Genomic DNA, 230,686 nt, shown 5'->3' with positions numbered 1-230,686 from the left:
GAGTGGAAGACCATCAAATAGAAGGGTTTTACGCAGACACGCTACAGGATTTGAAAGTTCTAATGAAAGACCTTAAAGCGATCGGCGCGCGTATTGAAGGATTAAAGGAATATGAAAACATTCGCAAATGGGGTGAAGCCCCAGTGAAAAAAGACTATGAAAACCTCATTGAACAGTTTGAAAAGAAACAAGAACTGGTTCGATTAAATGTGAGGTTCATTGAAGAATGTTATGAACCGTACCTCAGTACCATAAGAAATTACGAGGAAGTGAATGTGAAATCTCAAACCTTGGCTGATTTGATTGTTGAGAACAATTCAATTATCAGTACCATTGAAGACAAAGTCAGAAGTATCGAAGAGAATTACAAAGTAAAGATCAACTTAGGCATAAAAGCTTTGAAATACCGGGATTTGGAAAGCTTAAAAGAACTCGTTCCAGCGAGAATCAGTCAGCAAAAAAGCACTGCTCAAGAAATTCCTTCAGAGATATTAGTGGAGATGGCCGATGAAGGCAAAGTATATGCGTATGTGCCGAAGTAAAGTTTTGGAGCTTGAACTAGAAAAATCACGCGCTGTGCAAAACACAATTCAAAATATAGGCCATCACTTGCCTAAGTTCATTGATAAACAGTAAGGGACCGGGCAGCCTTCCGGTTTACAAACTTCGGTCCCATTGGTATATTGAGCGTTAATACACTGGTACACAAATACGGACAAGGAAAAGAGGTTGTGAAAATGGATGTAAAATTTCCTATTGGACAATTACAGGTTCCGGACAACGTGAAAGCTGAACATATCCAGGAATGGCTCGGAAAAATCGGAACATACACAACACGGTTGAGAGAAGCCGTCGACTCATTGGACGAAGAGCAATTGGGCAAGAAGTACAGAGAAGGCAGCTGGACAGTGCGTCAGCTTGTGCATCACATTGCGGATTCGCAACTAAATATGTATCAGCGCCTGAAACTGGCGTTGACGGATGACAATCCAACGGTTCCTGCTTTCGATCAGGAAAAATGGGCGGAACTTCCGGACAACAGCTTGCCGGTGGAAAGTTCGATCCGCATATTGGAAGGGTTGAACGAACGAATCGTCGCACTGGGTCAGCATGTCGCCGACGAGCAACTGGACCGCGTCTTTACCCATGAAACAAACGGCGAAATCAGCGTTGCCACAAAACTGGCGAAACTGTGCTGGCACGAAGAACATCATTTGGAACACATCAAGATTGCATTGGCAAACTAGATTGTCACGAACGCACCTTTGAAGTCAGATTTTTATCGCTGACTTTTGGGGTGCTTTTTCTATGGCGAAATAAAAGGCTACTTTATGTATTTTCTTCACCCTTTAAATCGCTCCTTGGGAAGCAGAATAATAGCCGCTAAAATATTTTCTGAACAATTAAACTATTAGTTGCAAACATACGTTCCCTTTTGTTAAGGTGGAATCAGTTAACAATGGAATGGCGGGTTCCTTTGCCGCTCATTCAACGGATGCCTCTTCAATAAAGACAGCAAAAATTTGGAGGGGGAATAATATGTTTCAATCAGGTAAGGAACTGGAAAATCTTTTTTGTACAGAAGCTGCTTTCTACAAACTGCAGACGCACGGGAAAATTCAGATTTGCCGAAGTCTCGCTGCCATCAGCCGAATAGGCACAGAAAGCGAAGAGGTCGATGCGTTATTTGTGCTCTTGAATCCCGGAAAATGTCTTCCGTTGGATGGAGAAGACTCGATTCCTTTGCTTTCGGGTGAGGTTGCGGAATTGCCGCTTATGCCCGCAACTCCTGATAATACGCTGTACCAGCTGATGCGCCTGATGGAACGGATGAACTGGAATTCAGTCCAAGTCATCAACCTTACTGATCTGAGAACGGGGAAATTTGACGAGCACAAAGAAAGCCAGAAATTCATGAAACAATGTGGTGATAGCCGTCATACGATCTTTTCAATGGATCGGTACGTTGAACTATTGGATTGCATGGAGCGGGCAGAAACGGTTATCGCGGGATGGGGCACCAAAGCGTCGATTATTCCTGCTGCGGAAAATGCTTATACGATTTTGATGGAGCTTGAAGACATCAAGGGTCTGTCCTATAAAACGCATCCGCTGTACTATCATCCATTCCCGTGGCTGCAGAACAAATGCATTAAGTGGCTGGATGATATGGAAGCGCAGCTGAAAAGAACGGCAGAAGTGGTTTAGAAAAGGACTTTTAAAAGGGGTATATAAGTTAGAAACAGCTCGAAAAAAAGCTTTTAAGATGTATGAACATTATTTAAACTTTTTAGGGATGAAAAAATAAGAGTGTGAAGGAAGGTGGAAACCATGGCAAAAGTCGTTGATCATCAACAAGCCATTGTCAAGAAATGGGGGAATAATCTGGGGGTTTGATTCAATGCGTCCATCATCGATAAAACTATAATAGAAGTCGATACAATAGTAGATATTTCCGTATTGGATGATGGGACAATCATGATTAAGCCATTGAAAAAACGTAAGTCACTCAATGAAATCATTGAGAGTCTTACAAGCCATAATTAGGGCGAAGAGCTGATCAAAGATACAGTTGGGGAAGAGTTATAGTAGGTACTTATATGCCGGCACAAGGAGATTTGATTACTTAAGAGTAACCTCCTACTTTCCTAGCAGGGAAGTGGGCGGTTACTTTTTTTTCTTTTATTCCTCCGTCTGAACTGCAGGGGAATTCTCTGGTACACAGTGACGAAATGGAAGATTACCGGAAGTATAACGAGCAATCCCATTTTATATGCGGTTCTCTGATGTCTGAAGTGGTTCTAAAACGTGCCCTTCTTCAGGTGGACACGTCGCGAATTGCCTTAGAAATTCAATTCCAAAAAACACGAGTTTCTTTTATCTTATTCTCTAACCCTCTTGCAAGCCATGCAATGATCAACAGCAGCAATACCAGACTCGCAATCAACACCACAAGGTTCGGCACACTTTTTGAATACAGGTCGTTGATGTTCGACACCATGAGCCATTGCGGAAAAAATGGGTTGATGAAGCTTTGGTAAACGGCGATTAAGTTGTTGGCGATGTGCAGCAAAATCGGCACGAGCAGATTGCCGGTCTTCAGATACAGAAGTGACGCTACTACTGCAAACAAGAAGGCACCGAAAAAGTTGACGTGGAACAGGCCGAAAATCAGACTCGACAAACCGAGTCCGCTCCAAAAGCCGAATACCGCCATCAATCGGTTCAGGATCAGTCCCCGGAATACGAACTCTTCTGCAATCGGCGCGATGATCGACAAGATGAAGCTGGTCGTGATCAAGTACCATAAAGCGTCGGGGAATGGCTGCGGCGTCAGCGCGAAATGGACCGCAGTGGGAGCGATGGAGATGAACGCCCTCAACTGCAGCCAGTAGACGCTCATGGAAAATGCCAGCACCAGCGCGGTGAGCCCGAAAATCGGCAGCAGCCAGCGCATGGTGCCGCGGAAGAAAATGACTTGGTGCAGTTTTACACCGCGCGTCTTAAAATGGTAGCTTAGAAACGACACCGGCAAGACAACATAGAAAACCAGCTGCATCGCGATGCCGATGAGAAGCACGTTTTGTGTGGCCTGCAGCAAGATGAACATCGCTACAATGAATGCGCCCGCCATCCAACCGTATACAAACCGGGACCGTTTTTCCTCAAACATTCTCCTCGCCGCCTTTCGCTTCAGATTGCAGCAGACAGACATCATTAAAAGGATGAGACTAATAAAAGGAAAATGATACTCTCTTATCATTAATGTGCAGTGTGGATAATATTTTGATTTAATAATAGCATGACTTTGGATTTTTAAAAATGTTTACACGTCATTGGATGCGTGAAGAAATGAGGCTTTTATATTGGTAGACCCTAAATTAAATACACTTCTTCTGAAGAACTTTGAACAGGGCCTAAAGATGGGGTGGAAGTTGTCCAGATCAAGATATTCGGGTCTAAAAAAAGTAAAGAAGGACGCGATAATTAAGACCTTCCAAAGAATTTTCGGGCAGATCTTCATTTCTTTTGCGGAGAACAGTTTTGCGGCCGAGCCAATTAGGGAAGAGGTAATGTAGAAGGTTTATATAGGAATTATTTTATGCTGCCTGGAGTCGGCCGTGTTAAGCGGTGTTCACGGAGCAATAGAAAAAATAGCTACTGAAAGGATGAGTTGCGATGAATGAAAGTACGGTGAAAAAAACAACAATCTTTGCCCTAGTAAATCTGTTTTTTTATTTTTTGACGCTCGTTGTCAATTACCTCGGATCTTCTGGATTTTTCAACGGCCAGAGCCAAGGAGACATCTCCGACCAATACCTGACGCTGATTTCCCCAGCGCCTTTTACGTTTTCGATTTGGGGCGTCATCTATAGTCTGGTGCTGATTACGCTGGTCTATTTGTTTATCAAACGGAAAGATGCGAAAGTCAGCAAGCTGGTCTTGTTGATCTCGCCATGGTTTATCGTGCTTTCGCTGTGCAACATGGGCTGGATCGTTGCATTCTCTTATGAACGATTGGGCATTTCCACGATTTTAATAATCGGCATGTTGTTCTCGTTGCTCCTCATCATCGGGAAAATCTATACGCATCGCTTTGAAGTTCCATCGACGCTGGCAGGGCTCAGCTTCACGTTCTACTGTGCATGGGTGACCATCGCGACCGTCGTCAATGTCTCGCTGCTTTTGGTGCAGCTGGAATGGAACGGTTTCGGCATTTCCTATTCGGTGTGGACGCTGATCATATTGGGGGTAGCCATCGCGTTTGTCCTCATTTATTTGACGAAGTATAAAAATGCCGCCTACCCGCTGCCTTTGGCATGGGCGTTCTTCGGGATTTACGGTTCGTATGCAAGCGGACGGGTCAATCCGGAGTTATCGACGGCCATTCAAGGGGTTCTGATTGCCGGCATCGTGATCTTCTTGATTGCGGCGGTGTGGAGATTTATTAAGAACGGGAATTCTCTTTTCTTGAGACATTCAGAATAAGAAAATTCTCCAAATAAAACAGACACAAAAGCTCTTTTAAAGAGTTTTGTGTCTGTTTTTTAATTCTGGCCAATTAATGAATATCCCGTTTTTTGAAACTTCCGCCTCGAACTTCAGCTACGTCGTAAACGGCAACGAATGCGTTCTTATCGATTTCGTAGATGATTTCTTTCATTTTGCTGTCTTCGAGCCGGTTAATGATGCAGGTGATTTCTTTGTATTGCTCGTTCGTGTAAGCGCCGTTGACGATGTTGTAGGTGGCATTGCGGCCAAGTCGGTCATAGATGGTCTGGACAAGCAACTCCGGTTCCTGCGAGATGATTTTATACGTTTTGGAGCCACTGAATCCTTCTTCGACCAGCTGGATCACTTTGGAGGCGATGAAATAAGCGATTCCGGAAAGGAAAGCGCCTTTCAGGCCGAAGACAAAGGAAACAACGATAAAGACGAATACATTCAGGAATAAGATCATATCACTCGTTCCGAATGGCAATTTGCGTGAAAGCAGCACGGCCAGCATGTCGATGCCGTCGAGCGCACCACCGTTCCGCAAGGCTAGACCCATGCCGAAACCAATGATGATCCCGCCGATGACAGTGACCAATAAAGTATCGCCTTCGACTATGGTCGGGATATGGTGCATAACCGTTGTTGCATAGGCGAGGGAAGCGATGCCGATGATGGAGTAGATGGCAAAGCTTTTTCCAATCTGCTTATAGCCTAAATAAACGAATGGGATGTTCAGGACAGCAATCAGCAAGCCAAGCGGCAAGCCGAATAATTGAGAGCCGACGATGCTGAGGCCTGTGATCCCTCCGTCTGACACATTGTTCGGAATCAAGACAGCTTCAAGGCCGTATGCGGTGATGAACGCACCGATGATAATGGGCAGCGCCCGTAACATTAATTTCGCTTTGTTTGCTTTTCGTTTTGTTTCTGGTGCAGTCATGCTATTCCTCTTCTCTGTCAATTTCATAATGGCATTTTTTCACTCTAACTATTAAATATAACCCTTTTTTTGTTATTTTAGTAGGGGGAATTTGAAGATCATCAATACAATCTGAATAGATTCTTAAAAATGGCCGCTTCTATATAGAATGAATAATTCTTAACGATACAGGAAAAAAGCCTCTTTATAATCCATAACCGATGCATAAAACCCTTTTCAGATAGGAGAATATGATGCTGTTGTCGAAGTTAGAGGAAGCGGTGCTGCAAGAAATGCGGCTACTCCGAGTCTTACAACAAGCAAAGTACGAAACGCCACAGATATATTCTTCGGTTGAAGGAAGAATGCCAAAGGTCTGGTCTGGCATATGAAATCACCAATCCACTTCTATCCAACTATGCAAGGAGGGCTAACCATGAACATCGGAATCATCGGAACCGGCAATATTGCTACGTATTTATTGGAACAAGTGAACCATAACGGGCTGGCGAACGGAAGAATAACCGCAGTTTTCGGGCGCAACGAAGAAGCAGGCCATCGGTTGAGTGAACAGTTTCAAGTCGATTTCTATACAGATCTTCAAGCATTCTTGAAATTGCCGCTTGATATCGTAGTGGAAGCAGCTACTGTGGAAGCGGCCAGCCTCTACTTGAAAGACGTGGTGGCTCAAAAGAAAGACCTCGTGGTCAGCAGCATCGGGGTGTTTAAAGAAGCTGCTTTTTTTGAAGAATTGAAAAGTCTGGCGGAGTCTTCGGGTACGTATATCTATCTGCCGTCCGGTGCTATCGGTGGGCTGGACGTCCTGCAATCGGCGAAAGCGGCTGGTGGCTTGGAGCGGGTCCGAATCACAACCAGAAAATCACCCGCCTCGCTTGGCATGGAAGCAGATGTAGAAAAAGTGATATTCGAAGGTTCTGCATACGAAGCCGTCGGGAAATTTCCGAAGAACGTCAATGTGGCACTGGTGCTTGCGATTGCTGGAATTGGTGTCGACAAGACAAAAGTCCGCATCGTCGTCGACCCGTCCATTGAACAAAACACCCACACCATCGAAGCGGAAGGTGAATTCGGGAAGATGCAGCTGCAAGTCGAAAACACTCCGATGCCTAGCAATCCGAAAACGAGTCTTCTCGCGGCATTGAGCATTCTGGCCGTTCTGCAGAATAAAGATTCCGCGTTGAAAATTGGAAACTGAGTTTTTATTTCATGTAGAGCTTAAAGGGGGGAGACAGTGTGAAGGCAACGCGCAAAATGGTCAATAAGCAATTGAGGTTCAAAGGGATGCTGCTGGATAAGTTGGTAACGAAATCGTCGGAAAAGGCGTTTATCCAGTCGATGCACAATTCGAAAAAACAGATGGACAAACGGTTTAAAGGGAGAGACAAGGAAGGCTTGGCGTGCAGCGAAGAGTGGGTGAGCCGTGGAGATGGTTCTTCTATTCGTATACGAATCTATAAACCGCTCCGTCGGGTGAAGAATATACCCGGAGTCTTATGGATTCACGGCGGCGGTTACGCGCAAGGAGTTCCGGAGATGAGCGACGACTTGTACAAGCGTTTGATCGACACAAGCGATTGTGTCATTGTGGCACCGGATTACCGGCTGTCGATCGACGCGCCTTATCCGGCAGCGCTGGATGATTGTTACAAAGTCCTGTTATGGATGAAAGCCCATGCAAAAGAACTGGGAATTCGCGACGATCAGCTGATGGCGGGAGGCGAAAGTGCGGGTGGTGGATTGACGGTTGCACTGGCATTGCTTGCGCGTGATAGAGGAACTGCAAATCTGGCATTCCAGATGCCGCTTTATCCGATGCTCGATGACCGGATGCTGTCGGAATCCGCACGGGACAACAACGCCTATGTGTGGAATTCAGACACGAACCGGTGGGGCTGGAAATTGTATCTTGGTGAATTGTTCAACAAAGATGTGCCCATCTATGCCGCTCCTGGCCGTGCAGCGGATTACCGTAACTTGCCGCCAGCTGTCACGTTTGTCGGAGACATCGAGCCGTTCCGTGATGAGACGATCCAGTATGTCACTGATTTGAAAGCTGCCGGTGTTCCTGTCGACTTCAGGATGTACAAAGGCGCTTACCATGGCTTTGACATCATCAGTCCAAAAGCAGACATCAGCAAGGCGGCAAGGGACTTTTTGATGGAATCTTTCAAGTATGCGGCTGTACATTACTTTGCGCCTCAACGTTAATCAACTAGGGGAGATTGTGGCTATCTTATAATAAAAATAAACCGCCATTCCTTTTCCGGAATGGCGGTTGTTTCTATTGTCCGTATTGGGTTTTTACCAGCTCCAGCAAATCGGTTTTGCTGAGGTATTTTTCGGGAGCCAGGAAGGTTACAGTGACGACGCCCGGATGGCGGCCGATTTCGATGGCGCCGGTGATGGTTGAGCGGTTCATGATTTCAGGAACAGTGACGCCGAAGAAATCCGCAGCTCGCTGGAGTCCGTTTTCCGTAGCATCGTTCAAGTTCGGCCCGGATCCGATAAAAGACACCGGATAGGATTCTTCAATTTTAGTGACGTTCCAGGTGTCTGCAATCTGCTGTGCGGAATGTTTTTCCTCTGCGGTGAAGGGTTTCGCCGTGTAAGGCAAGTCTTCCACGTTCGGCAGCAAGATCGGTCCTTTTATGTTCAAGCCTTTCAGCACATGAACCTGGAGGTGGGCGATGCCCGAAACGTCTGCAGTGTGGCCAGCGATTTCACCGTCACCTTGCATGGCGTGCATATCGCCGAGGTAAACACCGCCGCCGGGAACTTTCACTGGACAAATCAATACAGCGCCGGCACGCACCCGGTTGACGTCCAGATGGCCATCTGTCCGGTGGGTTTCCAACTCTTCCTGTGTGCTCTTGTAATCATGTGCAGCACCTACCAGAAAAGAACCGAAATCGCCGGCGTTGTGGGAATCGGGGGTCGGGCGTGATGGTGTGGTCCCTAATTGGCCAAGAAATGGCCGCATGCGTGCCATCGTGCCGACTAAGTCGTGCGGTGCGAACGTCACCACTGGGTTCTGGACGGAAGCTTCGGGTGTTTTCATGAACGTCCGTCCAGCTTTCGCAATGGTTTCGGCAGCTTCCTGAGGCAAGGTCAAGCCGACATCGCCTTTTTCACCGAAAAAGATGGTATAGCCATTGGTGAAGACAAAAGGAGTCGCATCCGCTCCGCAGTTAGCACAGCGTATGGCTTCCATGCCGATGCCTTTGATGACTGTTTCGGGATTTTTTGTGCCGCATTCCGGACACTTGGCTGCTACGTAGCCATCGCCGTCTGCACGGTCTTCGATCATTTGGTCGTTGCCGGAAGCCGTGGCTTGTGAAGTTACGGTAATGGATTGAATCCGGATGGCAATGGCATCTCCGGGTTCAGCCCCTTCTACGTAGACGGGCTTGGTCACTTCGTGGCCGCCTTTAATGCTTGGCGTAATCATCGGTCCCCAACAGCCCGGCGCCGTATTGGCGATGATCGTTCCGCCGTCTTTTACTGGTCCCAGCATTTCTTTTCCGGGATCCAGAATGCCATCTACAAAATGATTCACGAATAATGTCTCAACCGCTGTTTTATTCACAAAAATCCTCCTCTTTCCTTAAATTGTCTGACTACTTGAATTATAGTATGTGGAAAACATCTTTAATAGTTTTCAGCTTCGGCATGTACCGTTTTCTGAAAAGAGCTATAAAGGAGGTGCTGCCTAATGATGAAAATATTCGTACTGTGTTTAGCTTGTTTCTTTGGAATTTCAGGTCTGTGGTTAGCGTGGATTAATCTACATCTAGTGGGTGGGGGTGAAAGTGAGGCGGAAATCATGTATAATGGTCTGATGGCTCGTTACAAAAACATGGGAAAGATCACGGGAAGAGTGGTTTTGGCTGACAAATGCCGTTCGCTTCCGTGATGAAAAAGCAGGAAGATAGACCGATTTAACAGGCGTTAGGAACATCTAGTTAAGTGGAAAACTGTCCGGTCCGTTAGCTGGCCGAAACGGTTTACAAGGGTTAAATACGATTGCTTCTTCAAAAAAAATAAGAGTTATATTGGTTTTTGCATGTATACATATGTTGTCCAATGGAAGTAAACCCGCCGCTAATAATTTAAGACGGGAGCTATACACTAAGATGAAAAAAGTTTCAGGAGTATTTTTTAGTTCAGTGGCTATCATGTTGGTGCTTGTTTTGTTCGGTATCACCATGCCGGATACACTGGAAAAAGTAACAGGCAATATGCAGGCGTTTATCACGACGCATTTTGGCTGGTATTATTTATTGGTTGTCACGTTTTTTGTAGCAGTTTGTGCTTATTTCTTATTCAGCCCGGTTGGCCGGATCAGACTTGGAAAACAAGATGAAAAGCCTGAGTTTTCACGCCCAACTTGGGTCGCAATGATTTTTAGCGCCGGTGTCGGCATTGGATTGATTTTTTACGGAACAGCTGAACCACTCAGCCATTTTGCCATCAGTTCACCAACCGGAATCACAGGAACTGAAGAAGCCGCAAAAGACGCCATGCGGTACACGTTTTTCCATTGGGGCATCCACGCGTGGGCGATTTATGGGATTGTCGGACTGACTGTCGCTTACTTTACGTTCAGAAAAGGCGAACTCGGTTTAATCAGCAAGACATTGCGCCCGCTATTAGGCGATCGTGTTGACGGATTCGTCGGAAAAGCGATCGATGTCATCGCTGTGGTGTCAACCGTAATTGGGGTAGCGACTACCCTTGGCTTCGGTACCGCGCAAATCAACGGGGGCTTGACCTACTTGTTTGGCATTCCAGCAAGTTTCTTGATGCAGCTTGTCATCGTACTTGTGCTGACGGTTTTGTTTTTGGTTTCAGCATCAACCGGTCTGAGCAAAGGAATCAAGATTCTAAGCAACGCCAATATGGGATTGACGGCTGTCCTGTTTGTTTTTGTATTGATTTTTGGGCCGACTTTATTAATTATGAATTTATTCACAGACACGCTTGGTGCGTATGTCCAGACATTCGTCAATATGAGTTTCCGCTTGGCTCCGTTCAATGAAGAAGGCCGCGAGTGGATCAATGGCTGGACCATCTTCTATTGGTCTTGGTGGATTGCCTGGTCACCGTTTGTCGGTATTTTCATTGCCCGGGTTTCAAGAGGCAGAACCATCCGGGAATTTGTCGTTTACGTCTTGTTGATTCCTTCGCTTATCGGGTTTATTTGGTTCTCGACATTTGGGACAGCAGCAATTTCAGGAGAAAATACGGGTGCTGTGGCTCTTTCCTCATTACCGACTGAAGCTTCGCTCTTCGGTTTGCTGGAGCAGTATCCATTCAGTTTAGCGTTGTCGATTTTGACCATTCTGATCATCATCACTTTCTTCGTCACATCTGCCGATTCAGGCACTTATGTTCTGGGAATGATGACGTCGAATGGATCACTTTTCCCGAGCGTACGAATCAAATTGATTTGGGGCTTTTTCCTTTCTACTACAGCGCTTGTCCTTCTCTATTCGGGAGGGCTGCAGGCATTGCAGAATACGATGATTATCGTGGCTTTCCCATTCTCCATGGTTATTGTTTTGATGACTTTCAGTCTGATCAAAGCAGTCAACCTGGAAGCGAGAGAAATGGGCATTGGCCAGTTGAAAAAGAAAGAATCCAAAAAAGAAGTAAAAGTTCGATAAGAAAGAAGGAGTTTGCAGTGTACGATTTCCCAAAAGACACGTTGACGAGCTGAACATTTGGTCTGTTGTCTCTCTTCCTGCTTATTACTCTTTCATTGGTGAAAATTGAATCATAAAAAAGGGGATACCAACGACTTAACGAGTTGTGGGTATCGCCTTTTTTGTTGAAACGTATTTGGAAGAGGAGACGAAGTTCATCAACTGGAACTGCATCTCCTTTTCTTTATGATTTGTCCTGATAGATGGCTCTTGTACCTGGAGGCAGAGTCAACAATTCCAGCAATTGATCCACCACTTTTTTTCTTGTCTCAAAGTCGAAAGGCTCGCCGCATGGACGGCCCATTTTAAAGGGAACATGGAGCGTGCGCGGAGCTCCGACTTTGTCCGTGATTTCCGGGAACAAGGTGACCATCGCTGTTGGAATATGTGAAACTTCTAAAGCCCGGGCATACAGCCCAAGCACGTTATGGCAAGATCCTCAGCCAGGCACCAGAAGCGCTGCATCAATGCCTTCGTTATTGAACAGTTCGACCACTTTTGGAATGAAATCTTTTTCGGCTATGGCCGTATCCAGAATGCCGCCGTTCAATCCAATGTTCACATTGGAAGCCACGCCAATCTTTCCATCCGCCGCTGCTTTTTTCAGCTGCTGGAGCGGAAACACGATGGACGGATCGGTTTTGGCGAACTTTGTATCGATATAGATATGCGTCACTGTCAGTTCCTGTTCGGTGACGTCTTTGGGGATGAGCCGAAACGAAGGGTCTCCAGCCGGGTTGTCCACATCAAACGGTTCGTCCGATTTCAAGTGGACGCCAGCAGTCGAAACAAGTGCCACTTTACACTGAGACAACGGCTTTTGCAAAAAGGCTTCGGGCAGACTTTTGTTTTCTTTCATATGGTTCATGGTGAACTTCTGGTAGGCCTTCGTGAAATTACTTGAAAATGTCCGTGACAGCTTCGATTTGACTTGTGTCTTCATTTTCATGATCAGCCATTCCTCCAGTTCCATTCGTTTACTGGATAGTATTCGCTGGCTTCTCGGAAATTCCTTTAAGATTTTTGTGATTTTATTGCGTGGAAATAACATAAAAAAGTAACTGGAAATGTGTTAGGAATTATTTCCTGCTATGTTACTATTAGACTGTGTAAACGAGTCAGCTGGTGTTGAGGTGAAGGCTTGGAAGCAGATCTGAAAACTGGAAGGGAGCCGCACAGGTGGAGTTCAACTACAATATATCCGAAGAGGCATATCTGCAATTTAACGACTACTATGCAAAGAATTCAGAGACAGTGAAGAAATCGTTGATGATTCAACGAATAACAGTACCGATCATGTATTTGGTGATGGCCGTTTTTTTGTCTTTTGTATTGGATATGCCGGTTCTCTTTTTAATGATTCCGTTCTTTATTCTTGGGGTTTTATGGACTGTTTTTTATCCTGCTTATTTCTATCGCCTGATCCGGCGCAATGCCCGGAAGATGGTTCGAGAAGGGAAAGGTGAAGGGATATTGGGAGACCATACAATGATTTTTACCGAAGAGGGCCTTCGGGAAATCAGTTCTACAGGTGAAAAAATGCAGTCTTGGTCAGGAATCGAAAAAATAGGCGAAGACCCATCCAACTTTTATTTATTCAATAGTGGAATGTCTGCTTATATTGTATCTAAAAATAAGATGGATGATGTTGATGGCGTCAGAAGATTATTGCATAGCAAGATTACTAAAAAAGTGTAAGTCCTATACTCATCCACTAAATGTCATGTATCGATACAGTAGCAGCTCCTCCAACAAAGCAGCCCGGCAGATGAATTCCATCCGCCGAGCTGCTTTTGCATTTAAAAGAAATCGATAACCCGCTTTAGCTTCTTAGCGCCAATGCCAAATACATAGCGACCGCGTCTTTGAACTCCGACGGGTCCAACCCGGTAATGTCCCGGATCTTTTTCAGGCGATAGCCCAAGGTATGGCGGTGGATTTTTAAGCGGTCAGCGGTTTCACCCTGGCTTTGATTAGCGGCGAAGTAGGTGGTCAGTGTCTGGCATAGGGATTCGTTCAATCCTGCAAGAATTCTGCCGGTGAATTTGGCGACTTCATCTTCGGGATTCCGTTTCAACAGCGCCAACAATTCCACATCTTCGTAATAAATCAATTGCTGGCCGGGGGTTCCGAAATCCAAGGCATTCCGCGCTGCCAGGTAAGAAGTCCGGACATCGAATATGCTGTCGACCATAATGCCGACGCCGATTCTGCCTGGTGCGTTCTTTTGCAGAAAATGAAGCATATTGTATAGTTTGGCTTCCAACTCGGATGGATTGTCATTTGCTACCAACAGGAAAATTTCATTGAGTTGAGAATGGCCAGCGACAACGGCATGTCCTGAAAATTGTTCTTCCAGCTGTTCGATAATCCGATGGGAAAGGGAAGGCATTTTCTTCAGTTCAATCAGCAGTGTGACAAATGAAATCTTGCCTTCCAAGCCCATTTGGAAAATCCGTTCATGCACAGCGGCGGACAAGGGCTTGCCGCTGGTCAGTTCATCGAATATCAACTCGTTGCGTTTTCGGTTCCATTCGACATGGGAAGTGATGAGGGATTGGTGGACCATCATTTCCGTCGTCAATTGGACCAGCGTTGAAATCTCCTGGAGTTCTTCCGGCTTGCCGGTGATGCCGATGACCCCGACTAATTTTCCTTGGAAGTGGATTGGCATATTGATGCCCGGTTTCACGCCGTGCCAATTGTTTAAATCCTCTTCTGCGATGGATAATGTCTCACCGCTTTTGGCTACATGCGCGGCGCCTTCGTGAATCTTTTCGATTCGTTCGGCTTCGCCTGAAGCCAAGATCATGCCATTGGGGTCCATGACGTTCAAATTGCGGTTCAGGCGGATCATGGTTTGTTCGACGATTTCTTCGGCTAACTGTTTTGTGATCATAACTTCTCCTCTATGTATATTTATTCTAACTATTCCGCCAAAAATATATACATCAAGTATAATGTATCTCCTGACCTTTTCATTATAATTTTATGTAAGCGCTTTAACAGAATAGCAAGGAGGTTTTGCAGTGAAAATCATAGTAGCACCCGATTCATTTAAAGGCAGCTTGTCTGCAACAGGCGCGGCTCAGGCAATGGCGGCAGGAATCCATGAACTGGACAGTGGAGTAGACGTGGTTCTGCTGCCTGCAGCCGATGGCGGTGAAGGGACGATGAACACGATGGTGGAAGCGACTGGCGGAAAATTGGTCGCTAAGCAAGTCGAAGATCCGATTGGAAGAACAATTTCTGCAAGCTACGGGATTTTGGGCGACGGCAAAACCTGTGTGATTGAAATTGCGGAAGCGTCCGGATTGCCCTTGCTTAAAAAACATGAACGGAATCCGCTCATCGCTTCTTCTTACGGCACGGGCGAATTGATTCGGCATGCATTGGACGCTGGTTTTAGGAGCTTCATCATCGGACTCGGCGGCAGTGCCACAAACGACGGCGGTGCCGGGATGCTCGAGGCACTCGGCATGAAACTGTTGGACGAGAACGGCAAGGCATTGGCACGCGGCGGAGGGGAACTTGGGCGACTGGTGACACTGGATCGTTCTGGATTTGACTCGCGCATTACGGAAAGCACTTTCCTGATTGCTTCTGATGTGGAAAATCCATTGGTCGGTGAACACGGAGCTTCTGCGGTATTCGGACCGCAAAAAGGAGCGACTTCTGAAAATGTTCGGCAACTCGATGGCAACCTGCGAAATTTTGCAGACATCACCGAAAGGCTCACCGGCGTGAAACTCCATGATAAAAAAGGATCCGGTGCAGCAGGAGGTGCCGGTGGTGCGATGCAGGCGTTTTTCGCAGGGGAGATGAGGCGCGGCGTCGATGTGGTGTTGGAGGCAATTTCGTTTCAGCGCTATGTGGAAACGGCCGACTTGATCATCACAGGAGAAGGCAGAACAGACAGCCAGACCTTATCCGGCAAAACACCTTTTGGCATTGCAGAAGCTGCGAAAACAGGGGGCAAGCCCGTAATCTTAATTTCCGGGATGGTCGACCGCCGAAGCCTTGTCTTGCTGAAACCGTATTTTACTGAAATCCACTCGGTGGTGAGCGGTGACATAACGGCGGAACAATCGAAAAAAGATGCGTTCCGCCAGTTGAAACACAAAACACACAAGGTCGTTGAAACGTACCTGAAAAAATAAAAGGGGTGTTGAGATGTTATTCGTGATTATTGCTATAAGTGTTGTATTGGTTGTGTTGTTGACAGCCGTATTGAAACTCCATCCTTTCCTGTCCTTATTGATCGGCGCATTCTTCATGGGAATCGCCTCCGGCATGCCGCTTGCGGATGTCGTACTCAGCGTCAATGAAGGCTTTGGCGGATTGATGACCAGCATCGGGATCGTTATCGTCGCCGGTACCATCATCGGTGTCATTCTGGAAAAATCCGGTGCTGCTTACCGGATGGCGGAAGTGGTTTTGCGCCTGATCGGAGAAAAGCGGCCGCAGCTGGCTATGTCGATCATCGGCTTTATCGTTTCAATCCCTGTTTTTTGCGATTCTGGATTCATTATTTTATCAAGCTTGAAAAAAGCCCTGGCGAAACGTGCGAAAGTGTCGATTGCTTCCATGTCAGTAGCGCTTGCCACCGGTTTGTATGCGACGCATACATTGGTGCCGCCTACACCTGGGCCGATTGCAGCTGCCGGCAACATCGGTGCTGAAAATTACTTGGGAACAATTATTCTGATCGGTTTGGTTACCGCCATTCCTGCAGCAATTGTCGGTTATTTCTGGGCAGTCAAAGTCGCTTCGAAAATCGAAGTGCCGGAAGACACCGTCAAAAACGGCGATTTAAATTATGAAGAAGTCATCAAATCCTTTGGGGAAATGCCTTCTACATTTAAAGCCTTCCTGCCGATTGTGCTTCCTGTCGTATTGATTGGAGCAGGTTCGATTGCCAGTGTCCTTGGCGGAGAAGATTTGTTGACCAATATTTTGAAGTTTTTAGGATCACCAACTGTAGCTTTATTGATTGGTGTATTTGCGGCTTTCTTCTTGCTTCCGAAATGGAACGAAGAAACCTTGTCTGGTTTGGTCGGACAAGGACTGGTCAGCGCAGCACCGATCTTGTTGATTACAGGAGCTGGTGGAGCATTCGGCCGTGTCATCACGAATTCGGGCGTGGCAGACGTCATTTCAGGAATGGACCTGTCTGCACTGGCAGGCGGTTCGGTGTTCCTGCTGATTCCATTCTTCATTGCTGCAGCATTGAAGACAGCTCAAGGGTCTTCAACGGCAGCACTTGTCATCACGTCGACTTTGGTTGCGCCTCTTTTGCCTTCACTTGGCGTTGAAGGGGCAGTGCCGCTTGCGCTTGTCGTCATGGCTATCGGAGCCGGTGCGATGACGGTGAGCCATGTAAACGACAGCTTCTTCTGGGTCGTTACACAGTTCAGCGGAATGAAAGTGACGGATGCGTATAAAGCCCAAACTGCGGCTACGTTGCTGCAAGGGGTAACAACGATCGTCTTCACGATGATTTTATGGACGATTCTTGTGTAAATAATAGTAAGTGTATGCGAAACCATCTTTCTTTGGAAAGGTGGTTTTTGTGTGGCATTATTTAGTGGGCCGAAGTATTTACCTTGTTCTATGCCTATTGATGCAGAAATATGAAAGTGGATAAAGCTTAAATGATACTAAAGAATTGAATATTCTAAATATATTTACTATTTTTTCTTTTATTGCTATGCTATTTTCCAGTTAAGTAAAACAAAAGAAGGAGTGGGTGTTTTTGAAGAGAAGATGGGCGAGTACGGTTGGGGTATTAGGGTTATGTACGGCATTAGCGATGCCGGTGTATGCGGTTGAAAATGAGGCGAAGCCTGCACAGCATCACCATGATAACAGCATCTCTGGATTTATCGACTATCAGGAGCTGCAAAAAAGCTTGAAGCAGATTGAATCCAATAGTAAAGGGACCGTCCAAGTGAATGTAGCCGGACAATCGCATGAAGGCCTGGACATCTATACCGCGCGCGTTGGAACCGGGGACAAGGTTCTTTTAATGCAAAGTGAAATCCACGGCAATGAAAAAACGGGTACGGTCGCTATTCTTAACTTGCTGAAAACCTTGTCCAACAACTCGAAACAGTCAAAGGCAATCCGCGAAGAAGTGACGATCGTCTTCATGCCAATGATGAATCCCGATGCGTCGGAAGCGGATAAACGCCGCAACAGCATGACGTGGAACGAAACGCTTGAAAACTTCCCGCAGCTTGCAGGGGCATCGCCTTCATGGAATTATTTGGACCGCGGCATCAGCCAAAGTTATGATTACGGTGCGAATCCCGGGTTTGACGTAAACCGTGACTTCAACCCGGACCTTGATTACGTGCCGCAAGCACAGGATTTCCCGGGAGCATCAAACCAACCCGGCTGGTTCATCACACCCGAAGCGCAAACTTCCCGTGACGTCTATAAATCCCTCCAAGATGAATTCGGCAACGTAGATGTCTTTGTCGATTTGCACCATCAAGGGCTTTACTATGTCGATGGCACTGCCGATCCTGTAACGCTTTCCCTGTCGGCTCAATTCGTACCGGATCCATCCACTCCGGAAGGCGCGAAGTATGCCGAGTATGCGGATAGCTACGATTACGACTTTTCAAGACAATTGAACTTGCTGGCATACAACGAACTTCAGTCTTACGGCCAGTCGAAATTCACCAACATCTCGCTTTATTCGCAAGGCTTGGATCTGCCAGGAACAGCGCTTGGCACCTATGCATTGAATGGCAGCGGAACGGTGCTCTTTGAAGTAAGAGGACAGACGCAAAGCCTCGGGCAAAAGGAAAAAGGCCAACTGGTCAAATCAGTTGAACGCGGCTTATCCGGAATTATTGAAGGCGTCGCAGACGGGTCAGTTGATCAACTGGATCCGGAAGCGTACGAAGACATTCCGCTGACAGCTTACCAGCCGGCATTTTAATCATGGCGCCACCCACCTGTTCTTCCTTTGGGGAAAAATAGGTGGGTTTTTGTGTGCGGTGATTTTCTGTATGGGCTATTAAAGGAAATAAATAACCCGATATGCTATCTTGAAAGTAGCGTATAATTATTATACAAAGTCTATACAAAACAGGTTTTTAAAGCATGAAGTCAGGGAAATAGAAGGATTATGACTATATTTTGAAGAACTTTAATCTAAGGGCATCATGAGGAACATAAAGGCTCGTATGCGTAAGTGAATCTGCTGTGATGCAGATCTGTTAAAAAATACAGTGGAACAGAAGGGCGGCACATGTATGATGAATCCTGGTAAATCCGTAATCGTGATCGGCGGCGGCCTCGGCGGCTTGTCCGCAGCGATTTCCCTGGCACAAAAAGGGTACGCGGTTTCTTTATATGAGAAGAATGAACACATCGGCGGAAAAGTAAATCGCTTAGAGCAGGATGGCTTTGGTTTTGACTTAGGACCGTCGATTTTAACCATGCCCCATATTTTTGATAAATTATTCCAAGGCAGCGGCAAGCGGATGGAGGATTATGTGCCGATCCAGCGCCTTGAACGGGAATGGCGTTCTTTCTTCCCAGATGGCACAGTGCTTGATTTGTATCATGACCTGCGCTTGATGGAACGGGAGAATCCGGCCCTGTCGAAAAAGGATATGAAAGAGTATTATGCGCTGTTGAAATACGCGCAACGCATCTATAAAACAACGGAACACAGCTATTTGAAGGAAGGCTTTGAGTCGCCGCGAGAGGCAGTTGCGCAAAACGGAATCCTCGCGACTTTGACCGGCTTCGACTTGACGTCGACCATGTACGGCGCCATTTCCAAACGCATCAGCAATCCGCATCTGCGCGACATGCTGTCCTACTACGTCAAATACGTCGGTTCATCTCCGTACAGTGCGCCGGCAGTGCTTAACATGATGATTTACATGCAGCATGCACAGGGCTGCTGGTACGTCAAAGGCGGAACGCATAAACTGGCAGAAGGCCTTGAGCGTTTGGCAAGAGAAGAAGGCGTCCAAATTCACACAGGGGTGGGCGTGGTCCGGGCCCATACCAATCAAAACAAACAAATCGCAGGCGTTGAATTGGCGGATGGTTCATTTAAGACTGCCGATTATTATGTGTCGAACATGGAAGTCATTCCGTTCTATCAAAAGATGGTGGATGCAGACAAGAAGTTTGTTGCGAAACTGGTGGAAAAATATGAACCTTCAAGTTCAGGACTTGTCCTGCATCTCGGCGTCAAGAAAACCTATCCATTCTTGAATCACCACAATTTCTTCTTTTCGGAGAACCTCCATGAACAGATGGACAAAGTGTTTGAGAAGCACGAACTTCCGGACGACCCGACAATTTACTTGGTCAACGTCAACAAGACCGATCCAACCCAGGCACCACCTGGGCATGAAAACATCAAAATCTTGCCGCATATCCCGTATATCCAGGACAAGCCTTTTACACCGGAACAGTACCGGCAGTTTGAAGAACGCGTCCTCGATAAATTGGAACGCATGGGACTGGAGGGGTTGCGGGAGAATACTGTCACGCGCGATGTCTGGACACCGCATGACATTGAACGCGTTTACGGTTCGGACCGCGGAGCCATCTACGGAACCGTTTCCGATAAAAACAAGAACGGCGGCTTCAAGCACAAAAAACAAAGCGAACTCTATGACAACCTGTATTTTGTCGGGGGCACTGTCAATCCAGGAGGCGGCATGCCAATGGTGACACTCAGTGGCCAGCAAGTAAGCGATAAGATTGTGAAGCGGGATTTGGGGAAGAAGTAAAGATTTCAATGGCCGCGTAATTGACATGCTCATTGATTTGCGAAGAAAAAAATAAAGGCAAAAGCAGCCCTTTGGAGATCATTCCACAGCGCCGCTTTTGTCTTTTTCTGTTTTAATGAAGCCTTCATGCAAAGAAAGGCCGACAGGAATCCATGGTATTTTTGTAGGTGTTTTAAAAGGAAATTACTGAAAATACAAGATTCGATACAGTTCTTTTGATTTGTTTATCAGAAAATTCGGGTACTTTATTCCTTATTTGTTTTTTAAGGAAGGATTTATCCAAGATGGAAAGGAATAACTGTTATGGCTTAATAAGAGCCGACCATCACAAAGGGGGAAGGGAATTTGAAAAATGTGAAGTTGAAAACCACGTTTTTATCCGCTCTACTTGTTACATCGAGCCTTTACATGGCTCCTGCCGGTGTTTTCGAACCGGCAAAAGCGGTAGCAGCACCCGGACAAAGCGCGGCAGCGTTTGATCAGAAAGTCATTAACCGAATCAGTGCAGATCGGATGTATGAAGATGTCTATCATCTGACAGAAACGATAGGGCCGCGTGTGGCAGGTACGCCGGCAGAGAAAGAAACAGCTGATTTTATTAAAGAGCGTCTGTTGTCCTACGGATACGACGTCGAGATTCAGGAGTTTGCCATCAGCGACACGGTACTTGGCCATTTACAGACTGATGCAGGAAATGAAGTGCTTGTGAATGTTCCAGCTGGATCCGCAGCGACAGCCGATACCGGATTGACTGCCTCTTTATATGATGGCGGCCTGGGGTATCCGGAAGATTTCAGCACAGAAGCTGTTGGGAAAATTGCCCTCATTTCGCGTGGCGGAATCCCATTTGCAGAAAAAGTGAATAATGCTTACGCAGCTGGAGCAGTTGGTGTATTGATCTACAATAACATCGATCAGCCTGGGCCAATTAATCCATCACTGGGTTCTGCAGCTGTGCAGATTCCTGTTGGAGGCATTACAAAAGCGAGTGGAGAAGCATTGCTTGCCGATGTTGAAGCTGTTGGAGGCAATGTGACACTGACCGTTTCGGCGATTGAAAATGCCACGTCCCAGAATATCATTGCGACCCGTACTCCGAAGAAGGGTGGAGGGGATGGGATTGTCCATGTGACCGCACATTATGACAGTGTTCCTTTTGCGGCTGGAGCAAGTGACAATGCCTCTGGCACATCCACAGCCCTGGAAATTGCACGGGTCTTGAAAAGCTATCCGATTGATGAGGAAGTCAGATTTGCTTTTGTAGGGGCTGAAGAAATCGGGCTTGTCGGTTCACGCTATTATGTGTCGCAGCTGAGCCAAGATGAAATTTCCAGAAGCATCGGGAATTTCAATATGGATATGGTCGGAACTTCGTGGGAAAATGCAACCGCTATCTACATGAATACTTTGGATGGCCAACCGAACATTGTTTCAGAAACAGCAGCGGCCACTGGTAAACGAATCGGTACCCCTTCTGAACTCATTCTTTATCAGCGAGGGGCATCAGATCATGTTCCATTTTATGAAGCGGGCATCGCGGCTGTAAACTTTATTCGCCGGGAACCTGGAACCGCTAATTTAGAGCCTTATTATCATACACCGCTCGATACGATTGAATTTGTCAGTGCAGAACGGCTGAAAGAAGCAGGAGATTTGGTGGGGGCTTCTGTCTACCAGTTAATCAAAAAATAAAACCAGGAAATGGAGCGATGATTGATGAAAAAAATTTCATGTTCTGCAGAAGCTAAACCGAAAAAAATGAAAAAGGCATTGTTGAGTTATACACTTGCAGGGGCTATGGTGCTCAGCCTATCGCCGTTCGCATCGCCGGTTGCTGATTTCAGTGCCGCTACAACTGCCTATGCGGCAAACGGAAATTCCGGAGCGGCGCAGGACCAGAAAATTGTTAACCGCGTCGATGCGGAACGGGCAATTGACCACATCCGCTATTTATCGGAAGAAATCGGTTCAAGGCCAGGCGGAATGGAAGCTGAGAAACAAGCGGCGGACTATATTGCAAATACATTGAAGGGCCTCGGTTTTGGCGTGGAGTATCAGTATTTCCCGGTGGCGGATCAGTATATCGCGGCTGTGAAATTCGCTGATGGAACGCTTTGGGAAATGGGAGCTTCCAGCAATGGAAAAGTCAGCAATGAAGCCGTAGAAGCGGAAGTGATTTATGTAGAAGGGGGACTCAATCCTGCTGATTTCCCGGCAGATACTGCGGGGAAAATTGTTGCGTTGACGCGTGAAGCCTCCACTGCTGCTTATCGGACACAAGTCGACAATGCAGTGAATGCAGGTGCAGCAGGTGTCATCTTGCAGAGTGTTGTGGGAAGCCGCGGCAATTATGGCTCCACCTTTAATCCGAGCCTCACGAAGAAGTACGATGTTCCTGTATACGGAGCAGCGTTTATCCAAGTGGAGTGGCTGAAAGAGCAGCTTGCAGAAGGACCGGTCACATTAAATCTGACAGCAACTCATTATTCAAATCTTCAATCAGTCAATGTCATCGGAACGAAAAAAGCAAAAACAAAGACTGCTTCCAGTAAAGAGGTACTTCTAACTTCTCATATGGACAGTGTTGTGGGGGCGCCAGGTGCAAGTGATAATGCTTCCGGAGTTGCATTAATGCTTGAGTTGGCTCGTGTATTCAAAAGCTACAACACCGACAAAGATTTGAAGTTTGTGGCATTCGGTTCTGAGGAAAGGGGATTATTGGGATCACGCTATTACGTGAACCAATTGTCTCAGTCTGAACGCGATAACATCGAAGCCGTATTCAATCCGGATATGGTGGCAACAAGCTATGAAAAAGCTGAAAACCTCTATGCGATGACTGTGGATGGCAGCACGAATATCATCACAGATTCCACCGTTGCCGCAGGAGCACGTCTCGGTAATTCAGATATTTTACCAGGTAAATTCGGATCCAGCGACCACGTACCTTTCCATAATGCCGGCATCCCTGCTGCGTTATTCATCTGGATGGGCATCGATAGCTGGGATCCGCTCGTTTACCATATCGAGAAAGTCTACCACACACCTGAAGATACAATTGAAAACAACATCTCATCTGAAAGAATGCAATCGGCTTTGGAAATCATAGGTTCGGGGCTATTTGATGTTGTGCGGAAAGATGTGCCAGCTGCAAAACCTTAATCAGGACAACTACAGCGGTAGTCAATTCTTCTTAAAATGCATATTTTTTAAACATCTCTAACGATCTTTCCAGGTAATAACTAAAAACCAGGCGCCTCCATCTAAGGAATGACAGATGAAGGCGGCTGGTTTTTATCTGTCTTAATGATAGGATCACATTAATTAGTTAAATCAATTTGAACTAAGTCCCTTGATTTACCATAATTAAATATACCTTATATTGTCTGTATACTAGTCTTAAAGTTGTGGGTGTAATAGCCTTATCAGTCTTGGCAAAAGGAGGAAATCACAGTGAATAAATCATTGAAGGCAACTCTAATTGCTAGTTTATGTATCTGTGCAGTATTAGCAGGTTGTTCATCAAATATGCATGGACTGTCAAATGAAGAGTACAGGCTTGTTGATAAATACATTGATGCAGACGAAATGGTAGAGGAACTCCAATTATCTGGATATAGTGAGGAAGAAATTGAAAAAGAGTTACGAGCTGCCTTGGATCAAATCAATTACGAAATGGAAGAATAACATAAAAAAAGTATTTTCCGTATTTAGTTTGATGGAATACTCAGTAAAAATTTATAAATGAGTTTGAGAAACAATAATTTATTCAAGAAAAAAAACTCACCCAGTCTGTACTTCTATAAACTGGGCAAGATTTTCAAGTGTGGAACCGAGTCCTTCGTCATGATCTTCTTTCCGTATTCCTTCAGGGACATTTTCGCAAACGATGGTGACTTTTGTGCCTTCTAAAACGGCTTCCAAATACCAGGTCTGAATCATTTCGCCGGCAAATGCCGGATCTTCAGAATCGAACTTCCCGGCCAGTACGATTTTCGTGTCAGGCACCAATTCCAGAAATCTTCCTTGGGAAACGTCGGTATGGTCCGAGGTCTTTCCAGGGTTTGAATTATCGGCTTCATACACTAGCGTCAACTTGTAGGAGCCGCCTTGGCGAGGCTCGAACATATCAATACGTGCCGACATACCTTTAGGCGGCAGCCAGGAACTTAATGCTTCCTGATCCAGAAATGCCTGGTAAATGGCTTTTGGCGATGCCAAGATCACGCGTGAAGCCGAATCGATTCTGTTGTTGGATGGATGTGGCATGATCAACAACCTCCTGAAGTATAGTTGATATACTATACCCGCCTTGAATCAAAATCTACCTGTCTACACGCTGCAAATAGATCAAATGCAATATTTTATATTAACGAGTTATTCTTTATTCATAATATTTCTGCTTAATCAATGATTTTCACACAAGCTGATAGTACAATCCAAACTGCGTGTCATACCATAATAATTTCCCGTGTTTGCGTTTCGGAATGCGGGATTGCATACTCCATTCGGGAAACTGTTTGATCAGCTGGACTTGGTCGCCTGTTGCAAAAGCGAGGAACGAGATGTAATGGTCTTTTGTCATCGGGTGGTTACTCGAAATGAACCATTCCTGATCGCTTTCAGTCATAATCAGCTTTTCATCTTCTGTTGCTTTTTTCGCTTCCAAAGGCTCTAATTTTCTGCCGCAGCACGACAAGGTAATATCGCCGGTTGCAAGGACGATGTTGGTACATGACGGACAAACAAAATAATTCGATTTTTTCATATTTCCTCCTATGAATTCATTCGACGGCAAATCGCCACCGAGAATATTTTCGATATTTACCCCAAACACCGCAGACAAGCGGGGAAGGAGAAAAACGTCCGGACAGCCATGTCCGCGCTCCCATTTTGAAATTGTGCGGTCCGAGAGATTCAGCTGATCCGCCAATTGTTTTTGTGTGAGTTCTTTTTCTTTTCGCAAACGATAAATTAATTCTCCGACTTTACGAGTATCCATTGTTTTCCCCTCCTGCACTCTTCTCATCTTATGAAATTGAAATGCCAATCGCAACAAACGCTTCGTGGAGTTTCTAAGGAAATGCTTATAGGGTCAGATCATACATTAAAAAAAGCACAATCACAAAATGCGTTAAACGCGGCTGTATTTGCCTTGCAAGAAATAGAGGCGAACGTATATTCCTATAAAATTTACAACTTTCAAGCTCTTATCCACCAATTGATGATATGATTAGATGAAAACAGATCAGGTGGACAGAACCGGTTTGAAATTTCTTCAGCTTTAAAAGAACAGGTGATTAGATGGTTAAAGCACATACAGCAACAATCAGAACGTCAATACGGTTGACCAAGACGGCTATGGAAAAAATGGGAGGGTTCGGCATCAGCGAACGCTCGTTTTTTGTTGCGGACAAAGCGTTTAAAGTCTTTATTGAACGTTACCCATCCAATGCGGAAGGTGAGCTTTCGGTGGCACTGATTTTGGACAGCAAGGAGAACGTCCGGCTGGCCGGCAAAGACCTGCAAGGATCGATCGTCCTTCACGGCGTCTTTACCAATCACAATTTGCTGATTACCAACCTGACTCTCCGAAAATCCTATCAGGCGCTCGGAACCAACTGGCAGCGCGAGGAATACATGGTGTTCGACCGCTCCCGTGATCCGGCTCCGGTATCGTTGATCAATCTCGTCAACCGCATGACGCCGGCCAAAGACAGTTCAGATTATGTCAAAAAGCGAATCGGCAGCTGGGAAGGCTATTTGAAGATCCAGGAACGCGGCATGGATATTCCGGACATTAAGACTGGATACTCCAGTTTGTCGTTCAGCCATGATTTCAGCCGCATCACGCTGAAAGGGTGTCAATTGAAAGACACGGAATGGAAGTCGCTGAAAAATTTGACCGTTCGGCTCACGGGAATTTCGGGGGACATCGGCACAGTCATCAAAGCGGCAAACCGCATAGTCGAAGTGGAACTTCAAAGTTACATCGTCAAACAACTCCGTGAAAAAGGGCTGGCACTCGATAAAAAAGAAGTTGTTTTCAGCAATTTCGCAGCGTTAAGCCAAATCAGACGGCTGCGGCAGGGCTTTGCCAATTTGGAGAAAGGCCTTGCAGTCAATCCGAATCTCGACCGGATCTTGTTCGAGGAAAAACCGCCGGTTAAGCCGCTCCAAACTATAGGAAAACTGACTTTCCATAACCGGCTGAACGAATTTCAGCAAAAAGCGGTATCGGGGGCGATAGCAGCAGAGGATCTGTACGTCATCCAAGGGCCGCCGGGAACCGGGAAAACTACGGTCATCTCGGAAATTTGCCTGCAGAATGCCCGGAAAGGTTTGCGGACGCTGGTTGCGTCACAATCCAATCTGGCAGTCGACAATGCACTCGGACGCCTGCTTGCCAATAAGGACATCCGCATTTTGCGCGTCGGGCGGACCGAAAGCATCGAAGAAGAAGGCAAGAAATTCATTGAAGAAAATGTCGGGCAGTATTGGAAAGACCATACACTGGCAGAAATTACCGATCAATACGAAATGCGCGAGAAGCGGGAACCGGAACTAAAACGGGAACTGACAGCCAATGAGCAGGCGGCGCTGAACCTGCAGCCGGTTTATGAGAGTTTGAAAGTGGCCGTGGAAGAGAAGAAAGCAGCACAAGGCAAACATCAGTCAATTCAAAAACTGCTTGAACAAGAGCAGGTGAAACTGTCGGCATTTGAGTTCGAGAAAGGCAAAGCGGTAAATGTAAGCCGTGAACTGGCTTACCGGCTGCATGAACTCGAGGATCTGATCGATGAGGCTTCCATTGTTATTGCCGGCAAACAAGACAGCGCATGGTTTCAGGAACAGCAACAGCCCATAAGAAGTCAGCTCAGATTACTCGAGCGGGCACTCGGCCTTCCGCGTCTTGAACAGGACCTGGCGGAAAAAAGACAGGAAATCGCTGCCACTGTAGAACGGCGCGATCAAATGGCCGCGATCATCGAACAGAAAGAAGCCCTTATCCAAAACATGGACAGCGTCAAGAAAATTGACGGCTTGCTTCAAGTGATCAAAGATCAGCGTGTTGAAGAAACCCCTTCTTTGACTTATTTGATCAACCGTTTGGAAGCAAACCGTGAAAACATGGCGGAATGGGGCAAACTCAATGAATACAACGAGCTTGTCAGCGCTGCGATTTCGTATCTGGAAAAATTATTGACACCGACTGGCTTGTCGTTTGCCGATTTTAAACAGCAAGCATTGGTGCAGGTGGGAGCCTACACGTCTGCAGAAATCGATGAGTATTTGGAGAAGCTGCGGACCCTGTTGAAAAGTTCGCAGCGTACCGATGCAGCTGTGCTGAAAAAAGCACTTGCCGGATTGTACAGGCGTCAAAATAACCTGTGGAGCAGAGGCGCCAAACTCAAGTCTTTCGATGTCTATGCCGCAGAGTCGAAGCGGGCCTTCCAGGACTTGAAGCGCGTGTTGTGCGAGCAGCTCGTCAAACAGCAAAACCAATACCGCGTTTGGGACGAGAAATGGTTCGACAAACTGGAAAAACAGCAGGAAGAGATTGCGCCGCTTGAACAGCGCTACCGGGAAATGCCGGATCCAGCTAGTTTTCCGGACGACATCGAAAGCGCGATCCGTGAGCAAAAAGCAGAACTCGCAAGACTGGAAAAAGAAAAAGCTTCCTATGAAGAGATGCAAAAACGCATCAACGAACATCAAACTGAACAGGCCGTCAAAACAGCAGAACTGGAAACCAGTGATGCGAAGATCATTGGGGTGAATAATAAAATTACACAAGTTGAACAGACGATAGCCGGTTACGGACAAGAGCTGCTCGCGTTAAATGAAATCCTGTCAGCTGATCCGGAAGGGCAGCTTGAACAGGCGGCGAGAGAACTTGCCAGCCTGTCGTTTACCAAGGAATCGCTCAAGCAGGAAATGAAGAACCTTCCTTTATTGCAGTCGGTACAGAAAAAATGGCTGGATTTATTGGCAGGGGCGAACGAGCACGATTTGGACGAGATCCGAAAACTGTATATCAAGCACGCCAATGTTATCGGAACGACGTGCGTCGCTTCGGCGCGCAAGGATTTCATCGACAACTATCCGGAATTTGATGTGGTCATCATTGATGAAGTATCAAAAGCCACGCCGCCGGAATTGTTATTGCCGATGCTGAAAGGCAAGAAAATCATTTTAGTCGGCGACCATCATCAATTGCCGCCGCTTCTGGGAAACGATACATTGGAAGAAACGCTGCAGGAAATGATCGAGGAAGACAATGGCTTTGAAGAAAAGAAAGAGCTGGAAAAACTTTTGGAAGAGTCGTTATTTGAGCGGCTTTACAAAAACCTGCCGGCTGCCAACAAGACGATGCTGGCGATCCAGTACCGCATGCACGAAGACATTATGGAAACCATTGCGCCGTTCTATAGAATGGAAAAAGACCAGCTGCAATGCGGCATCGGGGATTCGGACCGGGAGCGCGACCATCTGCTTGAATCAACAGCAGTAACCCGCAGCAATCACCTCATGTGGCTGGACCTGCCGAACGAATCGGCTTATTTTGAAGAACGGATGAGCGGTGGGAAGAGCCTGTACAATGCTTCGGAACTGCAGGAAATCCGAACGTTATTGGTTGATTTGAATGAAGCGGCCGGTGAAGCGAAACGTGCGGGAAGAATTCATCCGGAGCAGCAGAAGAGCATCGGCGTCATCAGCTTTTACGGCGAACAGGTCAAACGGCTTCAGCGGATGATCGACCAGGAACTGCGCCTGCCGCATCTGACAGTGCGTACCGGAACGGTTGACCGTTTCCAGGGAAGCGAACGGGACATCATCGTCTTGAGCATGGTGCGCAATAACCAGAACAAGCATGGCGACATTGGCTTTGCGAAAGATTACCGGCGCTTGAACGTGGCGCTGTCACGTGCCAAGGAGTTGCTGGTATTGGTCGGCAGTTCCAAAATGTTCACCGAACGCGCCAAACAGCCGGACACCAGGAAAATGTACCGGCATGTATTGGAAGTCGTCAAACAGAAAAATGGTTTGAAAGTGTTAGAGAAGAGCAGGGGGTGAGGAGTTGGACAAGCTGATTGAAGAGTTGCGGGCAAGTGTAGCGGAAGATCCGAATCGAACGATTATTAATGAAGCGGTGTGGAAGCTGCCCGTCGTCTTGTACGATGTCAGCTTTGACCGGGTCAAGCGGCTGAAGATGGACATCTTGATGAAGATGCTGCTGCTGACTTTTCAGGAAGCCGATATCCGCCGGGCCGCCACCTTATCCGATATGTTGTTTGTCGAGGAGCTGTTCATCAGCGACTTGATCGACAAGATGCAGCGTACGGGCTTGATTGGATTGGAAAAGTCAGGGTATAAACTGACGCCCAAAGGACATGACTATCTGGGCAAAGGGATTTTTGAAGAAGAAATGGAAGGCAGCAAGACGGTCATTGCTTACAGTGCGGTTCACGACGATTACCGCTTGGCAGCAAGTGAAGCGCATCCGGAAGCAGGAGATACAATGCCGTTGTATCGCTATCCCGTCAAAGGCAGTTTGAACAAGGACCGCATGTATCAGCTCTTGTTGAAGGAAGGGGCTGATCTTGGGGAAGAAAGCTTTCAAACGGTCATCACCGGGATCACTGCCTGCATCGAAAACGACACGATCCATATTCCATGCATCGAGTTTCAATTATACGACCAAAAGCAGGATCTTTTTTATGCCCGCATCTGGAATACCTGGACCTCGAGCTGGGACGAAACGTTGGAAAAGCATATTGAAGCACGGGAACTGGTGAAATGGCGCAAGGCGATGGAAGAGCAGGAAGCGGCTTTGGAAATCGGTGTTTAGATGAAGAATAAGTGATTTTCTAAAGGAGCAGGCAGACTATTTAAGGTCTGTCTGTTTTTTTAGGTTGAAATGGATGATTGGAAAATTCCGTTCAAAAGCGTATTGTAAAAAAATGGTTGGTCTGCTACGCTGTTCACTAGAAGAACGATTACGAATTAGAGGAGACCGGATCATGTCGAATTTATCATTGGCAGAAGCTGTGAAATTGAAGTCTGTTTTGGCAAAACGCATTCATGAATTGGAAGAAGAGATGGACCGTGTGGCATTTGTGGAAATGGAAAAAGGCAGCAAGAAACCGAAACAAGCCCGTTCGCTGTCACAGGTCGAAGAAGAAATCGATGATATCCGAAAAGATTTTCGGCTTTTGGATAAACTGATGTACCGTGCCAACTTCGAAAACGAAGTGAGCTTTAATGGAGAAGAACTGGCGATTGTCGAGGCAATCGAACTGGCCACACAACTCCGCGCCAAAGCACGGAAGTTCAAGGAGTTTGGTGCTGCGGCAAAAGAAGAGATCCAATACGGATATGGAGAAGGCACGCCAATCGTCAGACGGGCGATGTTCGATCCGGAAGAATACCGCGTAAAAGCGGTTGAACTGGAGCGGCTCGCCAATCGGCTGTCCAATGCGGTCAACACCAAAAACTATTCCATCGTGTTGGATTTCGACAGCGACAAGTATTTCTGATCCTTGGGGTGGTGAGACTCCACTCCAAGGCATGGAAGGAAACCTCTTTTGTACTTCGGTGCAATTAACTCTAATGGCTGCTGGCAAACCAATGACCCATGCCCCATTACGATTTCACCTGTTACCGATAACCAACCAAGAGCAAACGACGGTCGATGACCACAGTCCTGTTTTCACGTTCCTTCCATGAATCCTCCTGCTTTTTTGCAGGAGGATTTTTATTTGGTTATTATAGAAGAAAACGGCTGATAGCATAAAAAGGGCATTCACATATAAGACCAGAAAGGGGGGATCGGCTTTGGACAAGGTATCTGGTGACATCCGGTTGGAATCGATCAAATCCTTCCAATCAACCATCCGCAAAACTGAAAAGGCTGTCGTTCAAATGAAAGTCAAAGGCGCACAGACAGGTTTGGTGGAAAATCGGCTCCACGCACTTCACATCGGACTTACTGTACTGGAAACGGTTTGGAATGGAGAACCGAATTCTTTTAGCACAGAAGAACTGGTGCAAGCCCGCGCTGTGCTCTCTGGTTTATTGCCATCTATAGAAAATCAGTATAACAAGTCGAAGGCAGGCAGCTCCCAACGGACGCTGTTGGAGAGGCGGATTCAATCACTGGAGTTGGCTATCATGGCAATTGATGATCTTTCCAACTGAATCAAAAATAAATACCGCCACCGGCAAAGATTCTTTGCTGGCGGCGGTATCTTCTATTGTTTTCTTCTGTTAAACCTTCAGAAATTTGCGGATATGAATAAAGGCTTGATTTTCTTTACAAATTTTAATAGCTGGCCTTCGTTGGTTAAACGCTCCTTAAATTATCTGAAAAGAACTTAAACTGTAATTTTCTAGGGTATTAGCGTATAATAGAGATTGTGATTCTTTTTACATGAAATTTACTTGAGCTTAACACGCCGAGTCCTTGAAACTTTATGTCCCTTAAATCCTCGTGAATACCCAATATGAGAAGGTGCAATATGAAAAAAAGTAAACTGACGAATAATGAAAAGATAAATAAATTTGTTCCAATTTTCCTCCTGGCCGTTTTCATGCTATGGATGAAAACCTATGTTTCCCAAAATACACAATTTAAATTAGATGTCGATGGAGCGCTTCAGGAGTTCCTGCTGTTCCTCAATCCGCTTGGTTCCGCTTTGCTGCTGTTGAGCTTGTCGCTGTTCTTTAAAGGATTCCGGAAATACATAACACTTTTGTTCATTTATGTCGGAATGTCTGTCATGTTGTATGCGAATGTCGTGTATTACCGGTTTTTCAGTGATTTCATCACCTTGCCGACTTTGTTCCAGACTCAGAACTTCGGTGATTTGGGAGGCAGTGTCGCAAGTCTGATCCAGCCGACCGACTTCCTTTTCTTTGTGGATGTGTTGGTGCTGGCTGCTTTGATTTTCTCCAAACGAATTAAAAAAGACCGTGGAAGTTTCAAAACCAAAGCAGTTCTTCCCGTCATCACCATTGCGCTCGCCATTTCGTTCTTCAACTTGGCATTGGCCGAAGCGGATCGCCCGGAATTATTGACACGCGGTTTCGACCGCAATTACATCGTCAAATATTTAGGCATGTACAATTACGCGCTTTATGACTCTGTTGAGACTTTGAAATCTTCTTCACAGCGAGTGCTTGCTGACAGCGATGACGGCACGGAAGTACTGAACTACACCAAATCCAATTACGCCAATCCGAATGAAGCTTATTTCGGAGCAGCAGAAGGCATGAATGTCGTTTACCTGCATTTGGAATCGTTCCAGACATTTTTGATGGATTATAAATTGAATGGGGAAGAAGTGACGCCGTTCCTGAATTCCATGATTGATGACGAGGAAACACTGTATTTCGATAATTTCTTCCATCAAACGGCACAAGGTAAAACGTCGGATGCCGAGTTTATGTTGGAGAACTCCTTATTCGGACTTCCGAAAGGTTCTGCATTCATTACCAAAGGCCAGAACACTTATCAGGCTGCGCCTGCTATGTTGAAAGATAAAGGCTATACTTCGGCCGTGTTCCATGGCAATAATGGAACGTTCTGGAACCGTTCAGAAATCTATAAATCTTTCGGCTATGACCATTTCTTTGATATTGAATCCTATACGAACCTTGAAGAAGGCGATATGGCGGAGTACGGCGTTATGGACAAGCCATTCTTTGAGCAATCGGCACCTCTTTTGGAATCATTGCCTGAGCCGTTCTACACGAAGTTCATCACCGTTGCCCACCATTTCCCTTATAAAATGGACCAGAACTTGACTACGATTGGAAAAGGCACAACCGGCGATTCAAGTGTTGATGATTACTTCCAAACGGCCCGTTATGCGGATGAAGCGATTGAGCAGTTCTTCACGCAGCTGGAGGAATCCGGCTTGGCTGACAATACGATGGTTGTCATGTATGGCGACCATTACGGGATTTCCGATAACCATAACCAGGCGATGGAGCAGGTGCTTTCAAAAGAAATCACACCGGTGGAAAATGCCAAGCTTCAGCGTGTGCCGTTGTTCATCCATGTACCAGGTGTTGAAGGCGATATAAATCATACGTATGGCGGCCAGATTGACTTGTTGCCGACTGTGATGCATTTGTTGGGCGTTGAAACCCAAAACTATATCCAACTGGGAACGGACCTGTTGTCTGAAGAGCATGAAGAACTTGTAACGTTCAGAAACGGCGATTTCGCAAGCCCTGAAATCTACTCGATCGGCGATGTCTTCTATGATCCGAAAAGCGGTTTGCCGCTGGAAGAAGACCAGTTGGAACAAGCGAAAGTGCTGCAAGAGCACGGCAATTACGAATTGTATTTGTCGGATCAGGTAGTCAATGGAGATTTACTGAGATTCTATACACCGAACGGCTTTACGCCAGTCGATCCAGCAGATTACAATTACCAGGCAAATCCAGCTGGAGCAGTAGAATAAAAGACAAATGAAAGAGCTATCCTAAAAAGCGGATTTTCCGTCTTATAGGATAGTTCTTTTCTATTTATTTCTCTATTCCAATAAGAAGGTGGTTTTCATTTGATGGAGAATACTACCAGTAGAATAAAGCATAAATCGAATGGAGGATGTTGGATGAGCGAAGACAAAATGATTTCATCGTTTGATGGAACGCAATTATTTACCCGCAAAGATCAGGCAGAAAAGCAAAAAGCAGCAATAGTGATCGCCCATGGGTTGGCTGAGCATTTGGAACGATACGATGTGTTGGCCAAAACTTTAGTGGACCATGGCTTTACCGTTTATCGCTACGAACAACGAGGTCATGCACGTTCAGAAGGGAAGCGAACGTTCTTCAATGATTTTAATGAAATGCCCGACGATTTGAAAACCATTATGGATTGGGCAAAGGAAGAAAATCCGGAGCAGCCGGTCTTTTTGATCGGCCACAGCATGGGGGGATTTACTGCAGCTGCCTACGCCACAAAATATCCGGGAAAAACGGGCGGTGTCATTTTATCCGGTGCGTTGACTCGTTACAACAATGAACTTTTCGGTCCACTGCCGCTGGATTTGCCGGCAGATACTTATTTGGATAATGAATTGGGGGAAGGCGTGTGCAGTGATCCGGAAGTAGTCAAAGCTTACGAAGCAGATCCGTTGGTGGAAAAGAAAATATCGGTGGGGCTTATCAATGAGTTTGCTCCAGGCATTGCCTGGTTGAAAGAAAAAGCAGCAAACTTTACGGACCCTGTACTGGTGCTGCATGGCAATGAAGATGGGTTGGTTGCTGAAAAAGACTCAAGGGATTTTTATGGGGAAATCGGTTCGAAAGATAAAACCTTGAAAATTTATGCTTCCCTGATGCACGAAATTTTCAATGAACCATCCAAGGACAAAATCTATGAAGAGATGATTGTATGGATGGAAGAGCGTCTCTAGAGAGGAGAAAAGGCATTGCCGAAACCAGAATAGGTTTCGGCAATGCCTTTTTAATTGGAAAGATTTACACTCTTACCAATCCGCGGAATCCTCTGGCTGCGTAATACGAGTCGGCTCCGTTATGATAAAGAAAGACATGGCCATAACGGGAATCACAGAACAGGGCGCCGCCCTTATCCCGGATATCGGGAGGCGTTTGCACCCAGCTGGATGTTTTGACATCGAATGTGCCGTGCTGCTGCATGAGGCGGTATTGTTCTTCCGACAGCAATTCGATGCCCATTTCCTCGGCCATCACCATGGCACTGTTCTCGGGTTTGTTTTTCTTCCGGGAATCAAGCGCTTTTTGATCGAAGCAAACACTTCTTCGGCCGCTTGGGCTTTCGGGGGAACAGTCATAAAAGACGTATTCATTATTGGCTTCATCAAACTCCAGGACATCCGGTTCTCCGCCAGTCCGTTCCATTTCATGGAGCGACCACAGCTTTTCGGGATTAGCTTCCAACCGTTCTTGAATCTTATCCCACTGCATCCATTCGTGGCGCTCAATCGTCTTCTCAAAGCGTTCCTTCAATGTAATAAGCAATTCTTGACGTTGTTCGGCAGTTAATTCATGTTTCGGGGTCATGGCGTTTTCCTCCTCTTTGTAATAAATGCTACTCGTCATGGCTTAAGTATAGTAAAAAATCAGGAGGAATACGACTACGGTTTAACGGGCTGTGCTTGATCGAATCGAATGCTACTCAATGAACTTTTAAAAAAACAGCAGAAAATAGATACAACAGACTACAGAAAAAAACCAGTAAACAAGAAAAATTCCAGACGAAGGCTCGTCTGGAATTTCTTATTGATATGAGAAGCTGACATCTTATTTGATGCGCAACTCTGATTCAAGGTCGAAGAAATGAGCTTTGTTCATGTCGAATGCCATGTCGATGGTTTGGCCAGCTTCTACATTGAAGCGGGAATCCACACGGGCGACGAAATCCTGTTCGTTCACTTTTGAATAAAGAACGATTTCCGATCCCATCAATTCAGCGACTTCCACAAATGCTCTGATCTTCGTATGAGGCGAATGCTCAAGGAATAACGGTTCATCGTGAATATCTTCCGGGCGAATTCCCAATGCGATTTCCTTACCTGTATATCCTTGGTCACGCAGCATAGAGAGTTTGCCCTCTGGAACACGGACTTTGATGCCTTCCATCACAAATGAATCGTCAACGATTTGTCCGCGCAGAAAGTTCATGGAAGGAGAGCCGATAAAGCCGCCGACAAACATATTATCCGGTTGGTCATATACTTCTTTTGGTGAACCGACTTGTTGGATAAAGCCATCTTTCATAACAACAAGGCGAGTAGCCATTGTCATCGCTTCGGTTTGGTCATGCGTTACATAAACCGTAGTCGTCTGCAGGCGGCGGTGAAGTTTCTGGATTTCCGTACGCATCTGTACACGCAATTTGGCATCCAAGTTGGATAACGGCTCATCCATCAAAAATACTTCAGCATCGCGGACAATCGCACGTCCTAGAGCAACACGCTGGCGCTGACCGCCTGATAGCGCTTTCGGTTTACGGTTCAAATATTCATCCAAACCAAGGATTTTAGAAGCATTTGCGACACGTGCTTTGATGTCGTCTTTTTTCATCTTGCGCAATTTCAAACTGAACGCCATGTTGTCATAGACACTCATGTGCGGATAAAGTGCGTAGTTTTGGAATACCATTGCGATGTCGCGGTCTTTCGGCGATACATCGTTGACTCTTCTGTCACCGATAAACAAGTCGCCTTCTGTGATGTCTTCCAGACCTGCGATCATGCGAAGCGTCGTAGATTTCCCGCATCCTGAAGGGCCAACAAGTACGAGGAACTCTTTGTCGCGTATTTCAAGGTTGAAATCCTGTACGGATACCACACCTTTTTCATATTCTTTTCTGATATTCACTAAGTTCAAGCCTGCCATTTGATTCCCTCCAATTTGTGTAAGTGCTTTCATTGATTAGTAAAAGCATACCGCCTAGTCGGAATTTTATGAATGGCAAGTATGCACAAAATTAGGAACACTCTTCGTGCATATTTGCCAATCAACATCAAAGCATGGTATTTCCGTTCATTTATTCAGCGTATCGATAAAGCGCTTGAATGCTTCGACATCTTTCAAGACGCCTGCATCTTCAAGGACTCGGACGAATTTTTTTCCCACTTCTTCCCGCAGGAGAACTTCCGCTTCTTCCCGTCGTGAAACTGGACCATACTGAGCTTTTAATTGTTCGGCCCATTCGAGGTGGGAGGAGGCGACATTATGAGCATTGCCCAGCAAAAACTCTTGGATTTCAGCCAGTTCCTCTTTTAAGCGTGGCGGCAAAACGGCAAGCCCCATCACTTCAATTAAACCGATGTTTTCTTTCTTAATGTGATGGACATCTTCATGCGGATGAAAGATTCCCGACGGATATTCCGCAGTTGTCCGGTTGTTCCGCAGCACCAAATCGATTTCGAACAGCCCATTGCGGTTTCTCGCGATCGGGGTGATGGTGTTGTGGGGCGTCTCACCGGTAAAAGCGAGAACGTCCACGGAAGGATCGGAATAATTTCGCCAAGTCTGCAAAATGTCATCAGCCGCATCGACCAAGGCGACGATTTCCTTTCCTTTCAAACGGATAACCGACAGCGGCCATTTTACGACAGATGCCACAATGTCAGGGTAGGCACTCAAACGGAATGAAAACAGATCCTCCGCTTTGGTCATGGCGAATTCATAGCGGCCGGCCTGGTAATGGTCATGGCTCAAAATGGATCCGCCGACAATCGGCAAGTCGGCATTTGAACCGACAAAATAATGAGGGAAAAGTGCCGTAAACGTCAGCAGCCGCTCAAATCCATTGCGGTCAATTTTCATGTCCCGGTGTTCTTCGGAGAGCAGGATGCTGTGCTCGTTATAGTAGACATAAGGTGAATACTGCAGGTACCAGTTTTCTCCGGTAAGTGGGACGTTGATGACGCGGTGGTTTGCCCGCGCCGGATAGCCGACACGTCCTGCATAGCCTTCATTTTCCTTACATAACAGACATTTAGGGTAGCTGAGCGTTTGCTTCATCTCGCGTTCTCTTTTGATTTGTTCCGGATCTTTTTCAGGTTTTGACAGATTGATCGTAATGTCCATCTGTCCGTATGGCGTATCGGTTTTATAAGAAATGTTTTTCTGGATACGGTTCATCTGGATGTAATTGCTGTTTTTGCTTAATTCGTAAAAGTAGTCAGTAGCGGCTACCGGCGATTCAGCGTATTTCTCATTAAAGACAGCATTGATGACAGAAGGCCTGGCGACAAAACAATTCATGATAGTTGCGGACAGCATTTCCTTGTCATCAAAAATGTCCTCAATAACGTCTTGTTCTACAGCATACGCAATCATATTTTCCAGCAGGTTTGGAATGGTGTCATCTGCCGGTTTGATTTCCTCATCAGGAAAGGAGGCCAGACCAAGCAGATTCATCACTTGGTTGCGGACGTAATCGGTATCTGCTCCTTCTATCAAATGGGTGTCGAGTGCTTTTTGGATAAGCCCTGCAAGAGTTTGGTGGATCATCGTTCCACTTCCTTTTCATAGCCTGTCGGGTGTGCAGAATGCCATTTCCATGCATCCCCAATGATTTTAGCCACTGATGTATGGCGGGGATTCCAGCCTAAGATTTGTCTGGCTTTCTCTGAACTGGCAATCAAAATGCTGGGGTCTCCTGCCCGGCGTGGACCTGTTTTTACCGGAATGTCTTTTCCGGTGACAGAACGGGCAGCGGCAATCATTTCATTCACTGAAAAGCCTTGGCTGCTGCCAAGATTAAAGACCTCACTGTCGCCATCATTCCTTAAATAATCCAGTGCCAACAGGTGTGCAGAAATCAAGTCTTCCACATGGACATAGTCGCGGATGCAAGTTCCGTCCGGCGTGTCATAATCATCGCCGAAAACCGTAATTTCCTTTCGCTGCCCAAGTGCTGTCTGCAAGATGAGCGGAACCAGGTGGGATTCAGGGCGATGGTCTTCTCCAATTTCAGCTGTTTCGCGCGCGCCCGCCACATTAAAATAGCGCAAGGAAACGAATTTCAACCCATGGGCTAATTCCGTCCATTTCATCAATTTTTCCATTGTCAGCTTTGTTTCGCCATAGGTGCTGGTCGGATTGGTCGGCATCGTTTCAGTGATTGGTACAGCTTTCGGCTCGCCATAAGTGGCAGCAGTGGAAGAAAAGACGATTTTCTTTACATCATGATCGACCATGGCTTTCAATAGAACCTGTGTGCCATAAACGTTGTTGTCGAAATACTTTAGAGGGTTTTCCATCGATTCGCCGACCAAAGAGTTGGCCGCGAAATGAAGGACTTCGTCAATCTTTTCTTTTTTAAAGACGCTGTCCAGAAATTCGGCATTCCGAATATCGCCTTCGTAAAAAACAGCTTCGGGGTGAACGGCTTGGCGGTGCCCGGTTTCTAGATTATCAACCACAATGACATTTGCCCCTCGATCAATCAATTGATGGACTGCGTGGGAACCGATATATCCGGCTCCGCCTAATACTAAGACGCTCATGTTCAAAACTCCTCTGCAAGTTCTTTGGCACCGTCCGAAATTTTTGCTTCGTAAAAGGAAGGAGGGTATCCGAATTCTTCGCTGTAGGTTTCCGACAACTTCTCCTTAAAATGTTCAATTTGCGTCTGATGAACGATGGCAATGGCGCATCCGCCAAATCCAGCTCCCGTCATTCGTGCTCCAATAACTCCAGGGTGGTTCCATGCTGTTTCTGCAATCTGATCGAGCTCCGCGCCAGTGACTTCGTAATCGTCACGAAGAGACACATGGGACGCATTCATCAATTGCCCAAACGCTTCAAGATGGCCTTTTTCAAGTTCTTGAAGCGCAAGCAAGGTCCGTTCATTTTCATAGACGGCGTGCTTGGCCCGTTTGCGATGGATGTCGTTGGTGATCAAGTGTTTGTACTGCTCAAACTTTTCGGATGTCAACTCGCCTAAACTGCCGATTGGCAATTCGGTACGCAAGTCAGCCAGTGCTTCTTCACATTCAGCGCGGCGCTCGTTGTATTTTGAAGCAGCCAATGTCCGTTGTTTATTGGAGTTGATGATGACAATTTCATGATCTTTTAATTCGACTGGAGCATAGTGAAACTCAAGCGTTTGGCAATCCAATAAAATCGCACAGTCTTTTTTTCCTTTGCCGATCGCAAACTGATCCATGATGCCGCTGTTTACGCCGATATACTGATTTTCAACATGTTGCCCCATTTGAATCATATGCAAGCGATCGATCTCCAAATCGAATAACCCCTCAAGTACCACGCCTGTCGCCATTTCTATTGAAGCGGAGGAGGAGAGGCCGGCACCGTTCGGAATATCTCCGTAAAACAGAATATCCATTCCATGAGAAATTGAATAACCGTTTTTAATAAAATAATAGATCATGCCTTTTGGAAAGTTTGCCCAGTCATGATCCGGATTATAGGATAAGTCAGCCAGATTGCACTCAATTTTTCCGCGTTCCGGGAAATTCATCGAGTAAAAATGCAGTTTTTGGTCCGCACGTTGTCGGGCGACGGCATAAGTGCCAAAAGAAATGGCGGCGGGAAATACGTGGCCGCCATTGTAATCGGTATGTTCCCCGATCAAATTGATGCGGCCAGGTGCAAAAAAGAAACGCGGTTTAGTAGGAGCTGTTCCGAAGATTTCGTGGAACGTCCGAGACAAGTCATGCTGATTCATGAAATTCCTCCAATACTTTATAAATTAATTTAATTAACACGAGTATAAAGTAATTTGTTAAACTATTCAATAATAAGATTGAAAGCAGTTACAAATGATATCAGCATGATAAAAACGGAGGAGTTACAATGCGCCAAGGTACCTTTCAATGGATGAAATCGGTGAACAAATCGATGATCCTCAATAAAATAAGAAAAGATGGGCCGATATCGAGAGCGCAGATTGCACGGGAGACAAATTTGACGCCTCCCACAGTCAGCAGCAACGTTAAAGAATTGATTGAACAGAAAATGGTGGAAGAGAGCGATGTGGGCCAGTCGCTGGGCGGGCGGAAACCGACGATGCTCGTCATCAACAACGAGGCATTCTATATTATTGGTGTGGATGCGGGACCCGAAAGCATCGAATGCATTGTGGCAGATCTTGCAGGCAGGAAGCTGAAACGGTCAGAAACGAAATTGCAGCTGCCGATCAACAACCAGCAATTCATGGATGCCATCAAACAGGGCATTGCCGACTGTTTGCAAGGGATGTCGGAAACGCAAGATAAAGTCATCGGCATCGGTGTGGCCATGCACGGAGTGGTGGATGTTGCAGCAGGTGTTTCCTTATATGCACCGAATCTCGGATTGTCCGATATTCCGATCAAAGAAGAATTGGAAAAGGCATTTGGTTTGGAAGTAAAAGTAGAAAACGATGCCCGCGCCATGGCTTTGGGAGAATACTGGTTCGGAAATCACGGAGAACTGGAGAGCATGCTGGCCGTCAATATCGGCAGAGGGGTTGGAGCCGGCCTTATCATTGAGGGGAAACTGTATCACGGTTCTTCGGATATAGCAGGAGAAATCGGCCACATGACCATCGATCTGCATGGAGAGATATGCGAGTGTGGAAATCAAGGATGCCTTCAAACATTTGTTACTGGGCCGGCGATCACTCGAAAAGTGGCTGGCAAAACATCGACAGATTCTCTTACAGCAGAGGATGTGTATGAACTGGCTATCCAGGGGAACGATGATTTTGCTGCGATCCTCACAGAAGCCGGAAAAGCGATGGGCGTCGGTTTGACCAATTTGGTTCATATCGTTAATCCAGAAAAGATTGTCTTGGGTGGCGGTGTCTCCAAAGCGGAGAAGTTCATTTTGCCGGCAATACGTGAAACCATCAGAGCATCTGCTTTGACGCCTTCAGCAAGCCAGACAACAGTGGAGGTCTCCAAATTGGGAGACGACGCCACATTGATCGGCGCCATCACACTGTTGTTGGTGGATATTTTTGAATGAACGCAAAAAGATAAAATCATAACTACAAAGATGTGAAGGGTGGAACAGAAAATGGAAGTCAGAGAACAAGTAGTGGGGCGTAAAGATAATGAGGACATCACATTATATACAGTAAAAAATGACCAAGGATTTCAGGTATCCTGCATGAATTACGGCTGCATCATCACTGAAATGCTGGTTCCGGATCGTGATGGAAAGTTGGGAAATGTCGTGTTGGGTTTTGACACATTCGATGAATACGAAAACAATCCGCATTATTTTGGCGCGATGGTTGGACGTTTTGCTGGACGGATAAAAGAAGGAACTTTTACAATTGGAGAAACTGTTTATCAAGTAGCCCAAAATTCCAATGGCCAGCATTTGCATGGAGGCCCGAAAGGTTTTCATTCTGTGGTCTGGAATTCAAAAGTCATCAAAAATGAAGAAGAAGCAATCATTGAATTCACGTATTTCAGCCCGGACAGCGAAGAAGGATTCCCGGGCAATTTATCCATGGCCGTTCGTTATATTCTCAAAAACGACAGCAACCAGCTGACCATTTCCTATTCGGGTAAATCAGACAAGACCACCTTATTGAATGTCACCAACCATTCGTATTTTAATCTGAGCGGGAATTTCAAACGGACCATCCTGGATCATGAATTGACGATGAACAGTGATCAATACTTGGAGTTGGATAAAGCGTTGCTGCCGACGGGGACGCTGGTTTCCGTGGATGAGGATGAGCTTTTCGATTTCCGCAACGGGAGAAGCATACGGGCAGCAACAACAGCGGAACATCCGCAGACCGAACTTGCGGGAAATGGTTATGATCATCCGTTTCTATTAAATAGCGGCGAACAGCCGGCGATCGAATTGGCGGATAGAGAAAGTGGCCGAAAACTGCGGGTAGAGACAACTGAACCTGCAGTGGTTTTATACACGGGAAATGGTGTGGGCGGACCCTACTCAATCAAAGGAACAGAAGCACAAGACTATCTGGGGCTATGCCTTGAAACGCAAGGGCCACCGGATTCGGTGCGCCATCCTCACTTTTCATCTGCTGTCTTGAACGCTGATGAAGAATTCAAATCGGAAACGACGTATTCTTTTTCTTCTATGTAAATGCTATTCGAACCGTCAATGAATCTTTTTGGAGAAAGAAGTGTTTGTATGATTGAAAACCTGAAGAAAATTTACCCTTCATTGATCCTGAATGAGGAGGGCAACCAGGACTTGGATTTCAGTCATCACTGGTTCATGACAGACAACAGTGAAATCGTCGGAATTCCTAAAAGCCAAATGACTTCGAGGGATTTATCGGTAGTAGCTGCCTTTCTGAAGCCGTATCATCATGAATTTCCGGTCCAAACAAGCGAAGAGCAGAAGTGGAGAAAAATGATCGATTCGGAAGAGCCTGCCGGAGCGGAAAGCGTAGAAGCCGGGAGTCCTTATCGCTTTGTCTATTTTTCAATTAAGAAAAACCAAATCAGCCCCGGTGTATTCAAAGACGCCATCCACGATTTGTTTCCGGAAAAAGTACCGATTCTTTGGGAGAATGGACACGAAGGAATCCTTGTGGAATATGGATCTTTGGGGAAAGAAGCGATTCGTTATGAAGAAATCATCGATGTCTTGATGAGTGACTTGTATATAAAAATCAATTTTCTGGTCGGACCGTTCAAGGAAACGATGGAAAATGCGTCTCATTACTATTCATTCATGCTGTCGGCCGCAAAATCCATTTTTTCCAATTCCAATAAGGCTGTGGCGAATTTTAGTGACGCTGTTCCTTATTTGCTGATTGACCAAACGGGAAAAGAACAAGCTCGAGGGATTCGTGAAATGATTTTGCAAAGTTATACAGATGATGAAGAAACCCTGAGAATGATTGAAGTGTTTACACGATGCAATTTGAATATATCGGAAACGGCGAAAGCTTTGCATCTTCACCGAAACAGCCTTCAATACCGGCTCGATCGTTTTACAGAAAACACAGGAATCGATATCCGGAAATTCCATAACGCCATGGCTGTTTACCTTGCGTTGCTTGTAAAACCGTCAGTCAAATAAAGTGATGATAAACACAAATCAGACTATAGGCTACGTTTTTATTCCGAATTAAGCGCTGGTTTAATTTGTCATAAAGCTGACTTTTTTTGGTGAATACTAGACTTCTTCCTGCTTTATAATAGGAGAATTGGAAGGAGTTTTTGTTGATGGCAAAGTATTTATATAGATTGGGCCAATGGTCGATCCGGCACGCAAAGGCTGTTATTTTCGCAGCTGTGGCCTTGCTTCTCGTCATGGGCGGCCTTGTATTGGGGTTTGGATTTGAATTTGATGAGGATTTATCGATCCCTGGTACTTCTTCTCAGGACACCATTGAATTATTGAAAGAAGAATTTCCGGAAGTAGGGAATGCCGGTGGACAGATTCACATGGTCTTTAAGGCACCTGAAGGAAAAACATTGCTGGATCCGGATGTACAGGAAAAGCTTAGCGAAGTAGTCGCGGAAGTTCAGTCAGACAAAGCGGTGGAGATGATTTATACGCCGGAAATGCTGCAGAACTATAACGCCGATCAAACGATTGCATTTGCGATGGTTTCCTACGATTCAGTCGCAGTAGAGGTCTCACAGGATTCGATTGACCGGGTTCAAGAGGCGATCCAAATTACTGAAGACGCTGGAATCCAGACGGAATTATCCGGTGACGTCGAAGTAAATCCATTCAAAATGGAATTCGCGACAGAAGTCCTGGGTGTCATGGCAGCGTTTATTATTTTATTCTTTACTTTCGGTTCACTGCTGGTTGCAGGAATGCCGATCGTAACCGCCGGAGTGGGCTTGGTGATCGGGCTTCTCGGAATTGTCTTCGGGACGAATTTCACATCGATTTCAACAGTCTGTTTGTCGCTTGCAGCGATGCTTGGACTGGCAGTGGGAATCGATTATGCGTTATTCATCCTTTCGCGTTTCCGCCAGGAGTATGCAAGAGGCTATTCCGTTAACCAGGCGATTGCAATTGCCAACGGTACGGCAGGAAGCGCGGTCGTGTTTGCCGGCTTGACGGTCGTCATTGCACTGATTGGTTTAGCGATTCCGCAAATTCCGTTCCTTGCCATGATGGGCTTTACGGGTGCACTTTGTGTATTCATTGCCATCATCGTGGCCATTACGGTTGTACCGGCTGTTATTTCTTTATTCGGCAGTCGCATGACACCGCCGGTTGACCGCAAGAGAACATTGGGTGAAGGTTTTGCAGAGCGGGTGAAATTATCCGGGAAGTACATGAACGGCTGGGCGAAATTGATTAATAAATTCCCGGTAGTTGTTGCACTTGCAGGTACGCTGGTCCTCGGTGTGATTTCAATTCCGTTTTTCAATATGGAACTGGGCTTGCCGGATGACGGTTTCTACGGTGAAGATACCAACGAACGGCAAGCGTATGATTTATTGAAAGAAGCATATGGTGAAGGCTATCATGCTCAACTCGTTGTTGTGGCGAAAGCGACAGATGAAGACGGCGAAGTGATGTCGAAGCTCGAAACTTTGCAGCAGGACATTTCGGGGATGGACAATGTCAATTACATTGCCAATGTCATTCCGAAAGAAGCCGGTGATATGGCGGTTATCCAGCTGTATCCGGTAACAGGGCCAAATGACTCGGAAACCAAGGATTTGGTGAATGAAATCCGCAGTGCTTCTGCGGAATATGAAAAAGACGGCATGGAATTATTGGTTACGGGAACGACTGCCGCGAATATCGATATTTCCGATAAACTCAGTGAAGCTCTGCCGGTTTTTGCGGCATTGATCATCGGTTTGGCGTTTATCTTATTCATGATCGTCTTCCGTTCGATCCTGGTGCCATTGAAAGCGGTGCTTGGATTTGTGCTGTCACTCGGTGCCACTCTCGGATTTGTGACATGGGTGATTCAAGACGGCAATTATCATGAACTGTTCGGTTTTGCAGCAGCAGGACCGGTGCTGAACTTCCTGCCGATTATTGTAGTGGGTATTTTGTTCGGCCTGGCAATGGACTATGAGATGTTCCTGGTCAGCCGCATGCGTGAAGAATATACCCATTCCGGCAACGCGCGAAAAGCTGTACTTGCTGGACTGCGGGACAGTGGCGGCGTAGTCACTGCTGCGGGACTGATTATGATTGCCGTATTTACTGGCTTCATGATGGCTTCGGACCCGATGGTCAAAGTGATGGGCATGGCGCTTGCATTCGGTGTATTGTTTGATGCATTTATTGTTCGGATGATGATCGTGCCGGCTGTTATGATCCTTTTGGGAGACGCCGCATGGTACTTGCCGAAATGGCTGGATAAACTTCTTCCGAACATCGACGTTGAAGGCGAAGCCATTATGGAGACTATGGATGAGCCTGAGCGTTTGAATAAGAAGAAGCCGGTTGAAGTGGAGAATATTTAACTTTCACTTCCTGCTTTAGCCAAACAAAATAGTACTAAATTAAGCTGTTCAAAGCGGTTCGCCGCTTTGGATAGCTTTTTTGTTTTGAGTTCACCAACTTATTTCAATCTTCTTAAAAGATTTTTATTGCTATGTAAATTGAAGTAATAATGCAATATAGTCGATATTCCGCAAAATAACTGTGAAGACATTATCCGTAGCTTGCAAGGACAATGTCTTTGCGACGTAGTGCGCGGCACGAAGGAGCACGGTTTTTAAGGCTAGGCTGTGATAGCGAGATGGTCTACGCTATTTTGCTCCATATCTTTAGAGATTTCTCTCAACGCCGGCGCGGCCGTTTTGTTTATATGCTAGTTCACTATTTAAACTTTGGTAGGAATTAAGTACTGAATCATAGTTAAGGAAAAATTTAAAGAGCTTATATTGTCTGAATTTTCATGTAAATTAGCCAGTGTAGTCGGTGTTATTTATACGCTGAAAAATTAACATGGATTATTAATAAGAGTAATAACTATATAACGGTCTGGAGGGAGATGTACATAAGCGAAAAAAAGTCTTTACGGCAGGCTCAGGATCAACTCGACTTCTTTAAATGGATTCTGGATTAAAGTGTAAGCGTTAACATTCGGAGGTGCATCCAATGCAGGCAGAACAGGCCAAAAGCTGCTGTGCAGCAAAAAGAATGGCAGTAGAGAAAAATTCAAATCAAAAAACTGAAGATATCGAAGTACCTTCGATGACTGGAAAAACGGTATCAAAAGAAGACATGGCCTTTATACCTGGCGGACAGTTTCTTATGGGAACTGAAGATACGGACGGGTTTCCAGCCGACGGTGAAGGACCCATCCACAAAGTATCGCTAAAGCCTTTTTACATGGACAAATATGCTGTCAGCAACCAGGACTTTAAAGAGTTTGTTGAGGATACCGCTTACGTTACAGAAGCAGAAAGGTATGGCTGGTCATTCGTTTTCCATCTTTTTCTTCCTGAAGCCATACTGAAAAAAATAAGTCAAAAAGTGCAGCAGACGCCGTGGTGGATTGTTGTAGAAGGGGCAAATTGGAGATCTCCGGAAGGGCCAGGAACAGGTATAGAATATCGGCTGGACCACCCCGTCATCCAGATTTCGTGGAACGACGCCAAAGCATATTGCAAGTGGGCAAACAAGCGGCTGCCGACTGAAGCAGAATGGGAATTCGCTGCAAGGGGCGGCATTGAACAGAAAAAATATGTGTGGGGGGACGAACTGACACCTGAAGGAAAACATCGCTGCAATATTTGGCAAGGTGACTTCCCAAAATCCAATACTGCAGAAGACGGTTATTCAGGAACTGCGCCAGTCAGTTCTTATGAACCAAACGGTTACGGTCTTTTTAATATGTCCGGAAACGTCTGGGAATGGTGTTCGGATTGGTTCGTCAAAAACGTCAACAAAAGAGGAGGGCGATACAATCCGACCGGACCAGATAAAGGACTTGAGAAAGTCATGCGGGGAGGCTCTTATTTATGTCATGAATCTTACTGCAATCGTTATCGAGTCGCTGCGCGTACCTCAAATACGCCAGATAGTTCGACTGGAAATATTGGATTCCGATGCGTAACAGAAGCTTAACTTATTTTTAAAAAGATATATTTGAGGAGGAGTACAATGGGAGAGAAAAAGGTGTTTTCCAGTTATCTCACAAAACTTTCTGTATTTAGCACGGTGGCTCTAATGGCTTCTGCATTCACTCTTGCCGGCTGTTCTACGGAAACAACCGTTCAATCATCTCCGACGAAACAAAAGGTCCAGCCTGTTTCGGCCAGCAAGGCGGATACAAATGTTATTTATATTGTAATGGATGATACAGGATACTCGGATTTCGGAAGTTATGGTTCGGAAATAAAAACACCGAATATCGATCGTTTAGCTGAAAATGGCTTGCGATATAACAATTTTCATGCCACACCTGTCTGTTCTCCTTCAAGGGCATCGATGCTCACTGGACGGAATAATCATGCCGTAGGGATGGGGCAAGTGGCGAACTTTGATTTTGGAGAAGAATATCCAAATCGCAGAGGAGCGATTGTGCCCGAAGCCGGAACAATCGCCGAAGTTCTTGGAGAGAACGGATACATCAATTATGGCCTTGGAAAATGGCATCTCGCGCCTACTACTGAGCTGACACCAGCCGGACCTTTTGATAACTGGCCTCTTGGCAAAGGATTCGACCGGTATTATGGAAATCTGGAAGATTCTTCGGATCAATACAGACCGGAGATGACAGAGGATAACAGTTTACTGCCATGGGTTGAAGAGGAAGGTTATCATTACTCCGAAGACATTGTAGAAAAAGCTCAGCAGTATATAGTGGACCAAGTATCGGTCAGACCCGATCAGCCCTTTTTCCTAAACTTGGCTTTTGGTGCTCAACATATGCCTCACCAGGTGCCGCAGGAATACATTGACGCTTATGATGGTGCATATGACGAAGGATGGGATGTTATTAGGGAACAGCGTTTCGAAAAGCAGAAAGAACTGGGAATCATTCCGGAAGAGGCAAAATTAGCTCCTTCCAATCTTGGTGTAATTCCATGGGATGAATTGACTGAAGAAAAGAAAGCTGTATACACACGCTTTCAAGAAACATATGCTGGATTTTTAACTCATACTGACGAACAAATCGGCAAACTACTGGACACATTGGAAGAAACAGAGAAATTGGATAATACCCTTATAGTGTTGATTTCTGATAATGGGGCCAGTTCTATTGGCGGTGAAAATGGCTCGACGAATCAATCAATTGCTTATAACACTTTAACAGAGAGTTTTGAAGATGTTGAAAAAAAAGTTGACCTTATAGGTGGAGAATCCACCAGCAGTGATTATCCAGCAGGGTGGGCTCAAGTCAGCAATACTCCATTTGGAAAGTATAAAAACAGCACTTATGCCGGTGGAATCCGCACGCCCATGATTGTTCATTGGCCGAATGAAATAACTGCAAAAGGCGAAATCCGTGATCAATTTGTGCATATTAGTGATATCACTGCTTCAGTTTATGATGCGTTGGAAATAACGCCGCCGAAAACATTAAATGGAGTAAAACAAATGCCAGTGACAGGAACGAGCTTTGTCGAAACGTTTAATGATGCCAAGGCCGTTACGAAAAAGAAAACACAGCATTTTGAAATGAGTGGAAATCGGATGATTTATCATGAAGGCTGGAAAGCCATAGCCGTTCACACAAAAGGCCAGCCATTCGAGGATGATGTATGGGAATTGTATGAGATGGAAAAAGATTTTACTGAATTGAATAATGTAGCAGACAAGCACCCGAAGAAAGTGAAGCAGCTTGTTAAGCTATGGGAAAAAGAAGCCAAAGAGAATAATGTTTATCCGTTAACAGATCATTTCTTAAATGCCATAGCAAATTTGCCGCCCGATAATTTAAGAGCGCGGAAAACATTTGTTTTCTATCCGGAAATGAGCCATTTAAGTGAGTCTGCTGCTCCGCTTACTACCAATCGTTCATACGATATCACCATTCCGATTACGCATTCTGCTGAAGATGAAGGAGTCCTCCTTGCACTTGGCAATGACAAGAGTGGATATACGCTTTACATCAAAGACAACAAACTTGTATACGAATACAATGCAGGAACTGTACGTTATCGAATTGTCTCTGAAAAAGAGCTGGTAGCTGGAGAAATAGAGGTGCAGTTTAGTTACGAAAAGACTGGAAACAATCAAGGAATCGGAAACTTATTGGTTAATAAAGAATCGGCAGGTCAAGGAGAAATGACAACTCTGCCTTTCAAAACTTCTTTCGAAGGCTTGGACATAGGACAAGACTTATATTATCCAGTCAGCGAAGCTTATGCAGAGTTAGAAGAGTTTTCTTATACTGGAGAAATTGATCAAGTGATTTATGAATTTGAGGAAGCAAGCATCGATACATTGCAATAGCAAAGAAGGGGCTGTCCTATAAGTCTCTAAAATAAAACAGCCGGAGAGAAAGAAAGCCTTTTTCCCCGGCTGTTTTTTGATGGGGGAATACGTTTTCTGAGAACAGCTGGCTGATGGGAATGGAGGCGGCGACTCCAGCGCTTGCTGGAGCCACTGGACTGAGCGCAGCGAGGGAAGCGGCAGAAGTCGTGCCCGCGGAACGCGTCCGCCGCAATGGGCATTTGCCGGGTCTTTCAGGAACGACAAAAGGGCTGTCACCAAAAGTCATTTTTCATGACCTTTTGGGACAGCCCCTTTTCGTCTAACTCTTTACAATTTAAGAAAATTAATTTTTCAGACAACTTGTGTCAGTCCATTCATTCTTTATCAGCAGTTGGTGTCATTGATAGCGTTTACATTCAGTTGTATAGTTTGAACAAATGTATGGCCTACATTAAGAACCCAAAAATGAATTGGAGTGATTGTATGTTAACGGGAGAACAATATCTTGAAAGTTTGCGTGATGGGCGTGTGGTGTACCTCAATGGAGAAAAAATTGATGATGTAACAACTCATCCAGCTTATCGGAACTCAGCTTTGTCATATGCACGGATGTACGATGCGTTGCACGATCCTGAGAAACAGGATGTGCTGACAACGATTACTGAACACGGCGACCGCACACACAAATTCTTTAAGACTCCACGTACAGCAGAAGATCTGGTCGGTGCCCGGGATGCCATTGTTGAATGGTCGAAACTGAACTTTGGTTTTATGGGAAGAACGCCGGATTACAAGGCCTCCTTTCTGGGCCATCTTGAGGCCTATTCGGATTTTTATGTAGGTTATGAAGAAAACGCTAAGGCCTGGTACAAAAAAGCTTCAAAAGAGCTGCCTTTCGTCAATCACACAGTCATCAATCCGCAGATGGACCGCTCCAAATCATTGCATGAAAACAAGGAAGTGTTCGTTCGGGCAGTTGAAGAACGTGAAGACGGAATTGTTGTAAGCGGTGCCAAAATGGTGGGGACAGCAGCGGCTTTGACAAACTACAACTTCGTGGCCAACTACGGCCCGAAAGAACTTGGAGGCGGAGACATCAGCCATGCGTTGATTTTCCTGGTACCGATGAATGCACCGGGCTTGAAGATGATCAGCCGCCAATCTTACGAACTGCAGGCTAAAACTAATGGTACACCGTTTGATTATCCATTATCCAGCCGATTTGATGAAAACGATGCAGTCATTGTTTTGGACAATGTATTCATTCCATGGGAAAACATCCTGGCGTATAACAACGTTGAAGTATCCAATAGCTTTGTCGCTGAAACGCATTTCGTTAACCGTTTCAGTTTCCATGGCTGTGCCCGCTTAGGGGTCAAGCTCGATTTCATGACAGGTCTGTTGATGAAAGCGACTGAAGCATCAGGAACGCATCAGTTCCGTGGTGTACAAGCAAATATCGGAGAAGTCGTCGCTTTGCGCAACATGATTTGGAGCTTGTCGGACTCAATGGCAATGAATCCGGATATTGGGCGCAACGGTGTCGCCATTCCAAACGGCGTGGCTGCCAGCGCTTACCGGGTACTCGCACCGGAAGTATGGACCAAAGTCAAAAAGATTTTCGAACAGGTGGTTGCCGGCGGTTTGATTCAGCTGCCATCAAGTGCTGCGGATTTCCTGAACCCGGAGATTCGTCCTTATTTGGATCAATACTACAAAGGCACCGGGATTACAGCTGAAGATCGCGTCAAATTATTGAAAATGGTCTGGGATTCAATAGGCAGTGAGTTCGGCGGACGCCATGAGTTATATGAAGTGAACTATGCAGGAAATCACGAGAATATTCGCCTGGAAGCCATGTACCACTCGTTCGGTTCAGGCAACGCGGACTCGTTTAAAGCATTGGTGGATGAAGCAATGAGCGATTATGACTTGAACGGTTGGACGAATGCCGTCTGGAAAGAAAAAGTTCCTACAACTTGAGGAGGGGTCTTAATGGATAGTCGAGAATTCCGTAACGCAATGGGCAAATTCGCAACCGGGGTAACCGTGATTTCAACAGACGTGGAAGGTGTCTTCCACGGAATGACAGCCAATGGCTTCATGTCGATTTCTCTTGATCCGGCACTGGTTGCCGTCTCCATCGGCGAAAAAGCACAGACGCTCCAATTGATCAAAGCGAGCGGTCGCTTCGGCGTCAATGTCTTATCTAAAGATCAATTGGATATTTCGAAACAGTTTGCAGGGCAAATTCCAAGTGATGAAGCCTTCCGGTTTGATGTAGCTACTGGCTTTCCGATGATCAAGGATGCACTCGTCCAGATTGTTTGCGAAGTCGAACAGGAAATTTTAGCGGGTGACCATACCATCTTTATCGGCAAAGTCGAAAAAATGGTGACACAAGACGGTGAGCCCTTACTGTTTACATGCGGCAAATATGCAGAACTGGATCCGCAATACGCGGTCCTTTAAAAAAGGGAGGAAATAAAGATGACAAGCGAATTGACAAACCAGTTTAAAGAACCCATTTTTGATGTTGCACAGATTGCCCATGTGGAAGTGCTATCGCCGACACCAAAAGAAACGGTTGCATTTTACACAGACATGCTTGGGATGGAAATAGTAGATCAGGTGGATCACAAAACGTATTTAAGAGCCTATGAAGATAACTATAAATATTCCTTGATCGTGACGGAAGGAGAAGAAGCGGGTCTTGGCCACGTAGCTTGGCGCACGACTTCACCGCAGGCTTTGGAACGCCGCGTCAAAGCGTTAGAGGAAAGCGGACAAGGCATTGGGTGGGCAAATGAAGAATATGGCCACGGCCCAGCCTATCAGTTTACAACACCAGATGGCCACAAAATGGAGGTTTTCTGGGAAGTCGAATACTACGATTGCCATGAGGACAAGCATTCGAAACTGATGTCGAGAAGCCAGAAACGTCCAAAACACGGTGTTCCTGTACGCCGCTTGGACCACATCAACTTGATGTCGAGCAATCCAGCAGCGGACACGAACTTCATGGTGGAAACACTTGGCTTTAAGGTCCGTGAACAGATTGTGGACAATGACCACGTTATCGGCACGTGGAACAGCGTTTCCAACCTGGTGCATGAAATCGCCTTTATGCAAGAGCCGACTGGAGCCAAAGGGAAATTGCATCATGTCTGCTATTGGTACGGCATTCCCCAAAATCTTTACGATGTAGCGGATCTGCTTAAGGACCATGATTACTTTATTGAAATTCCGCCGAATAAACACGGCGTCAGCCAGGCTTTCTGTATGTACGTTTACGAGCCAAGCGGAAATCGCGTCGAATTGTTCGGAGATGCCGGTTATTTAATTTTTGATCCGGATTGGAAAACACTTACTTGGGAAATGGAAGACGTTCCCGGCAACGGTGATACGTGGATTGGCGCGGTATTCCCGGATTCGTTCTGGAATTATGGCACGCCCGCACCAGCAACCGTTCCAGTAAAAGTAGCCGCTGAATAATAGGAGGTACTCATGGATAAAATCAAAGTAGCCATATTGGGATCAGGGAATATCGGAACAGATTTGATGTATAAAATCCTCAAGACGGACGGTGCGATGGAATTGGCTTTAATGGCCGGTATCGATCCGGAATCAGAAGGCTTGAAGCGTGCGGAAGAGCTTAATATCCCAACGACTGCCGAAGGCATAGAAGGTGTTCTGAATACTGAAGGCATCCGCATCGTTTTTGATGCCACCAGTGCAAAGGCTCACATAGCCCATGCGCCGCGATTGAAAGAAGCTGGCATCATCGCTGTCGACTTGACGCCGGCAGCAGTCGGACCATATGTGGTTCCAGCAATCAATCTCGGAGACCATTTGGAGCTGGATAATGTCAATATGATTTCCTGCAGCGGCCAGGCGACAACGCCGCTCGTCTATGCGGTAAACCGGATAGCGCCTGTAAAATACAGCGAAATCATCGCAACGATTTCCAGTGTTTCCGTTGGCCCGGGAACCCGACAGAATCTTGATGAATTTACGATGACTACGGCCAATGCCTGCCAGAAAATCGGTGGAGCGGAAACAGCGCGTGCCATACCGGTCATTAACTCTGCGGAACCGCCGATCATGATGAATAATACGGTCTATGCAGTGCTTCAGGAAGAAACAGACGAAGCGGCAGTGGTTGCTTCGATTAATGAAGTCGTTGCTGAAGTCCAGCGTTATGTACCGGGATACCGGTTGAAAGGAAAACCGTATATCGACGTCCGCCACACGCCATGGGGCGAACTGCCAACTGTCATTATCATGAATGAAGTAGAAGGTGCCGGCGATTTCTTCCCGAACTATGCGGGGAATCTGGATATCATGACGGCAGCAGCCCAGCAGGTCGGGGAACAGTTTGCCAGCCATTTATTGAAGAAAGGAGGCGTGATTGCATGAAGACGCCAATCGTAACTGACACAACATTACGGGACGGCTCCCATGCAGTCAGCCATTCCTTTACTCCGGAGTTTGTAGGCCAAATCGTCAACCGTTTGGCAGAAGCCAAGGTGCCTGTCATTGAAGTCAGCCATGGCTCAGGTCTTGGAGGTTCTACGATCCAGCAGGGATTCTCGACTCATGACGAATGGCTGTTGATAGAACAGGCAGTCGCCAATAAGAAGGATTCGAAGGTTGCATCGCTATTTGTACCGGGCATTGGCACGCGTCCGGAAATCCTAAAAGCCGCTGAATACGGAGTTGATATTTTGCGTGTCGCTGTGCATTGCACAGAAGCGGATGTTTCCCAACAATATTTTGAACAAGCGAAAAAGAGCGGGCTTGGCACGGTCGGATTTCTGATGATGAGCCATACCCAACCGCCCGAAGCATTGGCTAAGCAGGCAAAACTGATGGAAAGCTATGGCGCAGACTGTGTCTACGTGGTGGATTCCGCAGGAGCCTTGGTTCCCGAAAGCGTCCGTGAACGGGTTTCGGCATTAAAAGATGCTTTGTCCATTAACGTTGGCTTCCATGCCCATAATAACTTAGGGCTGGCTATAGGCAATACGGTTGCTGCATTAGAAGCGGGAGCTGACCAAATAGATGGAACACTGCGCGGGCTTGGCGCCGGCGTGGGCAATGCGCCGACTGAAGTATTGGTCGCGGTATTGAATAAAATGAAAATCGATACAGGCATCAACTTGACGATTCTGATGGATACAGCAGAAGAGCTAGTTGCACCCGTATTTCAATATCCGAACGTCATCGATCGGGATAACCTGGCGTCAGGCTATGCTGGAGTCTACAACAGCTTCCTGCTTCATGTGCGAGAAGCAGCTGCCCATTTCAATATCAATCCAGTAGCAATCATTGAAGAGTTGGGACGCCGCGGTGCAGTTGCTGGCCAGGAAGACTGGATTTTGGATGTAGCGCTTGAATTGCAGCAAAAAGAATTAGTTAAATGAAAAAGCGCCGTTGATGAGTTTTCGTTGACGGCTTTTTCCCTAGAAGAAAGGAGTGCAGATATGGTTGTTGTTGAACAGCTTGCAAATGAATTAATCAGAGCCGAACGAACAAAAACGCCCATTGCACCATTCACTGAACGATTTCCAGCGATTTCCTTGCCGGATGCCTATCAGATTCAACTGAATTATGTAGAACAGAAAAAAGCGCAGGGCGCACGTGTCGTCGGAAAGAAAATCGGTGCCACGAGCAAGGCGATCCAATCCATGTTCGGTGTCAATCAGCCGGATTATGGCCATCTATTCGACACGATGATGTACGCGGATAGGGACACGGTACCGCTCGAAAGCTTGTTGCAGCCAAAAGTGGAATGTGAAATCGCCTTTGTCCTGAAAAAAGATCTTGTTGGTCCGAATATCACAGCACTGGATGTTATCGAAGCGACGGATTACATCGTGCCTGCCATCGAAATCATCGACAGCCGCATTGAGGACTGGAAAATCCGTTTTGAAGACACGGTTTCAGATAACGGCTCTTCAGCTCTGGTGGTGATGGGGACAAAACCGACAAAACTCGAAGGGTTGGACCTCAGCTGTTTGGGAATGAACCTTTACCAGAATGGGAAATACCTTGAATCGGCTACCGGAGCTGCTGTACTCGGCAATCCGATTTATGCCATCGCTTGGCTGGCCAATGCCTTGTCGGAATACGAAGTTTCATTGTTTGCCGGTGAAATCATTTTGACGGGTGCTTTTACAGCCGCTCTTTCGATAGAGGACGGAGATACATTTACTGCTGAATTTGCTCACTTAGGTTCAGTATCTGCAAGTTTTTCGAATGGAGGCAATTTGAAATGAAAACAGCATCATTGGAAAAAGCAGTAGAAGATTTATTCCAGGCGGAAAAGAATGTCCGGACCTTGCCGCAATTTGCGACGGAATTTCCGGATTTTGACGAAGACAAAGCTTATGACGTCCAGGAGCTCCTGATCGATAAAAAATGCCGCGAAGAAGAGACCGGGATTTCCGGATGGAAACTTGGGCTGACGAGCAAAGCGAAGCAGCAGATGATGGGCGTCCATGAACCTTCATACGGCGTGCTATTGAAAAACATGAGCCTGGATGAGGGACAGACGCATTCGATCGACCGTTTTATCCACGGCAAGCTGGAACCAGAACTCGCTTTTGTCTTTAAAGAAGATATTCAAGGCCCTCATATAACCGCAGCTCAAATCATTCAATCGACGGCCTATGTGCTGCCGGCATTTGAAGTGATCGATAGCCGCTTTGAAGCATTTAAATTCACCCTTCTTGATGCAGTGGCGGATAATTCATCTTCCTGCCGCTACATACTCGGCAATCAGATGCTGCCACCGGATGCTGTAGATATGAGCCTGACTGGAATCGTCTTCCGGAAAAATGGGGAAGTCATGGCAACCAGCACACTGGCTGCCGTCATGGGCAACCCGGCAAGTGCCATCGCCTGGATGGCCAATAAAATTGCCAAACGCGGCCAATTCATCAAAAAAGGCCAAGTTGTTTTGAGTGGGGCCATCACACAGGCGGTCCACATCGAACCGGGGGATCATTTCTCAGCTGCATTTGACGGCTTCGGAACCATTAATGTCAATTTCAAGGCGGGAGAGTGAAAGCTATGCCATTTATCCAAGTCACGATTGCTGAAGGACGGGAACCTGAGAAGGTGGAACAGCTGATTTCTGGTCTTACGACGACCGTATCAGAAGTTTTGGATGCTCCAAAGGAAAATGTCCGGGTATTGATCACAGAAGTGCCAAAAACACATTGGGGAATTGCAGGCCAGTCTATTTCAAAAAGAAAAGAGGAATCGCGATGACTACAGTCGAAACAACAGTAAGGGAAGTTCAGCATTTCATCAACGGGAATTATGAGGCTTCATCTGACCAGCAGACATTCAAAGTCAAAAACCCAGCGACACAGGAAGTGATCGCCGTTGTTGCAGAAGCGACGGAACAGGACGTAGCAAAAGTATGTGCGGCTGCACGGGAAGCATTTGAAAACGGCCCTTGGCGTACGATGACTGTAGCGGAACGTTGTGCGAAAATCCGTCGCATGGCAGATATTATTTTGGAACGCAAAGAAGAAATTGCGCGTCTGGAAGCATTGGATGTCGGAAAACCATACAGCCATGCATTTGCAGCGGAAGTTCCGCGTGCAGCGCATAACTTGAAATTTTTCGCGGATTTTGTGGAACAGCAAGGCGGGGAAACCTATCCGATGGAAGATGCCTACATCAACTACACGCGCCATGAGCCGGTAGGGGTTGCAGGACTGATCACGCCGTGGAACGCTCCTTTTATGCTGACGACTTGGAAACTTGGTCCTTGTTTGGCAGCTGGAAATACAGCCATCATCAAGCCTGCTGAAATGACGCCCTTGTCGGTTTCTTTACTGGGCGAAATTGCAAAACAAGCAGGCATTCCAGATGGTGTCGTCAATATTGTCCACGGTAAAGGCAGTGTTGTCGGAACGGCGATTACCAAAAATACCGATGTCGATTTGATTTCATTCACCGGCTCAACAGCGACTGGAAAAGCGATAATGCGCAATGGTGCCGATACGTTGAAAAAGTTTGCCTTTGAACTTGGCGGCAAAGCGGCTAATATTATCTTTGAAGACGCAGATTTGGATAAAGCGATTCCAGTTTCGATTCAAGCCGCTTTCCTGAATTCCGGACAAGTATGTCTTGCGGGTTCACGGATTCTGGTACAGCGTTCAATATTAGATACATTCATCGAAAAATACAAAGCTGCAGCAGAAGCATTAGTAGTAGGAGATCCGCAGGCAGCCGAAACGAAAATGGGACCGCTTGTCAGTGAAGAGCATTTCAATAAAGTGAAATCCTATTTGGAAATCGCCAAAGAAGAAGGGGCCACTTTGATCACGGGAGGCGGCACACCCGAACTGGCATCCCATTTAAAAGAAGGTTATTACCTTCAACCGACGGTTTATTTGCACGAAGATCCTAAGGCCCGCATTTGCCAGGAAGAAATTTTTGGTCCGATTGTAACGATTATTCCGTTCGATACGGAAGAAGAAGCATTGCGGATTGCGAACGATACAGATTATGGATTGAACGGCGTGATCTGGACAGAGAACTTGAAACGGGCTCACCGCATCTCCCATGGCGTAAGAGCAGGCACAATCTGGGTCAACTGCTGGTTTGTACGTGATTTGCGTGCGCCATTCGGTGGTTTCAAAAAGAGTGGAATTGGTCGCGAGGGTGGACAACACAGTCTGGATTTCTTCACGGAAGCGAAAAACATCTGCATTGCTTTAAACTGAAGGGTGGAAAAGTGAATGGGACAAGAACTGACTTCTAACCGCGAACCGTTGAGAACGATGGGGAGTGAACAATCTCAGAGACTTCAAAAACGTGATTCAGTAGCATTGCCGCTGTCAGCTTTTTCAGCTTGGCAAAAGCAATTGGTTAAAATGCTTGGCATAGCAACCGTTAAAAAGAACTTCTTTCAGTTTGGCTGGTCACAGGGTGTCGAAGTGGCGCAGACTGTCAGCCGACGAGAGGATTTGGACTTGATTTCTCAAATGCTTCAAGGGGCTGAACTGCATGAAGCGTTGGGACAGGCAAATGTATTTATTGACGTCAAGAAGGTTGAAATTGTTGGGAATGAAGTGGTTTCTGTCCTGTTCAAAGGCCGATGGACCGATTCTTTCGAAGCAGACCAGTATATAAAAGAAGATACAACCGCTGTAAAACCTACGTGCTATATGCTTTGTGGGTTTGCCAGCGGTTATATCTCTACACTGATAGACAAAGATGTATTTTTTAAAGAGCATGCCTGTCAAGCAAGTGGAGATGCCGCCTGCCACTGGGAAGGGAAATTGCTCGAGCACTGGGATCCGAAAGAATATGAACACTTAATGGGCGCGGATATTGAAGAAGAGATTCTTCCTTATACTAGGCTTGAAGAAGAACGTAACCGCCTGCAAATGGTTATTGATATTCATAACGAACTGACAGATGAGCTTATTCGGTCGAATAGTTTAGAAAACCTGTTAAGTATTTTAAAAAAATACATTTCACACCCCATCATTATTGAGAACCAGAAAGGCCAAATCACGGATTATGAAAACATCACCCTGGAAGAGGCAACTGTCCTGCAGGTACCTTTTCACCGGCGTTTGAAGGAATGGCCGATTCACAAAACAGATTTATTTCAATTCGAAGATACTAGCCGGTTAACGGCTCCAATATATATACAAAACCAGATTGCCGGCTATTGTTCATTTATCTATGGGCCGGGCGTTCAGCCTAAGGAAGAAATAGACCGGATGATTCTTGGCAGGCTGACATCGATCAGTACGTTGGTTCATTTAAACAATAGAAATATCATGGAAGCCAATGCGCGGACGAAAGGTATTTTGTTCGAGAAAATGCTGACGGATGGTTTCGAATCGAAAGAGCAGATTATACGGGAGTTGAACTTGCTGAATATCGATGTGTCGGGTGATTATCATATCGCTTATTTAGCACTTGGCTACAACGAATTCAATAAAGAGGACAATTTATCGATTTTCACAAATATCTATGAGGAAGTGGTGCAGTTTTTCCAGGAGCGCAGCTATGAAGTGCTGCAGGTTCAGCGGGCAAACGGGATTCTGTGCTTTATTCCGGAGTCAGCTGATCATGCCTTGATGGAAAATGGGCCGACCCTCTTCTATGAGCGCATTAAACGCGCCTATCCGAAAATCCAATGCCATGTCGGTGTCAGTTCTACGTCCAATGACCTTAGCTGCGTGACCGATCAAATGCAGGAAGCGATGACAGCAGCCAGGTTTACGACAACCTGTCAGCCGACGATGTATTTCAAGGAGTTGGGGATTCTTGGCATTCTTGTGCATTCGCAGGAAGAAAAAGCGATACGCAAAATCGCTGAACTTCAATTAGGTGAACTTTACGGGACTTCCGAGCAGCAACTCGATTATATGCAGACACTTTACGAATTCCTGATGAATGGCGGCAATTTGGAGATTACTTCTGCTAAGCTGCAATTGTCAGTGAGCGGCTTGCGCTACCGCATCAACCGGATTGGTGAAATCATAGAAGTGGATCTGCGTGATTCCGAAAAGCAATTCGATCTGCTGCTGGCTTTGAAGGCATTGAAGGTGATTGGGGAGTTTTAGGCAAACTTTATTTCAGGTAAGAGTTGGAACTATTTAATGATCAAAACAACTATTCTTATATATTCAGAAAAAATCCACTGAAGAAAAAGCTTGGCTTTTTCTTCAGTGGATTTCTTGTTTCCTATTCTTTTTCCGTCAAGAACGTAATGACCAAAAACAGCAGGAACGCCAGCAATAGCAAGCTTCCGCCTACGATGAAAAATATCATGACGAAGGTTTCATTCCAATTGAATGGATTCAGGTTATACAACCACATGCCACTTGTCAGTGTAAAGGCGCCGACCATGCCGAGTATGCTGTGGATGGCGACAAGTTTTTTGAACTTGATTGTATAAACCCGGTAGAAGATGCCCCAGGCAAAGACTGATAACCAGCCGACGAGCAAGATATGGGCATGGATTGGACGCAAGCTGTAATCCATTTCTCCAGCCATTTGTGAACCAAGAAACGTGCCGAACAAGCCAAAAATGGCTGAAAAGCGTATTAAACGAAGACTCCAAGTTTTTTCCATAATAAAACCTCCAACTTAGTATTGTGTGGGAACGGGATGCGGGAAGGACAGGATAAATTCACTTCCTGTGCCTAGCCGGCTATTAACCCGAATGGTGCCATGGTGCAAGGTGACGATTTGGTGCACAATCGACAGACCCAGTCCGGTGCTGTCTTTTTTGCGTGCGGCATCGACACGGTAGAATCGGTCGAACAACTGCGGCAAGGCGTCTTCCGGAATGCCTTGTCCGCTGTCTTTAAATGTAACGGTAATGCCGGTATCGTCCGACTGCAGGATGATTTCGATGCTGCCGCCAGGTTTATTGTATTTGATGGCGTTGGTCAGCAGGTTGTCCCAGACATTATCAAGCAGTTCGGCATCGCCGCGGAAACGTGTTGGAGCGAGCTGGTAAGACAGGTTGATGTCTTCTTCTTCAAGCCGCCAGCGGTATTTCCGGACGACGCCTCTCAATTGTTCATCCAGCTGGAACTCTTTTGTTTTCATCGGATAAGCACCTTGGTCGAGCGATGTCAGCAGCAGCAATTGGCGTGTCAGGCTGGACAACCGCTTGGCTTCCTGGTCAATGATGGACGTATAGGCTAGACGGTCGTTGTCGGAAAGGCCGGGTGACTTTAACAGATCCGCGTAGCCCTGGATGTTCATCAACGGCGACTGGAAATCATGTGACACGTTGCTGATGAACGATTTACGTGCCGAGTCGTTGTGCTGCAATTGTTTCTGCATCAAATTGAAGCTTTCAGAAAGCTGGCCGATTTCATCATTGCGCCGAATATCAAGCGGAAAGCTGTAGTTCTCGCGGGCAATATGTTTGGTCGCTTCTGTCAGCTGGACAATCGGCCGCGTCAATTGCCGCGCCATCCAGATCATGCCGATGATGCTGACAAGTGCAATTGCCACTACAAAACCGATTAGGACAGAATGGATATCCGTCGACACCAGCTTGGTATCGGGACGGATGAACAGGCCATAAGGTTCACCGTTTCTTTCAAACGGCACGCCGACTGTATTGTGCAGTTTATTGGTGAAGTGGCCGATCATGAAAATGTCATCTGTGAAATTGTCCAGTCCCGTATAGACTTCATTTTCCGACAGAACAAGACCGGCCTGTTCAGGAAACGCCGTATCGTCAAACGGTTTTCCAAAAAACTGCATCTCTCCGGAACTGTCGACTAGCGCAATCTGGTAGCCAAGCTTTGCGACTGCCTGCAGGTAATTGGTGAAACTTTCATCCGAATACGGCACGTTTTGTACGGTGCTGATAATTTCTTCGGCAATGGCCACGTTTTGTTCGATTGTTTCATCTTTAGTGACCGTCACATAGAAGATATTGGCGATGGAAAACCCAATGAGGATGCTGATGGCCAGAATGAACAGCGTAGCGACAGTGAATTGCCGGTACAAAGTTTTCATTTTGAAGCCTCCAGCTTATAGCCGATTCCACGCAATGTGTGGATTTCAACATCAGCTCCGTAACGCTTGAGGCGGTCCCGGATCCGGTTGATGTGGGTATTCAAAGTCATTTCGCTGCCTTCGTGTTCTTCGCCCCAGACATAATCCATCAGCAATCCGCGGGGAGTGGCCAGATTGACGCGCGAAACCAGCAGCGACAGCAACTCGAATTCCTTCAGCGGCAAAATCAGTGTTTCTTTGCCGATGGTCACTTCGAAGTTCCGGCGATTGATCGATAGGTTTCCGGCCTGCAGATTCTCCTGGACAGAACGCTCCGAGCGGCGCAGGACAACGGCGACGCGAAACAGCAATTCCTTCGGTTCGAAAGGCTTGACCATGTAATCCTCGGTTCCGGACAGGAAGCCTTTTTCCTTATCCTCGAGCTGGCCTTTTGCTGTCAAGAGAATCACGGGAATATTGAGGTCCTGGGTCAGGATACGGGTCAGCTGAAACCCGTCCATGCCCGGCATCATAACGTCGACGATGGCCAGGTCAACAAGTTGGTCCTCAAGCAGCAGCAAGGCCTGTTCTGCATCATTTGCTTTAAAGACGGTATAGCCTTCTTTGCTGAGGTGAATTGCGACCAGCTGCTGGATATAAACATCATCGTCCACGACGAGTATTTTCATGCGGATTCCTCCCATTCAATCAGAAAGCCCGGCACATGGGTGGCCGGACTTTCCACTCTCTATATTATGCAGGGTTTACTTGTCTTTTTCAAAAAACAATATCAAAGCTGGAAGAAGCATGCCGCGCACCAGGAAAGTATCAATCAAGATTCCGATTGAAACCATGAAACCGAATACGAACAAATCAGCGATTGGCATAGTAGTCAATGCGGCAAAAGTGGCGGCCAGGATGATGCCGGCAGAAGAGATGACACCGCCTGTATGGCTGATGGCGATTTCCAGGGCTTTTTTGACTTTGTGTGATTTCCGTTCTTCGATAAAGCGTGAAACCAGGATAATGTTATAGTCAATGCCAAGTGCTACCAGGAAGATAAACGCATATACCGGTACACGTGTACTGATGGCCTCATAGCCGAACAACACATCGACCAGGAAAATTCCCAAGCCGAGCGCCGACAAGTAAGAAAGCAAAATCGTCGCCATCATATAGATCGGCATTTTCCAAGAGCGGGTCAGGACGAACAGCAATACCAAAATCAATAAGGTTTCAAGTACAACAATTTTGTAGATATCGCTATTGTTGACTTCCCGTTCATCAACGAGTTTCGGTGTAATGCCGCCGAAGTGTATATCGCCATTAATGGACGCGCGATCCAGCAAAGCGCCGCTGTCGTTTCGCAGTTGTTCCACGAAATCAAGGGCTTCTGTAGAATACGGATTCATCGATAAGGCAATGTTGTATTTCACTGCTTCACCGTCGTCCGTTTGGCCGGACAAACGGGCAGAAGCGATTTCGTCATAAGCAGTCAGCTCTTCAGAAAGAGCGGCTGCGGCTTCTTCTGTAATCGGCTCATCCCCAACAACCAACAGGGTGGAAGGCGCGATTTCGCCCTTATCGAATTTCTGTTCAACAATTTCATAACCGACACGCGAAGGCATGTCTTCCGGGAATGATTTCACTGTATCGAATTCAAACTCCAGATTCACAATATTCAATGCTGAAACGATCATCAGAACGGCGACAAGTCCGCCGGAAATCAATGGCTTGTTGACGACGAATTTCGCAACAGGCCCCCAGATGCCGTGCTTCACTTCTGAGGATTGGCCATATTTCGGCACTTTCGGCCAAAATGCTTTGCGGCCGAATAACGTGAATAAAGCCGGAATCAGCGTAATCGAAGCAATCATGATAACGAAAACAGCCGTACCGAAAATCGGTGCAAAATTTGCATAGTCACGGAAGTCCGCAAAGAACAGCACAAGCATGGCTGCAAGAACAGTACCGCCAGCGAAGAACACCGGTTCACCCGTTGCCCGCATGGCATGTTTCATAGCTTCGTGTTTGCTTTCGTAATGGTTCAATTCCTCACGGAAGCGGGAGAAGACGAACAGCGAATAATCAATTACCGCTGCAAACAGCAGGATGCTCATGATCGAAGTCGTTTGGCTGGTCAGTTCCAATCCGCCAGAGCCCATGAAGGCAAGCGTCTGGTTAACCACCTGATAGACGATCACTGTCGCCAGAAGTGGAATGAATGCGAGTAGCGGCGAGCGGTAGATGACGATCAACAGTACAAGAATGATCAGGACTGTTGCAATCAACAACACAAAATCCGCTTCTTCAAACAATTTGACGGTATCGCCTGCAATGCCGGCAGGACCGGTAACGTAGAATTCTATCGAACCGGAATCAGCTGCGATGTCGCTGCCGATTTCAGAAGCTTCGTCATTGATTTCCGCAAAGTCGGCACTGCCGAGCCCTGCTTCAAGTGACATTGGAATAATCATTGTTGTATTGTCTTCGGAATAAAAACCTTCCAAAGCAGGAGGTGGCAATTGGCTTATGTCGACAATTGAGTCGATGCCTTTAATGTTTGCCTCTGTAATGCCTGTCAGAATTTCTTGGACAGTTTCGGGATTGACATCGCCTTCGCTGTTATGGAAAACGAGAATGCCAGGCGTTCCTTGGTCGTTCGGGAAATATTCTTTCAGTTTCTGGTCCGCGATAATTGATTGTGCATCATCGGGCAGTGATTGGAAATTGGCCACTTTGTAATCATTGAGTCTCGGTCCCATGCTGAGTGCAATCATTAGGACAAGCCAGACGATGATGGTGATCCACATGCCTTTTTTGGTCGATACCCAATCAGTGATTGGATTCAGGAATCTGTTCATTGCTTATTTCTCCTCTCTCTATAACATTTCTGATTCATCATAACGTGTGAATATAAATTGAATATCAACTATTGATGGCAGAGATTTGAACAATGGAAATTGTGTGTGTGCCTGGCACACACACAATTAACGGATCTGCATAAATAAAAAGAAGACCTTGCCGAACTTCCTGAGAAGGTCGCTAGCAAGGTCTTTTTTATTTCTTACATCTTGATGGTAATGCGTTTTGTCATCAGGCGCGTGGAAATCAGCAAGACCGCAATCAAAATGAGTGAACCGGTGATGGCTAAAGCTGGTCCAGCTTCTGCAGGAATATAAGGTACCCAAGGAATAATGGAACTCAATCCACTGTCTCCAAGGAAATAGCCATTGAGGCTGAGAGCAGCAACCGCAATTCCGACGAAAACAAAGCCGATGATCCAGCCAAAGCGGTAGTAGCCGAGTCCAATCAGCCAACCGATCAAGTAATAAGTGAAAGCGTTGATAAAAAACGTGACGGTGGCCGAAAGCCATCCGGATGACGGATAGAACGCGCCGACACCATCTGTGCCAATGGGCAGTGCAGCGAAGCCTGAAATAAAATGCTCAATGCCGTTGACAGCGAGCGGCACTAAAGTGACAGCCGCCGCCAATGCAAGTGCGGATAAAACGGTACCCATATACAAATCCTTGCGTGTGATGCCTTGCTGCACATAGTAGCCAAGAAAGCCATAGGCTGCGATAATCCCGCAGACCAGCATGAAAATCGCTACAGAATAGCTTGAAAAGGCGAAGAAGGGATCAACGCTGGCATCGTTTCTGACTACGATGAACATGCCGATGATGTGTGCGGCAATCAAAAATGAGAAAAACCAAATCGCCCATTTAAACTGTTCGTAAAAGAGGTCGAAAGCAACTTTTGGATACAATTTTAATTGTTTCATCTTAATGCGCCTCCTCTGTTAAGTGGATGAACAGGTCCTGCAGCGGCACTGGGCCGATTTCAAGGCCTTGTTCCCGTGCGGCGAGTTGGTTCTGTTCAGTCAGCGTACCGTAAACCATAACTGATTTCGTGCCGCCCAGCCTTTGTTCGTTCAAAACTTTCATGCCGGCGACAAAATCATCAACCTGATCGGCTGCTCCTGTAATCGAAGCACCTTGAGCAGAAAGGGTTTCATATTCCTCGTTCAGCAAGAGGTTTCCTTGATCGATGATGACGACCTTATCGAAAAGGTAATCCATTTCCGACACCAGATGAGTGGAAAGAATGAAGGTCCGCGGATATTCTGCCTGGTCCGCTAGAATTTCCTCATAGAAGATTTGGCGTGCCGGTGCGTCCATTCCCAGATACGCTTCATCGAAAATTGTCACGGGCGTGCGGCTCGCAAGTCCGATGACCACATTCAACGCTGACTGCATGCCTTTGGATAATTTATGGGCAGGCTTGTCGAGCGGCAGTTTAAAGCGCTTCAGTAAATGGTTGGCGTAATCTTTGTCGTAGTTTGGGCGATACCTTTCCGGAAATTCAAGCAAAGCAGGAATTTTTTCGTATTCGTCTGCATAGTCCTTTTCATAAATGAACGAAATCTGCTGCATCTTCTCTGGATTTTCAAAGACTGGTTCACCATCAATCTCTATTTGGCCGGTTGTCGGTTCACGGAAAGCCGCGAGCAAAGACAGAAGGGAAGTCTTGCCAGCACCGTTGCGCCCGATGAGGCCGTGGATCTTGCCAACTTCCAGCGCCAGTGAAATGTCCTTTAATGCTTCAAATTTCCCGAATTTCAACGTGACATTTTTCATCTCTATTTTGGCAGCCATCATCCTTCACTCCCTTTCGTGTTTTTGATCAGGTCAATAATTTCTTGTTGGGAAATGCCAAGCTTCTTTGCTTCCTGAATGAGACTCCTGACGTAATTGTCGACAAATGCTTCTTTGCGCTGTCCGACCAATGTCTGTTTTGCTCCTTCTGCTACAAACATCCCAATCCCTCTCTTCTTAAATAAGATTCCTTCTTCCACCAGCTGGTTGATCCCTTTTGAGACAGTCGCATGATTGATCTTATAAAAATTGACGAGCTGATTGGTCGATGGTGCCTGATCTCCTTCTTTCAGCTGATCATTGACAATTTGGTCTTCAATCAATTCACGGACCTGCAAAAAAATCGGTTTACTCGAATCAAACGCATTGCTCACTGAAAACACCTCCTGAACCCTTCTGGTTGTATGGTTATATACTTATGTGTATAACCATATATCCGCTTGACTTATTTGTCAATTATTTTGTGTCATTTTTAAAACAATAGAACGAAATAAAAAGGTGTTGCACAAGCTGCTTTTCGCAGTTCAGGCAACACCTTTTGTTTACACTATTCCTGCATCTTAAAAATAACTAGTTATTTTCAGTTCTTCACAATCTGGTCGCCAAGCTTTTCCTTGCTCATCATAAACGCGACAATGAGCGCCAGAACAGCAGGGACGATCGCCCATAGGAATGTGCTCGCAATGGAAGAAGAAAGGGCATCCGTCAATTGGGCTGACAGTTCGGCAGGAATATTGGCACGTCCTTCAGCAGACAATAGGGCACGGGAGTCTCCAGTAAAGCTGGCAGCTCCGGCTCCAAAATTTTCGGTCATATTACGCGTGAACGCATGGCTTTGGATAATCCCGAAAATGGTGATGCCGATGGTCATCCCGAATGTACGCAGGAAGCTGACGGTGGAAGTTGCGGCACCGCGTTTGCGTACTGAAAACGGATGGATGGCGGCTGATGGCAGCACGGAGAAGGATGCGCCAATGCCAAGTCCGGCAAGAATCATAAAGAAGACCACCAGGAATCGCGATGTATCAATTGACAAAGTGGCTAACAAAATCATGCCGACTGTCAGTAAAGCGAGCGTTGGAATCAAGAATGAGCGATAAGCGAATTTGGCCATTAAAGCACCGCCAATCGACGCACTGACAACCGATCCGACCATCATGGGCAACAAGACAAGCCCTGAATTTGTTGCATTCCCTCCTTGAACCCCTTGAATATAGAACGGGATGTAAACCGAAGCCGTGATGAAAGCAGCACCGCTGAAAATCGAAATGAGGCCACTTGTCGCAAAGAGGCGTTCTTTGAACATGCTGAAATCGATGACCGGTTCATCAGCGCGACGTTCTGCAATGATAAAGATGATGGCGAGTACAGCAAAGCCGGCGAATAAACCGAAGCTTTGAGGAGATACCCACGCAAATTCCTTGCCGCCCAGTTCCACTGCAAACATCAGGCAGACAACTGCGCCGACAAGTGTAGCAGCACCGAGCCAGTCGATTTTTTGTTCGGCATGTTCGAGTGACTCTTTATAGAAGAAAGCCACCATTATGAAAGCAATTAAGCCAAGTGGAATGTTGATATAGAAAATCCATGTCCAGTTGATATATTCCGTGATATAAGCACCCAGCAAAGGACCAAAGACGCTGGAAATCCCGAATACGGCACCGAACATGCCGCTCATTTTGCCGCGTTGTTTTAACGGCACAACGTCAAACATGATCGTGAATGCAATCGGCATGAGTGCTCCGCCGCCGATTCCTTGAATCGCACGGTAGATGATCAATTCATTGATGGTATCGGCTGTACCGCAAAGCACCGAACCGATCATAAAGACCAGTAACCCGAAAATGAAAAACCGCTTGCGTCCATACATATCGGAAAGTTTACCGAAAATCGGCATCCCGGCCATCTGTGCGACCAGATAAGCGGAAGTGACCCAGACGAATTTATCGACTCCGCCCAGTTCCCCGACGATTGACGGCAGCGCCGTCGTGACGATCGTGTTGTCCATAGATGCCACCAAAATCGCCAGCAGCAATCCGCCAATAACTACTTTAATATTGCTTTGTCTTTTATTGTTCATCTTTTTCGCCTTCCATTTCCTTCAATTTAATTTTGGATGTTCATATCATAATCCTATAGAATAAAGAAAACCAAATTTGAAGACTCGGATTTTTCAAGATTCGAAAGTTTATTTGAATCTTTTTGATAAAGGCATGCTTTGTATAAGTCCTTGGTTCTTTTGTTCTGTCTGGTTTTTATCTTTTAGAGCCAACAAAAATGAACAAAAGGAAAAGTGAAATTTAATTGACAGAAATGTTTAATAACTCTTTCCGGAATATGTTACTGTAGAATAGCAACAAGTTAAATCATAAAAAGGAGGGATTAGGTGGTAAGCAGAAATCAAACTGCCGAAACAAAAAAGAAAAGAAAAAATTGAAAGTCCCACATATTTTCGTTATTTTATTTCTCATGATTGCATTGGCTTCATTGGTCAGCTACATCATTCCAGCGGGGCAATTTGAGCGGGTGGCAAATGAGAGTGGAGCAGAAATCATTCAGCCGGGAACATTTGAATACATAGAAGCATCTCCAGTGACATTTTTTGAGTTTATGTTCGCGATTCCGGATGGCTTTATCCAGACCGCTGAAATCATCTTCGGGATCATCATGATTGGAGGCATGTTTGCGGTCATCGAACGGACAGGCGTGATTTCTCTCGCTGTCAATAAATTGGCCAGCAAGTTTTCCGATAAAGGCTTATGGATTATTCCCACCTTAATGATTCCGTTCGCTCTTTTCACTACGTTTACCGGCCAAGTGGAAATGTCGTTGATTTATCTCCCGGCAATTTTGCCTTTGGTATTGAAGCTTGGATTCGATCGAATCACAGCGACAGCGATTGTTCTGGTTGCCACGATTTCAGGTTTCACATTGGCTTTAGCGGTTCCGGCTAATCTTGGGGTGGCACAGGAAATCGCCGAACTGCCGCTTTATTCCGGTATGTGGTACCGAATTGTTCTGTTGGCGATTGTACTTACAGTCGGTATGGCTTACGTATGGCGCTATGCCAGAAAAGTACAGAAGAATCCGGAGTTGAGCATCGTATTTGATGAAAATGATGATGACTTGGAGATAAAGGAGCTTTCGGCTGGAAAAGCAACGAAGCGCCAGATGTGGACAGCAGTTACTCTATTGGTGGGGTTCGGTGTTTTGCTGTTTGGACTCTTGAATTACGGTTGGTATTTCCGCGAACTGACCGGGCTTTATGCGCTGATCGGAATTGCGGCAGGACTTGTTGCGGGATTGAGTTCGTCTGAAATTGCTGATGCCTTCAATGAAGGGTTTAAGAAAATCCTTCTGGGAGCAATTGTCGTTGGGATAGCACGGGGCATCGCGGTGGTATTGGACGCCGGGGATATCATGGATACGATTATTTATGCGCTCGGAGAATTTGTCGGGATCATGCCTGATTCGTTGACAGCAGTCTTCATGCTCATTGTTCAAGCAGCATTGAATTTCCTTATTCCATCCGGGAGTGGCCAGGCGATGGTGACCATGCCAATCATGTCCGGCCTTTCCGACATCAGCGGTGTGACGCGCCAGACAGCTGTCCTGGCTTTCCTGATGGGAGATGGCTTTACAAATATTTTCTATCCGACCTCGGGTTATTTCATGGCAACATTAGCTGTTGGTGGGGTACGGTGGGAAAAATGGTTGAAATTCATCTTCCCATTGCTCATCGTGTGGTACTTGATCGCAGCTGCGGCTCTGGTGATTGCGCAATTTATTGATTATGGACCACTTTAACTCTGTAAAACGAAGCGCCTCTATCTTAAGAGGCGCTTTTATTTCGCTTATCCGGCTTTAAAGAATGGTAAGGTTTTACTAAAAGATAATTAAGTGAAACGTTTTGAAGTGCCGTTGTCTCTAATAAGTAAAGGGGGAATGAGGCGGATGCAGCACGATGAAGAAATGATTGCAGCAGCAATTCGGGGCGATCGTTTGGCGCTTCAGAAATTATTGAAATCAGAAAAAGAGAAATTATACCGTATGGCATATACATATGTGAAAAACGAAGATGAGGCGTTGGAAATTTTTCAGCAGACTGTTCTTCAGGCCATTGAGTCGGTCCATCAATTAAAGAATCCGGCTTACTTCTCAACTTGGTTAACACGCATCTGTATCAACAAAGCTCTGACAGCTTTGAAGAAAAACAAAAAGCTCGTTGTAATGGATAAAGTGGAAGAACAAGTACTGGAGATGGATTCCTCTGCAGATATAGCTCAACAATTGGATGTGGCAAATGCCTTGGGTTTATTGCCGGAGAAATACAAGACGGCGCTGATGCTGCGGTATTACCAGGATTTTTCTGTAAAACAAATAGCGGAAGTAATGAACTGCGCGGAAGGATCGGTAAAGACACTTATCCACCGGGGGCTGGCATTGCTGAAAAAGAATTTGAAGGGAGTGTATGCAGATGAACGGCAAAGAGATTTCAATTAAAAAAGCGATGGAACAGGTCCATGTGCCGGAAGATCGTTTGGATGCAATCATTGAACAGGCATTCTTTGAAACTTCTGCTGCTAAAAAGAAACAGCGTAGATGGCTGGCACCGGCTGTCGCAGCCTCAGTCTTTTTTATCGGCAGTTCTGCTGCAGTTCTTACAGCCTCACCAGCACTTGCCAATTATATGGCACAGATCCCGGTCATCGGCAATGTGTTCGCCATCTTTTCAGAGGAAGAAAGAGGGCTGTTGGAATACGAACGCTTCAGTGAAGACGTGGGGCTGTCGCAAACAAGCAACGGCATTACGATTTCCATTGAGCAAGCAGTGTATGATGGAACAAAAGTGACGTTCACCTATACAGTTGCATCAGATGAAAAACTGGATTCTTCAGCACATTTAACGGGTTCTCCAATCTTACTTGAAGCAGAAGGGCCCACTGGCGGCATGGAATGGGAGCCGGTGGAAGGCGGAATTGCGGGTATTGCAGAAATCCTCCATCTTGATGAGGAGGCAAAACAGGTCAATGTCCAGTGGGAGCCTGTAAGCCTCTATACTGAACATGGGGAAATTGTGGGAGACTGGAAATTTGAGTTCGCGGTGGCGCAGCTGAAAAACTTAGAGCCTCTTATTTTAGATCAGAAAGTGAGCAATAACGGCGTCTCTGTACACTTCGATAAAGTGACTTTTACAGACATCTCAGTAAATATCGCTTACCAGCAATTAGTGGAACCATCATTATTGCAGGACTGGCAGTATGTAGAAGCTGAACTGCTTGCCCAGGACGATTTGGGAAATGTTTATCCTGTTCCGTATAATGGCGGAAGCACACCGGCAGGCTCCAGGACAGCAGAAGATTTTGAATGGACAGCCACCGTTCGTGGATTGTCTCCAGAAGCGAAAACGTTGACTTTTTATCCGTTTGCGCACATCAGCAGGGTGGCTGAAGAAGGAGAACCAGATGCGAAGCGCATTGAATTTGATGCAGTAGAGATAGATTTGGTTGAAAGAACCCACTCTCTAATCGAAAATCCGGTATTCCCTGAATTGGAAGAAAAACAGGAGTGAAATCAGAACGAAACCCGCATCTGCCTGATCGGTAAGAGCGGGTTTTATTTCAAAAAAACGACTGATATCGGTGAAATACAAGTGAAAGGATTAATATCCACGGCAAGGGGTAAACTATCATTAAAATCTTTATTATTGGAGGAATCAGCAATGGCTAGAAAAGGCACAGCAGGGAAAACACCAGAAAAACATGTAGGCGCACCTGAATCGGGAATCGATAAAGCCATCAATAAAACAAAAGAAGTTTTTGACGGTGAAAACGAAGCCACTGATTATGAAGAAGTCAAAGGGAAAGAAGAAATGAAAGACGCGAAAGAACATTCTAAAAAAGTAGCGAATAAGAAGAATGAAGATAGCGATAGAAATATTTAATCGAAAAGTGAAAAGGCACTGCCCTTACCCATTCAGGTGAGCGGCAGTGCCTTTTTAATTGCGCGGGTGCCTGGCACTCATACAATTAATTTTATTTTCATATAAAGTATAGAACGTTGAATAGTAGTTATTCTCAATCGGTTTTCTCACAAGGTATACACGCGATAAGCCATTCAATTTGTTAAAGGAATAAAATGAATAAAATCAAAACCTATTCATTCGACTGTCTGGTGGAAAGGTCGAGATGAGTAATTGCTCGAAAACCTGGCAGAGCAACTGCAGAAAAGGGAAATCCTTTTTAAAGTGCTTAATGGGAAGAAGATGAATAAACATGAATAATAGCTGGAGATGCCTGTTATTTTTCTGGAGGAAGGTTTTTAAGAGTGCTGCCTGAAAAAATGAATAAAAATATGAATTATAAGAATATAGATTTGGCCGATTATTAACTGCTATGGATGGAACCTGGTTCGTAGATTGGTTTCCCGGAAGAAAGTAAATCGGGCCTGACCCTTTCTATCGAAAGAAAAAGGTCTTGTTTTTCGATAGAAAGGGTAGAGTCAAAGAAAGGAGTGATAGGAATGCTGACTGCAGAATTGCTGAAGCAATTAGATGCCAAAGAACAGCGCATCATTGACATACGGCGACACCTCCACGAACATCCGGAGCTGTCGTTTGAAGAAGAGAAGACAGCTGCCTATATTGAGGATTTCTATAAAGGGGTGGCGGTTGATTCGGTGGAGACGAATGTCGGCGGCCACCGGGGCATTGTGGTAACCATAAAAGGCGAAAAACCTGGCAAAACCATTGCGGTCCGTGCAGATTTCGATGCCTTGCCGATTCAAGAGGAAACGGATTTGCCCTTCGCATCCAAAACAAAAGGTGTTATGCATGCCTGCGGACACGATGGGCATACGGCTTATATGTTGGTTCTTGCTGAAACACTGGCTGAAATGAAAAAGCAATTGGCGGGGACGATTAAGGTTATTCATCAGCCGGCTGAAGAAATGCCGCCGGGCGGAGCGATCGGCATGATTAGAGCTGGCGTTCTTGACGATGTGTCGGCCGTATTCGGCATCCATGTTATGTCGACGATGGAAGCCGGAAAAATTTTTTACAGAAGCGGCAATACGCAAACCGGGCGTGCACGCTTTAAGCTGCATATCCAGGGAAAAGGCGGCCATGGTTCTTCTCCGCACATGGCGAATGATGCCATTGTGGCAGCAAGTTCTTTTGTCATGAATTGCCAGACCATCATCAGCCGACGGATGGATCCGTTTGATACGGCAGTGGTGACAATCGGCTCATTCGACGGCAAAGGGCAATTTAATGTCATCAAGGATGCTGTCGCACTGGAAGGCGATGTCCGGACGATGTCGCAGGAATCCCGTGAGCTGGTTGAAGCGCAGGTGCGCCAGTTTGCGGAAGGGCTGGAAACTTCTTTCGGCGTTCAGGCGACACTGGAATATGCGAATGATTATCCGGTCCTCTATAACGATCCTGAAATTACCGGGCAAGTTCGCCAAGCGATTGAAGAAGCGAATATCCCGGAAGTAACAGCAGTTGAAGAAGTGGCGCCCCAGCCCCCTTCTGAGGATTTTGCCTATTACCTGCAGGAAAAGCCGGGCTGTTTTTTCTATGTGGGTGCAAAACCCTTAGGAAAAGAAGCATATCCACACCATCATCCGAAGTTTGAGATTGACGAGAAAAGCCTGTTGATCAGCGCGAAGGCAATGGCTGCAGTGGCAGCGGATTTTTGTGGAGAAAAGAAAGATGATTGAGTTCTCTTTTCAAATAAAGATCTGAATAATCTTGCAACTTATTTACAAACCTCTAATACTGGTTTAAAGTGACAGTAAGGCGCGCGCAAGCATCAACTGTTCTTGCCGGGCACTTAGCGAATGTATACCAATGAAAAGATATTGCCAAGTCTGCAGAAATTTCACGATGAAATTTTTACGCGTAGATAGAAGCCAGTTCATCCAGACAAGCAGTCTTGCTGTTGTCTTTTTGAGCTGGCTTTTTTGAAGAGCAAGAAAATCGGGAGGGGCGATTCATTATGGATTTTTCATTCACAGAAGAACAGGGGATGCTGCGAAGCACGACGCGCAGTTTTGTCGACAAGGAAATCATGCCGTTTATCGAAGAATGGGACCGGGCGGGCAAGTCAGACCCTGCCATTTACGGCAAGCTTGCTGACCTTGGACTGATGGGCGTTTGTATTCCGGAAAAATACGGCGGGAGCGGCATGGATTATAATTCGCTGGCGATTGTCTGCGAAGAATTGGAGCGAGGCGATACGGCATTCCGTACGGCGGTATCTGTCCATACCGGATTGAACAGCCTGACCATTCTTCAATGGGGGACGGAAGAACAAAAGCAGCAATACTTGATCCCCCAGGCGAAAGGCGAGAAAATCGGCGCTTTTGGATTGACGGAGCCGGGTGCTGGATCAGATGTGGCGGCGATGAAGACGACTGCTGTGAAGCAAGGCGATCATTACGTATTGAATGGGCAGAAGACCTGGATTTCTCTTTGCGATGTGGCAGACCATTTTCTGGTCTTTGCCTACACAGGTGAGCAGGAGCAAAAGCATGGAGCGATTTCCGCTTTCATAGTAGAACGCACTTGGCAGGGCTTTTCTTCCAAGGCCATTAAAGGAAAACATGGCATCCGGGCGGGCAATACGGGTGAATTGTTTTTTGAGGATGTGAAAGTTCCGGCAGAAAATCTGCTGGGGCACGAAGGCGAAGGGTTTAAGATAGCTATGTCGGCCCTCGATAACGGGCGCTTTACGGTGGCCGCCGGAGCTGTTGGACAAATCATGGCGTGCCTGGAAGCGAGCGTCAGCTATTGCCATGAACGCCAAACTTTCGGCAAAGAAATCGGCAGACATCAACTGGTCCAGCAGATGATCGCAAAAATGGAAGCCGGTTTTCAAATGAGCCGGCTGCTTGTTTACCGGGCGGGCGAATTGAAAAACCAAGGAAAGCGCAACACCCGTGAAACTTCATTGGCGAAATGGCAGGCTTGTGATTTCGCCAATCAGGCAGCGGACGACGCATTCCAAATTCACGGTGCTTATGGTTACTCCGATGAATATCCGGTCAGCCGCTACTTGCGCAATTCCAAAGCACCGGTCATCTACGAAGGGACGCGTGAAATCCATACCATCATGCAGGCGGAATATGTGCTGGGCTATAAAGAAGACAAAACTTTGTCCAAAACATTGCCGGCTTGGGAACAGCAAGCCGATTCAACGGCAAATCGCTGATGCGGTGAAGAAGAATAGCAAGGCCAAACAGATCTTGTCGGCTGGCACACCCACAGACCGGAAATTCGGAAGAGGATGGCAGGCTTAATCTCTGCCGGTATAGGGTACTTTTTCATTAGGAAGAGAGACTGCCCGGCAGTCCAATAAACCACACAAAGAGGAGAATGATCATGGAAATTCTAAAACGGTTCAAAGACATTATGACAAGCAATATTAATGCCCTGCTGGACAAAGCAGAGGATCCGGAAAAAATGATCGATCAATATTTGCGTGATTTGAACAGTGACTTGGGGAAAGTGAAGTCGGAGACGGCTGCGATTATGGCTGCGGAAAAACGGGAGCGCCGCGAGCTCGAGGAATTTGAAAAAGAAATCGGTGACATGCAGCGCTATGCGGTTAAAGCATTGGAAGCCGGCAATGAAGATGATGCACGCAAATTCCTGCAGCGCAAAGCAGAGCTTTCCGAGAAAGTGACGGATAAACAGACAGCTGTTGAACTTGCGGCTGCCAATACGCAACAGATGCGGCAAATGCACGACAAGCTGGAATCGGATATCGGCGAACTGGAATCCCGCCGCTCAGAGCTGAAAGGCAAAGCGTCTGTGGCAAAGACACAAAAACGCATGAACGATTTTGCTTCATCTGTGGATGGAGCGGGAGAGCGGATTTCCGCTTTCGACAAGATGGAACAGAAAATCAATCAGGAGCTTGATGAAGCCATTGCCATGTCCGAATTGAACAAGGGCTCCAGTACAGATATCAAGGACCTGGCTTCAAAATACGACAGTGATTCATCGGTTGATGACGAGTTGGAGTCGCTGAAAGCAGGCATCAATGTAGACGATGAATTGGAATCATTGAAAAGCCAATTGGGCAAAAATGAATGAGAGCGGCTGTACGGACAGTTTCCTTTGACCTGAAGGGAGGCAGACACCATGGTCATTCAGTATAAATGTCCAAACTGCGGATCAGATATGGCGTTCGACAGCGAATCCGGACATCTGTCCTGTCCGAGCTGCGGCCGGCAGGATAACATTGAAACATTTCCGGAAACCAATATCCTGCGGAAATTCGACCCGGAGGAAGCGAAGGAATATCATTGTGAAAATTGTGGGGCGGTCATTTTGACGGAAGCGGAAACCACTGCAACCCATTGCAGCTTCTGTGGGGCGCCGGTGCTATTGGCAGACCGGCTGACAGGTGATCTGGCTCCGGCCAAAGTGATTCCTTTCACCATCAGCAAAGATGAAGCCGTCGCCGCTTTTCGGAAATGGACGAAAAACGGCAGGCTGACACCACCGGGTTTTGCCAGTGGCGACCGGATCAAAAAGATGACGGGGATGTATGTGCCTTTTTGGCTGTATGACATTGATGGGAAAGCGGATGTGGCGGCACTTGCAACCCGGGTGCGCAGCTATACCAGAGGGGATACGATCTACACGGAGACGGATTTCTATGATGTGCGCCGCGAAATGGACCTCAGCTATTTGAAGGTGCCAGCAGATGCTTCGGAAAAAATGGACGACGAATTGATGGACAAGTTGGAGCCCTATGATTACGGGGAATTGAAGGATTTCAAAATGCCTTATTTGGCGGGATACCTTGCTGAGAAGTACGATTATGACGATGACGCGTTGTTTTCCCGGGTCGAATCGAAAATTGTCCCCTATATCGATTCGTACATAAGCAGCACCATTTCCGGCTACTCAACCGTCAGCTATACGAATAAACAAATTTTAGCGAATAAAAAGAATGTCTACTATACATTGTTTCCAGTATGGATGGTTTATTATGATTTCGATAACAAGGAACATACCTTTGCGATGAACGGGCAAACCGGCAAAGTGGTCGGGAAGCCTCCGATCAGTGCATTCAAGGTCGCTGCTTGGTTCGCCGGCATTGCTGCCTCCGCTTTCGCTGTGCTGAAAGCAATTTCGTTTGCGGTAGGAGGTGTGCTTTGGTGAAACAGTTTCAATTGAAAGGGCTAATGATGTTTTGCCTGCTGCTGTTTTTTATTGGCATCGGCGGAACTGCAGCTTCAGCAGCTGTGGAGCAGCGCGTATACGATAACGCCAACTTGCTGACCGGTTCAGAAATAGCCGAATTGGAAGCAGTGGCCGCAGAGCACAGCCGGAAGCACGGAACAGACTTTCTGTTTTTGACGTCTGAAGAGCAAGCACCTTTTTTCATCGTGGATTACATGGGGGATTTCTTTGACACATGGGCAGTGGAAAATGGCCAGGAAAATGCCGTCTTGCTGACTATGAACATCGCCACGCGCGACGTTTACCTGGCAGGTTTTGGAACTGCAGAAACGACATTGAATAATCAGCGTGTCAATATGGTGCTCGACCGGATCATTCCGGACATGCAGCGGGGCGATTACGCAGGAGCTTTCCGTGAAACTGTAACCACGTCAAGCCGCTACATGGAATTTCGTCCTGGGGTCAACCCGGAAAATATTTTCTTCAAGACCTGGTTCCAGCTCGCCGTTGCTTTGCTGCTGGGCGGAATTGTTGTCGGCTCGATGCTCTACAATTCGGGTGGACGTGTGACGACGACAGCCGGTACTTATTTTGACGGCGACAATTCACGGGTGACAGGCAAGCTTGACCAGTTCCGCAACAAGACCGTATCGCGCCGCAGGGTTCCGAAGAAAAGCAGTGGAGGCGGTAGTGGATTTGGCGGTGGCGGCGTCACGGGTGGCGGCCGCTCTTTCAGCGGAGGCGGGCGCAAATTCTAAAATCAGTTTGAACCAAAGGAGGAGACCGTGAGAATGGGGTTTTTCAGCAACCAATTTTCAGATGTAGTGGAATGGGAAGAATTCAGAGACGATATGATCTTCTGGAAATGGAACAACAACGAAGTCAAAAAAGGCAGCCGGCTGATTATCCGTCCAGGACAGGATGCTATCTTCATCAATAACGGCAAAATTGAAGGAATCTTTGAGGAAGAAGGCGAGTACGACATCGAATCGGAAATCGTGCCGTTCCTATCGACTTTGAAAGGCTTTCGCTTCGGCTTTAACAGCGGCATGCGCGTGGAAGTGCTGTTTGTAAACACCAAGGAATTCACCGTCAAATGGGGTACGCAGAACCCAATCAATATTCCGGCGCCACAGCTGCCCGGCGGCATGCCGATCCGGGCGAACGGCACGTTCCAGTTCAAAGTCAGCGATTACGTCGGCTTAATCGATAAAATTGCAGGTGTCCGCGACAGTTATCTGGTGGACGATGTGAAAATTCGCATCACGGCAATTCTGGATCAGCTGTTGATGCGATGGATCACAAAAGAAGGCAAGGACATGTTCAACTTGCAGGCCAATGCACATGAAATCGGCCAAGGAATCCAAGATGACTTGAATATGCAGCTGATGGACGACGGTATGAAAGTCACCGGGTTCCAGGTCATGAGCTTTAATTATCCGAAGGAAATCCAGGACATGATCAATAAAAGCGCCTCGCATGGCATGGTCGGGGATGTCGGAAAATACCAGCAGATCTCAGTGGCCGATGCCATGGGCAAGTCATCGGGATCCAATACAGCATCCGACATGGCCGGCATGATGATGGGCATGAACATCGCCAAAGAAATGATGGATGGCCAGAAAGAATCTGATTCCGGCAAGCAGCAGAAAACAGACGATGCAGGCTCGAATGATTCAGACACGAGCGGGCAAGCAGCACCGAAATTCTGTCCGAACTGCGGCCAAAAAAATGAAGGCTCCAAGTTCTGTCCGAATTGTGGGCAGAAGCTGAGTTAATGAATAGCAAAAACCGCCACCTGGATAAAAAATCGGGATGGCGGTTTTTGTCTTTGAGTTTCTAGATCGTTAACTTATTTTCTTCTTTCAATCGGATGGCTTGAACTGTCAGTTTCTCGAGCAAGGCTGCAAACACGCAGACCGTTGATGATGCAACAATGCAGATCAGGCTCATCGTGAATATGCCTGCAATGTCGCCGCCGATAAAGACAATCAGAAACACCAATCCTGCTATAAAGCAAAGAGCGATTGCGAAAGCACAGTATTTGATTTTCTTTAATGCGCTCACCGAATCCATTGAAAATGCCTTGTTTCGGCTGATGGAACCCAGCAGTTTAAAGGCCTGGTAAAGGGCGATAAAAAACAGGCTGAACAATAGATAGGCAGACAGCATAAAAGGGTATTGCAGATAAGCAGTCTCCGGATGGGCAGCTGCGTCTCTACTGGCCATTTCAGGAATAACGAACAGACAAAAAGCAAGAGCGGGAAGGCAAAGGAGGGCCAATACAGTTCTCAGAAAAAGCAGGGAAGCTCTCATGAAGCACACCTCTTTTATCAAGTGTTGGCTGGAGCCCGGTTATGAAGAGGAATCATCCTCTTCCGGCCGGTATTCCAGCACATCGCCCGGCTGACAATCCAAAGCTTTACAGATTGCCTCCAAGGTCGATAATCGAACGGCTTTTGCCTTGCCATTTTTCAGGATGGACAAGTTGGCCATGGTAATGCCGACTTTCTCTGAAAGCTCGGTTACGCTCATTTTTCGTTTAGCAAGCATCACGTCAATGTTGATTATAATTGCCATATCATTTCACCTCAGACCGTCAGATCATTTTCTGATTTTATTTCAATCGCATTTTCCAATAGCTTTTGAAGAACTGCCGCAAAGACGGCAATTACAAGGGCGCCAAAGGTAATGACCATCCCAAGTCCACCAAGGCCAGGAGCGTCATCCACTTGAGCCATGTACAAAATAATCGGCAAACACAACAAGTAAAGGCCTGCGATGGTAAGGGCGCAGTATTTGATGTTCTTCAATGCTTTCACGGATCGTTCCGAGAAAGCGATGTTGCGGTCAATATAGCTCAAGAGCTTCATGGACTGGTATAAAGCAATAAAATAAGCAACGGCTGTGCCATACAGGGCAATCAGAAAGACATATTGCAGAAATGCCCATTCCGGCAAGAGTTCTCCGACAAACTGCGACAGCGGCGGCTCCACAAAAATGCAGACAGCGATTACCGGAAGAGCCATGAGAAATAGAACGATTTTCAAAAACAGGGTTTCCCGTTTCATTTTTAAAGCACCTCGATTGTATAAGATTAGATTCAGTATAAAACATTATTTATCGAATTACAATATATAAATATTGATATACGGAATTAATAATCCAAATAACGATAGAGAGTAAAGTAGAAAATAACTGTTCTTCTGTAGGCTGTTGGAATAGAATACAGTTTAAAGTTCATCCCCCAAAAATATTAGATAAAGGTACCGGAATTAGAGAAATTAAAGAAAAGGCTCTGCCGCTGATCTCGATGGGTGATGGCAAAGCCCTTTGTATGGACGATAGCTTTTCAGTTCATAAAACCTAATTCAAGTAGACTGAAAAATCGAATAAATTTAATTGTTTTTTGAAAAAAGAGGAGTATGATAAAGGTAAAAGGAGGAGGAGTTAAAATGGAAGCCACCTTTGGTCTTGTGCCGATGCTGGTTTTGTCAGCCATTGTGATTCTGCTTATCGTGTTTTATTTCTTCTTCCACCACTGGGCAAAATGAATATTCAACAAGAAAGCCGCATGTCAGCATGCGGCTTTTTGTGTTGAACTGATAGGTAGTATGCAAAGCCATAGAATAGAAAAGAACCTAGATAGTCATAAATTCAGTACCAGTCACCGCATCTCTGGTGCTTGCTTGATCAAAGAAAGCTTAAAACAAGGGCTGCGACGAGAAGAACGGCTGCCACTTTTCGGTTTGGAATTTTAAAGCGCGGCAAACTGCCGTTAACCAATGCGACAATGGCAATAATGATGACAAAAATGACCAGGAGATCGACAATGCTGCCGATACCGCCGCCAAAGAGTCCCAGTAATACAAGCAGAGCGACCAGCAAGTAAAGTGGTGCCACAAGAACTTTCTTCCATAAAGCGTTTGAGCGAAGACCTGGAAGATCCAGGATAAAACTAGTAAAGCTGGACCTTGGTCTTCGTCTTCGAAAACGATTGGGGTCATTCATTCAGATTCCTCCTTGAGCTTTCAAATTGTAACTTAAAGATATTCTCTTATTGTGACAGAAACTCTCTAACTTAGATATGGTTTTGGGTGAACAGAAAATGCATCCAATCGTGAAAGAAATCCATGTATCATCTTCTATACCTCTAAAGTTTATCTGGCGTTTGAAGGGAGGCGTTGGCAATACAAAAACGTTGAATAAAAAACGCCACTTCCAGATTCGAGATGCTGGAAGTGACGTTTTTCTTATACGAACAAATGGCCGAACAACACAAGAATCGGCAATGTGATGATGGTACGCAGTATAAAGATGACAGCCAGTTCCCAGAATTTCACCGGGATATTCGAGCGCAGGATCAAAATGCCGATTTCAGACATATAGATGATTTGCGTCAATGAAACACCGGCTAGCACAAAGCGTGTCAATTCGCTTTCGATTCCACTGCCAAGGACGGCTGGCAGGAACATATCCGCGAATCCGACAAGGAAGGTAGGAGCGGCTTCGGCTGCTTCCGGCAATCCAAGCAAAGTCAGAACCGGAATCAGCGGATAGGAAATGATTTTGAAAAGCGGTGTGTATTCCGCTACCATCAACGCCACTGTTCCCAAAGCCATGACCAGCGGAATCAATGCCAACCAGATATCCAGAACAGTTTCAATTCCGACTTGAGCTAATTTTTTTGGGCTTGCAGCGCCGGCTGCTTTGCGGCGGGCTTCATCGAATCCCCATTTGGCTAGGGGTACGCCTTTAGGAATATAATCGTCGATCTGTTTGCCTACCGGGGCGTAATAGTCATCCGGTTTGCGGGAAAGAGGCGGGATGCGCGGCATAATAATAGCAGCTACCAAGCAAGCAACCGAAACTGCTAAATAAAAGGGCAGGAACAGGTGCCCAATGCCGACCACATTTGCTACGACGAGACTGAAAGCGACAGAAGCAATGGAGAAGGTAGTGGCGATAACGGCTGCTTCGCGCTGCGTATAATTCCCTTCGTCGTATTGCTTCATGGTCACGAGTACGCCGACTGGCGCAGCACCCATCCAAGATGCCATCGCGTCGATGGACGAGCGGCCCGGCAAGGTGAATACTGGGCGCATGAACTTATTCAGCAGGGCACCGACAAATTCCATCAAGCCGAATTCAACGAGCAGCGGCAGGAGGATCCCGGCAAACAGAAACCATGTCAACAAGACCGGCGCCAAATCGTAGAGAACCACACCACCTGTATTGCGTGAGGAGATTGCTTCAGGACCGATTTCGTAATAAGCCATGATGCCGAATGCGAAAGCGAGCACACGGACGATCAACCCGAAAGGTCCATTGATGAAAGTAGCTCGCAAGAAAGGCGAGTTTCGGACGAAAGCAGGCTTTAAGGCAGTTGCCGTTAAGCTGGCGATTGCGGAGAAGCCAAGCAGGATGACGATGAATGGCGGAATGACCTCGCCAAATGCCGTCAGCAGGAACGACGCCAAGATGCCGACACCGATGGTCACTTCGCCGTTGTAGGAAATCGGGCAAAGGAATAATAGCGCGCCGATGATGGAAGGAATCAGAAACTTCCACGTATCAGCGGGTTCAATGGTCTTTTTCTTTGTTTGAAGCATGGTCATGTAATTTCCCCCCCAAGTGATGTGCTTGTGTATTTTTTCAGTTTGCGGACGACGGATGGCTGGCTGATGCCGAGTACATTTGCCATCTCGGTAGTAGTCCGGTATCGTTTCTGTGCGTTCAGCAAAATTTTCTTTTCTACGGATTCCAGTATATCCGGAAGCGTTTGGCCATCGAGTTCAAAGCCGATGCGCTCATCTGAATCCGGCTGATAGGCGAGGGGCAGGTCGTCGAGTGTAATTAGAGCCGATTCACTTTCGATAAAGCTTCGCTCCAAAACATTGCGCAATTCCCGGAAATTTCCTTTCCAGGGCAGCTGCAGCAAATGAAAATGGAGGTCATCAGAAACTGCTTTTTGTTGGTCGTAAGTCTGGTTCAGCAATTCAAGAAAATAGCCGATGGCCCGGTCCAGATCATCCGGCCTTTCCCGCAATGGCTTCAGGTCGATCACAGCCACATGCAGGAAATAAAACAGGTCTTCCCGGAAATTTCCGGCAGTGACTGCTTCTTCAATTAACGCACTGCTGATGGCGATGACACGTGCCGCGTGCGGCTGCTTTAGGATCTTGAACAACGCCGCCTGTGAAGCGGCTGAAAGCTGATCCAGTTCATTCAGCACCAGAGTGCCTCCGGCAGCGAGAGGGAGATAGCCATCGCCATCCAAGCCTGTAAAGCTGATGTCGAACACCGATTCCGGGATAGCGCTGCAATTGACCTCAATAAACGCAGCATCTCGTCTATTGCCCTGTGAGTGAATGAATTTAGCGAGTGCTGTTTTGCCGGTGCCTGGCTCTCCCTGGATCACCACTGGTACCTCCAGCTGCGCCATTTTAATTGCAGTCTGGAGTGCACGACTGGAAGAAGGGCTTTCCATAACACAGCCTTCCACTTGCAGCTGCTGGTTGCGAAGATGGGCAAGTTCTCCTTTGACTTTCGACATTTCCAGCTCCAGGTTGCCGAGGTATTCCTTCATAACCATGAGCTGTGATAGATCGTATGAATAGCTGACTACAAACTCCACATCCCCTTCGTCATTGAAAAGGGGGATGCCCGTGATCAGAACCTTTCTGCCGGAAGGCGTATCCTGCCGAAGCACGACTTTCTTCTTTTTTTCGAGAACCAGCGGTGTAATGGCGGGTGAGAAGATTCCTTCTGCTTCCAACGCATAGACGGATCTTCCGAGGAGTTCTTCAGGCGCTACTCCGTACGGTTCTCCACTGAGTGGGGAGACTTTAATGATGCGGCCTTCCCGAGTAGTGACAATAATGTCTTCATCATATGTATCAATAATTTCTTCATGGGTATTGGGAAGCAAAAACAAACTGTTCATTGGCGGCCTCCGTTATTCATTCTTGTATAGACTATACATGATTGAATAATCTATTTACAAGAAGAATTTATATTATTTCTCTATAACTTTACAAGAATACTGATTTATAGGGATTCTTTATTTTTTGATAGCAGGCGTGGTGTGGAAAGGTGGAGTTTATTCTTATGAGAAGTAGAGTATTATTATGAATTGGTATGATGAAAATAGGAGAATAAAAAGGCAAACCCCAAAATGGAGTTTGCCTGTAAACTTTTGATTGTCATTAATTTATTTCGTGTTTGTAAAACCGCCGTCGATACGGATGACTTCGCCGTTGATGTAATTGGCTTTTGAAGTCAGCAGGAACGTCACTAATTCAGCTACTTCTTCCGGTGTGCCAAGCCGTTTCTGAGGAATGCCGGAAGTGGCATTTTCTTTCATTTCCGGATTGTCACGGTAAAATGCTTCAACCATCGGCGTTTCAGTCGGACCTGGGGCAATGGAGTTGACGCGCAAGCCATCTTTGGCATATTCCGCTACCATGCTTTTCGTCATACCGACGATGCCGTGTTTCGTAGCCGAATAGGTCACGACAGAGTCCTGTCCAATTACGCCAGCGCTCGAAGCAGTATTAACAATCGAGCCGCCGCCATTTTTCAACATCACTTCAGCCACATAACGCATGCCATACAAAGCGCCGAGCAGGTTTATACCGACAATGCTTTCGATTTCACTGATGTCGGTATCCAGAAAGAATTTTCCACTGCCGGAAATCCCTGCATTGTTGAAGAAATAATCGATGCTGCCGAAATGCTCCACTGTCTGGTCCACATAATTTTTTACATCATCCGCTTTGGAAACATCTGCTTTAATGAAAATAGCGTCAGGCCCCAGTTTCTTTACCATCTCGACTGTTTCATTTCCACCTTTTTCACTGATGTCGACCACCGCGATATTAATGCCTTCCTGTGCCAACCGAACCGCTGTAGATTGGCCCAGGCCACTTCCGCCGCCTGTAATGATTGCTGTTTTGCTCATGAAAAAATCTACCTCCAACGTATAAATGATTTTGTATCTACCTTATTAGTAATACCCGGAATTTGGGCGCTATAACCAAGTAAGAATAATGGAAACAACGTTTAAGGAAGTCCAAAAAGGGAACTATAAAAAGTAGAGACGTTTTACTTAATCTGAAATTTATAGGAGGAAAAGAATAGTATGGTAAACAATTCAACTGACAATCTGGAAGCAATCAAAACGGTAAATGAGTTGATCAAAGACATTGAAGTGGCAATGTTCACCACGATTTCTTCGGACAACAAAATCCTTTCACGCCCGATGCAGACACAGGAAGTGGAGTTTGATGGCGAACTATGGTTCTTGACTATGAAAGACACAGATAAGTACCAGGAAATTGCCGCTAATCCACATGTGAACCTGGCTTATGCAGGGAAATCCTATGTCTCCATCAGCGGAACTGCGGAATTCATTGAAGATGAAGCGAAGAAAAAAGAATACTGGAATCCAGTGTTCGATAAAATGCTGGATACAAGCTATGACGACCCGAATGTCGTGCTCATCAAAGTGGATGCTGATTCAGCAGAATATTGGGATTCAGGAAATACATTGAAATCCGTCAAAACGTTCGTAAAGAAATTGACGAATAATGAAACAAAAAAAGATGAAAAAGAAATAAACGATACGGTAGATTTTAAATAAAACCAGTTAATTCAAAAACCCGCAGACAAAAACTTGTCTGCGGGTTTTTTGAGTTGCTCAAAGAACTTCTGTTTTTAAAGCAGAATCTGGTTCTGTCGAGCTTCCTGCTTTTCTGTCTTGCGCTTCATGCAGCTTGACCATAGCGAAGCGGGCAACCGGTTGGATGACCAGGCTTTCAGCGATCAAGACGATGACAAAGTTACGTGGCCAATTTGCCAGCCAGTTGCTGAAAAGCTCCGAGTGGAAACCGTGGCCGACAATGTCGCCAATCAACGTCATCGCCGCGGACATGCCAAGGACGGTAAACAAGATCCGAAACAGGATTTTAGCGTTGAAGCTGTCTGAAGGTGTTGTCAGTTTGGCGGTCAATGCTTCTGCCAGACGCCCAAAAATAACCGGTTCGATGATCATGACAATGAGCCACATGATCGGCACCATTTTGACGATGCTCCAAGCAACGGCGGCGTTAAATTCTCCTGCAAAGTAAATGGTGCTGAGCGAAGTCATAAACAGGACAGTCATAGTGGAGATGAGTCCTCCGTAAAGAAGACCCTCTTTTCCATTGTGCGGCAATCTTTTTTCCAGGTGCATACTCGTCTTCCTTTCAAAATGCGTCTATTCGACTTGTTGTGCGTTCAATATTTGAGCTGATGGAGAGAAGGACATTCATTAAAGAGAGGACAAACTAATGGAGATGTTGAAGATTTCCGTATATCAGCCGACTGTTGTGAAGGTTTCTATCCCTTATTACAGAAGCGGCGATGCTCTTTTATAGATGGCCATGCCCAAAACTAAATATGGTACGTTTTGAAGTCTGTTTGTAACTATAACAAGCACTGCATTTTTGGTGTAAGTGTCGATTGTGTGTCATTTTTTGCAGGGCTTTATTTCTGCTCTTCTTTAAGAAAGACTGAAAAAACCGGCTGCACTCGGGCAGCCGGTTTTCGATCATTTGGGTTTATTCCACAGCAATCAATTCTTTTGTGACCGTGCCATCGAGTTTGACGGACTTCACTTCGCCGAAACCTTCAACCATATAGTAGGTGTGGCCTTCTTCCAGAAATTCGGGATTGGGGTCGACTGTTATTTCTATAGCATTTGTGAACGTTTGAAATTGGGTTTCCACGGTCACACCGATCCCGCTGATGATGCGCGGAGCAGCATACATCGTATCTGTGTACCAGGCTCGTCTCACTTCAGCAGGATATTCCAATTCAGAATAGGATTCCGAATACGGCAATCCGAATGTATAGTGTTCATGCGTCTCGATTTCAGTCGAATCGGTCAACAACGATCCATCGTCTTTATAGATGCTCCAAATGAAGCCCATCGGCAAGCCATTGCGCGCCGATACGTAATTATAGGCGTGGCGCTCAATGCCGTATTCCGTATCATAGACATAGTTTTTTGTTTTGTCTCTCAAATAGGACTGTGCAATGGTGGCGTCATTTTTAAATTTCGGTTCCAGGCCACGGGCCATAAATGCTGAAAATTGTCCGCGTGTTACAGTGGCGTTCGGGCGGAATGTCTTGTCGGGATATCCGATGGTGATATTCGCCGCTAGTATTTGTTGAACCGGTTCATAGACCCCCATATTCGGCGATACATCTGTAAAGCTGACATCTGCCCGGAATGGGACGATAAACAGCCGAGACAGGATAAATGCCATTTCAGCTCGTGTAATCGTGTTTTCTGGGCGATAAGTTCCATCAGGATATCCTTTGATCAACTGCGCTTTGGCTGCTGCAGCGATAGAGCCGCTTGCTTTATGGGAAGCAGGTACATCCGGAAAACCTGTGGCACGCGGCGTAACATCAAATTTTTTCAAGCGGCTGATCATAATTGCTGCTTCTGCACGCGTCACCCCTGCGTTCGGCCGCATGGTGCCATCAGGATAGCCTTTCAACACATCACGGTCAATCAAATAAGTGATTTCGTCATAAAATTCATGGGACTCGGGCAAATCGGAAGCTCCTTCAACAGGAGCGGCCAAACTCAGCATCACAATCAGTATGGTCAACCATGAAAACTTCTTCAAAGTCCTCACTCCTTACCCTTGTATTTCACCGCCCTATGCACCTCGAGCCTTGTCCTCAACTTCCCGGCTGCTGCTTTTAGTTTTCCATACCCCCTAAAGGCAACTTTTAACGGGAATTTGAGATTTTGTTCTTTGATAGAAAATACTATTTTATAGAAGAAACAGTATAAAAATAGAGAAATTAGTATGTATAAGACAAATGAATCTCTTAAAATCCACCTAGTAATTAAAAAAAACTCAATTTGTCACAAAAAAATTAAAACAGTGAGCTACTGCCAATGATAGCGTTTTCTTCTGTTTAGAAACCTCTTGCTTTAAGGGAAGATAAGCTGTTAAAGGCAAATATTAGTTTGCGTCAGCTTTAATCAGTTTGTATAATTGAACTTAAATATCAAATAGTGCGAATAATTATTCAAATATTCCACGTTATCATAACAAGAGGGGATTGAAAACATTTGCCATATGCACAACAAGAAAATCCAATCAAACAACAATCGTCTTCTGAATATATAAAAGCCATCCATAAAAAACTTAAAGACCGTAATCCGGGTGAATCAGAATTTCTGCAGGCTACCTGGGAAGTATTCGATTCGTTGCAGCCGGTGTTTGAACAGCATCCGGAATATGTGGAACAGGGAATTCTGGAACGCATCTCCGAGCCGGAACGCTTTATTGCTTTCCGTGTAACCTGGGAAGACGATGCGGGCAATGTCCATGTCAATAGAGGCTATCGGGTACAGTTCAATAGCACACTTGGGCCTTTCAAGGGCGGCTTGCGCTTCCACCCCTCTTTAACGGCAAGTGTTGTCAAATTCCTTGGATTTGAACAAATCTTCAAGAACGCTTTAACCGGTCTGCCAATCGGCGGCGGTAAAGGCGGTTCTGATTTCGATCCAAAAGGAAAATCGGATCGTGAAATCATGCGTTTCTGCCAAAGTTTCATGACAGAACTGACGCGCCATATTGGTCCGGATATCGATGTGCCAGCAGGCGATATCGGCGTCGGAAAACGGGAAATCGGTTATATGTTCGGACAGTATAAACGTCTTCGCAATGCTTCTGAAGCCGGCGTCTTCACCGGGAAAAATCCCGACAACGGAGGAAGCCTGATCCGAAAAGAAGCAACCGGCTATGGAACTGTCTATTTTGTTGAAGAAATGCTGAAAGAGCAAGGGCATTCATTTAAAGGCAGCAAAGTCATCGTTTCAGGTTCCGGAAACGTTTCGATTTATGCGATGGAAAAAGCCATTGAATTCGGTGCTACAGTTGTAGCCTGCAGTGACTCGGAAGGCTTCATCTACGATCCTGAAGGCATTGACGTCGAAACGGTTAAGCAATTGAAGGAAGTGGACAGAAAACGGATTTACCACTACCTTGAAACTCACCCGAATGCCCAATACGGCAACGACAAATCGGATATCTGGAAAATCCAATGTGATATCGCATTGCCTTGTGCAACGCAAAACGAAATTGATAGAGAAAGCGCGCAGGCCATGGTCGAAAATCTGGTGAAAGCAGTAGGCGAAGGCGCCAATATGCCTTGTACGGAAGAAGCCGTTCGTGTCTTGACTCACAATGGCGTGCTATTCGCTCCAGCAAAAGCGGCCAATGCAGGCGGTGTTGCAGTTTCGGCGATGGAAATGTCCCAAAACAGCATGCGCTATTCATGGACAGCTGAAGAAGTGGATGAAAAACTGCTGCAGGTCATGAAGAACATTTATAAAACATGTACCGAAACGGCGTCGCAATATGGCGCACCGGGCAATTTGATTGTCGGTGCCAATATTGCCGGCTTTAAAAAAGTGGCCGATGCGATGGTCAGCCACGGCTTGAATTAATCTGTTCGAAATAAAATCTGATAAAGCAATTTTGCAACGCCCCTGGCATCTAATTCCGGGGGCGTTTTTTGCATTTGGTTTGATGGTTTATTAATCGCGGCAAATCGCTTACAGTAAAAGGGAGAAGAAAGTGCAAAGGATGAGTTATGTGAAAGATTTCGCCACCCACGCCGAACAATTGGAGATACTCGAAGAGCGTGGCCTGAAAATTACTGACAAAGCGGCTGCCAGACGGATTTTGTCGCGTGAGAATTATTACGCGTTGATCGATGGCTATAAAGAGCCTTTTCTCGAACACGACATAGCGCTTAATCCGTACGGCCGGGAACAGTACCAGGAAGGCAGTGAGTTTAGCCATATTTATGCGCTGCACCGGTTTGACCGGAAACTGCGTCTGCTTTTGTTGAACGATCTATTGAAATTCGAAAAAAACATCAAATCAAAAGTGGCTTACCGTTTTTCGGAGAAGTTCAAAGGCGCGGACAGCTTTTTGGATCCGAATCATTACAGTCCCGACTGCAGCCATCACCACGAGCGTGATCGCATCATTTCCACGCTTGCGAACTTGATCAAAAGCCATAAAAAACGCGACAAAGTGAGATACCCGGCCATCCGTGAATTTTATGACAAGCATAAGAATGTCCCGCTTTGGGTGCTCGTCAATTTTTTGTCGCTTGGCCAAATCACTCATTTCTATGCGGTGATCGACGAAGAGCTGCGTGACCGCATCGCATGGGATTTTTCGGAAGAATACAGCGACGAGTACGAAAGTATCCGTTTGAAAGCCCGTGACTTGGACGCTATCCTCCACATCGTCTTTCCGTATCGGAATAAATCCGCGCATGAGGAGGTGCTGTACCGTTACCATCTCCCGCATCCTGTAGAACTGGGCGAACTTGAATCGGTGCTGAACAAAAACAAAGGAAGTTTGAGCGGCGCTACCGTTTTTTCTGTGATCAGTCTATTGAAAATGGTTCTGGCAAAAGAGGATTACGAGTTGTTTGCGGGAGACTTGGAGAAAATCGTCAAGGAATTGGAAGCCTCAGTGCCGGTTCGGCCATTCGAAAAAATCCTGAAGGATGCGGGCTTTGCCGGAACTGATTGGAAATAAAGCGGGATCAGTCCATTCTGTAGTATAAGGAGAGGGTTTCCATGATGTATGTGGCATTGCTGAGAGGCATCAATGTAGGCGGCAAAAACAAAGTGGACATGAAGCAGCTGAAGCAGGCGTTTGAAGAGGCCGGGATGTCTTCTGTCCTTACCTATATCAATTCCGGCAATATTCTTTTTGCTGACAGCAGCCATTCAAAAGTCCAATTAGCGCCTTTATTGGAACAAGTGATTTATAGCCATTTTGACTTGCAGATCAAAGTGTTGGTTTACGATGAAAACGAGTTTAGAAAAATTGCAGAGTCAGTTCCCGAAGACTGGTCAAACGACCAGCAGAAGAAAAGCGATGTCTTGTTTTTATGGGAAGACGTCGACAAGGAAACCGTGCTTGACCAGTTGACAGTCAAACCGGAAATCGACCGGGTCCAGTATGTCCCGGGCGCCATCCTGTGGTCTGTGGACAAAGACAAAGTCACGAGAAGCGGCCTGCTGAAGATTGTGGGATCCGGGCTTTATCAGCGCGTCACAGTCCGCAATGTCAATACGGTCCGGAAAATCCTTGGCTTGCTGCAGAAAATGGAACATTAAAATGCCGTCCTCTTTTTACAGGAGGACGGCATTTTCATTAGATGTACCGGTTCAAACCACTGTAAATTTCTACAATGTCATCCAGCTTCATGCGCACCAATCCGCTGGAGGAAGGTGCCACATATTCAACAATGCCCGGAATCACCGGTTCTTTCTGGGCGCCCCAGGAAACTGTTTTCCGGTTGCTGAATTGCTGGTAGACGCCTTTGCCGACAAAACAAACGGCTTTTGGGCGCAACAGCCGGATTTTTTGCTCCAGCTGTTTGGTGCCTTCAGCATATTCCGCTTTGGAAATTTCTGCTGCTTCCCTGGTTGGGCGGGCAACGATATTGGTCAGGCCGTATCCGAGTGCCAGCAAGTCGCTATTTTCGTCAGGCCGGTATTTCCGAGGGGTTAACCCCGCTTGGTGAAGAATCTTCCAAAATCGGTTATTCGGATTGGCGTAATGAAAACCAGTTTCTGAAGAGCGGATGCTCGGATTGAAGCCGACGAATAAAATTTTCAGGTTTTCCTCTAAATGATCAGGAATTGGTTCAAGCTGCAAGATCTAGTGCCTCCTTAAAGCTGTGCGGATATTCTGATGGATTAAACTCTGCCGTGTTTTCTCTGGAAATCCTCTTCAGATTGCAGAAGATAGAGAATGCCTTCAATTACTCCAATGACTGCAGGTATGCCTGTCCAGAAGAACAGCAGATAGAAAATCCCCATGCCTGGTTTGCCAAGGTAAAATTTATGTGCGCCGAAGTCGCCAAGGAAAATGGCGAGAAGTGCGGCTGCCAATTTGCTTTTCATTGTCCATCATCCTTTCTTATCTATAATAATGTATTCCCAAATTTTAAAGAACTAACAGCTAAAAGTTATTCTTTCCAAATGAAAAAGATGAGGGATAAATAAAACAGCTGCGGTAATTTAGGCCTTGGGTTTTATTACGGAAAAGACAGATTGAGGAAATGAACACCATTTATATATCAGTAAGTGTGAAGAATTAAAAATGAAAACGGTATCATTAATTTATTGTAAAAAAGTTTATGGATTCAGGTTTTTTTATTTGTACAGGGGTTATACAGAAAGATATTAAAAAGGAAGAAGGTGGCTGCTCCAGCTAGTGTCCATAAAAAGTTCAAGAAGATGCCTTGGTAATTATTTGCGGTTTCTGCTACACTATCAACTTGTAAATAGTTTTTCTAGAAAAATGTTGCTGGATAATGGAAAAGAACAAAAGTTGAAATAGGCGTTCGGACATCTTCAAAAAAGATCAGGGGTTACGGCCGATTGATTGATAGGGAGACTGGCCAAGGTCTTTGTGAGGGATCAGTTATGAACAAAAAATGGTGGAAAGAAGCAGTCGCGTATCAGGTATATCCGAGAAGTTTTAAGGATTCGAACGGTGACGGCGTTGGCGACATCAACGGCCTGACCAGCAAGCTGGATTATTTAAAAGACCTTGGGATTGATGTTATCTGGATTTGTCCGATGTATAAATCACCCAATGATGACAACGGTTACGACATAAGCGACTATCAGGAAATTATGGAAGAGTTCGGAACGATGGCGGATTTTGACCGCCTGCTTGAAGAAGTGCACGCGCGGGATATGAAGTTGATCATCGACTTGGTGATCAACCATACAAGCGACGAGCATCCGTGGTTCATGGAATCACGTGCTTCACGCGATAACGACAAACGCGATTGGTATATCTGGAGCGATGAACCGACCAACTGGGAAAGTATTTTTGGCGGTTCTGCCTGGGAATACGATCAGCAAACCAAACAGTATTATTTGCATCTATTCTCCAAAAAACAGCCGGATTTGAACTGGGAGAACCCGGAAGTGCGGCAGTCTTTATACGATATGGTCAATTGGTGGCTGGACAAAGGGATCGATGGATTCCGAGTGGACGCCATCAGCCATATCAAAAAAGAAATGAGCGATATCGAAGACCCGGAACAGAATTTGTATGTGCCGGCTTGGGAAAAAATGATGAACGTCAAAGGCATCCAGCCGCTGCTTGCGGAATTGCGCGACGAGACGTTTGCGAAATACGACATCATGACGGTCGGTGAAGCGAATGGTGTGAAAGCTGACAACATTAAAGAATGGATTTCCGAAGACGATGGAAAATTCGATATGGTGTTCCAGTTTGAAAGTATGGGACTTTGGGATACTGACTCCACAACGAGAATTGATGTGCCGAAGCTGAAAGAAGTGCTTACGAAATGGCAGAAAGCGGTGGAAGGCCATGGCTGGAACGCGCTGTTCGTGGAAAACCACGACAAGCCGCGCATCGTATCCTCGTGGGGCAACGATCAGCAATACTGGCGGGAAAGTGCGACAGCCATCGCCTGTATGTATTTCTTCATGCAAGGGACACCGTTCATCTATCAGGGGCAGGAAATCGGCATGACCAATGCGCCGTTTGAAGAATTGGCGCATTACAACGATATCCAAACCCACAACCTGTACCATTTCAACCGTTCGGAAGGCATGGAACATGACGCCGTGATGACGATCATCAAAGCGCAAAGCCGCGACCATTCCCGCACGCCGATGCAATGGGATGCCAGCCCGAACGCAGGATTCTCAAATGCTGAGCCCTGGCTGCGGGTCAATCCGAATTACGAGGAAATCAATGTGGCGGCACAGTTGCGCGATCCGCATTCGATTCTTTGGTTCTACCGGAAGATGATCTGGCTGCGCAAGCAGCAAGACGTCCTCGTCTACGGAAACTACGAGCTGCAGGATGTCGGGCACGAATCGATTTATGCCTATACACGCACAGATGAAGAAAAGACCTTATTGGTCATCACCAATTTGACGGAGTACGCCTGCTACTGGGACGAACCGGAAGCAGCGCGCTGCCTGCTCGGAAATTATCAACAGCAGGATCCGAAACAATTGCTGCCTTTTGAAGCACGCGTTTACGAATTGTGAATTTAAAAGCCCCCGTCCTTAAGCAATTTGCTTGAAGACGGGGCTTTCTTCTTTAGGAGAGAGGCGGATGTTTTATTTTCGGCTAAAATAAGCCATTGCGCAAACAAAGTAGGGGATTCTGCAACCAAGCCTCAATATTCCGCAGATAAAGTCAATTATTCCACAAACAACCACGCCTATTCCGCAAACAAATCAAGAATTCCGCAAACAACCACACTTCAAGTGCTATAACTATAAAAACAACGTGAAAACAGTTTTATTCCATTTCACGCACTATAAATGCGGCTTTCCAGTTAAATGACTAAAATTTCGTCTCTATCTGCCAATAAAACAGAAAAAAACACCTTGCCCGAGGGCAAGATGTTTTCGATAGTTTGCGGCGTATCAAGCCACGCTCCACAACGTGTTTCCAAAAAGGAGTGCTTGTCCGTCTTACGCAAACGAGCTCATCGCGTAGTTAACAATAGAGGATATTGATGAGTCTGTCAATGTTTTTGCAGGTAAAGCGCAATCGCCGCAGTATTTTTTGCATATATTTATCACTATCGAGAAGGATCTTGGCACGGGTCTAGTTCGTCAACCTATACACACTGGCCGCAATGGATTTTTAGAAATAAAGGAGAGATGTTATGGATCAATCATGGCAAGAGATAGCGAAATTGCTTTCAGCGATTAATGTAGTGGCGCATCCGAATAATGAACCGGTAACGATAGAAGGCATTACGGAAGGTTTTCGCTGTATTGGAGTAGGGACCGATGCAGCAGTGTTTCAATTTTTAGAAGCTCCGGAGTATGCCTTCAAGTTATATGCGGAAGGAAAAGAAGGGAAACTTGACGCAGAAGCGAAAGTTTATGATGAAATCGGCTCTTCGTTCTACTTCTCCACTTGTTATGGCGCAACTGACCGCATGTTAGCTATTAAGTATGAACATGGCATAACCTTGTTCGATTGTCTGTTGCAGGGAATCCACGTACCGGAACAGGTAATTGCAGACGTAGAAGAGGCACGGGGCTACATCCGGAAAATCGGATTAAATCCACGGGATATCCACTTAAAGAACATATTATTGCAGAACGGCCGGGCAAAGTTGCTTGACGTTTCCGAGTATATTAAACAGGGCAATGATTTTAGATGGGAGCATTTGAAAAAAGCATACGAAGAGTATTATCCAATTATCGACAGCAAGCCTATGCCGTTCTGGCTGTTGGATACCATCAGGAAATGGTACCATCACTGGAACCGCTACTCTTCTTCCTTTGATGAATTCATGAAGATTGTTTCGAAACAGATAAGCTATTGGAATTAAGGGCACTGCCTTAAAATTATCTCCCTGACCCAAAAAAGGCAGGAACAAGAGTAAAGCGACCATATCCGTACAGGAAAAATCGGATGCGCCGTTTTTATTCCTCTTAAAATAGAAAAGGAAGGAGGGGTGTGCATGGACATGCTGAAAGATATGAATGAAGCGCTGCACTATATCGAGGAACACTTGGACAGCGACATTGATTTCGGCAAAGTGGCGAAGATTGCCGGCGTGTCGGAATTTCATTTCCGTAAATTGTTTTCGTATTTGTCGGGGATGGGGTTGAACAGTTATATCCGCAGCCGGCGCTTGTCACAGGCAGCCAGCGATTTGCAGCGGGGGAAGGAACGGGTTCTGGATGTGGCCATCAAGTACGGCTACGACTCGGCAGACGGCTTTAGCCGGGCGTTTCGTGAATGGTCGGGGATGAACCCATCTGAAGTGAAGAACAGCGATCAGTTTAAAGCATTTCCACGCCTTACTTTCCAATTGACGATTCGAGGAGGAATGGATATGGAATACCGCATTGCAGAAAAAGACGCCTTTAAACTGGTGGGCATTAAAGAACGGGTGCCCATCGTTTTTGAAGGACAGAATCCTGAAATTATGAAAATGGTGCAGGCTATCACAGTGGACCAGCGTGAGCAGCTGCAAAAATGGCGAAACACAGAAGTTCAAACGGTAGTCAATGCCTCCTTTCATTTTGATGAGGGCCGCTTAGAAGAAAAAGGCCAGCTGGATCATTTGATTGGATCGATTACGACTTTAGAAGGTGATTTCGATGATTTTGATGTTGTGGAGGTGCCAGCGGGAAGCTGGGCCGTATTCAGTCTTGAAGGTCCGTTTCCTCAAAAGCTGCAGGATACTTGGAGCAAAATTTTTTCCGACTGGCTGCCCTCGTCGAATTACGAATTGGTCGAAGGTCCGGAAATTTCCTTCAACGGCGATATGGCGAATCTACAGAACGTCTATAGTGAAATTTGGATTCCGGTAACAGAACGGAATGAATAAAACATGCTCTCTGCGCATTCTCGGTTTAAAAACCATTGAAGGCTGCAGAGAGTTTTCTTGTTCAAGAAAATAAAGTATGTCTTTTCTCTTATTAACGCTTATATTTCCAAATGGTAGAATAAGACTATTCAAGTTATTTTTCCAATAACAGGTGAAAATGAAACTTCTCTACAGACAGAACCGTAAACTTATGAAAGAAAAACGAATGGAGTGAATTCCCAGTATGACGAAATTCAATAAACTGATGCTGTTTGGGGTATTAACCGCTGGAATCCTTACAGGTTGCTCGGATAATCAAAATGCAGGTGCAGCAGAAGAACCAGCTGTAAAGGAAGAGCACCCTTCTGAAGAAGAAGCAGTTGAAGAACAACAGGCGGAAGAGCCGGCCGCAGCAGAAGCGGCTGTACATAATGTGGAAGAGATCGTAAAGGAAAAAGGCAAATACGTCCTACAAGAAACGGATCAGCAAAAGGAACAATTGCAGGCAGAGCTGGAAGCGGCGCCTGAAGGGATGACAGGAGAGGAAGCGTATTCCTTCGCAGTATCATTAGTGGCAGCGGATGTTGAAGAAGCTGCAGAAAAGTTTGAAGCCATTAATCCAGTAATCACCATCGATTCCGCTACGCCGGAAGACAGCATCACCTTGCCTGAAGAAGAGACAATCAATGTGGCCATCTTGTTGGATGCCAGCGGAAGCATGGCTGGCCATGTATCGGGCGGCGAAAAGATGAAGCTGGCCAAAGAAGCGGTGCAGACCTATGCAGGAGATTTGCCGGAAGGATCGAACGTCATGCTGCGTGTCTATGGGCATGAAGGAAGCGGTACGAACGCGGACCGGGAAATGTCCTGCAGCAGCAACGAAGTAGTGTATGAACTAGGGGCTTACGATGAGCAGCATTTCAGCGAATCCTTGGATCAGTTTGCACCGGCTGGCTGGACGCCTTTAGCGGGTGCCATCCAAGCTGCTGAAGAAGACTTGAAAGAACAAAAAGGCGAACATGTACGCAATGTGGTGTATGTGGTCAGCGATGGAATTGAAACCTGTGATGGAGATCCGGTGGCAGCTGCGGCTTCATTGAACGCATCCGATATCCAAGCGGAAGTGAACATCATCGGTTTTGATGTCGACAACGAAGGCCAGGCGCAGCTGGAAGCTGTAGCCAAAGCAGGGAATGGACAATATAAGTCCGTTTACTCGGAAAGCGATTTGAATGATTATCTGAAGCAGGAGCACAGCCGGCTTTACTGGGAATGGCTGGCCTGGAGCAATGACCGTTATTTGGAAATTCTCCAGCAAAGCAATGACATTGCAGGGGATCTATTGAAGTACAATAACGAAATTTACGGCAAATCCCTTTCGGAAAACAATAGAATGCACAGCCTGCAATACAAGCTGACAGAGCTTGGAAAATTTAAGGACAATGAAGCCGCTGATAAGTTTAATGAACTGGCAAACATCAGGCATAAAACCCTTACTCAATATTTCAGACAGGAAAAAGATCGGAAAGATACGATCCGCAAAGAGATGCATGAAGAACTGGAGAAGAAAGTGAAAGAGACAAGTGAGGAAAAAGAAGGAGATTATGCTTCTTAACGAAGGAAACTACTCTTTATCACCTATTTTAGCGAACATTAAACCGTTACTTAAGTTTAATGTTCGCTTTTTTGGTTGACCCTTTGTTTTGCCTTTGCTATAGTTGCCAAGTGACAGACAAACAACATAATCGCTCGTATAAATTCGGTAATACGGTCCGAATGTTTCTACCAGGTTCCCTTTAAAGAATCGGACTACGAGTCGAAGTATGCGGTCAGCCGGCTTTTCAGCTGGCGGCTGTTTGATTGGTGTGCCTCATCTTGATGCATTCAAACGTGCTTCGGCTTACTGGATTCCACAGGCAGAAATAAATGACTGTTTCAGGCGCTATTTTTTGGCTCCAATACCGGCAGAGCAGACATCAAGGGGGAAGTTCGCATGAAAAAGATACAAATGAAGACAAAATTCAGCAATCCAGTTTTATTAACCATCTTGGCCATGATCTTGTTGGCCGTAATGGCTGGGTGCAGTTCAGCGGGAGAAGCTGAAGCAACTGAAGATAAAGAAGCGGCTGGAGAAACCAAACGCCCGATCCTGATTCAAGGGCCGATGCCGATTGAAGCGGAAACCTTCGCGGAGCGCCTTGAGAACGTTACTATAGAAGAATCAGGTTCGACCTATGAATTTTACATCGGCACAGTAGACGGCTACCCGGTCATCGTTTCAAAAACCGGCAAAGGCATGGAAAATGCTGCAGCTTCTACAGCGATCGCTATTGAAAAATACAATCCGGCCGCCATCATCAACCAAGGCACGTCTGGCGGACACGATCCGGAATTGAATGTATTTGATATCGTTCTCGGTGAACGTACCGTCAACATCGGTTCGATGAAAACTGGAGACCGTGCAGCAGGTGAAGGCATTGAACCGACTGAATGGAAGCCGATGGACGTTATGGCATCTGAAGGCAGTGCTGGGGAAGATCCAAATGCAGAAAAAGCCCGCTATTACGAAGGGGACGCTGACCTATTGGCTGCAGCTAAAGCAGTGAAAGACAGCTACACCAAAGGCAAGATCGTTGAAGGCACGATTGGCTCGGCTGATCTTTGGAATAACGAAGTGGATCGCATCAAGTGGTTCCACGAAAATTACGGCACATCGGTCGAAGAGATGGAATCGGCATCGGTAGCCATGATTTCAAAAGCGTACGATGTACCATTCCTGGCAATCCGTGTTCTGTCGAACAATAAAACCAACGACGGTGCCTATAATGCAGATACGGCCATAGCAAACCAGGAATATGTTTACGAAGTTGTGAAAGAGTATATTTCCTTTTTGGAAAGCAACTAACAAAAGGCATCTTGTCTCTCTGAAAAAGAGGTGACAGGATGCTTTTTTTATTCAAAGGAAATATGAAAACAATAATTTAATGTCTAAAAGCAATATTTATTTATTGTAAAACAATAAATAATAAGCTATTATAAAGGCAATACAAATAAGTGAGGTGCTTTTCATGAGCCGAGGATCTACTCTATTTTTAAAAACAGTTATTATTCTTATGGGATTGCCGGTACTGGCCGGCTGCATATACGGCTTATCAAGGTTTGATCCAAATTCCCCTTATTGGGCTTCTCCTGAACTGGAAAAACTGCAATATCCATTATTGATCGGCATGTACTTGGCGATGATTCCATTTTTCGTTGCCTTGTATCAGACATTGAAGCTTCTCAGCTATATTGACAGGAACGAGGCATTTTCAAAGCTGTCAGTCAAAGCGTTGAAGACCATCAAGTATTGTGCAGTCGCCATCATCATTGTGTTTGCGCTGGAAATGCCATTTTTCTATCTATTGACAAAAGCTGACGATGCTCCGGGCATTTTGATTGGCCTAGTAATCATATTTGCTTCGCTTGTCATTGCTGTATTTGCGGCTGTGCTTCAACGGCTCCTGCAGGACGCCATCGATATAAAAGAAGAAAACGATTTAATCGTCTGAGCTGAGGAGAATTCCATGGCAATAATCATCCATATCGATGTGATGTTGGCTAAGCGGAAAATGAGCGTTACAGAACTTTCGGAAAGAGTCGGCATCACTATGGCTAACCTTTTCGATCCTGAAGAACGGCAAAGCAAAAGCCATCCGCTTGTCCACTTTGGAAGCTGTCTGCAAGGCGTTGGACTGCCAACCGGGGGACGCGCTGGAGTACCGGCCAGAAGAATGAAATAACAGGCAATCAAAAAGACCACCCAGTTGGATGGTCTTTTTGATGGTCTATTTTATTCCACGACATGTTCGGTGGTGACTTCATACGTTTCGCCTTGTCGGGGTGTCAGCCAAGCGGTCAGTTCATAGGTTCCGGGTTCAAGGTCGAGCTGCGGAATTTCGAATTCGTAACTCAACTTGTCGCCCTGGTCGACAGATTCTTCACCTAAAGCCTGCAGATAAGTGCTGACGGATGAAAAGAGGAAAACTTCTTCGCCGCTTTCATTTGCTAGGGAAAAATCATAGCGTTGGCTGCTGGTAAATTCAAAGGTATGCGGTTCGCCGCTTTCGTTGATCACGGTATAGCGATAAACATCACCATCGACGTGTTCGATTTCAGGTTTCATTTCCCCATCGGTACTGCCTCCTGTGGTTTCATCGTTCGTTCCGGATTCTTCAGTGTTCGGATCTTCAGGGGAGGTTTCTGTTTCGTCTCCTTGCCCGGTGCCGCACGCTGCGAGAATCAAAGCGGCCATCAAGATCAAAAAGGCTCTCAGCCAAAATTTATTTTTCATGGATATTCCTCCTCGTGGATAGAGAGATAAGTGAATCACTTACACATAAGAACGTTATAGCGCCTGAAAAGTTACAATGTCCATTTAGGATAGGACAGTCTAAATATCGGATGGATTTCACTGACAGCCTACACATTAAGAGAACTACCCTGTAGAATGAAGAATAAGAGATTTCACATAATTCCATCAGCTAGATGAAAGGGGCACAACCTACTTGAAAACAACATTCCATTTTTCAAAAGATATTGAAATGGCTTTTAAAAACGATCCACCCGGGCAATGGCTTTCCACCTTGCCGGCAGGCTGTCTTCGTCTCAGCTCAGGTTATCCTGAACCGGCATTGGTTCCTTCTGAAGAAATCAAACTGGCAGTGGCACGGTTGCTGGATGAGGAACGTGATTTACCGCTTCATTATTTGGGCAGCCCAAGGATTCCGCAGCTGAAGGAGTTTCTTCGCAAACGAATGGCGACGCGCGGGGCAGAAGCTGCAGAGGACGAATTGCTGGTGACTTCAGGAGCCTGCCAGGCTATTGATCTGATTGCCCGTGTCCTTTTAGATGACGAAGCTCTAGTGGCTGTTGAAGCACCGACCTATATGGAGGCTTTGGAGATTTTCCAGAACTACACTGAGCACTATCTGACGATCCCGATAGATGAAAAAGGGCTGCAGACAGAATTGTTGGCGGATTTGTTAGCAGACCGGAAAGAACAGGGACAGCCGCTGCCGCGATTGCTTTATACGATTCCGACCTATCAAAATCCGACAGGCACTACGCTGTCTCCTGAACGCCGGAAGCATTTGCTTGAACTGGCGGAACAATACGACTTCCTGATATTGGAGGATGACGCATACGGAGAACTGGGCTTTCAGAATCGCCCACAACTTCTGAAAGCGATGGATACCAACAACCGTGTCCTGTATGTCGGTTCTTTATCAAAAGTCGTGGCTCCTGGCATGCGGATTGGCTGGGTGGTGGCAGATCAACGCATCATCGACCCGTTGAATTGGTTCAAGAAAGACCTGAACCACCCATTTGACCAGGCAACGATGGCGTCATTCCTTGAAGCCATCAACTTTGATGAGCACCTGGATGGATTGGCGTCCGTCTATGAAGCCAAATGCGCCACGATGTTGTCGGCGTTGGAAGAATTTCTGCCTCCTGCGGTTTCATGGTTCACGCCAAAAGGAGGATATTTCGTGTGGGTTAAAATTCCGGGTGTCGATACCTCAGAACTGCTTCCGAAGGCATTGGCTGCAGGCGTTTCTTTCGTGCCGGGCAAATACTTTTTCCTGGACCAGCAGGAGGGGCTGCCCTATCTTCGTTTGTCGTTCAGCTATGCCAGGGAAGAAGAAATTGTCAAAGGTGTGGAATTACTGGCACAAGTCATCGGCATAAATATTCCGGAGCCTGAACAAGAGACGGACCGGCAGTAAAGAAACTATCTATTTTGAACGCGTTCGGTTGCATCTGCAGCCGGACGCGTTTTTTAATCTTCTAAGCTTTTCGGGAAAACCGTTTTACAAATCTTTAATTGACTATATTTTCTGAATACGATACAGTTAAATATACTAATTAAGGAAATAAGGAAATTTCTAACGTCTTTCGAAGCTTTGGAGATTTCAAAGGCAGGAGGGTTGATTATCGGGACAGTCGATTACTAAAAAGAGGGGGAAATCCAAATGAACATTACGACAACACTTGCACAGAATGCGAAGCGTTTTCCGGATAAAATGGCCATCGCTTTCGAAGGACAACGTTATTCCTACCAGGAGCTGAACGAAGAAGTAAATCGGCTGGCAAATGGTTTACTCGAAACAGGGATGCAAAAAGGGGATAAGGTTTCGCTGTTCCTGAAAAATTCCGATCATTATGTACTGGCTTTTTTTGCTGTGCTAAAGGCTGGGGGTGTGGCAGTGCCGGTCAATTACCAGCTAAGTGCAGATGAAAGCGGCTATATTTTCGGACAATCTGAAAGCGTATTCGTCATATGCGACCACGAATTTGAAAAGACTGTAACTGAAGCGAAAAAGCAGGCAGCTCAGCTTCGACAAGTTATCGTCCACCCGGCACCTGATAATAATGATTATCTGAGTTGGGAAAGTGTATTGAGTGATAATGCGCTGGAGCCTTCTGTTGAAGTATTGAGCAGTGATGATGCGGAAATCCTTTATACTTCCGGTACAACCGGGAAACCAAAAGGGGCATTATTTGATCATCAGCGGCTGACCGCTGCCAGTTCGTCATTCGTGTTTGGCGTGGAACTCGGGGCAAAGGACCGCATTCTTCATGCAGTGCCTTTATTTCATTCGGTTCAATTGAATCTGTTTTTGGTAACCGGCATCATGTTGGGTACATCCAACATCATTCTGCGTGACTTCAATCCGGAAAAAGTGGCTGAGGCCATCACCGAATTCCAGATTTCCATATTCTTCGGCTTGCCGGAAACGTACACCAGGTTGTTGCAGTTGCCGAATATCGAAGAGGCAGATCTGTCTTCGGTTAAAAAATGCATGTACGGGGCAGATCCAATTGATCCGGAACTTGTCAAGCGGGCAATGGAGGTTTTTGGCCATCAGCAGTTCTATAACCTATGCCTGTTGACGGAAGGTGGACCGGGAGGTGTTTTCTTATTGCCTGAGCAGCATGAACACAAGGTAGGATCAGGCGGAAAACCGATGTACTTCACAGAAGTGCGGGTAGTGGACGATGAATTTTTGGATGTCCAGCCGGGAACCATCGGTGAATTTGTCATCAAAGGCGATACGGTCATGAAGGAATACTTCAATAAACCTGAAGAAACCGCAGAGGCTTTCCGAAACGGCTGGCTGTTGACGGGCGATTTGGCCACAATTGATGAGGATGGGTATATCTCTCTCGTAGACCGAAAAGCGGATCGCATCATTTCAGCCGGAGAAAATATCTATTCCATTGAAGTGGAACAGGTCATCAACAGCCATCCTCAAGTGGAAGAAGCTGCGACAGTCGGCTTGCCGGAAGAGGAATGGGGAGAGATTGTCGGTGTGATCATTGTTCCGAAAGAAAGTGAGACCATCGACGAAGACCAATTGATGGACTATCTCCTGGAAAAACTTCCAGGCTACAAGATTCCGCGCAAGTACTTGGTCACCGATTCCTTGCCGCGGAACTCCTCGGGGAAAATCATGAAATACCAATTGCGTGAACTTCACATCAGTGAATTCGAATGGTTCCGGAAAACTCCGGCCAGCCGTTACTGATTCTCAAAACAAAAATGCCCTGCAGCGTTAATCGCCGCAGGGCATTTTCGTGGATTCATGTAATGGAAGCTTCGTAAATGCCTTTGATGGAGTTTTCCAGCATGGCATTGAACTCTTCATCGGATTGGCTGGCGCTGACGCCTTCGGACAAGGCGCGAGAGAAGCTGGCGATCAGCCCTTCGTTGGCAGCCAATTTCTGATTGGCATCATCTCGTTTATAGCCGCCGGACAAAGCCACTACGCGGAGTACACGCGGGTGGTCAATCAATTCCTTGAAGAAGTTATCGACTGTTGGAATGGTGATTTTGATCATGACGTTCTGATCTTCACTCAATTGATCCAAGTGCTTCAACATTTCCTCTTTCAGGATTTGTTCGATTTGTTCTTTGTCCGTGCTGTTGATATCGACTTCCGGTTCAAGGATCGGCACTAACCCGGCTGCCAGAATCTGCTTGCCGACTTCGAATTGCTGCTCGACCACTTTCTTGATGCCCTCTGGATTGGCTTTCTTGATGACCGAACGCATTTTGGTGCCGAAGACGTTTCGTTCGTTGGCGCGTTTCAGCACATCATCCAAATCGGGGATCAGCTTCATGACCTGGACGCCGTTTTCTTCTTCTGCCAGCCCTTTGTCGACTTTCAGAAAAGGCACAACACCTTTTTGCTGCCATAAATAATCAGCTGTGTATTGGCCCTCGACTTTACGGTCCATCGTCTGTTCAAAAAGGATTGCGCCGATAATCGAATCGGAATTGAAGGAAGGAGCCGTCATGACGCGTGTCCGCATTTCGTGGATCAGGTCATACATCTCCTCTTCTGTTGAATATTGGTCTTCTGACACCCCGTAAAGTGCGAGTGCTTTTGGTGTGCTGCCACCACTTTGGTCAAGCGCAGCAATAAAACCTTTCCCATTTTTCACGAATTCCAATTGTTCTTGATTCATCGTCCCAGCTCCTTAGATAAATTTTAAAAAAAGTTAACCGCTTCATCAGAAAAAATTTACTGCAAAGAACCTCTTTCACTGAATATTGTAACAATATAAAGAGGAAACTACAAAAAGAAATTTTTTACTGATTAAGCTGTACTTAGGATGTTCCCTTATTGAAGTTCTACAAACGTTAGCCGGTCAGATGAAAGAGAAGAAATTATGGATCTGCTGCCCCATAAACCCTAGAGAATAGAGAGCTTGTTGAATCATCATTACGTTCCGCAGAAAGTCTGATACGGCCCGTTTGTCGGCTCCGGCGGTTCCGTATAGGCTTCCTGTTCGGCAGAATGGGCATAAGGGTCAGCCAGGACTGTAAGCAGCCGGTGAAGGACGCTGTAATCTCCCTGGAATTCTGCTGCGGCCAGGGCTTCTTCCACCCGGTGATTGCGGGGGATGATGGCCGGATTGTTGTTGAGCATCAATTGCTGGCTCTCTTCCTGCGACTCCTCCTGGCGCTCCAGACGTGCCTGCCAAGAACTGCGCCATTCCTTGAACTCTGGCGTTTCAAACAATTCACTTCCCTGGAGTTTCGTGAAAGTCAGCGCACGGAACAGATTGGTGTAATCGGCATCGTGTTGGTGCATCAGATTCAGCAATGCTTCCACCAATGTGGAATCTTCAGCTTCTTCATTGAAGATCCCGAGTTTTTTGCGCATGCCCGAAAGCCAGTGGTTCTGGAACTGTTCAACATAGCTGGTGAGTTCTTCCTGTGCCATATTGACCGCTTCCTCCGGAGTATCATGCAGCAAAGGCAACAGGCTCTCCGCAAAACGTGCCAAGTTCCATCCGGCAATCATCGGCTGATTGCCGTAAGCATAGCGGCCTTGAACATCGATGGAGCTGAAAACCGTCTTCGGATCATAGCTATCCATGAATGCGCAAGGTCCATAATCGATGGTTTCTCCACTAATCGCCATGTTGTCAGTATTCATGACTCCGTGAATAAAACCGACGAGCTGCCACTTGGCAAGCAAAGCTGCTTGCTGTTTGATGACTTCCTGGAATAAGGCAAGATACGGGTGCGAAGCGTCTTGGACATGTGGAAAGTGACGCTCCAGCGCATAGTCAGCCAGTGCTTTCAAGTCTTCCTTCGTTCCAAATCGCGCGGCGTATTGGAATGTGCCGACACGCAGATGGCTGTCGGCGATCCGTGTCATGACCGCTCCAGGCAATGCTGTTTCCCGGCGGACCATTTCGCCGGTTTCGACAACGGACAAGCTGCGGGTCGTCGGAATGCCCAGCCCGTGCATCGCTTCACTAATGAGGTACTCGCGAAGCATAGGCCTTAACGCAGCGCGACCATCGCCGCCGCGGGAATAAGGTGTTCTGCCGGAGCCTTTCAACTGGATATCCAATCGTTTGCCGGATGGTGTGAGCTGTTCGCCAATCAATAAAGCCCGGCCATCGCCAAGCATCGTGAAATTGCCGAATTGATGTCCCGCATAAGCCTGGGCAATCGGTGTGCTGCCTTCGGGAATCTGGTTTCCGGCCAGGATGGCTACGCCGTCTTCAGCTGTTATCTCTGCGGAATCCAGACCCAATTTTTCTGCCAATGCCTCATTAAAGATGACCAATTTGGGCGACTTCACCGGATGGACCGTGATTTTTCTATAAAAAACTTCAGGCAACCGCGAATAGCTATTTTCCAGCTGCCAGCCGGTATGGGTTAGTTCCTTTTTATTCATAATGGACCTCCTATTTTGTTGAAGTGTTACTTACATTATACCCGCTCTGTCCGCCGATCATGTCTTTGCTGTTTGAGGGATTCTTTGCCTGTGCTATAATCTCTTTAATAATAAATCGAATATTCAATCAGAAAGGAGGCAAGAAAATGAGCGATCAAAAAGTTTTGTTTGTGCTGCTGGACGAGTATGCCGACTGGGAAGCAGCTTCATTGGCTGCGGCGCTTAACGAAGAGCCGGAGGGCCAGGGGCGAAAATTCGATGTCAAGACGGTGTCGCTGACAAAGGAACCGATCCGCTCGATCGGCGGCTTTACGGTGCTCCCGGATTACGGACTGGATGATGCACCGGAAGAGTTTGCGGGACTGATTCTGATCGGCGGCAATTCTTGGCGAAAAGAAGGCAGCGAGCGGGTCATGGAGCTGGTCGACAAAGCCGTCGGAAAAAAAGTGGTGCTTGGTGCAATTTGCGACGCGACGGTGTTCTTAGGCAGAAATGGCTTGTTTAATAAGATTCCGCATACCAGCAATTACCTGGAAGACTTAAAGGAAACAGCAGGGGACAGCTATACGAATGAAGCAGGCTACCTGCAGCAGCAGGCGGTTCGGAGCGGAAACGTCATCACTGCCAACGGCTCGGCATTTTTGGAGTTCGGCAAAGAAGTGATGGAAGCCCTTCAATCGGCTCCACAGGAAGAAATCGATGAGTGGTACGACTTTTTTAAACAAGGCTATCACGAATACATGAATACTAAACAATAATGTCAGCTGAATAGGTCACCTTCGATTGTGAGATTAGGCACAATCGAAGGTGGTTTGTTTTTGACGGTGCTTTTGCATGTCAGCCAAAAGGCTGAATTTATCTATTGCAAAGCAGATGCGCTTTCAACTGGCTGCTAATCGGATACGATGTAAATAAAGGGGCCAGGCTTGTCGGCACCAGTGTAAGGGTAAAGAGATAGTCAAGGAGGAATTTAAATGGCCATTACCACACAAAATATATTTGAACCGTATACGTTTACATCCGGTTTGTCTGTCAAAAACCGCATTCTGATGGCACCGATGACCACATCATCTTCAGATCCGAATGGCGATGTGACAGAAGACGAACTAATCTATTACAAAAGGCGTGCCGAAAGCGGACTGGGAGCTGTCATTACGGCTTGTGCACATGTCGAGCCGTTGGGTGTCGGATTTCCGGATCCATTAGGGGCAGACAGCGATGAACGAATTGCCAGTCTGACCCGTTTAGCAACATCCATTCAAGACGGAGGCGCTAAAGCAATCCTGCAGCTTTATCATGCCGGACGCATGTCGAATGAAGACTTGCTGAAAGGCGAACAGCCGGTTGGACCAAGCGCAGTGCCGGCGCCGCGCCCCAATGCGGCGGTTCCGCGTGAAATGACCGAGGAAGAAATTGAAGCAACGATTGCGGCATTCGGAGAAGCCGCCAGACGGGCTATCCAAGCAGGCTTTGATGGAGTCGAAATACACGGCGCCAATACGTATTTGATCCAGCAATTCTTTTCTCCCCATTCCAATGTCCGCACCGACAAATGGGGAGGCGATGTGACTGCGCGCATGGCGTTTCCGATAGCCGTCATCAGATCGATCCAGCAAGCTATTGCTGAATATGCAGAGAAGCCTTTTGTCGTGGGTTACCGGATCAGTCCGGAAGAACGTGAAGAACCGGGCATCACAATGGATGATACATTGAAGTTTTTGGAGGCCATTGCTGACGAAGGCATCGACTACATCCATGCGTCAGTCGGCAGATTTTTCGGCGGATCAATTCGTGAGGAGGACAACCGATCGCGTGTGGAAATGATCCAACAGCATATTGGCGACCGTGTACCGGTGATCGGGGTAGGGGGCTTACAGACCCTCAAGCAAGTGAAAGAAGCATTGGAAGTCACGCCGTTGGTGTCGCTTGGCCATGCATTGATCATGGACCCAGACTGGTTGGCGAAAGTGAAAAAGAGCCGGGACGAAGAGATTTTCCAGGCAATCCACTTGAGCAAAAAAGAACAGCTGGACATTCCAGAGAACCTGTGGAATATGGTGACCAAGGCACCGGGCTGGTTCCGGATTGAAGAGTAAGAAAACAAGGGACTAAAGGAAGCCGGGAAACTCCGCACTTTAGGGCTGATCTAATAAAAAACGCTGTCTGGATTGATTCCAGACAGCGTTTTTTTGAGTTTCTATAACGAGTTTTCCGCAGTTTTACCGGAAAGTACCGGGCGTTTTCTGCCCATTAGATTGACGATCATGACCCCGCCGATTGCAATGACGCCACCGATAAGCGACAAAGCAGTCGGCAGTTCATGGAGCCACATCCAGGCAACGATAATCGCTACTGCCGGTTCCAGATAAATCAGGCTTGAAACAGAGCTGGCATTAGCAAGTGACAAAGCTGTTGCCCATGTGACATATGCGATTGCCGCAGGGAATATGCCCACATAAAGAATCGCTAAATGGGCTTCCAGTGTGGCGCTTTGCATGGCAGTGAAGAGGCCCGGTGAAAAAATAAGAAATGGCAAAGTGCCGGCCCATGTAAAGTAAGCGGTCAATTCAATCGCCGAGTAGCGTGTCAGCAGCGGCTTCTGGAAAACAAAGAAAATTGCTGATGCAAACGCAGCGACCAATACCAGCAATGCACCATTGGTCAAAGTGAGGGATGCACCTGCAGATCCGAAAGCGATAAACAGAATACCGATAAACCCAATGCCCAGACCCATCCAGCCAAGGCCAGTCAATCTTTCCTTTAAAACAAAAGCCGCAATCAGCGCTGTAAAAATCGGTCCGGAACCGACCAGCATGCCGGCGGTGCCGGCAGAAATCGTTTCCATGCCAAATGTAACGAAGATATGGTACACGCTGATGCCGATCCAACCGAGAATAAGGATTCGAACGGCATCGCCTTTTTCGGGCAGCCGAAATTTGGTTCCCGGCCACAGTGCATAAATCAGGAACAATGCCGAGGCAATCAGGAAACGGACCAGCACATTCTGTCCTGCGTCATAGCCGCCCTGCAGTCCAACGCGAATGGCGGCAAAGGAAGAGCCCCATATTAAAACTGAGAATAATGCCAATGAAAAAGCTTTTGCGTTCAAGTGATCTCCTCCATTAACCATTGATTGAACCAATGGCTATCCTGCCTGCAATCATAAAACAGACAAAGATTATTATATTCTTTTCAGGAGGAAAAGTCTTCAAGAAGAAACGGCCATTTTGGAAACTCGAACCTGTCAGACAATTTTTCGTCCGCTTCGGCCAAGTGCATAGTAGATGCCATGCTGGAGGCTTTGCAGCGATTCAAAAGTATTCAGGCTGTTTTGGGATTGTGCAATGATAATGGCGAGTTCCGGGGAGATGCCGACAAGAATGACTTCAGTTCCCAACAGCCTCGCAGAAGCGCCAAGTTTATCGATCAACGATGCGGTATGCTCCGTGATGTGCTGATTCAGCCCGCTTAGATCTACCAACAGGTAATCCGCTTTATGCTTCGGCAACTCGGTCAGAGTTTTAAAAATCAAATCTTCAGTCCGCTGTTCATCGTAGCTGCCGATCATCGGCACCACAATAATGCCTTCCAGCACAGGGATGATGGGAGAGGATAGTTCCTTCACCAGGTTCTGAAGAGATTGTGTATGCTCATTGACCCGGGCTTCCAGCTTTCGGATTTGTTCAGCTTCCTGTTTGCGGGACAGCTCATGGATGTTTTGCTGGACGGTCACGGTTGAAGGGAAGTACTCCACAATGCTATATGGCGTACTGTCATTTTGATGCTGAATGATTTTATACCAGAAATTGATGCCGAACAAGCCGGTTAGGACACCGGCATAGTGCGAAGGCACAAAAATGCCTTTTGAGTTTTTGTTTTTCAGCAGGTTCATCTTATACTCCCAATCGTTCTGGATATGCATCGTAAATGTATTTTTTTCATTATCCATTTCAACGATTTCAACTTTGCCCCAACCGGCAGGAGCGTATGTATTGGAGATCCATTCAACAACATTTGATGTATCAATTTGCTTCATGTCTTTGAACCCTTCTCCAACAATGACGCCTTGGCGAAATCCGGTGGTTTCCAAAACCAATTGTGTGGCTTCGATTCCAGAAATGTCTTTAATTGTGTCAAAGAACGTTTCCATTGCCGAGGTCCAAAAGAGAACCACATCTCCTCCTTCAAACAGAACTTCGCCAGTTTCCAAATTCCATTCCAATTCGATGCCACCGACCGTAATGTTTTTTTGGTTCATACCATAAATTCCTCCATCTTTTAAAAATAATTGCAACGTAAATCCTAACTCGTCTTTTCAGTATTCCCGCAAGAATAAACAATATGTCTGGATATGGAATTTTTTTACCCCGGATGAAGCTTCTTCTTTGAGAAATGGTATGCAGTAAATATCTTTTAATGGGAGAGATCAAAAGGATAACTGACCTGAGTCAATTTTTCCGATACGTCCCACAGCCTTCGGGAGATTTCCTGGTCCGTTGCATTGGCATGGGGCGTGCCAAGAGCAGGGTAGCCTTTTCGTTGAAACTGGCCGAGAGGACCGATGTATTCGCCGCCTGTCAGGTTCGGTTCTGTCGCCGCATAGATTGTCGATAAAGCACCCATGCCGGGAGGCTGGAGGAAAAGATTGGCGATGCGTTTAAGAGCTGACGGTATTTCACGCGTGCCAAGCTTTAGGATATTGGTGGCAGAGACGCCCGGATGGCAGGCGATGCTGATGGTTTGGAAGCCATGCTCTTTCAAGCGTTTATCCAGTTCCAAAGCGAAGTACAAATTGGCCAGCTTGCTCCGGTTATAGAATTTCTTTGCATGGTATCCTTTTGCTCCGTCGAGGTTGTCAAAGTCGATTGAACCCCGGCTGTGTGCCCGACTGCTGATAGTGACAATGCGGGAGCCAGGGGTGTTGGCCAACAGCGGCAAAAGCAGCCCGGTTAATGCAAAGTGCCCCAGGTGGTTGCTGCCGAACTGCATTTCAAAGCCGTCTTTTGTTTTGGCATAAGGCGGTGCCATGATGCCGGCGTTATTAATCAACATGTCGAGCTGGTCAAAAGAACTTTGGAACTTGTCGGCAAAGGTTCTGACACTTTGCAGGTCCGCTAAATCGAGGTGCATCACGTCGATTTGAGCCATAGGGTGGTGTTCAGCCAATCGTTCTCTTGCGGCATTTCCTTTTTCCGTATTGCGCACAGCCAAAATGATTCTTGCGCCCATCGCCAGCAGCCCTTTTGCCGTTTCCAAACCGATGCCGCTGTTGCCGCCGGTGATGATGGCTATTTTTCCTGTAAGCAAACGATCACTTCCTTTTTTCAGCCCATTCAATTGGGTTTAGTCTTTAAAGGTTATTTTATCGGTTGTGCGGATTTTTTGGAAATCCCAGGGGAAAGATGTGAATATCACTTTATTATTTATTCAGGAGACTTAGCGGTAGAATGGAGAAAAGGAGGCGGTAGCCGGTTTATGGAGATTAAAATTAAGGAATTGACCAAAACGTTCAAAGATCGAGTTGCCGTTGACCAGCTTTCCCTGACAATTGGGAAAGGGGAGTTTTTTGCCCTGTTAGGTGAAAATGGAGCGGGGAAGACCACCACCATCAAAATGCTGAGTTGCCTCATGGAACCGACAAGTGGGGACGCCATCATGCTGGGCGACAGCATCGTGGGGAATCCGCAAGCGGTTAAGAAAAAGCTGAACATTTCACCTCAGGAAACGGCAGTGGCGCGAAAATTGTCTGTACAGGAAAACCTGGAGTTCATTGCCAGGATTTATGGCAGCACGAAACAGGATGCAGAGCAAAAAGCGATTCGGCTGATGGAGATGTTCGGCTTGGCGGACCGGGCCAAAAGCAAAGGAAGAAATCTGTCAGGAGGAATGGAGCGCCGCTTGAGCATCGCAATGGCGATGATTTCAGAACCGGAAATCATTTTTTTGGATGAGCCGACCGTCGGGCTGGATGTCCGGGCGCGTTTGGATCTGTGGCAGATTCTGCTGGATCTGAAAGGGCAGATCACTATTATTTTGACGACGCATTATTTAGAAGAAGTGGAAGCGCTGGCGGATCGCATTGGCATTATGCATAAAGGCAGGCTGCAGGCACTGGGGACATTGGAGGAATTGAAAAACCAGACCGGGCAAACCAAGCTGCAGGATGTATTTCTCCAGCTGACAGCTGAGGAGGAAAATCCATGAAGGCTCTGACATTCGCACAGCGCAATCGAAAGGAAATTTTGCGTGATCCCATGACGCTGCTTTTTGGAATGGTTTTGCCGGTCCTGATGCTATGGCTGTTTTCGATGATGGCTGAAAATATGCCTTTTGATCTCTTTACGCTGGAAAAGCTGGCTCCTGCCATCATCGTCTTCAGTTTTTCGTTCATCACCTTATTTACCGGCATGCTCATTGGGCGCGACAAAAGCAGCTCTTTTTTAATGAGGATTTTCGCGTCGCCGATGGCTGCAACCGATTACCTGATCGGCTATGCATTGCCGTTATTGCCGGTAGCGCTTATCCAGATGTCTGCCTGTTACGGAGCAGCGCTGCTGCTGGGGATGCCGTTTACATATGACGCCATTCCAGCGTTTGGACTGCTGGTCATCATTTCATTTCTTTATATCGCATTCGGCCTGTTCTTCGGAACTGTTTTCACGGATCGGCAAGTCGGGGCGATTTTTGCAATCTTCGTCAATGTCACGACCTGGTTTAGCGGAACCTGGTTTGGGCTCGATATGATCGGCGGTACTTTCGAGACGGTTGCTTACCTGCTGCCATTCGCCCATGCGGTAGATGCTGTGAGGGCGGCGTTTGCCGGCAATTACAGCGAGGTCTTCATACCGATGCTGTGGGTTATTGCGTATACAGTAGTGATTTTCGGCGTAGCGGTATGGGGATTCAGGAAAAGGATGCGCGGATAACTCGGTTTTTGGATGGAACTGTTTAAATTAAAAGACAAGGAGTTTTGAAAATGGGTTATGTAGAAGAACTTCGTGCAGTCGTTGGTCACCGGCCGCTCATCTTCGTGGGCGCAGTTGTGGTGATTGTGGATGGGGAAGGGCGCTTGCTTTTGGAAGAGCGGAAATTTCCGAAAGATTTATGGGGGCTGCCAGGCGGATTGATGGAACTGGGAGAGTCGACGGAAGACACCGCAAAGCGGGAAGTCATGGAAGAAACCGGCTTGACGGTCGATGAGCTGAATTTGATCAATGTCTATTCAGGGCCGCAGCATTTTGTGGTTGCTGAAAACGGAGACGAGTTCTACGTTGTAACGCTTGCCTATTACTCGAATAAATACCAGGGTGAATTGATTGTCGATCGTAAAGAATCGTTGAGCTTCCGATTCTTTTCACCGAATGAACTTCCGGATAAGATGGTCGGCAGCCACCGCGTTGTGATTAAGGAATTTCTCCACAAGCATTATTCATCTGTATTTGCAGAGTGACAAGACAATAATGAACAGAAAAAGCCACTTTCATGAATGAACATGAAAGTGGCTCTTTTACTGTGCAGAGGCATTATTGAAATCAAACGTTACACCGGTCAGCTTTTCGGAAACTTCCCAAAGTTTCCGGGAAACGGCTTCATCACCGGCTGATGCATGGGGCGTATCCAGCGCCGGATAACCTTTGCGCTGGCCTTTGCCGTCAGGGCCGATGTATTCACCGCCTTTCAAATTCGGATCTGTAGCTGCATAAATGGTCGGCAAAGCCCCCATGTCAGGCGGCTGCAGAAAGTTATGCATTAAGGTTTTCAAGAATTTGGGCGCATCCCGCTTGCCGAACTTAAAAAGGTTGGTTGCGGAAATGCCGGGATGGCAGGCCAGACTCATCGATTGCAGCCCATACTGCTTAAAGCGCTTATCCAGTTCCTGTGCAAACAACAGATTGGCCAATTTGCTTTGGCTGTAGAACTTCATTGGCTTATATCCTTTTGTGCCGTCAAGGTTATCGAAATCGATACTAGCTCCTTTATGGGCAAGACTGCTAAGAGAGACGACGCGTGAACCAGGCGTATTCTTTAGCAAGAGCAGCAACAGTCCGGTTAATGCGAAATGGCCGAGGTGGTTGCTGCCGAACTGCAATTCAAATCCATCTTTCGTTTTGGAGTAAGGAGGAGTCATGACGCCGGCGTTATTGATCAGCAGGTCGAGTGAATTATGTTGGCGCTTAAAACTGTCCGCAAACCCATTGACGCTCGCCAGGTCCGATAAATCCAATTTCATTACAGATATCGATGCTTCTTTATTGTCGTTAAGGATTAACTGGCGCGCAGCTTCACCTTTCTCCGTATCGCGCACGGCCATGACGATGGTTGCACCGCGTTCTGCCAATACTTTAGCGGCTTCCAATCCAATTCCACTGTTGGCGCCAGTGATGATGGCGGTCTTTCCGGTTAACCGTTCCAAACAATCAGCTCCTGAATGATGTATTTGTTCTTCTGCTAAAGTACCATGCAGCTGATCGTCTAACAAATAGTAAGCTTTGAAAATTTATTTCTCATTTACATAATTATTGAATAAGGAGGGTAAAGAAATATTATCTGTAAGAAATGGGAGCGATAAGATGGAGAAAAATGAGAAGTTGGCGGGCTTGGCTTTTTTGTTGCTGCTGGGCGGACTTGGTCTGGCTGCCTTGTTTATTGTGTTGTTTGCAGAACTTGCTGAAGAAGTGATGGAAAAGGAACTTGGCCAATTTGACAGTTCGATCATAGACAGCTTTGGGGCCATAGCGGGCGGAACAATGGATAATGTGATGTTCATTATCACAGAAATGGGATCGGCTTGGTTTTTGACCGTGTTGTCAATACTTATTCTGATCGTACTAGGAGTTAAAATGAAAGACAAATGGGGCATGTTGTTTTTTGCTATTGCAGTTGGAGGCGGTTCACTCTTGACGCTGTTGCTGAAGAATGTATATGGCAGACAACGTCCGAGCATCAATGCTGAAATTGATGCTGTCGGATACAGCTTTCCAAGCGGACATTCGATGGGATCACTGATTTTTTATGGTTTTGTGATTTACCTGGTTGTCCGGACGCACCAACGGCGGTGGATCCAATGGCTGACCGTCACTTTGTTGGGGATGCTCATCTTGTTGATCGGCAGCAGTAGAATCTACCTCGGTGCCCATTTTCCCAGTGACGTACTCGCCGGCTATGCAGCAGGTCTTATCTGGTTGATTTTAAGCTTGATCGCTTTAGAGTGGATTCAATGGCATAGCAGAAGTCCGGTGCCGCCAGTCCAGGCATTGCGAAAATTATTAGGTCCTCTCTACAGAACAGTGCGGACAAAAATACCTTTCTTCAGGTAAAGAAGAAGTAGTTGGGTGAATCGATAAGGAGGAAAAGAGGATGGATTACAAAAAGATTACAGTGGCAGGAAGCGGCGTGTTGGGAAGCCAAATCGCCTATCAAACAGCGTTTAAAGGATTCGATGTGGTGATCTATGACATCAATGAAGAAGCGATCGAGAAGTCGAAACAACGATTGGCCAAGCTGATGAAAAACTACCGCAAAGATTTTGGCTCAAGTGAAGCGGAAGTGGAGGCTGCATATGGCCGCTTATCTTTCAAAACCAATTTGGCTGAAGCGGTATCCGATGCGGATTTAATGATTGAGGCGATTCCTGAAGTAACAGACATCAAGATGGCTTTCTATAAGGAACTGGGCAATGCAGCTCCTGAAAAGACAGTGTTTGCGACCAACTCCTCGACGTTGCTGCCAAGCCAGTTTGCAGAAGCGACGGGGCGGCCGGAAAAGTTTCTCGCCTTGCATTTTGCTAATACCATCCGCATCAACAACACGGCTGAAATTATGAAGCACCCGGGAACGGCTGACGCCGTGTTTGAAGATATGATTGAATTTGCTGAAGCGATTGGCATGGTGCCACTGCCTTTACATAAAGAACAGCCGGGCTATATTTTGAATTCCCTATTGGTTCCGTTCCTTGAAGCAGCCGAACTGCTGCTGGTTAAAGAAGTTGCAGACATTGAGACGGTGGATAAGACCTGGATGATCGCAACGGGTGCGCCGCTTGGGCCTTTTGCTATTTTGGATGTGGTCGGCATCAATACGGCCCATAATATTGTCCAAGCGAAAGCTGCGGCTACAGGCAAAGCGGAATTCGTAAAACTCGCCAATATGCTGAAGACCGAATACCTGGATAAAGGCAAACTTGGAAGAGAAACAGGCGAAGGATTTTACAGCTACCCCAATCCAGCTTTTATGAAAGAAGATTTCCTGAAAACCTGATGAATGACCGCGAGATTGATCCAATGAATCTTTGAATAAAATAAGCAGAAAAAACAAGCCGTAATTGAAGGGAGTCCTTCAATTACGGCTTGTTTTTCATTTCCAGATAGCTGTGTATTTTTTCTTGTATTTCGGATCATCCACGTTTTCAATCAAGTTCAAGGCAGTTTGTTTAATCTCCTGATCCAGCGTTTCATCATACAACTGCCGAAGCCCCTGCAGAATATCGGAACGGATGAGTGTAAAGTTTTTTTCGTCTTCACAAGTGCGGAAGCGTTCCGTTAAATAGTTGAGAACCATTTTTTTTTGAGCGGACCCGGCGAGCGCCACTTTCCAGATTGCCTGCAGGCTATGACGGGCTGTAACGAACTTTTCATCTTTAGTAACTTGCCAAAGGAGAGGGAAGTCTGTGAGGATGCGGTTCTCCGGATCGCTCTTGGCCAGATTAGCCAAGTATTGCGCAGCCCTGGAACGCTGATGATTGTTCGGATGCTTCAAATCTTCAAGCAATTGCTCCCACACTTCATATGCCCAATCGACTTTTTCTTCGGTCAAGATCAGAATTTGTTGATAGGCTTGGTAATTCACGTCTTTATCCGCCGATTTTGAATCCAGAAATAGGTGTTCAATTGCTTCATTCATATCGGTCACCTCCTCCCTTCAGTTAGACAGAATAACGTCCGGGAGTAAAGTGAGTTTTTGCCAAACGTTTATAAATCTCCTTAAATGCTGACAAATTTCCAGCAACAAAAATGTTTCTTACTGTCATCAGGCTATCAGAAACAGATTGAATCAATTGATGGCGTCAAAGCTTTCTTTAATTTCAGCATTGCCGACATGGCCGGTCAGACTTTTGACGAGTGTACCGTCTGAGCCGATATAGACAGATGTCGGGTAGCCGATAACGCCGTATTCATCGAAAAAGGTTCCGCCTTCGTCCAATAACACGGTAACATTTTCAGCATTCGGAAGCCCTTCAAACCATTTGGCGAAGGACTCGGCGCTTTTTTCTGCATTGGAGCTGGGTGACACAATCGTCAACACAGCAAAATCATTTTCTTCAGCAGCTAAGGTATTCAGTTCTTCCATGCCTCCGAGGCAAATTGAACACCAGGATGCCCAAAATTTCACGTAGACTTTTTGGCCGGCATAATCGGCAAGGTTATGCTGGTTGCCATCCAAATCGATCAGTTCAAAGGAAGGGGCAGGATTGCCATCGTTCAATTCTCCAGCACCTTGGGAACTGCTGCAGGCGCTCAATACGATAAGAAGAAAGAGCAGCAAGATGGATTTTATCGATGCGTTCATTGCAATCATCCTTTACTGTGGAATTGCGGCTCATCTTTTTATACCCCCATCATATAGCGGAACTCCGATAAAAGAAATTAGAGCGCCTCAGGAAGTTTAGAAAACCCCTCTTCTTCTTTATACGAAGAGGGGGGTGGTCAGTCTCCATCGGTATTCAATTGGTCAAGGGCATTTTTCTGGATAATTAAATCCGAAATCCGAAGCTGTTCTGCTGCTGTTTTGACATGAGGTTCACATTCTGCAAATTCAACTTTCTCGCCGGATGACGTGTCGTAACATGTGCCGCTTCCGCTTGGAGAAGTGAGGTCAGGCTTGAAATAAAATTCCTCGACGCGGAACGAACCATCACGGAAAACGGTCAAATTATTGTCTTCGTCGAGCAGAGATTGTCCAAGCATATAAGGAGGGTCGATGTTTACGATATCCAAAATGGTTGGGGCAATATCAATTTGGCCGCCGCTGTTTTCAATGACGCGACCCTCTTCCATGCGAGGTTCTTTAATGAAGAGAGGGACCTGTTGATCCAGTTCGAATAACTCGACTTCGGTTTCAGCCCCCAGTTCTTGGGCCATTTCACTATCGGCTTGTGTTAATCCACTGTCATGGTCACCATAAAACAAGATAAGAGAATCATCCCACATATCCTTTTCTTTCAGCTCTTCAATCATCACTCCAACAGCTCCATCCACGTAATGGATGGTTTCGTAATAACCTCTCAGCAACGGATCTTCATAACCGGTCAAATCCAATTGTTTCAAATCCTCTGGAATCTCATAAGGGGTATGGCTCGACAATGCAACTAAGAAAGCGAAATAAGGTTCTTTCAACTGTGCTGCATGGTCGATGGAAGTTGTGAAGAAGTCCTCGTCATTCACAGCCATGCCGATCTTCTGGGTGTCCGGGAAATCCGGTTGGCTGAAGAATTGATTAAAGCCAATGTTTTGATAGAAATCATCACGATTCCAAAAATCCTTCTCGAAGGCATGCATGGCTGCCGTATCATACCCGGCGTTTCTCAACAGCTCCGGCAATCCATCAAATTCATTTTCGGCGTATTGTGTGTAAACGGATCCTGATTTCAAAGGCTGCAACGAAGCCAGTGTAATGAATTCAGCATCCGACGTTCGGCCTTCGTGCGTCTGATGATAAAACGATGGGAAGAACAAAGTTTCTTCTTTTAAGGCATTTAAATGGGGAGTCAGTTCCTGCCCATTCACTTGTTGTCCAATCACTGAAGTCTGGAAAGATTCCAGTTGCACAAGGATGATGTTGGGTTTTTCAGAGTCGGATACAGCTGAAGGCGTCTCGGGATCCAGGTCTTTGATCCGTGAGGCTTCCTGTGCTGTGATGCTGTCATTAGTGAACAGCCCACTGACACCTTTTGCAAAATCCAATCCATGGTAACCCCAAAATCCAAGCTGGTAATACTCACGCATATTTGAAATCGGTTCATCGACCAGCCACTTTTCTTCGTTGATGTAGCTATTTGCCAACGGAATGGCAAACAAGAGAAAACCAAGGGCAAAGCCAGCTCCCGCAAGAAGTCTTTTTGTCTTACGGGTTGAGGTTTCCTGATTTTTACGGCCAGCAAAAAGGACCAGGGAAAAGAGGAGCAAATCAGCAAAAAAGAATAGATCTTCGGCTTGGATCAAAGTCATAAAGCCGCCCCCGACATCACTCATCTGCGTGACATCAGAAAGCAGACTGATGGACAACAGATCATCAAAATAACGGTAGTACCAAAGGTCGGAAACAAGCAGTGTACTGTGTAAAAACAATAAAAGCATTAAAATCCACCGGCGTTTCCGATAGCTTAGTAAAAGCGTCCAACTGGACAAAACGACGATGGAAGCAAGGTTTAGGATAAAGAAACTGAATTGGAACTCAGTTCCGGAATAAACACTGAAGAGGAAAATTTTTGATATGGACAATACCAGGTAGATCCAGTATTCAAGGAATTTCATGGCGCACCTCCGAACAAGTTAAGCCGCTTTGCCTGTGTAAATGAAGCACTTGCCAGTGAACCATTTTTTCTTCCTGCAAAACGAGTCTGTTCTTTTTCATTACCACTTAGCGGGCAAGCAGAAACCTGTAGAGATGTCTGTATTGTGTCAACTAGAGGAGGTTCCTGTTTAGTTTGAATGGAAGGGGGTTTCGGGTATTTAGAAAGAGAGGATAATATCAGATTTAAAGGGATGTTCAGCCAGTGGGATTGCCATTATCAACAGTTGAATTACAGCAGTTAAATGAAGGAGTGTTTAATGTGGATCTATATAGGAACATGCACAACGGCCCGCCGCCAGCCCGCGCAGAATGCCAGTATCCCGTGTTGCCTGTCGGGCAGAACTTTGTAGTGGACTTTGGTAGGCAAAAAGCGCTTCATGGCAAATGGCAAGTCGTAGTGAACGACGAAGCCCCCTTTTACTTGTGCCAGCGTGTTTTTGAAAATGGTACATTGTCAAGGCGAAAATCAGCAGACCATCGACGCAAATTTTTCGAAAGGGAAATTTATCTGGCATTGGAAAAGGAAGAATGAGGAAGAAGAACAGACCGATGAAACCGTCCTGTAACCAGTGGACGGTTTTTTTGTGAGGTTTGGTTTCCGGCAGCTGCAGGGATTTACATCAAGGACTGAAGGAATTCTTTAAAATATAGATAGATTATTTCAAATTTTGCTGTAATATAAAAACATACAACATACAGTAAGGGGAATACATAAAATGAAGAAAAAACACCAAGAGATCGAAACACCTTTTTTATTGGCACTTATTCCGTTAGTGGCCATGATTGCATTAATGGCCGTCACCATTATCGTATTCGAAGGCAGTCCGCATATTCCGTTGGCTGTTGGAACAGTGATTGCAGGGCTCATCGCCTGGCGCATCGGTTATAAATGGGAAACCATCGAAGAAGGCGCATATAAAGGAATCCGTCTTGCTTTGCCCGCAGTGCTCATCATCATCGTGGTGGGCATGATCATCGCATCTTGGATTGGCGGTGGGATTATCGCTACCATGATTTATTATGGTCTGCAGATCATCACGCCTTCATTATTTTTGATGACGATCTGCATCATTTGCGCCATCGTGGCACTTGCCATCGGAAGTTCCTGGTCCACAATGGGAACTATCGGTGTTGCTGGCATGGGAATTGGCGCGAGCATGGGGATCCCGGTTGCCATGGTAGCGGGAGCCGTGATATCCGGTTCTTACTTTGGAGACAAAATGTCGCCTTTATCGGATACCACAAATCTGGCGGCGGGCATTACCGACACCAATTTATTCGAACACATCAAACATATGATGTATACAACAATTCCAGGATTGGTTATTGCATTGGTGGTGTACTTTTTCCTTGGCCGCCAATTTGCAGGAGCGGCTATTGATGAAGGCAATATCCAGAACATCTTGTCGGCATTGAACAGCAATTTTGTTATATCCCCCTGGCTATTGCTGGTTCCTGCGGCGATTGTTGTATTAGTGGCGTTGAAAGTACCGGCTTTGCCAGCATTGGTGGTCGGAGTATTCCTAGGTTTCATTTGCCAGATTTTTGTGCAAGGCGGAAATATCGGAGAGGCTGTCAATACACTTCACGACGGTTTTGCCATTGCTTCGGGCAATGAAATGGTTGACGAGTTGTTTAACCGCGGCGGCATCGCTTCTATGATGTTCACGGTTTCGCTGACGATTTTTGCCATGGTCTTTGGCGGTGTGCTGGAACATACCGGCATGCTGAAAGCCATTGTTAAACAAATTCTGAAAGTAGCCAAATCAGCCGGCAGTCTGATTGCAGCGACAATCGTTTCCGCATTCTTCACAAACGCTACTGCTTCCGAGCAGTACATTTCCATCCTGTTGCCGGGAAGAATGTATGCTACAGCTTTCCAGGACAAAGGCCTGCATTCGAAAAACCTTTCACGGGCCCTTGAAGACGGAGGAACATTGACTTCACCATTTATCCCCTGGAATACTTGCGGGGTCTTCATACTTGCCACTTTATCGGTCAGTCCATTTGCGTATGCTCCCTATGCGGTGCTGAATTACGCAGTACCGATCATCGGCATCGTCATGGCTATAATCGGCTATAAAGTTCAATTTTTAACAGAAGATGAAATGCAGCAGTTGAAAATAAAACAGCAACGAATCGATCGCGAAAACGAATTGACAGAAGGCGTTTAGTTTTTCCTTTCCTGCTCTTATGCAAATAAAGCGAGCCACCCTCTTTTGACATTGAAGAGGGTATGGCTCGCTTTTATTTTTATTCTATCCTCGAGCAGGCTCCAAGCCTACAGCCGATTGCTGCGGTTAGTTCCATACAATATCCAGGGAGATGGGAGGTCAAAGGGATGATGTGCCGGCAAACTGCTGACTTGATCAGGGGTTAGATCCATCCAGATCAATGTTTCGGATTTCACTTTTTCGCTTAAGCGATGCTGCGCTGTTGAAATGGTTTCCCAAAGCCCAGGCTGTTCCATGAGGTCATCCCATGGATAGACGGCATGCAGGTAATAATTCCGTTTATAATCCTTTTTGGCAATCAACACACGGCTCTTATCCTGATTTTCAAAAAATGCCCATTGGGACAAATCGGCATCAGCAAACAAGGCTTGAGAAGCTGGGAACGTGTAGTAGCACTCATAAGGGAATACTTCCCCAGTTTGAATATATAGCTGATTGATCCACTCTTGCTTCTGTGTGAGGTCTGAGAGTTCCTGCCAAACAGCATCACAGGCTGCAAGTGAAGCAACATTCGAGGAAACAGCACTGTAGAGCGTAGACACTTCTGTGAGCCCCAATTTGTCCATGACGCGACGGGCAGAGCCGTTTTCCACTTGTGTATTCGCACCCACCCATTGCACAGCAGGCAGGGACAAAACCTCTTTCATGATATGGGCCATCAATTGTGTGGATAGATTATTGCCGCGGTAGCGCAGATCACTCCGCATTCGGCCGAGCATAGCGTATTGATCGGCGAAAATTGTGTATCCCCCAATGCTGGCAAGCTGGCCATCTTGGAACAGGCCGAATAGGCGGCTGGAGCCTCCGGCTATGCGGTTGTATACCCGGAGAATGTAGTCATCTTCTATTCCAGTCTTCATTTTTTCCAGGTAATGCAGATCTTCCAGGTCCAGCTGGCGAATTAATTTTTCCATGTATGGGCACCCCTTGCTCATGTTGAAAATACTACTTGTATTATATACGGAAAAAACCGTAGCGTGCATGCGTGAGGCCTGCCGAGTTCAGGAAATGAGAAGCTTGCAGAGGGCCGTATGTTTGAGGAACGCGAGCGAGCGGGAAAAGAAAAGACATATTCTAAAGGAGGTTGCCGGCATGACTGTTTTTTCAACGGAAGCATTAGCGCATAAACACGTATTGATTACCGGGGCCACTGGAGGCATCGGCATGGAAACAGCTCGCATATTGGCCGGGATGGGTGCGCGCATCACCATTACGGGCCGGAATAGAGATAAGCTGAAAGAGTTAGAGATGGAACTTCTCGATCAGGTGTCAGCTGATCGGATTTGTGTGGTGGAAGCGGATTTGACCAAACCGGAAGACCGGTTGCGCCTGATTGAACGAGCAGAAAGTGAACTTGGCTTCATCAATGGGCTGGTGAATTCAGCCGGCGTTTCGGGAGGAAAAGTCGTGGAAGACATTGATGAGGCATTTCTTGCCGATATGATGAACTTGAACTTCGTATCGACGTTCCTGCTGACGCAAGAGGTATACCGGAAGATGATGGAACGTAAAGAAGGGGACATCGTCAATTTGGCTTCCTTATCGGGACTGAGGGGGACCTACGCCAACACGGCTTATTCAGCCAGCAAATTTGCGGTTGTCGGCTGGACCCAATCGATGGCGGTAGAAGCCATTGAATACGGCATTCGTGTCAATGCTGTCTGCCCAGGGTATGTGGATACTGAAATGGCGCGAAATAGCCTGCGCAGAAAAGCGGAAAGAAATCAAACCAGCTTTACGGAAGAATTGGAGCTGGCTGAAAAGTCGATTCCCTCTGGACGCTTGTCGACTGCTTTGGAAGTCGCTAATACCATCGCTTTTTTACTGACGGATGCTGCCCGGAATATCGTGGGTGAATCGGTTAAAATCTCAGGTGGAAGCGTCTTGAGATGAAGCAGCAGCAGTACTGCTTAGCAGCAAGTACAGCGTTGTATTATCTTTTGCCCTTATACTTGTGTATAGTTAATAGAGTAAAAAAGGAATTTGGACCATTAATGACTTGTTGATTAAAAGGAGACCAGCCATTTGAAAAAAGAAATTGCAGATATTCAGGACATTTTAAAAAAGTCTGAAGGTGTCCATATTTTTTATTATGTGGAAGAACTGGAGCGGTACATTGATAATGCTGTTTCTTATATCGTTTCAGGAATTGAACATGGAGATCAGGTTCTATTCGTCGAAAGCGAACGTTTGTATCCGATCATCTTTAAGCGTGTGAAGGACCTCGTTTCAGAAGAACAGCTAAAGAATATTCATTTCGTCAATAATTTCACCTTTTATTGGCGGAAGGGGAACTTTCATCCTCCTACTATTCTTGCTTATTTTTCAGATTTGGTCAGCCCTTTTATGGAAGAAAATTTGAGCTTCCGTACATGGGGGCACGTCGAGTGGCGGGATGAAACGGAGATTAAACAGAAGATCAAGGAATATGAAAGTGCTGTGGATCAGCTTGTTCCTCAAATCAAGGCCGTTTCGGTATGTGCCTACGATGCGCCAAGGGTTTCAGATTCACTCAAGGAAATTTTGATGAACTCCCATAAATTTCTTATGACAGACGATGACTTTTCATCGATTTCTATAAATGCGATTTAGCATCAATACAAACAGAAAAACCTTTCCTTATTTTATTATCAGGAAAGGTTTTTTGTTGCAAAAAATATTGACAGAATATTGACAATTATACAAAAGGGCATGCTATATTAAGTAACAAGACCTTAAAAATGAAAATTGTTCTTGGGAATAAAGGCGAAGTTTGATGGAACGAAGAAAGGAGGAGCCACAATGGCTGAAACTGGAAATAACCGTCTTTCTTCCATCATAAACGGTATGGAATTGCCTGAAGATGGCCGCAGTAAATTGATGGGCGTTAATCCGTTCACCCATGAAATCATTTCCAAGATTATCTGTGCTACACCTGAGGATGCAAGGAATGCAGTGGCAGGCGCTCATCGTGCATACAGTATGAATATAAAGAAAGTGCCTGCTCATCTGCGGGCTGAAATATTGAAGAAAACAGCCGAATATCTGCAGGCTGAAAGTGATGAATTTATACATCTCCTGTCAAACGAAACTGGCAAGACCGTTAAAGAAAGCCGTCAGGAAGTGGAACGTGCCATTCAAGTGCTGCTTTTTTCTTCGACAGGAGCACAGTCAATCTACAGAGAATTGATTCCTTTGGGAAGTTCGGGAGGTGCAGAAAGCCGACTCGGCATGTCGAAGCGGGTTTCAATCGGAACAGTGGTCATTGTCATGCCGTTTAATCTTCCGCTCAACCTTGTGCTTTATCATATAGCGCCAGCAATAGCAGCAGGAAATACAGTAGTCTTTAGGCCTTCATTAAAAACGGCACGTTCTTCCGTATATCTGTACCGGTTATTCGAAAAGGCCGGATTGCCGAAGGGAGCTTTCACCATCGTTCTGGGGGTGGGAGAGGACCTAACTCAAGCATTGGTGACTCATCCGAAAGTAAAAAAAGTGTTTTTTACCGGGAAAGATGAGACGGGTTGGAAAGTGAAGGAAATGGTGAAGCGGAAAAAGTTGAAACTGGAGACGGAATCGAAAGTCGTGAATGTCATCTTTGATGATGCTGATTTGGATACGGCGGTCAATGCAGTCGTCATTGGCGGATTTAGGTTTGCCGGACAATCCTTTGTATCCACTCAACGGGTTTACGTACAGGAGATTGTCTATATGGAATTTTTGGATAAGCTGTCTTCCAAAATGAAAACGCTTAAAATTGGTGATCCACTGGATGAATTAACTGATATAGGCCCGATGATCACCAAAGAATCCGCTGAAAAAGCGATGTCTTGGGTGAGGGAAGCTATTGAACAAGGTGCGACTCTTTTAACCGGAGGGAACCGGCGTGAAGCTTTGATGGAACCGACCCTTATCAGTCATGCGACAATCCGTATGAAAGTCGTCAGTAAACAGATGCTGGCGCCGGTTGTCAGTGTCATGCCTTTCGATAAAGAAGAACAAGCCCTGACTGGTATCACGGAGTTGAACTTAGACAGATATGCAGCCGTATTCACAGCAGACATCAAGAAGGCGGTGCGTGTGGCTGATGTTCTGGGGAGGGAGGCAGTCTGGATCAACGAAGTGGCAGTTAACCGTTATGATCAAATGCCATATGGTGGTGTAAACAATAGAGGCATGAGACGAAAAGAGACGTATCGTGCTATTGAAGACATGACAGAATTAAAATTAGTCAGTATGCAATTGAAACAGCAATGAGTTTGGAAAATTTGGCGGAGGAGAGGGTGGCAATATGCAAGTGAAATCAGCGGTACTGCGTGAAATTGGGGCATCTGTCCCTTATGAGGAGAGCCAGCCAATAAAGATTGAAACATTGGAATTGGATTCACCGGAAAAAGACGAAGTATTGATTCAAATAAAGGCGGCCAGCTTGTGCCATTCCGATTTATCGGTGATGAATGGCAGCCGGCCACGGCCGGTACCGATGGCGCTGGGCCATGAAGCGGCAGGAGTGGTCGTTGACATAGGGCAAGAAGTTACGGATTTGGAGCCGGGAGATCATGTTGTCTGCGTCTTTGTTCCAAGCTGCGGACAATGCGGACCATGCCGGGAAGGACGCCCAGCTTTATGTGAGCGAGGGGCCGCTGCCAATACAGCTGGGACATTGCTGGGTGGCGGGCAGCGTCTTCATAAGGAATCCGAAACCATCAACCACCATCTAGGCGTCTCTGCATTTTCGGAATACGCGGTGGTTTCAAGAAATTCCATCATTAAAATAAGCAAAGACATCCCTTTTGAAAAAGCGGCATTGTTTGGTTGTGCTGTCATAACAGGAGTTGGTGCAGTAGTGAATACTGCAAGTATTAAATTGGGCAGCACAGTCGCAGTGGTCGGACTTGGTGGGGTAGGGCTGAGCGCACTGCTGGGGGCCATCGCTGCTGGGGCGAGCCGGATTGTCGCGGTGGATATCAACGAAACCAAGTTGAAGCAAGCAAAAGAATTAGGGGCTACCGATGTCTTCAATTCCAAAGACCCAAATGTCATTGAACAGATACGGCAAGCGACAGGCGGGGGCTTGGATTATGCTTTTGAAACAGCGGGTGCCGTACCGGCAATGGAAGTCGCATATGGGATAACCAAACGAGGGGGAACTACTGTAACAACCGGTTTGCCTCATCCGGAACACCAATTTTCATTTCCATATGTGTCGCTGACCGCTGAAGAGCGCACATTGAAGGGATCCTATCTGGGAAGCTGTGTGCCGAGCCGGGATATTCCGCGTTATATGAATCTGTTTCAGGAAGACCGGCTGCCTGTCGATAAATTAATCACGGACTTTATCACTTTGGATGAAGTGAATAAAGGATTCGATATTTTGGCAAAAGGCGAATCTTCACGGATCATCATTAAGTTTTAACTGATTCGATTACCGGCAGTATTTTTCGCCTGTTCAAATGAAATTCGCAACGGGGATAGAAAATAAGAAAGGAGGCAGCCCGAGTTTCTGTTGCCGCAGAGCCAAGGGAGCAAGTACAAACAAGGAGGATTTACCATGTCTGCAAATAAGGTTTCTTCAAGAGTTGAGGGGTTGGCACTTTTGATGGAAAGATCGTTTGACGCGCCAAAAGATCTGGTGTTTTCAATGTTTACAGAACCTGATCATCTTGTTCGTTGGTGGGGACCGTTTGATTGGGAAACAGCTGTTTATAAAATGGATGTCAAACCAGGCGGCATCTGGCATTATTGTATGCGCTCGCCGGATGGACAGGAAGCCTGGGGGAAATCCATTTACCAAGAAGTCGACCCGCCGAACAAATTGGTTTATACCGATGCTTTTTCCGATGAGCAGGGAAACGAAGTTGATGGTATGCCGAAAATGCTGATTACGATGGTTTTTTCTTCCGATGGACCTGGATGCACAGTTAGTTCCAGCACGAAGTTCGATTCAAAAGAAGAATTGCAAAAGGTAATCGATATGCAGGCTGTAGAGGGCATGGCCCAAACTTATGACCGACTTGAAGCCTATCTGGCTAAGCTTCAGCCATCCGAATAAAATCTGATTTTTGGAGAGTGGAACTCTAATGATTACAAAAGTTTTTCCCTATCTGAACTTTGAAGGCGAGGGACAGGAAGCTACTCATTTTTATGCGGAGGTCCTTGGTGGAGAATTGGCTGGAATATCCACATACGGCGAAGCCCCTGATATGGGTGGTGGTGAGGTGCCGGAAGAAGCAAAAGACATGGTCATGAATGCGCAGATCAATTTTAATGACGGCAATACCTTAATGATTTCAGATGTGCCTCCCGGAATGGGCATGCCATTCAAAAAAGGAAACAATGTATCAATTACTATCCTTTATGACGACATAGAGGAAGCAAGAACCGTATTCGGCAAGTTGGCTGAGGGCGGCACTGTCATCATGGAATTGCAGGAAACGTTTTGGAGTCCATTGTATGGGAATTTGACAGATCGTTTCGGAATCGACTGGCAGATTTCCGTGGAAGGGGAGATGGAATAGATTTTTGTAAACCGCACTCCTTTCAAGGGTTGCGGTTTTTTGTCAGCTTTTTTTGGATAGCGGGAGGTGAAGAAACTTTTTTCTGTTTTAAGAATCCTCTGTATCAGTGTGTTAGAGTCTTCACATATGAGGGTATGGAAGAAAGGGACAGCCAATCAGGCTAAAGCTACAAAAAGCACAAAGGAGGATGACCATGGATACCGATAAATACTTAGTCAAAAAAGACAAGAAGATCAAACTCTCTGATTATCCCACGACAGAAAAAGATAAATACAGTGAAGAAGAACTGAAAGAAAAATTAATTCCGGAAAGTCTTGAAAAGCTCAAGGAATTGCATATGAAACTGCATGCTCAAGAAGAGAAAGGAATTGTAGTGGTGCTACAGGCGATGGATGCTGCTGGGAAAGATGAAGCCATTACATACATCTTTTCGAACTTGACGGCACAGGGACTGAAAGTGACGTCATTTAAAAAACCATCAGACACTGAACTTGCCCATGACTACTTATGGCGTTTCAAGGAAGGCATGCCTTCCAGAGGACAAATCGGTGTCTTGAACCGATCCTATTACGAAGAAGTGATTGCACCAAGGGTCCATGACCTGCTCGGAGAGACACCGCTTCCGGACGAACTGATTGACGAGAATATTTGGGCAGTCCGTTATCGCCAAATTACGGATTTTGAACGCTATATGGGGGAGAACGGTTTCCCCGTAGTGAAGTTCTTTTTTAATATGTCTTTTGAAGAACAGCGGAACCGCTTGCTTGAACGCATGAAAAACCCGGAGAAAAACTGGGAGTTTTCGTTCAATGATGTAAAAGAACGTGAGCATTGGGACGGCTATCAAGAAATATTCGAAGATCTGTTGAACCATACGTCGACTGAGTATGCGCCGTGGTATGCCCTTCCTGCCGACGATGAATGGTTTTCACGCTATATCATATCAGAAGTGATGGTCAAAACCTTGGAGCAAATCGATCCGCAGTACCCCGAAATTACGGGCGAGGAAAAAGAAGAACTGGAAAAAGCGATACGCAAGCTGGAAGAAGAGGATTAACTAAGAGGGTTCGGAATTGTCATTCCGAGTCCTTTTTTAATATGTGAAAAGAACGTGTCCAAAAGAAGAAAGGCTTGCATTTGTATCCATAAAGCTACTATAATATGAAACGTTGGTTCACTATAAAAAGAACAATTTATCTTTTTCACGTAGTTTTTATTGCAAAGTAAGATTACATAAAAATAAATGCTCTTAAGGTGACGTGCCTCTGCACGGCCTTTTTTTGTGGCTTGAACAAAATAGAATGATTAAGAATATCCTTAAGAATGGAGTATGGACATGAATAAATGGACGAGATTAATGATTATTTTTATTTCTTCAATAGTGCTTGGATTTGCGTTTAATATGTTTTTGCTGCCCCACGAAATACTGGCGGGCGGAGTAACGGGAATTGCGATGATGCTGGGCTTAGTGACGCCTTTGAATGCCGGGATTTGGATGATTATTTTGAATATCCCGATTCTGATTGTGGGCTGGATGAAACTGGGCAAGACGTTCATCGCCAATAGCCTGTTTTCTGTAGTCGTGACATCCGTTTCAATGCTGTACATTCCAGTAGTCAAGTTGACGGAAGATGCATTGCTGTCATCCGTTTTTGGAGGAGTAGTGGCAGGAGTGGCCATTGGGCTTATCATCCGTTTCTACAGCTCGACCGGCGGTTTTGATGTGATTGGATTGTTGTTGTCGATGAAGCGCGATATTCCGCTTGGAACCTTGGTATTTATCTTGAACAGTGCTGTGGTTTTTGTATCTGGATTTATCTTTTCATGGGAATTGGCGATGTATACGATGGCTTCCATCTACATCACCGGTTTGGTGATCGACCGAGTCCATACCCGCCACATTAAGCTGAGCTTGATGGTAGTGACAAATCAAGGCGAAGCAGTCAAAAAAGAGTTGCTTGATAACCTTTACCGCGGCATCACCGTAGTTGATGGTGAGGGGGCTTATTCATCGGCAAAAGTAAAAGTGCTTTATAGCGTAATCAGCCGCCATGAATTGGCTTTTGTACGGCCATTGATTAAAAACATTGACCCGAAAGCATTTGTCAGCATCAGCGAAACGATGGAAGTCATGGGGAACTTCAGAAAAGACGATAACTTCATGAAACTTCCGATGTAACGAAAAACCACCTTTTCTGTAAGCCGAGCTTACAGAAAAGGTGGTTTTTATTTTAATGAAACCGAGCTTAACCAGTGCTAGAAAATCAAGTATTCTTTCAGTGCTTGCTGCAGAGTACCAGCAGTTTTCGTTTTTTCGTCGAATTTCATCCCTGAATGAATCATTTGGCGGACTACTTCTGCACGCAATCCTGTGATGATTGTGCTGCACCCCATTAAGCTTGTCCCATCGATAAGTTTCATCAAGTGGTGGATGACCTGCGCTTCCATTTCAGCAATCCCGGACAAATCGATGATCAATGTCTGGATCTGCAGTTTTCCTATTTCAGTCAACACTTTTTCTTCGATAATCGAGGCCCGTTGAGCATCGACTGCACCGATAACCGGCAGGATACAGACCGTACTGTTAATCGGGATGATGGGAACTGAAAGGTTTTCAACCAATTGGCGATGTGCCTTCAACAAAGTGTCTTTGTATGTAGAATAGTTCAGGAAAAAAGAATTCAAAAATGAGTCGATTCGCGTGTTAACATCTTTTTCCATGCGGAAAAAATCCATGTCTTTTCCTGCTGGAACATCCTGATTGAACTTTTCAATGAATTTCCATAAAGTACGACGAATGGCTTGCACCCATTCGAGCTTGAATGAAAGTTCAATCGAATGAGTTGCCCATGCAATTCCTTCTTGTTTTGCGAATAATTCCAGTTCTGCTTCCTGTCCATCAATAATATAAATAACCAGTTTATGGGCGTTCGTCACCAAATCAATGTTGCCAATCGATAAAATTTCCTCAATTTTATCTTTGACGTTCACAGCCTCCATTAAGAGGCTATCTTCAAATTCTTGATTATGGGTATCAAAAAAAATTTGCAGCTCTAAAGAATTCTGCAGAGAGTGTGCCATTTCTTTTCTCCTTCTTTCTTTCAAATCTAACAAACTGCTATGATGATTTTCTAATTAATATCAAATCGTTTATTGAAACAGCAGGTAGTCTGATTCGGACAAAAAATCATTGCTGATATCAACGAATAAATAACAGTCCTCTGATAAAGGATAACTGAATGTACGAATTATTTCACCTGTTTCAATATCCGAATAGATGTCCGATAATATCCCTTTATGCCAGGTTTTCATCTGCATCGTGTTTTCCAGGAAGAAAGGGCGGAATGCCCAATGAGATCCAATTTGATTCCGTTCAAATCCCCACTGCTTATTGTGTTTTCTGAAGTTGGATGACACTTGTTGCCCATCGCTGTTGCAGATATACAAACGGAAACTTTCTTCATCGAAAGCCTCGGAGACCAATTCAATAAAATCATCAGCTTTTTCAGGTCCGTGCCAGTTGGAAATCAATTTTTTTACTTTTTCTTCACGGCTCACTACAAAAGCATAGCGCCCTTCCACCATCGATTTTTCCCGTTGGACAAAAGCCTTAATCTTATCTCCCACATCAAGTGACATGGCACCGTTTATCGGCAAGTCAAAATCAGGTTTAGCCAAATAGAACCCCTGGTAATAATGGCCGCCGTGTTTCCAAGCAAAATACAATTGGTAGTCGTCTTCAATATTTTCATAAGACAGCTTAGCTCCGATGCGGCGTGCCAGTACTGACAATGTCTGAATGACGTCTTGGAACACATCTGAATTAACATTTCGGACAAAACTGGTATCAATTTTTAAGATGTGGGGTCTGAGTTGGCGGATCCGGTCAATATTGGAGCTTTTTGCTCCTACATGATCAACGGCAATTTGTATGCCGTAGGTTTTATAGTAAATCAATAAATGCGCCAGTTGATCAAAGTCTTCATCAAAGTCATGTTCAGTGATTTCAAGAACGATCCGGTCCATGGCAAAACCCTTCTCCACAAACGCTTGCAGCGTTTTCAAAAAATCTTCCCCATTGTTGATCATCAATTGCCTGGCGTTGCGGTTGATGAATAGCAGTCCTTCATTGCCGGAATCGAGCATTTGGCTAATCGCCAACTTCAATAAATGTTGATCGACTTCTACTTTGTATTCATCCGGAACATCATTGTCTTGAAAAAAATCACCCAAGCTGCTCCAGTCGTTCTCAACTTGGAACCGTCCCAAAACTTCATAGCCAATAACAGTATGCTTAACTGCACTGACAATCGGTTGGAAAGCAGGTTTTACTTTATCTAAGTTCTCGAGTATATCTAATGGGTCCATAATTTGTTCTCCTTTGCTGCCAATCTGTAAAGCATCAATGGACAGCCTACATGATCATAAAGAAATAAATGATGACCATGATGATCATGACTGCCAACATTGATGAAATCAATGTGATGTGCATATTTGATGGTGTAAAGGTCTCGTTGATGATTTGCTGGCGTTTCTTTTTATAATTTTGTGTTGCTGAAAAAATAACAGTGAGCCCGAAAATACAGGCAAAAATGCCGAGAGCGATGGTAAAGACATCGACAAATTGATTGCGCGTCACGCCCATCGTGAAATGCAGGCTTGTAGCCAGAAAACCGACGCCGACAATTGAAATAACTGTCCGGATCCATGCCAGATAAGTGCGTTCATTGGCAAGGTGCTGTTGAGTGTACATCAGCTGATTTTTTTCTTTTCGATATGATTGTCGCGACATTTCATTTCTCCTCTCGAAAATAAGTGGTTTCAGAAATTCGGCAATCCGAAATCGTAAAAACTGATGATCTTTTAAGTATAAAGGAATGAGGAATAAAAAGAAATTTCGAATAATGGGGTGATTAAGTTTCTGGCAAATCATAAAAGTGGGTTGTTTTTTTATATTTAGTATATTAAGATGACTTAAAGCATACTAAGTTGATAGGGTTTATTTGCATTGAGAAAGAGGTGTTGAAAATAGCTATTCCTATGATGGAAGTAATAAATGTTGATAAGTCGTTCGGTTCCGGAGAAAAACAGGTGAAGGTCCTTTCACAGGCAACATTCCATGTGAAGAAAGGAGAAATCGTCACTTTATTCGGGAAAAGCGGATGCGGAAAAAGTACATTGTTGAATATCCTCGGAGGCTTTGAAAAAGCAGACAAAGGATCAATCCGGCATAATGGTGAACCGGTTTTAAAACCGACCAAGACGTGTGTAATGCTTTTCCAACAAATTAATTTATTGCCTTGGCGTTCGGTGCTGAAGAATGTAGAGCTTGGACTTGAAGGTGAGAAATTGAAGCCAAAGGAAAAGTGGGCACGCGTCATGGATGCCTTAAAACTAGTCGGCCTTGAGAATTCGTTGGATAAGTTCCCGCATGAATTGTCAGGTGGAATGCAGCAGCGGGTGGCAATTGCACGAGCTTTAGCAATTCAACCTGATGTGATTTTAATGGACGAGCCGTTTGCTGCACTAGATTCGTTTAATCGCTATAACCTTCAGCAAGAGTTGCTGCGTATCCAAAAGAAGAAGAATACAACTATTGTTCTTGTCACTCATGATATTGATGAAGCGGTGTATCTATCAGATCGCGTAATCATAATGAGTTCACATCCTGGCAGAATTCAAAAGGAAATTACAATTACTCAGATGAAACCAAGGAGCCGAACGCATGCTGATTTTCAGTATTTCAGAAGAAAAATTCTGGACGAATTCCAATTGAGTACGGAATTAATAGCTCCTGAATACAACATTTAGGGAAGAGGTGGATGCGTGAAGAAAAGAAAAATCATCTTGTCTTTATTAATGGTTACTTTATTGTTTTTTTTATCGGCTTGTGGGCAAGCAAGGATGCAGGCAGCAGTAGAGAAGCCAGTTATCAAAATCGGCTACTTGCCCATTACGCACGCCGGGCCTCTTTATATGGACGAACATATGGAAGAAGGGAAGTACGGGGAGTATGAAATTGAAATGGTCAAATTCAATTCCTGGCCAGATCTTATGGATGCTTTAAATACAGGTCGGATAGACGGGGCATCGGTATTGGTTGAACTGGCGATGAAAGCTAAAGAAAAAGGCATTGATTTGAAAGCTGTTGCACTCGGCCATAAAGATGGGAATGTCGTGATTGCAGCTGAGGAAATTGAAAGTGCAAAAGATCTGAAAGGGAAGACATTTGCAATTCCCCATACATACTCGAGCCATAATATTCTTTTGTATGAGATGTTGAAAAAAGAAGGTCTTTCACTCGAGGATGTCAATATAGTGGAGATGGCCCCCGCCGAAATGCCGGCTGCATTATCGGAAAAGCGGATAGCCGGTTATGTAGTGGCTGAACCTTTCGGCGCCTTGGCCGTAGAAAATGAAATCGGTAAAGTGCTTCACCATTCTGATGAGATATGGGCCGATTCTTATTGCTGTGTCTTAGTGTTAAGACAGGAGTTTATGGAACGTCAGCCGAAAGCTACGCAATCGCTGGTTAGCCAATATGTAGAGTCCGGGGAGCATGCGGAGAAGAAGGATGAAGCGGTTTATGGCGCGTTTAGCCAATACATGAAGATGGAAAGAGAAGTGCTTGAACTTTCCCTTGGCTGGATATCATTTGAAAATCTGCGGATTGAAGAAGATGAATATAATACATTGCGTGATTTTGTTCTTGAAATGGAATTGATGGAAAATCCTCCTGTTTTCGAAGACTTTGTAGACAATACTTATATTGATGAAGCGATGTGACAGCAGATGAATGTGATGAAGAAGCTTATGAATTTCGCCATTGGAATGGCAATCCTTGTATTCATTTGGCAAGCGGTGATTTGGATAGGGGATTATCAGGAAGCGTTGCTTCCTTCCCCATTGAGTGTTGGCAATGCAATTATTGACTTGATTGTTGATGGCATCATTTTTGTCCACCTGCAGGTAAGCCTGGGTAGATTTGCAGCAGGCTACTTAATGGCTGCGATTCCCGCAATTCTACTAGGGATGTTTTTGGGGAGATCTCCAAAAATTTGGCAGCTTATCGACCCGATTGTCCAAGTGCTTCGCCCGGTAGCTCCGGTCGCTTGGTCTCCGTTTATTGTGTTATGGTTCGGAATCGGAAATATGCCGGCAATCGCCATTATTTTTATTGCTGCATTCTTTCCAGTCCTGCTCTCAACGGTAGCAGGAGTGAAAAAAATCAACCCTTCGTATTTGAAAATTGCAGAGAACTTGGAAATCCGCAATTGGGAGCTGATGTATAAATTTATTTTTCCTGCCGCTTTTCCGGCTGTGGTGAGTGGTTTGCGTCTTGCACTAGGCACGGCCTGGATATTCCTTGTTGCCGGCGAAATGATTGGTGCACAATCCGGGCTTGGTTTTCTGATAGTGGATTCTCGGAATACGCTGAACCTTGACTATGTGCTGGCAGGTATTATTTTTATAGGAGTCTGTGGGTTCTTGCTGGATCGCTTAATCAGCTTGCTGGAGCGGTGGGTGGGTAAACAATATGGAATTACCGCATAAGTAAATTTAATTCGTCTGATTGATTCCTAGTTTTGGCATGGAAAATAAAAACAGAATGGAGAGGATCATTCTCCATTCTGTTGCAATTCGTATTCAACTGACTTGACCTGAATTGTTTCTACCCGTTCACCTGTTTTTTTCGAGTAATAGCCGATTTCAAGCTCTTCACCAGTCGCAGGATCTACCAATGTCTTATAGCATTTCTCCAGATTACTGCTTCCCCAGACGACTAGCGCATTAAAAACAGGCTCCAGTTCTTTGCCTTTTTCGGTTAGGGAGTATTGATAGCGAGGCGGATGTGCAGAATAGAGTTCGGAAACGACTATTCCTTCTTCTTCCAACTCTCTCAGCCGTTCAGATAAAAGATTGGATGATATGCCATCCAAGGATTTCTTAATGTTATTGAAGGTCTGTTGACCAATTAAAATTTCATGGATAATCAATAAAGTCCAGCGATCGCCGATGATATTTAATGATTGGGCGATATTGCAAGGCAAATTGTATCTTGTTTTCATATTCAGCACCCCTTTAATTTATATAGTAACATAAGCTAAATAAAAGTGAACAAGGTTGATTTAATTAACTAAGTATAATAATATTACTTAATAGAAGAGAGAATCTTCCAAAAAAAAGAAAAGAGGGATTAGCATGACATTATATCTTATTGAATCATCATTAAAAGAAGTCGTTTCGAATAAAGAAGAATTGGAACAGAAGGTGACTGCTTTACAGGGACAGTTGAAACAAAATTCTGCTGAATTGATTGAAGTTCAAGTATCAAAAGATTTCGCGCGTTCATTCTTCATCATTGAAGGCACTGACCAGTCGACAGCGGTTAACGTATTGAAAAATGAAGGAATCGCTGCAGAACTAGTAAAGGATGTACGTTTGGTCGGTAAAGAATTGGACGATGTAAAATCCGGCAACGATGTCATCAACTATCTAGTGGAATGGAATTTGCCTGAAGATTTGACAATGGATCAATATTTAGCAAGAAAGAAAAAGAATTCAGTCCACTATGAAGAGGTACCGGAAGTGGCATTCTCCAGAACCTATGTCTGTGAAGATATGTCCAAATGCCTTTGCTTCTACGATGCTCCGGATGAAGCTGCCGTTAAACGCGCTCGTGAAGCAGTAAAAACACCGATTGATTCTATTACTGAAATTCAGTCAAACTAAGAAAAAACAAACAGCAGGAGTTGGTTGAGATGGTAAAAAGCGGATTGGAAAACACTTTAACGCTTGAACAGATAATTGAGCAGGAGTTAAAGCCTTATGTGAAGAAAATCGATACGGAAGCTTTTTATGCTGAAGGTTTTCTGAAGAAAATCGGACAGGCTGGCTTGTTGTCATCTGATGGGAAATCACAGAAGGATCTCTTGTTTGATGAAATGGAATTGGTGGAACGTGTTGCACGAGTATGTATGACAACCGCTTTTTGTCTTTGGTGCCATCTTGCTGCTCTAACATATCTTCGGAATACGGAAAATATACAACTGAAAGAAAGGCTTTTATTTTCATTGGAAAGTGGCCAAGTGCTTGGAGCGACAGGACTGTCAAATCCGATGAAGCATTTTGCAGGACTTGAAAAACTTCATCTGAAAGCAGAATCGACAGATGGAGGTTATACCGTTTCGGGAATTCTTCCTTCTGTTTCAAACCTTGGTGAAGGCCATTGGATGGGTTTTGTAGCAAAAGTGAACGACAACAAGAAAATTATGGGTCTAGTCCAATGTGGAACTGATGGGTTGAGCATGAAGGAAAAAGTGAATTACCTGGCAGTGAATGGCAGTGCAACCTATGCCTGTTCATTCAAAGATGTCTTTATTCCAAACGCGTGGATTGTTTCTGAAGATGCGGGAAGCTATGTCGAAAAAATACGTCCCGCATTTATCTCGTATCAGATTCCGCTTGGCCTTGGAGTCACTCAAGCATCCATCGAATCGATTGATAAAGTCAGCAAAAAGCAGAATGGCTGCAACAGCTTTTTGCAGACACAATCGAATGAACTGCAGCAAAAAGAAATGCTTTTGAAAGGGAAAATAAGCGAGTTACTGAATCAGGAAGACATACACTGGAAAGACATTGCGGGCCTTCGGCTTGAAACCGCGTATCTAACATTGGAAGCGGTCCAAGCAAGCATGCTGCACAATGGCAGCGCAGGTTATATCCAGGACAGTGCACCATCTCGACGGATGCGGGAAGCCTATTTCTTTGCGAACCTGACCCCGACTATTAAGCATTTGGAGAAGCTGCGCCAATTATAGATTTTGCAGAAAACCGCCGATGAAATCGATACTGATTTCATCGGCGGTTTTCATCGGGTTTCTGATTTGAATTTGGCATCATTCAAAGGACTATAAGATTCTTTACTCCATGATAATATCACCATTCACAACATCCACTTTTAGCTTAGGGAACTCCCCGCCAAATGACACGTTCCCAGAATCATCACCGAAAATGTCGATCATGCCATTTGAAGCTTTCGCTTCAACATAACCTTGCGTGGGTTTGTTTTCTGTATGAATAGTGACATCTCCATTATCTGTTGTAAACTCGATAGAAGAATTCAGCATTTCAGTTTTCATTTCGATGCTGCCATTGGAGGAGTGGGCGATTAAATTTACGTCTGAAGTTATATTCTCCAGTTGGATATCGCCATTTGAAGAGTTTGCCGAAATCCCTTGCGCTGCACTGTCTTTCATGAAAATCGAGCCATTCGCTGTTTCTGCTGAGAAATATTTGGCATAGACATTTTGTATGGCAATATCTCCATTGGCTGTGTATGCTTCGAATTCATAGGGACCGATATCAGCCAGATTCAAATTGCCGTCGCCGCTATTGACTTTGAGAATCGTGGTGTTGGCTAAAGGAATATGGACCGTTAAGACGGGGGGATTGGAAGAGCCAAAATCAAAAAAAATTGAGTTGCTTCTGGCTTCAACAGTAAGCTGCGTTCCCTTAAGTTGGGTCAATAATTTGGAGTCATTGTTGCTGTCGGACAATTCGATCGTGGTGCTTTCGTTTTCAGAAGAGAGCATGATGACATTCGCATTTTCAACCTTGATGGTGATGTCACGGATTTCTTCATCGAAAAAAACTTCCTGTGAACTGCCGCTTGCAGTAAAGGTGTTGAATAAGAAGATGATTAATCCGATGGCCAAGAGTAAAAAGAAGACAATCAATAAAATGATTCTTCCAGATTTCCTCATAAATGACCTCTCCTTTATTCAAATCTTAAGAGCGAGGGGGAACTGGCATTCACGATTTGAAGCTCTTTCCTTGGGCAGCAAGAGTCTCGCGCAAAATCCGCAACGCCTTTGGTCCGAAGCCATGCAGTTTCAGTAAATCCTGTTCAGTAGCAGAGGTCAAATCCTGCAAGTGTAGATAGCCCGCTGCCAGTAAAGCCCGCTTTGCCGGCTTGCCGATGGTGCTTGGGAAGTCGTGCACTGTGTCAGATGATTTTCCTTTCATCACAATTCCACCTCCTATTTAATGAGTGCTGCACATAGGTTGACGCCATATTCGAGACAAGCGTTGAGGAAGGCAATGGATAAATCTTTCCTTCCCTATGATCGATCAGTTCAGAGATGAACTCTATAGCGGCTTCGTCGAATACTTCTTCTATGACTTTGTATTTCCAGCACCATTCGTTACCGCTATTTTATCAGGAATGGTGCAAGAAAGGTATGTTTGAAAAAACGGGTAACGGAGAAACAAGTAGTGAAATGATCTTTTGGGTGAGCAGTTTGATGTACTGACAGGAGAAAAGATAAGGAGGTGGCTGCGATGGTGCAGCAGGTTTTGTTCATTCACAGCGCCGGCCCTCAAGGTGAGCAGGAGGGGAGTTGGGGCTTAGTGCACTATTTGCGAAACGAATTAGGAACAGCTTATGAAGTACGTGCTCCAGCCATGCCAAACCCGGAAGACCCAAAGTACGAAAACTGGAAGAAAAGATTAAAGGAAGAGATTGCTTCTTTGGGTGATGGAGCCGTTTTGGTCGGGCATTCCATCGGTGGGTCGGCTTTATTGAAATTCTTATCTGAAGAAGAAATGGGCAAGTCATTCGCAAAGCTCATTTCGGTGGCCGCACCATTTTGGGGAAAGGATGAAGATTGGCAATTAGAAGATTTTACTTTGGCGGAAGATTTTGTTTCCCGAAATTCACTTTTGCCGGATGTTGTTCTTTTCCACAGTATTGGAGATGACACGGTCCCTTTCAAGCACTTGGAAAAATACATGGAAAATCTGCCAAGCGCAACCATCAAGCAAATCCCCGGTAATGATCATGTTTTTCAGGAAGGCCTTCAGGAGCTGGTGGACGAAATTCGAAGGAACTGATCAGCAAACCCGCTCTCATGACTAAGAGGGCGGGTTTGTTTTTTTGTCTAAAAAAACAGCAGGTTCAATAAAATCGTCAAAATAATCGAGAGAATAATTGAAATGAGCAGGCTGCCCATACAGGAAATTCGCATAACCATCCCACCTTTTTAATGATAATATCAAATACCCGAACTATAAAGGAGTTCAAACCCCGTTTGTTTTTATAAAAAAACACATAGAGCTATTGGCTCTATGTGTTTATTCAATAAACTGAAGATCGCTGATCCAAGTGGAGAGATGATTTTTGGTGACTGTGTTTAAAGCGGGATCAACGTTTTTCAATAAATCCACGTGATAGCCTTTTTCATTTGAGCTTCGGACAAATGTTGGTGTAAAAGCTGGATTCTGAATGGTGATGGCAGTTGAATCAGCCGTCACTTTTTTTTCAATATCAAGATGGAGAATCGCGCCGATTTGACGGTCCGGTTCATCTTGGCCAGACAGGAAATTCCCAAGAGAATAAATCACGAACACTTTGCGTCCATCTGCAGTGTCAATCCATTCAGGGGGCTGCAGCACGTGAGGATGATGCCCGAGTATAATATCGGCTCCATTTTCAGCGGCAAACTGTGCCAGTTCAATCTGTTCGGCATTAGGCATTTTTTGATATTCTACTCCAAAGTGAAGATTTAAAACGACCACATCTGATTTCTCTCGTGCGCGCTTCAAATCCTGCTGAATGATAGCCGGATCAATCCGGTTAACTAAATAGTCCCTGCCAGCGGGTGTCTCGATTCCATTCGTTCCATAGGTATAGGATAAGAAAGAAAACGTGATATCATTTCGTGTCATCAAAGCGATTTCCGAGCGGTCATCAGCGGATAAATAAGAGCCAGCATGGACCATTCCGATTTGGTCCCAATAACGTACAGCATTTTCAATGGCTGGAACTCCACGATCGAGTGTATGGTTATTGGCGAGAGTCACGACATCAACGCCTGCCTGCTTTAAAGCATCTCCCACTTCGTAAGGGCTGTTGAAAGCAGGATAGGTGGAGAGGCCGATTTCGCTTCCTCCAATGATGCTTTCCGAATTGGCAACGGTAATATCCGCTTGTTCCATGAAAGGTTTCACTGTTTCGAGCATAGGATTGAAATCATAGCCTTCTTCAGTTAAGGCATCTTTATAGACGCGTTCGTGTATGAGTATATCTCCGACTGCTGACAATGTGGCAGACGCAGTCAAGCCCACTTCCGAAGGGGAAGTGGCAATCGGAAGCTTGCGTGTTTCAAAAACAAGCTCCTGGTTTTCATCAGCAACGGAAGTCTGCTCTGTGGTACATCCAGTTAAAAGAAACAGGGCAGTAATAATGGATGAGAAAATGGACTTTTTGCGGGCATTCACTGGTTTCACTCCTTGAAGTTAGTAAGATGGCGAGCGGAATGTCCCTGAGTAAAAGTCAAATAAATTCCATCTGTATATCTTTTCCAATAATAATATTTAATCAAATAGTCTTTAATTTAGAATACTACGGAATTGGCGTTTTAACCATAGGCATCGAATGGATTATTTTTATGCCTTTATTTTTTTGTGATCCATAATGTGGGGGATATGAAAAGATCTTTGGAAATTTCATAAAACGCCTATCTGGTATCGACAGGCGTTTGGCGTATATATACTTAGAAACGGCTGTTTCGCCTTGGCTGTTCTTTAAAAACAAAGTACTTCATCATAAAGAAACTGGCTGTAAAGGAAGCGAACATTGCCGCAGCTTTTGCTGAATTATGGCGAATCCATGCTGGCATGCCAATGAATTGGAAAAGGAAATTGAACAACAGGAAAACGCCGTTATTAATCAACAGGCTGAACAGGGCTTGCAGGAAAAAGCCAAACCGTTGCTTAGAGTTTCCTCGAGCGGTATGGCGAAAGGTGATCATGGAGTTCCAGAGATAACTATTACTTACTGCTAAGCAATAGGCGATGGTATTGAAAGTCGTCAAAGTGAGATTTTGATTCGTCGGGTGCAACAGCAATAACAAATTGAGCGAACCGATATCCACCGCCGCATTCGATAAACCGATAATCGTAAACTGCAAAGTTTGGATAGAAGTTTTTGATTTTTCGTTGTTTCCCATGAGGCTCCTCAGTTCTGGCGGAATGCTGAATCCCTTATTCAGCTGCTTCCAAGGAATTCGCGGTCTTCGCATCGGCTACCTGTCTGTACAAATCCCGAATTTGTTCTGCGGCGGCAGCCCAGCCCAATTCTGCCACATCAGCAACTGCTTGTTGAGCCAGCTGTTTTCGAAACACGCTGTTCTCCAATAAGTGAATGGTTTCCTTGAAACTGTCCGGATCTTTTGAATTATAGAGCAGTCCGTTTCTCTGATGGGTAACTTGTTCTTTTGTAGGTCCACTTTCAGCTGCCACTACCGGAAGACCCGAAGCCATCGCTTCCATGATGACCAGCCCCAGGGTCTCGGTAGTGGAAGGGAAGATGAACGCATCAGATGAAGCAAAAGCTGAAGCCAGTTCCTGTCCATGAATAAAGCCGGTAAATACGGTGGGTGTACCAGCAAAATGTTTTTCGAGTTGCTTTCGGTGCGGGCCATCTCCGACAAGTGCCAAACAAAATTGGTTTGAGGCAGTTAAGACATCCCGGATTTTTTCGATTTCTTTTTCAGCTGCCAGGCGGCCAACGTAGAGAAGGAGAATTTTATCCGGTTGTCCCCCGGATAACCTGCTGCGCATAGCTGTACTGGAATGCTTCGGATGGAATTGTTGTGTATCAACGCCACGCTTCCAGACTTGCATCCGTTCAAAGCCCTTTTTATTTAACTCCTCCAAAACAGTATGCGAAGTGCATAAGTTGAGGTCAGCCTGATTGTGCATCTTTTTCATAAACCACCACATCAGCCAATCCAATTTGCCCAATTTGTAATAGGACATATACTGAGGGATGTGGGTATGGTAGGAAGCAATCAACGGGATGTCCAGCTCTTTTGCGTAAGTGACTCCGGAATAACCGACAACTGCAGGATTGACGACGTGAACGATATCCGGATTAAACGCTGCCATATATTTTTTGACTACAGGATTGGGGAAAGCGAATTTTTTGGAACGATAAAATGGGAACGCGAAAGCAGGGACTCCTTTTATGAAAGCCCCGTCAAATTCACGAACACCTAAATCTGGTGCAACGATTTGGACTTCGTGGCCATCACGGTGAAGCCAACGGATACAGGCTGTCAATCGCGTAACGATTCCGTCCGTAGAAGGCAGAAAAGTTTCGGTGACGATCATGATCTTCATAGAAACAGCTCCCTCCGAAAATATTCGGTTCGGCGCCGACTACTTACTTCCAGGTAACAGTCGGCAGGACGTTTTCTTTGATGACACGATCTTTATGATCAACAGCGGTCTTTAAAATACTTCCAATAACATCTTCAGTCAATAGATGCGGTTTTAATCCCAGATCTAGCAAGCTCGTATTGGTTGCTTCATAGAAATGCTCTTCTTTTTCAACCCGAGGATTTTCCAGATGAGCAATGTTCACGGACAATCCTACTTTTGCTGCTGCTTCTTTGACCATCTGAGCCAGTTCCGTGACCGAGAATTCTTCTGTAAACTGATTGAAAACACGGAACTCCCCGACGTCAGCTGGGTTTTCAGCTGCAATTTCAATGCAGCGCACGGTGTCTTCGATATTCAAAAAGCCGCGTGTCTGTCCGCCTTTTCCGTAGACAGTCAGGTCATGGCCAATGGCTGCCTGAATGATAAAGCGGTTCAGCGCAGTACCGAATACAGAATCGTAATCGAGGCGGTTGGCAAGAATCGGGTCCAAGCTGGTTTCGTTTGTGGATAGCCCGTACACGACCCCTTGGTTCAAATCAGTTGCACGAATTCCCCAAACCCGGCAAGCGAACATGATGTTATGGCTGTCGTGTACTTTGGAAAGGTGATAATAAGAACCTGGTTGCTTTGGAAAGGGCAGCCGGTCTTTTCGGCCTTTATGCTCGATATCCAAATAACCTTCTTCAATCGGAATATTCGGTGTCCCGTATTCACCCATGGTCCCCAGCTTGATCAAATGGCAATTCGGTACAATGTCTTTTATCCCATAAAGTACATTGAGTGTTCCGACCACATTGTTGACCTGGGTATAAATCGCGTGTTCCCGGTCAATCATGGAGTACGGGGCAGAACGCTGCTCCGCATAATGGACAAATGCTTCGGGCTGCTCTTTTTCAAGGACCATCTTCAAGAAATCAAAATCCTGCAGATCGCCTTCATATGTACGTATTTCTTTTCCGGTTAACTCCTTCCATTTAGCTACCCGTTCTTCGAGGGTGGCAATCGGTGTGAGTGAATTGGATCCTAACTCTTCATCAATATGCCTTCTGACCATACTATCCACAATTGATATATCGTGTCCTTTTTGAGATAAATACAAAGCAGTGGGCCATCCGCAAAATCCGTCTCCTCCTGCTACAATAATCTTCATCTGAAATTCCCCCATTCCGACAATTTGTCTGACGGTCCTGATGTTACTCTTTTATTAATATCAGATTTTTCAGATTAATACATATATCTTTTGTACCACTTTAAGGTGAAAAGTAAACATTCAAACCAAAAGGTCATCCCTTACAGGATGACTTGCAATAATACAGTGATAATAACTAGGCCAACGACAAATGAAGGATAGCTGCTGTTTTTCTCGACTGGAAGTTCATCGTTTAAGATATTCAAAATGACGCCTCCAGTAAGGAATGCAGAGAAAAACGCAATATTCAACTCGGTAGTTTCCGTGAAATTATAAAGTACCCATCCAGCTAATACGGACAAAGCAAGGGTCCAGCGGCCAATTCGGGTATAAAGTTCTTCGTGGGTCAAATGCAGGACCCGATTATTGGCGATAAAATGAAAGGAAAAAACAATAAAGTAAATGAAGTAATCGATGAGCTTGTCGCCGCTCAAATCAATAAGCAAATAGCCGATCAGCACGTTATAAAGGGAAAACGAAAGAATATCCAATGCGAAAACCGGTTTGCTCGGTCGTGTGAGGTCTTTTTCTCTTTTGTTTCTTTCTTGGGATTTGTCATTCAATTGACTGATTCCGTAGAAAAAAGCGATGCCGGCAAGAGTCGCAAGGTAAGTCACATAATCAAGGTTTTCCAACCAAGTCGGCAAATGAGCCTCTTCGGCTACTTCTTGATAATGGGTCAACTCAGGGACCAGGTGCAGGAAGACGTAAGCAATCGAGCCGCCGGATACAAAAGACATTAACCTGTTTTTCGGTTTGCGATCCAGGAACTTAATGTAATTCGTAAAGATATGAATTATCATGAAACCGATAATAAACGCCAGGCTCAGATAGAACATGGAAGCACCTCCTGAGTATTTTAACTACCTATACTCGAATTCACATAACAAGATCTTTGAGTTGAAGAAAATAATTTAACAGAAACAAAGGGCTGCAAGATCAAAACTCTGAACGAAATACTCCGAATCTGCGTATGCAGCAACAGATTTTGGGTATACATAAACTACTCATATTGAGAAGGCTCAAAATTAGAGCGGAATGGAGAACAGTTATGGACTTATTGCTTACCATCTTTCTTTTGCTGATTTGTCTACTTATTTCAAATGTCGTGAGCCATTATATTCCTTTTATCCCTACCGCATTAATCCAAGTGGCTCTTGGAATTATTTTGGTTTTGGTTTATCAGGACATTTCCTTTGAAATCGAAACGGAATGGTTTTTGCTGCTGTTTATTGCACCGTTGTTATTTAATGACGGCCGCCATTTTCCGCGGGAAGAACTCTGGCAAATGAAAGGTCCTATCTTAGGCAATGCCATTATTCTAGTGTTGCTGACAACCATCGTCGGCGGTTATTTTATTCACTGGCTGATTGATGAGATTCCGCTTGCTGCTGCATTTGCCTTAGCGGCTATCCTGTCGCCTACGGATCCGGTGGCAGTGAACGGTATTGCACAGCGAATTCGGATTCCGCAGAAAGTGCTGAGTCTGGTGAGAGGCGAGTCACTGATTAATGACGCCTCAGGTCTTGTGGCATTTAACTATGCGGTGACGGCTGTTGTCACGGGGTATTTTTCGTTGTCGGAAGCTGTTTTGGACTTTTCTTATAAATTTTTTGCTGGCGGTTTGTTGGGTCTCCTACTCGGATTGCTGATTATTGGAATCCGTTTGGTTCTCCGTAAGCAAGGCATCAATGATGTAACGTTTCATACCCTGTTGCAGATCATGACTCCGTTTTTGATTTTCATTGTCACAGAAGATATTCTCCATGCTTCCGGTGTCATCGCGGTGGTGGTTGCGGGAATTGTGCATTCCCTGGTTAGGGAGCAGACTGAAACCTTTATAGCCGAAGAACAAGTGGCGACTGAGAATATTTGGACAATCATTCTCTTTGTTTTGAACGGTATTGTGTTCCTGTTGCTTGGCTTGAATATCCCCACCTCAATGAGCGGTGTTCTGGAAAATCCGAATTCCAGCTTATGGCTGATTTTTTCATATGTGGTTGCTATCGGTTTAATGATTCTTGGAATCCGTTTTGTTTGGGCTTATCTGTTTTCCGTTTACGAATACCGCTTCGGTAAAATGGAAGAAGCCGCTAAACCAAGTTTGAAATTAACCTTATACGTCAGTTTAACGGGAGTACGCGGAACAGTAACGATGGTCGGGGTCTTGTCATTGCCTTTTCTATTGGATACCGGAGAGGCCTTTCCCAATCGTTCACTCATTCTCTTTTTAGCTGCAGGGACGATTTTATTTACGTTGATCGTTGCGACGATTCTGCTGCCGCTGCTCAGCAAGGGGCAGCTGTCCGAAGGGAAAGAAGAATTGAAAATGGATTTGGAAGAAGCACGGCGCCGCATTTTGCTTGATTCAATCAAAAAAATCAAATCTGAAATAACAGAAGAAAATGAAGCCGCCGCTTACGAATTGATGGATGAATACAAATTGCGGTTCCAGCAGATTCAGCCAGAAGAAGATGCGGCAGAGCAAGCGAATAAAAAATATCAGCGGAAAATGCGGGAAGTCCGCCTGCAGGCACTGAAGCTTGAACGAAAATACATTCAGGAGCTCCATCGCAAAAAAGACCTGACTGGTGAAGTTTACGAAGCCTTTGAAAGTTCTTTGGACCGACGGGAAGAAGTGATTGCTGATACTACGCGTTCAACGTTCTTGTATTTGCAAGGTAAGCTGATTCGGGCATGGCGGCGCTTTAGAGGACAGAATCTCAAAGAAGAAGAGACGCGTTTGGTTGAATTCCAGGAAGGGCGCGAAATTCAGTTGCACGCATTGCAGGCAGCGTTGCAAGGGCTTGAAAAAACAGCTGGAAAATATAAACCTAAAAAAATTGTGGATGCAGTCATCTCTGATTACAAGCAGATGATCAGCCGTTTGAAAAAGCCGGAAGCTTTGTATGATGAGAAATATGAGCTGCAGAAAGAAGAATTGCGGGTCATTGTCATGGATATGGGCCGCTCAGAGATTTATCAGATGTATGCTGCAGGCGACATCACAAGAGAGCAATCCAAAGAATTGAGGCGCTTCATCAATTACATTGAAAGTGTCACTTTGCACGAGCACGGAGAATGATTGGCATCTGTATAAGAAATTTTGTTAGTAGAGCTATCTGGTCTATCCACAGTTCTCCCGCTGGCTTGTTTATCACATGTAGCAAAAAAACAGTTCTCGGCCTAACTGAATAGGGTTCAACGCTTTTGAAAGGGATTTAGACTTTTTCGTTGAATCTTTATTAATAATATGCGAAGGAGGAATGTTGGATGATCAATCGTTATTTACAGAACGGGCTGCAAGGAAAGTATGCACATTATCAGACGGACATGCTATTTGATGGTTTGAGTTGGGAACAGGCTGGCGAAAAACCGGAAGGCAGTCCCCATTCTGTCTGGGAACTGTTGTTTCATATGAATTACTGGCAGGATTTTATATTGGTGGAGTTGAATGAAGAAAAAACGGAAAGTCCTGAAGATTTAAAATCATGGCCCAGTTCTCCGTCTCCTTCAAACGAAAAAGAATATACAGACGCGGTAACCCGATTTTTGAAAGGCTTGGGAAGAGCGACGCAGCAAGCTTCCAAAGATTCATTGGAAGAAGGAATCGGGGGAAGAAAAAGAACGCCTGCAGATTTGTTGATGGTTCTCATCAATCACAATAGCTACCATGGTGGACAGGTGGTCTTTGCCCGCCGTTTGATCGGTGCCTGGCCACCGCCTTCTACTCAAGACGACAATTAAAACGAGTGTCAATAAAAAAACAGCGCCGGAAATCGGCGCTGTTTTTTACTATTCATGAAGCAAAGAGAAGCTGTAGCCCTGTTTTTTGATGGCTTGGATCAGTTGAGGCAGGATAGCTACGGTTTGCTCTAATTCATGCAAGAGAATGATGGCGCCATCCTCCAGGTTTTCTGCCACATAGCGAATGATTTGATCGGGATTGTCTTTCAGTTCCCAATCCATCGAGGCAATTCGCCACAAGACGGTTGTTAAGCCTAATGCCTTTGCTGCTTTTAAGGTATTGGAATCAAAACGTCCATAGGGCGGACGGAAATAATTAACCGGTGTGCCGGTGATGCTTTCAATATGGGTTACGCTGTTCTTGAGATCCAGGTATTGTTCCTCGTAGGACAGCTGCACCAAATTGCGGTGTTTCATGGAATGTGTGCCGACAACATGTCCCTCGTCCAGCAGCCGTTGCCATGGCCTTGCCGGATATAACAGGCGAGACTGCCAAAAGAACAGGGCAGGCACGGCTTCCTGTTTCAGGATGTCTAAAATCTGCGGCAGCACTTTGCTTGGGCCATCGTCAAAACTGAGGACCACAGACTTGTTGCTGCCGTCTTGATTGAGCGTTACGATTTGCGGGTGAGTAGAGTCGTACACGACCCTGGATTGGTCAACTGCTCATGGACTTTTAATCACGAAGATCATCTCCTTTTGCTGTCAAATTCCAGCATCGAAATAAGCCGTTTGCGGTTCGGATGTATAAGTTTCCCGGTATTGGGAATCAGAGAATTTTTCAGGTGGCCCGTCGAAGATCAACTTGCCGTCTTTTAACGCCAGGATGCGGGTAGCATAGCGTTTCGCCAATTCAATGTCATGAACATTGATGATGGTCAGCAGGTTCAAACGCTCATGCATTTCCGTCAGCAGCGTGAAGATATGATTGGAAGTGCCGGGGTCCAAGCTTGCGACCGGTTCGTCTCCAAGCAGAACTTTGGGCTGTTGTGCCAGAGCGCGGGCAATGCCCACGCGCTGCTTTTGTCCGCCGCTCAGCTGCTCGACTTTCCGATAAGCCATTTCCGACAAGCCAACATCCTCAATGACTTTTTTAGCCAAAGCCAACTCCTCGGCTGTGAACCAACCAATCAGATTTTTGAAGGAAGAACGGTAGCCGAACATGCCGGTCAGGACATTTTGCATGACGCTTAAGCGAGGAATCAGGCTGAAATGTTGAAAGATCATCCCGGTCTGCCGGCGTACTTTGCGCAGCTGTTCTTCGTTATGAAAAGAAATGTCTTGTCCATCGAAATGGATTTCCCCGCCAGTCGGCTTTTGGAGGCCGTTCAGGCAACGGATGAATGTTGACTTTCCCGCACCACTTTTGCCTAGCACACAGACGAAATCGCCTTTTTCGAGAGACAGGCTGACATCAGCAAGTGCTTCGGTTTTCATATCCGGGTAACGTACAGTTAAATTCTTCACTTGAATCATATAGCCACTCCTTTAAATGACGCGATTTCGAATGGTACTGGCCAAAAAGTCGATGGCAATAACCATGATCATGATGATCAAGACATCCAACGACACGGAAGAGTATTGAAACGTTTTAAAGTCATTGAATAGGCGTTGGCCAATACCGCCGCCGCCGATGAATCCTAAAATAAGTGAAGTGCGGATTGCGACTTCAAAGCGATAGAAAAACTGGGACAGGACATTCGGCCAAATTTGTGGAAGGATGCTGAACAGATTGGCCAGCCAGTTTTTGGCGCCGACTGCACGCATCGCTTCCTGTGGACCCGGATCGGCGGCTTCGATCAACTCGGAAACAAGCTTCCCAAAAACGCCGATATTATGGAACATAATGGCGATGACAGCGGGAAATGGTCCGAGACCGAGTGTTGTCAGCAAAATCAAGCCGAATACAATTTCAGGGATGGAACGTACAAAGCTGAGTGTGACACGTGTAAATTGGAAAAGGGCCTTTGAAGGCGCGGTATTGCGTGCCGCAAGGAAGCTGATCGGCAAAGCGATCAATAAACCGAAGACACTTCCCAGAAAGGCCATGGCCAAAGTTTCGAATGTATCTTCCAGCATACCCGGCAACTTGGAAAAATCCATCGGCCACCATTGGGCCAGGAAGTCGATCATGTTGCGGAAATCCTTGAACTTAGTGAGGTCGAACTCCGTAATCCTCATGCTGAAATAAATCAGCACCAGAACGATTAATACTGTAATAAAATTGCTTTTCTTAAACCACAAGCTAATCAACTCTATTCTTCAATGATTCCTTGCTTTATCGCGGCTTGTTTGATGCTTTCGTAATCTGCATTGTCAGCTTCCGTAAAACCGGTTGCGCCGAATGCATCAAGGATTTCGGGATCTTCTATCGCCAAAAATGCTTCCCGCAGTTTTGCGACAGTTTCATCATCAGTGCTTTCAAGCACAGCCCATGGGTATTGGAACAAAGGCTCAGACTCCCAGATGATTTTTAATTGGTCTTCATCGATTTTACCTGATTCCAATAATTGATTATAAATGGCGCTGTCGATAGCACCTGCATCAACTTGTTTGTTTTGAACAGCCAATGCCGTTGCATCGTGTGATCCGGTAAAACGGACAGTTTCAAATTCATTTTCCTGCTCAGACTCATAGACACCGCGGTCCTGCAGTTCAATAGATGGAATCAAGGAACCGGAAGTTGAATTTGGATCGCCGAAAGCGAACTGCACTTCACCGGGATTTTCCAATAACTCGTCTAAAGAAGCAACTGGATTGTCTGTATGAGTGATGATATAGGCATTGTAGAAAGGTTCGCCATCAACCAATTGGGTAATGATGGCTTTGGCATTGCTGTTTGCTTCAGCGATTACATAGGTTAACGGACCAAGGTAAGCCATATCAATTTGATCGTAATTCATGGATTCAACGACGCCATTGTAGTCGGGATATACTTCAATTTCGACTTCGCGATCCAATTCTTCAGCAAGGATAGTTTGCAGTTTATCCATTGCCGTCTGCATTTCACCTTCTGTTTGGGCTGGAATTACACCGATAGTGAAGGGTTCCTGGGTGTCGCCTGTTGTTGAACTTTCTTCTTCAGCTGAATCGTTTCCGCAGGCTGACAGGAACAAGGCCAGCAAAAGTATAGAAACGGTTAAAATCCATTTTTTCAATACAAGCACCTCTTTATCGTTTTGGGTATAGAGCATATATCAAAACAAGGACTCCTGCAGAGTCCTTGCACAAAGCTTAATTTTAAGCTTTTCATTCTTTTGAACAGCCGGTGATCTTAAACTACTTGGATCCGTCCGGCATTGTCACTGCTTACATTGCCGATAATGGCTGATTGGACGTGGTTTTCCAACAGCTCCTGCTGCAAAGCCTCGGCTTCTGATTCAGGGACTGATATCAGCAGTCCTCCAGAAGTGACAGCATCACATAAGATCAATTGATCGATTTCACTGATGTTATCGGCATAATCGATGTCATCTGCAAGCCATTGACGGTTTTTTCTCGTGCCGCCTGGAATGACATTTTGTTCGGCGAGCTCTTTTGCACGCTTCAGGACAGGGACATCCTGGTTTGTCACGGTTACGCCGACATTGCCGCCTTTGGCGATTTCCATCGTATGGCCAAGCAAGCCAAATCCGGTCACGTCCGTACAGGCATTGACGGTGTATTTTTCCATCACTTCTGCTGCGGTTTTATTCAATGTGGCCATGACATTCATGACTTCATCCAAATCCTCTTTTTCCAAAATACCTTGTTTGATGGCAGTCGTTAAGATGCCAACACCAATCGGTTTGGTCAAAATCAGCCGGTCTCCCGGTTTTGCACCGGCGTTGGAACGGATCCGGTCGGGGTGGATTGTGCCGGTTACGGAAAGTCCGAATTTCGGTTCCTGATCATCGATTGAATGGCCGCCGACCAAAGTGGCGCCTGATTCCTTGACCTTGTCAGAAGCACCAGCCAGGATATCAGCTAAAATGCTTTTATCCAATGTGTTGATTGGGAAAGCGACAATATTCATGACAGTCAGCGGCTTGCCACCCATCGCATAAACATCGCTTAAGGCATTTGCTGCACCAATTTGGCCGAACATATAGGCATCGTCCACAATCGGGGTAAAGAAATCCAAAGTCTGTACTAATGCTGTTTCATCATTGATTTTATAAACACCTGCATCGTCAGCTGTTTCCAGGCCGACCAAAAGGTTGGGATCATCTACATTTTTCGGTAAGTGACGCAGAACCTGCGCCAGGTCCTCAGGACCAATTTTGCAGCCTCAACCGCCTTTTGTAGATAAAGAAGTTAGTTTTACAGTTTCTTTTTCAACCATGTCAATCTCTCCTTTTCAAAATCATATTCTATTATACAATGTAAATTTTTTTATTTTACAATACGCTTGTAAATTTCCAGCAAAGTTTCGGCTTCGCGTTCACTTGAATGATGTTTTCTCACATAAGCTTCAGCGGCATGGCCAATACTTTCCCTTATTTTGTTATTATTCATGAGCTTTTCAGCATAATCAAGGAATTCGTTTCGGCTTTTGTATAAAAGCCCTGTTTCCCCATTGGAAAGGATGCTGCTGTTGCCGGGAATATCCGAAGCAAGCACAGGCACAGCATAGCCCATCGCTTCAAGTATCGTTGCAGGTTGCCCTTCTGACAGGGAAGTGTTCAAGACCACGTCTGCCTGTTGATAAATAGCCGCCATGTCTTCATGCGGCACTTGACCAAGATAACGAATCCATTCTTGATGGCGGTTAACAAGGCCGAGAACGGTTTGCCCTTCCGCTTCTTCCAGAACGGGTCCCACCAGCCAGAGCCGAAGCTGTGGATAGCGCAAATGCAAATCATGGAGCATTGAAATTGCAGCAGGTATGTTTTTGACTTTTCGAATGCCTGCAGGCAAGAAAAACAAAAAACTGCCCGGTTCTTTTTTGACAGGAGAAGTTCCTTCGGGAGCAGGGAGATTGCCTTGGGGCATAATAAACACTTTATCAGCCACTCCCGGAACTTCTTTCAACAACAGATTTTTGGCTTTTTCATCGAATACATGAATGGCTTCTGCTCCGTGCAAAGAAGCGAGGACATCTTTTCGTTTCTCCGGATCAAAAAGGTCATGGTTGAGATCAGTGCCTGTGATCGTGACAATGTAATGGTCGGGCATTCGATCCAGCTTTTGCAGAAATTTATAGAAATTATAAGCATGAAATCCATGGACAATGTCGGCTGGTGGAAATGAACGAATGATGTTGTCGTCTGTAGTCGAGATGATTTCTGTATTTATACCCAATTTTTCCAGGTTATCTGCAATACGCTGAACGGTAATTGTATTGCCGCGCAATTGTGGATAATTTGGTGAAGCTAAAACAATTTTCATCTTCTTCATCCTTTAACTCGGTGATTAGAAGTTATAAACACTTCTGGTCTATTAGATTATCCGTAAGCCTTTATGGCTTGTCACTTAACTTGTCTTTCAGCAAGAAAAAAAGACTGCCTGTAAGGCAATCTTTTGATGGCTGTGCGTCTTATGCCCGTCGAATCTACATGGGCGCTTCAGCATTTCGTTATGTCCAGCTTCGGCGCCTAGCTCCTCGGGACGTAAGCCACTCCGGCTATGCGGCTGAAAAGATGCCGCTTCGCCGGAGCGTCTTACACCTGTCGGAGCTGAACAGGCGCCTCAGCATTTCGGTATGTATTTGGCGGGATTGTGTGGGAATCGAACCCACCGAGCCTGGCACGCAGGCCCCTCAGGGTTTTGAAGACCCAGGAAGACACCAGTCACCCATCCAACCCCATATAGTAGTAGCGGACTTGTACAAGTTTATACTGAAAAAAAGTTCTGTGCAAGACAGGTGCTTAAATATGCGTTTGGATGTGAGGCTCAGGCTTGAAACCGCCTTTAGTGAAGACTAAAGTAAAGGGAGAAGCAATAAGAGAAGGCGTGTGAAGAAAATGGAAGAACGGTATTTTACCATCGGCATGGCTGGGCATATCGATCATGGCAAAACGAGTTTGACGAAAGCTTTGACGAATGTTGATACGGACCGATTAAAAGAAGAGAAAGAACGGGGCATTTCCATTGAATTGGGCTATGCGCCTTTGCAGTTGGAAAACGGTGTCTTCGCGTCGATTGTGGATGTGCCGGGTCATGAGCGGTTTATCCGCCAGATGATTGCGGGCGTTGCGGGAATTGATTTGGTGATTTTGGTGGTGGCAGCGGACGAAGGCATTATGCCGCAGACAGAAGAACATCTGGAAATTCTGCAGTTTTTGGGAGTGAAACGCTGCATTGTGGCCATTTCAAAAATCGATCGGGTTGATGAAGTGATGCTCGAATTGGTGATGGATGATATCAAAGAACGGTTGTCGGGAACTGTTTTTCACGGAGCGCCTTATGTCACGCTCGATAGCCTTTCAGGTAGTGGGGTGGATGAATTGAAGCAGACGATTCTAACAGAATTGAATACTGCCGAATTCCGCGACGCTTACGGTTCTTTCCGGTTGCCGATTGATCAGGTTTTTTCGGTTCAAGGACAAGGGACAGTAGTCAGAGGGACCGTGTATGAAGGAGTAGTCCGGAAAGCGGCGCAGCTGCTGATCTTGCCGGGAGAAATTCCCGTGAAAGCGAGACAAATTCAAGTGCATCACGAAGAACGCGAACAGGCACGGGCAGGGCAGCGGACAGCCATCAATCTTGGCGGCATCGATCGGACAGCTGTAAAACGTGGAGATGTATTGGTGGATTCCGAGAATTTCCTGGTGACGGATACTCTCGATGTTGCATTGCAGGTGATTGGCCGTAAATTCACTCCTTTAAAACAACGCACAGCTGTCAAAGTTCATATCGGCACATCTGAAGTGATGGGGAAGATTGTCTTTTTTGACCGCAAGGAACTGGAGCAGACACCGGACGAAGTACTATGCCAAATTCGCTTGGATGAAAAAATTGTAGTCCGCCGGGGCGACCGGTTTATTTTGCGCCGGCCAAGTCCAATGGAGACGATTGGAGGCGGTTGGGTGATCCAGCCAACTGGCGGCAAGTACCGCTTTGGCACAGAAACCATTGAAATGCTTCGCCAATACCAACAAGGGACGCCGCAGGATTTGGTGGCGGATGCACTGAACAAATATCAGCTGCTTGATGAACAGCAGCTGATGCAACAGACTTCACTGGATGCTGGCATCCTGAAAACTGTTTTAGGAGAAGGAGTGGCTTCGGGATTGTGGATGGAAATTCCGCGACAAGGCTATAGCTTAAGTAAAACCTTCATTAAAATAAAAGATGAGTTTCTGGAAAGGCTGCGGGAATTTCATGAGGAGTTTCCAATGCGCACCGGCATGGGCAAAGCGGAAATGATTCAGTCGGCGAGTGGGGCCTATCCGAAGCCGCTTCTTGAATACAGTTTGAACTTATTGGGTGAACAACAGGAAATCAAGCGAACTGGTCAATTTGTAGCGATTGCACATTTCCAGCCGCATTTACCGAAAAAGTGGCGTGCGCGAATGGAACAGGTAATTGTTGCGTTAGAGAAGGACGGTTTCCAAGTGAAGAAATGGGAAGAGTATTTCCTTGGATCACCGTTGCCTAAAATGGAAATCGCTGAATTGACAGTTTATTTGCTCGAAACTTCTCAAGCTTATCGATTAAAGGAAGATACGTTGATCCACCGGACTGCGTTTCAAGAAGCGTTTCAGCTGTTGAAAAATAACACGGGATCTTCATTTGATTTGAAACAGGCAAAGGATATCCTTAATTTATCGAGAAAATACATGATCCCGTTTTTGGAATTGCTGGATGAGCAAAACTATACGAGACGGGCAGAAGACCAGCGTTACTGGATGGAGGAGAAGTGATGAAACAGTATTTGCGGCAGCTTCCGGCGATCCATGAATTACAGAAAGACCCCCGCTTTAAAAGCCTGGAAACGGAATTCAATCTGAGCGATGTGCAGCTGACTGAATTCCTGCAAAAAGAAATAGGCAAACTGCGGCAGAGTTTGCTGGCGGAAGAGACGCTGGTTAAAGAAAAAGTTCCGGATTTTGCCGGGCAGCTTTTCAACTTGGTTGAAGACCGGATCAGTGAGTGGCAGAAAGACCGTTTGGAACGGGTAATCAATGCGACGGGTACGGTTCTGCACACCAATTTAGGGCGTTCCCGTTTAAGTGCCACGTCTATCGCCCGTGTTGTAAAAACAGCAGAAAATTATTCGAACCTGGAATATCGCTTAACGGAAGGAAAGCGTGGATCGCGCCACGATATTATTGAAGATTTATTAGTGGAAGCAACCGGTGCTGAAGCTGCAATGGTCGTAAATAATAATGCAGCAGCTGTGTTTCTTGTTCTAAGTGCATTGGCCAAAGAGCAGGAAGTTATTGTCTCTCGCGGCCAATTGGTGGAGATCGGCGGTTCTTTCCGCGTTTCGTCTATTATGGAAGAAAGCGGCGCCCGGCTTGTCGAAGTCGGAACGACCAACAAAACCCATCTTTTTGATTACGAGCAGGCAATGAACGAAGAAACCGCCATGATCATGAAAGTCCATACCAGCAATTTCAAGATGATCGGTTTCACGGAAACTGTGGAAACAGCTGAATTAGCCGCATTGGCGAAAAAGCATCATGACGTCATTTTCTATGAAGACTTGGGCAGTGGTGCGCTATATGACTTTAAAAAACACGGAATCGGGGATGAACCGGTTGTCCGTGAAGTGATCGAAAGCGGTGCAGACCTCGTTTCCTTCAGTGGCGACAAGCTGTTGGGCGGTCCACAGGCAGGGTTGATTGCCGGTAAAAAAGAGTTGATCGCCCGCTTGAAAAAGCATCAGTTGGCACGTGTCCTGCGCGTCGATAAAATGACTTTGGCGGCACTGGAAGAAACCCTGAAACAGTATTTGGGCGATCCTGAAAAAATCAATGAGCTGCCCACGGTCCGGGATATAATCCGGCCGGCTGCAGCTATTCAAGTGCAGGCACAGTCCTTTGTGGATAGGTTGCAGTCAGAGTCTTCGAACTATCATAGTGAACTCATGGCAAGCACTTCCCAAATAGGCGGCGGCACAATGCCGGGAGTGGAAATCCCCACCTATGTGGCAGCAGTGAAACATCACTCTTTAAGTTCCGAACAATTAGCGGCTCGCTTAAGGCGGGCCAAGCCGGCCATCATAACCCGTATTCAAGATGATCGGGTATGTCTGGATTTTCGGACCATCGAAAATACAGAGATGATGGCTCTGGTCGCGGGATTTGTGGCTTGTGAATAATCGTGCAGGATGGAAAAGGTGAACCGGGAATAATCCGGTTCACCTTTTTGATTGCTGTTATTCATTCAAAACGGAATGTTCTTTGTAATCAAATGCAATATCAGGGAGGAGAGAGGGCTCGACATTTTCCCAAATCAATTGATCGCGTGTAGTCTTGTCCAACCTGAAGGACATGACACTTTGGTCAGTTACTTTATCGTTTGGCCCAGCCACTGGGTAAACCCAGGAAATAGAGATATCCTTCAGTTCCCCGAATTCTGATAAAGGCGCCAGGATGGCGATTGCCTGCTGCCACATGAGCTGTTTGGTTGAAATAGTGGTGAATCCTTTATCCGCATTTAAGATAAACTCTGCATCCCACCCCGATGACACCTGATAAACTGAGATATCTACGATACGTTCTTTATCCATATTGCTCTTTTCTCCAAGTTCTTCAATGACGGTTATCTGCAGTCTGGCTGTTAAGTTTTTTGCTTCCTCGGATTCGGGCTTTAGCATCCAGCCACCGACAACAAGAAGAATAAGGACCAGCCCCAATACCCATGGCCAGGTAAAAGAGAGGCCTGACTTCTTTTTTTGCATATTCGCCATTGGCTCACAACTCCATTTCAGTCTATTCATCTTATATTATATAGAAGATTTCTAAAGATCTTTGTTTATTAGGACCAAAGAAGGGTATTTTTTAATACATACAGAACAAAAAGAATCAATGAAAACTCTCGCGCGGCTGAAAAGGAGGAAGAACAGATGAGTGAATTGCATGCTGACGAAATGTCGCCAGTGAAACTGGAGGAATTGAACGGTCTTTATGGAAATATGAAAAAATTTTATTATAAATACAGACCAGATTTGGAACAGCTCAAAGACCAAGAGGAAGCGGCACGGATGATCGGCAATTTGAATATGCTGGCACCGTACAATCAAGAAGAGCATATTGAAGCTATCCAGTTTCTGTATTATTTCTTAACCGAGTATTGCTGGCCAGAAAATCTGCAGGCGGAAGCAGAGATGGAATCTTTATTGCAGCGTGCTAAAAAAGTTATGCCGAGAGAAAAGCGGCAACGCCAAAAGATGAGAAAATGGCTGCGCCCGATAGATGCAGGAGAACAGCCGCTTGCCTAAAAGACAAGCACAATAGAATGGGAAGCCAAGAAGGGCCTGCAAAGGTCCTTTTTATTTTGGAAAGGCAATGATTGACATTAAGGAAACCGTTATACTGAGAATAGAATTGGATTTTTTAGATGCAAAGCTTTAATGACAAAATCCTTTAAGAAAATTGGCATAGAAACGAGGGAAAACATGAACAGAAAAACCAGTCAACAGATGCTGCAGGGCTATATCGAATCTCCGGAAAAAATCAAGGAGCTGTATCGGCGAACCTTATGGATTGTTGTGCTGTCGCAGATTTTTGGAGGAGCCGGCCTGGCAGCTGGGGTGACAGTGGGCGCACTTCTTGCGCAGGATATGCTGGGGACGGATCGCTTTGCAGGGTTGCCGGTGGCACTGTTTACGCTGGGATCGGCTGCAGCGGCGCTCATGATCGGCAGAGTATCCCAACGTTTCAGCCGAAGAACCGGTTTGGCTTCCGGATTTTTAGCTGGCGGAATCGGTGCAATTGGAGTAATTTTGGCAGCCCTCTCAACTAATGTCTGGTTGCTGTTTGCCGCTTTGCTGATTTATGGTGCCGGAACAGCCGCTAATTTGCAGGCGCGCTATGCAGGGACAGATTTGGCGAGTGCCAAACAGCGCGGTACAGCTATCAGCATTGCCTTAGTGTCGACAACGTTTGGTGCATTTGCCGGCCCTAATTTGGTGGGAGTGATGGGTCGTTTTGCCGAATCCATCGGCATTCCGGCTCTAGCCGGACCTTTTATTTTGGCGGCGATTGCCTATCTTCTGGCTGGGATTGTCCTGCTGATTTTCTTGCGGCCGGATCCGTTGCTGGTGTCACTGGCAATCCAGGAGCATCGGCAAGTTCGCCAAGAGAGTAAAGCGGATATGGAACCTGTAGATTCAACCATCAATAAGAAAGGCGTGTATCTGGGAGCTACAGTTATGGTGCTGACGCAATTGATCATGTTTGCCATTATGACTATGACGCCGATCCATATGGGGCATCATGGCCACGATTTGGGAGCCGTTGGGCTGGTCATCAGCATCCATATTGCTGCGATGTATCTGCCATCCATCGTCACGGGAATCCTTGTCGACAAATTAGGAAGGGTAGTCATGGCAACAGCAGCTGGTGTGACATTTATGGCAGCTGGAGTTGTAGCCGCATTGGCGCCGGCTGATTCTTTAGCCGTTCTGATTGTTGCGCTTGCGTTGTTGGGACTGGGTTGGAATTTCGGATTGATCAGCGGCACTACGCTTATTGTCGATTCAACCCATCCATCTACGCGCGCCAAAACACAAGGAACCGTTGATGTGCTGGTTGCTTTAGCAGGCGCTGCAGGCGGCGGGTTTTCGGGAATGGTCATGGCCCAGTCAAGCTACGCAGTGATGTCTTTGGGCGGCGGGTTTCTTGCGCTTCTCTTGATTCCGGTTGTTGTTTGGTCTATGAAAAAGACGGCACAGGTGGATACTTGAAATGAAAAAAATTCAGGCGGCAGTCCCAGCCGGTTTATCGCGAGTCTGCTGAAGCGAATGAAACGGCATGGATATTATACAAAAAAAGAGGCTGTCCTTTTGTCAATTATAAATGACATTTGGGACAGTCTCTTTTATAGGATTTAGGTTTTAAGGGTTGGTCGACCAAAGTCCAGCCGATTTCAATAAAACACGGGGATGCAGCTTCAATTGAGCAACCATCATTTCAGCGAGATCTTCCGGCTGAATAACTTTGTCGGGGTTGCCATCGGTCAGATTTGCTTCAACTGCCAAGTCAGTGGCAACGGTACTCGGGGTTAAAGCACTGACACGGATATTGTGTTTTCTGACTTCCAGCATCAATGATTCCGTCAATCCCATGACACCGAATTTCGATGCACTATAAGCACTTGTCACCGGCGCTCCTTTTTGTCCGGCTGTTGATGAAATATTGATGATATCCCCTGATTGGCGCTCGATCATTTGCGGCAGGACGGCACGTGTCACATAGTAGACACCCATCAAGTTGGTATCGATAATCCCTTTGAATTCTTCAGCCGACAGTTCCAGGAATTTGCCGAATTTGCCGATCCCGGCATTGTTGATCAGAATGTCAATTGATCCCAGCTCGCTTGCAATATGCTCGACTGCTGCATTGACCGCTTCAGGGTCAGCTACATCAGCAACAGCAAATACAGTTTTCACACCGTACTGCTCCAGCTCTGCTGCAACTTTCTCCAAATTGCTTGCAGTGCGTCCCACAAGTCCGACGTTGATTCCTTCTGCAGCAAAAGCAATCGCGGTTGCTCTTCCAATCCCTCTCCCAGCTCCTGTAATCAACGCATTTTTTCCTGTTAAGTTTTGCATATAGACAGCTCCTTTTTTCACAAATCATTTCCATCTTCTAGTGTAGCAAAACCAACTTAGAAAACCTTCAGGAAGAGCTCAAAAAGGAGTTTTTTGTTAAAAGGATACAAAAAAGCAGCAGAAAAAATTTCTGCTGCTAATTGAAGTTTTAATCAAGGAATTGTGTATCCGTCAATAAAGCGAAATCCGGTTGCTCTTTCAGGAACTTCAAGTCGAACGATGAATCGCCGAATGCTTGAATTTCTTCAGGTGCAAGAGCAGTATCAAAAATCATGTTTTCCCATGCACCGTCAATGATAGAGGCTTCGAGCTTTTGGCCGGTGATGTCATCGATTGTGTTGATCGTGATCTCTTTTGCCTGATCCGGATTTTGTGCGATAAATTCTGTCGCTTCTTTATGTGCATCAACAATGCCTTGCACCATTTCAGGATTTTCCTCAATCAGTTTGCTTGAAGTCACCAAAACGGAAGCCGGCAAGGTCGTTCCGAATGAAATTTCATCCGGCTCAATAATCACTTTAGCGCCAGTTTTTTGCTTCAGTACAGAAGCCCAGGGTTCAGGAGCAACGGCAACATCGACTTTTTCAGTAGCGAACATCGCTTCATACTGAGCCGGGTTGCCAGTTTGGTGTAGCATTTCTCCGCCGATCCGGTTAGAAGTGATGCCATGCTCTTTCATGAAAGTTTCAAATTGCACATCGTGTGTGCAGCCGACGCGTGGCGTAATGAACGTCTTGCCTGCGAAATCTTCAACAGACTCAACGCCGCTGCCATTTCTGGCCATGACTACGGTACCGCCTGAAGCGCCGCCAGCAATCATGGTAACGTCTGCACCGTTCGTGTAGTTGTTCATCGCGGGGCCAGGTCCAACAAGGCCGGCATCAATATCTCCGGTTTTCAGTGCTGTCATAAAGTCGGCTCCATCAGCGAAAGTTACATATTCGACAGCTGTGCCGTCTTCCAGGTTCTTTTCATACATTTCCTGGTCTTTTGCAACCATTGCAGGAACGTGGTCCAGGTTAGGGAAATAGCCGATAGTGACAGAAGATGAGTCGTCGCCAGCTTCAGGTGAACCACAAGCTGCCAGCACGCCGACCATAGCGACAGGTGCAATAAGTGAAAAGATACGTTTCATAAGATGAGTTCCTCCTGTATAAAATAATTTTTTATTTAATAAAGTATTCGTGGCGAATATTCGTAAGGTCAATGGCTGAAAGTGCTTTTCCTGGTGAACATCTGTTAAATAAGTTTATGTTTCCAATCCCCAACGCTTGAGGACGTTTTTCTCGATTCGCTGGAATATCATCAGATCGACAATCGCGCCGACGACACCAATGATGATCATCACGCCGATGACCAGTGACATATTGCCGAAATCGGATGCATAGCGGAGCGTATATCCGAGTCCGGGACCGGAACTGAGAAGTTCTCCGGCCATCAATGCCCGCCAGGCGAAAGCCCAGGCAAGGCGTGCGCCTGTCACGAAATAAGGAACGGAAGCGGGAATGATCACTTTAATAAAAAGATCCAGTCCGTTCGACCCCATTGTCCGTGCGGCTTTGATGAAAAGGGGATCGACGTTCTTGATGCCGGTTCGGACATTCAGAATCATCACGAACGTTCCGCCCAAGATGACGACGAAAATGATGGAACCTTCGCCAAGGCCGAACCACATCATTGCCAGAGGCAGCCAAACGATACTTGGTACACTTTGCAGAGCAAGCACCAATGTTCCAAGTGTTTCATCTGCTGTTTTCGAGCGTGCCAGCAGGATACCGATACCGGTTCCGATAATGACAGCTGCAGCCAAGCCGATCAACAATCTGCGGAAACTCGCAATCAGGTCGTAGACCAATGTCATATCGGCAAATCCGGCTACCAGCGAATCGTAAACGCTGACGGGGGAAGGAAGGATGGTTTCATGCCACAGTTCAAAGCGGGAACCCAGTTCCCAGAAGACAATGAGCGCGGCGAAGAAAATGATTCGTTTAACTGCCGGCTTCATATGCTTGCTCCTCATCTATGACTTTATCGATTTCTGTTTTCAAAAGACCCATAATCTGTTCTTCCAAAGCAGCGATTTCCTGCCGATGCTGTTCGCGGGGGCGGGGAATATCAACCCGAATGTCAGTCAGGATGGTGCCGGGCCGTGTGCCCATGACGATGATGCGGTCCGACAGTTTGATCGATTCGGAAATGCTATGGGTGACAAAGACGATGGTCTTTTTCGTATCAATCCAAATTTCTTCGAGCTGACCATGAAGGCGGCTTCTTGTTTGTTCATCCAAAGCGCCAAAAGGTTCGTCCATCAACAGGACAGCTGGGTCCATGGCTAACGAACGGGCAATGGATACCCGCTGCTGCATCCCTCCGGAAAGCTCGTGTGGATAGTGGGAAGGGTAATTGCTGAGCTGTACCATTTTTAAGAAATGCTGTGCGCGTTCCAAGCCTTCTTTTTTGGACATTTCCTTGCGCAAAGGAAACATGACGTTTTCAGTTACATTCATCCATGGGAAAAGGGCGGCTTGCTGAAATACCATGCCCCGGTCTTTTCCTGGCTTGACGACTTTTTTGCCATCCACGATAATATCGCCGGAAGTCGAGCTGACAAGCCCGGCAATCATCGACAACAAAGTGGACTTGCCACAGCCGGAAGGTCCGAGGATAGAGACAAATTCTCCTTTTTGGATCGATAAGTCGATATCTTTCAAAACCGTATTCGGTTTATTGTTTTTATCGTAATAAACTTTATTGATTTGCTTGGCTTCAATAAACAAAATAGATCACCGGTAATAAAACCTACCTTTCCTATCGGATAATATTATTAAAGTATAGTAGAATGATAGGAATTGTCAAGATGAAAACGCTGAAAAAACAGTTTCTTTACTTTTTCAAATAATATAGCGATAGGGATAAGGATAAGTAGTTGCATCCATTTCTTCGATAACGTAGATTCATGCCAAAATTGAGAGCAAAAAAAAACAGGCAGACCCAACTTGCAGGTCTGCCTGTTTAAATAAGAAAAGAGTCTGTGTTTTTATTCGCCGAACAGATTCATGCTCAAATACCGTTCGCCTGTATCAGGAGCGATACACAATACTTTTTTGCCTGTGCCGAGGCGTTTGGCCAATTCAATGGCAGCGTAGATGGTAGCACCGGCAGAAGGGCCAACGAAAATTCCTTCTTCACGAGCCACTCTTTTAAAGATATCAATGGCATCTTCATCGTTGATGGCCATAATCTCGTCGTATACGTCCGTGTTTAAAATATCAGGAATGAAACCGGGGCTCGTACCCACTAGCAGGTGCTTGCCGGGTTTTCCGCCTGACAATACAGGCGATCCTTTTGGTTCTACAACCGCAATATACAGCTCCGGAAGATGCTCTTTCAAGGTTTCTCCAGTGCCTGTGATGGTGCCGCCAGTTCCAGCGGATGCCACAAACGCATCCAGTTTGCCATCCATCTGCTCGAGGATTTCCATCGCTGTTGTTGTGCGGTGGATATCAGGATTGGCTTTATTTTCGAATTGCTGCGGGATAAAGCTGTTTGGAATCTCTTTTTGCAGCTCCAGTGCTTTGCTGATTGCTCCAGGCATTTTGGCATCGCTAGGGGTCAACACCACCTCAGAACCAAATGCCTTCAATAGATTGATGCGTTCTTTTGTGGCATTATCCGGCAAGACCAGAATAGAGCGGTAGCCTTTTGCAGCAGCGACCATTGCCAAGCCGATGCCTGTATTGCCGCTGGTCGGTTCGATGATGGTAGCTCCTTCTTCAATCAAGCCTTCTTTTTCAGCCATTTCAATCATGTTGAAGGCAGCACGGTCTTTGACGCTTTTTGATGGATTGAACATTTCGAGTTTTACGTATACATCAGCCGCACCTTGGGGCACAATGCGGTTTAATTTTACAACCGGCGTATCGCCGATCAGTTCAATGATATTATTGTATGGTTTCATAGAGAAAACAACCTTTCTAAAATGATGGAATCAACAGCGTTTTCATTGGATCTATTGTTGAATAGGAAGGAATGTACGCGCTGAAGTTTTTCAGTTGACGAAGTTAAACCCAAACTTTATTGTACTAGTATAACGCATTTTTGTTAATCGTATTGGATTGGTCGGTTTAAAAGTGAGGAGAATGCTAAATGGAAAGAATACCGTTAATCGTCAGTACAGATTGGTTGGAACAACGATTGGATGATCCGAAACTGCGTATTGTGGATGCAACGACGTTCATGGACATTCCTGAAAATGGCGGACCGCCATCAGTTGAGTCAGGAAGAGCTTCTTATGATGAAGGACACATTCCAGGAGCGGTGTATGCTGACTTGTTGAATGAACTGTCAGATCCTGAATCATCACTGCCATTTATGGCACCTCCACATGATCATTTTGTCAAAAAGATGACTGAACTTGGGATAGGGGACGGGACATATACAGTCATCTACGACCAGGGAGCATTGGTGGAAAATCCGGTAGTGGCCGCTTACTGGGCGTCTAGACTGGCGTGGCAGATGCAGTATGAAGGTTATGACAATATTGCGATTCTGGATGGCGGATTGCCGAAATGGAAAGAGGAAGGCCGTCCGTTGACAGCTGTTCCCGGGAATTATTCGCCTGCAGTTTTTACCGGACAGCGCCGTCCGGAATTGATTGCGACAAAAGAAGATGTACAGCAAGCGATGGATGATGACAATGTCATCTTGATCAACAGTTTGTCTCCTGAAGACTTCAGAGGCGAAACAGATACCTATCCTAGAAAAGGGCATATTCCAAGCAGCGTCAATGTATTCTTCGGTATTCATGGCGACCAGCAAACGAAAAAAGTGTATGAGGATTCGATCTTGCGGGAGCCTTTCGAAAAAGTTGGTGCTTTGGATCCGGATAAAAAAGTCATCACGTATTGCGGCGGCGGGATTGCGGCAACTTGGAATGCTTTGCTGCTGAATAAGCTTGGGCAGAAAAACGTTGCCGTCTACGACGGATCGATGAATGAATGGGCGAGCGATCCATCCTGTCCTCTAGTAACTGGAAATTGAGTAAAACCCCGCGCTGTCCTTGAGGACAACGCGGGGTTTTTTCACTTCATAAAATGCCAATCACTTCATTCGTCGGCCACAGCAACTGGGATATGCCGGAAGCTGGTGACATCGAACAAGCCGCAATCCGTCAGTTTCAAATGGGGAATGACCGGCAATGACAAGAACGACAAGGTTAAAAAGGCATTAAATTCTGTACTTGTGCCAATCTTCAAGAGGCTGTCATCGAGCGATTTGAGCTGTGCATACACGATTTCAACAGGCTGGTCAGACATCAAGCCTGCAATGGCAAGAGGCAGGTTCGCCAATACTTTTCCATCCTGCACAATCACCAATCCGCCTTTTAAGTTTTGCAGGGCTTCAGCTGCAATTTTGATGTCCTGGTCAGTTGTTCCGACGGCAATGATATTATGCGAATCGTGTGCAACCGTAGTTGCAATGGCACCGTTTTTAAGGCCAAGCCCACGGACAATGCCAAGACCGATATTGCCGGTCGCTTTATGGCGTTCAATCACGGCAATTTTCAATAGATCCTTTTCCGTGTTTGAAACAAAATAGCCGTCTATTACAGGCGTTTCAATTATTAAATGTTCGGTAATCAGATTGTTGGGATTGATGCCGATGACATGAGCCTTGGAGCTGCTGCCCATTGGAATTTGGAAGCTGTCAATGGACAGCTCTGGTATACGTACAGTATCCTGTACTGCTGATGCGTCAGTCTTCTCTTGTGCCGGTCCCACATACTGTCCGTTTTGCGCTACTAATTGTCCGCCTTTATAGACTTCCGCAATCGCCAACTCTTCCAGGTTGTTGAGCAACAGAAAATCGGCCTCGTAACCGGGAGCAATGGCGCCTTTCCCACGCAGTCCAAAACACTGCGCGGCATTAATGCTGGCCATTGAGATGGCAGTGACTGGATCGATTCCCTGTTTGATGGCAACCCGGACATTGTGGTCGACACTGCCTTCTTCAATCAAATCATCCAAATGTTTGTCATCTGTGCAAAACAGGCAGCGGTGGGCATTTTTTTCGGTTACGCCTTCAAGTAAAGCGTGAAGATTTTTAGCGACAGAACCTTCCCGGAGCATAACATGCATGCCTCGTTCCAGGCGCATGATCATTTCCTCTTTTGTGACACATTCATGATCTGTCAGAATCCCTGCAGTTCCATAAACATTGATGTCATTTTCGCTGAGTCCCGCAGCATGCCCATCGATTTGTCGGCTTAGCATCAACTTATCCAGCATCGCATCATCTCCGCGAAGAACGGCGGGAAAGTCCATCACTTCAGCCAATCCCAAGACGCTGCTGCGTTTCAGGAAAGGCTTCAGGTCTTCGGCGGAAAGTTTGGCGCCTGCATTTTCAAAGGAAGTGGAAGGGACGCAGGAAGGCAGCATCAATTTGATGTCGAGAAGCGTCGATTCCGCATCCTTCAGCATGAAATCCAATCCCGCAGTTCCGCTGACATTGGCGATTTCGTGTGGATCGGTAATGACGGTCGTAACGCCGTGAGGCAAAACGATTTTGGAGAATTCCTGCGGTGTCACCATCGAAGATTCGATGTGGACATGCGCATCAATCAAACCAGGGGCAATGAATTTGCCGGCCGCATCGATTTCCTGAAAGCCTTCATAATCTCCGATGCCAACAATGGTATTTCCACTGATGGCAACGTTACCCGTAGTAAGGCTTTTTGTGAATACGTTAACGATGGAAGCATTGCGAATAACCAAATCAGCTTTTTGTTGTTTATTGGCAGCATCAATGCGGCTTTTCAATAATTTTTTATTCACTGGGATTCAAGCTCCTTTAAAGTGGTTTTGGAGAATGCGCAGGCGATGAAAAGGGCAAGCTGAAAATGAGTAATGAAGAGTTGAGCTTTGCCTCATTTTACATGAGATGGGTGATAAGCTCTAGCAAAAAGTGGAAAGAGCACGCTCGGCAACCAGTGGTGAGGCGGAAGAGGCAATTTGTATAGGAGGATCTTTTTAGCTGACAAAAGCATAGCCATTTTAATTGGTGTCTGAAAAAGCTATAATAAAGAAATTAGCTAAGTTTCAGAAAGAAGATGACAAGATGATGATTTCCCCAATGGCAAAAGCGTTCATAATCGGTTTGGCCGGTGCCGGGGTGTTTGTGGTGGCAGGAGCCCCGATGCCCTGGCTATTGGGCCCTTTGTTTGCCGTTTTGCTGATGCAATTATTGACGCCGGTGAAACTGGAATGGCATTCCCGTTTCCGCAACGGCGGATTGGTAGTAGCGGGATACGTAATCGGCTTTGCTTTCACCCTGGAAGCATTACAGGGAATGAAAGACTATTTTGGAGCAATGGTAGTGATCAATATCGCTTTTTTTCTGCTGTTTCTTTTCATCAGTGCCTTGATGGCTTCGCGGACAAAAGTGGATCAAGCGACAGCCATGACCTGCTGTGTTCCGGGTGGTTTATCGCAGATCATCACTTTTGCCGAAGAACAGAAAACTATCGATTTGACGGCCGTCACGTTTTACCATGTTCTTCGTGTCCTGATGATTGTCGCCATCGTGCCATTCATTGTCACAAGTGGTGAACCTGCGCATCTGGAAGAGGCGGGGCAAGGCAATTATTCCCTGGCGTTGCTTGGGTTGCTTATACTGTGTTACGGCGCAGGAATCTTGGCGCAGAAAGTCAAAGTACCGACAGCTTTTTTGTTGGGTCCTGTTTTTCTGATTATGCTTTTCAATCTGGCAGGTATAGCGGTGCCAATCATGCCAAGCTCGTTGCTCCATATCGCGCAACTGTTTATCGGCATTTATATTGGGCTTTTGTTGAAAAAAGAGGACTTGAAATTGACGAAGCGCATGATTTTCTATTCGTTTTTCTCAAGCGCTGTACTGATCGCTTTTGCTTATGGCCTCAGTTTTCTTTTGCAGGACCTTTACGGCCTCAGTTTTTCAACCAGCTTCTTAAGTGTGGTACCAGGCGGCCTTGACCAGATGGGGCTCATTGCGGCATCGGTCCATGCAGATGTAACCATCGTGACGGCGTTTCAGCTGTTTCGCATTTTGTTCTTATCCGTATTGATTGTACCGTTTGTTAAAACAGTTGCAGCTCGAAACAAGAAACAGGCAAGAGTAGCGGAAGAGAATATCGGATGATACAAAAAGGCAGCCCTGGACGTATGAGTCCGGAGCTGCCTTTTATAGGGTTATTCGTTTGTTTCTTTATAAATGAAATAATCGAAATCGGCCGGTAGTTGCTGACCGGATAGATCCTGGCATTGCATGCCGACAAATGCGCCGGTGAAAAATCCTCCGCCTTGAATATAATCATCGGACAGCTTGGCGGACTCGAATTTGATCGGCAATGTCGTCCAGTTCTCGCCATCAAAAGAATAGGAGTACGTATAGGTTTTGGTTTTTGTTTCTACACGCATGTAGACTGATTCGACATGTTCAGGGATGCTGATTTCCTCACCTTGCAGCGGCTGCGCGAATGAAAAATTATCACATACCGTAAGATCCAGGATCCGCCCTTTTTCTTCGTGCCAGGAAATCTGCAATGCTGTCCAGTTTTCCGTATTGTAATAGTTCACAAGCCCAGCACCTTGCTGGAAAGTGGTTGGTTGGAAAGCGACTTTTGTTTCAGCAATGAAATTAAAATGCTGCCAGCGTCTTGCTACAAAGGACTGCGTGAATTTGGAGGTCAGTGATTCACGCCCGTACAGGCGAAGGTGTCCAGGGTTGTCCGTTAAAGAGACGATTTCTTCACCAAGCGGAATGCGCAAGGTTTGAAAATGGCTGTTCAATTCTGCAGAATCGAAGTCGTCCTTTTCAGGAAAGTCTGCAGGCCATGGGACTTCTTCGATAGCCGGGCCTTCAATTTGAGCAGCGGGTTGGTTGCCGCCGACAACGTAGGGCCAATCATTTTTCCATTCCAGACGCTGGATGGCCGTTTCTCTGCCAAGCGGACAAAAGCCTCGCGGATCCAATAAAGCCTGGCCGTCCTGCGGTAAGGGCCGTCCAGTTAAGTGGACGAGAAACCATTCATCTGTATGTGTTTGGACCATGGAGGCGTGCCCGGCTTTTTGAAGAGGATTTCTTGGATATGGCCAAGAAGTAATCAATGGATTTTCCGGATGTACCTCATAAGGGCCGTCGATTTGACGCGAGCGGGCAATGGTTGCCTGATGATCGTATTTTGTTCCGCCTTCTGCAGTCAGCAAATAATAATAGTCACCGATCTTATAAAGGTGAGGCGCTTCGGTCAGCTTGATATCCGTGCCTTTAAAGATGATTTTGGAATCGCCGACGAGCTTGCGCGTTGCAGGATCGAATTCCTGCAGGACAATGCCGTAAAAAGCATGGTGTCCAACGCGATGGTCCCAGTACATATTGACGAAATATTTTTTTCCGGATTCATCGTGGAAAAGGGAAGGATCGAATCCAGAACTGTTCAGATAAGAAGGCTCAGACCATTCGCCATCGATGGTTTCACAGGTCACCAAGTAATTATGGCAGTCTTTCCATTGCCCTTCAGTCACCTTCACATCCGTATAGATTAGCCAAAACTGGCCGTCGCTATAGGATAAAGCAGGTGCCCAAACGCCTCCTGAGTTTGGATTTCCGGACATGTTCAATTGGCTTAGGCGATTTAGTGGACGGGAAATCAAACGCCAGTTCTTTAAGTCTTTTGAGTGATAGATGCCGACTCCAGGAAACCACTCGAATGTAGAGACAGCAATGTAATAATCTTCCCCCACACGGCAAATTGATGGATCAGGGTTGAAACCGGTCAAAATCGGATTTTGGATTACGCTCATTCTTCTTCATCCTCCATTCAAATATGTAAGTGCTTACAAACTTTTAAATTTAACTTATATCCGATCATACCTTACTTAGTCTATTGAGTAAACTAAGTATTTGAAAAGTTGACTTAAAAAGATAAAAGGCGCTGCCCTATAAGTCTTTAAAAATAAAACAGCCGGAGAGAAAGAAAGCCTTTTTCTCCCGCTGTTATTTGATGGGGGAATACGTTTTCTGAGAACAGCTGGCTGATGGGAATGGAAGCGGCAGAAGCCGTGCCCGCGGAACGCGTCCGCCGCAATGGACATCTGCCGGGTCTTTCGGGAACGACAAAAGGGCTGTCACCAAAAGTCATTTTTCATGACCTTTTGGGACAGCCCCATAACCAACAACTCGAGTGTGCATTCTTAAACGTTCATGCTAATTTTCTGCTGAATACTGACACTGAGGAAGTTCTCGATAGAAAACGCGGAGGCCCCTAATGCGCTGGAAAACGTACTCAATTCAGAAAAACAGATAGTCAAATCATTCTGTTGGAACCACAGAGCCTGATTGGACACTCGCTCAGTCAATGTCTTATTGAGCCATTTGTAAGAAGAAGCCATTCGGTTGCCGATAATCACTTGCTGGGGGTTAAAGCTGTTGATGATATTATTGATGCCGACTCCAAGAAAATCTCCTGCTTGTTCGAACAAAGCAATTACTTTTGGATCGCCTTGTTCGGCAAGGCTCAATAGGTCACTCAGCTCTAATTCTTTCTTTGTTGGAAGAGTCAACTGCATTTTTTCTGCAGCTGTCAACAACGCCTGTTCAGAAGCATACAATTCCCAGCATCCTTTATTTCCGCAGCGGCAGGTAGGGCCATTTACTTGAATCGTCATATGCCCAAGTTCGCCTGAAAAACCTTTCGAACCTTTATACAATGATCCGTTCAATATAAGCCCGACACCTATGCCGATTCCCGCACTGACATAAATGATATGCTCGGAATCTTTTCCTGCACCGTATTTCTTTTCCCCGTAAGCGCCGGCATTTGCTTCATTTTCGATAATGACCGGCAGTTGATACTTGTTTTCCAGGATCAGCTTCAAATTCAGGTTCTTCCACTTAAGGTTTGGAGCAAGCAGAATTTCGCCATGATTATCGACGATTCCCGGCACCCCGACACCAATTCCGACAATTCCGTGAGGGCTCTCAGGAGCGGAAGCCATCAAGTAATCGATCGTATTGAAAAGTTGGTTTTCAATTTCTTCATATGAAAGATTTTTAAAAGTGACTTCTTTTTCATGGCAAATCGTGCCGCTCAAATCTGTCAAAACGCCCAGCAGGTAATTGACTCCGATATCAATCCCGATAGAGTAGCCAGCTTTTTCATTGAAAAGCAGCATGACAGGACGCCTTCCGCCACTGGATTTGCCTGGACCGGATTCACAAATCAAATGGTCTTCCAGAAGATCATTTACTAAGGAAGACACTGTCCCTTTATTCAACCCGACTTCCTGGGCCACTGCTGCTCTGGAAATAGGTGAGTGGTTGATAATTTTTTTCAGTACAAGGGATTTGTTGCCTTCTTTGACTACATGATGATTCCAGGTTTTATTTACTCTAGGATTCATGGCCATCAACTCCTTCTGCGCAATTTTTTTAACATGACGATATTCCCCAATCGCGTTGACGGCTACTTCTTCAGAGCGGCACAATAAAAATCAACAATTGAACACGGGAATGGAATTATAAGTTTTAACTATTTCTACTAACATTGTAACGTGATTTCTTTAATTAATGTGAAAAAGCTTACTCTCGCCTGTAGTTTATCATGAAAATAAAACTTTGTTTAGCCACTAGACTAACAAAAATAATTTTGCTACAATGAAACCGCATACAACAATCTGAAAATTGTTGTAATAACAAAATTTGCAAGGGGGAGAGAAATATGGGGAAGAAGAAAACGCTTACACTTCTATCGTCTGCTTTAGCTTTATCAATGTTATTGGCTGGTTGTTCAGATTCTGAAGAAGCAGGGGGATCATCGGGATCGGCTGAAAAAGAGATAAAATTCATGCATTTATGGCCTGAAGGCAGTTCAAAAAAACATTTTGATGTAGTAAACGAAATTATTGCTGAATACGAAGCTGAAAATGAAGGGGTTTCAGTGGATCTTGAAGTATTAAGCAACGAACAATATAAAGATAAACTAAGAGTTCTCTCTACGTCCGGAGATCTTCCAGATGTCGGCTTGACTTGGGCTGCCGGATTCTTGGAGCCTTACGTTGGCGGGAATATGTTTGCGCCACTGGATGATGTAATCGAAGAAGACTTGAGTGACGCTTTTGTACCAGGAACCACAGAAGCTTATGCAATGGATGGCGCAACTTACGGATTGCCATTGGAATTAAACATTGTGTCGCTGTATTACAATAAAGCAATGTTCGAAGAACAAGGCATTACGCCTCCTGAAACCTACGAAGAACTTGAGACGGCAGTGAAAGAGTTCAACGATGCTGGAATCCAGCCGATTGCTCTAGGGAACCGTGATTCATGGACAGGCTCGATGTGGTATATGTACCTGGCTGACCGAATTGGCGGCGCTGATGTTTTGAATAAAGCAATTGACCGTTCCGGATCTTTTGAAGATCCTGCATTGGTTGAAGCAGCTGCAAAAACACAGGAATTAGTTGATATGGATGCTTTCGTCAATGGCTTTAACGGCCTTGCAGATGAAGAAGCTAAATCCATGTTCATGAGTGGGCAAACACCGATGTATTTGATCGCCACTTGGGATCTTCCTAACTTCACAACCAATGAAAGTGTGCCACAGGAATTCAGAGATTCAATCGGCTATCTGAACTTCCCGACTGTTGATGGAGAAGGCGATACAAGCAGCTTTGTCGGTGGACCTGGAGTTGGATTATTTGTCGCTGAGGAATCAGAAGTAAAAGAAGAAGCAAAAGATTTCGCTTCATACTTTGTTAAAGCCTGGGGAGAAGAAGCAGTAACCAAAGCAGGCGTTATTCCTGCTACTAAAGTGGATGCTGGATCTTTAGATCTTCCAGAAATGTATGTAGATATCCTTGATGAATTGAATGGCGCAACGAACATTACATTGTTCGCAGATGTTCAGATGAGCCCGGATGTTGCTCAAGTGCACCTGGATTCAATTCAAGCCCTTTTCGGCAATGAAATAACGCCGGAAGAGTTCGCTAAAAATCATGAAGAAGCTCTGTCGAAAGAGTAATAAAGCTTCTTAAAAAAATCTAATTAAAAAGAGGGGACATATCCTAACTTGTGGAATGTCCCCTTCTATTTTCTAAGATGTGGGGTTGAATGGTATGAACAAAGTAATGTCCAATAAATTCTATATCGCTTTCTATATTGCACCGGCTCTTCTCCTGCTTCTGATCCTCGTTTTCATCCCCTTGGGTTTATCAGGGTATTATGGCTTGATGGATTGGGATGGCATAGGAGAAAAAACCTTTATCGGGTTAGAGAATTACATCCAAGGAATTCAAGACAAGCTTTTCTGGAACAGTGCCTTCCATTCGTTTTTACTGGCAATCTTTTCTACGTTAAGTTTGGTCATTTATTTGACGGTCTCCTTTATATTGGCTTCCAAAATTAAAGGAGCAGATTTGCTGCGCAAAATCTATTTGATTCCCATGCTGTTGTCTTCGGTTGCCATTGCACAACTATGGGTAAAAATCTACAATCCTTCCAATGGTATTCTAAACGTCTTCCTGATGAGCATCGGGGTGGAGAATCCGCCATTGTGGTTAGCGAATCCTTCTATTGTATTGTTTGCCATATTCGTTCCAATCCTATGGCAATATGCCGGCTTTTATATCTTGATCTATTATGCGGCATTAAAGAATATTCCCGAATCGTTGATAGAGGCTGCCCGAATCGATGGGGCTTCTGCTTTCCAGATTGCGACACGCATTAAGCTGCCGCTGATCAAAGAAGTGGTCAGTGTGACAATTGTGTTGGCCATTGTGGGATCACTGAAATACTTCGACTTGATTTATGTAATGACTGCAGGCGGACCGAACGGAGCCAGTGAAGTTATGGCATCTTATATGTACAAACTCGCTTTCTCCAATTATAACTTTGGATACGGCAGTGCCATCGGCTTCCTGTTATTGATCATTACGTTGATCGTTACACTGATCATCCGCAAACTGACCGAAACCAAAGACAAGCTCGAATACTAAAGGAGGCATGAAAATGCGCCGCATTGGTTATTTCTTTCTTTACCTGGCTTTGATCATCGTTGGATTGTTTCAAATCCTGCCATTGATTTGGCTGTTCCTATTCTCATTAAAAGACAATAATGAAATTTTTGCGGGTTCTCCATTTGCTCTGCCATCAGAATTCAGATGGGAAAATTACGAGAAAGTCTGGAACGGCGGCATTGGAACCTATTTCTTCAACAGTGTTTGGATTACTGTGCTTGCCATCATTTTGACGGTCCTTTTTGCCAGCATGGCGGCTTTTGCAATTACGCGGTTAAAGTGGAAATTGAGCGGACTCGTGCTCGGCCTTTTCATGGTTGGCTTGATGATTCCGATTCATTCAGCCCTGATTCCGCTTTACAGCATGTTCTTGAGTGTGGATTTGATCGACAATCCGATATCGATTGTCATTACGTATACGGCATATAATTTGCCCATCACCTTAATGATCCTGTTGGGCTTCTACTACACTTTGCCTCACGAAATAGAAGAAGCTGCCATAATCGACGGTTGCTCCATTCACCGGATGTTTTTCCAAATCATCTTACCGATGACGTCACCGATTTTGGCGACAACTGTGGTCATTAACATGATTTATAACTGGAATGAGTTTGTATTTGTCAATACGTTCATCAGTTCAGAAAAGTACAAGACGTTGACAGTGGGAATCCAAAACTTCATCGGACAGTACATGACCGATTGGGGTGCAATTGGAGCGACGTTGGTCATCAGCGTCCTGCCGATCATTGTGGCCTTCATCTTCTTCAGCAATAAAGTGGTTGAGGGAATTTCCTCGAGTGCAGTAAAAGGATAAATGAAAAAGCTTCACACTTTAAGGAAGAGATCCCCTTTGGTGTGAAGCTTTTTTATGGGTTTTTCCGAAGGCATACATCGCCATCCACATGGTCAGAAAAGCGTATAAGCTTCCGCCGAACAGAAAGGCCAGGGCTGGAAACAATCTCATGATAAAGAATAATGGAACAAAGCATAGAACAATGACTGCAGTGGCTACTGGATTGACGAGCATAAGAAGAAAAGCATTTTTGATGACTTGGGGCACCTTGACATCAAAGTGCACAAAGGACGGGAACAGATAAAACAGAAAAAAAGTGAATAGCAGGATGAATGCAAAAAGCGGAACATACGTCCAATCCAATTGTTCATTCGGGCTTGTTTGGATGTAGAAGATATCCAACGCAATAAGCAAAAGCAGTACATTGATAAAGACGCCAAGAAGATTGCTTTTCAGAAACTCTTTCTTATAGAATTCCCAGAAAGAGTTGAAAAGCGGAAGATCCGCATTGCCTTTCAGCCATTCACGGCAAATGGCAAACATGGAAGTAGTGGCAGGATAAAATCCGAACAAGACTCCCCCTAATAGGGTAAAGACAACCCATAGTAAATTCAAATAAGCGAAACGGGTGATCCATTCCAATGCCGTATAGATATAATTGCTTACAGTATTCATTAACAACCGCCTCTATCCTAAATTTCAATGATTTATAAAAGCATACCTCACGTGCCAAAAAAACTCATTTAAAAGCTTACAGAAACTTTGTTTAATCAATAGACAAACTAATTATAACTTGCTATAATCCTTAATGAAAGCCTTTTCACTAACAAGTCTAAATATTAGTACATATTCGTAGAACTAAAATTATATTGGAGGTATGGAACATGGCACATTTCACAGGAATTGAAAAGATAAAATTTGAAGGAGCAACTTCAAAAAATCCATTCGCTTTCAAATTCTACAACCCGGAAGAAAAAATCGGCGGAAAAACAATGGAGGAAACTCTTCGCTACGCAGTGTCTTATTGGCATACATTTACAATGGACGGTTCTGATCCATTCGGTGCCGGAAGTATGGTCCGTTCATGGGATCGTTTACAAGGGATGGACTTAGCAAAAGCGAGAGTTGAAGCTTCTTTTGAATTTTATGAAAAAATGGATGTACCATTTTTCTGCTTCCATGATGTTGACATTGCACCGGAAGGCAGCAATTTGAGAGAGTCCAATAAAAACTTGGACGAAATCGTTGGGATGATCAAAGATTACATGAAAGACAGCAAAGCGAAATTGCTGTGGAATACAGCTAACAACTTTACGCATCCACGCTTTGTTCACGGAGCAGCAACTTCAAGCCATGCAGACGTCTTTGCCTATTCTGCGGCGAAAGTGAAAAAAGGTCTTGAAGTCGGCAAGGAACTTGGTGCTGAAAACTATGTATTCTGGGGCGGGCGTGAAGGCTACGAAACGCTGTTGAATACCGATATGAAACTGGAGCTGGATAACTTGGGCCGCTTCTACCACATGGCTGCGGACTACGCGAAGGAAATCGGTTTTGATGCCCAATTCCTGATCGAACCAAAACCGAAAGAACCTTCTACACATCAATATGATTACGATGTAGCGACAGCACACGCATTTTTGCAGAGCTATAACCTGGACGATAAATTCAAATTCAATATCGAGGCCAATCACGCGACGCTTGCTGGCCATACATTTGAACACGAACTTCATTATGCACGCATCAACAATATGCTGGGATCTGTCGATGCCAACCAAGGCGATCCACTATTGGGCTGGGATACCGATGAGTTTCCGACTGATCTGTGGTCAACCACTTTGGCGATGTATGAAATCCTTAAAAATGGCGGACTTGGGCGCGGCGGCTTGAACTTCGATGCCAAAGTAAGAAGAGGATCATTTGAACAGGACGATTTGTTCCATGCGCACATTGCAGGAATGGACGCTTTCGCTGTCGGCTTGAAAGTCGCGCAGCAGCTGATTGACGATAAAGTGCTTGAAAATGTAGTCAGCAACCGCTACGAAACGTATACATCTGGAATTGGACTGGATATCGTCAATGGCAACACGGACTTCCACCAACTTGAAGATTATGCATTCGGCATTACAGATATCAAGCAAACTTCTGGACGCCTTGAACAGATCAAAGCGACAATCAACCAATACTTGCTGCAGGCTTTCGCAAAATAAGAAAGTTTCCAGAGTGGGAGAGCTGACTTTATGAAATATGTAATTGGCGTCGATTTGGGAACAAGCGCTGTAAAGATTTTATTGGTGGACCAGCAAGGGGCGGTTGTTGAAACTGTATCGAAACCGTACCCGCTGATCCATGAAAAGAACGGCTACAGCGAACAGGATCCACAGCATTGGGTGGATCAGACGGCTGCTGGGCTAAAAGAATTGCTGGGCATCTTCGGCGGAAATGCAGAAGATATCGAAGGCATCAGTTTTTCCGGTCAAATGCACGGACTGGTTTTGTTGGACGAGAACAATGAAGTGCTGCGTCCGGCCATTTTGTGGAATGATACGCGGACAACAGCCGAGTGCCAGCAAATTTATGATGTGATTGGACAGGAAAAGCTGCTGGAAATCACAAAAAACCCGGCATTGGAAGGCTTTACTTTACCGAAAATCCTGTGGGTCCAGAAACATGAACCGGAAATTTTCAAAAAGGTGAAATCTTTTGTACTGCCGAAAGATTATCTGCGCTATAAATTAACAGGCAAACTCCAAATGGAATTGTCAGATGCAGCAGGGACACTTTTGCTGGATGTTACGCATAAACAGTGGAGCCAGGAAATCTGTGATTTGTTGGAACTGGATTTTTCGATGTGCCCTCCGTTAGTGGAATCGCATGAAGAAATTGGCACTGTCATAACCGAATTTGCTTCTGCTTCTGGATTGTCCCAGTCTACCCGCGTTTTTGCTGGTGGTGCCGATAATGCCTGTGGCGCGATCGGAGCGGGAATTTTAGAAGAAGGCAAAACGTTATGCAGCATCGGGACTTCCGGCGTTGTCTTATCTTATGAAGCGCAAGGAAATAAGGATTTTGGCGGCAAGGTCCATTATTTCAATCATGCAGCACCGAATGTATTCTATACAATGGGTGTGACTTTAGCTGCTGGCTACAGCTTAAGCTGGTTCAAAGAAACATTCGCACCGGAAGTGTCATTTGATGAATTGTTGTCTGACATCGACCAGGTGCCGGCCGGATCTAATGGATTGGTGTTTACACCGTATCTGGTCGGGGAAAGAACTCCACATGCAGATGCTGTGATTCGCGGCAGTTTTATCGGAATGGACGGTTCACATCGCCGGAAAGATTTTGCGCGTGCGGTTCTGGAAGGAATCACGTTTTCGCTGCAAGAGTCCATTTCAATCTTCAGAGAAAACGGCAAAACGATTGATACCATTGTATCCATCGGAGGCGGAGCACAAAATGGAGACTGGCTTCAAATGCAAGCCGACATTTTCGATGCGAAAATTGTTCGCTTGACCAGTGAGCAAGGCCCAGGGATGGGGGCAGCAATGCTCGCAGCTTTTGGTTGTTCCTGGTTCCAGACATTGCAGGAATGCGCGGATGCATTTTTGCAGGAAGATAAGCAATATCTCCCGATCGAAGAAAATGTTCTGGCTTATAAAAAGTTGTTTCCTATTTATCAGCAAGTTTATGAAAACACGAAAGATTTGAATAGCAAACTTTTGGAATTTCGCAAGTAACTGCCAAAATAGAACCTCAACTAAACAGTTGAGGTTTTTTTGGCAACAAAACCCCAATCTTAAGAAGAGGTGACTGGAATGAACTATCGCGAACTGGGCAAAACAGGCATGAAAATCAGTGAATTGAGTTTCGGGACATGGGCAATTGGAGGGTCTTGGGGAAATACCAATGATCAGGAATCTTTAAAAGCATTGGAATACGCTATGGAACAAGGTGTGAATTTCTTTGATACAGCAGATGTCTATGGTGACGGACATAGTGAAGAGTTATTGGGAAAAGCGACTAAAGGAAAGCACGAAGAAATCCATATCGCCACTAAGTTTTGCCGGGCTGGAGATATTCATGATCCAAAGACCTACTCAATGGAACAGGTTTCTCAATACACGGAAGCGAGCTTGAAACGTCTAGGACGGGAGCAGCTTGACTTGCTTCAGATTCATTGCCCGCCAATGGAAATTTTACAGGAAGGCAGTGTATTTGAAGTGCTGGACAAACTGAAGGAACAAGGGAAAATCCGTGCATACGGAGTCAGCGTTGAAACGGTGGAAGAAGGGCTTCTATGCCTGGAAAATCCGAATGTCAGCAGTCTGCAGGTGATTTTTAATTTATTCCGCCAAAAGCCGCTGGAACAACTCTTTCCAAAAGCACTTGAAAAGAATGTCGGCATACTGGCCCGCATCCCTCTTGCCAGTGGATTATTGACCGGGAAATTCAAAGTGGATTCACAGTTTGAAGCTGACGATCATCGAAACTTCAACCGCGACGGTGAGGCGTTCAACGTTGGAGAAACGTTTGCAGGACTGGAGTTTGCCAAAGGCGTGGAATTGAGCGACGAACTTGCATGGATTGCAGAAGGCCGTGGAAACCGGACCCAAGCTGCATTGAAATGGATCTTGCAGCAGGAAGCGGTCACTTCCGTCATTCCAGGATTCCGAAGTGTTGCGCAGGCAGAAGACAACCTGAAAGCATTGGATGCCCGGGAATATACCCCTGAAGAAATCGACCGATTGGCGCAATTCTATAAAGAACGCGTCCATCCGGAAATCAGAGGCGTATATTAATAGAAGAATCTTACCGCTAAAGGGCAAAAGTCCCTTTAGCGGTTTGTTTGAATACCTATACGTTTAAAAGGAGAGAAGGATATGAAGAAAATTCGATGGGGAGTCCTCAGTACAGCCCAGATTGGAAGAACGCAAGTCATTCCAGCGATTTGCCGCGCTGACAATGCTGAAATTATCGCCATAGCGAGCCGAACCAGCAAAGTGCATGCGATAGCTGAGGAACTGCAAATACCCAAAGCTTACGAAAGTTATGAAGAACTGTTGGATGACCCTGAAATTGATGCGGTTTATATTCCGCTTCCCAACCATCTGCATAAAGAATGGGTGATCCGCTCGGCACAAAAAGGCAAGCACATTCTTTGTGAAAAACCGATCGCATTGTCTGAATTGGAAGCAGATGAAATGTTTGCCGCTTGCAAGGAAGCTGGCGTCAAATTGATGGAAGCCTTCATGTACCAATTGCACCCGCAGCATGCCCGTGCCAAAGAAATCATTGCTTCAGGAGAAATCGGCGAAATCAAATTGATGAAATCCAGCCACTCGTTTTATTTGGAGAATCGTTCAACGGATATCCGGATGGATGCCGCAATGGGAGGGGGCAGCATCTATGACGTCGGATGTTATGCCATACAGGCGATCCGCCATTTGACAGATGCTGAACCAGTGGAAGTACAGGCAGAAGGCGATATTGATCCGTCAACTGGAATCGATTTGACTGGAATTGTGCGCATGAAAATGAGCAACGGCGTCCATGCCTTGTTCGATTGCAGTTTTGATATGGTCAGCAGAAATGACTATGAACTGATTGGTACTGAAGGCAGCCTTAAAGTGCCATTTGCTTTCCGTCCGGATCTCAATGGCCATATCGGCACCGTACTGGTTCATAAAAGTGGCGTTACACGCGAAGAACGAATTTTAGGCGATAGTTACAGGCTGGAAATTGAACAGTTTTCAAATGCGATTTTAACGGATACGGATCCGGCCATCACTGCGGATTCGACATTAAAGAACATGCGGACCATTAATGCCTGCTACCGTTCGTTGGAAACTGGAGAAAAAGTCCATATTGAAGAAACGGAAGAAACCTTCTACTAAAAGAAGGTTTTGTCCGTTCTGATTGAGTTCAGGCGCAGAGCTTTTTAAAAGTCACTGTCCAGCCAGGTTTACGGAACATAAAGTTCCCCTTGCCCTACCACAATAGCGGAACCGCCAATTTTCACTTCTCTGTATTTCTGTTTTTTCTTCACTACCGTAATGTCGATAAAACTCGGCCTCCCCATTTCGATGCCTTGCTCGCTGCGGATTGTGTAGAGCCCTTCTTCCATGTGGCTAACAGCACCATGCTCGACTAGAAATGCGCCGAGAGGTCCTGAGGCGGCACCTGTTGCCGGATCTTCAGAAATGCCCATGGCAGGAGCGAACATCCGGCAGTGCACAGTGGAATTGTCTTCTTCCGTTTCATTAGTAAAGGCGAAGATATGCTGGCGATCGGGATCTCCGCTAAAATGGCGTTCCCATACATCGGTGCGGAAGTTGATTTCCCGCATAGCAGCAAGTGAACGGATAGGGACAAACAGGAAAGGCAACCCAGAAGAAACGGTCTGAATCGGATAACGGAAGTCCAGTTCGCTCTTTGGCAGTGACAGCAGATCCGCGACGAGAGCTTGCCGCGTCAAGGTCTCGCCAAAAACAGGGAGAGGCTGAATCATTTCAATTTTGATGATTTTCTCAGCTTCTTTTTGCACAGTGACGTTGATATCTCCGAAATTCTCTTCGATGGTCCATTCATTGATTCCATCCTGTGTAGGCAGCATTTTCAAATACGCCAGTACATAAGCTGTTCCAATGGTGGGGTGGCCCGCTATCGGCAATTCAACCTGGGGCGTGAAAATTCGGAGACTGACCTGATTTTGCGGTTTTTGGGGCGGACAGATAAAGGCTGTCTCCGATAAATTCAGTTCATTGGCTATTTTTTGCATGGTCTTTGATTCCAATCCTGATCCATCATGGAAAACCGCTAATGGATTTCCACCAAAAGCCTTTGCAGTGAAGACGTCGACTAAAGTATACTTCAAGGTTTGCATAGATACCCTCCTTTGTTAGAATAGTGAGACTTTAGAGTTTCTTTGTATCAATTCGCCATTTAAAAGTCCAACACCTTTTATTGCAATCTTTTCAATTTGAGAATACAGTGAATGTAATGAACTGGAAAAGAAAAGAGGAAAACGTGTGAAAAAACAGATTGTGGTAATTGGGCTAGGCCGTTTCGGCAGCAGTGTTTGTAAAGAATTGCACAGTATGGGACATGAAATCATGGCCATCGATACAGATCCGGAGAAAGTCGATACTTTAAGAGATTATGCGTCTTTTACCGTCATTGCAGATGCAACGGACAAAAATCAGCTGAACTCTTTGGGAGTCCGCAACTTTGAGCATGCCATTGTTGCAATTGGAGACAACCTCCAGGCCAGTGTTTTGTGCACATTGATGTTGAAGGAACTCGGATTGCCCAAGGTCTGGGTGAAAGCTCGCGATCTCCAGCATGAAAAAATCCTTCACAAAGTCGGGGCTGACCGTGTTATTCAACCAGAAAAGGAAATGGGAATACGTGTCGCCCATCATGTGGACTCGGAAAGCATTGTGGATTATATCGATCTTTCACATGATTACAGCATCATCGAGCTGGTCGCCTCTAAAAAAATGGCCAATAAAAACTTAGTGGACTTGAACATCCGCAAAGAATTCAATTGCATTGTATTGGCAATCAAAAAACAGGAAGAAGTCAATATCGCACCGGCGATTGATGAAGTGATTGAACAAAGTGATGTTTTGATTGTCATGGGGCATAAAGACGATTTGAAACGCCTGGAAGACAAAGCTTAAGAATGCTTAAGCAGAATAGGCGGGAAATGGGGACTGAGATTGAAAATCCGAATTGAGTGGACCTATAAGGTTCCTAAAAGCCGGGAAGCGGTTTTTGTTTCTGAAGAAATGGCGGCAGCTGAAGCATTGGTGATAGCAGAGGATTTGGAGCGTACCGGACGTGTCAAAAATCTTCATTTTTCCGATCAGTTCGACAGCAGCTGGACCGTTAAGGAACTCAAGGCTTATTTGAAGGGGATTGAAACCGAACCGCATAATATCACTGTCTATTTTGATGGAGGATATGAGCGGACAACCCGGACTGCAGGTCTTGGCTGTGCGATTTATTACGAGCAGAACAGCAAAGCGTATCGCTTGCGGACCAATGCCAAACTGGATGGGCTGACATCGAATAATGAATCGGAATACGCTGCCCTCCATTTCTGTTTGCAGGAGCTCGAATACCTGGAAGTCCATCATTTGCCCGTCCGTTTTATGGGAGATTCACGCATCGTCATCAATGGACTGACAAATGAATGGCCTACAATTGAAGAACAGCTGATTCCTTGGGCCAATCGAATTGAAGAAAAAATAACGAAGTTGGGTATACAAGCCGAATACGAGTTAATTCCGCGTAAAGAAAATGCAGAGGCTGACAAATTAGCCACACAGGCTTTACATGGCGTAACGATTGCGGCAACCAGTGAAGTTATCCGGTAAGGCATCTCATATGGTCTGCAGAACCAGAGCATATAGCTCTGGTTCTTTTTAAATTCTTCTTCAATAAATTAGGGTAAGTGCTCCAGGTTTGTATAGTTTACTGCGCCTATTTAATTAAATATCTAAATAGTCAGTTTATTGCTTGCGGAATGATTGTGTATAGGTTATAAATGAGTTGTACAATACTTGTGCAAAAACTATACACATGAAGGAGAGGAAGAAATGAAGAAGATTCTGGTTTCATTCTCAGTCGCAATGGCCCTCGTATTTTCGCTTCTCGCTGCTGGAGTTATGGCAGATAGTCATACTGCTAAAGTACGGGTGCTCCATGCTTCACCGGATGCTCCTGCTGTCGATGTTTACGTCAATGGAGATTTAACGCTTGAAGAGGTACCGTTTAAAACAGATTCAGGTTATTTGGAAGTACCAGCCGGTACACATGATGTAGAAGTTTTTGCTAGTGGAACAGAATATGCAGCAGGCGAAGGGGTGTTGCAGGCGGATCTTGCAGTAGAAGCCGGCAAAGCGTATACCGTTGCTGCAGCAAACTTATTGGAATCGATTGAATTTGTTGTTGCAGAAGACTCGATGGAAGTCACTGAAGGAAAAACAAAAGTCCGTGTTGGCCATTTGTCACCGGATGCACCGGCAGTTGATGTCGGCTTGATCGGTGGAGACGCTTTATTCAGCGGAGCAGAATTCCCTGGAATTACGGATTATGCAGAATTGGATGCCGGTACTTATGATTTGGAAATCCGTTTGCCGGACGGAACACAAGTATTGCCGTTGGAAGGCACTGAATTAGCCGCAGATACTGTCTACAGTGTTTTTGCAGTAAACACAGTGGATTCGTTGGAAGTCATCGCGTTGGTTGATTATGAAGCTGCGGGATCTCCTGATGGGATGCCAACTACTGGACTTGGAACACCTGACCAGTCACAATCCATGTGGTTGTTAATCGGTGGAGCACTCGTTCTTTTTGGAACAAGTACCCTTGTTTGGAAAAGACGGTTTCAATAAGCAGCTGATGGCACTCCTGCTTCTTTTCTTATTGGCGGGGTGCCAACAGCCTGTTGATGAAGTGAGTATCCGTTCAGAAAATGTGGGCTTTACACTGGATGAACCGGCTGCCGTCACTATTCAACAGCCGGCTCCTCTCAGCAATCCCATCAACGGATTAAAACGTACAGGTATTCAACCCGACACTCTGAAAATTCCTGCAATTGATGTGGAAGCACAAGTCCAGCATCTTGGAATGACAAAAACAGGTGAAATGGCAGTTCCGGACAATATCGAAGACGTCAGTTGGTTTTCTCCAGGCTACCAGCCAGGCCAAAACGGCCGCGCTGTTATTGCCGGACATGTGGATGGTGTCGAAGGGCCCGCAATTTTCTGGGACCTTTCCGAGCTCCAATTAGGGGACGAGGTATTGGTGCAGGATGAAGACCGAACCTTGACTTTTAAGGTTCACACAATGGAATCCGTACCGTTGGACTTGGCGGATGTTTCGGCAGTCTTCGGTTATACATCATCTCCGGAACTGGTTCTGATCACTTGTTCAGGCACCTACGATTTTGACCGGGGGACACGGGAAGAGCGTTTGATCGTTTATGCCAGCCTTATAGAAAATGAATAGAAAAGATGCTCCGCTTTCCTGGTTAGGGAAAGCGGAGCATCTTTACATTAAAATGGGTTTTCCAGTTTAAAGATGGAATCCGTTTCTGCTCTTGATGTCTGGTAAAACAGGATGTGAATCAGCTGGTCTGCCATCTCTTGAGGAGTGAACTTGAAATCGCCATTCACCCATTCAATGATCAAGCCGAAAAGGGCGTAGGCATTATAGCTGCTCAGCAAGCTCGGATCAATATCAGGATTCGGCAGGGGGGTGAGCAGGTCTTTCTGGACTAGTTCCTTCAATACCTGGCATATCCGGTTTTGAAATCCGGGAAGAACATTGGAGTTGATGATGATGGTATAGAAACGGGAATAGCGTTCGACATGATCAAAAATTTTGATCGAAGAGGAGGAAAGTTTGCCAACTTTGAAGTCTTTTATTTTTGCGTACGGTTCGCGGTAGGAATGGATCAGGTCGATTAAGACATCGTCAATCAATTCATTCAGAAGTTCTTCCTGTGTCTGGTAATGCTTATAGAAAGTTCCGCGATTCAGATTAGCGGACTGGACAATTTCTGTAATGGTGATGCTTTTGAATTCTTTTTCATCCATTAAGAAAATCAATGCTTCTTTCAAAGCAGATTTTGACTTGTCGATTCTTCGGTCTTTTTTCATCGAGCATGACCTCACTTTCGTCATTTGTTTTGCAATACTGCACAAAATCAAACGCGGATGTTCGTTAATCAACATTTAGAGGTTGATTTGCTGATTGCTAACTAAATTATAGGACAATATACTGTGACTGTATAGGCGAGGACATCTGTTCATGCCAGAAAATAATCGATGAAAAGAGGAACTGAAAAATGAAACTTGAAGGAAAAGTAGCTATCGTAACAGGAGCAGCATCCGGTATGGGTAAAGCAGTTGCAGAACTTTACGCGAAAGAAGGCGCAAAAGTAATCGTTTCCGATATTAACGAAGAAGGTGCACAAACAGTAGTTGCCGGCATCAAAGAAAATGGTGGTACTGCAGTATCGGTGAAAACCAATGTAGGAGATCTTCATGAAATCGAAGCGATGATCGACTTGGCAGTAAGCGAATATGGAACTTTGGATATTCTCGTAAACAATGCAGGCATCATGGATAATTTTGAGCCTGCTGGAGAAATTGAAGATGAAAAATGGGAACGGATTTTTTCTATCAATACAACGAGTGTCATGCGTGCAACACGTAAAGCATTGCCAATTTTCCTTGAGAAAAATAAAGGCATCATCATTAATGTCGCTTCAGCAGGCGGATTGTATGGCGCTCGTGCAGGCGCTGCTTACACAGCTTCTAAGCATGCTGTTGTCGGCTTTACGAAAAACACTGGTTTCATGTATGCAAATGAAGGAATCCGTTGTAACGCCATCGCACCAGGCGGCGTAGAAACCAACATCAGCTCATCGATGACTTCCATCAGCGAAATGGGAATGGGACGCATAAGAAATGGATTGGCTTTAAACCCACGCAACGGAAAATCCGAAGAAATCGCAAAAGTAGCTTTGTTCTTGGCTTCTGATGATTCAAGTTTCGTCAATGGTACAGTAATTACGGCTGATGCCGGATGGACGGCTTACTAATCAATAGAAACCACTCAGCCCGCTGCATGAAAATGCAGCGGGTATTTTTATTGCATGCATGATGGCTGTTGTGCAATATGTGTTTAAGGTGGGGGCGTTTAGGCTATAATGAGGTGGAAGTGAAACAAGAAAGAACGGCTGGAACCACCAATTCACTGAAAGGGCGTGCGTTTGATGAAAGTGGCAATTATTGGAGCAAACGGAAAAGTGGGCAGCAAGTTAGGGAGGATTTTGGCAGAAAACGGCGATGAGCCTATCGGGTTCATCCGTAAGGCAGAGCAGGCGAAGCAATTGGAAGCACAAGGGATTCAAACGGTAATAGCTGATTTGATCGAGACGGATATTGAGGAGTTTACTCGTCTGCTGAAAGCATGCGACGCTGTAGTGTTCACTGCAGGTGCCGGTGGGGCAGGAGACGAGCTGACCACTGCTATTGATGGGGAAGGCTTAGTGAAAGTCGCCAAGGCTGCTGAAATGGCAGATGTCCGCCGGTTTTTACTCGTATCGGCATTTCCAGACGCAGGACGGGGAAAAGACATGCCGGCTAGTTTTGAACATTATATGAAAATCAAACGCCAGTCGGAAGTCGATTTAGTGAAAACAGCTTTGGATTGGACGATTTTGCGGCCGGGCACTTTAACGGATGATGCTGGGAACGGAAAAGTGAATCTAGGCTATACATTGATGTATGACACGATTGCCCGTGAGGATGTGGCCGCAGTATTGGTGGAATTGCTCAATTACCCGGAAACAGCTGGGCAGATTCTGGAAGTGGTGCAAGGTGACGAGCCGATTGCATCTGCTGTGAAAATAAAAGCAGGCAAATAAATAGTAGGGGGGCAGCCGGTCTAAGCGAAATGGCTGCAACCTTTTGGCTATCAGAGCGTTCTAGTAGATTCAGGACTTATTTTATTATAGAAAGCAGGATTAATGGACATGGATTGGTTTGATTTGCTTAAGGCATTAATTTTAGGATTTGTAGAAGGCATGACAGAATTTGCACCGGTTTCTTCTACGGGTCACTTGATCATCGTTGATGATATGTGGTTAAAATCGCAGGAATTTCTAGGGAAATACCCTGCTAATACATTTAAGATTGTCATCCAGCTGGGGTCGATTCTGGCGGTTGTCGTAGTATTTTGGAAACGATTGTTTAGTTTAGTCGGACTTTATAAAATTGAAGGGCAGCAGGCAAGCTCAAGCTTCAATCTCCTGCATGTCATCATTGGGATGCTGCCGGCAGTAGTTTTTGGATTTGCTTTCAAGGACTTGATAGATGACCATTTGTTTGGTGTAGAGACCGTTATCTATGCATTGGTTGCTGGAGCAATATTAATGATTGTTGCCGATAAGTTCGGACCTAAAAAACCGACCGTCAACTCGTTGGATGAAATTACATATTTTCAGGCGTTGAAGATCGGCCTCGTGCAATGCCTTTCCCTATGGCCTGGATTTTCACGCTCAGGTGCAACCATTTCAGGTGGGGTGCTCTTCGGCTTGAACCACCGGGTTGCAGCTGATTTTACCTTTATCATGGCAGTTCCGATCATGTTCGGAGCGAGTCTCGTCTCGGTATTGAAGAACTGGGATACCTTGTCAATGGACTATCTATCTTTCTACATTGTGGGATTCGTATCCGCCTTTGTGTTTGCATTGATCTCCATCCGATTCTTCCTGAAACTGATCTCACGCATCAAGCTGATGCCGTTTGCCATATACAGACTTGTATTGGCAGCTGTGCTGGCAATTATTGTTTTTCTCTAATCAGTAAAAGGAGCTTCCATTGGAAGCTCCTTTTGCATTACACGAATTTATTGTTTTTAATGAGTTCAAGTGCGATATCCGCTTTCTTCAGATCATGTTCAACTTGCTCATCGACATTATAGGCATGGTACATTTCATTTTTGATCATGTATTGGGCAATTTTATCATGTGTATCGATGGCGGTGTCCAATTCGCGGCGCAATAATTTTTTCACTTCGGGAGTTGCGGTTTCCGTGATGGCAACGGCAAGATTTCGCACAGCTGCTTTTGCTGTTACCAGGAAATCTGTGGCAATGGCCATATCATCAAGCATCGATCCAGGAATCGCTAAATTATCCTTTTTGGCTCTTTTCTTTGTATCGCTATTCGTATCCGTTGCTTTCTTTGTTTTGGTGTCATTTTTCTTTGCCATAAGATCCATCCTTCCACGTTGAATGCTGTCTGTTATTTCTCTGAATCGGCCAATAGTTTGCGGAAATCTTTGATGGCTTTTTTGGATAGTTCCAAATCTTCTTCCAGAATCGCTTTTAATTCCGGATCTTTTACAAGTCCGCTGAATACTTTATTTTTAGCCACACAGGCTGTTTTAAAGGTCAGTACTTCATGGACTTCCAGTTTTTCGTGCATTGCCAATTGCTTCGCCATGTTTTTCCTCCTCCATAAATGGATAATGGTAAATGCTAGTTACCCTTTACCCGTTTGCTCATTTTTAAATCATCAGCAGCCGTCTTGTGAAACCGGAGCTTTTGACATGATCTATTCGAGAAAGTTGTCTACAACTGCAAGAAACAACTGGGCTTGTTCTACATTTGGGCCATGCCCGGATCGCTTAAATTCCATAAAAGTGGCATCAGGTATGGCGACCGCTGTTTCACGCCCTTTTTCGGGCGGATTCAACCCGTCAAATTTCCCGCTGATGACTAAGGTTTCAGCAGTAATTTGAGAAAGCTGATTACGGAAGTCGAATTCCTTCAACGCTTCAGAAGCGGTGATCTGCTCCTGCATCGTCAGTTGGCGGCTTTGTTCAGCTGTTTTGCTGAGCCACTCATCAATCAGCGGTTGGTTATGGTAAATGTAACTGGAGGAAGCAGCGAATTTCTCCAACATGCTCAATCCTTCGAAAATCTCCTTGTGGCGTTCAAAAAGCTCAGCCATGGATGATTGCCTTCCGTGGGATTTTGTGGCGACCAGTATCAGTTTACTTACTTTTTCTGCATATTTGATAGCTAACCCCTGTGCGATATAGCTGCCCATCGAAACCCCTAAAACGTCAACAGTCTCCAGTTTTAAATAAGACATGAGGGCGTAGGCATCTTCTATATGATCTTGTAATGTATAAGAGTCTTGGCGGCTCGAATTTCCATGGCCACGCGAATCCATTGCTATGATGCGTTGCTTATCTTTGAAAAATTCAATTTCACGGTAAAACATCGCAGAGTTGCTGGTCAATCCATGCAGCAGCAAAAGCGGCCGTCCTTCACCAATATCTTCATAATATAATTCAATCCCCTTACGTGTGAATGTAGGCATAAATAATCCTCTTTTCCTCAAACAGTTTGAACTTCTCTTGTAACGTTATACCCTGTACTGAAAGAAATTAACTTTAGGGAAAAATAAAAAGCACAACAAAGAGTTGTGCTAAAAATTTTCGGGGGTTCAGTAACAGTTCGTTGACATGAACGCTTTTTATTCAATTGGACTGTGTCCTGGAATTTTGCCATTTCTCGATAAAGCTGAAGATGGCGGCAAGCAATAGGAACATGCTGACAGTCGTGTACCAGGGGAATTCCGAGATGGCTTGGCCGAAAGCCGTGTAAAGTATGGCTGGGGCGATCAGCCCTAAAGCAGAGATTGCCATATATTCTTTTCGAGATTTGGTCATTTCAATCAAATACAAGGACAGCAAGTGAAAGTGAACAAACGGCATGATGCGCAAAATCATGACTTGCGCGACCGACAAAGTGCGGTCAGGAAAAATCTTCTCTTTCAGCCGTGACATTTTCCCGCGGAATTTCGGGAATTTATTGACCAGCAGGTAAGAGATCCAGCTCATTAATGTCAATCCGATAAAGGATAAAAAAGCGCCTTCGAGAAAACCGAAAAGGTAGCCGCCTGCAATACACACAGCAATAACCGGCAAAAACAACAAGGGACGCAATAAATGCAAGAGAATAAAGAGAAACGGTGCCAGCCAGCCGACATTGTCCATAAATACTTCGAGGGATTGATCGAATTGCTCCATACGGTTCCGACCTCTCTAAATGTGATTACTAATAAGGAAGGATAAGCCAAAAAGACTTTAAAAGCAAGGAGTATGACAGACATCTCTTGAATTTTGGGTTTATACTTTAAACAGACGGGGAAAGAGAAGAAGTGGCTTTATTTGAAAATAAGGAAATAGCTTGAATGAGAGCGATTAGAAACGCGCTATTAAAAATGAAAGGAAGAGATGATGAATAGAAGTTTAAAGATTGCAAGTGCTTTTATCGGTATTGTAGTAGGAGCAGGTTTTGCTTCCGGGCAGGAAATCCTTCAGTACTTCACAAGCTTTGGTTATTGGGGATTGGCCGCAGTTTTGGTTGCCGGAGCCCTGTTCGGTTATATAGGAATGATTTTGACGCGCCTTGGCAGCCGGATGAATACAAAATCCCATGAAGATGTAATCTATGCCATAAGCGGAAAAACACTTGGAAAAGTGATTGATTATACTTTGATTCTTACCTTATTCGGAATCCTTGTTGTGATGATAGCCGGAGCAGGTTCGATTTTCTCCCAGCAATTTGGTCTCGCACCAGCATTTGGCCGAAGCATTATGATCACCCTCGTTGTTCTCACCATCATGCTGAATGTCAAAAAAGTTATTACAATCATCAGCAGCATCACCCCATTTTTGGTCTTATTGGTCGTTGGAATTACCATCTACAGTTTGTTTACTATGAATTCAAGTTTTGCCGAGCTTGAACCGGTTGCCAGAGAACAATTGTCTTCAACACCTCATTGGCTGCTATCTGCCATCAACTACGTTGCATTAGCCATCGCGCTTGGCGCTCCCATGGCCTTGGTAATGGGCGGGGCAGAGAAAGACGAAAAAGTAGCGGCACGCGGCGGCTTGCTCGGCGGACTTGGCTTTGGAGCTTTGCTGCTGCTGAGTTATTACGCGATTTTCTCAAAAGTCGATATGATCGGCAGTTCGGACTTGCCGATGCTGGCGCTGGCAGACAATATTTCACCGATATTAGGGATCGTTATGGCAATTGTCATATTCGCAATGATCTACAATACAGCCGTCAGTTTATTGCTGTCATTTTCAGCCCGTTTCATGAAGATGGGCACAGGCCGTTTCCGGGTATTTGTCATCATTACAGGAGCTGCCGCATTTTTGTTGAGCTTTCTCGGATTTACCGCACTTGTCAACTGGTTCTATCCGGTCGTCGGCTACTTGGGCTTATTGTTAGTGGGAGCCCTGATAGTCGCAAATATCCGCGAAGTCGGAAAGAAGTAAGTTTCTAAACCAGCTGCTCGGCTATGGAGGCAGCTGGTTTTTATTGTGCTCGCCATCAGAAGAGATGATGAAAAACCCCCTGATAGTATGGTATATTCAAGCTAACCGGCAGTAGTGAAACTGCCTGAAAAGAGGGGTTCTATGAAAATACTGGTGATTGGTGCAGGGGCCATGGGCTGTTTGTTTGCTGGCCGCTTGAAAGCACAACAAGCCGACGTTCTTCTATATAATAGGTACAACACGCATGTGGAGCAGATCAATCAAAGCGGATTGGTGATTGTCGAGCGCGACGACAAGGAAACAACCATACCCTTAAAAGTTGTACAAGCTGTTGCCAAAGAAGATGGCTATGATGTTGTCTTGGTGCTGGTGAAAGCACATGCCAATAAAGCCGTATTAGAACCTATGAGAGAGTCCTTTTCTCCGGATGCCTTGTTTATTACGATGCAAAACGGCCTTGGAAATCTGGAAACGATCAAAGAACTTTTCCCGAATAATCCATCGGCGGCAGGGACGATGGGCTGTGGTGCCAGTGTTGAAAGTGACGGACGAATCCTTCATCGGGGCTGGGGGAAAAACTACATCGGCCCGGTTGAAGAGACGGCTGCACAGGAAAAGCTGTTGGACTTTATTGCCTTGCTGAATCGTTCAGGGCTGCAGACAGATGTAGCAGAAGATGTCCAAACCGTCATCTGGAATAAATTATTCGTAAACCTTGCTTATAATTCGCTGACCGCATTGACACGGTTGCGAAACGGTGACATCCTCAATACCGATGAAGGACAGGACTTGTTGCGGAATGTCGTGAGAGAAGCGGCACAAGTAGCGGAAAGGATAGGCGTTACGGTGGATGCAGAACAAACTATCGCCAATTGCCTGCGGATGGGCAGGGAAGATATTGGCGCCAATAAATCGTCGATGCTGATGGACGTCCTGCATAAACGGAAAACGGAAATCGATGCCATCAACGGAGCTGTAGCAAAACTAGGAAAGCGGCATGGCGTTGAAACGCCTTACAATGATTTGATAACAGGAATCATAAAAGTCATTGAAGCGAATTATGATCTTCAAGTCGACTAACTGCCAACAGATTCTGCTATACTTAAGGGATATTGTCCTGCACAAAAGGGCAGATAAGGACGGGATGAATTGAATCGATTAACTGCAACAGGTGATTATCTTTATACGTATGCCTACACAAATGATGAAGAAGCTTTATGCCAATTGGAAATGCGGTCTTTCTTCGGAAAAGACACGACTGAAAAAATCATCAAAAGCGGAGTGGCCATCAATCCCAGCCGAAGCCCGTTCATTAAAGAACGCATCGAATTGTTTTTTGAAGCCGATAGTCTTCAGGCGATCATTGAAAAATCCACGGAAATAGACATGAGCGAAACGACGTTCAAAGTGATTTTTCTAAAGATCAATGGATTGTCTGAACAGGACCAAGTCGATTATTCAGGGAAACGGGATGTTGAACGGCAGATCGGTTCGGCTATTACAGGAGAGGCGGATGTTCACAATCCGGATGTGACATTCGGTTTGATTCCTTTTGAAGGGCGTTGGTATTTCGGGCGTTATCTTCAAAGTGAACCGATTTGGTTTAAGCATGTGAAAAAGCCAAGGGAATATTCAACGGCACTCAGTACACGAGTCGCACGGGCAGTGGCAAATATTGCAGTGCCGGAACCGGAAGGCGTTAAGGCAATCGATCCATGCTGCGGCATCGGCACTGTTTTAGTCGAGGCATTATCGATGGGCATTGACATTGTTGGGCGTGACATCAACCCGCTGGTGGTTGAAGGATCGCGTGAAAATATCGCTCATTTCGGTTTATCGGGAGACGTCAATCTTGGTCCAATCGCGGAAGTCGAAGAGCGGTACGATGTAGCTATCATCGACATGCCCTATAATTTATACACACATGCAACCCCTGCAGACCAATTGGCGATCTTGAAAGATGCCCATCCGTTTACGGAGAAACTGCTGGTCGTCACGATTGAGACGATGGACCATATGGTGGAAGCGGCTGGATTTGTGGTCACAGACCGCTGCATCGCAAAAAAAGGGATGTTCCTGCGTGAAATTCTGGTCTGCCAGAAAGCAGTTTAACGGAATGAAGGCAACGCCGCGATTTGCGGCGTTTTTTTGTTGACTGAATGGTGATGGAATCAGCTGTTATATGTATTGGACTGTATTTAAGCTTAAACGGACTGTATTTCAGGCCCGATGGATCGTATTTGGTATCGAATCGATTGTATTTCATCCTGAATGGATCGTATTCTGTAAATCATATAAAAATAAAGGAGATTCGAATGGAAAATTGAATACGTTAACAGTAACTTAATCAAAAAGGAGCTGCAAACAATGAAATCCACCAAAACGACTTTTCCAATCACCAAAGTTCGGGAACAATTCCCGGCTTTGTCCAGACCCTATAAAGATCGACCTGTAGCCTATTTTGACGGACCCGGAGGATCGCAAGTTGTCAAGTCGGCAATCGAAGCAATTGCGGGCTATATGGAAAGAGGAGGCGGCAATCTTCATGGGACATTCCCCTCGAGCTGGGAAACCGAGGAAATTATCTCGGAAGCCAGGTCGGCCGTTGCTGATTTCCTCAATGTCCAAGCAAAGGAAGTGGCATTCGGCGCCAACATGACGACTTTGACGATTGCGATTGCCAATGCACTCGGCAAAAAATTCAAAGCGGGTGACGAAATCGTCGTCACGGAAATGGATCACCGTGCCAATGTCGATCCGTGGATCATGATGGCAGAAGACCGAGGATTAACGGTTCGTTGGGTCAAAGTCGATACCGAAACAAAAACCTTGGACCTGACAGACTTGGACGATTTGATCAATGAAAAGACGAAAATTGTTGCGGTTGGAATGGCTTCCAATGCCATCGGCACGGTAGTCGACCTTCAGCCTTTCGCTGAACGGGCGAAAAAAGTCGGTGCCTTGCTGGTCGCGGATGCTGTCCATGCCGCTCCGCACCTGCCGATTGACCGAGACGAACAGGCGATTGATATTTTATTGTGCTCCGCCTATAAATTCTTCGGTCCGCATATCGGCATTGCAGCTATCAAAGAAGAAGTTTTCAAGGACCTTGAACCTTATAAGCTGACCACTTCACCGAGCTATTATCCAGATAAATTGGAGACCGGAACGCAAAACCACGAAGGCATCGCAGGCATTCGTCCAGCTATTGAATTTTTCGCGGGACTCGGCGAAGGTGAAACCCGTCGGGAACGAATCTTAAGTGGAATGGAACACATTGAAGCTTATGAAAACAGATTGGCGAATCAGTTGAGGCACGGATTGGCAGCGATTCAAGGGGTGACGGTCACCCAAGCGGGAGCCGATGTGCCAAAAACACCGACAGTCGCTTTCCAGGTAACCGGCATTGAACCTGGAGAAGTTTGCAGGAAGTTAGCTGAAGAGTACAGTATTTTTGTTGCGTCCGGCCATTTTTATGCATCGACTTTGGGGGATGTACTGGGCGTCAATGGCAGCGGCGGCTGGGTACGGGCTGGGCTTGCGCCTTACAGTACAGAAGAGGAAGTGGAGCGGTTGATTGCTGGAGTTGAAGAAGTAGTCAAACTGTAGTATGAATAGTCGACCTTTTTCTTTTTGCCTCAATTGGTGGTATACTGGTGGGAACTTGTTCCGTCAACGGAGAGCATTACACCATTTCCCGCAAAGGGAGATGAACAAAGGAGAATGAAATTTTTGAAACAACCGAACAAAAACACACCGAATTTACCACCGAATTACGACGAATTGAAAAAAGCGGCGAACCGGACAGCCAACTGGAAAGAGCGTTTGGCTGCGGTTGAAGAGCTTGGCAACTGGAAAAGCGATCCAACGATCGACCTTTTGACACATCGCATGAACCATGACCCTGTCTATCAGGTACAAGAAGCAGCTTATGCGAAATTAAAAGGTTTTGGAGAAAATGTCCATATGCCGGAACGGAAGAAATTTGATTTGATCAAAGATACTTCCAAAGTGCTTGTGCGCATCAAAAAAAGCTTGCCTGCAGACCACAGCTATGAAGACTTCAAAGTGAAGCTTCAAAAAATGCGTGTGGATATCTACGACACGTATAAAGGCGATAAAGGCGAGGATTTCGAAAAATGGTTGGAAGACCAGTGGAAGTCTGCACCAACTAAATAAACAATAAAAAACCGGAGGCCTTTGAAGCCTCCGGTTTTTTCTATCGATATTTTTGGATGATCGGCCGTAAGCGGTAGCCAAATAATCCAGCGAGTACTGCGAGTATCAAATCTTTTGGCAGCGGCACGGCCATCCAGGCCCAAGCCAGCTGGTAGGTGAAGCCTTCAGGAGCAGCAAACCAGAGCTTATAGGCTGCATACATCCAATTGGTGCCGAATAAATAGTTGAGGGCTGTTCCGGCCAATGCTGCGAGGATGAAACCTTTTTTGGAAGGCCATTTCTCTACAATCAAGCCGACAACAAAAGCGGTGAAAATATAAGAAAGAATAAAGCCAAATGTCGGACTGATCAAGGTATCCATGCCGCCTGAGAATTTCGCGAAGACGGGTACGCCCGCAAGGCCGATAAATGCATAGACAATCATGGAGATGGCACCAATTCGGCTGCCGAGCAAAATACCTGCCAAAATGGCAAAGAAAGTTTGGAGTGTAATCGGAACACCGCCGATGACCAGGAAAGAAGCGATATTTGCACCAATTGCCATCAAGGCTGCGAACATGGCGATATGTACCAATTGCAAAGTACGGGAATGGTTGGCTGATCGGACTGTTGTGGTTGTCATCAATTTGCCTCCTGCTATTTATTATAAATTGAGTATAATCAGATAAAATATTTAAGTCAACCTATTCTTTATTTTAGTTAACACAAATCAAACACAAAAAAAGCTGACCCCTTGAGGTCAGCTTTTATTTATTACATTAAAATCCAGGTTTGTTCAATAGTTTGAAGATGTTGTTCTTGTAATCTTCTACTCCTGGCTGATCGAACGGGTTGATATCGAGCAGATAGGCACTGTAGGCACATGCCAGCATATAGAAATACAGCAAGTGGCCTAGGTGATATTCGTTGATTTTAGGAATCGTCAGACTGAGTTGAGGGACGCCGCCGTCCAAATGTGCGCTTGATGTGCCTTTGTAGGCTACATGATTGAATTCCTGCAAGGAAAGTCCAGCCATGTAATTCAATTCGTCATCATCATTTTCAGCTTCAAAAATTGTGAGGTCTTCATTTGCTTCCTGGACCAGCAGGAAAGTTTCAAACAAATTGCGTTTGCCATCTTGGATGTACTGTCCCATAGAATGAAGATCTGTTGTAAAGGAGACGGAGGCAGGGAAAATCCCTTTGCCTTCTTTGCCTTCGCTTTCACCGAACAATTGCTTCCACCATTCCTGAACGAAAGAAAGTTTTGGTTCGAAAGTTGCCATCACTTCAGTGGTATAGCCTTCCACGTAAAGCTGGTGACGGATGGCTGCGTATTGCAGTGCAGGATTTTCATCCGCATCCGTGTTGTTGTACAGTTCTTCAGCATTGGCTGCTCCAGCGATCAACTCGCGGATGGAATAGCCAGCCGCCGCAATCGGCACCAATCCGACAGCGGTGAAAACAGAATAGCGGCCGCCCACATCTGCAGGTACCACAAAACGTTCATAGCCATTTTCTTCAGCAAGTGTCAGCAATGCGCCTTTTTCCGCATCAGTTGTGACGATGATCCGTTCAGCTGCTTCCTGGCCGTAACGTTTTTCCATATAATCCTTCAGGAAACGGAACGCAATAGCGGGCTCTGTCGTTTTTCCTGACTTGGAAATGACATTCACCATGACGCGTTTGCCTTCAAGATGTGCAAGCAATTGTTTTAAGTATTCACCGCTGACCTGATGTCCCGCAAATACGACGTCCAGCCCCGATTCCTTCTTGAAATAAGGATCCAAAGCTGATAACACGGCTTTGGCGCCGAGGTACGAACCGCCGATGCCGATAACAACGAGTACATCCGCATTGTCACGGATTTGGGCAGCTGTTTTCTCGACTTTTGCCAAGAATTCCTCATCGAGTGTACTTGGCCAATCCAGCCAGCCAAGGAAATCTGAACCTTTTCCTTCTTTCTTATAAAGGTTTTCATGAATCTGTTTTAATTGCGCTCTTTTTTCAAGTGTCAGTACAGAGCCGATAGACTCTGAAAATGTAACTTTAACCATATTCACCCTCCTGTCTTTTGTTAATCAGTTTACCATATTAAAACCGGAAATAGCGGAAGTTTTATGCTATGAAAAGCGCGTTCAAAGATCTCTTTAAGAAAAATCGACTGCCCAGTACTCAGATGGATCGGCAAATAATCTGCTTTTTCTTCTTCCACTTTTGAATTAAAGCTTTTATTCTTTCACCTTGCTGTTGTTTATTGGTAAAATAAAGAAAACAACTGGGGGTTATTGTATGGCGAAGAAATTTTCAATCATCCTGGCGTTAGCTGTCCTGCTTTTTTTGGCTGGTTGCCAGCAGCAGGCGACACCTGCAGACAGGCTGAAGGAATACATAGAGCATTGGAACAATGGAGAGTTTTCGGAGATGTACACCGCTTATTTAAATAGCGGTACGAAAGAAGCCTATGCTTCAGAAGATTTTGTCGAACGGCAGCAAAAGCTTTATGAAGATCTGGCAATTGAGAATGTTGAAGTGACTTATACAAAACCGGATGAGGATGCAAAATGGGATACGGAAAAACCAGCAGACTTTCCTGTGCAAGTGAAGATGGATACACTGGCAGGGCCGGTTGAATTTGAGAAGTCGATGACATTGTTATTTGAAACGAAAGAAGAAACTGAAGATTGGTTTGTTGAATGGGATCCGTCCTTTATCTTTGAGCAGTTGGAAAAAGGAGATGAGGTTCAAGTATCTACAACAAAATCGGTGCGCGGAGAAATACTGGACCGCAACAAGCAGCCGATTGCCATCAACGGAACCGGCTTTAATATCGGGGTGGTTCCTGAGAACTTTACGGAAGCCTCTGCCAAAGAAGACCTGGCAAATGTACTAGGGGTTTCGGTGGCTTCTATCGATGAGAAACTGGGGCAAAGCTGGGTTCAGGACAATCAGTTTGTTCCGATTTCGAAAGCAGCTAAAAACGATACGGAGTTATTGGAAAAAGCTACAGCGATTCCAGGCGCCACTTATCAGGAAACCGCGATGCGTGAATACCCATACGGGGAAGCTCTTGGCCATTTAAGTGGTTACATTGGACCTATCACTGCTGAAAAGTTAGAGGAATTGAAAGAGCAAGGGTATACAGATACTGACTCGATCGGCAGAAGAGGCCTCGAGCAAATCTTGGAAGAGCGTCTTCATGGGGCCAACGGCGTAAAAATCGTCATTGCCAAGCAAGGGGAGAACGGGGAAGAGGTGACGGTCGCTGAAACGCCGGCTGAAAACGGGGAAACAATCATCTTGACGATTGATGCCGAACTCCAGAAATCGACCTATGAGTCGATGAAAGGGGAAGCAGGCACCAGTGCAGCGGTCAATCCGGAAACGGGAGAAACGCTTGTATTGGTCAGCTCACCGGCTTATGATCCGAACGAATACATGTTGGGCATCAGTGAAAGCCGCTTCAAGGAATTGAGCGAAGATCCCTTGAATCCGCTTTTCAACCGTTTTGGAGCAGCATATGCCCCAGGTTCGACCATCAAACCCGTGACAGCCGCTATCGGCATGGAAGCGGGGGCGCTTGATCCGGCGCAAGGTCTGCAGATTGACGGAGCAACCTGGCAAAAAGATGGTTCTTGGGGAGATTACCGGGTATCCCGACTGCATCCGGAAGCACCGAATCCCATCGATTTGAATAAAGCATTGGTGTATTCGGACAATATCTATTTTGCCCGCCAAGCGCTCGAAATGGGCAATGAAACATTTGTAGCAGGTTTGAAGAACTTCGGGTTTGGTGAGGAAATTCCCTTTGCCCTGGAATTGCAGCCTTCACAGATTTCCAATGAAGGCACTTTAGGATCTGAAGGCCAACTGGCCGATACTTCTTTCGGCCAAGGACAGATGCTGACGAATATTCTTCATCTGGCTACGATGTATCAGCCCTTCCTGACAGACGGCATCATGTATAAGCCGCTGCTGTATATGGAAGAGGAGAAAGGGCAGGTATGGAAAGAGGGAGTGCTGAGTGCAGAAAATGCTGCGATACTGCGCAAAGGGATGCGTAATGTTGTAGTGGACGGCTACGCCCAGTCAGCCAATAGCTCTTCTGTAAAAATTGCCGGTAAAACGGGTACTGCTGAATTGAAAGGTGCAATCGGAGAAGAAGGTCAGGAAAACGGCTTTTTCGTTGCGTATGATTCCGAAAAACCGGACTTTATTCTCGCAATGATGGTTGAATCAATTGAAGACGATGGCGGAAGTGATTATGTCGCCGGATTTGCAACGAAAGTCTTTGAAGAGTATAAGCAGAATCGATAACCGCAGCAGCTACCCTTTCTTCAGGTAGCTGTTTTTATTTTTATACAGCGAAGTATTTGGAATTATCCGAAAAATACCGGGGTTAATTGCAGGAATTCCCATATGAATATTGAATAGAAAAGGTAAAGGAATTGCTGCGGAATTACGGACCATAAGCGTTAGGGGGGATTGGGTGGAATACAGACACTTAGGAAAAATAGGAATGAAGATTTCAGCGATAAGTTTGGGAACCATGGCTTTTGGGCGTTGGATAGATGAACGGGCTTCATTTGAAATAATGGATGTAGCGATGGATCGAGGAATCAATGTGATCGATACCGCCAATTTTTATGGCAAGGGACAGGATGAACCGTTTAAATATGGGACAGGAGAATGTGAAGAAATTGTCGGCAAGTACTTGAAAGGAAAGCGAAATCAGACAATCCTAGCCACAAAAGTCGGATTGCCGATGGGCCAAAGCCCGAACCAACAAGGGCTTTCAAAGCTTCATATCATGCAGCAGGCAGAAGAGTCGTTGAGGCGTCTTCAGACCGATTGGATTGATTTGTACCAAGTGCACCGCTTTGATGAAACGACTCCATTGGAAGAAACTTTGTCTGCGCTGACGGATTTGGTGAGGCAGGGGAAGGTCCGCTATATCGGCTGTTCGAATTTTGCTGCCTGGCAAATGGCGAAAGCAAAAGGAATCAGTGATTTTCATGGTCTCGAGCATTTCGTTTCGAGCCAGTCCGAATATAATTTATTATCGCGCGAATTGGAAAGAGAGGTAGTTCCTTATTGCGCAGCTGAGAAAACGGGTCTGCTGGTCTACAGCCCTATGGCACGCGGCATGCTGTCCGGAAAATATAAAGCAAAAGGCGATATGCCTGAAGGCAGCCGTGCAGCAAAAGGAGAAGATCTTATTCAGCGTTATTTTACGGAAGCTAATTTTGAACGGGTCGCTGCCTATAAAGAATTGGCAGCTGAGCAGGATTGCCAATTATCTCAGTTTGCATTGGCATGGACGTTGAACCAGCCGGCAGTTACTTCTGCAATCGTGGGTGCGAGCAAGCCGCATCATGTCTCAGAGGCGGCGGACATCAGTGGTTGGAAATGGCCGGAAAATTTGAAAGCACAAGTGGCAACTATTAATTGATAGAATTTGAAGCTGCTCAAGGAAAATGAAACGATAGTAGCGATTTCCAATGGTAGGAAGAGGGAGAGGAATGTGAAAAAAACCTGGTGGAAAGAAGCCGTAGTCTATCAAATTTATCCACGGAGCTTTAATGATTCAAATGGTGATGGAATCGGGGATTTAAATGGCGTGACTGAAAAACTGGATTATTTGGATGAGCTGGGCATTAATATTATTTGGATATGTCCGATGTATAAATCTCCCAACGTGGATAATGGCTATGATATCAGCGATTATCAGGCCATCATGGAAGAAATGGGAACAATGGAGGATTTTGAACGCCTGCTCGAGGAAGTCCATAAAAGAGGAATGCGGCTTATCATTGATCTGGTCATTAATCATACAAGTGACCAGCACCCGTGGTTTGTGGAATCGCGCTCTTCTAAAGACAGCACAAAACGCGATTGGTATGTCTGGCGGGATCAGCAAACCAATTGGGAATGTATTTTCGGGGGACCAGCATGGACTTTTGACCCGAAATCCAATCAATACTATCTCCATATCTTCACCAAAAACCAAGTGGATTTGAATTGGGAAAATGAAGATATGCGCAAAGCCGTCTATGAAATGATCCGCTGGTGGCTGGATAAAGGAGTTGATGGTTTCCGTGTAGATGCTATCAACCATATAAAGAAAGAATACAGCGATATGCCAAATCCTAAAAACCTTCCGTATGTTCCAGCTTGGGAAAAATTCACGGAAGTGGAAGGTCTGCAGGAAATGCTGGCAGAATTGAAAGAGAAAGCTTTTTCGGGTTATGATATTGTCACAGTTGGCGAAGCAAACAGCGTTAAATCACATGACATGGAACAATGGATCAGTGAGCATGAGGGAAAATTCAATATGATTTTCCATCGAGAAGCCTTGGAAGCAGCCAGTGATGAAGTTAATGGCGGATTGGACGTAGAAGATTTAAGAGAAGTGCTGGACCGCTGGCAAAAAGCAGCCCACGGTGTCGCGTGGAACTCCCTGTACCTTGAAAACCATGACCGCCCAAGAACGGTTTCCATTTGGGGGAATGATCGGGATTATTGGTTTGAAAGCGCAACGGCATTGGGATGCATGTACTTTTTCATGCAGGGCACGCCATTCATCTATCAAGGGCAGGAAATCGGGATGACCAATGCGCCGTTTGATGATATTGATATGTACAATGACATTGAAACCAAAAATATGTACCGGTACAACCGCAAAGAAGGCATTCCCCATGAAGATTTGATGAAAATCATCAAAACAATCAGCCGGGACCATGCCCGTACGCCGATGCAATGGAACAGCAGGAAATACGGTGGCTTCTCAACTGCCGAACCATGGCTGGCAGTAAACCCAAATTATAAATGGCTGAATGTAGAAGCTCAGAAAGACGACCCGAAATCCATTTGGTCTTATTATAAAAAGATGATTCACCTGCGGCAAAACTGGGATGTGCTGGTCTACGGAACGACCAATTTGACGGATTCCGGTTGCCCCGATGTCTATGCTTATGTACGGGAAGACCGCTATACCAAAATGCTGATTGCTTCCAATTTAAGCGAACGCCCTTGCACATGGAATACGCCGTATGATGCTGAACTTCTTCTGACCAATTACGAAAAACGGGTTAAAGGGGTGCTTCAACCTTATGAAGCATGCATCTATTTTATGAAAAAAGAAATTTATGGATAGCATAGCAGGTAAATTAAGCCTCCTCATTGTTTTACTTAACAATGAGGAGGTTTTTGATGTGGAAAATAAATAGGTACAAATGTATGAGTATATAAGCTCATAATCGTTTTATGGCCGGAATTTTCTTGAGAATTTCCCAATTACGGAAAAGCAGATGTTCTGCTAACGTAAGTGTATGGCAGGTTCACCAACCGGGGATCGTGTTGAGGTGCGGGACGCCGCTCCTGGATCCTAACAGCCATATACCATATTGGAAAAGGGGATTGAACGATGAAGAAATCAGCAAAATTCATTACGACGGCAATGTTGGCAGCTACTTTGCTAATACCGGCAATGGGCGTCAGCGCCAACGGGGAATCCACTGAAAAAGCGAACGGCAATGAGAAATTCCGTGTACTCGTCGATTCGGCGAATCAACAGGACCTGAAAAATGCTAAAAACCAATACGGGGTCCAATGGGATTTTAAAGGTGAAGGATTCACCACCAATATGAACGCAAAGCAATATGAGGCTCTCCAGAAAAACAAAAACATAAAAGTAGAAAAAGTTCCTGAATACAGCATTGAAGCGACATCTTCTGAACCGCTTGCTAAATATTCAACAATGGCTGCTTCTCAAGCAACACCATGGGGCATCAAAGCAATCTACAACAACTCAAGCCTGGCCAAGACATCAGGTGGTGCGGGCATCAATATCGCCGTTCTGGATACGGGAGTTAACGTCAACCATCCTGATCTGTCGGGCAATGTTGAACAATGTAAAGACTTTACTCTCAGCGCGAGCATCACAAACGGCACCTGTACCGATCGTCAAGGGCATGGTACACACGTAGCCGGTTCGGCTCTTGCGAATGGCAATGGAGGATTATATGGAGTTGCTCCTCAATCCGATCTTTGGGCTTATAAGGTATTAGGCGACGATGGGTCAGGTTCTTCCGATGATATCGCTGCAGCGATTCGCCACGTTGCAGACCAGGCCACTGCTTTAAAAACAAAAGTAGTCATCAATATGTCTTTAGGATCTTCTGCGGAAAGCAGCTTGATTACAAACGCAGTCAACTATGCATATAACAAAGGGGTATTGATCATTGCAGCAGCCGGTAACTCAGGTCCTGCACAAGGGTCAATCGGCTTCCCGGGCGCATTGCCGAATGCCGTAGCAGTTGCGGCACTTGAGAACGTGATCCAGAACGGCACATACCGTGTAGCGGATTTCTCTTCACGCGGCTATAGCTCTACAGATGGCGATTACTCCATCGGCAAATACGATGTTGAAGTCTCAGCTCCTGGAGCAGCGGTATACTCTGCTTGGTATACAGGCGGCTATGCAACAATCAGCGGAACTTCAATGGCTTCGCCGCATGCAGCAGGCCTTGCAGCAAAAATTTGGGCAACAACTCCAAATTCTTCAAACGTCCAAATTCGTACAAACCTGCAAAATCGTGCAAAAGCATATGACATCCTTTCTGGATCAGGTGCTGGCGTTGGCGATGATTATGCATCAGGCTTTGGTTTCTCACGTGTACAATAAGCAGTTACAACTTTAAATGCCAAACAATCCCTTCAAAAATGTAGGGATTGTTTTTTTATGGTATATTTCTTTTAATCTGTAAAAAAGGGTGAAATTATGAACGTCGGCTCGATTATCAAATATTACCGCTCGAAAAACAATTTAACGCAATCTCAATTGGCAGATGGCATCTGTTCGATTTCTCATTTGAGCAAAATCGAATCCAATGCTTATTTGCCGCACGAATCCACTATCAAGGCATTGTTGTTGAAAATGGGCGTCCAATTGAACAAAGAACTGGAAAAGCATAAGCGGCTGGAAAAACTGCTCGGGAGATTTGTTGACTGCTCTCTTCATTACGATCTTGAAACCATGCGCAATTTGTACCAGCAGCTTGAAGTGGAAAATGATTATATACAATCCACCGGGTTGGTGAACCAGTACGAATTGTATAAATTCCGTTTTTATATTTATGACAATGACAGAGTCAAGGCAGAGCGGCAAAAAAAGCTGCTGGAGCGCATGAAAGCCTCTTTCTTGGCAGCAGAGCTTTGGGTACATCAGTTTTTTCAATCGCTGTACTTCTCGATGTTGGGAGACAACAGCCGTTCGCTCGAATTCCTAAACAACCTGGATTCGGGGATCCAAAGCATTCCTCAAAAGTTTGAAGGAGAATTTTATTATCAGAAGGCACGCATGCTGGTGCTGGCTGACCGCTATGAGTTGTCTGCGCATTACGCAGAACTGGCGGTACGATCTTTCCAGCTTCACCATAATTACATCCGGCTCCTGCATGCGCAAATGCTGTTGGCCATCAATTATACCCGGAGAAACCTGCTGGTACAGGCAGAAAGCATTTACGAAGTGCTGATCCGCAATACTCATTTGACTAAGCAATTGGAATTGCACAATCAAACACTCTACAACTACACCGAACTGTTGAAAACTAAAGGTGAGCATGGGGAAGCGCTGGAAATTCTGCATGCATTAAAAGACAAAATCACTCCTGACAGCTATTTCTACAAAGCCGTATTGTTGAGCCTGTTGGAAGCGATGGTTGAAACAGGTCAGAATGCCGCCTTGCTGATCGAGGAACTGAAAGCGATCAGCAATCCATTAGAGGATAAATACTTTCATATTTATGCCAATTACTTTGATAAAAGAAATTTTTCCCAACCAGATCTTTTGACCTATTCTGAGGAAAAAATGTTTCCATTTTTCAGAAAACATGGTTATATAAAGGAAACCAAAACTATTGCTGCAGAGTTAGCAGCTTATTACCAAAAGCAAGAGGATTGGGAAAAAGCTTATTTTTACCAATCATACCGGGAAGAGAATGGCGGTGAATTGAAATGATGAAAACAAAACTGTTTCTGCTATCAGTCGTATCCACTGGCTTAATTGGTGTGATGGTAATCGGCGGTCCCAATATCCTGCCGCCAATTTAATCGGTTCAATAAATAGCAGCTCAACTTTGAGCATTTTTCAGGCTACAGGCAAACTCATTCTAACTGAGTTTGCCTGTAGCCATTTTCATGGAAAAACTCCCGTTGCCAGGAAGCATGGTGGTTTCTGTAAGCAGCGATATCGTATGATAGAGATTAAGAAAGGGGAGAGGAATGTGTATAGCAAGAAGCAATATGTCTTTGACAATGACAAGCCGGTGAAGGCAGAGATCCGTAATTATGGAAAGTCTGATTTTCCGGATTTGATTGCCATTCAAAAGGAAAGTTTTCCGCCCCCATTCTCTTCAGATCTCTGGTGGAATGAACAACAATTGGCGAGTCATGTAGCTCTGTATCCAGAAGGGTCACTGTGCATTGAAGTTGAAGGAGAAGTAGTGGGTTCGATGACGGCATTGTTGACGGATTTTGATCCTGCTCATCCGGAGCACACATGGCAAGAGGCGACGGACAACGGCTATATCCAAAACCATAAGCCGAATGGTGCTACATTGTATATCGTTGATATCTGTGTTCATCCGAAATACCGGTCGTTGAAATTGGGGCAGCTTCTGATGCAGGCAATGTATGAGAGAGTGGTGCACGATGGGTTGGAGCGTCTGCTTGGCGGTGGCAGAATGCCCGGATACCATAATTGTTCTGACCGGTTTACAGCCGAACAGTACGCAGAGCAAGTCATCGTCGGAAAGCTGAAAGATCCCGTGATTTCTTTTCTTTTGCGTTGTGGGAGAACGCCCGTAACAGTGGTGTCCAATTATGTAGAAGACAAAGAATCTGCCGATTACGCATTGCTGATGGAGTGGAAAAATCCATTTCGCCAGTAAAACTGGGTAGCTATAAAAAACAAGCCACAGAAATTATGGCTTGTTTTTTTATAGCTATAGATTATAACGAAACGCTTGAACGACAATGCCGTCATCAAGAGGAGCAAAGTCAAGTGGAGGTACACGCTGAAATCCCATTTTTTCATAAAGTCCAATGGCGTTTTCCATAAAACTGCCGGTATGGAGACCCACGAACTTTTGCCGGCGAATTTTAGAAATATCGATGCAATGCTCGACTAAAGTTTTGCCGACGCCTCGGGAACGGAATTCTGCACTGACAGCCAACATGCGGATTTCAGGATATTCAATCTTTTGGGTATCCCATCCATATGCAATGGACTCAGCTGGAAACAGCGCAACACTGCCAGCAATATGGCCATCAATTTCTGCGACGAATACTTCAACACCAGCATCCTGGTCGTTGGTGGAAGCTAAACTGGCTTTCAGCATATCCCAATGTTCTGGTGTAAGGACTTCTTTATATGGCTGATAGGAAGACAATCGTTGTTCTTTCAATAAAAAAAATTCACTGCTTTTAGCTTGTCGGATCAACACATGATCATCTCCTTTAGCTTGCACTTCTGATCTTTTTAAATTGTTACGGGAATAACATGATTCCAAGTGTGTTCATAAAAACGCGGATTCACTAATGCTTCAGACAGTGAATGAAACTATATTGCTTTCATAAAGTTATTGTAGACAAGGTAATTATAAAGAAATATATTGCATACAGCAAGAAAGAAATCTAGAAGCAATTGATGAAACCGCATACATGTGTAATTTATTTGACGATTATAAAAATAATGAAATTATTATTTTTTTATTCGTTGAATTCTGACAAATGTACTCTATAATAAATAGAAAAGAAAGGATAGGATAATTATGAAAAAAGATTTGCGCATCAACAGTAAGGTTTTTAGTGAAGGGGCAATGAAAGCACCGAACCGTGCCATGCTTCGTTCAGTGGGTGTAACAGATGAAGATTTCAAGAAACCGATGATTGGTGTCGCGAGCACATGGAGCGAAGTGACACCGTGTAATATACATATTGACGACTTGGCGATCAGTGCGAAAAAAGGTGCTAGAGAAGCTGGGGGCGTCCCATTCATATTTAATACAATTACAGTGTCTGACGGAATTTCCATGGGAACCGAAGGCATGAAGTATTCTCTTTCAAGCCGCGATGTGATTGCCGATTCGATTGAAACTGTAGTAGGGGCGGAAAGTTTGGATGGTTTAGTGGCCATCGGCGGATGTGATAAGAACATTCCGGGTTGCTTGATCGCCATTGCCAATTCAGAGGTTCCAGCTGTTTTTGTGTACGGTGGTACGATTGCGCCTGGACGCCACAATGGGCAGGATATCGACATTGTTTCGGTATTTGAGGGTGTCGGCCAGCATAATAATGGAGACATCAACGATGACACGCTTCGCAATATTGAATGCGGTGCTTGTCCAGGAGCAGGATCATGCGGCGGCATGTATACTGCAAATACCATGGCATCTGCGGCTGAAGCGATGGGCATGAGTTTGCCAGGGAGCGCTTCGAATCCGGCAGTATCTGCTGAAAAGCTGGCAGATTGTGAAAAAGCTGGAGCAGCAGTACATAACTTGCTTGAACTGGGAGTTTATCCGAAAGACATTATGACGAAAGAAGCGTTCGAGAACGCCATCACCGTTGTTATGGCGCTTGGCGGTTCAACAAATGCTATCTTGCACTTACTGGCTATTGCGCATGCTGCGGAAGTTGATTTGACAATCGACGATTTCAACCGCCTGCAGAAGACGGTTCCGCATTTGGCCGATTTGAAGCCGAGCGGCAAATACGTCATGCAGGACTTGCACGAGGTCGGCGGAGTTCAGGCAGTCATGAAAATGCTGCTTGAAGCAGGCTATATTCATGGGGATTGCATGACGGTCACAGGCAAAACAGTGGCTGAAAATCTGCAGGAGTCGCCTGGATTGCAGGAAGGGCAAAAAGTCATCATGCCTTTCGATAATCCGAAACGTAAAGATGGTCCACTGATCGTCCTGAAAGGAAATCTTTCGCCGAACGGCGCAGTAGCGAAAGTGTCCGGCGTAAAAGTGAAACGCCACACAGGTCCTGCTCGCGTTTATAATAACGAAAAAGAAGCAACGGCAGCCGTTATGGCCAATGAAATCAACGATGGAGACGTATTGGTCATCCGCTATGTAGGACCAAAAGGTGGTCCGGGAATGCCGGAAATGCTATCGGTATCTGCAATTCTGGTTGGTAAAGGCATGGGCGCATCCGTCGCTTTGCTGACTGACGGGCGTTTTTCAGGGGGAACCCATGGCCTTGTCGTTGGACATATTGCACCTGAGGCACAAGTTGGCGGGCCGATCGCCTTTTTACAGGAAGGCGATATGGTGACAATCGATTCGGAGTTGCAGGAAATTTCCATGGATGTTTCCGAAGCAGAACTGGAAGAGCGACGTAAACAATGGGTAGCGCCACCGCTTCATAAAAAAGGCGTTCTTGGAAAATATGCACATAACGTGTCATGTTCTTCAAAAGGAGCAGTTACAGATTATTTGAATCGATAAGTTTACTCGGTGGGAGTTCACATTCCCGCTGAGTTATTCTGATCTAAATAGACGAAATATTGAATAAAATATTGTTTTGGAGCTGTGCTCTTATCATAGGCCTATCTTGCTTAATCTAATGCTATTTCTGCTGGAAACTGAAGAAGTCAGCTGGATTATGAAATTGCTGATTACCAGTTAAATTAAAAAGCTCTATTCTGCAGGGGTTTATATTCCGCAGAAATGTAACGCACCATATGGACTTTCACGAGGAATGGATGCCCAACTTCCATAAGAGCATTCAATTCATCGGTAAAGCGCGATAAAAAAGGGGGAAGCAAAAGTATGGCAAAGAAGAAGTTCGGATTTATTTCGGTGATGATGGCCAGTGTTTTAGCATTAACGGCATGTGGAGGTTCCGATAGCAGTTCATCTTCAGAAGAAGGAAGCTCAGGAGAAACCTATGTCCTTCAAGCTGGACATTCGCTGCCAGATGACCACCCTTACCATATCGGCTTTTTAGAGATGGCTGAAGCGGTAGAAGAACGTACAGATGGCCAAGTAAAAATTGAAGTGTTCGCGAACAGTGAGATTGGTGCGGAACGTGAGTTGACTGAAGGAATGGGACTGGGGACAGTCGATTTGGTGGTCTCTTCAACCGCACCAGTCACTAACTTTGTGCCGGAGTTGGGCGTATTGGATGTGCCATTCCTTTTTCAAGATCGTGAATCCGCAGTAGAGGTTCTCGAAGGCGACATTGGAGACGAGTTATTCGCCAAAATGGAGGAAAACGGCATTATCGGCTTATCATGGGGAGAAAATGGTTATCGCCACATCACCAATGCAGTACGTCCAGTCGAAACTCCTGAAGATTTGAAAGGCCTGAAGATCAGAACACAGGAAAATGAAATTCATCTAGCTGCTTTTGAGGCATTAGGTGCGCAGCCGACACCAATGGCTTGGACTGAAGCGATTACAGCTTTGCAACAAGGGGTTGTTGATGCACAGGAAAATCCGGCAATTGTCGCAGATCAGTTCAGTCTTTACGATGCCAATCAGAAATATATGAGTTTAACAGGACATGTTTATTCCGTTGCCATCTATATGATGAGCCAGCAAACATACGACGAACTGCCTGAAGATTTGCGTGACATCGTTGTCGAAGAGGGGCAAAAAGCAGGAGCGAAAGAACGTGATTTGATTGTCGAAATGGAGAAGGAATCCATTCAGAACTTGAAAGATAACGGTGTGGAAATCATCGAAGACATCGACACTGCACCTTTCCAGGAAGCGATTCAACCGGTTTATGAAACCATCGAGCACCAGGATCTGCTCAATGAAATTCTGGACGCCCAATAATTGAACGAGGAAAACTTTTAACAGAAGTTTTCTTTATCTTTATTGTTCGTTAAAGCATGGAGATATAAGGAAATCTGAAAAAGAGAGAATCTATTCTCTCTTTTTTCTATCGGGGGAAAGGCGATGAATAAATTAGTCGATTACATGAACTGGGGCATCAAGCACGTATTGAACCTTTTGATGGCTTTGTTGGTCGTTGTGGTTTTTCTGCAGGTGATTTTCCGCTTTGCACTTGATTCACCGCTTGCCTGGACTGAAGAATTGGCACGTTACAGCTTGATTTGGCTGACTTTTTTAGGAGCAGCTTATGCAATGTCTTCAAAGGCGCACATCGGGATGGAATTTTTTGTGAATTTATTTAACCTCTCTATCCGCAAAGCACTCTACATCATCGCGACATTTGCCAGTCTGCTTTTTTTCCTGTTGATGGTAATAGAAGGCTATGACTTGGCGATGCAAGGGATGTCACAATTATCGCCGGTGTTACGAATTCCTATGGGGATGATTTATATGGTCATTCCAGTGAGTGGTGCGATTTTAATTATCAATATGGCCTCGCAGTTTTCAAAAGACTTTAAAAGCGGGGGTGTCTGAAGATGGCATTGGTACTGTTTATCTTATTGATGGTGTTATTTTTAATAAATGTTCCAATTGCAGTAGCTCTTGGGCTTGCCTCTACTCTTGTCTTCTTTCTCGATGGCAATGTATCGTTGATTGTGATCATTCAACGGATGTTCAACTCTGTAGATTCATTCCCTTTGATGGCTATTCCCTTCTTTATTTTGGCAGGGAAATTGATGGAAAGCGGAGGGATCTCCCAGCGTTTGATTCATTTGGCCAATGTTATTTTCGGCCGTGTCAAAGGGGGACTAGGCATTGTCTCAATTGTCGCTTGTGCGTTTTTTGCGGCTATTTCAGGTTCGGCTGCTGCCACTACAGCAGCAGTCGGAGCATTGATGATTCCGGCAATGGTCAATAAAGGCTACGACAAAAGTTTTGCAACAGCAATCCAAGCTGCAGGGGGAACTATCGGCATTATGATTCCTCCGAGTGTGCCGCTCGTCCTTTATGGAGTAGCAGCCGGTGTTTCGGTGAGTGACTTATTTATCGCTGGAATTGTTCCTGGACTGTTCGTTATGGTGTCGCTCATTCTGTTGGTTTATTTGATCTCTTTGAAAGAAGGGTATGGCGGAGGCGAAAAATTCGGCTTCAAAGATTTCTTTAAAGCGTTTTTCGATGCTTTCTTGGCCTTGATGATGCCGGTCATCATATTAGGCGGGATTTATGGGGGGATCTTCACTCCGACGGAAGCAGCCGTTGTGGCAGTTGTCTACGGATTGATTGTCGGGATCTTTATCTACCGGGAAATCAAATTTAAAGACCTTATCCATATATTTTCTTCCTCCGTCGTGGTGACAGCGGTCATCATGTTCATCATTGCGGGAGCTTCCGTATTCGGCTATTACTTGACGCGGCAACGGATTCCAGCTGAATTGACCGAGCTGATGCTCGGGGTTACCGAGAATTGGATCATCGCTTTATTGATCATTAACTTGTTATTGCTGATCTGCGGCGTTTTCCTTGAAACTTCAGCTGCCATCATCATTTTAACGCCGATTCTCGTGCCTATCGCCAGTGCCCTGGGCATTGACTTGGTCCATTTCGGAATCATTATGATTGTCAACCTTGGAATTGGATTCATTACACCGCCAGTAGGCGTCAATTTATTTGTTGCAGCTAATATCGCAGGAACAAAATTCGAAAGTCTCTTGAAAGCGATTGTTCCGTTTATTCTGATCATGATTGTAGATGTCATTATAATTTCGTTTATTCCAGGGATCAGCTTATTCCTTCTTGGAGATTAACTAATTGGGGGAGAGTTTATGACAACGTATAAAATAGCGGTTCTTCCGGGGGATGGAATCGGACCGGATGTAACTGCCGAAGCTATCAAAGTGCTGGAAGCGCTGAAACAGCAGGATCCTGATTTTAAAATCGAATTTCGGCCATTCGAATGGGGCAGTGAGTATTATTTGGAACACGGTCGGATAATGCCGGAAGATGGGTTGGATCAATTGAAAAGCTTTGATGCCATTTTATTTGGAGCAGTGGGAGATAAGCGGGTGCCGGATGAAATCACCATTTGGGAATTGATTATGCCCATTCGGAAAAACTTTCAGCAATATGTCAATATGCGCCCCATCAGACGCTTGGCGGGTATTGAATCTCCTTTGAAAAATGAACAGCCCATTGATTTTATGGTATTCCGTGAAAATGCGGAAGGAGAGTATTCAAATATCGGGGGACGGCTTTATCAACAGCAGTCCCAAGAAATGGCCATTCAAAACACTGTCATTACGAAGCAAGGTGTAGAACGCATCGCTAAATATGCCTTTGAATATGCCAGAAAAAACAAAAAATCAAAGGTGACAAGCGCCACGAAATCCAATGCCATTATCCATTCGATGAAGTTATGGGATGAAGTCGTGAAGGAAGTAGCAGAAGACTATGGCGAGATTGAACTCGAAAGCAATTTTATCGATGCGCTGGCAGCTTATTTCGTGATGCGTCCGGAATCGTTTGAAGTAGTGGTGGCATCGAATCTATTCGGAGACATATTGACGGATCTTGGAGCTGCTTTAGTAGGGGGCTTAGGTGTTTCGCCGTCAGGCAACATCAATCCGGACCGGACATTTCCTTCCATGTTTGAAGCGATTCATGGATCAGCACCGGATATTGCTGGAAAAGGAATCGCTAATCCGATTGCACAAATTTGGTCAGCCGCTCTAATGCTGGATCATCTGGGACGGCCGGATCTATCCACGGCAATTGTCGATGCCATTGAACAAGTATTGCAAGAAGGCCGGGTACTGACGCCGGACTTAGGCGGAACTTCAACGACGCAGGAGCTTGGCTCGGCGATTGCGGAAAAGGTTCAACAGCTGATTGTTAAATAGAAGCGGAGGAACTCAAATGAATGTAAATGAGAAAGTGGCGATTGTAACAGGCGCAGGAGGCGGAATGGGAAAAGTGGTTGTCGAACAATTTCTTGAACAAGGCGCAAAAGTGGCGGGGATCGATATTCAAACTGCCGGCCTAGTCGAACTGGAATCTCGATATCCTGAACAATTGCTGGTTATACAAGGAAATTTGGCAGACGAGGAAAGTGTCGAATCGGCTATAAAAAAAACAGCGGAAACTTTCGGTCAGATTGACGTATTGGCCAATGTCGCCGGCATTGCCCAAGCGGCAACAGATATCGAAAAAGTTTCATTGAAAGACTGGGAGCGTATCATGTCCATCAATTCGACAGCGGTCTTTTTAACTTCCCGAGCGGTTGTACCTTATATGAAACAGCAAAAAAACGGATCCATCATCAACATCGCATCGGTGTCCGTGGATCGGCCAAGACCAGGATTGAATGCATATGTAGCTTCTAAGGGAGCAACGATTTCTTTGACGAAAGCGCTGGCGATTGAATTGGCTCCGTATAACATACGGGTCAATGCCATCAATCCAGGGCCAGCCGATACTAAAATGCTGGGTGAATTCACCACAGCCGGCGGCAATGAAGGCGAAGCAAAAGAAAATATTTTCCGTAAAAGTGTGCCCCTCGGTGAATTGATTACACCTGAGGCTATTGCCAATTGTGTTCTATACTTAAGTTCTGATTTGGCGAAAATGATGACGGGCAGCGTAGTGAACGTTGATGGAGGACGCGGAATTTAATTGGAAAGAGGTGAAAAACGTGAAAAAACAACAGATGTATATCAATGGCCAGTGGCTGGACAGTAACGAAGAGGAACATTTTGAAACAATAAATCCGGGTACCGGCGAAGTGCTGGCGCAAATTCCAAGAGGCAAAAAACAGGACGTGGACGCAGCGGTCCAAGCGGCACGCAACCGGTTTGAATCAGAGGAATGGCAATCCTTTCCCCCGATTGAAAGAGGGAGGATTCTGCATAAAGTGGCTGACGCATTGAGGAGAGATGCGGAAGAAATCGCTTTGCTGGAGACCTTGGATACCGGAAAACCATTAACGCAGGCACGTAAAGATGTAGAGGCATCGGCGCTGTATTTCGAGTACTATGCAGGAATGGCGGATAAAATTTTCGGGGAAACCATACCAGTTCAACCGGGGATTCTGGATTATACCTTGCGGGAGCCGATTGGCGTTACTGCCCATATCATTCCTTGGAATTATCCACTGCAGATCATTTCCCGCTCAACGGCGGCTGCGATTGCAACCGGCAATACCGTTGTTGCCAAACCAGCGGAAGATACCCCGTTGACTGCCATTAAACTGGCGGAGATCTTTGATAAAACTGCTTTGCCGAAAGGCGTATTCAATTTGGTGACAGGTTATGGTTTTGAAGCAGGGTCGGCAATTTCCGAACATCCGGATGTTGACCACATTACCTTCACGGGTTCTGTCCAAACAGGATCGGCCGTCATGATGGGTGCGGCTAAAAATGTAAAGCCGGTGACGTTGGAGTTGGGCGGGAAATCACCGAACCTCATCTTCGAAGATTGTGATCAGGAAGAAGCGGTGGATTGGGTTGTGCGGTCCATCATTCAAAATGCGGGACAAACCTGTTCAGCGGGCTCACGTCTTCTGGTGCAGCAATCGATTAAGGATGAATTCCTGAAAAAAGTTGTAGCAAAAATGCAGGCGATCCAAATCGGAAAAGGAGTAGATGACCCTGACTTGGGCCCGATTTTAAATGAAAAACAATTCAACCGAATTCTGGATTTCATGGATGTCGCCAATAAAGAAGGGGCAACTTTCCTAACAGGAGGACAGCGGCAGGAAACTGCCGGCCTTGAAAACGGCTACTTTTTCCAGCCGACCGTCATCGATGGCCTGGCTCCGAAAAGCTATGTCGCGCAGGAAGAGATTTTTGCGCCGGTGGTAGCTGCCTTTTCATTTGATACAGAGCAGCAGGCGATTGATCTGGCTAATGGCACAGACTATGGATTGGTAACAGGAATTTGGACAAAAGATGGAGCGCGGGCCCATCGTATAGCCAGCAAAATTCGTGCCGGCCAGGTGTTCATCAATAATTACGGTGCAGGCGGCGGGGTTCAAATGCCATTTGGCGGCTATAAGAAAAGTGGATTTGGCCGTGAAAAAGGGCTCGAAGCTTTGCGCAATTACACCATCTTGAAAAATGTAGCGCTGAAGTACTAACGCATGGAATTGGAAAAGGGATGCCCTCTGTGTAGAGGACATCCCTTTGTTTGTTTAAGGTAACTATAATTTATTTTGACTCAATTTTTCAACCCGTGTTATCGGGGAATCATTTCCATTGAAAGTGTTACTTCCAGTACCGCGGTCATTGTTCCACTGGTTGCTTTCTAACTTAAGCAACGTAAACCCTACCTTCTTTTACGTCCTTGCGATCCTTAAATCGCGCCAGTGTGAATAAGTATTCTCAAAAACTTCTATAGTAGAATGCCAGATTATCAAAATTTACCAGTTACCTTTGTGTTAACTAGTTCAGTATCTCACATTTATTCATGGGTGTCAAAGAGTTAGTCTGCAGGATGCTTACCAAAACTGTATAACACGAAATCGATTGCCTTTTGGTCATATGCCCCCAAACCAATTAAAAAGCAGGCAAATAGCTTTTATTTATTGTCACACCAGTATTGGTGTATAATTGTAGGCATTACGGATGCGGAAGAAGGAGATTCTTATGGATAAGCATTATACGGATGACAGTTTGGCGCTACATACAGATTTATATCAAATCAATATGTCGGAAGCTTATTGGGCGGATGGCATGCACAATCGGAAAGCGGTATTTGAATTGTTTTTCCGCAAATTGCCGTTTGGCAATGGCTATGCACTTTTTGCTGGGTTGGAACGTGTGCTGGATTATTTGAAGAACTTCAAGTTTACGGAAAGTGATTTGAAATATTTGCACGAAGAGCTGGGCTATAAAGAAGATTTTATTGCGTATTTACGTACCATTCGATTTACGGGTACTGTTTATTCGGTTGTTGAAGGTGAATTGGTTTTCCAAAACGAAGCGTTGATTCGTGTGGAAGCTCCGCTTGTCGAAGCGCAGTTGATCGAAACGGCCTTGTTAAACATCGTCAATTACCAAACTTTGATTGCGACGAAAGCGAGTCGCATCAAGCAAATTGTGAAAAATGAAAAGGTAATGGAATTTGGAACAAGACGCGCACAGGAAATGGACGCGGCTATTTGGGGAACGCGTGCAGCTTACATTGGCGGTCTTGAAGCGACCAGTAATGTACGTGCAGGGAAAAAATTCGGAATTCCGGTAGCAGGAACGCATGCCCATTCAATGGTGCAGGCTTACAAAGATGAATACGAAGCATTCCATGCATACGCAAAGCGACATAAAAACTGCGTCTTTTTAGTCGATACATACGATACCTTGAAATCAGGCCTGCCCATTGCCATAAAAGTGGCACAGGAACTTGGCGACCAGATCAACTTCCAGGGAATTCGCCTGGACAGTGGAGATATTGCTTTCTTATCTAAAGAGGCAAGAAAAATGTTGGATGCGGCCGGTTTCCCTGATGCTGAAGTCGTGGTATCCAATGATTTGGATGAATACACAATACTGAACTTGAAAGCGCAAGGCGCACGTGTCGATGCATGGGGAATTGGGACAAAGCTGATTACTGCTTATGACCAGCCGGCTCTGGGCGCTGTTTATAAACTTGTGGCCATTGAAAATGAAAACGGCGAAATGGAAGATACCATTAAAATTTCGGGAACTGCAGAAAAAGTTACCACACCCGGATTGAAAAACGTTTACCGAATCATAGATAGGGAAAATGGGAAATCAGAAGGTGATTACATTGCCATGCAAGATGAAGATCCTGCTTCTGAGGAACGCTTGAAAATGTTCCATCCAGTCCATACATTTGTCTCGAAATTTGTAACGAATTTCGATGCAGTCAACATTCATCAGAAAGTCATTGAAAATGGTGAAGTTATCTATGACAATCCAAGCCTTAAGGAAATGCAGCTCTACGGGATTCAAAACATGGAACTGTTGTGGGATGAATACAAGCGCTCATTGAACCCTGAGGAATATCCAGTGGATCTCAGCCAGAAATGTTGGGACAATAAGATGAAGAACATTCAAGAGGTTCGGCAGGCGGTTCATGACTATATCGGAGACTGAGGAGGAGTCAAATGTCTACTTTACAGCAGCAAATCATTGAAGAGCTGAAAGTTCAGCCTTCCATTCAAGCAAAAGAAGAAATCGAGCGTACCGTTTCATTTTTGAAAGAATACCTGAAGCACCATTCGTTTTTAAAAGGATATGTATTGGGGATTTCAGGTGGACAAGATTCTACATTAGTTGGAAAGATGGCTCAGATGGCTGTCGATCAGTTGAATGAAGAAACAGGGGATAATACGTACGGATTTTACGCAGTGCGATTGCCCTACGGCGTCCAATTCGATGAACACGATGCGAAAGATGCGCTGGAATTTATTCAGCCGACGAAAGTGTACACCATTAATATCAAAGAAGCTGTTGATGCCAGTGACCGCGCGTTGGAAGCGGCCGGTATTGAGTTGACCGATTTTATTAAAGGCAACGAAAAAGCGCGTGAACGGATGAAAGCCCAATATTCAGTAGCGGCGATACATAATGCAGTTGTATTGGGAACGGATCATGCAGCGGAAGCCATCACTGGATTTTACACGAAATTCGGAGATGGCGCTGCTGACGTGACGCCGTTAGTCCGTCTAAATAAACGTCAAGGGCGGGCAATGCTGAAGGAACTCGGTTCTCCGGAACATCTGTACACGAAAATCCCGACTGCGGATCTGGAGGAAGACAAACCCGCAATTCCAGATGAAGTGGCTCTTGGATTAACCTACGACATGATCGATGATTATTTGGAAGGCAAAAAGATCCCAACAGATGCTCAGGAAAAATTGGAAGGTTATTATTTGAGAACGCAGCATAAACGCCATTTGCCGATTACAATATTTGATGATTTTTGGAAAAAGTGAAGAACAGCAGGGATCCTTTGGGAGTCCCTGCTTTTTCTTTGGGAAAAAGGTCCGATGAAACAATCCGTGTAGTTGAGTTCTTGTCCATTATTCGTTATGATTACGATAAGATTGTGACAATTCAAACATTTTCTGATTTATATTGGGGGAACCATAGATGAACGCAAAAGAGCGATTGGAACAGGTAATTGATAATATCGAAAAAGTCATCATCGGCAAACGCAATATTGCTGAACTCAGCATTGTCGCGATGCTGTCGCATGGCCATGTCCTGCTTGAGGATGTTCCCGGTGTTGGAAAAACGATGTTGGTCCGTGCATTGGCAAAATCTGTAGGAGCAGATTTTAAGCGCATACAATTCACACCCGATCTTCTTCCATCGGACGTAATCGGTGTCTCCATTTATAACCCGAAAGACATGGAATTCCATTTTAGGCCCGGTCCAATTATGGGCAACATCATTTTAGCCGATGAAATCAACAGAACCTCCCCGAAAACACAATCTTCCCTACTCGAAGCGATGGAAGAAGCTTCTGTGACCATTGATGGTGTCACAATGCAGATTCCTAAACCATTCTTTGTCATGGCCACACAAAACCCTATCGAATATGAAGGGACCTATCCGTTGCCGGAAGCGCAGCTCGACCGCTTTTTGCTGAAAATCAAGATGGGGTATCCTACGCCTAAAGAAGAAATGGAAGTGTTGAACCGCGCGCAGTCTGCTGCTCCGATTGAAGAACTGACTTCCGTCATTTCGCTCAATGAATTGCTGGAACTGCAGGAACAGGTGAAGACGATCAAAGTGGACGAAACCATCCGCAGCTACATTGTTGATTTGTCCAGACAGACCCGTCAAGATTCCTATGTTTATTTGGGGGTAAGCCCGCGTGGATCCATCGCACTCATGAAAGCTTCCCAAGCCTATGCTTTATTGAAAGGACGAAATTACGTAACGCCTGATGATGTGCAATATTTGGCGAAGTTTGTTTTCGGCCATCGCATCATGCTGCGGTCGGAAGCTCGTTATGATGGAATAACCGCCGAAGAAATTACTGAACGTATTTTAGCGAAAACCCGTGTGCCTGTCCAAAGGCTTGTTGGCCAATGAATCGGTTGAAAAAAATTACGGGTCTTTCAGGCCGGCTGATTCTTGTGGTGTTCTTTCTTTTCCTTACTTTTTCTTTTGCCATGTTTCAAGGAGGATTTGTCAGCTGGTTCATTTTTTATATGGCGCTGCCATTTATTGTGTATTCAATTTTGCTTACTTTCTATCCTTTGCAAGACGTTGAAGCCAATCGGGAAATACATACTGCCCAGGTTAGACAAGGGGGGGATTTTTCCGCCACTACCACGATTTACCGAAAGTACCCTTTCCCTTTGCTTTATACAGTGGTAAGCGAACAAACCAATTCGCCTTCCTTGAATAAGAGGTTGGCTGGCCAACAGCAAAAAATGATTGTCCCTGGATTTCGGAAAAAGGTTTCCTGGACATATGCTGTGGAGCAGATGCCGAGAGGTGAGCATGTGTTGGAGGGTGTTCATCTGGAAATTGCTGATTTTTTTGGGTGGGTGAAAAAAAGCCGCCTTTTGCCGATTCAACAAACGGTGCTAGTGTATCCAAATACTGTAGAAATCGCTTATCGTCCCATGGAATCCCGTTATGATCAAGGATCGACGGCTGCTCCTTTTACGCTGGTAAAAGATACCACCATGGCAAGCGGAATCCGTGATTATCAGCCAGGGGACCGAGTGTCCTGGATTCATTGGAAATCATACGCGCGTACCCAAACTTTGCGGACGAAAGAATTCGAAGACCGCCAGTCGCAGGACTTATTTTTGCTGGATGACCGCAGAAATTCAGAAAAATTCGAGTCGCAGGTGGAGCTTGTGGCATCAATCCTGCAGTCAATCGTCCGCGCCAATTCGAGCGTCGCGTATCTATCGGTCGGACACACTCGAAATTATTTCCCGATTATCCAAACCGAAGAGCATTTGCAGCGGGTCATGTATCATTTAGCCAAAGTACAAGATGACTTGGATAAGCCGGCAGAACAGGCCATTGGCCGCGAGCTTCAGCGGATGAATACATCAAGTTTGCTCTACGTGACCAGCGAATTGTCGGTAGATATGGTTCAGGCCATCCGAAAAAATGCGAAAAGCCTCAGCAATTGTACCTGTCTGGTCATCGCCAATAAAGGTGAACCTTTAAGTAAAAAAGATGAAGACGTGCACCAGTTTGCCCGCTCGAAAGGATTTATTGTCAGGCGTGTGAGTCCAGAGAACTTTGCAGCGGTGTTTACGGAGGTGAGCAGACAATGACTTCCATAAGAAAAAACAAACTGTTCATGGCTGTTTTGTATGTGCTGGTTTTTCTAATGCTTGCCGAATGGCTGACGCCCGTCATTGTGCTGACTGAAACGGGCCATAAAGCATTGTTTCTGTTTTTCATCGCTGCCGGTTTATTAATGGCTTTTTTGAGAGCACCTTGGTGGTTTTCAGGACCCATCAAGATTCTCTATATTCTCTGGTTCATTGTCTACGTCTATACAGGGAATTTGTTCTTTACCGGCGAAGCCATTTCATTTCTTCGAACGGATTTCAGTGTTAATTTTACTGCTCTGATGTCTCAAAATTGGGCACGGACAACGGATGTTTTCCGTACGGTATTATTTTTCACTTTATTATGGATGGCTATTTATTTGATTCATTATTGGGTAAGTTTCAGATTAAGCATCTTTTTATTTTACTTGCTGACGGTCATTTTCATAGCAGTCCTGGATACGTTCAGCCCTTATTCCGGAGACGCGGCAATTGTCCGCATCATGGTGATCGGCCTGCTTTTAGCCGGATTATTGCATTTGGCCCGTTGGATGGAAGGGCACCGCATTCTGGAGCGGACGGAAAAATTGGCTGCCTTTGCCGTGCCCCTGGTTTTAGTGGTGGCAGTATCGACGGCTTTAGCCTTGTACCTGCCTAAAGCCGGCCCGATTTGGCCTGATCCTGTGCCGTTTATCACTTCATTCTCCGGACAAGGAGGCGCGGGGATGGGGGGCAATGTTGGCCGTATCGGATACGGAGTCGATGATTCGCGTCTCGGTGGATCCTTTATTGGTGACGATACTGTAGCTTTTCATGCAGAGGTATCAGAAGGGCAGTACTGGAAAGTCGAGTCGAAAGATGTGTACACGACAAAAGGATGGGAATTAACCGAAAACGTAGATGAGTCCATCTTCTATGGCAATGACGAAACGGTTGATACCGGCTTTGATCCGGCTGAAGAAGAACTGGATTTGGCTATCTTGTCGATGGAGCAAGATTTTCCGTTTGTTCTTTATCCTTATGGGACTGCTTCTTTTTTCATGGAAGAATCACCGGATTATCAATACAGCCCGGCAGATCAACGATTTGAAACCTATCAGAATGGACAGGAATTTGAGCCTGAAGTGTATGAAATAGCTTTCAATGAGCCCAGTTATAGTTTAACTGCATTACGGGAAACGAGCGATGAAGATTTAGCAGAGCTTTCGGGCGATTTCGACCGTTTCTTGCAATTGCCCAATGAACTGCCGGAACGCGTCAGAAACCTGGCTGCTGAAATTACGGCAGGGGCAGAAACTGTCTATGATAAAACACGTGCTGTAGAACGTTATTTCAGTATCTCCGGATTTGAATACAGCCAATCCGATATTCCTGTACCTGAAGCTGATCAGGATTATGTAGATCAGTTCTTATTTGAAACCAAAAGAGGGTATTGCGATAATTTTTCCAGTTCCATGGTAGTGATGCTGCGTTCTTTGGATATTCCTGCCCGTTGGGTCAAAGGCTTCAATGAAGGAGAACTGATCGGGACCACTGGCGAGATTGATACGTATCAAGTGACGAACAATAATGCCCATTCTTGGGTAGAGGCCTATATGCCTGGGGTCGGGTGGATGCTGTTCGAACCGACTATCGGCTTTACTGGCGCTGCTTCCATCGATTTCGATTTAGAGCTGGATGCGGAAGATCCGGTACAGCCTGAACCAGAAGAACTTCCCCTTGAAGATAATCCTCAAACAGCTGAGGAAGAAGAAACGGCTGTTGCAGCCGGTCCTTCATTTGGAGATCGCGTTGCAGATTTCATTTCAGAAAATCGCTGGAAATTGATTTGGGGATTGCTTGGAGTGAGTGTTGCTGCATCCGTTCTCTTTAAGATTCGCCGTAAATGGATGCCCAAGCTACTGGTTTCCTATTACCGGAAAAGCGGTGGTGGGAGTGGACAATTTGAAAAAGCGTATTTGCGGCTTTTGAAGCAATTGGATTTGTATGGCATCCATAGAAGGCCGGGCCAAACCTTGAAATCCTATGCCGCATACATTGATTCGTTTTTTGGAACACGGGAAATGACTGAGCTGACCGAAGCATATGAACGTGCAGTTTATGGAGGCAATGCTGAATCTGTTGACTGGCTTAAGTTAAGGGAAAGTTGGGAAAATTTAATCAATCGGACAAGCGGTTGATTTTACAGCATGTAGCTTGTACAATTGAGAAAATTAAAGATTACAGGTGCCCTCATATATGTCCGGTGATATGGATCGGATGTCTCTACCAAGTCCCCGGAAATGACTTGACTATGAAGGTGGATGACGCATGCTTTTTGACATGTGCATTCGCCTTTTTGATGTAGAGCAGAAGAACGCGAGGTCCAATTTTCGCGTTCTTTTGCTATTTTGAGACCTGAATTGAATAGAAGAGGTGAAGGTTTTGCCAGTTAGTCCAATGTTGAAAGAGCAGAAAAAAATCGTCGTTTTGGATTTCGGAAGTCAATACAATCAGTTGATCACTCGCCGCATCCGTGAAATTGGTGTTTATAGTGAGCTTCATCCACATACTGTCACAGCTGAAGAAATCAAAGATATGAACGCTACGGGAATCATTTTCTCTGGCGGCCCGAATTCTGTTTACGATAAAAACGCTTTTTCTATCGATGAAGCGATTTTTGAAATGGGCTTGCCGATTTTGGGGATTTGCTATGGCATGCAGCTGATGGCGTTGCACTTGAAAGGAAATGTGGAGAAATCCCAAAACCGCGAGTACGGTAAAGCTGAGCTTAAGTTGACGAAAGAGAGCAAGATTTTCAAAGACCTTCCGGAAGAGCAGATTGTCTGGATGAGCCATGGTGACTTGGTCACTGCTGCACCTCCGGGATTTGATGTGATTGGAACAAGTGCTGGCTGTCCGATCGCTTCAATGGCTGACGAAAGCCGCGGATTCTACGGTGTTCAATTTCACCCGGAAGTGCGTCACTCGATTTACGGAAACGATCTTCTGCGCAAGTTCGTCTACGACGTTTGTGGCATGACTGATGACTGGTCGATGGAAAATTACATCGACTTGGAAATTGAAAAGATTCGTGAAGAAGTCGGCGACAAAAAAGTTCTTTGCGCACTTAGTGGTGGAGTAGATTCATCCGTAGTGGCTGTGTTGATTCATAAAGCGATTGGTGATCAATTGACGTGCATGTTCGTGGATCATGGTTTACTTCGCAAAGGAGAAGCCGAGAGCGTTATGAAAACTTTTGCTGACGGATTCAACATGAACGTCATCAAAATCGATGCACGCGACCGCTTCATGAAAAAACTTGAAGGCGTTAAGGATCCAGAGAAAAAACGCAAAATCATCGGCAATGAATTTATCTATGTCTTTGATGATGAAGCTTCGAAGTTGGAAGGCATGGATTTCCTTGCACAAGGAACTTTGTACACCGATATCATCGAAAGTGGAACAACAACCGCACAAACCATCAAATCTCACCACAACGTAGGCGGATTGCCTGATGACATGCAGTTTAAATTGATCGAGCCATTGAATACATTATTCAAAGATGAAGTACGTGTTCTAGGGACAGAGCTCGGCATGCCGGACGAAATTGTTTGGCGCCAGCCATTCCCAGGTCCTGGCCTAGGCATCCGCATCATGGGGGCTGTCACTGAAGAAAAATTGGAGATTGTCCGTGAATCCGATTGGATTTTACGCGATGAAATCAGCAAAGCTGGTCTCGATCGTGATATTTGGCAATACTTTACTGTGTTGCCGGATCTGCGCAGTGTAGGTGTTATGGGCGATGCCCGGACGTACGATTACGCTATCGGTATCCGTGCAGTCACATCAATTGACGGAATGACTTCTGACTGGGCACGCATCCCTTGGGAAGTGCTTGAGAAAATCAGTGTCCGATTGGTCAACGAAGTCGACCACATCAACCGTGTGCTGTATGACATTACGAGCAAGCCACCTGCAACTATTGAATGGGAATAAACTACAAAGGATGTCAGCTAACTAAGCTGGCATCTTTTTTACGAACTTTATTTGCATATTTTATATAAATGTTCGTGTTTAATCTTGTTAATTCATTTTATACATGATATATTACAAATGAAATTAAATAAGCTTGTCGTATAATGTCGGGGATATGGCCCGAAAGTTTCTACCGAGTTACCGTAAATGACTCGACTACGATTTTAATCCGCTCAAGTGAAGAGTAGGGTGCCTTTCAGTTTACAAGTGAAAGGATAAATCGGACGCATACGGCAATCTGCTGTATGCGTTTTTCTTTTGTAGAATTTATACGCAGGCATTCGGAGGAATCAGGATGAAAAAGTATTTTCAGTTTGAAGAACTGGGGACGAATTACCGCCGCGAAATTATCGGAGGCTTAACAACATTTTTAGCGATGGCTTATATACTGGTCGTCAACCCGTTGACGTTAACGTTGGAATCAGTTCCGGATCTTGATGATGCTTTACGGATGGATTATGGCGCTGTCTTTATGGCGACAGCTTTGGCTGCAGCGATTGGTTGTCTGGTTATGGGGATCCTGGCAAAGTATCCAATTGCGCTTGCTCCAGGGATGGGTTTAAATGCATTCTTTGCTTATACGGTTATTCTGACTTATGGGATTCCATGGCAAACTGCTTTGACAGGCGTACTGTTTTCCGGTCTTATATTTATTCTCATTACGTTAACCGGTCTTCGCGAATTGATCATCAATGCTATCCCTGCTGAATTGAAATATGCTGTAGGTGCCGGCATTGGGCTTTACATTACATTTATCGGGTTTCAGAATGCGGGAATTATTGTGGGCAATCCCGATACCTTGGTCGGGCTCGGAGATCTTTCGACTGGCTCAGCGTTGCTGGCGATCTTTGGTTTGGTAGTCACAGTCATTTTTATGGTCCGCGGCGTTCAAGGTGGAATCTTTTTTGGAATACTGATTGCAGCAATAGTTGGAATGATTTTCGGAGTTGTCAATTTGCCGAGCGCTATTGTAGATTTCAACGTACCGAGCATGGCGCCGACTTTTGGTGTAGCGCTTGAGCCGATTTTCAACGACTTCGGTTCATTGATGAACATTCAGTTCCTTGTAGTAGTATTGACTTTCCTCTTCGTCGATTTCTTTGATACAGCTGGCACATTAGTAGCTGTAGCCAATCAGGCAGGGTTAATGAAAGACAATAAACTGCCGAGAGCGGGCAAAGCGCTGATGGCTGATTCAATTGCTACAGTAAGTGGAGCGATTTTCGGAACGTCAACAACAACTTCCTATATTGAATCCACTTCAGGAGTTGCAGCTGGTGCCCGTTCAGGATTCGCCGCTGTTGTTACTGGCCTGCTTTTCCTGGTTTCGATTTTCTTTTACCCACTGCTTGAAGTGATCACAAGTGCAGTCACAGCACCAGCATTAATCATTGTAGGTGTATTGATGGTTTCGGCTTTAGGGAAAATAGATTGGACGAGATTTGAAATTGCCGTTCCAGCGTTTCTGACGATGATTGCTATGCCTCTTGGTTATAGTATTGCCACAGGGATCGCAATTGGTTTTATCTTCTACCCGATTACGATGATTGTAGCTGGGAAAGGGAAGCAAGTTCATCCTATTATGTATGGGTTGTTTGTGATTTTCATTCTCTATTTCATTTTCATAGCGTAAGCAAAAAAAGTCTGCCGGTTTTAACGGCAGGCTCTTTCTTTTTAAGTTGACTGAATTTCTGAGCTTTCTACTATATAGAAGGAGCTTTAAATCTGTTGAGGTTTTAATTGAGGAAAGTTTATTGGAAAATAGGTTTGAAGACTTAAAAGCTGAAGATTTTAGAGGGCTTTCTATAGAAGGAATTTCAATTGCTGACCAGCTGTGGGAAGCTATTGAAAGTTAGGGGGAAGATTGAATGTAAAGAGTGGATTTCCTTTCAAATTTGTAACGTTTTTGTAATCTTTTTATTAAGAATTTTCTGTTATAATAAAGTTGTGCAAAAATCTACTTTATAGTGTTGACTCTTAAATGCAAGCATGGTATATTAATTGAGTCGCAAGTGAACGCGACAAACTGAACCTTGAAAACTGAACAGCAAAACGTCAACATACAGCAACGGCCGCGCAAACGGCCCGCGCAAAACTTACTGATCAGCTAACG

Annotated in this window: 210 protein-coding genes, 1 tRNA gene, 1 pseudogene and 3 riboswitches (1 of these 215 cut by a window edge); of the genes and pseudogenes, 132 read left to right on the top strand and 80 right to left on the bottom strand. The window is 45.5% G+C overall.

Translation table 11 applies throughout. The features are described 5' to 3' along the window. The 3 genes from QMA01_RS14495 to QMA01_RS14485 form a co-directional block, all read left to right on the top strand. Window positions 1-542, top strand: partial view of a DUF1572 domain-containing protein gene (locus tag QMA01_RS14495; RefSeq protein ID WP_290215316.1) — the final stretch only. The gene continues 694 nt to the left of window position 1, outside the view; only the last 542 of its 1,236 coding nucleotides appear in the window; its start codon lies off the left edge, out of view; the stop codon is at window positions 540-542. A gap of 195 nt (window positions 543-737) precedes the next feature. Continuing rightward, window positions 738-1,247 carry a YfiT family bacillithiol transferase gene (locus QMA01_RS14490; protein WP_290215315.1) on the top strand — a complete coding sequence of 170 codons (510 nt, stop codon included), beginning with the start codon at window positions 738-740 and terminating at the stop codon, window positions 1,245-1,247. 292 nt (window positions 1,248-1,539) lie between these two features. Then, complete coding sequence (locus QMA01_RS14485; protein ID WP_290215314.1) at window positions 1,540-2,208, top strand: DUF1643 domain-containing protein; 669 nt, start codon at window positions 1,540-1,542, stop codon at window positions 2,206-2,208. 643 nt (window positions 2,209-2,851) lie between these two features. Here QMA01_RS14485 and QMA01_RS14480 read toward each other — a convergent pair. Then, complete coding sequence (locus QMA01_RS14480; RefSeq protein ID WP_290215313.1) at window positions 2,852-3,673, bottom strand: CPBP family intramembrane glutamic endopeptidase; 822 nt, start codon at window positions 3,671-3,673, stop codon at window positions 2,852-2,854. A 506-nt stretch (window positions 3,674-4,179) separates the two neighbouring features. On the opposite strand from QMA01_RS14480, the gene QMA01_RS14475 reads away from it, so the two are divergent. Continuing rightward, window positions 4,180-4,989 (top strand): tryptophan-rich sensory protein, encoded by an 810-nt coding sequence (locus QMA01_RS14475; RefSeq protein ID WP_290215312.1) that lies wholly within the window; start codon window positions 4,180-4,182, stop codon window positions 4,987-4,989. Between the two features lie 73 nt (window positions 4,990-5,062). On the opposite strand, the gene QMA01_RS14470 is transcribed toward QMA01_RS14475, so the two are convergent. Beyond that, window positions 5,063-5,938: a YitT family protein gene (locus QMA01_RS14470; protein WP_290215311.1), complete on the bottom strand. Its 876-nt coding sequence runs from the start codon at window positions 5,936-5,938 to the stop codon at window positions 5,063-5,065. A gap of 415 nt (window positions 5,939-6,353) precedes the next feature. Between QMA01_RS14470 and nadX the strand changes: the two genes are divergently transcribed. After that, entirely contained in the window at window positions 6,354-7,133 is a 780-nt protein-coding gene (gene nadX, locus QMA01_RS14465; RefSeq protein WP_290215310.1) for an aspartate dehydrogenase, read from the top strand. A gap of 38 nt (window positions 7,134-7,171) precedes the next feature. Further along, window positions 7,172-8,146: an alpha/beta hydrolase gene (locus QMA01_RS14460; RefSeq protein WP_290215309.1), complete on the top strand. Its 975-nt coding sequence runs from the start codon at window positions 7,172-7,174 to the stop codon at window positions 8,144-8,146. A 73-nt stretch (window positions 8,147-8,219) separates the two neighbouring features. On the opposite strand, the gene QMA01_RS14455 is transcribed toward QMA01_RS14460, so the two are convergent. Beyond that, window positions 8,220-9,524, bottom strand: coding sequence for an acetamidase/formamidase family protein (locus QMA01_RS14455; protein ID WP_290185553.1), 1,305 nt, complete (start codon window positions 9,522-9,524; stop codon window positions 8,220-8,222). A 126-nt stretch (window positions 9,525-9,650) separates the two neighbouring features. Here QMA01_RS14455 and QMA01_RS14450 point away from each other — a divergent pair, with 126 nt between their 5' ends. Both QMA01_RS14450 and QMA01_RS14445 read left to right on the top strand, forming a co-directional pair. Then, window positions 9,651-9,851: a hypothetical protein gene (locus QMA01_RS14450; protein ID WP_191716271.1), complete on the top strand. Its 201-nt coding sequence runs from the start codon at window positions 9,651-9,653 to the stop codon at window positions 9,849-9,851. A 220-nt stretch (window positions 9,852-10,071) separates the two neighbouring features. Continuing rightward, window positions 10,072-11,604, top strand: a complete 1,533-nt coding sequence (locus QMA01_RS14445) for a glycine betaine uptake BCCT transporter (protein ID WP_191716269.1) — start codon at window positions 10,072-10,074, stop codon at window positions 11,602-11,604. A 223-nt stretch (window positions 11,605-11,827) separates the two neighbouring features. Here the strand turns inward: QMA01_RS14445 and QMA01_RS14440 are convergent, their stop codons facing one another. After that, on the bottom strand, window positions 11,828-12,067 hold the full coding sequence (locus tag QMA01_RS14440) for a hypothetical protein (RefSeq protein WP_191716268.1): 240 nt from the start codon (window positions 12,065-12,067) through the stop codon (window positions 11,828-11,830). A 15-nt stretch (window positions 12,068-12,082) separates the two neighbouring features. Further along, window positions 12,083-12,592 carry a glycine/sarcosine/betaine reductase selenoprotein B family protein gene (locus QMA01_RS14435; RefSeq protein ID WP_290215308.1) on the bottom strand — a complete coding sequence of 170 codons (510 nt, stop codon included), beginning with the start codon at window positions 12,590-12,592 and terminating at the stop codon, window positions 12,083-12,085. Between the two features lie 230 nt (window positions 12,593-12,822). Between QMA01_RS14435 and QMA01_RS14430 the strand changes: the two genes are divergently transcribed. After that, a complete protein-coding gene (locus QMA01_RS14430) occupies window positions 12,823-13,341 on the top strand; it encodes a YcxB family protein (RefSeq protein ID WP_290215307.1) in 519 nt (172 codons plus the stop codon). Between the two features lie 124 nt (window positions 13,342-13,465). Here the strand turns inward: QMA01_RS14430 and QMA01_RS14425 are convergent, their stop codons facing one another. After that, the gene (locus tag QMA01_RS14425; protein WP_290215306.1) at window positions 13,466-14,542 is read right to left on the bottom strand and encodes a CdaR family transcriptional regulator; all 1,077 of its coding nucleotides are present in this window, start codon (window positions 14,540-14,542) and stop codon (window positions 13,466-13,468) included. A gap of 130 nt (window positions 14,543-14,672) precedes the next feature. Here QMA01_RS14425 and QMA01_RS14420 point away from each other — a divergent pair, with 130 nt between their 5' ends. The 7 genes from QMA01_RS14420 to QMA01_RS14390 all read left to right on the top strand — a co-directional run bounded on the left by QMA01_RS14420 (window position 14,673) and on the right by QMA01_RS14390 (window position 24,101). Then, window positions 14,673-15,803: a glycerate kinase gene (locus tag QMA01_RS14420; protein WP_290215305.1), complete on the top strand. Its 1,131-nt coding sequence runs from the start codon at window positions 14,673-14,675 to the stop codon at window positions 15,801-15,803. Window positions 15,804-15,816: 13 nt separating this feature from the next. Then, on the top strand, window positions 15,817-17,166 hold the full coding sequence (locus tag QMA01_RS14415; protein WP_290215304.1) for a GntP family permease: 1,350 nt from the start codon (window positions 15,817-15,819) through the stop codon (window positions 17,164-17,166). 232 nt (window positions 17,167-17,398) lie between these two features. After that, the gene (locus tag QMA01_RS14410; protein WP_225218577.1) at window positions 17,399-18,595 is read left to right on the top strand and encodes a M14 family zinc carboxypeptidase; all 1,197 of its coding nucleotides are present in this window, start codon (window positions 17,399-17,401) and stop codon (window positions 18,593-18,595) included. 316 nt (window positions 18,596-18,911) lie between these two features. After that, window positions 18,912-20,414 (top strand): phytoene desaturase family protein, encoded by a 1,503-nt coding sequence (locus tag QMA01_RS14405; RefSeq protein WP_290215303.1) that lies wholly within the window; start codon window positions 18,912-18,914, stop codon window positions 20,412-20,414. A 354-nt stretch (window positions 20,415-20,768) separates the two neighbouring features. Next, the gene (locus tag QMA01_RS14400; protein ID WP_290215433.1) at window positions 20,769-22,106 is read left to right on the top strand and encodes a M28 family peptidase; all 1,338 of its coding nucleotides are present in this window, start codon (window positions 20,769-20,771) and stop codon (window positions 22,104-22,106) included. 24 nt (window positions 22,107-22,130) lie between these two features. Continuing rightward, complete coding sequence (locus QMA01_RS14395) at window positions 22,131-23,576, top strand: M28 family metallopeptidase (RefSeq protein ID WP_290215302.1); 1,446 nt, start codon at window positions 22,131-22,133, stop codon at window positions 23,574-23,576. Between the two features lie 291 nt (window positions 23,577-23,867). Continuing rightward, on the top strand, window positions 23,868-24,101 hold the full coding sequence (locus QMA01_RS14390; RefSeq protein ID WP_191716258.1) for a hypothetical protein: 234 nt from the start codon (window positions 23,868-23,870) through the stop codon (window positions 24,099-24,101). A gap of 96 nt (window positions 24,102-24,197) precedes the next feature. Here QMA01_RS14390 and QMA01_RS14385 read toward each other — a convergent pair whose 3' ends face one another. Further along, window positions 24,198-24,683, bottom strand: a complete 486-nt coding sequence (locus QMA01_RS14385; protein WP_290215301.1) for an SRPBCC domain-containing protein — start codon at window positions 24,681-24,683, stop codon at window positions 24,198-24,200. A 148-nt stretch (window positions 24,684-24,831) separates the two neighbouring features. Continuing rightward, on the bottom strand, window positions 24,832-25,416 hold the full coding sequence (locus tag QMA01_RS14380; RefSeq protein ID WP_203340895.1) for a helix-turn-helix domain-containing protein: 585 nt from the start codon (window positions 25,414-25,416) through the stop codon (window positions 24,832-24,834). 302 nt (window positions 25,417-25,718) lie between these two features. On the opposite strand from QMA01_RS14380, the gene QMA01_RS14375 reads away from it, so the two are divergent. The 6 genes from QMA01_RS14375 (at window position 25,719) to QMA01_RS14350 (ending at window position 34,849) form a co-directional block, all read left to right on the top strand. Continuing rightward, window positions 25,719-29,492, top strand: coding sequence for an AAA domain-containing protein (locus QMA01_RS14375; protein ID WP_290215300.1), 3,774 nt, complete (start codon window positions 25,719-25,721; stop codon window positions 29,490-29,492). Window positions 29,493-29,496: 4 nt separating this feature from the next. After that, window positions 29,497-30,267, top strand: coding sequence for a hypothetical protein (locus QMA01_RS14370; protein ID WP_290215299.1), 771 nt, complete (start codon window positions 29,497-29,499; stop codon window positions 30,265-30,267). Between the two features lie 172 nt (window positions 30,268-30,439). Beyond that, the gene (locus QMA01_RS14365; protein ID WP_191716249.1) at window positions 30,440-30,955 is read left to right on the top strand and encodes a hypothetical protein; all 516 of its coding nucleotides are present in this window, start codon (window positions 30,440-30,442) and stop codon (window positions 30,953-30,955) included. Window positions 30,956-31,253: 298 nt separating this feature from the next. Next, a complete protein-coding gene (locus QMA01_RS14360; protein ID WP_290215298.1) occupies window positions 31,254-31,616 on the top strand; it encodes a hypothetical protein in 363 nt (120 codons plus the stop codon). A 320-nt stretch (window positions 31,617-31,936) separates the two neighbouring features. Next, window positions 31,937-33,889, top strand: coding sequence for a lipoteichoic acid synthase (ltaS, locus tag QMA01_RS14355; protein WP_290215297.1), 1,953 nt, complete (start codon window positions 31,937-31,939; stop codon window positions 33,887-33,889). 153 nt (window positions 33,890-34,042) lie between these two features. Next, on the top strand, window positions 34,043-34,849 hold the full coding sequence (locus QMA01_RS14350; RefSeq protein WP_290215296.1) for an alpha/beta hydrolase: 807 nt from the start codon (window positions 34,043-34,045) through the stop codon (window positions 34,847-34,849). A 64-nt stretch (window positions 34,850-34,913) separates the two neighbouring features. Here QMA01_RS14350 and QMA01_RS14345 read toward each other — a convergent pair whose 3' ends face one another. The 5 genes from QMA01_RS14345 to QMA01_RS14325 form a co-directional block, all read right to left on the bottom strand. Further along, entirely contained in the window at window positions 34,914-35,477 is a 564-nt protein-coding gene (locus QMA01_RS14345; RefSeq protein WP_290215295.1) for a DUF4256 domain-containing protein, read from the bottom strand. 240 nt (window positions 35,478-35,717) lie between these two features. After that, window positions 35,718-36,815, bottom strand: coding sequence for an ABC transporter ATP-binding protein (locus QMA01_RS14340; protein WP_191716244.1), 1,098 nt, complete (start codon window positions 36,813-36,815; stop codon window positions 35,718-35,720). Window positions 36,816-36,962: 147 nt separating this feature from the next. After that, entirely contained in the window at window positions 36,963-38,441 is a 1,479-nt protein-coding gene (gene galT / locus QMA01_RS14335) for a UDP-glucose--hexose-1-phosphate uridylyltransferase (protein ID WP_290215294.1), read from the bottom strand. Continuing rightward, window positions 38,438-39,439, bottom strand: coding sequence for a UDP-glucose 4-epimerase GalE (gene galE / locus QMA01_RS14330; RefSeq protein ID WP_290215293.1), 1,002 nt, complete (start codon window positions 39,437-39,439; stop codon window positions 38,438-38,440). Before galE ends, galT begins: the two co-directional genes overlap by 4 nt. Window positions 39,440-39,441: 2 nt before the next feature. Further along, complete coding sequence (locus QMA01_RS14325; RefSeq protein ID WP_290185790.1) at window positions 39,442-40,623, bottom strand: galactokinase; 1,182 nt, start codon at window positions 40,621-40,623, stop codon at window positions 39,442-39,444. Between the two features lie 128 nt (window positions 40,624-40,751). On the opposite strand from QMA01_RS14325, the gene QMA01_RS14320 reads away from it, so the two are divergent. From QMA01_RS14320 to QMA01_RS14240, 17 genes are all read left to right on the top strand, one after another. Next, window positions 40,752-41,906 carry an ROK family transcriptional regulator gene (locus QMA01_RS14320; RefSeq protein ID WP_290215292.1) on the top strand — a complete coding sequence of 385 codons (1,155 nt, stop codon included), beginning with the start codon at window positions 40,752-40,754 and terminating at the stop codon, window positions 41,904-41,906. Window positions 41,907-41,957: 51 nt separating this feature from the next. Next, the gene (locus QMA01_RS14315; RefSeq protein WP_290215291.1) at window positions 41,958-43,010 is read left to right on the top strand and encodes an aldose epimerase family protein; all 1,053 of its coding nucleotides are present in this window, start codon (window positions 41,958-41,960) and stop codon (window positions 43,008-43,010) included. A gap of 48 nt (window positions 43,011-43,058) precedes the next feature. Continuing rightward, window positions 43,059-43,958, top strand: a complete 900-nt coding sequence (locus tag QMA01_RS14310; RefSeq protein ID WP_290215290.1) for a PucR family transcriptional regulator — start codon at window positions 43,059-43,061, stop codon at window positions 43,956-43,958. A 146-nt stretch (window positions 43,959-44,104) separates the two neighbouring features. Beyond that, window positions 44,105-46,330 carry an MMPL family transporter gene (locus QMA01_RS14305; RefSeq protein WP_290215289.1) on the top strand — a complete coding sequence of 742 codons (2,226 nt, stop codon included), beginning with the start codon at window positions 44,105-44,107 and terminating at the stop codon, window positions 46,328-46,330. 640 nt (window positions 46,331-46,970) lie between these two features. Beyond that, complete coding sequence (locus QMA01_RS14300; RefSeq protein WP_290215288.1) at window positions 46,971-47,942, top strand: formylglycine-generating enzyme family protein; 972 nt, start codon at window positions 46,971-46,973, stop codon at window positions 47,940-47,942. Window positions 47,943-47,978: 36 nt separating this feature from the next. Then, entirely contained in the window at window positions 47,979-50,276 is a 2,298-nt protein-coding gene (locus tag QMA01_RS14295) for an arylsulfatase (RefSeq protein ID WP_290215287.1), read from the top strand. Window positions 50,277-50,395: 119 nt separating this feature from the next. Next, window positions 50,396-50,581 carry a hypothetical protein gene (locus QMA01_RS14290; RefSeq protein WP_290215286.1) on the top strand — a complete coding sequence of 62 codons (186 nt, stop codon included), beginning with the start codon at window positions 50,396-50,398 and terminating at the stop codon, window positions 50,579-50,581. 160 nt (window positions 50,582-50,741) lie between these two features. Then, complete coding sequence (locus QMA01_RS14285; RefSeq protein WP_191716232.1) at window positions 50,742-52,241, top strand: 4-hydroxyphenylacetate 3-hydroxylase family protein; 1,500 nt, start codon at window positions 50,742-50,744, stop codon at window positions 52,239-52,241. A gap of 12 nt (window positions 52,242-52,253) precedes the next feature. Next, window positions 52,254-52,730 (top strand): flavin reductase family protein, encoded by a 477-nt coding sequence (locus tag QMA01_RS14280; protein ID WP_191716231.1) that lies wholly within the window; start codon window positions 52,254-52,256, stop codon window positions 52,728-52,730. A gap of 18 nt (window positions 52,731-52,748) precedes the next feature. Further along, window positions 52,749-53,753 (top strand): catechol 2,3-dioxygenase, encoded by a 1,005-nt coding sequence (locus tag QMA01_RS14275; protein WP_290215285.1) that lies wholly within the window; start codon window positions 52,749-52,751, stop codon window positions 53,751-53,753. Between the two features lie 12 nt (window positions 53,754-53,765). Then, window positions 53,766-54,677, top strand: a complete 912-nt coding sequence (locus tag QMA01_RS14270) for an acetaldehyde dehydrogenase (acetylating) (RefSeq protein ID WP_290185596.1) — start codon at window positions 53,766-53,768, stop codon at window positions 54,675-54,677. Then, complete coding sequence (gene dmpG / locus QMA01_RS14265) at window positions 54,674-55,684, top strand: 4-hydroxy-2-oxovalerate aldolase (RefSeq protein WP_290215284.1); 1,011 nt, start codon at window positions 54,674-54,676, stop codon at window positions 55,682-55,684. The genes QMA01_RS14270 and dmpG overlap by 4 nt, the downstream gene beginning before the upstream one ends. A gap of 60 nt (window positions 55,685-55,744) precedes the next feature. Next, complete coding sequence (locus tag QMA01_RS14260) at window positions 55,745-56,539, top strand: 2-keto-4-pentenoate hydratase (protein ID WP_290215283.1); 795 nt, start codon at window positions 55,745-55,747, stop codon at window positions 56,537-56,539. Next, the gene (locus QMA01_RS14255) at window positions 56,536-57,330 is read left to right on the top strand and encodes a 2-keto-4-pentenoate hydratase (RefSeq protein ID WP_290185599.1); all 795 of its coding nucleotides are present in this window, start codon (window positions 56,536-56,538) and stop codon (window positions 57,328-57,330) included. The genes QMA01_RS14260 and QMA01_RS14255 overlap by 4 nt, the downstream gene beginning before the upstream one ends. A gap of 5 nt (window positions 57,331-57,335) precedes the next feature. Then, window positions 57,336-57,536, top strand: a complete 201-nt coding sequence (locus QMA01_RS14250) for a 4-oxalocrotonate tautomerase (protein WP_191716225.1) — start codon at window positions 57,336-57,338, stop codon at window positions 57,534-57,536. Continuing rightward, window positions 57,533-59,005, top strand: a complete 1,473-nt coding sequence (locus QMA01_RS14245) for an aldehyde dehydrogenase (RefSeq protein WP_290215282.1) — start codon at window positions 57,533-57,535, stop codon at window positions 59,003-59,005. Before QMA01_RS14250 ends, QMA01_RS14245 begins: the two co-directional genes overlap by 4 nt. A 15-nt stretch (window positions 59,006-59,020) precedes the next feature. Then, the gene (locus tag QMA01_RS14240; RefSeq protein ID WP_290215281.1) at window positions 59,021-60,865 is read left to right on the top strand and encodes a helix-turn-helix domain-containing protein; all 1,845 of its coding nucleotides are present in this window, start codon (window positions 59,021-59,023) and stop codon (window positions 60,863-60,865) included. Window positions 60,866-60,986: 121 nt separating this feature from the next. On the opposite strand, the gene QMA01_RS14235 is transcribed toward QMA01_RS14240, so the two are convergent. From QMA01_RS14235 to QMA01_RS14200, 8 genes are all read right to left on the bottom strand, one after another. Continuing rightward, on the bottom strand, window positions 60,987-61,376 hold the full coding sequence (locus QMA01_RS14235) for a hypothetical protein (protein ID WP_191716222.1): 390 nt from the start codon (window positions 61,374-61,376) through the stop codon (window positions 60,987-60,989). 15 nt (window positions 61,377-61,391) lie between these two features. Continuing rightward, on the bottom strand, window positions 61,392-62,786 hold the full coding sequence (locus tag QMA01_RS14230; RefSeq protein ID WP_290215280.1) for a HAMP domain-containing sensor histidine kinase: 1,395 nt from the start codon (window positions 62,784-62,786) through the stop codon (window positions 61,392-61,394). Then, a complete protein-coding gene (locus QMA01_RS14225; protein ID WP_191716220.1) occupies window positions 62,783-63,454 on the bottom strand; it encodes a response regulator transcription factor in 672 nt (223 codons plus the stop codon). The genes QMA01_RS14230 and QMA01_RS14225 overlap by 4 nt, the downstream gene beginning before the upstream one ends. A gap of 75 nt (window positions 63,455-63,529) precedes the next feature. Further along, window positions 63,530-65,629, bottom strand: coding sequence for an MMPL family transporter (locus QMA01_RS14220; protein WP_290215279.1), 2,100 nt, complete (start codon window positions 65,627-65,629; stop codon window positions 63,530-63,532). A gap of 203 nt (window positions 65,630-65,832) precedes the next feature. After that, a complete protein-coding gene (locus QMA01_RS14215) occupies window positions 65,833-66,552 on the bottom strand; it encodes a hypothetical protein (RefSeq protein ID WP_290215278.1) in 720 nt (239 codons plus the stop codon). A 1-nt stretch (window position 66,553) separates the two neighbouring features. Then, on the bottom strand, window positions 66,554-67,408 hold the full coding sequence (locus QMA01_RS14210) for an ATP-binding cassette domain-containing protein (RefSeq protein WP_404825537.1): 855 nt from the start codon (window positions 67,406-67,408) through the stop codon (window positions 66,554-66,556). Between the two features lie 17 nt (window positions 67,409-67,425). Further along, window positions 67,426-67,800: a GntR family transcriptional regulator gene (locus QMA01_RS14205; RefSeq protein ID WP_191716217.1), complete on the bottom strand. Its 375-nt coding sequence runs from the start codon at window positions 67,798-67,800 to the stop codon at window positions 67,426-67,428. A gap of 206 nt (window positions 67,801-68,006) precedes the next feature. Next, a complete protein-coding gene (locus QMA01_RS14200) occupies window positions 68,007-69,506 on the bottom strand; it encodes an MDR family MFS transporter (RefSeq protein WP_290215276.1) in 1,500 nt (499 codons plus the stop codon). A gap of 353 nt (window positions 69,507-69,859) precedes the next feature. Between QMA01_RS14200 and QMA01_RS14195 the strand changes: the two genes are divergently transcribed. The 10 genes from QMA01_RS14195 (at window position 69,860) to QMA01_RS14150 (ending at window position 80,404) form a co-directional block, all read left to right on the top strand. Further along, window positions 69,860-71,233, top strand: coding sequence for a YfcC family protein (locus QMA01_RS14195; protein ID WP_290215275.1), 1,374 nt, complete (start codon window positions 69,860-69,862; stop codon window positions 71,231-71,233). Between the two features lie 147 nt (window positions 71,234-71,380). Next, window positions 71,381-71,929 carry a sigma-70 family RNA polymerase sigma factor gene (locus tag QMA01_RS14190; RefSeq protein WP_290215274.1) on the top strand — a complete coding sequence of 183 codons (549 nt, stop codon included), beginning with the start codon at window positions 71,381-71,383 and terminating at the stop codon, window positions 71,927-71,929. Further along, window positions 71,904-72,998 (top strand): DUF4179 domain-containing protein, encoded by a 1,095-nt coding sequence (locus QMA01_RS14185; protein WP_290215273.1) that lies wholly within the window; start codon window positions 71,904-71,906, stop codon window positions 72,996-72,998. Before QMA01_RS14190 ends, QMA01_RS14185 begins: the two co-directional genes overlap by 26 nt. A gap of 81 nt (window positions 72,999-73,079) precedes the next feature. Continuing rightward, window positions 73,080-73,370, top strand: coding sequence for a hypothetical protein (locus QMA01_RS14180; RefSeq protein ID WP_290215272.1), 291 nt, complete (start codon window positions 73,080-73,082; stop codon window positions 73,368-73,370). 578 nt (window positions 73,371-73,948) lie between these two features. Continuing rightward, the gene (locus QMA01_RS14175) at window positions 73,949-75,148 is read left to right on the top strand and encodes an amidohydrolase (protein ID WP_290215271.1); all 1,200 of its coding nucleotides are present in this window, start codon (window positions 73,949-73,951) and stop codon (window positions 75,146-75,148) included. 278 nt (window positions 75,149-75,426) lie between these two features. Beyond that, window positions 75,427-76,641, top strand: coding sequence for an acyl-CoA dehydrogenase family protein (locus tag QMA01_RS14170; RefSeq protein WP_290215270.1), 1,215 nt, complete (start codon window positions 75,427-75,429; stop codon window positions 76,639-76,641). 170 nt (window positions 76,642-76,811) lie between these two features. Further along, on the top strand, window positions 76,812-77,528 hold the full coding sequence (locus QMA01_RS14165; protein ID WP_290215269.1) for a PspA/IM30 family protein: 717 nt from the start codon (window positions 76,812-76,814) through the stop codon (window positions 77,526-77,528). 48 nt (window positions 77,529-77,576) lie between these two features. Further along, on the top strand, window positions 77,577-78,605 hold the full coding sequence (locus tag QMA01_RS14160) for a TFIIB-type zinc ribbon-containing protein (RefSeq protein WP_290185624.1): 1,029 nt from the start codon (window positions 77,577-77,579) through the stop codon (window positions 78,603-78,605). Next, the gene (locus QMA01_RS14155) at window positions 78,602-79,384 is read left to right on the top strand and encodes a TPM domain-containing protein (protein WP_290215432.1); all 783 of its coding nucleotides are present in this window, start codon (window positions 78,602-78,604) and stop codon (window positions 79,382-79,384) included. The genes QMA01_RS14160 and QMA01_RS14155 overlap by 4 nt, the downstream gene beginning before the upstream one ends. Window positions 79,385-79,417: 33 nt before the next feature. Next, window positions 79,418-80,404, top strand: a complete 987-nt coding sequence (locus QMA01_RS14150) for an SPFH domain-containing protein (protein WP_290215268.1) — start codon at window positions 79,418-79,420, stop codon at window positions 80,402-80,404. A gap of 61 nt (window positions 80,405-80,465) precedes the next feature. Here the strand turns inward: QMA01_RS14150 and QMA01_RS14145 are convergent, their stop codons facing one another. From QMA01_RS14145 to QMA01_RS14115, 7 genes are all read right to left on the bottom strand, one after another. After that, entirely contained in the window at window positions 80,466-80,942 is a 477-nt protein-coding gene (locus QMA01_RS14145; protein WP_290215267.1) for a DUF2975 domain-containing protein, read from the bottom strand. Between the two features lie 39 nt (window positions 80,943-80,981). Then, complete coding sequence (locus QMA01_RS14140) at window positions 80,982-81,206, bottom strand: helix-turn-helix domain-containing protein (protein ID WP_191716206.1); 225 nt, start codon at window positions 81,204-81,206, stop codon at window positions 80,982-80,984. 11 nt (window positions 81,207-81,217) lie between these two features. Next, the gene (locus tag QMA01_RS14135) at window positions 81,218-81,697 is read right to left on the bottom strand and encodes a DUF2975 domain-containing protein (RefSeq protein WP_290215266.1); all 480 of its coding nucleotides are present in this window, start codon (window positions 81,695-81,697) and stop codon (window positions 81,218-81,220) included. Between the two features lie 622 nt (window positions 81,698-82,319). Continuing rightward, the gene (locus tag QMA01_RS14130) at window positions 82,320-82,637 is read right to left on the bottom strand and encodes a hypothetical protein (RefSeq protein ID WP_290185631.1); all 318 of its coding nucleotides are present in this window, start codon (window positions 82,635-82,637) and stop codon (window positions 82,320-82,322) included. Window positions 82,638-82,879: 242 nt separating this feature from the next. Continuing rightward, entirely contained in the window at window positions 82,880-84,244 is a 1,365-nt protein-coding gene (locus QMA01_RS14125) for a YjiH family protein (protein ID WP_290215265.1), read from the bottom strand. Then, on the bottom strand, window positions 84,241-85,572 hold the full coding sequence (locus tag QMA01_RS14120) for a sigma 54-interacting transcriptional regulator (protein ID WP_290215264.1): 1,332 nt from the start codon (window positions 85,570-85,572) through the stop codon (window positions 84,241-84,243). The genes QMA01_RS14125 and QMA01_RS14120 overlap by 4 nt, the downstream gene beginning before the upstream one ends. 267 nt (window positions 85,573-85,839) lie before the next feature. Then, window positions 85,840-86,589, bottom strand: a complete 750-nt coding sequence (locus QMA01_RS14115) for an SDR family NAD(P)-dependent oxidoreductase (RefSeq protein WP_290215263.1) — start codon at window positions 86,587-86,589, stop codon at window positions 85,840-85,842. 180 nt (window positions 86,590-86,769) lie between these two features. Here QMA01_RS14115 and QMA01_RS14110 point away from each other — a divergent pair, with 180 nt between their 5' ends. After that, on the top strand, window positions 86,770-87,270 hold the full coding sequence (locus tag QMA01_RS14110) for a pyridoxamine 5'-phosphate oxidase family protein (RefSeq protein WP_191716200.1): 501 nt from the start codon (window positions 86,770-86,772) through the stop codon (window positions 87,268-87,270). Between the two features lie 57 nt (window positions 87,271-87,327). Here QMA01_RS14110 and QMA01_RS14105 read toward each other — a convergent pair whose 3' ends face one another. Further along, window positions 87,328-87,861, bottom strand: coding sequence for a DUF2798 domain-containing protein (locus QMA01_RS14105; protein ID WP_290215262.1), 534 nt, complete (start codon window positions 87,859-87,861; stop codon window positions 87,328-87,330). Window positions 87,862-88,228: 367 nt separating this feature from the next. Next, window positions 88,229-89,317, bottom strand: a complete 1,089-nt coding sequence (locus QMA01_RS14100; RefSeq protein ID WP_290215261.1) for an S-layer homology domain-containing protein — start codon at window positions 89,315-89,317, stop codon at window positions 88,229-88,231. A gap of 473 nt (window positions 89,318-89,790) precedes the next feature. Here QMA01_RS14100 and gdhA point away from each other — a divergent pair, with 473 nt between their 5' ends. The 3 genes from gdhA (at window position 89,791) to QMA01_RS14085 (ending at window position 92,844) form a co-directional block, all read left to right on the top strand. Beyond that, the gene (gene gdhA / locus QMA01_RS14095) at window positions 89,791-91,146 is read left to right on the top strand and encodes an NADP-specific glutamate dehydrogenase (protein WP_404825536.1); all 1,356 of its coding nucleotides are present in this window, start codon (window positions 89,791-89,793) and stop codon (window positions 91,144-91,146) included. Window positions 91,147-91,285: 139 nt separating this feature from the next. After that, entirely contained in the window at window positions 91,286-92,257 is a 972-nt protein-coding gene (locus QMA01_RS14090) for an Abi family protein (protein ID WP_290215260.1), read from the top strand. A 41-nt stretch (window positions 92,258-92,298) separates the two neighbouring features. Next, window positions 92,299-92,844 (top strand): DUF1697 domain-containing protein, encoded by a 546-nt coding sequence (locus QMA01_RS14085; RefSeq protein ID WP_290215259.1) that lies wholly within the window; start codon window positions 92,299-92,301, stop codon window positions 92,842-92,844. Window positions 92,845-92,881: 37 nt separating this feature from the next. Here QMA01_RS14085 and mug read toward each other — a convergent pair whose 3' ends face one another. Together mug and QMA01_RS14075 are read right to left on the bottom strand one after the other, a co-directional pair. Next, window positions 92,882-93,391: a G/U mismatch-specific DNA glycosylase gene (gene mug / locus QMA01_RS14080; RefSeq protein WP_290215431.1), complete on the bottom strand. Its 510-nt coding sequence runs from the start codon at window positions 93,389-93,391 to the stop codon at window positions 92,882-92,884. A gap of 38 nt (window positions 93,392-93,429) precedes the next feature. Further along, window positions 93,430-93,636, bottom strand: a complete 207-nt coding sequence (locus tag QMA01_RS14075) for a TM2 domain-containing protein (protein ID WP_290185645.1) — start codon at window positions 93,634-93,636, stop codon at window positions 93,430-93,432. 525 nt (window positions 93,637-94,161) lie between these two features. Here QMA01_RS14075 and QMA01_RS14070 point away from each other — a divergent pair. The 7 genes and pseudogenes from QMA01_RS14070 (at window position 94,162) to QMA01_RS14040 (ending at window position 101,846) form a co-directional block, all read left to right on the top strand. Continuing rightward, a complete protein-coding gene (locus tag QMA01_RS14070) occupies window positions 94,162-95,775 on the top strand; it encodes a glycoside hydrolase family 13 protein (protein ID WP_290215258.1) in 1,614 nt (537 codons plus the stop codon). A 629-nt stretch (window positions 95,776-96,404) separates the two neighbouring features. Next, window positions 96,405-97,082 carry a serine/threonine protein kinase gene (locus tag QMA01_RS14065; protein WP_290215257.1) on the top strand — a complete coding sequence of 226 codons (678 nt, stop codon included), beginning with the start codon at window positions 96,405-96,407 and terminating at the stop codon, window positions 97,080-97,082. A gap of 132 nt (window positions 97,083-97,214) precedes the next feature. Beyond that, window positions 97,215-98,090, top strand: a complete 876-nt coding sequence (locus QMA01_RS14060; protein ID WP_290215256.1) for an AraC family transcriptional regulator — start codon at window positions 97,215-97,217, stop codon at window positions 98,088-98,090. 223 nt (window positions 98,091-98,313) lie between these two features. Further along, window positions 98,314-99,684 carry a vWA domain-containing protein gene (locus QMA01_RS14055; protein ID WP_290215255.1) on the top strand — a complete coding sequence of 457 codons (1,371 nt, stop codon included), beginning with the start codon at window positions 98,314-98,316 and terminating at the stop codon, window positions 99,682-99,684. Window positions 99,685-99,798: 114 nt separating this feature from the next. Next, a riboswitch (purine riboswitch) is annotated at window positions 99,799-99,901 on the top strand. 161 nt (window positions 99,902-100,062) lie between these two features. After that, window positions 100,063-100,974: a 5'-methylthioadenosine/S-adenosylhomocysteine nucleosidase gene (locus tag QMA01_RS14050; protein ID WP_290215254.1), complete on the top strand. Its 912-nt coding sequence runs from the start codon at window positions 100,063-100,065 to the stop codon at window positions 100,972-100,974. 163 nt (window positions 100,975-101,137) lie between these two features. Next, complete coding sequence (locus QMA01_RS14045) at window positions 101,138-101,620, top strand: DUF2975 domain-containing protein (protein WP_191716188.1); 483 nt, start codon at window positions 101,138-101,140, stop codon at window positions 101,618-101,620. A 15-nt stretch (window positions 101,621-101,635) separates the two neighbouring features. After that, a pseudogene (locus QMA01_RS14040) lies at window positions 101,636-101,846 on the top strand (helix-turn-helix domain-containing protein). Window positions 101,847-101,901: 55 nt separating this feature from the next. On the opposite strand, the gene QMA01_RS14035 reads toward QMA01_RS14040, so the two are convergent. Next, window positions 101,902-102,402 carry a BsuPI-related putative proteinase inhibitor gene (locus QMA01_RS14035; RefSeq protein ID WP_290215253.1) on the bottom strand — a complete coding sequence of 167 codons (501 nt, stop codon included), beginning with the start codon at window positions 102,400-102,402 and terminating at the stop codon, window positions 101,902-101,904. Window positions 102,403-102,616: 214 nt separating this feature from the next. On the opposite strand from QMA01_RS14035, the gene QMA01_RS14030 reads away from it, so the two are divergent. Both QMA01_RS14030 and QMA01_RS14025 read left to right on the top strand, forming a co-directional pair. Then, window positions 102,617-103,837, top strand: a complete 1,221-nt coding sequence (locus tag QMA01_RS14030) for an aminotransferase-like domain-containing protein (RefSeq protein WP_290215252.1) — start codon at window positions 102,617-102,619, stop codon at window positions 103,835-103,837. A gap of 246 nt (window positions 103,838-104,083) precedes the next feature. Next, the gene (locus QMA01_RS14025) at window positions 104,084-105,640 is read left to right on the top strand and encodes a class I adenylate-forming enzyme family protein (protein WP_290215251.1); all 1,557 of its coding nucleotides are present in this window, start codon (window positions 104,084-104,086) and stop codon (window positions 105,638-105,640) included. Window positions 105,641-105,695: 55 nt separating this feature from the next. Here QMA01_RS14025 and QMA01_RS14020 read toward each other — a convergent pair whose 3' ends face one another. Together QMA01_RS14020 and QMA01_RS14015 are read right to left on the bottom strand one after the other, a co-directional pair. After that, window positions 105,696-106,583, bottom strand: a complete 888-nt coding sequence (locus QMA01_RS14020) for a fructose bisphosphate aldolase (protein ID WP_290215250.1) — start codon at window positions 106,581-106,583, stop codon at window positions 105,696-105,698. 257 nt (window positions 106,584-106,840) lie between these two features. Next, the gene (locus tag QMA01_RS14015) at window positions 106,841-108,313 is read right to left on the bottom strand and encodes a protein adenylyltransferase SelO (protein WP_290215249.1); all 1,473 of its coding nucleotides are present in this window, start codon (window positions 108,311-108,313) and stop codon (window positions 106,841-106,843) included. 146 nt (window positions 108,314-108,459) lie between these two features. Between QMA01_RS14015 and QMA01_RS14010 the strand changes: the two genes are divergently transcribed. Together QMA01_RS14010 and QMA01_RS14005 are read left to right on the top strand one after the other, a co-directional pair. Further along, window positions 108,460-109,071: a type 1 glutamine amidotransferase family protein gene (locus tag QMA01_RS14010; protein WP_290215248.1), complete on the top strand. Its 612-nt coding sequence runs from the start codon at window positions 108,460-108,462 to the stop codon at window positions 109,069-109,071. Window positions 109,072-109,287: 216 nt separating this feature from the next. Continuing rightward, window positions 109,288-110,409 (top strand): NADH-dependent flavin oxidoreductase, encoded by a 1,122-nt coding sequence (locus tag QMA01_RS14005; RefSeq protein WP_290215247.1) that lies wholly within the window; start codon window positions 109,288-109,290, stop codon window positions 110,407-110,409. Window positions 110,410-110,510: 101 nt separating this feature from the next. Here the strand turns inward: QMA01_RS14005 and QMA01_RS14000 are convergent, their stop codons facing one another. The 3 genes from QMA01_RS14000 to QMA01_RS13990 all read right to left on the bottom strand — a co-directional run bounded on the left by QMA01_RS14000 (window position 110,511) and on the right by QMA01_RS13990 (window position 113,620). Next, window positions 110,511-111,422: a DMT family transporter gene (locus QMA01_RS14000; protein ID WP_290215246.1), complete on the bottom strand. Its 912-nt coding sequence runs from the start codon at window positions 111,420-111,422 to the stop codon at window positions 110,511-110,513. A gap of 135 nt (window positions 111,423-111,557) precedes the next feature. Continuing rightward, complete coding sequence (locus tag QMA01_RS13995) at window positions 111,558-112,571, bottom strand: STAS domain-containing protein (protein ID WP_191716179.1); 1,014 nt, start codon at window positions 112,569-112,571, stop codon at window positions 111,558-111,560. Window positions 112,572-112,726: 155 nt separating this feature from the next. Then, complete coding sequence (locus QMA01_RS13990) at window positions 112,727-113,620, bottom strand: oxidoreductase (RefSeq protein WP_290215245.1); 894 nt, start codon at window positions 113,618-113,620, stop codon at window positions 112,727-112,729. A gap of 168 nt (window positions 113,621-113,788) precedes the next feature. Here QMA01_RS13990 and QMA01_RS13985 point away from each other — a divergent pair, with 168 nt between their 5' ends. The 3 genes from QMA01_RS13985 to QMA01_RS13975 are packed head-to-tail and all read left to right on the top strand — an operon-like array spanning window position 113,789 to window position 115,763. Further along, the gene (locus tag QMA01_RS13985) at window positions 113,789-114,517 is read left to right on the top strand and encodes an ABC transporter ATP-binding protein (RefSeq protein WP_290215244.1); all 729 of its coding nucleotides are present in this window, start codon (window positions 113,789-113,791) and stop codon (window positions 114,515-114,517) included. Further along, window positions 114,514-115,239, top strand: a complete 726-nt coding sequence (locus tag QMA01_RS13980; RefSeq protein ID WP_290215243.1) for an ABC transporter permease — start codon at window positions 114,514-114,516, stop codon at window positions 115,237-115,239. The genes QMA01_RS13985 and QMA01_RS13980 overlap by 4 nt, the downstream gene beginning before the upstream one ends. Before the next feature lie 50 nt (window positions 115,240-115,289). Beyond that, window positions 115,290-115,763, top strand: coding sequence for an NUDIX hydrolase (locus tag QMA01_RS13975; protein ID WP_191716175.1), 474 nt, complete (start codon window positions 115,290-115,292; stop codon window positions 115,761-115,763). A gap of 57 nt (window positions 115,764-115,820) precedes the next feature. Here QMA01_RS13975 and QMA01_RS13970 read toward each other — a convergent pair whose 3' ends face one another. Further along, window positions 115,821-116,726 carry an oxidoreductase gene (locus QMA01_RS13970; protein ID WP_290215242.1) on the bottom strand — a complete coding sequence of 302 codons (906 nt, stop codon included), beginning with the start codon at window positions 116,724-116,726 and terminating at the stop codon, window positions 115,821-115,823. Window positions 116,727-116,883: 157 nt separating this feature from the next. Here QMA01_RS13970 and QMA01_RS13965 point away from each other — a divergent pair, with 157 nt between their 5' ends. Both QMA01_RS13965 and QMA01_RS13960 read left to right on the top strand, forming a co-directional pair. Then, window positions 116,884-117,630, top strand: a complete 747-nt coding sequence (locus QMA01_RS13965) for a phosphatase PAP2 family protein (RefSeq protein ID WP_290215241.1) — start codon at window positions 116,884-116,886, stop codon at window positions 117,628-117,630. A gap of 40 nt (window positions 117,631-117,670) precedes the next feature. Then, window positions 117,671-118,570 carry a 3-hydroxyacyl-CoA dehydrogenase gene (locus QMA01_RS13960; RefSeq protein ID WP_290215240.1) on the top strand — a complete coding sequence of 300 codons (900 nt, stop codon included), beginning with the start codon at window positions 117,671-117,673 and terminating at the stop codon, window positions 118,568-118,570. A gap of 96 nt (window positions 118,571-118,666) precedes the next feature. Here QMA01_RS13960 and QMA01_RS13955 read toward each other — a convergent pair whose 3' ends face one another. From QMA01_RS13955 to QMA01_RS13945, 3 genes are all read right to left on the bottom strand, one after another. Then, entirely contained in the window at window positions 118,667-119,212 is a 546-nt protein-coding gene (locus QMA01_RS13955) for a hypothetical protein (protein ID WP_290215239.1), read from the bottom strand. 150 nt (window positions 119,213-119,362) lie between these two features. Further along, on the bottom strand, window positions 119,363-119,878 hold the full coding sequence (locus QMA01_RS13950; protein WP_191716170.1) for a TlpA family protein disulfide reductase: 516 nt from the start codon (window positions 119,876-119,878) through the stop codon (window positions 119,363-119,365). A 137-nt stretch (window positions 119,879-120,015) separates the two neighbouring features. Next, window positions 120,016-121,842 (bottom strand): LTA synthase family protein, encoded by a 1,827-nt coding sequence (locus tag QMA01_RS13945; protein ID WP_290215238.1) that lies wholly within the window; start codon window positions 121,840-121,842, stop codon window positions 120,016-120,018. 242 nt (window positions 121,843-122,084) lie between these two features. Between QMA01_RS13945 and QMA01_RS13940 the strand changes: the two genes are divergently transcribed. Together QMA01_RS13940 and nhaC are read left to right on the top strand one after the other, a co-directional pair. Then, complete coding sequence (locus tag QMA01_RS13940; RefSeq protein ID WP_290185683.1) at window positions 122,085-122,414, top strand: hypothetical protein; 330 nt, start codon at window positions 122,085-122,087, stop codon at window positions 122,412-122,414. A 184-nt stretch (window positions 122,415-122,598) separates the two neighbouring features. Beyond that, a complete protein-coding gene (gene nhaC, locus QMA01_RS13935) occupies window positions 122,599-124,056 on the top strand; it encodes a Na+/H+ antiporter NhaC (protein ID WP_191716168.1) in 1,458 nt (485 codons plus the stop codon). Window positions 124,057-124,163: 107 nt separating this feature from the next. Here the strand turns inward: nhaC and QMA01_RS13930 are convergent, their stop codons facing one another. Then, the gene (locus QMA01_RS13930) at window positions 124,164-125,030 is read right to left on the bottom strand and encodes a GNAT family N-acetyltransferase (protein ID WP_290215237.1); all 867 of its coding nucleotides are present in this window, start codon (window positions 125,028-125,030) and stop codon (window positions 124,164-124,166) included. A 178-nt stretch (window positions 125,031-125,208) separates the two neighbouring features. Between QMA01_RS13930 and QMA01_RS13925 the strand changes: the two genes are divergently transcribed. The 8 genes from QMA01_RS13925 to QMA01_RS13890 all read left to right on the top strand — a co-directional run bounded on the left by QMA01_RS13925 (window position 125,209) and on the right by QMA01_RS13890 (window position 132,792). Continuing rightward, the gene (locus tag QMA01_RS13925) at window positions 125,209-126,009 is read left to right on the top strand and encodes an SDR family NAD(P)-dependent oxidoreductase (RefSeq protein ID WP_290215236.1); all 801 of its coding nucleotides are present in this window, start codon (window positions 125,209-125,211) and stop codon (window positions 126,007-126,009) included. Window positions 126,010-126,141: 132 nt separating this feature from the next. Further along, on the top strand, window positions 126,142-126,708 hold the full coding sequence (locus QMA01_RS13920; protein ID WP_191716165.1) for an MEDS domain-containing protein: 567 nt from the start codon (window positions 126,142-126,144) through the stop codon (window positions 126,706-126,708). 189 nt (window positions 126,709-126,897) lie between these two features. Continuing rightward, window positions 126,898-128,352, top strand: coding sequence for an aldehyde dehydrogenase family protein (locus tag QMA01_RS13915; protein ID WP_290215235.1), 1,455 nt, complete (start codon window positions 126,898-126,900; stop codon window positions 128,350-128,352). A 34-nt stretch (window positions 128,353-128,386) separates the two neighbouring features. Beyond that, on the top strand, window positions 128,387-129,511 hold the full coding sequence (locus QMA01_RS13910; RefSeq protein ID WP_290215234.1) for a zinc-dependent alcohol dehydrogenase family protein: 1,125 nt from the start codon (window positions 128,387-128,389) through the stop codon (window positions 129,509-129,511). A gap of 135 nt (window positions 129,512-129,646) precedes the next feature. Next, window positions 129,647-130,147, top strand: a complete 501-nt coding sequence (locus QMA01_RS13905) for an SRPBCC domain-containing protein (protein ID WP_290215233.1) — start codon at window positions 129,647-129,649, stop codon at window positions 130,145-130,147. Between the two features lie 28 nt (window positions 130,148-130,175). Further along, window positions 130,176-130,613 carry a VOC family protein gene (locus QMA01_RS13900; RefSeq protein WP_191716161.1) on the top strand — a complete coding sequence of 146 codons (438 nt, stop codon included), beginning with the start codon at window positions 130,176-130,178 and terminating at the stop codon, window positions 130,611-130,613. A 193-nt stretch (window positions 130,614-130,806) separates the two neighbouring features. Further along, window positions 130,807-131,670: a PPK2 family polyphosphate kinase gene (locus QMA01_RS13895; RefSeq protein WP_191716160.1), complete on the top strand. Its 864-nt coding sequence runs from the start codon at window positions 130,807-130,809 to the stop codon at window positions 131,668-131,670. 279 nt (window positions 131,671-131,949) lie between these two features. Then, complete coding sequence (locus QMA01_RS13890) at window positions 131,950-132,792, top strand: YitT family protein (RefSeq protein WP_191716159.1); 843 nt, start codon at window positions 131,950-131,952, stop codon at window positions 132,790-132,792. 77 nt (window positions 132,793-132,869) lie between these two features. Here the strand turns inward: QMA01_RS13890 and QMA01_RS13885 are convergent, their stop codons facing one another. From QMA01_RS13885 to QMA01_RS13875, 3 genes are all read right to left on the bottom strand, one after another. Beyond that, entirely contained in the window at window positions 132,870-133,694 is an 825-nt protein-coding gene (locus tag QMA01_RS13885) for an STAS domain-containing protein (protein ID WP_290185696.1), read from the bottom strand. A 69-nt stretch (window positions 133,695-133,763) separates the two neighbouring features. Continuing rightward, window positions 133,764-134,981 carry an EAL domain-containing protein gene (locus tag QMA01_RS13880; protein ID WP_290215232.1) on the bottom strand — a complete coding sequence of 406 codons (1,218 nt, stop codon included), beginning with the start codon at window positions 134,979-134,981 and terminating at the stop codon, window positions 133,764-133,766. A gap of 46 nt (window positions 134,982-135,027) precedes the next feature. Further along, a complete protein-coding gene (locus QMA01_RS13875) occupies window positions 135,028-135,405 on the bottom strand; it encodes a YidH family protein (protein ID WP_191716156.1) in 378 nt (125 codons plus the stop codon). Window positions 135,406-135,641: 236 nt separating this feature from the next. On the opposite strand from QMA01_RS13875, the gene QMA01_RS13870 reads away from it, so the two are divergent. The 3 genes from QMA01_RS13870 to QMA01_RS13860 are packed head-to-tail and all read left to right on the top strand — an operon-like array spanning window position 135,642 to window position 138,167. Next, a complete protein-coding gene (locus QMA01_RS13870) occupies window positions 135,642-136,424 on the top strand; it encodes an ABC transporter ATP-binding protein (RefSeq protein ID WP_191716457.1) in 783 nt (260 codons plus the stop codon). Between the two features lie 15 nt (window positions 136,425-136,439). Then, window positions 136,440-137,399, top strand: coding sequence for an ABC transporter substrate-binding protein (locus QMA01_RS13865; RefSeq protein WP_290215231.1), 960 nt, complete (start codon window positions 136,440-136,442; stop codon window positions 137,397-137,399). A 6-nt stretch (window positions 137,400-137,405) separates the two neighbouring features. Then, window positions 137,406-138,167, top strand: coding sequence for an ABC transporter permease (locus QMA01_RS13860; RefSeq protein ID WP_191716155.1), 762 nt, complete (start codon window positions 137,406-137,408; stop codon window positions 138,165-138,167). A 65-nt stretch (window positions 138,168-138,232) separates the two neighbouring features. Here the strand turns inward: QMA01_RS13860 and QMA01_RS13855 are convergent, their stop codons facing one another. Then, window positions 138,233-138,682, bottom strand: coding sequence for a winged helix-turn-helix transcriptional regulator (locus QMA01_RS13855; RefSeq protein ID WP_191716154.1), 450 nt, complete (start codon window positions 138,680-138,682; stop codon window positions 138,233-138,235). A 133-nt stretch (window positions 138,683-138,815) separates the two neighbouring features. Between QMA01_RS13855 and QMA01_RS13850 the strand changes: the two genes are divergently transcribed. Further along, complete coding sequence (locus QMA01_RS13850) at window positions 138,816-139,346, top strand: DUF4242 domain-containing protein (protein ID WP_191716153.1); 531 nt, start codon at window positions 138,816-138,818, stop codon at window positions 139,344-139,346. Between the two features lie 29 nt (window positions 139,347-139,375). Further along, on the top strand, window positions 139,376-140,434 hold the full coding sequence (locus QMA01_RS13845) for an acyl-CoA dehydrogenase family protein (RefSeq protein ID WP_290185703.1): 1,059 nt from the start codon (window positions 139,376-139,378) through the stop codon (window positions 140,432-140,434). Window positions 140,435-140,536: 102 nt separating this feature from the next. Here QMA01_RS13845 and QMA01_RS13840 read toward each other — a convergent pair whose 3' ends face one another. Together QMA01_RS13840 and QMA01_RS13835 are read right to left on the bottom strand one after the other, a co-directional pair. Beyond that, the gene (locus QMA01_RS13840) at window positions 140,537-141,379 is read right to left on the bottom strand and encodes a DUF4097 family beta strand repeat-containing protein (RefSeq protein ID WP_290215230.1); all 843 of its coding nucleotides are present in this window, start codon (window positions 141,377-141,379) and stop codon (window positions 140,537-140,539) included. A 49-nt stretch (window positions 141,380-141,428) separates the two neighbouring features. Beyond that, window positions 141,429-141,641: a helix-hairpin-helix domain-containing protein gene (locus QMA01_RS13835; RefSeq protein WP_191716455.1), complete on the bottom strand. Its 213-nt coding sequence runs from the start codon at window positions 141,639-141,641 to the stop codon at window positions 141,429-141,431. Window positions 141,642-141,956: 315 nt separating this feature from the next. Between QMA01_RS13835 and QMA01_RS13830 the strand changes: the two genes are divergently transcribed. Next, on the top strand, window positions 141,957-142,508 hold the full coding sequence (locus QMA01_RS13830; RefSeq protein ID WP_191716150.1) for an alpha/beta hydrolase: 552 nt from the start codon (window positions 141,957-141,959) through the stop codon (window positions 142,506-142,508). Between the two features lie 240 nt (window positions 142,509-142,748). On the opposite strand, the gene QMA01_RS13825 is transcribed toward QMA01_RS13830, so the two are convergent. The 5 genes from QMA01_RS13825 to QMA01_RS13805 form a co-directional block, all read right to left on the bottom strand. Next, entirely contained in the window at window positions 142,749-143,894 is a 1,146-nt protein-coding gene (locus QMA01_RS13825; protein ID WP_290215229.1) for a CapA family protein, read from the bottom strand. Between the two features lie 275 nt (window positions 143,895-144,169). Continuing rightward, window positions 144,170-144,625 (bottom strand): GtrA family protein, encoded by a 456-nt coding sequence (locus QMA01_RS13820; protein ID WP_290215228.1) that lies wholly within the window; start codon window positions 144,623-144,625, stop codon window positions 144,170-144,172. A gap of 34 nt (window positions 144,626-144,659) precedes the next feature. Further along, entirely contained in the window at window positions 144,660-145,799 is a 1,140-nt protein-coding gene (locus tag QMA01_RS13815) for a glycosyltransferase family 4 protein (protein ID WP_290215227.1), read from the bottom strand. Between the two features lie 43 nt (window positions 145,800-145,842). Further along, window positions 145,843-146,991: an NAD-dependent epimerase/dehydratase family protein gene (locus QMA01_RS13810; RefSeq protein ID WP_290215226.1), complete on the bottom strand. Its 1,149-nt coding sequence runs from the start codon at window positions 146,989-146,991 to the stop codon at window positions 145,843-145,845. 140 nt (window positions 146,992-147,131) lie between these two features. Further along, entirely contained in the window at window positions 147,132-147,869 is a 738-nt protein-coding gene (locus tag QMA01_RS13805) for a hypothetical protein (RefSeq protein WP_290215225.1), read from the bottom strand. Window positions 147,870-148,081: 212 nt separating this feature from the next. Between QMA01_RS13805 and QMA01_RS13800 the strand changes: the two genes are divergently transcribed. Beyond that, a complete protein-coding gene (locus QMA01_RS13800; protein WP_290215224.1) occupies window positions 148,082-150,115 on the top strand; it encodes a Na+/H+ antiporter in 2,034 nt (677 codons plus the stop codon). A gap of 188 nt (window positions 150,116-150,303) precedes the next feature. Beyond that, on the top strand, window positions 150,304-150,777 hold the full coding sequence (locus QMA01_RS13795; protein WP_191716143.1) for a DinB family protein: 474 nt from the start codon (window positions 150,304-150,306) through the stop codon (window positions 150,775-150,777). Between the two features lie 48 nt (window positions 150,778-150,825). Here the strand turns inward: QMA01_RS13795 and QMA01_RS13790 are convergent, their stop codons facing one another. From QMA01_RS13790 to QMA01_RS13760, 7 genes are all read right to left on the bottom strand, one after another. Continuing rightward, a complete protein-coding gene (locus QMA01_RS13790; protein WP_290215223.1) occupies window positions 150,826-151,422 on the bottom strand; it encodes a polysaccharide deacetylase family protein in 597 nt (198 codons plus the stop codon). Window positions 151,423-151,482: 60 nt separating this feature from the next. Then, window positions 151,483-152,253 (bottom strand): phosphonate ABC transporter ATP-binding protein, encoded by a 771-nt coding sequence (gene phnC, locus QMA01_RS13785; RefSeq protein ID WP_290215222.1) that lies wholly within the window; start codon window positions 152,251-152,253, stop codon window positions 151,483-151,485. 12 nt (window positions 152,254-152,265) lie between these two features. Then, a complete protein-coding gene (phnE, locus tag QMA01_RS13780; protein WP_191716141.1) occupies window positions 152,266-153,021 on the bottom strand; it encodes a phosphonate ABC transporter, permease protein PhnE in 756 nt (251 codons plus the stop codon). An 11-nt stretch (window positions 153,022-153,032) separates the two neighbouring features. Then, window positions 153,033-153,935 (bottom strand): phosphate/phosphite/phosphonate ABC transporter substrate-binding protein, encoded by a 903-nt coding sequence (phnD, locus tag QMA01_RS13775; RefSeq protein WP_203340817.1) that lies wholly within the window; start codon window positions 153,933-153,935, stop codon window positions 153,033-153,035. A 116-nt stretch (window positions 153,936-154,051) separates the two neighbouring features. Beyond that, window positions 154,052-155,101, bottom strand: a complete 1,050-nt coding sequence (gene selD / locus QMA01_RS13770) for a selenide, water dikinase SelD (RefSeq protein ID WP_191716139.1) — start codon at window positions 155,099-155,101, stop codon at window positions 154,052-154,054. A gap of 50 nt (window positions 155,102-155,151) precedes the next feature. Then, window positions 155,152-156,147: a glycosyltransferase gene (locus tag QMA01_RS13765; RefSeq protein WP_290185716.1), complete on the bottom strand. Its 996-nt coding sequence runs from the start codon at window positions 156,145-156,147 to the stop codon at window positions 155,152-155,154. Window positions 156,148-156,467: 320 nt separating this feature from the next. Further along, window positions 156,468-156,564: transfer RNA gene (locus tag QMA01_RS13760), tRNA-Sec, on the bottom strand. Window positions 156,565-156,722: 158 nt separating this feature from the next. Here QMA01_RS13760 and selB point away from each other — a divergent pair. Together selB and selA are read left to right on the top strand one after the other, a co-directional pair. Then, window positions 156,723-158,624, top strand: a complete 1,902-nt coding sequence (selB, locus tag QMA01_RS13755; RefSeq protein ID WP_290185797.1) for a selenocysteine-specific translation elongation factor — start codon at window positions 156,723-156,725, stop codon at window positions 158,622-158,624. Further along, on the top strand, window positions 158,624-160,027 hold the full coding sequence (selA, locus tag QMA01_RS13750) for an L-seryl-tRNA(Sec) selenium transferase (protein WP_290215221.1): 1,404 nt from the start codon (window positions 158,624-158,626) through the stop codon (window positions 160,025-160,027). Before selB ends, selA begins: the two co-directional genes overlap by 1 nt. Before the next feature lie 57 nt (window positions 160,028-160,084). Here selA and QMA01_RS13745 read toward each other — a convergent pair whose 3' ends face one another. Further along, the gene (locus QMA01_RS13745; protein WP_290215220.1) at window positions 160,085-160,618 is read right to left on the bottom strand and encodes a hypothetical protein; all 534 of its coding nucleotides are present in this window, start codon (window positions 160,616-160,618) and stop codon (window positions 160,085-160,087) included. Between the two features lie 156 nt (window positions 160,619-160,774). On the opposite strand from QMA01_RS13745, the gene QMA01_RS13740 reads away from it, so the two are divergent. Both QMA01_RS13740 and QMA01_RS13735 read left to right on the top strand, forming a co-directional pair. After that, window positions 160,775-161,149, top strand: coding sequence for a hypothetical protein (locus QMA01_RS13740; RefSeq protein WP_290215219.1), 375 nt, complete (start codon window positions 160,775-160,777; stop codon window positions 161,147-161,149). A 177-nt stretch (window positions 161,150-161,326) separates the two neighbouring features. Next, the gene (locus tag QMA01_RS13735) at window positions 161,327-162,616 is read left to right on the top strand and encodes an MFS transporter (protein WP_290215218.1); all 1,290 of its coding nucleotides are present in this window, start codon (window positions 161,327-161,329) and stop codon (window positions 162,614-162,616) included. 150 nt (window positions 162,617-162,766) lie between these two features. On the opposite strand, the gene QMA01_RS13730 is transcribed toward QMA01_RS13735, so the two are convergent. From QMA01_RS13730 to cysK, 5 genes are all read right to left on the bottom strand, one after another. Continuing rightward, the gene (locus tag QMA01_RS13730) at window positions 162,767-163,483 is read right to left on the bottom strand and encodes a 3-ketoacyl-ACP reductase (protein WP_191716133.1); all 717 of its coding nucleotides are present in this window, start codon (window positions 163,481-163,483) and stop codon (window positions 162,767-162,769) included. Window positions 163,484-163,631: 148 nt separating this feature from the next. Next, the gene (locus QMA01_RS13725) at window positions 163,632-164,618 is read right to left on the bottom strand and encodes an ABC transporter substrate-binding protein (RefSeq protein WP_191716132.1); all 987 of its coding nucleotides are present in this window, start codon (window positions 164,616-164,618) and stop codon (window positions 163,632-163,634) included. A 114-nt stretch (window positions 164,619-164,732) separates the two neighbouring features. Next, window positions 164,733-165,488, bottom strand: coding sequence for an ABC transporter permease (locus QMA01_RS13720; RefSeq protein WP_290185724.1), 756 nt, complete (start codon window positions 165,486-165,488; stop codon window positions 164,733-164,735). After that, the gene (locus tag QMA01_RS13715; protein ID WP_191716130.1) at window positions 165,472-166,260 is read right to left on the bottom strand and encodes an ABC transporter ATP-binding protein; all 789 of its coding nucleotides are present in this window, start codon (window positions 166,258-166,260) and stop codon (window positions 165,472-165,474) included. The genes QMA01_RS13720 and QMA01_RS13715 overlap by 17 nt, the downstream gene beginning before the upstream one ends. A gap of 260 nt (window positions 166,261-166,520) precedes the next feature. Beyond that, window positions 166,521-167,441 (bottom strand): cysteine synthase A, encoded by a 921-nt coding sequence (cysK, locus tag QMA01_RS13710; protein ID WP_191716129.1) that lies wholly within the window; start codon window positions 167,439-167,441, stop codon window positions 166,521-166,523. A 188-nt stretch (window positions 167,442-167,629) separates the two neighbouring features. On the opposite strand from cysK, the gene QMA01_RS13705 reads away from it, so the two are divergent. Further along, window positions 167,630-168,523 carry a sulfurtransferase gene (locus tag QMA01_RS13705; RefSeq protein WP_191716128.1) on the top strand — a complete coding sequence of 298 codons (894 nt, stop codon included), beginning with the start codon at window positions 167,630-167,632 and terminating at the stop codon, window positions 168,521-168,523. Between the two features lie 65 nt (window positions 168,524-168,588). Here QMA01_RS13705 and ade read toward each other — a convergent pair whose 3' ends face one another. Continuing rightward, on the bottom strand, window positions 168,589-170,316 hold the full coding sequence (gene ade, locus QMA01_RS13700; protein WP_290215217.1) for an adenine deaminase: 1,728 nt from the start codon (window positions 170,314-170,316) through the stop codon (window positions 168,589-168,591). Between the two features lie 283 nt (window positions 170,317-170,599). On the opposite strand from ade, the gene QMA01_RS13695 reads away from it, so the two are divergent. Continuing rightward, window positions 170,600-171,658 (top strand): AbrB family transcriptional regulator, encoded by a 1,059-nt coding sequence (locus QMA01_RS13695; RefSeq protein ID WP_290215216.1) that lies wholly within the window; start codon window positions 170,600-170,602, stop codon window positions 171,656-171,658. 50 nt (window positions 171,659-171,708) lie between these two features. On the opposite strand, the gene QMA01_RS13690 is transcribed toward QMA01_RS13695, so the two are convergent. Both QMA01_RS13690 and QMA01_RS13685 read right to left on the bottom strand, forming a co-directional pair. Further along, window positions 171,709-173,322 (bottom strand): glycoside hydrolase family 43 protein, encoded by a 1,614-nt coding sequence (locus tag QMA01_RS13690; RefSeq protein ID WP_191716126.1) that lies wholly within the window; start codon window positions 173,320-173,322, stop codon window positions 171,709-171,711. A gap of 390 nt (window positions 173,323-173,712) precedes the next feature. Next, on the bottom strand, window positions 173,713-174,921 hold the full coding sequence (locus QMA01_RS13685) for an ROK family protein (protein ID WP_203340805.1): 1,209 nt from the start codon (window positions 174,919-174,921) through the stop codon (window positions 173,713-173,715). 317 nt (window positions 174,922-175,238) lie between these two features. Here QMA01_RS13685 and QMA01_RS13680 point away from each other — a divergent pair, with 317 nt between their 5' ends. From QMA01_RS13680 to QMA01_RS13670, 3 genes are all read left to right on the top strand, one after another. Continuing rightward, the gene (locus QMA01_RS13680; protein WP_191716124.1) at window positions 175,239-176,540 is read left to right on the top strand and encodes an extracellular solute-binding protein; all 1,302 of its coding nucleotides are present in this window, start codon (window positions 175,239-175,241) and stop codon (window positions 176,538-176,540) included. 94 nt (window positions 176,541-176,634) lie between these two features. Next, window positions 176,635-177,513, top strand: a complete 879-nt coding sequence (locus QMA01_RS13675; protein ID WP_191716123.1) for a carbohydrate ABC transporter permease — start codon at window positions 176,635-176,637, stop codon at window positions 177,511-177,513. Window positions 177,514-177,526: 13 nt separating this feature from the next. Then, the gene (locus QMA01_RS13670) at window positions 177,527-178,348 is read left to right on the top strand and encodes a carbohydrate ABC transporter permease (protein WP_191716122.1); all 822 of its coding nucleotides are present in this window, start codon (window positions 177,527-177,529) and stop codon (window positions 178,346-178,348) included. Between the two features lie 18 nt (window positions 178,349-178,366). On the opposite strand, the gene QMA01_RS13665 is transcribed toward QMA01_RS13670, so the two are convergent. Then, window positions 178,367-179,002 (bottom strand): YesL family protein, encoded by a 636-nt coding sequence (locus QMA01_RS13665; RefSeq protein WP_191716121.1) that lies wholly within the window; start codon window positions 179,000-179,002, stop codon window positions 178,367-178,369. A 209-nt stretch (window positions 179,003-179,211) separates the two neighbouring features. On the opposite strand from QMA01_RS13665, the gene xylA reads away from it, so the two are divergent. The 4 genes from xylA (at window position 179,212) to QMA01_RS13645 (ending at window position 184,221) form a co-directional block, all read left to right on the top strand. Then, a complete protein-coding gene (gene xylA / locus QMA01_RS13660) occupies window positions 179,212-180,534 on the top strand; it encodes a xylose isomerase (protein WP_290215215.1) in 1,323 nt (440 codons plus the stop codon). Window positions 180,535-180,564: 30 nt separating this feature from the next. Further along, window positions 180,565-182,064, top strand: a complete 1,500-nt coding sequence (gene xylB / locus QMA01_RS13655) for a xylulokinase (protein WP_290215214.1) — start codon at window positions 180,565-180,567, stop codon at window positions 182,062-182,064. A 78-nt stretch (window positions 182,065-182,142) separates the two neighbouring features. Then, entirely contained in the window at window positions 182,143-183,126 is a 984-nt protein-coding gene (locus tag QMA01_RS13650; protein ID WP_290215213.1) for an aldo/keto reductase, read from the top strand. Between the two features lie 81 nt (window positions 183,127-183,207). Then, entirely contained in the window at window positions 183,208-184,221 is a 1,014-nt protein-coding gene (locus QMA01_RS13645) for a Gfo/Idh/MocA family protein (RefSeq protein WP_290215212.1), read from the top strand. A 68-nt stretch (window positions 184,222-184,289) separates the two neighbouring features. On the opposite strand, the gene QMA01_RS13640 is transcribed toward QMA01_RS13645, so the two are convergent. Continuing rightward, the gene (locus QMA01_RS13640) at window positions 184,290-185,210 is read right to left on the bottom strand and encodes a PhzF family phenazine biosynthesis protein (protein ID WP_191716116.1); all 921 of its coding nucleotides are present in this window, start codon (window positions 185,208-185,210) and stop codon (window positions 184,290-184,292) included. Between the two features lie 145 nt (window positions 185,211-185,355). Between QMA01_RS13640 and QMA01_RS13635 the strand changes: the two genes are divergently transcribed. The 4 genes from QMA01_RS13635 to QMA01_RS13620 all read left to right on the top strand — a co-directional run bounded on the left by QMA01_RS13635 (window position 185,356) and on the right by QMA01_RS13620 (window position 188,344). Continuing rightward, window positions 185,356-186,009, top strand: coding sequence for a potassium channel family protein (locus QMA01_RS13635; RefSeq protein WP_191716115.1), 654 nt, complete (start codon window positions 185,356-185,358; stop codon window positions 186,007-186,009). A 39-nt stretch (window positions 186,010-186,048) separates the two neighbouring features. Then, entirely contained in the window at window positions 186,049-186,708 is a 660-nt protein-coding gene (locus QMA01_RS13630; RefSeq protein ID WP_191716114.1) for a reverse transcriptase-like protein, read from the top strand. A gap of 222 nt (window positions 186,709-186,930) precedes the next feature. Continuing rightward, window positions 186,931-187,728 carry a DUF4397 domain-containing protein gene (locus QMA01_RS13625; protein WP_191716113.1) on the top strand — a complete coding sequence of 266 codons (798 nt, stop codon included), beginning with the start codon at window positions 186,931-186,933 and terminating at the stop codon, window positions 187,726-187,728. Continuing rightward, a complete protein-coding gene (locus QMA01_RS13620; RefSeq protein ID WP_225218572.1) occupies window positions 187,688-188,344 on the top strand; it encodes a class F sortase in 657 nt (218 codons plus the stop codon). The genes QMA01_RS13625 and QMA01_RS13620 overlap by 41 nt, the downstream gene beginning before the upstream one ends. A gap of 47 nt (window positions 188,345-188,391) precedes the next feature. Here the strand turns inward: QMA01_RS13620 and QMA01_RS13615 are convergent, their stop codons facing one another. Then, window positions 188,392-188,997, bottom strand: a complete 606-nt coding sequence (locus QMA01_RS13615; protein WP_203340795.1) for a TetR/AcrR family transcriptional regulator — start codon at window positions 188,995-188,997, stop codon at window positions 188,392-188,394. Window positions 188,998-189,185: 188 nt separating this feature from the next. Here QMA01_RS13615 and QMA01_RS13610 point away from each other — a divergent pair, with 188 nt between their 5' ends. The 3 genes from QMA01_RS13610 to QMA01_RS13600 all read left to right on the top strand — a co-directional run bounded on the left by QMA01_RS13610 (window position 189,186) and on the right by QMA01_RS13600 (window position 191,708). Further along, a complete protein-coding gene (locus QMA01_RS13610; protein WP_191716111.1) occupies window positions 189,186-189,944 on the top strand; it encodes an SDR family oxidoreductase in 759 nt (252 codons plus the stop codon). A gap of 174 nt (window positions 189,945-190,118) precedes the next feature. Continuing rightward, the gene (locus QMA01_RS13605; protein WP_225218571.1) at window positions 190,119-190,772 is read left to right on the top strand and encodes an SDR family oxidoreductase; all 654 of its coding nucleotides are present in this window, start codon (window positions 190,119-190,121) and stop codon (window positions 190,770-190,772) included. A 108-nt stretch (window positions 190,773-190,880) separates the two neighbouring features. Further along, window positions 190,881-191,708: an undecaprenyl-diphosphate phosphatase gene (locus QMA01_RS13600; protein ID WP_191716109.1), complete on the top strand. Its 828-nt coding sequence runs from the start codon at window positions 190,881-190,883 to the stop codon at window positions 191,706-191,708. Between the two features lie 37 nt (window positions 191,709-191,745). Here the strand turns inward: QMA01_RS13600 and QMA01_RS13595 are convergent, their stop codons facing one another. The 4 genes from QMA01_RS13595 to QMA01_RS13580 form a co-directional block, all read right to left on the bottom strand. Continuing rightward, complete coding sequence (locus tag QMA01_RS13595; protein ID WP_290215430.1) at window positions 191,746-192,021, bottom strand: spore coat protein; 276 nt, start codon at window positions 192,019-192,021, stop codon at window positions 191,746-191,748. Window positions 192,022-192,152: 131 nt separating this feature from the next. Continuing rightward, on the bottom strand, window positions 192,153-192,353 hold the full coding sequence (locus tag QMA01_RS13590; protein ID WP_191716108.1) for a YvdQ family spore coat protein: 201 nt from the start codon (window positions 192,351-192,353) through the stop codon (window positions 192,153-192,155). A gap of 111 nt (window positions 192,354-192,464) precedes the next feature. Next, window positions 192,465-193,238, bottom strand: coding sequence for an alpha/beta fold hydrolase (locus tag QMA01_RS13585; protein ID WP_191716107.1), 774 nt, complete (start codon window positions 193,236-193,238; stop codon window positions 192,465-192,467). A gap of 160 nt (window positions 193,239-193,398) precedes the next feature. Beyond that, window positions 193,399-193,950: a TVP38/TMEM64 family protein gene (locus tag QMA01_RS13580; RefSeq protein WP_191716106.1), complete on the bottom strand. Its 552-nt coding sequence runs from the start codon at window positions 193,948-193,950 to the stop codon at window positions 193,399-193,401. Between the two features lie 210 nt (window positions 193,951-194,160). On the opposite strand from QMA01_RS13580, the gene QMA01_RS13575 reads away from it, so the two are divergent. The 5 genes from QMA01_RS13575 (at window position 194,161) to QMA01_RS13555 (ending at window position 199,389) form a co-directional block, all read left to right on the top strand. Beyond that, window positions 194,161-195,210, top strand: a complete 1,050-nt coding sequence (locus tag QMA01_RS13575) for a YkvI family membrane protein (protein ID WP_290215211.1) — start codon at window positions 194,161-194,163, stop codon at window positions 195,208-195,210. 141 nt (window positions 195,211-195,351) lie between these two features. Beyond that, the gene (locus tag QMA01_RS13570; RefSeq protein WP_290185754.1) at window positions 195,352-196,290 is read left to right on the top strand and encodes a ketopantoate reductase family protein; all 939 of its coding nucleotides are present in this window, start codon (window positions 195,352-195,354) and stop codon (window positions 196,288-196,290) included. Window positions 196,291-196,359: 69 nt separating this feature from the next. Beyond that, window positions 196,360-197,322, top strand: coding sequence for a TRM11 family SAM-dependent methyltransferase (locus tag QMA01_RS13565; protein WP_290215210.1), 963 nt, complete (start codon window positions 196,360-196,362; stop codon window positions 197,320-197,322). Between the two features lie 255 nt (window positions 197,323-197,577). Next, window positions 197,578-198,819: a cysteine desulfurase-like protein gene (locus QMA01_RS13560; protein WP_290215209.1), complete on the top strand. Its 1,242-nt coding sequence runs from the start codon at window positions 197,578-197,580 to the stop codon at window positions 198,817-198,819. Between the two features lie 123 nt (window positions 198,820-198,942). Then, on the top strand, window positions 198,943-199,389 hold the full coding sequence (locus QMA01_RS13555; protein ID WP_290185759.1) for a HEAT repeat domain-containing protein: 447 nt from the start codon (window positions 198,943-198,945) through the stop codon (window positions 199,387-199,389). 40 nt (window positions 199,390-199,429) lie between these two features. Here QMA01_RS13555 and QMA01_RS13550 read toward each other — a convergent pair whose 3' ends face one another. Next, entirely contained in the window at window positions 199,430-200,011 is a 582-nt protein-coding gene (locus QMA01_RS13550; RefSeq protein ID WP_290215208.1) for a biotin transporter BioY, read from the bottom strand. A gap of 136 nt (window positions 200,012-200,147) precedes the next feature. After that, a complete protein-coding gene (locus QMA01_RS13545) occupies window positions 200,148-201,425 on the bottom strand; it encodes a glucose-6-phosphate isomerase (RefSeq protein ID WP_290185761.1) in 1,278 nt (425 codons plus the stop codon). 235 nt (window positions 201,426-201,660) lie between these two features. On the opposite strand from QMA01_RS13545, the gene QMA01_RS13540 reads away from it, so the two are divergent. The 6 genes from QMA01_RS13540 (at window position 201,661) to QMA01_RS13515 (ending at window position 210,320) form a co-directional block, all read left to right on the top strand. After that, the gene (locus tag QMA01_RS13540) at window positions 201,661-203,685 is read left to right on the top strand and encodes a penicillin-binding transpeptidase domain-containing protein (protein ID WP_290215207.1); all 2,025 of its coding nucleotides are present in this window, start codon (window positions 201,661-201,663) and stop codon (window positions 203,683-203,685) included. 172 nt (window positions 203,686-203,857) lie between these two features. Then, a complete protein-coding gene (locus QMA01_RS13535) occupies window positions 203,858-204,820 on the top strand; it encodes an aldo/keto reductase (protein WP_290215206.1) in 963 nt (320 codons plus the stop codon). A 72-nt stretch (window positions 204,821-204,892) separates the two neighbouring features. Further along, window positions 204,893-206,524 carry a glycoside hydrolase family 13 protein gene (locus QMA01_RS13530; protein WP_290215205.1) on the top strand — a complete coding sequence of 544 codons (1,632 nt, stop codon included), beginning with the start codon at window positions 204,893-204,895 and terminating at the stop codon, window positions 206,522-206,524. Window positions 206,525-206,794: 270 nt separating this feature from the next. Further along, window positions 206,795-208,054 (top strand): S8 family peptidase, encoded by a 1,260-nt coding sequence (locus QMA01_RS13525; protein WP_290215204.1) that lies wholly within the window; start codon window positions 206,795-206,797, stop codon window positions 208,052-208,054. Between the two features lie 96 nt (window positions 208,055-208,150). Then, complete coding sequence (locus QMA01_RS13520; RefSeq protein ID WP_290215203.1) at window positions 208,151-209,389, top strand: helix-turn-helix domain-containing protein; 1,239 nt, start codon at window positions 208,151-208,153, stop codon at window positions 209,387-209,389. Between the two features lie 265 nt (window positions 209,390-209,654). After that, window positions 209,655-210,320 carry a GNAT family N-acetyltransferase gene (locus tag QMA01_RS13515; protein WP_290215202.1) on the top strand — a complete coding sequence of 222 codons (666 nt, stop codon included), beginning with the start codon at window positions 209,655-209,657 and terminating at the stop codon, window positions 210,318-210,320. A gap of 54 nt (window positions 210,321-210,374) precedes the next feature. On the opposite strand, the gene QMA01_RS13510 is transcribed toward QMA01_RS13515, so the two are convergent. Continuing rightward, the gene (locus QMA01_RS13510; RefSeq protein ID WP_290215201.1) at window positions 210,375-210,875 is read right to left on the bottom strand and encodes a GNAT family N-acetyltransferase; all 501 of its coding nucleotides are present in this window, start codon (window positions 210,873-210,875) and stop codon (window positions 210,375-210,377) included. A 327-nt stretch (window positions 210,876-211,202) separates the two neighbouring features. On the opposite strand from QMA01_RS13510, the gene ilvD reads away from it, so the two are divergent. The 14 genes from ilvD (at window position 211,203) to QMA01_RS13440 (ending at window position 230,206) form a co-directional block, all read left to right on the top strand. Continuing rightward, on the top strand, window positions 211,203-212,888 hold the full coding sequence (ilvD, locus tag QMA01_RS13505; RefSeq protein WP_290215200.1) for a dihydroxy-acid dehydratase: 1,686 nt from the start codon (window positions 211,203-211,205) through the stop codon (window positions 212,886-212,888). A gap of 324 nt (window positions 212,889-213,212) precedes the next feature. Next, window positions 213,213-214,226, top strand: a complete 1,014-nt coding sequence (locus tag QMA01_RS13500) for a TRAP transporter substrate-binding protein (RefSeq protein ID WP_290215198.1) — start codon at window positions 213,213-213,215, stop codon at window positions 214,224-214,226. Between the two features lie 123 nt (window positions 214,227-214,349). Then, complete coding sequence (locus QMA01_RS13495; RefSeq protein ID WP_203340767.1) at window positions 214,350-214,820, top strand: TRAP transporter small permease; 471 nt, start codon at window positions 214,350-214,352, stop codon at window positions 214,818-214,820. 2 nt (window positions 214,821-214,822) lie between these two features. Next, window positions 214,823-216,091, top strand: a complete 1,269-nt coding sequence (locus QMA01_RS13490) for a TRAP transporter large permease (protein WP_191716089.1) — start codon at window positions 214,823-214,825, stop codon at window positions 216,089-216,091. An 18-nt stretch (window positions 216,092-216,109) separates the two neighbouring features. Further along, on the top strand, window positions 216,110-217,183 hold the full coding sequence (locus QMA01_RS13485) for a tartrate dehydrogenase (RefSeq protein ID WP_191716088.1): 1,074 nt from the start codon (window positions 216,110-216,112) through the stop codon (window positions 217,181-217,183). 16 nt (window positions 217,184-217,199) lie between these two features. After that, entirely contained in the window at window positions 217,200-217,955 is a 756-nt protein-coding gene (locus QMA01_RS13480) for an SDR family NAD(P)-dependent oxidoreductase (protein WP_290215197.1), read from the top strand. 19 nt (window positions 217,956-217,974) lie between these two features. Then, entirely contained in the window at window positions 217,975-219,417 is a 1,443-nt protein-coding gene (locus QMA01_RS13475; protein WP_290215196.1) for an aldehyde dehydrogenase family protein, read from the top strand. Window positions 219,418-219,925: 508 nt separating this feature from the next. Next, complete coding sequence (locus tag QMA01_RS13470; RefSeq protein ID WP_290215195.1) at window positions 219,926-221,395, top strand: nicotinate phosphoribosyltransferase; 1,470 nt, start codon at window positions 219,926-219,928, stop codon at window positions 221,393-221,395. Between the two features lie 11 nt (window positions 221,396-221,406). Continuing rightward, window positions 221,407-222,237, top strand: a complete 831-nt coding sequence (nadE, locus tag QMA01_RS13465) for an ammonia-dependent NAD(+) synthetase (RefSeq protein WP_290215194.1) — start codon at window positions 221,407-221,409, stop codon at window positions 222,235-222,237. Window positions 222,238-222,394: 157 nt separating this feature from the next. Continuing rightward, complete coding sequence (locus QMA01_RS13460; RefSeq protein WP_191716083.1) at window positions 222,395-223,345, top strand: AAA family ATPase; 951 nt, start codon at window positions 222,395-222,397, stop codon at window positions 223,343-223,345. Then, window positions 223,342-224,556 carry a DUF58 domain-containing protein gene (locus tag QMA01_RS13455; protein WP_290185784.1) on the top strand — a complete coding sequence of 405 codons (1,215 nt, stop codon included), beginning with the start codon at window positions 223,342-223,344 and terminating at the stop codon, window positions 224,554-224,556. Before QMA01_RS13460 ends, QMA01_RS13455 begins: the two co-directional genes overlap by 4 nt. Beyond that, window positions 224,553-226,736, top strand: a complete 2,184-nt coding sequence (locus tag QMA01_RS13450; protein WP_290215193.1) for a transglutaminase domain-containing protein — start codon at window positions 224,553-224,555, stop codon at window positions 226,734-226,736. Before QMA01_RS13455 ends, QMA01_RS13450 begins: the two co-directional genes overlap by 4 nt. Before the next feature lie 32 nt (window positions 226,737-226,768). Beyond that, a riboswitch (purine riboswitch) is annotated at window positions 226,769-226,870 on the top strand. A 125-nt stretch (window positions 226,871-226,995) separates the two neighbouring features. Next, window positions 226,996-228,534 carry a glutamine-hydrolyzing GMP synthase gene (gene guaA, locus QMA01_RS13445; protein WP_290215429.1) on the top strand — a complete coding sequence of 513 codons (1,539 nt, stop codon included), beginning with the start codon at window positions 226,996-226,998 and terminating at the stop codon, window positions 228,532-228,534. A 116-nt stretch (window positions 228,535-228,650) separates the two neighbouring features. Then, window positions 228,651-228,752: riboswitch (purine riboswitch) on the top strand. A 116-nt stretch (window positions 228,753-228,868) separates the two neighbouring features. Continuing rightward, the gene (locus tag QMA01_RS13440) at window positions 228,869-230,206 is read left to right on the top strand and encodes an NCS2 family permease (RefSeq protein ID WP_290215192.1); all 1,338 of its coding nucleotides are present in this window, start codon (window positions 228,869-228,871) and stop codon (window positions 230,204-230,206) included. Window positions 230,207-230,686: the final 480 nt, after the last annotated feature.

Source organism: Planococcus notacanthi (assembly GCF_030407825.1).
Taxonomy (GTDB): Bacteria; Bacillota; Bacilli; order Bacillales_A; family Planococcaceae; genus Planococcus; species Planococcus notacanthi.
This window is presented reverse-complemented; position numbering and strand designations above follow the sequence as displayed.

What these genes read in the sequence shown, in the direction of transcription:
- QMA01_RS14490 (WP_290215315.1), top strand. Translation starts at nt 738, where the DNA reads ATGGATGTAAAATTTCCTATTGGACAATTACAGGTTCCGGACAACGTG.
- QMA01_RS14485 (WP_290215314.1), top strand. Translation starts at nt 1,540, where the DNA reads ATGTTTCAATCAGGTAAGGAACTGGAAAATCTTTTTTGTACAGAAGCT.
- QMA01_RS14480 (WP_290215313.1), bottom strand. Translation starts at nt 3,673, where the DNA reads ATGTTTGAGGAAAAACGGTCCCGGTTTGTATACGGTTGGATGGCGGGC.
- QMA01_RS14475 (WP_290215312.1), top strand. Translation starts at nt 4,180, where the DNA reads ATGAATGAAAGTACGGTGAAAAAAACAACAATCTTTGCCCTAGTAAAT.
- QMA01_RS14470 (WP_290215311.1), bottom strand. Translation starts at nt 5,938, where the DNA reads ATGACTGCACCAGAAACAAAACGAAAAGCAAACAAAGCGAAATTAATG.
- nadX (WP_290215310.1), top strand. Translation starts at nt 6,354, where the DNA reads ATGAACATCGGAATCATCGGAACCGGCAATATTGCTACGTATTTATTG.
- QMA01_RS14450 (WP_191716271.1), top strand. Translation starts at nt 9,651, where the DNA reads ATGATGAAAATATTCGTACTGTGTTTAGCTTGTTTCTTTGGAATTTCA.
- QMA01_RS14445 (WP_191716269.1), top strand. Translation starts at nt 10,072, where the DNA reads ATGAAAAAAGTTTCAGGAGTATTTTTTAGTTCAGTGGCTATCATGTTG.
- QMA01_RS14435 (WP_290215308.1), bottom strand. Translation starts at nt 12,592, where the DNA reads ATGAAAATGAAGACACAAGTCAAATCGAAGCTGTCACGGACATTTTCA.
- QMA01_RS14425 (WP_290215306.1), bottom strand. Translation starts at nt 14,542, where the DNA reads ATGATCACAAAACAGTTAGCCGAAGAAATCGTCGAACAAACCATGATC.
- QMA01_RS14415 (WP_290215304.1), top strand. Translation starts at nt 15,817, where the DNA reads ATGTTATTCGTGATTATTGCTATAAGTGTTGTATTGGTTGTGTTGTTG.
- QMA01_RS14405 (WP_290215303.1), top strand. Translation starts at nt 18,912, where the DNA reads ATGATGAATCCTGGTAAATCCGTAATCGTGATCGGCGGCGGCCTCGGC.
- QMA01_RS14395 (WP_290215302.1), top strand. Translation starts at nt 22,131, where the DNA reads ATGAAAAAAATTTCATGTTCTGCAGAAGCTAAACCGAAAAAAATGAAA.
- QMA01_RS14385 (WP_290215301.1), bottom strand. Translation starts at nt 24,683, where the DNA reads ATGCCACATCCATCCAACAACAGAATCGATTCGGCTTCACGCGTGATC.
- QMA01_RS14380 (WP_203340895.1), bottom strand. Translation starts at nt 25,416, where the DNA reads ATGGATACTCGTAAAGTCGGAGAATTAATTTATCGTTTGCGAAAAGAA.
- QMA01_RS14375 (WP_290215300.1), top strand. Translation starts at nt 25,719, where the DNA reads ATGGTTAAAGCACATACAGCAACAATCAGAACGTCAATACGGTTGACC.
- QMA01_RS14365 (WP_191716249.1), top strand. Translation starts at nt 30,440, where the DNA reads ATGTCGAATTTATCATTGGCAGAAGCTGTGAAATTGAAGTCTGTTTTG.
- ltaS (WP_290215297.1), top strand. Translation starts at nt 31,937, where the DNA reads ATGAAAAAAAGTAAACTGACGAATAATGAAAAGATAAATAAATTTGTT.
- QMA01_RS14350 (WP_290215296.1), top strand. Translation starts at nt 34,043, where the DNA reads ATGAGCGAAGACAAAATGATTTCATCGTTTGATGGAACGCAATTATTT.
- QMA01_RS14345 (WP_290215295.1), bottom strand. Translation starts at nt 35,477, where the DNA reads ATGACCCCGAAACATGAATTAACTGCCGAACAACGTCAAGAATTGCTT.
- QMA01_RS14340 (WP_191716244.1), bottom strand. Translation starts at nt 36,815, where the DNA reads ATGGCAGGCTTGAACTTAGTGAATATCAGAAAAGAATATGAAAAAGGT.
- galT (WP_290215294.1), bottom strand. Translation starts at nt 38,441, where the DNA reads ATGATCCACCAAACTCTTGCAGGGCTTATCCAAAAAGCACTCGACACC.
- galE (WP_290215293.1), bottom strand. Translation starts at nt 39,439, where the DNA reads ATGAGCGTCTTAGTATTAGGCGGAGCCGGATATATCGGTTCCCACGCA.
- QMA01_RS14325 (WP_290185790.1), bottom strand. Translation starts at nt 40,623, where the DNA reads ATGAATCAGCATGACTTGTCTCGGACGTTCCACGAAATCTTCGGAACA.
- QMA01_RS14320 (WP_290215292.1), top strand. Translation starts at nt 40,752, where the DNA reads ATGCGCCAAGGTACCTTTCAATGGATGAAATCGGTGAACAAATCGATG.
- QMA01_RS14315 (WP_290215291.1), top strand. Translation starts at nt 41,958, where the DNA reads ATGGAAGTCAGAGAACAAGTAGTGGGGCGTAAAGATAATGAGGACATC.
- QMA01_RS14310 (WP_290215290.1), top strand. Translation starts at nt 43,059, where the DNA reads ATGATTGAAAACCTGAAGAAAATTTACCCTTCATTGATCCTGAATGAG.
- QMA01_RS14305 (WP_290215289.1), top strand. Translation starts at nt 44,105, where the DNA reads ATGGCAAAGTATTTATATAGATTGGGCCAATGGTCGATCCGGCACGCA.
- QMA01_RS14300 (WP_290215288.1), top strand. Translation starts at nt 46,971, where the DNA reads ATGCAGGCAGAACAGGCCAAAAGCTGCTGTGCAGCAAAAAGAATGGCA.
- QMA01_RS14295 (WP_290215287.1), top strand. Translation starts at nt 47,979, where the DNA reads ATGGGAGAGAAAAAGGTGTTTTCCAGTTATCTCACAAAACTTTCTGTA.
- QMA01_RS14290 (WP_290215286.1), top strand. Translation starts at nt 50,396, where the DNA reads ATGGAGGCGGCGACTCCAGCGCTTGCTGGAGCCACTGGACTGAGCGCA.
- QMA01_RS14285 (WP_191716232.1), top strand. Translation starts at nt 50,742, where the DNA reads ATGTTAACGGGAGAACAATATCTTGAAAGTTTGCGTGATGGGCGTGTG.
- QMA01_RS14280 (WP_191716231.1), top strand. Translation starts at nt 52,254, where the DNA reads ATGGATAGTCGAGAATTCCGTAACGCAATGGGCAAATTCGCAACCGGG.
- QMA01_RS14275 (WP_290215285.1), top strand. Translation starts at nt 52,749, where the DNA reads ATGACAAGCGAATTGACAAACCAGTTTAAAGAACCCATTTTTGATGTT.
- QMA01_RS14270 (WP_290185596.1), top strand. Translation starts at nt 53,766, where the DNA reads ATGGATAAAATCAAAGTAGCCATATTGGGATCAGGGAATATCGGAACA.
- dmpG (WP_290215284.1), top strand. Translation starts at nt 54,674, where the DNA reads ATGAAGACGCCAATCGTAACTGACACAACATTACGGGACGGCTCCCAT.
- QMA01_RS14260 (WP_290215283.1), top strand. Translation starts at nt 55,745, where the DNA reads ATGGTTGTTGTTGAACAGCTTGCAAATGAATTAATCAGAGCCGAACGA.
- QMA01_RS14255 (WP_290185599.1), top strand. Translation starts at nt 56,536, where the DNA reads ATGAAAACAGCATCATTGGAAAAAGCAGTAGAAGATTTATTCCAGGCG.
- QMA01_RS14250 (WP_191716225.1), top strand. Translation starts at nt 57,336, where the DNA reads ATGCCATTTATCCAAGTCACGATTGCTGAAGGACGGGAACCTGAGAAG.
- QMA01_RS14245 (WP_290215282.1), top strand. Translation starts at nt 57,533, where the DNA reads ATGACTACAGTCGAAACAACAGTAAGGGAAGTTCAGCATTTCATCAAC.
- QMA01_RS14240 (WP_290215281.1), top strand. Translation starts at nt 59,021, where the DNA reads ATGGGACAAGAACTGACTTCTAACCGCGAACCGTTGAGAACGATGGGG.
- QMA01_RS14235 (WP_191716222.1), bottom strand. Translation starts at nt 61,376, where the DNA reads ATGGAAAAAACTTGGAGTCTTCGTTTAATACGCTTTTCAGCCATTTTT.
- QMA01_RS14230 (WP_290215280.1), bottom strand. Translation starts at nt 62,786, where the DNA reads ATGAAAACTTTGTACCGGCAATTCACTGTCGCTACGCTGTTCATTCTG.
- QMA01_RS14225 (WP_191716220.1), bottom strand. Translation starts at nt 63,454, where the DNA reads ATGAAAATACTCGTCGTGGACGATGATGTTTATATCCAGCAGCTGGTC.
- QMA01_RS14220 (WP_290215279.1), bottom strand. Translation starts at nt 65,629, where the DNA reads ATGAACAGATTCCTGAATCCAATCACTGATTGGGTATCGACCAAAAAA.
- QMA01_RS14215 (WP_290215278.1), bottom strand. Translation starts at nt 66,552, where the DNA reads ATGAAACAATTAAAATTGTATCCAAAAGTTGCTTTCGACCTCTTTTAC.
- QMA01_RS14210 (WP_404825537.1), bottom strand. Translation starts at nt 67,408, where the DNA reads ATGAAAAATGTCACGTTGAAATTCGGGAAATTTGAAGCATTAAAGGAC.
- QMA01_RS14200 (WP_290215276.1), bottom strand. Translation starts at nt 69,506, where the DNA reads ATGAACAATAAAAGACAAAGCAATATTAAAGTAGTTATTGGCGGATTG.
- QMA01_RS14190 (WP_290215274.1), top strand. Translation starts at nt 71,381, where the DNA reads ATGCAGCACGATGAAGAAATGATTGCAGCAGCAATTCGGGGCGATCGT.
- QMA01_RS14185 (WP_290215273.1), top strand. Translation starts at nt 71,904, where the DNA reads ATGAACGGCAAAGAGATTTCAATTAAAAAAGCGATGGAACAGGTCCAT.
- QMA01_RS14175 (WP_290215271.1), top strand. Translation starts at nt 73,949, where the DNA reads ATGCTGACTGCAGAATTGCTGAAGCAATTAGATGCCAAAGAACAGCGC.
- QMA01_RS14170 (WP_290215270.1), top strand. Translation starts at nt 75,427, where the DNA reads ATGGATTTTTCATTCACAGAAGAACAGGGGATGCTGCGAAGCACGACG.
- QMA01_RS14165 (WP_290215269.1), top strand. Translation starts at nt 76,812, where the DNA reads ATGGAAATTCTAAAACGGTTCAAAGACATTATGACAAGCAATATTAAT.
- QMA01_RS14160 (WP_290185624.1), top strand. Translation starts at nt 77,577, where the DNA reads ATGGTCATTCAGTATAAATGTCCAAACTGCGGATCAGATATGGCGTTC.
- QMA01_RS14150 (WP_290215268.1), top strand. Translation starts at nt 79,418, where the DNA reads ATGGGGTTTTTCAGCAACCAATTTTCAGATGTAGTGGAATGGGAAGAA.
- QMA01_RS14145 (WP_290215267.1), bottom strand. Translation starts at nt 80,942, where the DNA reads ATGAGAGCTTCCCTGCTTTTTCTGAGAACTGTATTGGCCCTCCTTTGC.
- QMA01_RS14140 (WP_191716206.1), bottom strand. Translation starts at nt 81,206, where the DNA reads ATGGCAATTATAATCAACATTGACGTGATGCTTGCTAAACGAAAAATG.
- QMA01_RS14135 (WP_290215266.1), bottom strand. Translation starts at nt 81,697, where the DNA reads ATGAAACGGGAAACCCTGTTTTTGAAAATCGTTCTATTTCTCATGGCT.
- QMA01_RS14130 (WP_290185631.1), bottom strand. Translation starts at nt 82,637, where the DNA reads ATGAATGACCCCAATCGTTTTCGAAGACGAAGACCAAGGTCCAGCTTT.
- QMA01_RS14125 (WP_290215265.1), bottom strand. Translation starts at nt 84,244, where the DNA reads ATGACCATGCTTCAAACAAAGAAAAAGACCATTGAACCCGCTGATACG.
- QMA01_RS14120 (WP_290215264.1), bottom strand. Translation starts at nt 85,572, where the DNA reads ATGAACAGTTTGTTTTTGCTTCCCAATACCCATGAAGAAATTATTGAT.
- QMA01_RS14115 (WP_290215263.1), bottom strand. Translation starts at nt 86,589, where the DNA reads ATGAGCAAAACAGCAATCATTACAGGCGGCGGAAGTGGCCTGGGCCAA.
- QMA01_RS14110 (WP_191716200.1), top strand. Translation starts at nt 86,770, where the DNA reads ATGGTAAACAATTCAACTGACAATCTGGAAGCAATCAAAACGGTAAAT.
- QMA01_RS14105 (WP_290215262.1), bottom strand. Translation starts at nt 87,861, where the DNA reads ATGCACCTGGAAAAAAGATTGCCGCACAATGGAAAAGAGGGTCTTCTT.
- QMA01_RS14090 (WP_290215260.1), top strand. Translation starts at nt 91,286, where the DNA reads ATGAGTTATGTGAAAGATTTCGCCACCCACGCCGAACAATTGGAGATA.
- QMA01_RS14085 (WP_290215259.1), top strand. Translation starts at nt 92,299, where the DNA reads ATGATGTATGTGGCATTGCTGAGAGGCATCAATGTAGGCGGCAAAAAC.
- QMA01_RS14075 (WP_290185645.1), bottom strand. Translation starts at nt 93,636, where the DNA reads ATGAAAAGCAAATTGGCAGCCGCACTTCTCGCCATTTTCCTTGGCGAC.
- QMA01_RS14070 (WP_290215258.1), top strand. Translation starts at nt 94,162, where the DNA reads ATGAACAAAAAATGGTGGAAAGAAGCAGTCGCGTATCAGGTATATCCG.
- QMA01_RS14065 (WP_290215257.1), top strand. Translation starts at nt 96,405, where the DNA reads ATGGATCAATCATGGCAAGAGATAGCGAAATTGCTTTCAGCGATTAAT.
- QMA01_RS14060 (WP_290215256.1), top strand. Translation starts at nt 97,215, where the DNA reads ATGGACATGCTGAAAGATATGAATGAAGCGCTGCACTATATCGAGGAA.
- QMA01_RS14055 (WP_290215255.1), top strand. Translation starts at nt 98,314, where the DNA reads ATGACGAAATTCAATAAACTGATGCTGTTTGGGGTATTAACCGCTGGA.
- QMA01_RS14050 (WP_290215254.1), top strand. Translation starts at nt 100,063, where the DNA reads ATGAAAAAGATACAAATGAAGACAAAATTCAGCAATCCAGTTTTATTA.
- QMA01_RS14045 (WP_191716188.1), top strand. Translation starts at nt 101,138, where the DNA reads ATGAGCCGAGGATCTACTCTATTTTTAAAAACAGTTATTATTCTTATG.
- QMA01_RS14035 (WP_290215253.1), bottom strand. Translation starts at nt 102,402, where the DNA reads ATGAAAAATAAATTTTGGCTGAGAGCCTTTTTGATCTTGATGGCCGCT.
- QMA01_RS14025 (WP_290215251.1), top strand. Translation starts at nt 104,084, where the DNA reads ATGAACATTACGACAACACTTGCACAGAATGCGAAGCGTTTTCCGGAT.
- QMA01_RS14020 (WP_290215250.1), bottom strand. Translation starts at nt 106,583, where the DNA reads ATGAATCAAGAACAATTGGAATTCGTGAAAAATGGGAAAGGTTTTATT.
- QMA01_RS14015 (WP_290215249.1), bottom strand. Translation starts at nt 108,313, where the DNA reads ATGAATAAAAAGGAACTAACCCATACCGGCTGGCAGCTGGAAAATAGC.
- QMA01_RS14010 (WP_290215248.1), top strand. Translation starts at nt 108,460, where the DNA reads ATGAGCGATCAAAAAGTTTTGTTTGTGCTGCTGGACGAGTATGCCGAC.
- QMA01_RS14005 (WP_290215247.1), top strand. Translation starts at nt 109,288, where the DNA reads ATGGCCATTACCACACAAAATATATTTGAACCGTATACGTTTACATCC.
- QMA01_RS13995 (WP_191716179.1), bottom strand. Translation starts at nt 112,571, where the DNA reads ATGAACCAAAAAAACATTACGGTCGGTGGCATCGAATTGGAATGGAAT.
- QMA01_RS13985 (WP_290215244.1), top strand. Translation starts at nt 113,789, where the DNA reads ATGGAGATTAAAATTAAGGAATTGACCAAAACGTTCAAAGATCGAGTT.
- QMA01_RS13980 (WP_290215243.1), top strand. Translation starts at nt 114,514, where the DNA reads ATGAAGGCTCTGACATTCGCACAGCGCAATCGAAAGGAAATTTTGCGT.
- QMA01_RS13975 (WP_191716175.1), top strand. Translation starts at nt 115,290, where the DNA reads ATGGGTTATGTAGAAGAACTTCGTGCAGTCGTTGGTCACCGGCCGCTC.
- QMA01_RS13965 (WP_290215241.1), top strand. Translation starts at nt 116,884, where the DNA reads ATGGAGAAAAATGAGAAGTTGGCGGGCTTGGCTTTTTTGTTGCTGCTG.
- QMA01_RS13960 (WP_290215240.1), top strand. Translation starts at nt 117,671, where the DNA reads ATGGATTACAAAAAGATTACAGTGGCAGGAAGCGGCGTGTTGGGAAGC.
- QMA01_RS13955 (WP_290215239.1), bottom strand. Translation starts at nt 119,212, where the DNA reads ATGAATGAAGCAATTGAACACCTATTTCTGGATTCAAAATCGGCGGAT.
- QMA01_RS13950 (WP_191716170.1), bottom strand. Translation starts at nt 119,878, where the DNA reads ATGAACGCATCGATAAAATCCATCTTGCTGCTCTTTCTTCTTATCGTA.
- QMA01_RS13945 (WP_290215238.1), bottom strand. Translation starts at nt 121,842, where the DNA reads ATGAAATTCCTTGAATACTGGATCTACCTGGTATTGTCCATATCAAAA.
- nhaC (WP_191716168.1), top strand. Translation starts at nt 122,599, where the DNA reads ATGAAGAAAAAACACCAAGAGATCGAAACACCTTTTTTATTGGCACTT.
- QMA01_RS13930 (WP_290215237.1), bottom strand. Translation starts at nt 125,030, where the DNA reads ATGGAAAAATTAATTCGCCAGCTGGACCTGGAAGATCTGCATTACCTG.
- QMA01_RS13925 (WP_290215236.1), top strand. Translation starts at nt 125,209, where the DNA reads ATGACTGTTTTTTCAACGGAAGCATTAGCGCATAAACACGTATTGATT.
- QMA01_RS13915 (WP_290215235.1), top strand. Translation starts at nt 126,898, where the DNA reads ATGGCTGAAACTGGAAATAACCGTCTTTCTTCCATCATAAACGGTATG.
- QMA01_RS13910 (WP_290215234.1), top strand. Translation starts at nt 128,387, where the DNA reads ATGCAAGTGAAATCAGCGGTACTGCGTGAAATTGGGGCATCTGTCCCT.
- QMA01_RS13905 (WP_290215233.1), top strand. Translation starts at nt 129,647, where the DNA reads ATGTCTGCAAATAAGGTTTCTTCAAGAGTTGAGGGGTTGGCACTTTTG.
- QMA01_RS13900 (WP_191716161.1), top strand. Translation starts at nt 130,176, where the DNA reads ATGATTACAAAAGTTTTTCCCTATCTGAACTTTGAAGGCGAGGGACAG.
- QMA01_RS13895 (WP_191716160.1), top strand. Translation starts at nt 130,807, where the DNA reads ATGGATACCGATAAATACTTAGTCAAAAAAGACAAGAAGATCAAACTC.
- QMA01_RS13890 (WP_191716159.1), top strand. Translation starts at nt 131,950, where the DNA reads ATGAATAAATGGACGAGATTAATGATTATTTTTATTTCTTCAATAGTG.
- QMA01_RS13885 (WP_290185696.1), bottom strand. Translation starts at nt 133,694, where the DNA reads ATGGCACACTCTCTGCAGAATTCTTTAGAGCTGCAAATTTTTTTTGAT.
- QMA01_RS13880 (WP_290215232.1), bottom strand. Translation starts at nt 134,981, where the DNA reads ATGGACCCATTAGATATACTCGAGAACTTAGATAAAGTAAAACCTGCT.
- QMA01_RS13875 (WP_191716156.1), bottom strand. Translation starts at nt 135,405, where the DNA reads ATGTCGCGACAATCATATCGAAAAGAAAAAAATCAGCTGATGTACACT.
- QMA01_RS13860 (WP_191716155.1), top strand. Translation starts at nt 137,406, where the DNA reads ATGAATGTGATGAAGAAGCTTATGAATTTCGCCATTGGAATGGCAATC.
- QMA01_RS13855 (WP_191716154.1), bottom strand. Translation starts at nt 138,682, where the DNA reads ATGAAAACAAGATACAATTTGCCTTGCAATATCGCCCAATCATTAAAT.
- QMA01_RS13850 (WP_191716153.1), top strand. Translation starts at nt 138,816, where the DNA reads ATGACATTATATCTTATTGAATCATCATTAAAAGAAGTCGTTTCGAAT.
- QMA01_RS13845 (WP_290185703.1), top strand. Translation starts at nt 139,376, where the DNA reads ATGGTAAAAAGCGGATTGGAAAACACTTTAACGCTTGAACAGATAATT.
- QMA01_RS13840 (WP_290215230.1), bottom strand. Translation starts at nt 141,379, where the DNA reads ATGAGGAAATCTGGAAGAATCATTTTATTGATTGTCTTCTTTTTACTC.
- QMA01_RS13835 (WP_191716455.1), bottom strand. Translation starts at nt 141,641, where the DNA reads ATGAAAGGAAAATCATCTGACACAGTGCACGACTTCCCAAGCACCATC.
- QMA01_RS13830 (WP_191716150.1), top strand. Translation starts at nt 141,957, where the DNA reads ATGGTGCAGCAGGTTTTGTTCATTCACAGCGCCGGCCCTCAAGGTGAG.
- QMA01_RS13820 (WP_290215228.1), bottom strand. Translation starts at nt 144,625, where the DNA reads ATGGGAAACAACGAAAAATCAAAAACTTCTATCCAAACTTTGCAGTTT.
- QMA01_RS13815 (WP_290215227.1), bottom strand. Translation starts at nt 145,799, where the DNA reads ATGAAGATCATGATCGTCACCGAAACTTTTCTGCCTTCTACGGACGGA.
- QMA01_RS13810 (WP_290215226.1), bottom strand. Translation starts at nt 146,991, where the DNA reads ATGAAGATTATTGTAGCAGGAGGAGACGGATTTTGCGGATGGCCCACT.
- QMA01_RS13805 (WP_290215225.1), bottom strand. Translation starts at nt 147,869, where the DNA reads ATGTTCTATCTGAGCCTGGCGTTTATTATCGGTTTCATGATAATTCAT.
- QMA01_RS13800 (WP_290215224.1), top strand. Translation starts at nt 148,082, where the DNA reads ATGGACTTATTGCTTACCATCTTTCTTTTGCTGATTTGTCTACTTATT.
- QMA01_RS13795 (WP_191716143.1), top strand. Translation starts at nt 150,304, where the DNA reads ATGATCAATCGTTATTTACAGAACGGGCTGCAAGGAAAGTATGCACAT.
- phnC (WP_290215222.1), bottom strand. Translation starts at nt 152,253, where the DNA reads ATGATTCAAGTGAAGAATTTAACTGTACGTTACCCGGATATGAAAACC.
- QMA01_RS13765 (WP_290185716.1), bottom strand. Translation starts at nt 156,147, where the DNA reads ATGAAAATTGTTTTAGCTTCACCAAATTATCCACAATTGCGCGGCAAT.
- selB (WP_290185797.1), top strand. Translation starts at nt 156,723, where the DNA reads ATGGAAGAACGGTATTTTACCATCGGCATGGCTGGGCATATCGATCAT.
- selA (WP_290215221.1), top strand. Translation starts at nt 158,624, where the DNA reads ATGAAACAGTATTTGCGGCAGCTTCCGGCGATCCATGAATTACAGAAA.
- QMA01_RS13745 (WP_290215220.1), bottom strand. Translation starts at nt 160,618, where the DNA reads ATGGCGAATATGCAAAAAAAGAAGTCAGGCCTCTCTTTTACCTGGCCA.
- QMA01_RS13740 (WP_290215219.1), top strand. Translation starts at nt 160,775, where the DNA reads ATGAGTGAATTGCATGCTGACGAAATGTCGCCAGTGAAACTGGAGGAA.
- QMA01_RS13735 (WP_290215218.1), top strand. Translation starts at nt 161,327, where the DNA reads ATGAACAGAAAAACCAGTCAACAGATGCTGCAGGGCTATATCGAATCT.
- QMA01_RS13730 (WP_191716133.1), bottom strand. Translation starts at nt 163,483, where the DNA reads ATGCAAAACTTAACAGGAAAAAATGCGTTGATTACAGGAGCTGGGAGA.
- QMA01_RS13725 (WP_191716132.1), bottom strand. Translation starts at nt 164,618, where the DNA reads ATGAAACGTATCTTTTCACTTATTGCACCTGTCGCTATGGTCGGCGTG.
- QMA01_RS13720 (WP_290185724.1), bottom strand. Translation starts at nt 165,488, where the DNA reads ATGAAGCCGGCAGTTAAACGAATCATTTTCTTCGCCGCGCTCATTGTC.
- cysK (WP_191716129.1), bottom strand. Translation starts at nt 167,441, where the DNA reads ATGAAACCATACAATAATATCATTGAACTGATCGGCGATACGCCGGTT.
- QMA01_RS13705 (WP_191716128.1), top strand. Translation starts at nt 167,630, where the DNA reads ATGGAAAGAATACCGTTAATCGTCAGTACAGATTGGTTGGAACAACGA.
- QMA01_RS13695 (WP_290215216.1), top strand. Translation starts at nt 170,600, where the DNA reads ATGATGATTTCCCCAATGGCAAAAGCGTTCATAATCGGTTTGGCCGGT.
- QMA01_RS13690 (WP_191716126.1), bottom strand. Translation starts at nt 173,322, where the DNA reads ATGAGCGTAATCCAAAATCCGATTTTGACCGGTTTCAACCCTGATCCA.
- QMA01_RS13685 (WP_203340805.1), bottom strand. Translation starts at nt 174,921, where the DNA reads ATGAATCCTAGAGTAAATAAAACCTGGAATCATCATGTAGTCAAAGAA.
- QMA01_RS13680 (WP_191716124.1), top strand. Translation starts at nt 175,239, where the DNA reads ATGGGGAAGAAGAAAACGCTTACACTTCTATCGTCTGCTTTAGCTTTA.
- QMA01_RS13675 (WP_191716123.1), top strand. Translation starts at nt 176,635, where the DNA reads ATGAACAAAGTAATGTCCAATAAATTCTATATCGCTTTCTATATTGCA.
- QMA01_RS13670 (WP_191716122.1), top strand. Translation starts at nt 177,527, where the DNA reads ATGCGCCGCATTGGTTATTTCTTTCTTTACCTGGCTTTGATCATCGTT.
- QMA01_RS13665 (WP_191716121.1), bottom strand. Translation starts at nt 179,002, where the DNA reads ATGAATACTGTAAGCAATTATATCTATACGGCATTGGAATGGATCACC.
- xylA (WP_290215215.1), top strand. Translation starts at nt 179,212, where the DNA reads ATGGCACATTTCACAGGAATTGAAAAGATAAAATTTGAAGGAGCAACT.
- xylB (WP_290215214.1), top strand. Translation starts at nt 180,565, where the DNA reads ATGAAATATGTAATTGGCGTCGATTTGGGAACAAGCGCTGTAAAGATT.
- QMA01_RS13650 (WP_290215213.1), top strand. Translation starts at nt 182,143, where the DNA reads ATGAACTATCGCGAACTGGGCAAAACAGGCATGAAAATCAGTGAATTG.
- QMA01_RS13645 (WP_290215212.1), top strand. Translation starts at nt 183,208, where the DNA reads ATGAAGAAAATTCGATGGGGAGTCCTCAGTACAGCCCAGATTGGAAGA.
- QMA01_RS13640 (WP_191716116.1), bottom strand. Translation starts at nt 185,210, where the DNA reads ATGCAAACCTTGAAGTATACTTTAGTCGACGTCTTCACTGCAAAGGCT.
- QMA01_RS13625 (WP_191716113.1), top strand. Translation starts at nt 186,931, where the DNA reads ATGAAGAAGATTCTGGTTTCATTCTCAGTCGCAATGGCCCTCGTATTT.
- QMA01_RS13615 (WP_203340795.1), bottom strand. Translation starts at nt 188,997, where the DNA reads ATGAAAAAAGACCGAAGAATCGACAAGTCAAAATCTGCTTTGAAAGAA.
- QMA01_RS13610 (WP_191716111.1), top strand. Translation starts at nt 189,186, where the DNA reads ATGAAACTTGAAGGAAAAGTAGCTATCGTAACAGGAGCAGCATCCGGT.
- QMA01_RS13605 (WP_225218571.1), top strand. Translation starts at nt 190,119, where the DNA reads ATGAAAGTGGCAATTATTGGAGCAAACGGAAAAGTGGGCAGCAAGTTA.
- QMA01_RS13600 (WP_191716109.1), top strand. Translation starts at nt 190,881, where the DNA reads ATGGATTGGTTTGATTTGCTTAAGGCATTAATTTTAGGATTTGTAGAA.
- QMA01_RS13595 (WP_290215430.1), bottom strand. Translation starts at nt 192,021, where the DNA reads ATGCTTGATGATATGGCCATTGCCACAGATTTCCTGGTAACAGCAAAA.
- QMA01_RS13590 (WP_191716108.1), bottom strand. Translation starts at nt 192,353, where the DNA reads ATGGCGAAGCAATTGGCAATGCACGAAAAACTGGAAGTCCATGAAGTA.
- QMA01_RS13585 (WP_191716107.1), bottom strand. Translation starts at nt 193,238, where the DNA reads ATGCCTACATTCACACGTAAGGGGATTGAATTATATTATGAAGATATT.
- QMA01_RS13580 (WP_191716106.1), bottom strand. Translation starts at nt 193,950, where the DNA reads ATGGAGCAATTCGATCAATCCCTCGAAGTATTTATGGACAATGTCGGC.
- QMA01_RS13575 (WP_290215211.1), top strand. Translation starts at nt 194,161, where the DNA reads ATGAATAGAAGTTTAAAGATTGCAAGTGCTTTTATCGGTATTGTAGTA.
- QMA01_RS13570 (WP_290185754.1), top strand. Translation starts at nt 195,352, where the DNA reads ATGAAAATACTGGTGATTGGTGCAGGGGCCATGGGCTGTTTGTTTGCT.
- QMA01_RS13560 (WP_290215209.1), top strand. Translation starts at nt 197,578, where the DNA reads ATGAAATCCACCAAAACGACTTTTCCAATCACCAAAGTTCGGGAACAA.
- QMA01_RS13550 (WP_290215208.1), bottom strand. Translation starts at nt 200,011, where the DNA reads ATGACAACCACAACAGTCCGATCAGCCAACCATTCCCGTACTTTGCAA.
- QMA01_RS13545 (WP_290185761.1), bottom strand. Translation starts at nt 201,425, where the DNA reads ATGGTTAAAGTTACATTTTCAGAGTCTATCGGCTCTGTACTGACACTT.
- QMA01_RS13540 (WP_290215207.1), top strand. Translation starts at nt 201,661, where the DNA reads ATGGCGAAGAAATTTTCAATCATCCTGGCGTTAGCTGTCCTGCTTTTT.
- QMA01_RS13525 (WP_290215204.1), top strand. Translation starts at nt 206,795, where the DNA reads ATGAAGAAATCAGCAAAATTCATTACGACGGCAATGTTGGCAGCTACT.
- QMA01_RS13520 (WP_290215203.1), top strand. Translation starts at nt 208,151, where the DNA reads ATGAACGTCGGCTCGATTATCAAATATTACCGCTCGAAAAACAATTTA.
- ilvD (WP_290215200.1), top strand. Translation starts at nt 211,203, where the DNA reads ATGAAAAAAGATTTGCGCATCAACAGTAAGGTTTTTAGTGAAGGGGCA.
- QMA01_RS13500 (WP_290215198.1), top strand. Translation starts at nt 213,213, where the DNA reads ATGGCAAAGAAGAAGTTCGGATTTATTTCGGTGATGATGGCCAGTGTT.
- QMA01_RS13495 (WP_203340767.1), top strand. Translation starts at nt 214,350, where the DNA reads ATGAATAAATTAGTCGATTACATGAACTGGGGCATCAAGCACGTATTG.
- QMA01_RS13490 (WP_191716089.1), top strand. Translation starts at nt 214,823, where the DNA reads ATGGCATTGGTACTGTTTATCTTATTGATGGTGTTATTTTTAATAAAT.
- QMA01_RS13485 (WP_191716088.1), top strand. Translation starts at nt 216,110, where the DNA reads ATGACAACGTATAAAATAGCGGTTCTTCCGGGGGATGGAATCGGACCG.
- QMA01_RS13480 (WP_290215197.1), top strand. Translation starts at nt 217,200, where the DNA reads ATGAATGTAAATGAGAAAGTGGCGATTGTAACAGGCGCAGGAGGCGGA.
- QMA01_RS13470 (WP_290215195.1), top strand. Translation starts at nt 219,926, where the DNA reads ATGGATAAGCATTATACGGATGACAGTTTGGCGCTACATACAGATTTA.
- nadE (WP_290215194.1), top strand. Translation starts at nt 221,407, where the DNA reads ATGTCTACTTTACAGCAGCAAATCATTGAAGAGCTGAAAGTTCAGCCT.
- QMA01_RS13460 (WP_191716083.1), top strand. Translation starts at nt 222,395, where the DNA reads ATGAACGCAAAAGAGCGATTGGAACAGGTAATTGATAATATCGAAAAA.
- QMA01_RS13455 (WP_290185784.1), top strand. Translation starts at nt 223,342, where the DNA reads ATGAATCGGTTGAAAAAAATTACGGGTCTTTCAGGCCGGCTGATTCTT.
- QMA01_RS13450 (WP_290215193.1), top strand. Translation starts at nt 224,553, where the DNA reads ATGACTTCCATAAGAAAAAACAAACTGTTCATGGCTGTTTTGTATGTG.
- guaA (WP_290215429.1), top strand. Translation starts at nt 226,996, where the DNA reads ATGTTGAAAGAGCAGAAAAAAATCGTCGTTTTGGATTTCGGAAGTCAA.
- QMA01_RS13440 (WP_290215192.1), top strand. Translation starts at nt 228,869, where the DNA reads ATGAAAAAGTATTTTCAGTTTGAAGAACTGGGGACGAATTACCGCCGC.